Genomic DNA, 199,067 nt, shown 5'->3' on the forward strand with positions numbered 1-199,067 from the left:
GCGGTTTCCAGTGCGGCGTAACCGAAAAGCAGACCCGGCAGGTGGGCGTAGAGCCGCAGCGGGTCGAGCATCGCCTCGGGCGCCTGGTCACTGAGCCGGGTGAGGCCGCGGCGGGTGAAGTGGTAGACCAGCCGTACGGCCGGTCCGGCGCGGGTGTCGCTGATTCCCTCGATACGTGGCATGGGTGACCTCCTCGCGTTACCTTTCGCCGGCGCGCTCCGTCTCTGCTATGACGGCGAAGAAGGCGGGAAGGTAACGCGGTGGACGATCAGGATTGGCTGGTGCACCGGTTCGAGGAGCGGCGATCGCAGCTGACCGCGGTCGCCTACCGGATGCTCGGTTCGCGCAGCGACGCCGGCGACGCGGTGCAGGAAACCTGGCTGCGGCTGAGCCGGACGGACACCAACGACGTCGACAACCTGTCGGCATGGCTGACGACCGTGGTCGCGCGCGTGTGCCTCGACATGCTGCGGCAGCGGGCGGCGCGCCGGGAGGAACCGCTCGGGGTGCACCTGCCGGACCCGATCGTCGAGCCCTGGCCGGCGGACGATCAACCGGAAGATCAAACGGTGCTCGCCGACGCGGTGGGCCTCGCGCTGCTCGTCGTCCTCGACACGCTCACCCCGGCGGAGCGGCTGGCGTTCGTGCTGCACGACATGTTCGCGGTTCCGTTCGACCGGATCGCCGTGCTGCTGGAGCGCTCGCCGGCGGCGGCCAAGATGCTCGCCAGCCGGGCCCGCCGCCGCGTCCACGGCACCCCGGTTCCCGACGCCGATCTGATCCGGCAGCGCGAGGTGGTCGACGCGTTTTTCGCCGCGGCCCGGAGCGGCGATTTCGGTGCGCTGGTGGAGGTTCTGGCCCCGGACGTCGTGCTGCGCGGGGACGGCGGCGCGGCCCGGCCGAACGTGTCGCGGGTGCTGCGCGGGGCGCGCGAGGTGGCGAAACAAGCTGTCATGTTCGCCCAGCTGGCCCCGTTCGTCCGGCCCGCTCTGGTCAACAACGCCGCCGGCGCGATTGTTGTCCACAATGGACGGATGGTGACGGTGCTGGCGTTCACCGTCGTCCACGACAAAATCGCGGCGCTGGACGTGTTCGCCGACCCGGACCGGCTCGCCGCCCTCGACTGACTCTTGGCCGCACGCCGGATCGGCGTATATGGTTAGGCTTACCTAATCACGAGCCAAGGGGAACGGCATGCGCGGACCTGCCCTGGACCCGGTGGCGATGACCTTGTACACCCCGCTGTACGCCCGCGCCCACGCGGCGAAACTGGTGCCGGGCGCGGGTTTCACCGATCCGCTCGCCGCCGGACTGCTGGCCTCGGCGGACGTGACCGCGCCGGTTGTGCTGCGCGATCGCGGCAACGTCGCGGGCGCCGTCTGGCGTGCCGCGATCTTCGACGACCTGACCGAGCGGTTCTGCCAGGCACATCCCGACGGCCTGGTGATCTCCGCGGGCATCGGCCTGTGCACCCGCCGCCAGCGGCTGCGGGGCTCGGTCCCGGCAGGCGTGACGTGGGTCGGAGTTGACGTCGCCCCGGTGCCGGATTGCGCGAGCAGGTAGTTCTTGGCGAACGCGATCGCGGGGGGGAGCGGTCGGTGAACCACAGCAGCATGGCGTCGTCGTCGACCGAGTGCGCGACGAGATCGGCCGCGCCGGGATGGGTGGCGCGCCAGGCGGAGTTCAGCCCGTCCAGCAGGGGGCCGTCGTCGATGCGGGTCAGCACGGACGGGTCGGTCGGCGACTGGCCGGGCTGGCTCCCGGCTGGACGCTGCGCGGAGAGCACGACGTCATGGGCCGGATCTCCGCGCTCCATCGGGCAGTCGCCGCGACGTTTCACACGGTGACCCGTGGCGCCCGGCTCTACGCGATCGCCCACCTCGAAGCCACGTAGACCGGGCCGGTCGCTAGCCGACTGTCGCGCTCAGCAGGAGGTCGGCCACCGCAGGCTCGGGTTCGAGCTCGCCCTCCTCGATCCGGGCGGCGATCTCGACGACACGCTCGTTGACCGGGGCGCGGCCGCCGAGGCGGGCCTGCTGGGCGACGATGTGGCCGTTGATCTGGTGGACCTCGCTCCGGCGGCCTTTGATCCAGTCCTGCAGGACGGTGGTCTGCTGGCCGGGGGTGACGAACTTGTCGTGCACGGTGTCCAGCAGGGTCGCCGCGATCTTCTCCGGGTCGGCGAAGTCAGCGGCGGTGAGGCCGAGGACCGGCCGCATGGTGTGGCCGAGGCTGATCCCGGTGCGGACCGCCTCGTTGCCGGCTTCGACCATGATCTCGCGGACGCCGGGGATGGCGGCGGCTTCGTGCACGGTCAGGTTCAGCACCGCGGAGGTGACGAGCTCGGTGCAGTTGGCCACGAGCTTCATCCATTTCGAGGACAGGATGTCGTCGGAGACCTCGACGGTTCCGGAGTTCCGCAGTAACGCCGCCGCCTGCGTGGCACGCGCCTGCGAGTCCGGGGTGAGGCCGCCGACGGCGAACCAGGATTGCGAGCGCGGCGTGTCGCGGTGGATGACCCCGGGAGTGAACATGTTCGACGCGACCTCGATCACGGCGCCGACGGCACGGTCGGCACCCACGACGTCGGCGATGGTTTCGAGCGTCATGCCGTTCTGGACGCCGACGACGACGCCGTCCCCGGCGACGAGCGGCTTGATCAGTTCACAGGCCCAGCGCGTGTCATAAGCCTTTACCAGCAAGAAAACGACGTCGAACCGGGTGCGCAGGGTCGCGACCTCGCAGAGGTGATGGGCGCGGACCGGGGTTTCTTCGCTGGCGTCCGGCATCTCGACGCGGAGCCCGTGTTCGCGCATCGCGGCGACATGTTCGGGCCACTGCTCGATGAAGGTCACGTCCAGACCGGCGCGGGTGAGGTCGGCGCCGATCGATCCGCCGTTGGCGCCGGTGCCGAGAACGGCGATCCTGGTCATCATTTCTCCTGTTTCGCCGGGGAACGCAAGCCGTTGGTGTTGGGTTCGTCGGTGGCGACGCTGATCAGCAACTGGGCGGTGTGGGCGATGTGGTCGCGGATGAGCTGGGCGGCCTGCTCGGCCTGGCGCCCGATGGCCGCCTCCAGCAGGGCCCGGTGCTCGCCGGCGAGGTCGCGGTCGGGTTCCTGACCGAACGACACCGACCACTGGCGGTAGAGTTCGGCCTCCTCGCGGAGGTTGCGCGCGGTACTGAGCAGCCGGCGATTGGTGCAGCCGTCGATCAGGGCGAGATGGAACGCGGCGTGCGCGGCCGCCCACTCGTCCGTCGGGTGCCCCGGGTCGTCGTCGCTGAGGAAGACCGCGCGTTCGAGCACGTGATGTGCCGCGACCGCCCGTGATTCCCACTGCACGTCGCCCTCCAGCACGGACAGGCGCAACACGAGCGATTCGACCTCGACCCGGGCGCGGGTGAGGTCCGCCAGGTCTTCGTGCGACAGCGGGGTCACGATGTAACCCTGGTGGGCCTGGTTTTTGACCAGCCCCTCCGCCATCAGGCGGGTCAGCGCTTCGCGCGCGGCGCCGACGCTGACGCTGTAGCTCTCGCACAACTCCGGGAACTTCAGCCGGGCACCCGGCACCAGCCGCCCGCCGAGGATGTCACTGCGCAGCCGGCGGTGCACCTCGTCGGTGCGGGTCCCGGCCGTTCCTTGTTTCGCCACGCTTCGTACCTTACCCGCTAATGCGAACGTTGTCCTAACTTTCGAAAGAGTATTGACCATTCGACCGACGGGGCGTAGACATGGTCCACCGGCAGCGAAGCCAGTGCGGCCGCCGAGGCGGCAGCCTTAACGAGGAGTAGTCGCGTGCGATTTGCCACCATCTCCGGTCGGCTCCACCAGGTCATCGCCCCTGGTCGGGTGCTGGACCTCAACACCGCGAGCGGCGGCCGGCTGCCGGCCGACCCTCAGCAGGCCTACGAGCGCTGGGACGAGGTACTGGAGTTCGCGGCGGCCGGGGGGGTGTCCGACGCCCGCGAAGTGCCCGAGGAGTCCTACGAGAACCCTGTGCCCGCACCGCGGCAGATCTTCGCGATCGGCTTGAACTACGCCGAGCACGCGGCGGAATCGCATTTCGCGGTGCCCGAGATCCCGACCGTGTTCACCAAGTTCGTGACCTCGCTGGCCGGACCGTTCGGGACGATCCCGGTGCCGCCCGGTGAGGTGGACTGGGAAGTCGAGCTGGTCGCCATCATCGGGCGGCACGCACATCGCGTACCGGCTGAGGACGCCTGGTCACATGTGGCCGGTCTTTCGGTCGGACAGGACATCTCCGAGCGCGTGTTGCAGCGCAGCGGTCCGGCGCCACAGTTCAGCCTGGGCAAGTCGCATCCGGGTTTCGGGCCGATCGGGCCCGTGGTGGTCACTCCCGACGAGCTGCCCGATCGGGACGATCTCGAGCTCGGCTGCCTGATCAACGGTGAGCAGGTGCAGAAGGGCCACACCCGCGACATGGTCTTCCCGGTGTCCGAGCTGATCGCCCAGTTGTCCGCGGTCACGCCGCTGCTGCCCGGCGACGTCATCTTCACGGGCACCCCGTCCGGGGTCGGCCTCGGCCGGACGCCGCCCCGCTGGCTCAAGCCGGGCGACGAGCTCGTCAGCTACGTCCGAGGTGTCGGCGAGATGCGCCATCAGCTGGTTGCCGCCTGACACAAGGAAAGGAGGGCGGTAACGATGCCGCTCCACCGACTGACCGCGATCACCATCGGCGTGCCCAATGTCGCGGAGACGATCGCGTACTACTCCGAGTTCGGGCTGGGCGCGCAGCCCGGAGGATGGCTGGCCAGCACCGACGGAGGGCGGCAGCTGCGGGTCGTGCACGCGCCGACCCGGCGGCTGATCGAGCTGAGGATCGGCGCGGAGCACCTCGACGACATCGCCGCCATCGCCCACCGCCTGCGGGCGGCCGGGGCACTCGCCGACGAGAGCGGGACCTCCCTGAACACGGTCGAACCCGTGACCGGAACCCGCGTCGTGGTCGAGATCGCCGGCCCGATCCAGCAGCCCCCGACACCGGCCACCCCGTACAACGGGCCGGGCCGGATCGAGCGGGGCACCGGCCGTGCCCCCGGTGTGCTGCGCGAAACGACCGTACGGCCGCGCAAACTCGGCCACGTCGTCGTCGGCTCCACCGACTACGAGGCGAGCATCCGGTTCTTCACCGATCTCATCGGCTTCAAGGTCAGCGACCGGATCAAGGGGCACGGTGCGTTCCTGCGCTGCTCCACCGACCATCACAACGTCCTCGTCCTCCATGCCCCGGTCACCTTTCTGCACCACAGTTCCTGGCAGGTCGACGACGTCGACGAGGTCGGCCGCGGCGCCGCGACCATGCTCGCCGACCACCCGGAACGGCATGTGTGGGGCCTCGGCCGCCACCACGCCGGATCGAACTTCTTCTGGTACCTGAAGGATCCCGCCGGCAACTTCTCCGAGTACTACTCCGACATGGACTGCATCATCGACGACCAGCTCTGGTCGCCGGAGACGCTCGAAGGTGCGCGGGGCCTCTTCAATTGGGGACCGCCACCGCCGCCCTCCTTCCTGGCCCCCGACGACCTCGCCGAGATCATGACCGGCGCCCACCAGCCCGGCTGACGGCTCCGTCCACTGTGGACACATCGCGGTATCAATGACGATACGTAGGAGACCCCTGATGACAAAGAAGCCATCGAACACCCGCTACCGGCGCCTCCCCCGATATCTCGCCGGCCTGCTGACCCTGCTCTGCGCCGTCGCGCTCGGGGCGTGCAGCACCACGACCGCGCCACAGTCCAGCAACGCCGGCGGCGGCAGCGTTACCCCGGAACAGCAAAAGGTCCTCGACGCCGGTTATGCCGGTGTGTTCCAGCCGCCGCCGGCCACCGGGCCCGCCGCGGTCAAGGGCAAGACGGTGTGGTTCATCTCGTGCGGCGAGAACTTCGAGGCCTGCCACACCATGTCGTCCTCGTTCACCGAAGCCGCGCAGAAGCTGGGCTGGAACGTCAACGTGGTCGACACCAAGTACCAGCCCGCCGCGGCCAACACCGCCATCGGCCAGGCGATCGCCGCGCGTGCCGACGGCATCGTCACCGCCGCCTTCGACTGCCCGCAGATCAAGAGCGGCCTGCTGGCCGCGAAGGCCGCGGGCGTCCCGGTGCTCAACTACGCCGCCCTGGACTGCGACGACCCGGCTTTCGGTTCCGGGCAACCACTTTTCGCCGCCACCCTGAACACGATGGGCTCGGCCAAGACCGGCGACTACTACGCACAACGGGGCCGCTACAACGCCCAGTTCCTCGCCGCCGAACTCGCCCAGCGCGGGGCGAAGAACCCGAAGGTGCTGGTGGTCAAGAACGTCGACCAGGTCATCCACGCCGACGGCTGGGCCGCCTTCGAAAAGGAGATGGCGACCGCCTGCCCGAGCTGTCAGCTGGTCCCGGTGGTCTGGAACATCACCGGATTCCCCAACCCGGCGACGCAGATCGTCAAGACCGCGCTCACCGCGAACCCGGACGCCGCGGCGGTCGCCTATGACTCCGACTCGTTCATGTCCGGCGGGTTCGCCTCGGCCATCCGCCAGTCCGGTCGCAGCGGTCTCGTCGTGTGCTGCGGTGACGGCCAGGTGTCGGGTACGCAGCTCATCCGTGACGGCCTGGTCACCGCGACGAGCCTGATCCCCTACGAGTACGACATCTGGGCCACCGCGGACTCCCTGAACCGGATCTTCTCCGGCGTCGCGCCGGCGAGCCTGCCCAACCAGGGCGGCGGGTTCATCTACGTGGACAAGGATCACGGCCTGCCCGCCGTGGGAGCGCCGATCGCCACCCCGGTCGACTTCAAGACCATCCGCGAGAAGGTCTGGTCAGGTGGTGCGCAATGACCGACCTGGAAGTCCGGCACCTGTCCAAGACCTTCGGTGCCACCCGCGCACTCGACGACGTCGGTTTCTCCGTTGCCGCCGGGCAGATCCACGGTCTGCTCGGGGGCAACGGATCAGGAAAGTCCACTTTGATCAAGATCCTCGCGGGCGTGCACACCGCGGATCCCGGCGGGGAATTCCGCATCGGCGGGGAGACCGTGCCGGCCGACGCGACCACTCCCGCGCTCGCCCGCCGGTGCGGCCTGAGGTTCGTGCACCAGAGCCGGAGCACCTTCCCGGAATTGACCCTCGCCGAGAACATCGCGATCGGTGACCGGTTCCCGACCAGTGCGGGCCGGGTCCGCTGGGCGCAGTTGCGCAAGCGCACCGCGGCCCTGCTGGAGCGGTTCGAGATCGACGCCGATCCCCGCGACCGGCTGGGCGATCTGCGTCCGGCCGACCAGACGATGGTCGCGATCGCCCGCGCGTTGCAGGACGCACAGGGCGCGGGCTCGGTCCTGGTGCTCGACGAACCGACCGCGTCCCTGCCCGAGCACGAGGTGGCTGTCCTGCTCGACGCGTTGCGCCGCTACGCCCGCGCGGGACAGACCATCCTCTATGTCAGCCACCGCATCGACGAGGTTCTCGACATCACCGACGCCATGACGGTGCTGCGCGACGGCCGGCACGTCATCACCCGCTCCACGCAGGGCATGACGGAAGCCGAGTTGATCGAGCACATCGTCGGGCGTCCCGTCGAGCGGGTGTTCGCCGAGACCACGGGCGAACACGCGGCCGCGGGCGAACCGCTGCTGGAGGTCACCGGGCTGTCCGGCGGGCCGCTGCGCGGTGTCGACCTGACCGTGCGGTCCGGCGAGATCGTCGGCATCGCGGGCCTGCTCGGCACCGGTCGCACCGAACTGCTCCGGATGATCTTCGGCGACCTCCCCCGCACGGCCGGCACCATCAGGCTCGGCGGGACGGCCGTCCAGCCGCGGAATCCCGGCCAGGCCATGAAACTGGGCATCGCGCACGTGCCTGAGGACCGCGAGCACGAAGCCGCCTACCTGGACCTGTCGGTCCGGGAAAACCTGTCGGCGGCGGAGATCACGAAGTACTGGGTGGGTGGCCGCCTGCGCCGCCCGCCCGAGCGGCGCGACGCGGATCGCGCGATCGCGGACTTCGCGATCCGCACCAGCGGGCAGGACGCGCTGATGTCGTCACTGTCCGGCGGCAACCAGCAGAAGGTGGTGCTCGCCCGGTGGCTGCGCCGCGAGCCGCGGCTGCTGCTGCTCGACGAACCCACGCAGGGCGTGGATGTCGGTGCCCGGGCCGACGTCTACGCCGCGATCCGGGGCGCGGTGTCCGGCGGGATGGCCGCGCTCGTCGTCAGTTCCGACTTCGACGAGCTGGCCCACGCCTGCGACCGCGTGCTCGTGTTGCGCGACGGCCGGATCACCGCCGAGGTGCGCGGCGCCGAGCTGCATCGCCAACGCCTCACCGAACTGGTCTTCACCAAGGAGAACACGCCGTGACCACTTCATCGACCGACGCACCCCCTACGAAGTCGCCACCGGCGCCCGCGACGGGACGCCGCCGTTCCGCCGCGTCACCGGCCCTGCTGCTCGAACGGTTCGGGCTCCTGCTGCTGTTCGTCGTGCTGATCGTGGTGTTCACGGCGGCGCGCCCGGACACCTTCGCCACCGCCGCGAACTTCCGCAGCATCGCCATTTCCCAATCCGTGCTGGCCGTCGCCGCGCTGGCCTTGATGCTGCCGCTGGTCGGCGGCAGGTTCGACGTCTCGGTCGGCGCGAACCTCGGTCTCTGTTCGATCGTCACAGCGACCTTGATGAGCAAGGCCGGGTTGCCGCTTCCGCTGGCGGTGCTCGGCGCGATCGTCGTCGGCAGCCTGGTCGGGGCGATCAACGGCGCGGTCGTAGCCTATCTCGGGGTCAACTCCATCATCGCCACCCTCGGCGCCGGCACCGTGATCGGTGGCCTCGTCACCGCCTACACCAAGGGCGTCCCGATCAGCTCAGGGCTCTCCCCCATCCTCGCGACCATCAGCACCCAGCTGGTCGCCGGCCTGCCCGTGCTGTTCGTGATCATGCTCGTGCTCGCCCTCGCCACCTGGTTCATGCTCACCCAGACCCCGTTCGGCCGGCACCTCACCGCCGTGGGCTCCAACGCCGCGGCGGCACGACTGACCGGGTTGCGGGTCAACCGGCTCGTCCTGCTCAGCTTCGTCGGCTCCGGTTTGCTCGCCGGGATCGCCGGAGTCCTCCAGGTCGGCGCCCAGGGCAACGGCGACCCCACCATCGGCGGGCTGCCGTTCATCCTGCCCGCGCTGGCCGCGGTGTTCCTCGGGGCGACGACCTGGCACCCCGGCACCTACAACGTGCAGGGCACGATCCTCGGATTGTTCTTCCTGGGCACCACCATCAGCGGGCTGACCCTGCTCGGGGTGCAGCCGTGGGTCACCGACGTGTTCAACGGTGGCGCGGTCGTGCTCGCGATCATCTTCTCCGCCCAGCTCAAACGTCGCCGCACCGGCTTCCTCGACATCGGCAGCTAGAGAAGTCAAAGGAGACCTCGTATGAAAACCCTCATCAAGGGCGCCGACGTGATCACGATGGATCCCGCCGCCGGCGAATTGCGTGACTGCGACATCCTCGTGGAGGACGGGAAAATCGCCGCCGTCGCGCCGGACATCAGTGCTGACGCGGAGATCGTCGACGCTCGCGGCATGATCGCCATGCCCGGCATGGTCGACACGCACCGCCACCTGTGGCAGACGCCGATGCGTGGCGTCGGCGTCGACTGGCTCGTCCCCGACTACATCCGCGGCGTCCGGCTGCAGTTCTCCGAGCTGTACCGGCCGGAGGACATGTATGCCGGCAATTACCTGGGCGCGCTCGACGCGCTCAATTGCGGCGTGACCACCGTGGTCGACTACTGCCACAACATCGTCACCGGCGACCACGCCCACGCGGCCGTGGCCGGGTTGCGCGACGCGGGCATCCGCGCGCTCTACGGTCACGCATTGACCCCGGTGACCTCCAACGGCTGGGACGAGTCGCCGTCCGACGAGATTTCGGCCGGCGAACTGGACCACTACCAGCAGCGGCTCGCGCTGGCCACCGAGATCCGGGACAAGTACTTCGCCAGCCCGGACCAATTGCTCACGTTCGGCATCTGTCCCCAGGAGCTGCCGATCGCGCCGATGGCCGAAATCGCCCGCGAAGTCGAGGATTCCCGTGCCCTCGGGGCCCGGATCGTGGTGCACGCCAACCAGCATTGCGTACGCCAGATGTACGCGGACGTCGCTCACTTCGGGCACGCCCGGATCCTCGGTCCCGACATGCTTTTCGTGCACTGCAGCTTCATGAGCCAGTACGAATGGCAGCTGCTGCACGACGCGGGTGCCTCGGTGTCGATCTGCCCGGAAACCGAAATGCAGATGGGCATGGGCTTTCCCGCCATCGCGGAGGCGACCCGGTTCACACACGGCCCCAGTATCGGCAACGACTGCGTGATCGGCACCGGTGGCGACCTCATCGGCATGGCCCGGCTGACCCTCCAGGTCAGCCGCTGGAAATCCGCCGACCCCGGCTACCAGCAATGGCTCGCCCCGCAAACCATGCCGTGGACCGCGCGTGACGCCATGACCTGGCTGACCGTCAACGGGGCCAAGGCCGCGGGGCTGGAAGATCGCGTCGGATCGCTGGTGCCCGGCAAGCAGGCCGACATCGTCCTGCTCGACATGCGCGGGATCAGCCAGGCCGGCTGGTACCGCAACGATCCGATCGGCGCGGTGATCGGCCACACGAACTCCGGCAACGTGGACACCGTCCTCGTCGCCGGGTCCATCGTCAAACGAGGAGGAAAACTGATCCACGTCGACGTCGATGCCGCACTGTCCACAATGGATAAAAGTCACGAGTACCTCTACGCGCAGGCGGAAGCACACGGCGGCGTCATCCCGCAGCCGCCGGTCGACATCCCGATGTACCGGGACCGCGCATGACCGGGCCGCGGCAGGACCAGCAGGTCGATATCGGTGGCATGCCGACGATCTTCCGCGCACTGGGTGCCGACACCGGCGGGCAGGTCAGCGTCGTCGAGCAGGTCATCGCTCCCGGGCGGCTGTTCTGGCCGCACGTGCACACCGATCACGACCAAGTGAACGTGGTCCTCGACGGTGAATTGGGTGTCCGGATCGGGGATCGGGAGTGGACCGCGCCCGCCGGGGAGACGATCGCCAAACCGCGTCTCATCCCGCACACCGTGTGGAACGCGACCGACCGGCCGGTGCGAATCCTGGAAATCAGCGCACCGGCGTCCTTTGAGGACTACTTCCTGGCGATGTCCGCACTCGCTCCCGACGACGCCGGACCACGCACGGAACTCCAGAAACGCTTCGGGGTCACCGGTGTTCCCGAGTGGACAGAAGACCTCCAGCAACGCTACGGCGTCCGGCTCTAACGAGTGTTTGAAAGTGGCTTGCGTGGCGGTGCGGGTAGCGGCCCCTCCCGCCAGCCCACCACCACCCTCAACGGGCACGCTGCGCGTGGCTACGTCATGCCAATACACCACGTCGCCGCTGTCCTCGCCAGGAACCACCTCAGAACCCGCAGCGGCGCCAGTGCACGGCCCACAGCAAGCGGCTCCGCCGCTTACAAAACAGAACCAAATACACCATCAGGAAAGGAATGCCCGTGAACGTGTGGTCCGCCGATATCCAGGCCGTACCCGAACACCTCGGCACCGCCAGCAGCAAGTACCTCATTCCCAAGGAATCCTTGCAGGAAGCCACCTCTGGGACGTATCTGGCACTCGTCTCCGTGTTCGAGGTGGCCGGTGGCACGACGATGGCGGCTCATCACCATCCGACCCACGAGTTCTGGTTCGTCGTGCAGGGTGAAGCGATCATGCAGGTCGCCGACGAGGCCCGGACGATCAAGGCCGGTGACCTGATCTACACGGAACCCAATACGCCACACCAGATCCGGGTCGAGTCCGCGGAGACCTTCCGCGCCCTCGCCTTCGCACTCGGCTACCCGGGCCAGGGCTCCCAGCACGTCGACGTGGAACTCGACACCGTCGAACCGGCATGACCGACCTGTTTCCCGGCTTCGCCAGGGTTTCCCTGCCCACGAGCGGCGGCACCCTGATCGCCCGCGCCGGCGGTCCGGACAAGGCACCCCCGCTGCTCCTATTGCACGGGTACCCCCAGTCGCATCTGTGCTGGCACCCCATCGCCACCGACCTCGCCGAAGACTTTCGCGTCATCGCCCTCGACCTCAAGGGCTACGGCGATTCCGCGGCGCCGGCCGGGGACGGCGGGCGGCATGCCTACGCCAAACGGACCTTGGCCGCCGAATGCGTGCAATTCATGGCGCAGCTGGGCCATGACCGGTTCACCGTCGCCGGGCATGACCGTGGCGCCCAGGTCGCCTACCAGATGGCGCTCGCCACACCGCGGCATGTCGAGCGTCTCGCGGTGCTCGACAACCTGCCCGTCCACACGGTCTGGGAAATGATCGAAGCAACGCCGGGCGCGCTCCCGCACTGGACCGAAATGGCCCGGCCGAGCCCGCAGGCCGAAGCGGGACTCGATGTCGAAGGGATCGAGGACCTGGTGCGGAAACACACCGCCGACGGCACCCTCGACTGCTTCTCGCCCGCGGCACTGGAGCAGTACCGCCAAACCTGGCGGCAGCCCGAGCGGATTCACGCGTTCTGTGAGGACTATCGCGCGGGCGCGACCACCGACCGCGAAGCGGATCACGAGTACCTCGCCTCGGGGCGGGCCGTCACCTGCCCCACGACGATCATCTGGGGCGCCACTTTCCTCGGGGCCGGGACGGAATCACCCCTGTCCGCCTGGCGCCGCACCTTCACCCCGGACGCCGTCGGAGTCGAGGTCCCCGGCGGTCACTTCGTCGTCGAGGAAAGCCCGAAGGAGACATTGGCGGCGCTACGAGACCTGATGACCCGCTGACGTCTCAGGAGGCGCTCCAGCCTCCGTCGAGAACCAGTTCGGTGCCGGTGATGGACGTGGCCTCCGGCGAGCACAAGTACGCGACCGCACCGGCGACCTCCTCAGGCTCGATCAGCCGCTTCACCGCCGACCGCGCCAAGAGCACATCGGAGACCACTTCATCCACGCTCAACCCGTGCACGCTCGCCTGGTCCGCCAACTGGTTCTCGACCAACGGCGTGCGCACATACCCCGGGCATACGCAGTTGCTGGTGACCCCGTTGGGCGCACCCTCCAGGGCGATCACCTTCGACAACCCCAGCAACCCATGCTTGGCACTGACATACGCCGACTTGAACGCACTAGCCCGCAAACCATGAATGCTGGAGATATGCACAATCCGCCCCCAGCCACCCTCATACATATGCGGCAGCACAGCCCGGCTGAGCAGGAACGGCGCCTCCAACATCAACCGCAACATGAACGCAAACCGCGACGGATCGAACTGCTCAATCGGCGCCACATGCTGCACACCAGCGTTATTCACCAGAATATCCGCCTCAAACACCCGCTCAGCCAAATCGGCGGTATTACTCAAATCGAGCACCAGCGACTCACCGCCGATCCGCTCAGCAGTCCGAGCCGCACCCTCCGCATCGATGTCACACACCACAACATGGGCACCAAGAGCCGCCAACCGGGTCGCCACAGCCGCACCGATCCCACTCGCCGCACCGGTCACGATGGCGCGGCGAGCGGAAAGGTCAGGCCCCGAGAGATCAGTCGTCATGTCTGGGAGATTAGGCGATCAGGCCGGTCGTGCGGCGCCGCAGTCCTCAGGTGTCGCGTTCGGGCAGTGAGGGCGCCGGCCCTGGCGGAAGCGCGGGGTGGACGGTGTACCGGATGGGGTGGGCGATCGTGAGGTAGCCGTCGACGCCCGTGGTGAGAACGCCGCGCTCGCGGAAGTGCGGGTGTTCGAGCATCTCGGCCCGGGTGAGGACCGGCGCGACCGGCACTCCGCGCTGTTCCAGGGCTTCGATGAGGCCGGTTTGCTCGAACGTCGCCACCGCCGCCGCGATGTCCGCGCTCAGTGCCGAAGCGCCGGCCGAGCGTTCGGCCATGGTGCGGCCGATGTACCGGCCGAGCCCCAGCGCGTCGCACAGGGCGTCCCAGAAGTGATCCTCGCTGTAGACCCCCAGGACGATCCAGCGGTCGTCCCTGGTCCGGAACGTGCCCATGGCGGGAGCGCCGCCGTGATCGTCCGACGTCCGCATCCCGGCCCGCCGGGGGTCCACGGCGCCCAGCGGCGCCACCCAGGTCGCGAGCAGGTCGGTCATGGAGACGTCGATGTGCTCGCCCTCGCCGGTCCGCCGCGCACACACAACCGCGGCGAGGATGGCGAAGGCGGCCGCGAGCCCTGATCCCTGGTCGCCTATGAGCAGACCTGCCGGGGCCGGTGGGTGGCCGTCGGCGACGGTCATCGCACCGGCGTACGCCTGGTAGTTGGCGTCGTGCCCGGTTGTGCCCGCCAGCGGACCGGTCTGGCCGAACCCGGAGATCGAACACAGCACGATGGCGGGGTTCACGGCACGCAGCTGGTCGAAGCCGACACCGAGCCGGGCCGCCACACCCGGCCGGTAGTTCTCCACCACCACTTCGCAATCGCGCACCATGTCCAGCAGCGCGGTCCGGTCGCGGTCGTCCTTCAGGTTGAGCACCACGCTTTTCTTGTGCCCGTTGAAGTTCACGAACCGGTCGCCCACCGGCCGCATGCGGTCGCCCCCGGGTGGCTCGACCTTGACGACCTCGGCGCCGAGATCGGCGAGTAGCTGGGTGGCGTAGTGACCAGGCTGCCACAGGGACAGGTCGAGCACCCGCAAGCCGTCCAGAAGCGTTGTCATCGGCTACCAAAGTACGACACTGTCGCTCCGCCGGTCCATGCTCGGACGCGGGCGCCGATCAGAATGTGATCGAGCGTTTCCGCAAGAACGCCTCCATCCCGGCCCTCGCGTCTTCGGACGTCAGCGTCATGGCCTGCGCCAGGCTTTCGGTGAAATAGCCCGCGGATGCCGGCATCTCCCCGATTTCCTGGAGGGCGTGGAGGATCATGTAGTTCGAGATCGGGGCGTTGTGGATGACAGTGCGAGCGATCTCCAGCGCCTTCTGCATCGCCTTGCCCGGCTCGACCACGTAATGCACCAAGCCCAGCCGTTCGCCCTCGCGCACCTCGTACCGGCGACCGGTGAGCATCATCTCGATCAGGCGGTCGGTTCCGATGATCTTGGCGACGCTCACACTGGCGCCACCGCCAACAAAAATTCCGCGCCTTCCCTCCGGGAGTTCGAAGAAAGCGGTTTCGTCGGCCACCCGGACATGGGCCTGGCAGGCGATCTCCAGCCCGCCGCCGATGACAGCACCCTGCAGCGCGGCGATCACCGGGCGGCCACAGTTACGCAAGCGTGCGAGCATGGCCTGGCTGGAGCGGGAGAATTTCACGGCCTCGAACGGCGCCGCCTGCTCGTGCTCTTTCAGGTCGAGGCCGGCGCAGAAATGATCTCCGGTTCCCGCGAGCACGACAGCTCGTACTTCGTCAGGCAAGCCGGATAGTGCGGAGTCGAGCCCATCGGCGATGGCTCGCGAGAACGCATTGCGCCGTTCCGGCCGATTCAGCGTGATCGTCGCGATCGGCCCGTCGACTTCGAGCACCACGAGGTCATTGTTCATCGAGTCCTCACTTGGTCACCATGAGCGCATCGAGCGCTACGGCACCTTCTCCGCCTGGCAGGGCGACGAGAGGATTCACGTCGATCTCCACGATGTCGGGCTCGGTGATCATGAGCCGGCCGACCGCCCGCACGACGCCCGCGACCGCGTCGACGTCCACCGGCGCGGAACCGCGGAAACCGTGCAGCAGCTTCGCGGCCCTCAGCTGGTTCAATTCGCCGACGATGTCGCTGTGCGTGAGCCATGGTGAGAACAGCCGGACATCTTTGAGCATCTCCACCCAGACCCCGCCCAGTCCCACCATCATGACGGGCCCCCACTTCGGGTCCCGCTTGGCACCGACAACCAGCTCCACACCGTGGCGGCCCATCGCTTCGACGAGCACGCCGTCGAGCTCCAATCCAGGCCGGGCAGCGGCGACGTTGCGGTGAAGCTCGTCCCACGCGTCACGAACCGCGTCGGCGTCGCCCAGCGAAAGGAGCACGCCACCGACCTCGCTCTTGTGCGCGAGCGACGCCGCCTGAGCCTTCATGACGACCGGGTAGCCGACGGTCCGCGCGATCGACACAGCCTCATCCGCGGTGCCGGCGAGGCCGCCCTCGGGCACTGTGATCCCCAGCGCGGCCAGGACTTTCTTGCCCGACCACTCCGCGTGTGTGCCGGAGCCGAGCCCGGGCAGTCCGCTGAAGCTTGTCGCCTGAGCCTGATCGTGTGTGCGACGCGCCTGGCGGGCGTAGCGGTGATACGTCGCCAGGGTTCGGATCGCGCGCTCGTGCGAGCGCGTGACGACGATGTTGTTGTCCGCCGCGTAGCGCAGCAGTTCGGGTGGCAAGGGGCAGTCCTCGCCCGCGAGCACGAAGATCGCCGGTGCGGGTTGCTCCTTGTGGGCCTGTGCGAACGAACTCAGCCAGGCCATCATCCGGTCCGGTTCCGTCAGCGGCAGCGAGACCAGCACACTGCCGATCGCCGGATCGGAAAGGAGTTGCCGGGCGCCGTCCCCGACCATCTCCGGCTTCCAGGCGGGCAGGGTGCCGAGATCCAGCGGATTGCGCGCCGACAGGTAGTCGGGAAGCAGGTCGGTCAGGGCCTCGATCTGTGGCGCGCCGAGGGCCGGGGTGTCCAGCCCGCGCGAGTCCAGATAGTCCGCACTCAGCGCACACAGTGCACCGGAGGTGGTCACCAGGCCCAGGCCACCCTCGCGCGGGATCGGGGAATACAGCAGCAGCTGACAGAGATCGATCAGCTCCTCGGTGGTCTCGACGAGCAGGATCCCCGCGTCCTCAATGGCGACCCGCATCGCGGCGTAGTCGTCGGCAAGAGAGCCGGTATGCGAACTGGCCGCCTCCTGCCCCTTCGCGGTACGGCCGGGATGCAGCAGGACGATCGTCTTGTTCTTCGCCCGGGCGATCGCGCCTAGGGCAAGGAATTCTTCCGGCGAGCCGATCTGCTCGGCATACGCCGCGACCACCGAGGTCCGCTCGTCTTCGAGAAAATGGCCACTAAGGTCACTGACATCGATGCCCGCTTCATTACCGGTCGTCATGACGTACGAGATCGGCACGCCTCGTGCCCGCAGAGATCCGGAGAGGTGATTGGCGATACCGCCGCTCTGTGCGATGACGGCCACCGCCGGGCCGGAGTCGCGCGGTAAGGCGGGCGGTGCCTTCTGTTCGATCATCATCACGGTCAGGCCGTCGACGAAGTTGTAATAACCAACGGTGTTGGGTCCGAGCAGTGCCAGATCGCCCGCCGCGGCGATCGCCGCGATCTCCTCCTGCTGGCCGCGCCCGGTGTCTCCCACCTCGGCGAAGCCCGAGGCGAAGCTGACGGCGCCGCGTATCTTGCGATCGACGCACGCGACGACAGCGTCACGCAGACCCGCCGCGGGCACGGTGAGGATGGCGAGATCGATCCCCTCCGGAAGATCGAGGGGATCCGCCAGGATAGGCCGTGATCCGACCTGTCCGGCGGTACGTCCAACGAGAAAGATGTCGCCTTCGAACCCGTCTTCGAGCAACTGGTTCAGGATGATCTGGCCGGCGGTTCCGGGACGCGATGACGCGCCGAAGATCACGATGGAGCTGGGGCGCAAAAGGCTTTCGATTCCGTCGTGTGTGGTCATTTTCCCGGCACCTCGCTGTCCGGTTCGAAGAGCAGAAGATGCCGGCCGTCGTCCAGTGGCATCCAGTACGGCCGGATACGCCGGCCGATGCACAGGTCCTCGGTCGAGGCGTGCACCAGGTTCGAAACGATGTCCACTCCCGCATCGAGGCGCGCGATGATCACCGCGTAAGGATCTTGGCCCTTGAACGGCCCGGGGCCCAGGTGGGTGAGCGTGTAGCTGTAGATCTCACCCCTGCCGTCGACCTCCCGCCATTCGAGGTCGGTCCGGCCCGTCGCGATGCTGACGGGCCGGGGGAAGAACTGGAACTGTCCGGTACGCGGGCATTGCTGAAGCAGGAGCCGCTTCTCGCGCGACGCTTCCCAGAACGGGTGCGAAAACGGTAGCTCGCGAAATGAACCGCGGGAGACATCGACTGTGTCATTGAGCTTTGCCATGATCACCTCACGCGTCCGGGGCCAGGATGAGGACAACACTCGATCCCCAGTTGCGCCCGTAGTTGATCCAGCCGATCCCGGTGACGAGCGCGTTTTCGGTGTCCTTCACCTGTCGCGGTCCGCCTTGGCCGAACAGTTGCCGGACGGCTTCGACGAGGTTGGTCCCACCGCCGGCAAGACCCGCCTGCCCGGCGGAAATCTGACCGCCACCGGTGTTGAGCGGCAGATCGCCGTCGAAGGCGAAATTGGTCTCGCGAATGAAGTCAGCGCCCTGTCCCGGCTTGCAGAAGCCGAGCATCTCCAGTTGCAGCATGATCGCGATCAGGAAATCGTCGTACGGATGGACGGAATTGATATCGCCGGGCGTCAACCCGGCCTGCGCGAACGCCCGCGCGCCGGCGCTGGTGTGACCGGCGTTGGTGATGTCGACCAAGCTCGAAGCACCGCCCACATTGGTCACCTCGCCGTACCCGATCGGGACGACGAACCGGTCGAGCTTGCGCGCCTTCGCGATATCGCGGCGCGTCACCAGCAGCCCGTTGGCACCGTCGGCGAACATCACGCAGTCGAGCAACCGGATCGGTTCCGCGATCATGCGCGAGTTCAGGTAGTCCTCACGCGTGATCGGCGTGCGAAGCTTCTGGCACGCGTTGTCATTGAGGAGTGCGTGATTCCGCTGTGTCACGGCGAGTTTGGCGAGAGCCTCGGGATCGAGACCGTACTGGTGGTCGTACCGCTTCGACAGCAGGCCGAACGAACCCGGCGGCCCCATCAGACCCACCGGGTCGGACCACTCCTCGTGATACGAATAGTTGACATAGTCGAATCGGCTCGTCGGCGTGTCGCTGCAGATCACGAGAACCGTCGAGCAGAGACCGGCGTCAATGGCCGCGGCCGCCCGTGCGACCGATCCGGCGGCCCCGCACCCGCCCAGGTCGACGGTGTCGACGAAATTCAGCTCCAGGCCCAGGAACTCGACGAAGCTCTGTGCCCAGAACGCCGTCGCCGCCGCGGACACCGACGGCGTGACGATCAGGCCGTCGATTTCCGATTTGGAAAAGCCTGTCGAGTTCAACAGGCTGTCCATGATCACGCCGCCGAGCGCAAAGGGCTCGCTTCCACTCTTGTAGCGGAGCTCTGTTTCCGCGTAGCCGGCAATCACACAGTCTTGCAGCGCCATCCGTATTCGTCCCAACGTCCGTCGCGTTTGTCAGCGGTAGATCGACTTCAGCTGCTGGTAGTTGAGCAGCGCCTCCGGCCCGAACTCCCGGCCGAGTCCACTCGACTTGACTCCACCGAACGGGGCCGCCGGGTCGACGGTGTAGTGGTTCAGACCAACTGTGCCGGTGCGCAGCTGGCGCGCGACCCGCATCCCGCGCTCCTCATCGGCCGTCCACACCGAACCGCCGAGACCGAACTCGGAGTCGTTCGCGATCCGCACCGCGTCCGTCTCGTCGGTGTAGCCGATGATGGACAGCACCGGACCGAAGATCTCCTCGCGCGCGATGACCTGGCTGTTGTCGACGTCCGCGAACACCGTTGGGGCGACGTAATACCCGTGCGAGAACTCCGCGGGACGCGACCCGCCCGCGACCAGCCGGGAGCCCTCGGCCTTGCCCTTCTCGATGTAACCCTCGACCCGGTCGCGCTGGCGAGCGCTCGCCAGTGGGCCGACCTGGGTGGCCGGATCCATGGGGTCTCCCACGGTCAAGCCCTTCGCGAGCGTGGCGACCGCGTCGACCACCTCGTCGTACCGGCTTTGCGGGGCCAGCACTCGCGTGCTCGCGAAGCACGCCTGACCATTGGCGAGCATGGTCGCGAAAAAGAACGGCTCCGCGATCGCGGTGTCGAGATCGGCATCGTCGAGGACGATGGCGGCCGACTTGCCGCCCAGTTCCAGGGTCACCGGGCGCAGGCGGCTCGCGCACGCCTCGGCCACCCGCCGTCCGGCGGCGGTGGAGCCGGTGAACGCGACCTTGTCGACGCCGGGATGTGAGACGAGGTACGCGCCGGTCTCGCGGCCACCCGGGACGATGTTGATCACCCCGGCCGGCAGGCCCGCCTCGGCGACGGCCTCCGCGAAGAGGATCGAGTCCAGCGCGGCCTCGGGTGAGGGCTTGAGCACGAACGTGCAGCCGGCGGCCAGACCGGGAGCGTACTTCGTCGCCGACAGCAGCTGCGGTGCGTTCCAGGGGACGATCGCCGCCACGACGCCCAGTGGTTCCCTGCGCACATGGACGGGACTGCCGAGCATGCCCTGCCGAACCTCCTCAAAGGACTCGTCGCGGACCAGGCCGGCGTAATAGCGCAGCAGTGTGCCCGGCAGCATGCCCTCCACCTGTTCGCAGACCGTGATGGTCATACCGTTCTGGGCGGTGACGGTGCGCGTGATGTCTTCCTTGCGCCGGTCGAGCGCGTCGGCGAGCCGGTAGAGAGCCTCGGCGCGCCGGGCCGGCGACCACGCCGGCCAGCCGTCCGGATCGTCGAAAGCGGCGCGGGCCGCGGCCACGGCGGCGTCCATGTCCTTCTCGTCGCCGTGTGGCACGCTGCCGAGAACGGCTTCGGTGCTCGAACCGATGACCGTGATCTTCTCTTGCGCGTGCGGGGTCACCCAAGCACCCCCGATGAACAGCGAATCCTGGTGCGGGTACACGTTGCCTCCGTTGGCCGGGTGAACCGTGAACGGAAGCGACGCTAATCGAGGAAACCCACCGCCGACCGTCCAACTTCTGGACGGTCAGCGCGCGTGCTCGAGCGCATCGAGGCCGAAGGCTCGAAGCTTCTTGTACAGGGTGGTCGGGCTGATCGACAGCATCCGGGCCGCCGCACGCCGGTTGTGCCCGCAGGCCTGGAGCGCGTGCCTGATGGTCGCGCATTCGGCCTGTTCGACCAGTGACAGCGGGCGCGAGGAGGCTCGGCTCGGACCGCCTGGCAGGTCGGCCACGGTGATTTCGTGCCCGGCCCGCGCCGCGGCCGACATGAGCACCGAACGCAACTCGGTGAGGTTGCCCGGCCAGGGCCGGCAGGCCAGCGCCCGAAGAGCGTCCGAGGTGAGGCGGGCGCCAGTGTCGCACAGGATTTCCCGTGCGAGGCCCGGGATCTCGGTCGTCCGATGGCGAAGCGGCGCCAGTTCGATCTTCGCCGGGCAGCGCGCGGCTATCGCCTGGTGCTCATCGCGCAGTGCCTCCACCGGTCCGCTCGTCAGCACGACGTGGGCTTCGGTGGAATCCAGCGCATGCGCGAGGTCGCGGGCGACCGAGTCATCGAGCCTGTCCATCGACTCGATGAGCACGGCACCGCCGGCCGAAAGGGACTCTCTCAGCTCGGGTGCGGAGACAGCCTGGGCCGCCGCGTCGAAGATGCGCGGCTCACGCGGCAGGAGGGAGGTGGCTCGGGTCGTTCGGCCCGTTCCCGGCTCTCCGGAGATCAATACCGGCCGTGCTGTGTCGATGCCGGCTGAGCCGGCCGTCAGCCGCCGCACCCTGATCTCGATGATCACCCCGCCGTCCGTGCCGATGCGGTGAGTACGCACTACCGCCGCCCGGCCCGAATTGAGGCGCAGGTGGCTGATCGTGTCACCCGGGGTTCGCTCCGCCAATGCGCTGAGGAGCGCAAGATCAACGGCGTCGAGCGTGTCGCGAGCGATGTCGTTGGTGAGAACCACATCGCGGCCCAGCGCTACGACGGCCGCTTTCCCACGGCGGCGCGACACGGCGCGGAAGGCCGCGAGCAGGCGCTGGTCGGCGACCCGCGCACTGGCGATCAGCGCCAGCTCGATCTCCTCCGCGGCGCGGACGAGCACCGGGCGCATCAACGCGTTGCTCTCCGCGGCGGCGCACGTGATGTCGAGTACCCCGGCGAGCCGGGCAGTCGTGCGGTCGAAGACGGGATGGCCGTAGCAGCTGTAGGGACGCAGCGCCTCGATGTAGTGCTCGCCGCCGTGCACCGCGATACCGTGGCGGGTCTCCAGCACCGTCGCCACACCGTTGGTGCCGGTGTTCTCCTCGACGAACTGCCGGCCGACGACCCCGCCGACGTTCTCGATCCGGGCGCGCAGTGAAGACGTGCCGAACCGCTGGTCGACGATACGGCCGGAACGGTCGGCGAGCATGATCGTGAAACGGCTGCCGGCGATTTCGCCCGCTATGCGGTCGAGGACGGGCCGGGCCGCCTCGATGAGCCTGCTCGCGGGGTCGACGTCGGTCACCGGGAGTTCGTCGAGCCTCGCACTCGTCGGCAGGCTGGATTGCGCCGTGCGCCGCCAGGACGCCGCGATCTCGACACGGACCGGCGCGAGCCGTGAATGTGAGTCAGGCATGGCGGTCGTCCGTTCCAGGTCCGGCCGCCGGTGGCCAGGGCCTGGCCACCGGCGGCCGGAGCTTCTTGGTCACCGGATTATGCCTGTGTCGCCGTTCCCTCGGCGACTTCGGCCGCGGCAGGCGACGAGCCCCGCGCGCCGCGGGCGGACATCCCGCGGACGAGGAGAATCGTCGCGAGGGCGCCGACCAGTGGCGCCAGCGCGAAGATCCGGTACATCGATCCCGGACCCCAGCCGGCCTGCACGAGAAAGCCGGCGAACAGGGGCGCCAGAATGGCACCGACCCTGCTCACGGCACCGGCGATGCCGAGCGCCGTCGCGCGGGCTTCCGTCGGATAGAGCGCCGGCACGATGACGTTGATGCCCGAAACCGTGCCGGTGGCGAGAAGGCCGACGAGCACCGCCACGACCAGCGCGCTGCCCAAGGAGCCGAGCGACACCGAGAAGAGAACGAGCGCGAGTGCGCCGGCGACGAAGTACGCGGCGGTCAGCCGGCGCGCCTCGAAGCGAGATGCCAGCACACCCAGCAACACCGCGCCCAGGACCCCGCCGATGGCGAAGAGCACGCCACCGCTGAGACCCTGCTGAGTGGACATACCCGCCTTCAGCAGCAAGCTCGGCGTCCACGAACTCGTGAAGTAGTACGTCGTCTGCGCCGCGACGAACGCGACCCAGACCAGCACCGTCCGGACGGCGTTGTTGCCGCGGAAGAGCGATTCGAGCGCCACCTTGCGCGGTGCCGGCGCCTTCTCGGGCAGCTCGTCGACCTGGGCGCGGCCCATCGAGACGAGGATACGGTTGAGCCTGGCCAGCGCGTTGTCAGGACGCCGCGCGACGAGGTAGTCGATCGACTCGGGCAGGTAACGCAGGCCGATGGCGAAGATGATCGCCGTGGCGACGCCGCCGAACACGAAGACCGACCGCCACCCGTACGGGCCCACGAGCTGGCTCGTCGCGATCCCCGCGATGATCGCGCCCAGGCCGTAGCCCGTCGTGATCAGTGCGACGGCCATTCCCCGGCGCTTGTTGTTCGCGTACTCGGAAGCGAGCACCGGCAGACTGGCCGCCATCACCCCGATGGCCACGCCGGTGACCGCCCGGGCGGCGAGGAGCTGACCGAATCCCTGCGACACGGAGGCGCCCAGCATGCCCAGCGAAGCCACGGCAAGAAAAATGAGGGTCAAGCGGCGGCGGCCGATGCGATCGGCGAGCGGGGCCAGGAACAGGGCCCCGAAGGCCATCCCCGCCGGGCCGGCGCTGAACAGGAGTCCCAGCTGGGACGGGGCCAGGTGCCAGGCCTTGGCGATCGTCGGCCCGACGAACGAGATCATCAGGAGGTCGAAGCCATCGATCAGGTTCATGACAAGGCACAGCGAGACCGCCCCGATCTGGGCGCGACTCATGGGTGATCTTTTGATCTGCTCGAGAACGTTCAAGGGAACCTCGCTTCGTTGCGACGGTCGATTCGGCGGAATACCCGTGGGCTGCAGGTGGGAGCGTTTTCCGGGTACGGGGCACTCCGGATCATGTATGTAACGCTCACTCTACAATGTCCGAGATGCCGTGACCAGACCCGTTTCGCACCTCGGGTCGTATTGAGGTTCGGGGCACCGCGTGATGATCAGGCCCGGCCACCACCGCTGGGCTCGTGGGCGATCAGGTCGATCCGGCCGGTGAGCAGACCTTCCAGCAGGTCGGTCCGGAACTCGGCGGGACCGCGGACGGCCACGGTCGTGCGGCACGACGTGCGAATGCGTTCGGCCAGCGCGACCCGGTCCAGTAACGAGCCGCGCTCCGACCGACCGCTCAGTAGTACGCCGTCGGCACCGGCCGCGATCGCCGCCTCGGCGCGTTTCACGAGCGCGGTCGCATCGGCGCCCCACGGGTCATCGGTGTCCACAGTGATTTCCGCCAGGATCGCCGGTGCGGCATAGCGCGCTCGTGCCGCGGCGACCTCGCCCAGCGAGACCACAGCCACAGCGCCGCCATCCTGTCCGAGCACGCGGTGCTCCAGCACGACGTTGTCGCGCACGCGCAGCGGGCGGTGGACCAGCCATTCCCCGAAGGCTCCGGCGTCAGAGGGCGGGTTCCCGCCGAGGCTCTGTGCGGCTTCGTTGATGAGCTCGGGCGCCGAGGTGAGCAGTTTGCCGAGCGACATCGATCCGGACCGGGTCAGGTACGAGACCGCCATCCGCGCCGGGGACAGGTCGAGCCGCCGGTCGATCGACTGCCACCACAGGTTGCTGCGCCAGGCCCGGTCCTGCAGCAGCGCGGTGGCCGGCCGCTGGGTCGCCTCGTAGCCGGCCAGCGCGTCGGGCAGCGAATCGGTGGTGGTGAGCGCGTCCGCGAGCGAGATCGCGCTTTCCATGGCGTGTTTCGTGCCCGATCCCAGCGAAAAGTGCGCGGTCGCCATGGCGTCGCCGATCAGCACGACGTTCTCGTGGTGCCAGCGGTCGCACCGCACCCAGCGGAACCGGCCCCAGACCGACCGGTTGCCGATCAAGGGGGCGCCGTCGAGCAGATCCTTGAACACCTCCGCCAGGTACGTGAGCGCCTGAGCGTCCGAACTCCCGTCCTGGCGCGGGCCGATGGCCATACCGGCCGCACGGACGGTTTCGAGTGACGCTTCGATCACATGGCCGGACCGGGTCGCGGTGAAGGGGTAGGAGTGCGTCGCGTAGACGCCGTGCTCGGTCTCCACGGGAATGAAAACCGCGGAGTCGAGGACGACGTCGGCGGCGCACCAGATGAACGTGTCCCGGGCGAAGCTTTCGTGGGCGCCGAGTTCGTCGCGCAGGGCGGCCCGGCTGGCACTGTTCGCGCCGTCCGCGACAACCACGACGTCGGACCGCCGCCGCAACTCGTGCACATCCGCCTTGGTCCCGGACTGCAGGTCGACACCGGCCGACCGGCACGCGGAGGCCAGCACCCGCAACAGGTCCCGGCGGGCCACCGCGAGCCCCCGGCTGAACTCGGGAATCCGCACCGTTCCGCTGGCCAGCCGGAACTCCGCGCTCGGAGCGGCGACCCCCAAAGCGGCGATCTCGGCATGGGTCTCCTGGTCGGCCGCCTCGAACGAGGCCAGGGCGCTGCCGGTGAGGCTCACGCCGAACCCGAACGGCTCGTCGTGCGCGGCGCGTTCGTAAACGGTCACCGACCACTCGGGCCGGCGCCGTTTCAGCAACCGCGCCGCGTACAGGCCGGCGGGTCCACCACCGATGATCGAGACGATTTTTCCTGCCATGACTGGCTTCCTCCGTTCTGGAAGCGCGGCCGCCGCTAGTGGTGCCGGCGCCATGCGCCCTTCAGGTACTGGGTGGGATAGGGCGCCTCGTCGCGCTCGATGCCGAGGACATGGGCCGCCCGCAACGGCCACGAGGGTTCGCGCAACGCCGCGCGAGCGAGCAGGACCGCGTCCGCGGAGCCTTCGGCGAGAATGTGCTCGGCCTGTTCCGGGTCGGTGATCAAGCCGACCGCGGCGGTGGGGATCCCAGCGGCGCCGCGCACCTGCCGGGCGAACGGAACCTGGTAGCCGGGGCCGACGGTGATGCGACCGGGCGCCACCACGCCGCCGGACGAGACGTCGACGAGGTCGACCCCGAGGGGCTGGATCCGGGCGGCCAGTTCGGCGGTGTCTTCGACCGTCCACCCGCCCTCGACCCATTCACTCGCCGAGAACCGGACGAAAAGTGGTTTGCGGCCAGGCCATTCCGTCCTCACCGCGTCGACGATCTCGACGAGCAGCCTGATCCGGTTGTCGAACGATCCGCCGTAGTCGTCGGTGCGGAAGTTCGACAGCGGGGAGAGGAATTGGTGGATGAGGTAGCCGTGTGCCGCGTGCAGTTCGATGACGTCGAAGCCCGCACGGTCGGCACGCGCCGCCGCGGCGGCGAACCCGCGCACAGTGCCGGCGATGTCGTCCCGGGTCATCTCGTGGGGCGTGTCGAGACCGTCGAGCGCTACCGGCGACGGGCCCACAATGCGCCAGCCCCCTTCGGCGGCGGGGATCGTCCCGGCGCGGCGCAGCGCGGGCGCCCAGGTGGACGCCTTACGTCCCGCGTGGGCGAGTTGCACGCCGATCGCCGTGTGCTGGCTGTGCGCGAACTCGACGATCCGGGCCCAGGCGGCCTGCTGGGTTTCGTTCCACAGCCCGGTGTCCTGCGGGCTGATCCGTCCTTCCGGGACGACCGCGGTGGCTTCGGTCAGGACGAGTCCGAACCCGCCGGCCGCGCGGGCGCCGAGATGGACGAGGTGCCAGTCGGTCGGGACGCCGTCGCGGGCTTCGACGCTGTACTGGCACATGGGCGCCAGCCACACCCGGTTCTTGAACTCGACGTCGCGCAACCGCAGCGGCGAGAACACCATCGGGGTGCCTGTCGCCCGTTCTGCCCGCGTCGCGTCGGCGGCCGGGCGCGTCACGACAGTCGCTCCAGGACGACCGCCATGCCCTGTCCCCCGCCGACGCACATCGTCACCAGCCCGGTTTGCTTGTCGTGCCACCGCAATGAGTTGATCATCGTGGTGACCAGGCGTGCCCCGGTCATCCCGAACGGATGCCCGACCGCGATCGCACCGCCGTTGACATTGAGCCGGTCCAGATCGATCGCCAGTTCCCGCTGCGATGCGAGAACCTGCGCGGCGAAGGCTTCGTTGATCTCGACGAGATCGATTCCGGCCATGGTCATCCCGGCATTGGCGAGCGCTTTCGTGCTCGCCTGGACGGGGCCGGTGCCCATGATCTCGGGGCTCAATCCGGACACGCCGGTGGCGACCACCCGCGCCAGCGGCGTCAGTCCGAGGTCGCGAGCGTGCGTGTCACTCATGACCACGAGCGCCGCGGCGCCGTCATTGAGCGGGCAGCAGTTGCCCGCGGTCACGGTGCCGTCCGGCCGGAACACGGGCTTGAGCGCGCCGAGTCCGTCGAGGGTGACGTTCGGCCGCGGCCCGTCGTCGTGGGCCACGAGCTCGCCGTCCGGCGTGCGGACGGGGGTGATCTCCCGCGCCCAGAAACCGTTCGCGATGGCCTCCTGCGCGCGGTGCTGGCTGCGGCAGGCGAACTCGTCCTGGTCCGCGCGGCTCACCCCGTATCGCTGCGCGACGTTCTCCGCCGTCTGCCCCATGGCGATGTAGATGTCGGGGAGCTCACCCGTTTCGCGGGGATCGCTCCACTCGACGCCGCCATCGGCGGCTCGGGCGCTGCGTTCGCGAGCGCGATCGAACTTCGGGTTCATGGTGTCGGGCAAGGAATCGCTGTTGCCCTTGTCGAAGCGGCTGACGGTTTCGACGCCCGCGGCCACGAACGCGGAGCCTTCGCCCGCCGTGATGGCGTGGAACGCCATGCGCAGGGTCTGCAGGCTGGAGGCGCAGTAGCGAGTGACGGTGGTGCCGGGAACCGTGTCGAGTCCCAAGAGGACGGAGACCGCTCGCGCCATGTTGTGTCCTTGCTCGCCGCCGGGGCACCCGCAACCGAGCATCAGGTCGTCGAGGCGCGTGGCGTCGAGCGACGGGACCTTCTCCAGGGCCGCGGAAACCATCGCGGCGGCGAGGTCGTCCGGCCGCATCGCGGCCAGCGATCCCTTGCCCGCCCGGCCGATGGGCGAACGGGCGGTCGACACGATGACTGCGTCGGGCATGTGACGGGCCTCCGGGGAAAGTCGTTGGTGGGTAGGAGAAAATGGCTCAGGCGTCCAGCCTGGTGAGGGCGAACTCGGCCAGTAACCCGGCCTCGGCGGCCAGGCCGTCCACGGCGAGGTCCGAACCGGCTCGTCCGCCGCCGCGGTATCGGGCGGCGACGCCGAGTGTGATGACCGCCAGGCGCCAGGCCGCGAAGGCGATGTAGTACGGCAGTTCGGTGAGATCGAGCCCGGTTCCGGTGGCGTAGCGGGCCGAAAGTTCTTCCGCGGCAGGGAAACCGATCAGTTCACTCCCCCGTGGCACGACCTTGGCCAGGCGATCTTCCGGTTGCCAATAGAGCAGCAACCAGCCGAGGTCAGCGAGGGGATCCCCTTGGGTGGACAGCTCCCAATCCAGGACCGCGCGGACCTCACCGGCCTCGGAGAGGACCACGTTGTCGAGCCGGAAATCGCCGTGCAGCAAGGAAGTGCGCTGCTGGCGTGGGATCCGGCCGGTGAGCCGATCGTGCCCTTCGCTCAGCAGGGCGACGGTGGCGGGCTCGCCGTGGATCTGGGCCGACCACCGGCGCAGTTGCCGGGCGAGGTATCCCTCGGGGCGCCCCAGATCGGCGAGGCCCAGCTCGGCCGGGGAAACCCGGTGCAGCTCAACGAGTTCGTCGACGAGCGCCTGCCCGGCCCGGCGTCGGGCCGGTTCCGCCAGCGCCACCGCACTCGCGGTGTCCCGCGCGATGATGCCGCCGACGAACTCCATCACCGAGAACGGGGCGCCGATCACGTCCTCGTCGTCGCAGAAGGCAAGCTGGGCAGCAACATGGACGCGCGAACGCTGATGCAGGCTCTGCTGGATCCGGAACTCTCGGGCGACGTCATGGGCACCCTTCACATCGATTCGCGCGGGCGGACGCCTCAGCGCGACGCGGTGCCCCGTCGCGTCGTCCACGCGATAGGTCAGGTTCGAGCGGCCGCCGGCGATCAGCGTCGATGTGAGCGGCGGCTGGAGATCCGGCACCCGCTCGATGAGCCACGGTCCGAGCCGTTCCATCGCCACGGCGGTCATCGTGACACCGTCCGGGCCTGCCGCTCCCGGGCGAGTTTCGCCGCGATGTCCTCACGCAGGCGCTTCTTCGCGACCTTGCGGATGCTCGTGACCGGCAGCTCGGGGCGCACCTCGACCCGCTCGGGGAGCTTGAACTTCGCGACCCCTTGTGCGAGCAGGAATTCGGCCAGATCCGCCACGGTCGGGACCGGAACGTCCGCGCGCGGCACGACGTAGGCGCACACCCGCTCGCCCAGTTCCGGGTCGGGCATGCCGACGACCGCGACCTCGGCGACGCCGGGGTGGGTCACCAGGATCCGCTCCAGCTCGTCGGCGTGGATCTTCTCGCCGCCACGATTGACGTTGTCCTTGATACGCCCTTCGATCGAATAAAACGTCGTGCCACCGACGTCGTGGGCACGCGCGAGGTCGCCCGTACGGAAGAAGCCGTCCGGGGTGAACGCGACCGCGTTGTGCTCGGCCGCGGCGAAGTAACCGGGAATCGTGTACGGCCCGCGGCACGCCAGTTCCCCGACCTCGCCCGGCGCCACATCGGCCAGTTCGTCGTCCAGGATGCGCACCTCGTCCAGCGGGTGGATCGGGGTGCCGACCGTGGTCCGGCGGGCGTCCGCCGGCGCGTCCCACGGGGTACCCATGATCATCCCCTCGCCCATGCCGAACACGCCGAGCGCGCGAATGCCGAGCTCGGACTCCAGCCGGGCCGCGTATTCGGGGGTCTGCGGGCCGACGTTCAGCCGGACCAGCGAGCTCAGGTCGGCCGCACGCGCCGCCTCCGATTCGAGCAGCCGGTACGCGACGGTGGCATTGGCGACCATGTCGGTGACCCGTTCGCGCTCGACGAAACCGGCGATCACCTCCGCGTCCGCCCGCGGCGCCAGGACGACGGTCGCGCCGGTGAGCATGGCGGGCAGGACACACAACGCGATACCGGCGTTGTGCATGACCGGCAGAGCGTGCATGGCCACGGTCCGCTCGTCCCAATCCCAGCGGTCCGCCCAGGCCCGCGCGTTGCACAGGTAGTCGCAATGCAGCCGCGGAATGAGCTTCGGCGTGCCCGTGGTGCCGCCGGACAGCTGCAGCACGGCGAGGTCCTCGGCGCCCACATCGGGCAACGGCCCCGGCGGGTGCGCGACCAGCTCGTCCAATGTGACGCCACCGCTCCCCCGCGCCGCGATCGTGAACCGGACGCTCTCGTGGGTCTGGGCGAGCTCGGCCGCCAATGCTGGCAGGTCGGCTCGTGGCCAATCCGCCTGGATCAGATGGGCTCGGGCACCGGTGAGCGCGATCAGGTCACCGACTTCACGTCTCCCGTGCTGGGGCAGCGAACACACGGGCACCAGCCCGCTCTTGAGCAGGCCGTAGAACCCGACGAGCGTTTCCACCACATTGCCGGACTGCACGACCACGGCGTCACCCGGGCGCAGCCCGCGGTCCAGCAGCCCGCAGGCCACAGCGGTCGCCTGCCGGTCGAGTTCGGCGTAGGTGAGCCGCCGCTCGGCGTCCACCACCGCCACCCGCTCGGGCAGACGGGTGGCGGTGGCGCGCAGCACCGCACCGATCGCGGTACTGCCCCAGGCGCCGGCCGCCCGATAGCGCGCAGCGAGCGCTTCGGGCCGCCGGGGCAGGAGCCGGTCAGCGGGCATCCCGGCTCCCGAGGCTGTCAGCGGGCATCGGGTGGCCGGCCGGCACGACCTGGCTCACCAGCGCGGTCGCGCAGCCGGGGCAGAGCGCCTGCCGGAAGACGACGGTCTCGTCGACGTAGGTCGAGGAGTCCGGCCAGACGTGCGGTCCCGCGGCCGACGGACCGGCCTCAATGCGCGGCAGCGCGGCCAGATAGGGCTCACCCGCGGTGCCCAGCACCGTGCCACAGTGACGGCACACGACCGTCTCGCCGTCGACCAGTGCCTGGTTCACGTCCAGGTTCTCCGCGCCCGCGACGTCCGCCCGTCGCGCGCCCGCGTCCGCGCGGATGCCGGCGGCGCTGCGGCGCGCGGCCCACAATTGTTCACGCAGCTGCTGAGTGGCTTCCACATCGACGGCACCGTCTGGGTCCAGGACGACGCCGTAGACGTCCCGGGCAGCTTGCCCGGAGACCTTCGCTTCGCGCACGTCCTCGGCCACCGCGGCCGGGTCACGGCGCAGTGGATCGCCGTAACCGCCACCGCTCTGCCAGTGGACGTACACCGCGTCTTCGAGGCCGATCATGGTCTCGACCTCGCCACCCATGACGTCGCGACTGGCCGTGATGTCGTCGAGGCCGCGCGGAACCCGGCCGGCCGCGAACGCGCCGAGCACATCGCTGCCCCGCAGCACCATGTCGAGCTGCGTGTTGCCGGGGTACCCGCCGGCCAGCCCGGCGTTCTGCGTCGTCGCCTTGCCCGAGCCGGAGAAGACCCCGGCGAGCGGAGCCGGTGTGTCGTGCGGGATGAGACACACCGACCCGCTCACCCCACCGCGCTGGGCGCCGGGGCCGCCGGAGTCGGTCTCCTCGCGGCGCCACAGCAGCAGCACCGGCGAGGTGAACTCGGTCATCTCGGCATCGGGCGCACGCCCCATCGGGATGACGAACATGCCGCCGGTGTCGACGCCGTCGCGGTCGACGCCGGCGCCGTAGCCACCGGCCATCGTGTCCATCACCAGGGAGACGAACGGGTACTGGCGCTGGTCGATACCGGCGAGGGCGACCATGTCGAAGGTGCCACCGCACACCGACTGGACGGATTTGCGGGAGTGCGGCCGCGAATCGAGCATCTTGGCGAGGCACTCGTTGACCAGGTTGCCCGCCGCCCACGCCGGGCCGACCGGGCCCTTGCCGACCGCGGCCGGGAACGACGCGTTGATCATCGTGCCCTCGTCGGCGATGATGTCGAAGCAGCGCATCAGACCGCCGCCAGCCCACGGGATGTCCCCGGCCAGCACCGGGAGCAGCGCGGACATGATCCCGGCGCGCACCCCGGAATAGGGACAGTTGATCATGCCGGTCTGTGGGGCGGTGCCACGGAAGTCGAACGTCAGCCGGTCACCGGTCTTGGTCATCGCGAGCACGATCTGGTACAGGCCGCGATCGTCCTGACCGGAGTGTTCCTGGTACCCGGTGGCGTGCCAGGTGCCGTCGGGCAGCTCCCGCAGTTTCGCGCGCAGCCGCTGTTCCGCGTCGTCCATGATCCGCTTCATGACGGCCTTGACGGTGTCGGGCCCGTAGGTCTCCAGCAGCCGCCGCAGCCGGGTCTGCGCGGTGTTGTTCGCGCCGACCTTCGCACGCAGATCGAGTGACAGCAACATCGGCGTCCGGGACCGGCGGGTCCACATGTCCGCGACGTCCCGCTGCAACACGTTGTCGCGCACCACTTTGATGGGCGGGGTGGGCAGCGACTCCCAGAACACGTCCTGGGCGCGCGGGGTCCACGAACCGGGCGCGACACCACCGACGTCGAGCTGGTGAGCGACAGCCGAGGACCAGCCGAAGAGCTCGCCGTCGAAGAAGAACGGGGCGAACACGGTGGCGTCGTTCTGGTGCAGCCCGCCACCGACCCACGGATCGTTGCAGAGGAACATATCGCCCTCGTTGATGCCCGGGTTGTCCGCACGGTGGCGCAGGGTCCAGTAGACGGCCAGGTCCAGCGACGCGGACAGGAAGGTGTTGTACAGCCCGATCTGCACCTCCTGGCCGACTTCGTCGCAGAGGGCGAAGTCGAAGTCGTTGGCCTCGGTGACCACCACCGAACCGGACATCCGCTTGAGCGTCTCGCCCATCTCGTCGGTGATGGACCACAACCGGTGCCGGATCACCTCGTAGGTGAGCGGGTCCAGGTTGTCGATGGCGTCCTGGCCGACCGTGTGCAGCCGCAGGCTCGCCGGCACGCTCGCGCGGAGCTCGTCGACGTCGACCGGGCGGCTGTTGAAGACGTCGGCTCCGGGAATCGGGCTGCTCATGAGCGCTCCTCGGTGGTGTGGTGCAGAACGAGGTTGCCGAACCGGTCGATCTCCGCGGTGTCGTGACGGGAGATCGTGACCGTCGTCGTCGGTACTTCGACGATCGCCGGGCCGGTGATGCGGTGCCCTGGCGAAAGCCGGAGGTAGTCGTAGATAGGGGTCTCCTCGAACCCGCGCGCCGGGTCGAGCAGCACCGGCCGCCGGCCGGTGAGGGCGTCCTCGACACCTCGCCCGGACGCGGGATCGGCCTCGGGCAGGATCACCTGGGACGGGAGCACGCCGGTGGCGTGGACGCGGTAGGTGATGAACTGGAAACCGGCGTCCGCGTAGCCGGTCCCCGCGCCGAACGCACGGTGATAGCGGGCCTCGAAGTTCTTGAGCACATCCGCGAGGTCGGTTTCGCCGAGGGGCCCCGACGCCACGGGCGTGGGCAGTTCGGCCAGCTGCATGGTGTACCGGACGTCGACCTCGCGGCGCAGCACGATATCGACCAGCTCGACGCCCTGCTGCTCCAGTGCCGTACGGGCCTCGGCCTCGAGTTCCTCGAAGGTCTTCGTGACCTCGTCGGCGGGCACCGGGAACGTGGACGGCTTGGAGACTTCCTTGACCACGGCGACATTGCTGGCCGCGAGCCCGTAAGCGGAGAACGCCGCCGCCGACGGGCCGAGCGGCACGATGGTGGACTTCACGCCCAATTCGGCGCCATAGGCGAAACAGTGCACCGGACCGGCGCCGCCGAACGCGTATGCGACGAAGTCACGCGGGTCCTCCCCCGATTCGACGACGACCTTGCGCACCAGGTCCGCGGTCTGCGCGTTCTGCACAGCGAAGATCGCGGCGGCGGCGTCCTCGATGCTGAGCCCGAGCGGAGTGGCGACGTGCTTGTCGATGGCCTCGCGTGCCCGTGACACGGACAGCTTGGTGCGGCCGCCGAGGAAGTTGTCCGGGTTGAGGATGCCCAGCACCAGATCGGCGTCGGTGACGGTGGGCTCCGTGCCGCCCTGGTCGTAGCAGGCGGGCCCCGGGACGGCCTGCGCGCTGCGCGGGCCGATCCGCAGGTTGCCGCCCGCGTCGACCCACGCGATGGCTCCGCCACCGCTGCCGATCGCCTGCACCTTGAGCATCGGGACGTCGATCACATGCTGGTTGATCACCGCGGTGGTGGTCTGCATCGGTTCGCCGTCGACGATGAGCCCGACCAGGAACGTGGTCCCGCCGACGTCGGTACAGATGACGTTGCGGTGTCCGAGCTGGCCCGCCAGCCGGGTCGCCCCGGTCACTCCGCCGGTGAGCACGGAGCCGACCGTGGTGATCGCGGTCTTGGGCGCCTCGTGCGCGGCGAGCGTGCCGCCGGTCCCCTGCATGATCAGCAGCGGGCCGCGCAACCCGTTGTCGCGCAACCGATCCGTCAGCGGCTCCAGGTACCGGGCGAGCGTCGGGCCGACCTGGGTGCTCATGATCGTGGTCGCGTTGCGGGAGAACTCACGCATCCGCGGGGAGAGCTCGCTCGACAGCGTCACGTACATGTCGGGGGCCTGCTCGTGGATGAGCTCCCGCAACCGGCGCTCGTGCGCGGGATTGCGGAACGACCACAGCAGCGACACCGCGATCGCGTCGACCTCCTCGTCGAGCAGCTCCCGGATCGCCTGGCGCGCCTGGTCTTCGTCGAGCGGGACCACGACGCTGCCCTTGTAGTCGACCCGCTCGATGACCTCCTTCGCCCGGCGCTTGGGCACCAGCGGCGCGGGTTTGCGGGTCGCGAGGATGTCCTGGATCTGCTCCGGGCTGTTGCCGGCGTAGCGGCCGACGACGTTCATGATGTAGATCGAGTCGCGGTGGCCGACGGTGGTCAGCCACCCGACCTTGCCGACATCCCCGATCACGAGCGCGTTGAGCGTCGAGGTCGTGCCGTGGGCGATGTAGGACGTGTCCGCGAGCAGCGGCCGCAGGCCGACACCGGCACGTTCGGCCAGTCCTTCGAGCACCTGCATCACCCCGTCCGCGTAGTTCGGGGGTGTCGAGGGAGTCTTCGTCGAGATCATCGTGCCGTCGTCACGGGACGCGACCGCGTCGGTGAACGTTCCGCCGACGTCGATGCCGATCACATAACGCTGTCCCGCCTCCCCGGAATTTTTGGTGTTGGTCACCTTGGGGAAGGATGGTTCTGTTCGGTCACGTACTTGTGGCTGGCTTGCGTCACGTTCCCCTGAGGTCCGGCCGGGAGCGACTCGGCCTGATTCCACCTCTGGTGTCATGATTCCGCCTTTCCGTTGGAGTGCGAGGCGCGGGCAGTGCGCCGTTTCACCCGCATTTCGTCGTCGGGTTCGGTGGCAGGGAACGACTCCTGCAGTGCGGGCGGGATGCCCGCCGGGTCCAGGCAGATCCCGTACCGCTCGAGATTGTGGGTGTGCGCGAGCTGGTGCATCGCGAAGGCCGACCGGATGGCCGTCGGCTGGCCCTGCGCGTCAACGGCCTGGTTGACGGCTTCCTTGGTCAGCCGCAGCCCGAACATCGGCTTCGCCGCGATCCTGCGTGCCATCGCGAGCGTGAATCCGGTCAGCTCGCCGCGGGGCACGACATGGTTGACCATCCCGAAACCGCGTGCCTCCTCGGCGGTCCAGGAATCCGCGGTGAAAAGCAGTTCCTTCGCCTTACGGGGACCGAGTTCCCACGGATGCGCAAACCACTCGACGCCGCAGATACCCATCGACACCACCGGGTCGGCGAAGCTCGCGTCGTCCGCGGCGATGATCAGGTCGCACACCCAGGCGAGCATCAGCCCGCCGCCGAGGCACTTGCCCTGCACGGCGGCGATCGTCGGCTTCGGCAGGTCGCGCCAGCGCTGGCACATCCCCAGGTAGATCTCCTCCTCCCGGGCGACCCAGCCTTCCGCCCCGGGCTCACCGAACCCGCCCCACGTGCCGACCTGGCCGAACTCCTCGTGCCAGACCACGTCCCGCAGGTCGTGCCCGGCCGAGAAATGGGGGCCGTCGCCGGCCAGCACGATCACCTTCACCGCGTCGTCGCGTGCGGCACGGTCGAAGGCGTCGTTGAGCTCGTAGGTCATCCGGACGTCCTGCGCGTTGCGTTTGTCCGGGCGGCTCAAGGTGATCACGCAGATCCCCGGTTCGGGGATCTCGTAGCGAATGGATGACGTCATCGGCAACCTTTCGTGCTGATCGGCCTGATCGATCAGCGGAATTCGAGATCGAGCAGATCGGCGAACTGCTCGCGGGCGGCGCGCCGCCGGGTGGGCAGGTGTTCGGTGGGTATCCCGTCCGCGGGCGGTGTGAACCCGCGCAGGATCAGCCGCGCGGCGCTCTGGCGGTGCACCTCGTCAGGCCCGTCGTAGATCCGGGCCGCCCGGGCACGGCGGTACATCGCTTCCAGCGGCAGGTCGGCCGAGAAACCGAGCGAGCCGTGGGCCTGCACCGCCCGGTCGATGACGTCGTGCAGGACCTTCGCGCCGTAGAACTTGATCAGCGCGATGTCTTCGCGTGCCGCCTTCGACCCGACCGTGTCGATGCGCCAGGCCGCGTGCAGGGTCAGCAGGCGTGCGGCGGCGATTTCGGCGGCCGAGTCGGCGATCCAGTTCTGCACGGTCTGCTTCTCCGCGAGTGTGGAACCGTGCGAGTAGCGGTAGGTGGCGCGCTCACAGAGCATGTCCAGCGCCCGCTTTGCCTGTCCGATCCAGCGCATGCAGTGGTGCACGCGGGCGGGACCGAGGCGTTCCTGCATCATCGCGAAGCCCCGGCCCGGCTCGCCCAGCACGGCGCCGGCGGGCAGCGCGACCTCGGTGAACGTGATCTCGCAGTGGTTCTCGATCTGCGCCGGGCGTGGCTCCGGGTCCTCCATCGACGGGATGTCCCGGCGGATGTCCACCCCGGGGGTGTCCCGGTCGACGATCACCACCGTCGCCCGTTCCCGTGGTGGCGCGTCCGGATCGGACACCGCCAGCACGAGCAGGAAGTCGGCGAGCGACGCGTTCGTCGCGAACCACTTGTGTCCATTGAGGACCCAGCCGTCGCCGCGGCGCTCCAGCCGGCTGCTGAGCAGGGTCGGGTCGGCGCCCGCACCGGGTTCGGTCATCGCGACCGAGGAACGGACCGTGCCTTCCAGCAGCGGGGCGAAATACCGCACGCGCTGCGCGGGAGTGGCGTGGGCCGCGAGCAGTTCGAGATTGCCGGAATCCGGCGGCGCCGTGCCGAACAGCGTGGGCCCGACGCGGGACCGTCCGACGATCTCGTTCATCAGGGCCAGCCGCAGCTGGCCGCGGCCCGTCCCGCCGTGCTCGGGGCCGAGATGGGCGGCCCACAAGCCGCGCGCCTTGACCTCGTCGATCAACGGTGCGGCGGCTCGGTCGAACTCGGGGACGGGGAGGTCGAGAGCCTCCAGCGGGACGGCCTTGGTGTCGATGAACTCCCGGATCCAGGCCAGCTCGGCCTCCGTCTCGCGGTCGGTGCTGAAGTCCCAGCTCATCGCGCACCTCCGGCCGGTGTGGTCCACAGCGACCGTTCCCGCTCGGCCAGTTCGGCGATCAGCCCGGGCGGTGGTTTCGGGCTGTCGAGCCTGCGCACGCCGAGCGGGTCGAGGCGCTCGCGGATCCAGTACAGCTCTTCTTCCGACGGCGGCGGCGTGACGGGAATGGTGCCCTGCGGCGGAAGCAGTTCGAAACCGGTCGCCTTGGCGACGTCGTCGAAGCTCACTCCCGGGTGCAGTGAGCGCACCCGCATCCCGGCGCCGTCGCGGTCGAAATCGAAGACGCCCAAGTCCGTCACCAGCATTCGCGGCACCCCCATGGTGAGACCGAGCCGGTCGCGGTCGGGCCCGAAGCCGAGACCACAGCGGAAGTCGACCTGTTCGACCAGCGCGCGCGGGTTGTGTTTGCGCACGTGGAAGGTCATCTCGGACAGCCGGACCATGTCGTCGGGAATGCCGCGCGAACCGATCATCGCGACCTTCGGATGCTGCCAGTCGCCGAGCACGGAGATGTTGCAGGACCCCGTGCGGTCGACCTGCACCGGTCCCATGCAGATCGCGTACTTGCCCGCGGAGATCAGGTCGAACGCCTCGATCCAGTCCGACCCGCGCACCGCGCCGGTCGACGAGATCCACTCGTCGTTGAGTCCTTTCGCGGTGGGCGCGCAGTCGTATCCGGCCATGCTGCCACCGGCCATCAGCACGATTTCGGGCGCATACAAGGCTTTCGCGAGCCGCGCGGCGATATCGGCCGACACCGTGGCGGCGGCGGCGATGACCTCGCCGCGGTAGATCTGCGCCAGCACGCTGATCACTTGCTCTTCGACGGTGAACCCGGTCATCGCGTCACTCCCTGGGCGAGGGCGCCGGCATGATCGCGCAGCCACTCGCGGTCACGGCAGTGGCTGACGTAGTCGGCGGCGGCGGCGTAATCCAGTGGCCAGTCCGGAAAAGACGCGGTGAAGCCACAGCCGCGGGGAACCTCGGCGACACCGCTGACCCACAGGCGGGAAATGGTCGTCTCGTGTTCGCTGACGGATCCGCCGATCCGGTCGACGATTCGGTCGGCGGTGACGAACACCGTGGACGCGGCGCGGGCCAGTTGCGGGTCGAGAAAGCCGTCACCGGTGATCCGGACGTTGCCTTCGCGGTCGGCTTCGTTGGCGTGCAGGAAAAGCACGTCCGGCCGGATCGCCGGGACGGCGGTCAGTTCTTCGCCGGTGAGCGGGCAGTTGAAGCGCCGGAACGGGGTTCCCGGCACGTCCATCAGGTCCGCGCCGGGACCGCTCACCGTCGGCATGAACGGAACCCGCCGGGTCGCGGCTTCCACACCGGCGATGAACATCGCCTCGGTCCATTCGACGACGGGCAGCCCCTCGGATTCCCGGGCCCGGCGGAAGTTCGGCGACAAGCCGAGGGCGTCGAGACCGATGTAGGCGAACTGCAACTGCTCGACGACACCCGCGCCCAGCATCAGATCCACATCGGGGCCGCCGAGGAAGACCGCCAGCCGTACCGGCGTCTCCCGCAGCGCGAGCGCGGCGACGGCCGCCATCGGCTTGCGCACCATCCCCCCGCCGCCGAAGGAGACCAGCGAGCGCGGCTCGACGGCCGATGCCATCTCGCCGAGCGGGACAACCTTGTCCATCAAGCCTCCGACTCGTGAGTCGTTTAATCAACTTATGAGTCGGGACTCTACGTAGCACGCGTTCCGGCGTCAAGAAAAGGTCGAGTACCGGGCCCTGAACCCGACAATCCGTCGCGCTCAACCAAATAGACCTCCAGATAAACGAGGTAATTGGGTATACTCATCCAGCGGTCTACGGCATCGGTAACAGCTCGACGAAGAGAGGTTTCGATCATGGCGTTGGCACAGGACAGCGACCTCGCGTCGGTGGACGGCGAGCTGGTCACGTTCTTCCGTGACCCATCGCTGTTTCCCGACCCGTACCCGATGTTCCGGCGGTTGCGCGACCTCGCGCCGGTGCACTGGAGCGGGTACAACGCCTGGGTCCTGACCGGCTACCCGGAGACGGAACAGTTCCTGGTCCACCCGGCGGTGCGCCGGGAACCGGCGGCGAACCAGCAGTACCGCTATCTCGCCCAGCCCGACATCGACCCCGCCGACACCGTCGAAGCGATCGACATGTTCCTGTCGTCGATCCTCAATCTCGATCCGCCGAGGCACACCCGGATCCGGCGGCTGGTGTCGCACGCGTTCACGCCGCGGACGATCGCGACCTGGGAGCCGCGCGTCGAAGCGATCGTGGACGACCTGGTCGCACAGGCCGCCGAAAAGAGCGAGTTCGATCTGATGACCGAACTCGCCTACCCGCTGCCGAAGCGGGTCATCTGTGACCTGCTGGGGGTGCCGTTCGAGGACATGGCGCGGGCGACCGGCACCCCCGGCAGCCTCAGCCACTCCAAGGTGATGACCACCCGTGGCAGCGGCGCCAGCCCGGCCCCGGACGAGGATCTGCGCGCGAAGACACAGCAGAGCATGCTCGGCCAGGTCGAGTACTTCCGGGAGCTGATCGAGGAACGCCGCAAGAACCTGGGGACGGACCTGCTGTCGGTGCTGATCCAGGCGGAGGAGGCGGGCGACCGGCTCTCCATGGAGGAACTGCTCGGCACCGTGGTGCTCCTGATCGGCGCCGGGTTCGAGACGACGGCGAACCTGATCGGCAACGGCACCCTGGCCCTGCTGCGGGACCGGGAGCAGTTCGAACTGCTTCGCGACGATCCGGACCTGATGCCGCAGGCTCTGGAGGAGATCCTCCGGCACGAAACCCCGAACCGCGGGCAGTCCCGCACCGTCGACGAGACGATCGAACTGGGCGGCAAGACGATCGCGGCGGGCGAGCAGGTGATGCTGATGCTCAACGCGGCCAACCGCGACCCGCGGGTGTTCGACGACCCGGACCGTTTCGACATCCGGCGCAAGGGCCCCCGGCACATCACGTTCGGCGCGGGCATCCACTTCTGTATCGGTTCGTCGCTCGCCCGGCTGGAGGCGCGGCTGATGTTCGGAAAAGTGCTGGAGCGGCTCGGTGATCTCCAGCTCGCGACCGACGAGATCCGGTGGCGGCCGGCCTACGCACGCGGCGTCGTGGAGCTTCCGGTTTCGGTGGGAAAGGTGCTGGCATGAAGATCGACGGAATCGCGGCGGTGACCGGAGCCGGGCAGGGAATCGGGCTCGCACTGACGGTTGAGTTCGCCCGGCGCGGGATCGACGTGCTGGCAACGGTGCTCGAAGAGCCGATGGAGCAGACGGTGCGCGAGCACACGGCGGGCCTGCCCGGCTCCGTCGAAACCGTGGTGCTGGACGTGACGAAACCGGGCGACTTCGCCTTCCCGGACGAGCTGCGCGTCGTGGTGAACAACGCCGGGATCCGGCTCGCCTACCTCCCGGTCGAGATGGCCCCGGAGGAGCACTGGCGAGCCACCTTCGACGTCAACTTCTTCGGGCTGGTCGAGATCACCCGGCGCGCCATCCCGGTGCTGCGCAAGGCCGGTACCGGGGTCATCTGCAACATCAGCTCGGGTTCGCTGTTCCGGCCGATGCCGTTCCTGGGCGCCTACCGCGCCTCGAAGGCGGCGGTCAGCAACCTGTGCGAGTCGCTGCGCGTGGAGCTGGCGCCGTTCGGGATCCGGGTTGTCGACATCATGCCGGGCGCGACGGTCAGCGGCATCAACGAGGACTCGGTGCTCGGCCGGGTCGCCGACGCGGTGCGCTTCCCCGAGTACGCACCGATGGCGCACCGGCAGCGCGAGCTGAACAGCGAGATCCCGCCGGCGACGCCCGCCTCGGAGGTGGCCGCCACCATCGTCGACGCGATCCTCGACGACGACGGCCCGATGCGCTACGGCACCGACGCGACCTCCAACGCGATGCTCGAAATCCTCCGCACCACGTCCGAGGAACAGCTCGCCCAAGAGGTGCTGCAACGCTTCAATGTCACCGGCCCGGCGGCCCGCTGACCCCAGGTGTGCCGGTCAGGCCAAGCCGTCCTCGGCAGGCAGATGCTGTTCCACATATTCGAGGTCGGCACGAATGGCCGCGAGCGCGGCCCGCGGCCCGGCCGGGGAGGAGGCCGGATCGGTCCGCGCCACCGAGCGCAGCGCCATCACGGCCAGCTGGTCGGCGACCGCCTTCCCGTCCGCGCCGGGGGCGCCGGGGTTGAACCACCACGCGACCCAGTTGCAGGAGCCGAGGATGGAGAACGCCGCGACGCGCCCGTCTGTGGGCCAGAATTCGCCGGCTTTGATACCGCCGTCGATGATCGCGCTCAGATGCGCGAGGATCTCCCGCCGCGCGGCCTGATGCCGGCGGCGGACGGCCTCGGGCAGGATGTGCTCACTGCGGACGAGGAGCCGGAACCGGGACGGGTGCGCGCAGATGCGCAACGTCACCGCGTGCACCGCCCCGGACAGCCGCTCCGACCAGCGCAGGTCGCTGACCTCCATCTCGGCCAGTTCGCCGGCCAGTGTCTCGGTCAGGCCCGACACGAGCATGCCGAGCAGATCGTCCTTGCTCTTGATGTAGTGGTAGAGCGAGGGCCGCGTGATCCCGATGGCCTCCGCGATGTCCTGCAGCGTGGTGCCCTCGAAACCCCGCTCGGCGAAGAGCGCCGCGGCCTGGTCCAGCAGCTCGTTCTCCACCAGCTGGCGGCGCGAGGCGCTACCCGTCACGACGAACCTCACCCTCTCGACTCTGCAGTCGGATACCCGACTGGTCGCCCACCACGTTAGCCGTGACCGGACGAGTGCCGGCCGGTGGTGCGACGCAAACCACTGGCTGCAGCGCGAGTTAGGGCGCGCCGGGGTCGTTGGGGCGGGTCAGGCCCAGGTCGTAGGCGACGATCACGGCCTGGATCCGGTCGCGGGCGCCGATCTTGGCCAGCACCCTGCCGACGTGGGTCTTGACGGTGGATTCCGACAGCACCAGGCGTTCGGCGATCTCGGCGTTGTTCCAGCCCTGTCCGATGGCGACGAGGATTTCCCGTTCCCGCTCGGTCAGCGCCTGCCAGCGCGGATCTCCTTGCTGCGGCTCATGTCCCGAGGGCAGGTGGTGGGCGTAGGTGTCGAGCAGCCGACGGGTGACGGCGGGCGCGATGACGGCGTCGCCGCCCGCCACCGCACGGATCCCGGCCAGCAGTTCCTCGGGGCGGGCGTCTTTCAGGAGGAAACCGCTGGCTCCCGCGCGCAACGCCGCGTAGGCGTATTCGTCCAGGTCGAACGTGGTCAGCACGAGGACCCGGGACCGGCCTCCGGTGGCGACGATGTGCCGGGTCGCCTCGATCCCGTCCATCCCGGGCATCCGGATGTCCATCAGGACGACGTCGGGCCGTAGTTCGGCGGCGCGGCGCACGGCTTCGGCGCCGTGCGCGGCTTCGCCGACCACCTCGGTGTCCGGCGCCGCGTCCAGCAGCATGCGGAAACCGAAGCGCTGCAAGGACTGGTCGTCCACGATCAGGATGGTGGTCATGCGGGGCCGCCTGGTGCGCCGGGGTTCGAGGTGACGTCGAGGACAGCCTGCACCGCCCACCCGCCGTCCGGTGCGGCACCCGCGACGACGGTGCCGCCGTAGAGCGCGGCCCGCTCCCGCATGCCGGCGAGTCCGTGCCCTGGCTCCGGAGGCGGGCCCGGTCGCTTGGCTCCCTCAGGCGGTCCGGAGTCGGTGACGCGGACCAACAGGCGCGCGCCGACCAGGCTGACCGTGACCAGGACTCGGGTGCGGGGCCCGGCGTACTTGAGGGAGTTGGTGAGCGCCTCCTGGACGATCCGGTACGCCATCAGCTGCATGCCGCGATCGAGCGAGTCCAGGTCGCCGCCGGAGTGGTACAGCACATCCGGTCCGGCGGCCCGGATCCGCGCACACAGGGCCTCGAGATCGGCGATGCCGGGCTGGGGATTGAGCTCGGGGGTGTCGGACTGTTCGCGCACGACACCGAGCAGCCGCCGCAGTTCACCGAGGGCCTGGCGACCGGCATCCCCGACGAGCCGCAGCGCTTCGGCGCCCCGTTCAGGGCTGGTCTCGGCCGCGTAGGCGCCGCCATCGGCCAGCGTGATGATGACCGACAGGTTGTGGCCGATGATGTCGTGCATCTCCCGGGCCACCCGGGTGCGTTCGGTGGCGGCGGCCAGCTTGCTGCGCTGGTCGCGTTCGATCTCCAGGCTCGCCGCCCGCTCCCGCAGGGCGGTGAGCTGCGCGCGGCGGACCCGCATCGCGAACCCGAGCGCGACCGCCGCGGTCGCGACGCTGAGCAGGAAGAACAGCACCTCCCACACCGAGATCATCACCGCGACCCGGATGGCCACCGGGATCAGGACGCCCACCATCACCGCGCAGGCCCAGGGCAGCAGCCGGAGGCGCCCGTGCAGAGCCACGCTGTACAGCGCGATGAGCAGGCTGACGTCGGCGCGCAGGAACGCCCCCAGCGACCACTGCACCACGAACACCGCCGCGATCACGGCGAACGCCGTGAAAGGCACCCGGCGGCGCCAGAACAGGGGTAGCAGCAAGGCGATCTGCAACGCCAGTTTGGCGCCGAGGGGCAGGTGGGTGAAGGTGACCAGCGCGTGCTCCGGGCCGCGCGGGCCGTCATTGTCGCCCAGCAGGTCCGGCAGGCAGAACAGCAGGAACACCACCACGATCACGGCGGTGTCGAGCACCCACAGGTGGTTCCGGTCCAGCTGCCGGAGGCGCTGGCCGGTCCGGGTCAGCCACGCCATCATGGCGTGTCCCGGCATCGGGTTGCTCACGGAGGTCACCTGGCCATCGTGGACGAGAATGTCGGCGCGGTGCGGGGCACCGCGCCGACGGTAGGGGTCAGGCGTCGGTCCGGGCCAGCCGGTAGGCGGCCCCGGCCAGTACCAGCACCGTCCAGCCGAGGAAGACGAACAACCCGGCTGTGGGCGACAGGCTGGTCGCGTCGTGGGTCAGCGCGTACATCGACTGCCCGGCGTTGCTCGGCAGATAGGGGCTGATGTTGTCCTGCCAGCTCGTGGGCAGCAGCGAGATCAGGCCGGGGACCAGCATCAACGCGCCGACCAGCGTCGCGATACCGCCGGCCACCGACCGCAGCAGCGCGCCCAGTGCGACGCCGATGACGCCGACCAGACCGAGGTAGAGACCGGCCCCGAACAGGCTGCGCACCACGCCGGGATCCGACAGCGTCATGCCGGCGTGCGTGCCGGACAGGATGCCGCTGGCGATCAAGAACGTGACGAACACACTCGCGGTGGCGACCACCAGTGCGATCACGCCGAACACCACCGCTTTGGCCCACAACACCGGCAGGCGGCGCGGCACCGCGGCCAGGGTGGAGCGGATCATGCCGGTGGAGTACTCGCCCGCGGTGACCAGCACACCGAGCACGCCCAGCGCCAGCTGCGCGGCCATGGTGCCGAACAGCGAGAGGCTGACCGCCGTCGACTGGGCGAAGTCGCCGCCCATGCGCTCGCCGGAGTCGAGCCGGGACTTGAACTGGACCGCGGCGATCACCCCGAAGCCCACCAGGAACAGCACGCTGAGCCCGAGGGTGATCCAGGTGGAGCGCAGTGACCACAGCTTGGCCCATTCCGAGCGCAGGACCCGCAGTGCGGTGACCTTGTACACCGGACGGGTGCCCTGCGCGGGAGCCGGAGCGGGGGCGGGGGTCGAGATCGTGGTGGTCATGCCGCCCTCCCGAGCGCCTCGGTGGTGCCGTGGTACTCCACGGCGTCGCGGGTCAGGTCCATGAAGGCCTCTTCCAGGGAGACGGTCTTCTCGGTGAGTTCGAACAACGCGATGCCGTGCTCGGCGGCCTTGATCCCGATCGCGCGTGCGGACAGCCCGGCCACCTGCAGCTGCTCGGAGCCGGGGTGGCCGGTGATCTCGACGCCCGGTCCGGCCAGCACGTCGCGCAATCTGCCCGGGTCCGCGGTCGCCACCTTGACCAGGTCACCACCGGCCTCGCGGACCAGGTTCTGCACGGTGGTGTCGGCGAGCAGGCGGCCCCGTCCGACGACGATGAGATGCTCGGCCACCAGCGCCATCTCGCTCATCAGGTGCGAGGACACGAACACCGTGCGCCCGTCCGCGGCGAGGCTGGTCAGCAGGTTACGGATCCAGAGGACACCTTCCGGGTCCAGCCCGTTCACCGGCTCGTCGAGCATCACCGTGGCCGGGTCCCCCAGCAGCGCCGCGGCGATGCCGAGCCGCTGCCCCATGCCGAGTGAGAACTTGCCGGCGCGCTTCTTCGCCACCGACGTCAACCCGGTCAGCTCGATCACCTCGTCCACCCGCCGGCGCGGGATGCCGTGGGTGTAGGCCTGCGCGCGCAGATGGTCGTACGCGGACCGGCCGGGGTGGATGGACTTCGCCTCGAGCAGCGCCCCGACCTCCTGCAACGGCGCGCTGTGCTGCGCGTAGCGGCGGCCGTTGACCGTCACCGTGCCGCTGGTCGGCGCGTCCAGTCCGATGATCATCCGCATCGTGGTGGACTTGCCCGCACCGTTGGGCCCCAGGAAGCCGGTGACCGTTCCGGGCTCGACCGTGAAGTCCAGCCCGTCCACGGCTGTTTTCTCGCCGTAGCGCTTCGTCAGCTGGCGTACCTCGATCATGAATCACCCCTGTGCCTGCGCGGGCCGGCTTGCCCGGCCCGTCTCCCGCAACGCTATGAGCGGCGCCGGCGCGATCCGTGGTACCTGGGGCGGAACTCCGCGGAACCAGTGGTACCGCGGTACGACATCGAGGTCAGTACTCGTTCTTGATGACGAAGTAGGAGCCGCGGATGGTGCCTGCCAGCTTCGACTTCTGGCGGGCGAACTTGAAGGAGCCCAGTTCCGCGGGGATTTCCATCCCGTCGGAGAGTTTGAACCCGACCGCCCGTTTCCCGTTGTCGTCGACGGTGTACATCACGTTGATCGACAGGCCGTTCTCGTAGAAGACGTAGGCCATCCGGATGTTCTCGACCTGGAACGCGGTCGCTTCGAGCGGCTGGGAGGAGATCACGATGCCACGCTCTTCCTGGAGGATCCGGCTCACCCAGTCGATCGTGGACGTGGCGTCGCCGGCGGGCTCGACGGTGAAGACGTGGCTGTATTTGTTCTTGAAGTACCGGGCCTCGTTCGCCCGCAGCCCGGCAAGCGCATCCGCGACCGGCGACGATTCCAGGCCCACCGTCGATACGGTGTCGAAGTCCACGGCATAGGGCATGGCTGGTTCCTCCGAGTGTCTGTCCGGTCGGTGGAGTCGGCGATCTCTCCCACCGAAGGTTCGAACTCGAGACGCTACCGTTTCTCCAACTCGACTGGTGACATCGTTCGCACGGTCGTGCGGACGATGTCACGCAGCCAGGTGTGTGCCCGGTCGGTGTCGTAACGCCGATGCCAGGCCAGGACGAGTGGGACGGGTGACAGTTCGAGCGGTAGTGGGCGGGTCTCGAGGCCTGTCTCGCCGATCATCGGGTGGCTCATGTGTTCCGGCACGGCGACCAGGGCGTCAGTCTGCCGGGCGAAGCGCAGCGCGGCAGTGAGGGTAGGTACCGCGGCGATGACCCGGCGGCTGGTGCCGCGCTCGTGGAGCACGTCGTCGATGGGGTCGCGCAGCCGGCCGCGGCGGGACACGGTGAGGTGGTCGGCCTCGGTATAGCGCTTCAGCGTGAGCGTGCCCTGGGCCAGCGGATGTTCCGGCCGGATGGCGACGACGAGCCGGTCATGCGCGGCCGTTTCGGCGTGGACGTCCGCGAGATCGGGCTCGTCCGCGCCGAGTTCGAGATCGACCTGCCCGTGGCGCAGGTCGTTGTCGTCGGCGTCTGCCTCAGCCAGCAACCGGAGCCGTACGCCGGGCGCCTGCGCCTGGACGGCGGCGAGCACTGCGGGGCCGACGGTCGTCATGACAGCGTCGTGCCATCTCAGGGTGAAGGTCCGTTCGAGCGTGGTCAGGTCCAGGTCGTGGGCGGGGGTCAGGACAGCGTGCGCCTGCTGCACCAGCGCATGGACCTTTCCGCGGATCGCCAGCGCGTGCGGTGTGGGAGTCATCGTCCGGCCGGTGCGGACCAGGATCTGGTCTCCGGTGACCCGCCGGATGCGGCCCAGCGCGCGGCTCATCGCCGGCGGCGTCAGGTGCAGGCGATCGGCGGCACCGGCAACGCTGCCTTCCTCCAGCAAGGCGTCCAACGCGGTCAGCAGGTTCAGATCCAATTGCATGCAAGTCATCTTACTCGTTACAAACATGCATTTGACGTTATGTATTGGCGTTCTTAGCGTGGAAACCGCGGCGGAAACACCGCTCGCCATCTCCACAGAAAAGGAGCCGATCATGCCCACATCTCCGGAATCGGCCGAGGACGAAGCCCTGCTGCCCGCGGTCATCGCGGCGGTCAAGACCACCGGCGAGCACCTGCGTCACCGCTTCAGCCCGCACGCGCCGTTGGACAGCCGCGAGGACGTCGTCGCCGCGATTCACGCCAACGACGCCGCCGCACTGGCGATCCTGCGCGAGCCCCTTCAGCGCGCCCGGCCCGGTGCGGGCTGGGCCGAGGACGAACTGGAAAGCGGCGCGCTCCCGGCCGGCGAATGGTGGGTCACCGACCCTGTCGAGGGGAACATCAACCACATCCACGGCATGACCGACTGGGCGGTGACCGCGACCCTCGTGCGCGACAACCGGCCCGTGCTGACCGCAGTGCATCTTCCCCTCACCGGCGACACCTACACCGCGGTCCGGGGCGGCGGCGCCCACCTCAATGGCGTTCGGCTGCGTCCCTCGGCGAAAACCCGGCTCGACGGCGCACTGGTCGGGACCGGTCAGGCGAAACCGGGTGAGACCTCCCAGACCTTCGACCTGATCGGCCGGTCGGTCACCGCGATGCTCAACGCCGCACTCGTCACCCGCGTGTCGGTTCCGGCGACGCTGCAACTCATCCACGTCGCGGCCGGTCGCATGGACGTCTTCTGGCAGTACAGCCAGGTGCGCTCGGGCTTGGTGGCCGGTGCGCTGCTCGTCGCCGAGGCAGGCGGGCGGGTCACCGACACCCACGGCAAGCCCTGGAGCCTCACGAGTGAGGATTTCCTCGCCGCCGCACCAGGTGTGCACCCGGCCGCCGTCGACGTCCTGTCCGCGATCCACTGAACACACCACGCACGGATACGGAGAAACCCTTGCACACCATCGGAATCCTCGGCTCCGGCCGGGTCGGTGCCACGCTTGCCGGCAAGCTGGCCGGCGCCGGGCACCACGTCACCGTCGGGACCCGGACGGCGACCCGCCCCGACGACTGGACCGGGCCGGACCTGGCGTTCGCCGACCACCGCGGCACGGCACGCGACGCCGAAATCGTCATCAATGCCACCCCGGGCGACAGCGCGCTGGAACGGCTCGCCGCACTGCGCGAAGACCTGGCCGGCAGCATCCTCGTCGACGTCTCGAACGCGACCCGGCACGGTGCCGACGGCATGCCCGGCGCCCTGCGCTACCCCGGCAGCAGCCTCGCCGAACACCTGCAGGACGCACTGCCCACCACTCGGGTCGTCAAGACACTGAACACCATGCTGTACAGCGTCATGGCCGATCCCTGCAGCCTGTCCGTTCCACCCACGGCCTTCCTGTCGGGTGACGACCCCGACGCCAAGGTCGTGGTCAGCGACCTGCTCGGTGACCTCGGCTGGCCACCGGAGTGGATCATGGACCTGGGCGGCATCAACACCGCCCGCGGCACGGAAGCACTGGTGTTGTTGGTGCCACACGTCCTGCGCAGCCGGGGCTTCGCTCCGTTCGCCCTCACCCTGGCCTCCTGAGGGGTTGACTGGCCGCGGCACGAAAGGATTCCGTGTCCGATCACCCGCATCCGGATGATCGAGCGCGCCAAGCATGATCGGCTGCGGCTGCGGCACATACAGTGGTTTCTTCCAGCAGCCAGTAGTTGTTGTTCGCGTTCCCGGGCCTCGTGATAGCCAGGCAGTACGCCAGCCAGATCCTTGGGCGGGCCGGCGATCGCGCTGCGTCGTTCAAGTCTCGTCTCGGTGGCCTCCGCGGTCAGGACCGCGAAGGCATCGAAGTCGGAGAAGCCCACGGTTTCGACAGTTGTATCGAAGCTGCTTCGACGGACGTGGTTGACTGTGCCCGAAAGCCAGAACCGGACATGCAGACCGTGACGCATCGCACCAGGTCGCTGCTCGCGCTGTGGCAACTTTGCGGAAGCGATCCGTCCCAAGCGATGCCCTGGCGATGGTCAATGTGCTGCTCGGCATGATCGCGAACCGCAGTGATGCGGCAACGCGGCGTCGGGATGGATCCGCCTGCCTCTTGCCGAATCCGCACCGGAACTGGGTCAACTCTTGTCGGCAGGACAACTGCCAGCGGAACTCAGCGACGCGCTTCGAATGGCGACACGAAGTCTGGTCGCAGGAATTCGCATGGACCAGCTCATTACCGACCAATCCAGCCGAGAACAGTCTGGCCTGAAGCACATCAAAAACGGAACGTCCCTCCTCACACTCTGGTCACAGCAGGAGGGGTAAATACTCACAATCCTCGAACTACGCGAAGAACCCACTCGACCAGCTGTCCCGCGGCCGCCCGGAGGTCGGCGTCGGTTCCAGCGGCAAGCACCGGCCGTTCCCGGGGCTTGGGATGCGACCGGACCGCTACCTGCCCGGTTCGCCGCGCGGTCCGGCTGGCCAAGAAACTGTGGACGCGGGACCTGGTCGACCACGACGGCGAGTTCTGGCAACTGGCCGGTCAGAGCATCACCCCGCCCCCGTTCCAGAACAGCACGCGCCGCTGTGGCTCGGCGGCAGCGGCCCGACCGCCCTGCGCCCGGCCGCCGGACTCGCACCGGGCCTTCGGCGCGGGCTCCACCCGACCAGCGCCTTCGCCGACCAGGGTCGGCAGCTTTGGTCACTCGACCCCGCACGCGGCGTCGAGACCGCCAAGCGCGTCTACATCTCGATCGACGCCGACCCGGTCCGCGTCCAGGGACCGTGTCAACGTCGAGCTGACCAGCCTCTACGGCAGGCTGTCGCCGCGCCGTTCGCGACGTGATCGACGCCGTCGCCGAATTGATCCTCTTCACCCCCTCCACGAACGGCTCCACCACGCGGAACTGCTCACCCGCGAGATAATCCCCGCCCTGACCTGACTGGTCGCCAACCCCTCATTCCCAGTCGTAGACCCGCGCCTTGGCTGCGCGCTCGGTCTCGACTTCGATTTGGCCGAGCAGCTGGGTGACGTCTGAAGGCGGTCTTAGCCCCACGGTGGGTTCGGCGCGGCCGGCCGGCTTGATCCGCGTGCCGTCTCGCCCGTGTCGCCGAACGCCGGCAAACATGCGCCTTGCGGATCACCGAATTGGAGTAAGCGTTAGCAAAGTGATTTTTCCTTACCCAGTAACAGATCAGCGCCTCTGCGCGACCTTCCCGGGAAGACGGATCGGAGTACAGGGATGAGTTGCGCGGACGACCGGAGAATTTCCGGCTGCAAACCAGTGGGTCCCAACCAGGACCGTCACCGCTCGAGTGCGCCAGATAGGACGTCATGCCGGATCCCCATCGCAACCTGTTCGAAGGATTCACCGCACTCCTGCAATCGACGGCATGTCCGTACGCGCGGCTAGCGACTACTCGCTTCGTGCCGGTCCCATACTCGCCGAAGTCTCCAGATTTCTTGATTATGTTTCGGAAACGTCAGCCATGGCTCGCCGATCCCGGGACAGACGCCCTCATAGTGGCCATCCACTTTTCGGAGTTGGGAAAAACGATCGACGACCATGCCCGGCTTTTCCGGCGGTTGCTCAACCTGGTGTCCGACCACGAGATAGCCGGGAACATACTGACACCGGGTTGGCAGCTCCAGATACATCGGACCAGAGTTTTCGCCACACTGTTCAGCCCATTATATCCAGCCAGAAACCCACGATCGATACAAAAAGGAACCTACGGCTACGTCATGCTTCAACCGGAGCACAGCTTCCACAAATTGCTTCCTCGCAACCGACTTGAGGAACATCAGCGGGTGCACATCAAACACACGATCAGGGAGGCATTCGACCGGTCAGGCAAGCCCTACGATGCCCTGGACAGGCAACCCCCTACAGAAGCACAAAAATATGTCAAACCGCTGCATCTGGGTGATCCAATGATCGAGTGGTGGAAATACTGACTAGTCCGGCAGCACATTCGTTGAACGCACGGTACCGCGAGACGGTGCGGACGAACACCCATTCCCGACGGGCGGAAAATCATCAACCAGAAACGCGGACAGCACCGAGACCCGCTGCGCAGCCTTCGAGCGGATGCTTGAATGCTCCAGTCGAGTTGTTTGCCTCTACACGGTCGACTACACTCAATTCGAACGAAGTGACCTGATTCACGGATGGAGCCCAGGGGTGGCCAAAGAACCTTCCGAGCCCAATTCGGAAGAAACGAAATCGGTCGAAAACCTCCCAAGCGAGGAAGATGCCACGAAGGGCGGCTCACAGAACGAATGGGAAGCTCTTCCGATGGTTCCAGTCTGGCGCCAAAACACGAGACGAAGATTCTCGTCGCCACCCGAATCCCAGAGCTCCGATGGGGAGTCTTGATGCCGAGCCAGGCGGACGACTGGATTCCATTTTTGGTACACCTCACGGAAAGAGAGGATCGGCGAAAAGCGACCCTCGAGAGCCGTGCGACCGGACTCGCGACCGTATCCGCCGCTGTTATTGCGATCCTGACAGCCGCGACGGCAATCGGCGTCAGAACACATATCAGTGTCCCCAGAAGCGCGACGATCGCCGTCGTGATCGCCCTCCTCCTGTTCTTGACATCCATCCTGTCCTCAATCGTGGCGAATCTTCCTCTTCGGCTTCGGCAGACCGATCCCTCCGCTCTGCTGGCCGAAGTGCAGCGCACTAGTCTGCACAACGCGCCTGATATATGGAAACGAATCGCTTCGACGCATATAGCCGACTACGTCAGTCTCAGTGCGGCCAACAGAGTCAAAGCGGCCGCGTTGTGGTTCGGGCTCGGGGCTCAAATGATGGGCTGCGGCACCCTTTCGGTCTTCATCTTGCAAACTCTGTGAAAGGCGACCTGCGGCGATGAGCGCTGCACCCGGCAGCTTTGCTGACGAGAGAAGTGGTTCGGCACCATGGCCGGACTGGGATGGCCTTTCCTTCGATGACATAGTAAAATATATCAACCCGGCCGAACTGGAAGATGCCGCAATCGCCCCCTGGGTCCGCTTCAACTACGGTGGCGAAGACGACGCACTCGCCTTGCTCTCGCAGACCTACCGCTATCTTCTGTCGCTACGCATTCGCTACGGCCTCGAGCCGTGGATTTCCGGAAAAGGGCAAAGAATAAGGTGGCCGGCCCTGGTTCGCAGAGATTGCGGAACCTGCTTGGACATGGCTGTCCTCTATGTCAGCATCCTCTTGCGTTGTCAGTTCAGGCCGTTGCTCTTCTTCATCGAGGGCAGAGTAAACGTCGAGAGCCACGTTCTCGTCGGTGCCGACACCCGCATTCCTCTGCAAGATGCCATGATGAAGCCAGCGACGGCCCATCTTCCGTTCGCGCGGGACACCAGCCACGGCCAGCATGCCTTCCGGATGCCGAAAGAGGGGCTACCGGATGGTTTCGTGCTTCTCGACCCCACGTCGGCCACAGTGGGGCCGGAGGAGCTGACATACGAAGAAGCAGAAGAATCGGCGAACGCACTCATCCGCGATAACACGAAGTTCAAGAACATCATCGTGCTCGACGTCGCTTCAGCTATTCAGCAACAAGCGGGTGCACCGTATCCCATCCCGAATGAGTCGACCGGCGCATCTGCGGTGTGGACTCGCTTGCCCCAGCGGTACGTTCCCCCGCCGCTTGCAGATACTCACCACTTGCTCGACTCTGTTCGGGCAACCGATGGAAAAATTGCCATCGTGGGTGAATCCGGAACCGGGAAGTCGACGATCGCCTATCTGACCGCCGCCGATTGGGACAATGGGTACGGATGGTTCGTGAATGCGGCCGATCGCTCGACTCTGCAAGCAGAACTTTCGTACGTCGAGCTGATGCAGCGTTCTCGATCGTTAGCGACCAGTCAGATCGAGGACGACCAGATTGCGCTGAGCCGTGCGGCGCTCCGGCGCCTGGGGCAGAGCCGCATGCCATGGGTGGTGGTCGTGGACAATGCGGACAATGAACCCAGCTCTATCATCGACCTTTTGCCTATTCCCGCCTGGCCCGGACAAGTCGTGATCGTGACATCTACGCATCCGGCTTGGTCTTCCTGGGCCGACCGATGTCTGACGTTTGGTCGCATGGGACTGGACGGCTCGCGTGTATCACCTGGGGTGGCTGTGACGCCGCACGCGCCGAGACGAGCGATTGAAGTTGATATCCGGTCACGTCTTCTCAAGCGTAGTGTCGTTTTCGAAGATGACGACCTGGCCGAGCTGGTCGCATCGTGCCGCGGCCAGCTGTCCACATCTATCCAAGAGATCGCGATCGACATCGCGTGGGCGCCCGCCGCGGCGTTGGATGTAAGTTCGGTCATGGGCAGGCCTTCGCGCTTGAGAACACAAGCTTTGCGAGAGCTGGAGGAACTCGGCTTGCTCGGTCTGGTTCATTCGCGAGCAGCGACGGTAACGATGCACCGAGCCATTGCCGCAGAAATCCGAAAGTGGGATCCCGAGACCCCCGTTGCCCACCGCAATCGGCTGGTACGCCTGATGATGAACGAGCATATGGTGCCAGTTCTTGCGGAGCGCGCCGAAGAGTCAGTTCTGTTACGGTTGATCAGCCTGGCTGAAAATTGCGCGTACTCGTTGAAACAGGTGAGAGCGCTGTACCTGCTTTCGGAGGTACTTGAACTCCGTGGCATGTCCGCCGAAGCTGCCGGTGTCGCCGGCCTTTGCTTCGCGCGCCCAAATAACGAACTCTCTGTTTCCGAGGCCGCTTTGGCTCACTTGAGGGTCGTGCGGCACACCAAGAACCATGTCAAGGACGCCGCCTCTCTGCAAGGGGCGCTGGATTCGGTCACCGACATGATCTCCCGGTTACCGGAGGGCGTAAGCCGCGCGGAGAAACTTGTCAGGTATCAATGCGTTGCGATGCAGGGACACGTGCGCCGGCAACTGGCAAAGAGATCCCTCCGAGGCGGGCCGCTGATGAGCGAACTCGAAGGCGCCAAAGAAATGCTGCTTGAATCGGTTGCCGGCCGAGCTGAAATTGTCGGACCGGCAGATTGGCGCCGAAGCGTCGAGCGAGAACTTTCCTTGTTCAATGTTGCCGCCATCAGTCTGGACCTCGGTAAGAGCGCCGCTGACGACCCTGTACGAGCACGAGTCTTCCTCGGCGACTCACTGCACATGTACACTCTGGTGCGAAACGCGATCCATGACCTTCACGGCTATAGCGGGAACCACCCGCGTCGCGCCGCCGCCGAATACGGCCGCGCGTTGTGCTTCTACTACAGTGCATTACTCGGCATTCGGCCGGAGGTTAGATCCGAAGACGAGATCTTAGGAATTTCTGCGGAGTTCATCTCTGCTCCGGAGTTGGATGACCCATACCCTGCGGCCATTGCCGACGAATCGGTGCAGCTCGTTGCGGCTCACGAGGCTCTCCTGGCATCTCTTCGGGAGAGAATGGGCCTGCAAGTGGGGAAACAGGATAGTGCGGATGTAGTCAAATGCCTGAGGCTGGGGATCGAGATCTCGGCCGCCAGGATTGCCTGGGCCGCCGCGGGGTCCACCGGCGCCGGCGTGCGAGAACTATCAGCTGCCTCGATCGAGGAGCTGCTTGTCGATACGGAGCAAAATTTCCGTGCGGACTGGAAGACCTATGGACGAGTCTCCGTCGGTGAGTACGAAGCGGTCAGGGACGCGAAGGGGGATGAGATAGGATACGAGCGATTGTGGCGGAAGGAAGGGCGGAACCCGTGAGCGATCCATTTAAATTTGGCGGCAAAGTTTCACGAGAAGAACTTATCGAGCGAATTGATGGATGGCTTTGCGGTGATTCGATGAAGCGTTTGGCCGGACTCTTCCTGAGAGGCTGGCGGCCACAGTTCGCACCCACCGAGTCCTTTTATGAGTCATTCGTGGATTTCGTGGACGATCGCTGGAACTCACGGGGCATCGTTACCACCGAGCGCTACGCAACGAAATATAAAGAGGTTCCCGCGCACCTGCACGACGAAGTGCGCACCCTGGCTCAGGATTTGGGCCTGACGAGCCCGTCGGCACCACATCATGATCACTATGATGCGGTCATCGCGCCAGGGAGCCAGCTTTGGCCGATGGTGATGCGCGTGGGATATATGAACGAGCTACGCAACCTTGGCGTCTCGAGCGATAGATACGTCGGGCTGGGGTCGGGGCGTCCCCTGTATTCAGGCGAGCTGGACGCATTGAGTCAACTGACACTCAGCGGGACCGACGAGTACTCGTTGATGGTCACGATCATCGAGAAGATCTTTTCGCGCATTGCCACCTTGGGCGACCGCGATCTGCAGCAGAGTAACGCTGCGTCTTCGATCAACTTTCCAGCGACTTTCCACGATACCGCCACTACCTGCTTGATTTCCGTGGTAAACACGGAAAATGTCAACGGCAAAAGGCCCACAACTATGGACACCTTTGAGTCCTGGCTGAAATGTGTTGGAGATCTAACATCGCTCCGGCGCGTTTTGGTGATCACACAACCTCTATATCTTTATCAGCAAGGCGCGGTTGCCATCGAGGTACTGGGACTGAACAATGGCCTTGACGTCGAGGTCGTCGGCGCGTCTGATCGTGAGTACCTACCTGGATTTGAATCTCCCAGGCCGCCTACCGCTCAAATTCTTCAAGAGGTGAACGGCTCGGTGAAGCGGCTGGTTGCGCTGCGGCGACGCCTTGTGAACGACGGCCCGTTCGGCGCGGGTTCGTGAGCCGAGGGGCGTTGATTCCATTATTTGCATCGACGAACGCCATCAAGATCGAAGAAGTGCGCGCTCTGGTCGGCGATGTTGAAGTGTGGAATATTGAGCTACCCGAAATACAGTCGGTGAGCGCCGAAGAGGTAGTCAAGCACAAATTGGCACGATTAGCCGGCTTTCATCCGACGCGTCCAGTTGTTGTTGAGGACACCGCGCTTCACGTCGACGGCTGGAATGGCCTTCCAGGCGCCTTGGTCAAGTGGTTTGTCCGGAACTTACCTCTCCCCCTTTTGTATCAAATTCTCGCTGGGGACTCGACGGCGGCCACGGCCGTGAGTGCGGTCGGGGTGCTCCACGGCACAGAGACCCGCATTTGGGTTGGGAGCCTGCAAGGAAGTTTGGTGCCACCGAGAGGCGGCCTGGGCGGATGGACTCCCATCTTCGAAGTGGACGGCACAGGCTTGACACTCGGTGAAATGACATTGGACGAGCGTCTTGCGCACACCATGAGAAGGGGGCCTCTTGAAAGCCTCAGCGACTGGCTCGAATCCCACCGAGCCGGCACAGATGCCGGTCCGGCTTGATCTGCGTGCCGGGGCGTCGCCGAGGAACGGTGTTGCAGCAGCAACGGCGCGTCGCGCCCGAACCGCAGGGCTACCAGCTCCGGACCTTCCGCTGACAAGCGAAAGCCGGAGGCCATCGAGGCGTGGCGCAGTGCAGCCAACCACCACGTGGCTACCCGGCTCGCATACGTCCGGTACGTGTGGCTACGCTCGCCGGCGGTGATCAGCGCCCGGCTGCCCGAGCGGATACCGGGCCACACCATGAACGATCTCCAGTGGGATCAGTTCGACGGCACGAGTGCCGAAGCGCTCAACTCCGTGGCCACCGAGCGGGACGAGTGAAAGTCGGCACAAGTCGGCAACCGCATGAACAAGGAAAACCGGGATATTTTGTCGGGATGTTGCTGCGAATTCGCCCCGTCTGAGGTGATCTCCTCACGGTCTGGCTGCCCTTGTGACTCTACCCGGCACCCCCGAAGAAGCCACCTCGACAACCCAGCCACCTGACACCCACCACTATCTCGAAGAACTTCCGAAACCGACCACTAAGATCCAGGTATCTGTTTCGACAACTGGCGACTGCCGAATCGGTGACGTTACCGGTAACCAGGTGGGCGGCACCGGATTTTCGGCGTAGTCTGATGTGGACGTGATGGGCTTGCGCAAGCTGAGCCCTGGTGGTCATGAGTACCTCACCAATTCGGTCGCTTGCGCGGGATCGTGACCGGCGGCTCGAGCCCGGCGAGTTGTTGAGTGACTACTACCTCTCCCGTGGTTACCCGGCAGGCCAATGGTTTGGCGCCGGAGCAGAAGCCTTAGGGCTCTCCGGCGTAGTTACTCCTGCCCAGATGAACGCGCTCTTCGGTGAGGGGCGGCATCCGAACGCGGACGCGATCGAGGCCGCGCTGATCGCCGATGGGGTCAGCGCGCGGGACGCGCTGAGGGTGACCAGGCTGAGGCGTCGGTTCCCGCAGTACTCCGCTGTGGATCACCTGCGCAGCAAGGTGAGTCAGGCCTACAAGGACTACAACCGCGCGCACGACCGCCCGGTCGGGGCGCCGATCTCGGCCGAGATCCGTGCCCGGCTGCGCCACGGAGTACAGGTCCAGGCCTTCAAGGATGATCACGAGGGCCAGGGACCCGTCGGTGGCGCGGAGCTGCAGAAGTGGCTGGCCGCACAGATTAGCAGCCTGAAGTCGGCGGTGTCGGGCTTCGAGATGGTGTTCGCACCGGACAAGTCCGTGTCGATCGCCTGGGCCATGGCGGGGCCCGGCGAGCGGGAGCTCATCGCGAACCTGGTGCGTCAAGCAGCCCACGATCCACTGTCCTATGTGGAACGCAATGCGGCATTCACCCGGCGCGGCGCGATCGGTGAGGCTCAGGTCGACCTCCACGGCATCACGGCGGCCTTGTTCGAGCACTGGGACTCGCGCGCCTCGGATCCGCACCTGCACATCCACGCACTGGTCTCCTCGAAGGTGCAGCGTGCCGATGACGGCGAATGGACCGCCCTGGACGGCCGCACCATCTTCGCTGCCACGGTCACCGCCAGCGAGTACTTCGACTCCCGGTTACGCGATCTGTTCCGTGAGCGCGGCGCGTCATGGGTCCAGCGTGGCGCCGAGGGTGTCGATATCACGCGGCCGGTCTGACAGCTCGCGGGAGTACCGGTCGAGCTGGTGAAGGCGTTCTCGCAGCGACACTATCCCGCACCCAAGACCAGGGCTGGCAGGCCGAACGTCTCGTCCGCACAGTCACCGACAAGACCGGATTCAGCTGGGCCGACGACCCCGCCGCCGCACTCACGAAACGCGTCTCCACCTACACCCGCGAGCACCGTGCGCCCGCGCGAATAGGCGTCCCCACCGACGATCAACGCGACCGCTGGCGCACCATCGTCGCCCACCACCTACCCGACGCGCCGGTCGGCAGCCCGCAATGGGACATTGTGTGGCGACACGCCGCCGGCGGAAACGCCCTCGGACTCGACGCCGACGCCGCACTCACCGACGCCACCACCCACCTCGCAACAACCACCACCGGCGCTGCGGACGGCGACTACGGGCGCACCGGCGAAGCACTCGTCGCAGCCCTCACCGAACGACACCACGACGGCGAAGGACACCACCATCCCCTGCCCTGGCAAGCGCACCCGGACTTCGGGCGCCCCGGCGACCACCGCGGCACCCTCGAACGCCTCGACACACTCAACGCCGAAATCGCCGCCCGGACCGAACAACTACGCGAGCACGTCGCATGCCAAACAAGCCACGTGGGCCACCGCCATCGGGCCCCGACCCAACGATGCCATCCGCGCGCAGCGATGGGACCGTCGAGTTGGCCGCAACCTACCGTGAAACCTACGGAATCACCACCACCGACGCCGCCTCCCCCCTCGGTGCACAACCCACCGGCAACGGGCCCAAAACCCAAGCCTGGCAACACATCACGACGCAATGGAGGCCACTGATGACCGCATCAGACCGTGACAACATCGAAGCGGATGCCGTGACCGTCGACGAAACCCGCCGCGACACCCACGAGGCACTCGCCACCGACTACCGCGCCGGCGTCGAAGCTCACGCCGACGGCCTCCGCGAGGACGAGGCCCGTCGCACCACCAACCGCGATCACATCGAGAACGAACTCGACAACTCGACGACACCACGCGCGACAACCTGTCCACCGGCCTCGGTTACTGAGATTCGGGGCACCGAATACCTGAACCGGCCGGTACCCGACACCAGACGCCGCGGGCCTCCAAGACGAACCTGATTGGCGCCGCCACCTGCACCATGCTTGGTGCGACTCGAACGGTGGGTGGAGCGCAGGCGTGACGTCGAGCGACTCCCGACGAAGCAGGTCGCCCTCTGCAAAGGAGTGAGACGACCGTGAGGTAGGGATGTCCCGACGACGAGTGGGCCCGGCTGGCAGTGGTCGGGCAGGAGTTCCTTATCGAAGAGCTCGCATGGGCCGTACTTCCTCGTACGCGGAGTTCAACACCACACCCGGCGCACCTGGTCCTCGACCGCGGCGAACCGTCCGTGGTCCGCGGCGAGCGCCGCCTGTGGCCCGACGAACAAGCCGCGAACCCGGATTCGCTGTGGGTGTATTGCCCGGTGCAGAGCAGCAGCGTGGTGGCGGCGCCAGCGTGGGTGGGCACGCCGTAGATGGTGGAGGTGTACCTGACGGCGGCGGCTTCAGCCGGCTTGGCGAACGGCGAGTCCGACGACGGCCGGTTCGACGAGTTCCGGCTGTTCTGGCCCGCCCGGCGCGTCAAGTCGACGACCTGGCCACGCAACGTCGCCATCATCGCCCGGAGTTCCGCGTTCTCGGCAGCAAGCTCCTCATAGGACGGACGACCGTCCGCAGACATCGTCCATGATCCACAAAGGTGGCGGGGATCAACCCGCTACGCCGGAGACACAGAACAGGTTTCTATTTTGGTTCGTAATAGCCCGGTTTTGCTACTAGGACACTTTCAAAGTATCGCCAATCGTCCTCATCTGGCTCCTCGGCAGGTCTTGAACGCCAAAAGCCGAGCAGCAGATCACTCGCCGTGTACGAGCTTCCGCGCTCGTGTTCCTTTACCCGCGTACGCTGGCTCAGCCAGGAAATTAACTCGTCAACCGGAGTTGCAAAGACGTCGACGCCCGCGTAGGTAACCTCGACGCCGGCCGTAGGCCTACCAAGCTCGACGGCGTCGACCAGTTCGTTTTGATCAAAGAATAGGAAAATGCTCAGACCAGATTGCCGATCGTGCACCACCCAGGTCGGATAACTACCCCCTTTATCAACTTCTTGGATCGCACCATATTGACCCAAGGATACTCGAGCCTCATCACGCGAAGACCCGATTCGCACAAGACCCGCGCTGGCGGGTGGCGCCAACTCAATAACCATCGCGACGGCCCCTTCTCGGCGATCACGTTGCACTTGACGTCGTCATTATAGGAAACCCAGCATCTCCAGGATCGCGTCGTCGTCACGGTAGGCGCGTGCATCCGCGCCCCGACCCCAGCTGGCGGTGTCCCGGTGGTCCGCGGCATCCATTTCGATCGCAGTGCCGTTTCGTCTCGACGCCGGGTTGACCGAGTCGGAGGGAATGTGGTGGCGTTCGATACCCGAGCCGCCTTGGAGGTCCTTGTAGACCCCGCCGCTGTAGCCGCCGCCGGCTGCGGCTGACCCGCCGCCGGCGTCGCCAGCGCCGAGGTCGTTGATGGTGTTGTCGAGTACTTGCCCTTTGGCGAGGCCACCGATCAGCGAGCGAACGCTGTTGATCCGGCGGCGAGGGCAGCGTCTTCTTCGGAAGGAATGGGGTGGCACCGCCGCCCGTGGCGATTTCCTCGCCGACGTCGGCGACGATGTCCCAGAACCCTTGACCGGTGAGGTCGGCGATGATCAACGGATTGCCATACGCGTAGGCGTAGGGTGTTCCGGTTTTCTCGACGAGCGGGTCGAGGGTGAGGAACTCGGCGGTAACCGGGTCGTAGTAGCGGGCACGGAGGTACACGAGGGCGGATTCGCTATCGGTGTATTGGCCTGTGTATTGCAGGGGCGTGGATGCGGTGCCGCTGTGGGTGGGTGTGCCGTAGGGGCTGTAGGTGTAGCTACCGGCGGTTGCTCCGGTGTTGTCGAGCAATTGGAGAGTGTTGCCGACTTGGTCATGGATGTACCACAAGGAGCTGGTGGCGCCGACTTGTTCGATCGGTAGACCGTCGGGTCCATACAGGTAGGCATTGGTGCCGTCGGTGAGGACGTTGGGTGTAGCGGCGTCGTCCCAGACGAAGGTGTTGGTTGTGGACCCTACGGTCTTGCTGACCCGAAGCCCGGTCCCGTCGTAGTGGTATGTGGCAGACCCGCCCGGCCCGCTGAGGGTGGTTAGGCGCCCGGCCTGGTCGTAGCTGTAGGTGGTGGGGGTGCTGCCGGTGCGTTCGCCGAGGGGGTTGAAGGTGTAGGTGGTGGCGCTGGTCGGGACAGTGCCGCAGGTGGGGTTGGGTACGGCGCCCGACGGCAGCGTCCAGCACAGCTGCCCGGCGGGGTCAAAGGATTGGCTGGCCGCGCCGACGGTGGCTGGGTTGTTTGCAGCGTCATAAGCGAAGGGCGTGGTGGTGCCGCCGGTGGTGGCGGAGGCAAGTTGTTCTCTGGGGCTGTAGGTGTAGTTCTGTTGCGGCGCGCCGTTCTGCTGCGACGTGGTGACCTGTTCGGCTGGGTCGTGGCCGACGGTGAGGGCGGTGGTGGCGCCGTTGGCGACCGTCGTGAGCTTGTCGTTGTTGCCCAGGGCGTCGGTGACCGATGTCTTGTCGCCGGGCGCGGTACTCTGAACTGCTCTTCTTGACCCAGTCGCTTACTTTTCCACCATAGGTGCGGACCAATCGATCCGCAGCGCGCAGCGTGGAGCTGGAGCCCTCGCCGGCAATAACCGACCCTCTTCGCCGAGCTGCTGAGTGCTAGCCAGGCTCAGTCCCAGACGGAGAGCCTGCATCGAACTGCTTGCGACCTGCTCGCCGGCGATAAACTCAGCATCAAACGCAGCCGCTTCCGGGGCGAGAGCACCGTCGGTGACAACTGTTGCCACAACGCTGACCGCCACGACGGCGACCGTCGCCCACGTGCTCGCACTCCAGCTTAAGGGGTTCCACCACCTACGGCCCGTGGGATGAGCTCGTCCCCGCAGCTCGGACAGGCCCATCTCGGGGCCCAGGATGAGTGCGGTCAGTTCTCAGCAACACAAGCCTCCCCACCCGACGGGGTGCGGTCAGTTGGCGCGGAGAAACGCGGTCACAACCGACGAACAAAACCAAATGGCAGAGGTGGCACCTGCCGTACTACCCCGAGGTGAAGATCGGGGCGCTCCTCAGGCCGGCCTTCATGGCGTCCTGGTCGGTCGCACCGGCTGTGGACCGGTTTCCAGCACATCCAGTCCGAGCGCGTCCTCGGTCCAGGAGCGCTCAGAACTCAATGGCTCGGGCCAACTTGACCTGGGTGGCGAATCGGGACGCCCAGTGTTGTTTTTAGCTGCTCGATTTGGGTCTCGGTCCACACGTTTCGGACCACGGCCAGCGAGTGACCGTCGTGCCCGACGAACGCCATCCACCCACCGCTCCTGCGGCCTCGCGAGATGTAGGATATCTTATCCCGCGGAACTACTTTGGAACGGAAATACATACTTCCCGCTTTGACCTCCGTGTCGGAGATAGCAATGAAAACTTGGCGCATGTACATAAAAATGATCAGGCTAAAAAAACCAATACCCGCCGCCCACGAGAACACCTGCGATCCGCCACGCCCGATAGGGCTGACCGATGGAACAAAGGGGACGATCAGTATCAAAAATGTCAAAAGCAGAACGTAGGAGAAGAACAGCAATGCCGTGGGGCCGCGCCGCAGCGACGGCCTGAGCGTCAGAACGTGATCCATGCCGCCGTGCGCCTTCTCGCGAGTCTATTGGGTGCCATGATGATAGCGCACCGGCTAGCCGCCCGTATTGCAGATTTTTGCCTGGTTAATCTGCCGGTTACGTTTTGCATTCTGCCCGTATTTCTTGAAGAGCGGATAGGGATCGAGACCGCCCAGCACCGTCGTGAGCGATCCGCCGTAGCCCGAAATCAACGTAGTGTACGGATCCTCAGGGTTGACGGATTTGGCAAAGCCTCCCAAACCGTCAGTGATAATCCCGCCGAATGCGCCGACTGCCCCTTCTCCGACGGCGTCACCCCAATTCACCGAGCCGCTGTCATTCCACTGCGTCAGCACGCTCGCGGTGAAGCTACTGGCAGCACCGGCACAGATACCGCACTCAGTGAAGGCGGCGCCGAACACTGCCCCCGAAGCCGCGGCGATTCCTACGTCTGTCCAGTTGACATTCCCTTGGATCAGCCCGTTGACGAGCGCGCCCGCACCATCGGCGATGCCGCCGATCAAACCACCGATTAGGTTATCCCAGCCGAAGAGGCGACCAGTGCGGTCCGTGCCGTTAAGTGGGTCGTTGTCGGTATAGGCGTAGGGAGTGCCGGTCACGTTGACGAGAGGGTCAAGGCTCAAGAACTCCGCGGCGGCTGGGTCGTAGTAGCGGGCGCGGAGGTAGACGACGCCGGTTTCGAGGTCGGTGTATTGGCCGGTGTAGAGCAGCGGTGTGGCGGCCGTGCCGGTGTGGGTGGGCAAGCCGTAGGGGGTGTAGCTGCCGGCGGTCGCGCCGGTTTTGTCGAGGAGTTGGAGGGTGTTGCCGACCTGGTCGTGGATGAACCAGAACGAGGCGCTGGCGCCGATCTGTTCGATGGACAGGCCGTCTGGTCCGTAGAGGTAGGAGTTGGTGCCATCGTTGAGGACGTTGGCTGTGGAGGCGTCGTCCCAGATGAAAGTGCTGGTGGTGGAGCCGATGGTTTTGCTGACGCGCAGGCCTGCTCCGTCGTAGTGGTAGGTGGCGGTGCCGGCGGGGCACCGTGTTGTCTCCGGCGAGTATCTCGATGCTCTGATCGAGTACGTCGCGTACCCGCAGCGCGGGCTTGCCGTGCCCGCCGGCAAAGAGGACGAGTTGGGGCGGGCGAGGTCGGGCTCGCGCGGCGACGATACCGAAGTCCGGGTAGCCGTCTGTCGTGCCGGACTCCACAATCTTCAGGCCCGCACGGGCAAGGCTCGGCGAGATCGCCGCGGCCAGCTCCCGCTGTCGCGCCTCCTTCGGGTTCACCGAACCCGACAACAGCCCCTCAACGAACAGCGCGAACCGGCGATCTCCACCGTCGAGAGCACCGATCTCTTTGAAGAACTCCATGGTCGTCCAGTCGCCGGGGTTGCGGATCATGTGCCGGTCGACCGGCTCGTAGGGGTCCTTCCAGTCGACCGACCATTCGGGCGAGGTCAGCACCCAGTGGCGTTTAACCAGGTCAAGAAGCCCGCCGGCCTCCAACCAGATCGCGTCGAACGCATCCAACGCCTCGGCGACGTCGCGGCGGGTCCGGACGGTGATCTGCGGCCAGTTCTTTCGTGACCAGAGCAGGTCCTCGACTCGGTTCCGCAGCTCGATCGTCAGATCGGCGTGCTGGAGGAAGCGAGCGCACACAGCGGAGTGGTCACTCGGTGCGATGGCGTCGAACGCCACGTCGAGCCGCTGACGTTTGGACAGCGACTTTACGTCGCCGGCCTGCGACGGGTCCGGATGCTGGGTGGGTATGGCCAGACTCAGCTCCGCACCCACTATGTCCAGATCGACGTGCCGGAGATAGTGCAGACTCAACACGAGTTCGCAGACCAGGTCACGGGCCTCGATGTCGAATTCAGGCGGGTCGGCTGCCAGGTCAGGTCCGTGCCCCGCAAAGGATCAGAAGCCACGCACGCTAAGCGAGCGCGGCGCCCACAGCCAGTTCGAAAACGTCTTGAAGCTGCGGGAACAACCGCTCGTTCACGGTCGGCGTGATCTGCGCGCTCGCGGTGACGGCCACTGCCCGGCGGCCGTCACCGGTGGCGGCGGCGAACTGGGTGTAGCCCGCCGTGTTTCCGGTGTGCCCGAAGACCGTGCCATACCGGGTGTCGTAGCGGAACACTGCCAGCCCAGCGGAGTTCACGCCGGGGCCTGGCGGTTCGGAACTGCCTGGCCGGAACTGGAACTGCGCGCGATGTGCCGCGCTGTTGGTGGTGTCCCCACGCACGTAGCCGCGGATGAACCGGACGGTGTCCGCGGGGGTGGACACGATCCCGCCGGACGCCCAGCTCCATCCGGCGGCGACGAGGGTGCTGACGTCCTCCGGTGGCTCGGTGGCACTCACGCCATAGCCGTGCAGGAACGGTGCGGGCATCGCGGAACCGTTGGGCAGGCTGGTTTCGGACAGTCCCAACGGGTCGAGCACTCGCCGTCGCAGCACGTCCTCGTACCGATTCCCGGTGGCGGCCTCGCACATGAGCGCGATGATGATGTTGTCGCTGTTGGAGTACTCGTAGCGGGAGCCGGGCGTGAAATGGGGCCTGGGATCGTCTATGTAGGACAGCAGTGTGCGATGCGGCGGCGGATTCTGCAGCGACGCGAACAATGCCTTCTGGAACCGCCCCGACTTGCTGAAGTCGGGAATGCCGCTGGTATGGCCCAGAAGCTGGCTCAAGGTGACCGCGGACCACGCCGCCGGAAGGCCGGTCACCCGTGCGCCGATCGTGTCCTCCAGCGACAACCGGCGGCCGGCGACCAGAGCAAGCGCGGTCGCGCCGCTGAAAGCCTTCGCCACACTGGCCACGCGAGTGTGGTCGGTCGCGCGCGGAGGTCGCCGACGCAGCACATCGGCGACGCCGACAACCTGTGCACGCTTCCCGAATGCCACAACTACCGCGGGCGGCCCGCCAGGGCTGCCACGCAACCGGCGCATCGCCTCGAGAAGTTCGCCCTCCACAGAGGACATTTCCGTAGCACTCGCCGCCGCGGCACTCTGGCCGACAACGACCAACGCGGCCACCGCCGCGCCCTGCCTCAGCACACGTCTTCGTGACAGCGACATCGATCGAGGGTAACACCGCCTCCGCTCCGGACAGACAACGAAAATCCCTGACAAAGCGGCGGCATGAAATGGTTACGATGGTCCGCACCACCGATCTTGAAACAGTCCCGGATTGGATTGAGCACGCGTCTGGTTCCTGGTCACGGATCGGGTAACTCGCTTGGCTTCTGGTTGGTGGCCGTCGATGATCGAGTCGCTCGAACAGGGAAAACGATGGGGAGTCATGGCCGACGATCTGCCACCGGTGGTGGCGAGCCTACTGACGGCGCTGGAAGCACGGCCGGAGGACACGGCGCTGCGCCTGCATCTCGCTGGGCTGCTGCTCGAACACGGCCACGTGCCACAGGCGCTCGAACAATGCTCGCTCGCGCTGCAACGGGAACCGGCGAACCAGGAAGCACTGACGCTGCTGCGACGGGCCACCGGGCAGCTGCCGGGCGCTGAACCGGCCACGTTCGACTGGGCGGCCGCCGAGTCACAGGTCGCGGGCATCTCGCTCGATGACGCGCAGGACGTGGACGAGCCGGCGGTGACCTTCGCCGACGTGTCGGGGATGGACGAGGCGAAGCGGCGGCTCGAGCTAGCGGTGCTGGCCCCGTTGCGCAATCCCGAGCTGGGCCGGATGTACGGGCGAAGCCTGTCCGGCGGTCTGCTGCTCTACGGCCCGCCGGGTTGCGGGAAGACGTTCCTCGCGCGGGCGCTGGCCGGGGAGATGGGGGCGCGGTTCTACGCCGTGTCACTGGCCGACGTGCTGGACATGTGGATCGGCTCCAGCGAACGCAACTTGCACGAGGTCTTCGAGACCGCTCGCCGCAACGCGCCGTGCGTGCTGTTCTTCGACGAGGTCGACGCGCTCGGGCAGAAGCGTTCGCACCTGAAGTCCTCACCGGCGATGCGGGGCACGGTCAACCAGTTGCTCAGCGAGATGGACTCGATGGCGGGCGCCAACAACGGCGTGTTCGTCCTGGGCGCGACAAACCACCCTTGGGACGTCGACACCGCGCTGCTGCGGCCGGGTCGATTCGCCCGGCTACTGCTCGTCCTGCCGCCGGACCGGGCAGCGCGCGAGGGCGTCCTGCGCTATCACCTGCGCGACCGGCCGCTCGCGGACGTCGACACGACGGCGCTCGCGCGGCGAACAGAGCACTTCTCGGGCGCGGACCTGGCCTTCCTCTGCGACACAGCGGCGCAAGGCGCGATGGCGGACTCGCTGCGCACGGGAACAGCGCGGCCGATCGGCATGCGGGATTTCGAGGCCGCGCTGCGAGAGGTCAAACCATCCACCGGCGCCTGGCTGGAGACGGCACGCAACGTCGCCCTCTTCGCGAACAGCGCGGGCCTGTACGACGATCTCGTCGCGTACCTGAAAAGCCGGCGGATGGCGTGACCGGGTACGACGCTGTCACGCGCGCGAGAACCCTCATCGAGATCAAGCGGTACGGCGACGCGATAGTGGCACTGGAGCCTGCCCTGACCGACGACCGGACGGCCGGTGTGGCGTTCTGCCTGCTCGCCCAATGCCGCCTGGGAGTCGGGCAACTCACGGCCGCCGAGGAAGCGGCGCGGTCCGCGCTCGCCGCGGGTGAACACGGTGAATGGCCACACCGGTTGCTGGCCATCAGCTACCTGCGGCGGCGGATGGGCAGAAGCGCACTGGCCGCCGCGCAGGAGGCGGTGCGAGCCGAGCCGGAACGCCCCGAAACACTGCACGTGCAGTGTCTTGCGTTGCTCGCCTGCCGACGACGGCGGCAGGCGCTGTCGCTCGCGAAGCACAACGTGCGCCTGAACCCGGACAGCTCGGTCGCCTTCTTCACGCTCGGGTTGTGCCTGCGGGTTTCACGCCAGTACGCGGATGCCGAGGCAGCGTACCTGGAGGCGCTGCGCCTGGATCCGGACAACACCGAGGCCGCGTTGGGGCTCGGGCAGACGTTGCAGAAGCTGGGCAGGCACCACGACGCAGGGCAGGTCTTCCTGGCGGCCGCGAGGAGCGATCCGAGTAATGACCGTCCCCGGAAAGCGCTGACGAGCGTGAGCCTGTCCACGGGTGGGCTCATCACGGCGTACCTGGCGGTCCGGCTGATGGTGGGCAGCGTCGAGAAGAACAGCTTGTCGCTCGGAACCTACTCCGTGTTGTGGTTCCTGTTCACCGCGATCGGCGGTGGTGTCGCGACCTGGCTGCGGATGCGGACATCCGCCGCACTGCCCGCCGAAGTCCGTTCGGGGCTACGGATCGAATACCGGAAGACCGCGCTCGCCTGGGTCTTCGGCGCCGGGGTGGGCAGTGTCGTGCTCGGTGCACTGGGCGTCGCCGACCCGAGCATGCACTCGCCCGCGCTGGGCGTGGTACTGCTCGTCGTGGGCGTGGTGTTGATCGGTGTACACCAGCGTTTCCGGGTCGCTGGCACGGTGGACCTACTGGCCCCGGCCCGACGCCTACGGCAAAAGTGGACCCGTACGTAGTCCCAGCGCCTGCCCGCGACCCCTTGCACAGCCGAGCTGGAACCATGAAAGGGGCAAGCAACCTGCTCATGTCGGATGATCGGCCGCTCGCCTGATTTGGACCGTCTACCGGGCGCACTCAGCGTATGCGGATGGCCGACGGCTGATGTAGGGGAAGCGCTCGATTTTCGTTGGGGTCATGGGGAAATCTCTGCTGCGGTGTTCGCCTGGGCGGCGTGTCCCCGGGCGTGTCCCGCCGTCGCTGCCGACGCGCTGAACCGGCCCGGCCGAGCACCGCGAATGAGCAACGGAGCCCACACGGAGACACATGACGCCGTGCGGTAGTGCCCGCCACACGCCGACGCTGGATCGGGAGGCCGCGTGCGGTGCGCGCGCCCCGTGGGCCCCGACTTGTTGATCTTACTGTCGACACAGAAAATCCATGTGGACCGTCGTGGGTCCCAAGCCACGGGCCAAGGACCGGGTCCGCGTCGGGCCTGCTCAAGCACACATCGGTAACCGATTCTCGGTGAAATTGTCAAGATGATCATGTCAGGCGCAGCGCGAGCGGCGGCGGACCGGCGGCAGGCGCAGCAACTTTGAACACGGCACGATCACTCGGCGCGGTCTTTCCGGCCGGCTTGCGCGCCCACCGCCGCGATCCACAATCCCATCGCGAACATGAACACCGGAATGACCAAAATCGCCACGGGCGCCGGAGGCAAGCTGGCCGACACCGCCACAGCGGCGATCAACATGAACGCCGCCACCCCGACCAGCCAGAACGGCAGGTATCCGTCGCCGACTCCGGTCAGTCCAGCGGTGCGTGGTGGGCGCCAAGTCACTGCCGCGGAACGCGAGCGCGACCCACCTTCGCGAGGGCCAGCCCCGGATAGCCGGGCAAGCCAACCGGGCGGTACCCCTTGTTCGCTTCGCCGGCGATCCACAGCACGCCGGAGACCCGCGTCGCGGCGGCAACACTGCGGCCAACCCGGTGGAACTCTATCGAGCGCGTCTGTCCGTCGGGCAGGTGTAGCCGTCCCGTCAGCTCCTGAACCCGGACACCCTGGCGCGCGATGCGATCGAACGTGACCGGTAGCGGCGTCCACAGCTCCGCCGTTGCGGCGCGGGACATGCGTCCGAGCCGTAGTACCACTCGGGCGTTGGTGTACAGGGCGCATGCGGCCAGCACCAGACCCCACAGGATCGCGGCGCCGAGGACGTGGTCGGTCCTGGATTGGTTACGGAAGAGCGGCGGGAGGTAAGTGGCGACGAGCCATGCTACGAACGCCAGGTTCAGGATGGTGGCTGAGATCTGGACACGCCACGAGTAGCGGATGGATGACCGCAAGACCGCGTCGTCCCTCGGAGGTTCAAGCATCGGTGCGACGGGTTCGAGCGGTTTGGCCGACGGGGGCGGTGCTTGGGTGACCCGGCCAATGATGGGGGACACAATGCCGGGCGCGACGACGATGACACGTCCAGCCGGGTCGGGGCCAAGTACCCAGGCGTGCGGCTTGCGCGCGAACAATGGCCCGTAGACGGACGCGGGCCGGATTCTGAGCCACCGGTCCGGCGCCAACTGGAGGAACGTGGCGCGCCCCACCGTCAGCACATCGTCCACCGTCAGGGCGATCTTCCGGAATGGGGCCTGAAGCAACCGCTGTCGCGACTTCGGGCCGCATCTGAGCCACACACGAACACGGACCTGGATCAACCTCGCACACGCGATCGCCATCACGGCCGGTAATGCAATCCCTGTGCGGGAAGAGAACGTGACCAGTACATAGATGCAAGCCGCGAGGATCAGCAACGACCACCCGACTTGGGCGCGAACGCGCCCGCCGGCGCCCCGGACCGCCGGCCCGATCCAGGGATCCTCCGCGGCCGGCCGGTCGCATCGCGGCTCGAACACGACGATCTCGGTGGGTGCGGGCACGGTCGCAGCATCGGCCGACGTACTCACGACAACGTCCTCCAGGGAGCGCGGCCCACCTGAGGGACGCTGACGCGGGAAGGTTACTCGCCGACGTGGCGGGCTGGCAGCGTCTTGCCGCACGTTGGTGGGTGGAAGGTGCGGGTGGGCTGGTGGATGCACGTCACGTCCTCACGGACCCGTGGCTCAACGTCGTGTCGATCGCCACCACCATGGTCGTCGTCGTGGTTGTCCTTGTGGTGGCCATGGTGGTTTGGTACCGGCGCCGGCGGGAGCGCGTGGCGCGCGCCGCTGTGCTGCGTGCCCGCACTCGGGATGCCCAAGCCCTGCTCACCGATGGCCGCTTCGCTGAGCTTCCGCAGCGGCGACTGGGCCGGGGCGGAGGCCATGCTGCGCGAGTTCATCGTCGCCTCTGACCCAACGAGCCGCCCGTTCCGCAGTGGCCTCCTGTCGGCCCGGCGCGAGCGAATACAAGGAGGCGGTCGCAGACCCGCGCGAGATCGCCGCCGAATGCCGGCAGCGGTCGGAAGATGTGGGCCTGCACAGCGTCATCACTCACTCCGTCCTCGCAGAAGCGCTGAGCGTGACCGGTTCCGTGATGGCCAAGCTGGCGACCGAACACCGCGCCGTACTCGACGCCCACACCCGTGTTCTCGGCGAGGCGCACCCCGACCGCCGAGAGTCGCGTGGCTGTCGGCGCAATTTGACCCAGGCTTCGCTAGCTCTGTTCTCATTCCCTGTGCGGTAACGACAACAGCCTGAACGCGGCGGTCGATCCTGCCCGATACGGTCGCACTCCCATAGTCGATCTTGAAATGAGTGGGGTGGTGGCTCGCCCAGGAGCTGGATCTGCACTTGGTGCTGGACAACGACGCCACCCATAACACGCCGAAGATCGGCAGCAGAATCAACGACCTACGACACTAGCGCGTTGGCGGTCGTGCTCGCAGAACACGCACCACGACGTCAGGCGCGAGTAGCGCCGTGGGCGGGAGAGTCAGGTTGGCTACCCGCATGAACGTACGCGCGACGAGCGGATCGCGGTGGGCGGCGACCTGCGCGCGCTGCGAATAAGCCGAGACGACCCGGCCGCGCACCGAGCGCGGCCCCTCGACACCCGGATATCGGAGGTCGGATCCGGTGGACATCTGCCACGCCACATCGACCACGGCGGCAGCCTCGCGATAGAACCGCCGCGGATCGGCATGCCAATCGCGCAGCACCAGCGCTCCCTGGGCGGCCACCGTCATTCCCTGCGCGTACAACGGATTGAAACTGCACAGGGCGTCCCCGATCGCGAGGAAACCTTGCACCGGCTGGGAAATCTTCTCATAACGGCGACGCAGCGAGCCACGGAACCGATGCGGGACCGGGTCGTCGAGCGGTTCGGCTTCGCGCACGATTTCGTGCACGTCCGGGACGGGCAGCGTCGCCGCGAAACGCTCGAACTCGTCGGGATCGGTCGGCGGGTGGTCGCCGAGCATGCCCGCGAGCGTCACATGCCAACGATCGCCCTCGAGCGTGATCGCGCCACCGCCGCGGAACCCGGGCATTGTGGACACGACGACGGCCAGGTCACCATCGAGATGCTCGGGCTTGCGACGGTAGGTCCGCGAGGCGTAGCCGAGATCGACGTCGATCCGGTCCTCGGCGGGCCGCTCGTGCCCCAATTCCGCGAGCCAGTCGGGCGCGCGCGAACCCCGCCCCGTCGCGTCGATCACCAGATCGGCGGACACGGTCTCGCCCCCGGCGAGCCGAACACCGGTGATGCGCTCGTTGCCGACAAGCCCTGTCGCGGCACAGCCCGTTCGCAGCTCGACGCCCGGCAGTGCGAGGGTGCGAGTACGGATGCCACTTTCCAGCATGGGGCGGCTCGCCAGCAACGTGATCAGGCCCGTGTCGGTCGGCCGCACCCGCAGGCCCGAGAGATACCACCGCGATCCGCGCAGCACCTCGGTGGTGGGAGCGCCTTCGGCGGCGAGGTCGGCGGTCAGACCAGGGTAGAACTCCTCCAGGATCGCCCGGCCACGCTCCATCAGGCCGTGCAGATGCCGGGCCTGCGGGACGCCGCGGCGGGCGGCGGCCCCGGAGATCTCGTCGCGGTCCACGATCAGGACCCGGTCATAGACACTCGCGAGCACACGCGCCGAAAGCAGTCCGGCGATGCTCGCGCCCAGCACGACGGCCTGTCGCATCGGGCACCACCTCCGCTGCCTACTTTCGGTCAGCGGTCAGCGGCTGGCAACGAAGAACGGCAGCCCCTATCGCGTCATTGACATGCCGTGCGGATCGCGCGTTCTTCGGCGGCGGTTCAGGGTCCGTTCATCCACGGGGCGCACAGTCACGAACCGTCGACCAAGGGAGATGAGTCCACTATGGACACTGCGACGACCGAAGCGGCGATGGCGGAGTTGTTCCTGAAGCGCCCCGATCCTTATACCGCGGCACGCCGCCTGCGCGAGGCGGGCCCGGTACACCGCACACCGCTGGGCCTGCATGTGCTGACCCGCTATGCCGACTGCGCGGCCGTGCTGCAGAACAACGCGTGGAGCCACGCGGACGAGGCCGGGCAGCTGCATCCCAGCGTTTCCGCCGAGGAAGCCGCCGAGGAGCTGCCCACGTCGTTCCTGTGGATGGACCCGCCCGACCACACCCGGTTGCGCACGCTGGTGTCGAAGGCGTTCACCCCGCGCACGGTCACCCGGTTGCGGCCGCGGATCGAGCAGCTGTGTGTGGCACTCGTCGACGCCGCCTTGGACAAAGGCGAGTTCGACCTCATCGATCTCATCGCCTACCCCTTGCCGCTCACCATCGTGTGCGAGCTGATCGGCGTCCCCGCCGCCGACCACCGCGCGGTGCAGAAGTGGTCGCAGGATCTCGCGCGCGGCTTCGATCCGGACGCGCTGATGACCTCCGAAGCCCACGCCGCACGCAGTGCCGCGTCGCGCGAGTTCCAGCGATACTTCCGGGAACTGATCGACATCCGCCGCGCCAAGCCGGAGGACGACCTGCTCAGCGCGCTCGCCGCGGTCGAGGACCGCGGTGACGTGCTCACCGAGACGGAGCTACTCACCACCTGCGTCACGACGATCGTCGCCGGGCACGAAACCACCGTGAATCTGGTCGGCAGCGGGCTGCTGTCGCTCATGCGCGAGCCCGGTGAGTTCGAGAGGCTGCGCGCCCATCCCGAGTACGTGCCGAGCGCGGTGGACGAGCTGCTCCGCTACGAACCGCCGGTGCAGATGACCACCCGCTCGGCGAAGGAGCCGATCACGTTGGCCGGGCACGAGTTCCAGCGAGGCGACGGGGTCGTGGTGCTGATCAACGCCGCGAACCGCGACCCCGAGGCATTCGTCGATCCGGAACGGCTCGACGTGGCCCGCTACCACGACCGGACCAATCCCCCACCCCGGCATCTCGCGTTCAGCCTCGGCATCCATTACTGCCTCGGCGCGCCGCTGGCACTGCTGGAGATGGAAGTGTTGCTGCACGAACTGCTGAAGCGGGTGGGCAACATGACACTGCTGACCGAAGAACCGCGGTACAAGCCGAACCTGATCGTGCGCGGTCTCGCCGAGCTGCCGGTGCGGTTCGAGGCGCGGCAGTGATCGACGTCTTCGACCCGGCACTGCGGAGCGACCCCACCGGCATCTACCGGACGCTGCGGGAAACCGGTGCGTTGCATCCGACGGAGTCCGGGGTGCAGCTCGTTCCCCGCTACGCCGACTGCGCGCGGATCCTGGCGGATCCCGACTTCGGCCACGGTTACACCGCCGGGATCAACCCGTTCCGGCCCGGCGTCGACCCGGCGTCGCTACCGGGTTCGTTCTTGTTGCTCGACCCGCCGGAGCACGGCCGCCTCCGGTCGCTGGTGAGCAAGGCGTTCACGATGCGCGCTGTCGAAGCGTTGCGCCCCAGGGTCGTCGCGCTCGTGGATGAGTTGCTGGACACGGCGCTCGCGGCGGGCGAGGTGGACATCGTGCAGGCGCTGGCGTATCCGGTGCCGCTCACCATGATCTGCGAACTGCTCGGAGTGCCGGTGGCCGACCGCGCACTGTTCGGCGCCTGGACGCACGACATCAGCCGAGGCCTCGACCCCGACACGGTCCTTGCCGAGGAAGAGAAAAAGGCCCGGCAAGTGGCGGTGGACAACTTCGCCGACTACTTCAGCGGCCTCATCGAATACCGGCGCGAGCGCCCGGCCGACGACCTGCTGAGCGGCCTCGTCGCCGTTGAAGAAAGCGGGGATCGGCTCACGGTCAAGGAAATCACCGACATCGGTGTGCTGCTGCTCGTCGCCGGGCATGAGACCACGATGAACCTGATCTCGAGCGGAGTGCTGGCGCTACACCGGAATCCGCAGGAGATCGTGCCGCTACGGGTCGATCCGGTGGCTGCGGTGGAGGAAATGCTCCGCTACGACACCCCCGTGCCGTTCCCGACCAGGGTCGCGCTGACTGATGTCGAGGTCGCCGGGCAGCGGCTCCCGCGCGGCACCGGGTTCGTGCTGCTGCTGGCCTCGGCCAACCGTGATCCCCAGGTTTTCGCCGACCCCGATCGTCTTGACGTGACCCGTTTTTCCGGTGCCAAGCCACCCAAACAACTCGCGTTCAGTCACGGCTCACACTTCTGCCTTGGCGCACCGATGGCCCGGCTAGAGAGCGCCATCGTGTTCGACCGTCTCTGCGCCCGCACGGACTTCACCGTGCTCACCGACGAGCCCGAATACCGCGCCAGTATCTCCATGCGCGGCCCGGCCGCACTGCCCGTCGCGCTCCGGAAGCGGCCCTCGATGTCGGCGGCGGGGAGGTTCGGGACGGCGCGGTCGAGGGTGGAGTTGTTCGAGAAGATCAGGCGGGACTAGCGGGACGAGGATCTGTCGATCCGGGAGCTGGCCGAGCGACATCACGTCCACCGGCGCACGGTCCGCCAGGCGCTGGCCGGTGCGGTCCCGCCGCCGGGGAAGACCTATCCGGACCGGCCGCGGCCAGCGATCGATCCCTATGCGGCGGTCATCGACGACTGGCTGCTGAAGGACAAAAACGCGCCGAAGAAGCAGCGTCACACCACGCGACGGGACCGCTACGTGAGCGGGCTCGCGGCACCTCCGTCGGAGAGCGCCGTCCGGACCGCTTGCCTCCAGTCGTCCGACCTCGCCGGATCGCTGTTCAAGTACTGCAAGAACAACACCAGCCCGGCGTCGGGGTTTGCCTCAAGCGCCACATACTGCTCCGCCAAGTAGTACGCCGCTCGAAAAGCCTCAACCAAGGAGAGAGACTCCGGCAAGGAGACCTCGCGTTCTTCACCGTTCACCAGCCGACGATGTCACACACCAAACCGGCAGGGCCGAAATTGGCGCAGACAACTGGGCCAAATGACTTGACCAAACCCAGGTGCGGGTGGCAGGGACGAGGGAAGTGGTGTTCTTGCTCAGCGATCCACGTGTGTTGCTGTGCGGGCGTCGCCGCTGGCCGCGCTGGCTGTGTCCGTCCCGATCGGGGCGGTGCTCGGGACCAGCATCATCCGGCTGTCGGGGATCTGTCTCGGCAGCATCACCTTGCGGTTCACCGTCGCGGTGCCGGTGCCGGCCGGCGACGGGAACCGGTCGGGTGGCCCGGACGGCGGTGGTGTGCTATTTGCGCCAGGTCACTTCACGGCTCGAGGTGTCCTCATAGGGCTTTTGGGCATAGGCGACCGCCACGATGGGGTCCGAAGACGTGCCGAAGAACAGTTCGCACTGTTCGAAAACCGCGCCCGGCGTGGAGAAGTCGCTCGGGGCCATGGATTCGCTCTCGCACCCGGTGACGTCCGTCGACGCGCCGCCGATCAGTACGCCCGGGAAACCGCCGCTGCGGGTCCGGGGGAACAGGGTCGGCGGGAAGATCTCCTTGAAGTTCGCGCCGTCCATGTCGACCATTTTGACGCGCACGAAAAAGAACATCTTCCCGCGCAGTTTTGCTTTGTCCTCGTCCTTCAGCGGCAGGTTGTCGATGTCGGCGTCGGGCGCGGGCGCGCTGTCCACGGTGATGGTGATCCCGAGCAGGCCCTTTTCGTACATGCTGTTGAACGGCACGACGGCTTGTTCGCCGAACTTGATTTTCGTGCCCGGTTTCGTCGTCCGGTCGTTGAGCTCGAGCGTCGGCGTCGAGGTCAGGTACGGCTTCGGCGGGGTCGTCGACGTCGCGCCCGCCACCGCGGTCTCGCCGGCCGGAGTAGGCAGCGACGGTCCCGCCGCAGGACCGGAGCAGCCCGCCGCCCCCAGAGCGAACGCGCCCGCGACAACGAAAATCCCCCACCACTTGCTCACGCTGAACTCCCCAAAATCCGCAACGTACCCAAACCGGCCCATGCCGGTGCGAACAGGATCTTGCTCCACCCGCTCTCGCCGGTCGCGCTTGACCCGAACGGTCCAGCAGGCAGCGTCCGTTTGCCTCCTGAGGGGGTCAGTGGCACAGGCCCGCCTTCGAGCTCGACGATCATACCCCGCACACCCGCTTCGTTCAGGGCACCGAGTTGCTCGGGGTGCCGACGATGGGATAACCGCCCCAGCCGGCGATGAGCCGTTCCCGCATCTTCTTCACGGCGTGGTCGAAGGACCGGCCCGCCCCGGAACCAGCGATCTTGATGACGTTCCCGGCCGCGCCCCAGCCGCCCTCCTCGACCACCTGCTCGAACGCGCGCTTGGCCTCGGTGCCCCGGCAGACGACCGCCGTAGTCATCACCTGAATGTTCCGCTGGTACCCATCGCGGGCCTTCGACTTCACCTTGTCCAGCACCAGCCCGACGAGGTCGACCAGCTCCTCGCCGCGCACGGCACCGGCTGGAGCTGCCGCACCGCCCGGCTGGTCTCCGCCCGCCTGGTCGACGGCGAGGTGCGCTGGTACGACGAGGTCGGCGCCGTCGTGCACGCCTCCGCCGACCTGGTGCCGGTCCTCGAGCGGATCGCCGCGCGTTTTGCCCAGTACCGCTTCGTGATCGCGGACATGACCGGGCAGCGAACCGGCGCCTTCGTCCAGCGGGCGCCCGCGTCGCCGTGACACACGGCCAGGGTCAGAAGGTGTCCTCCCGGACCTGCATGAACCCGTAACTGTGCGCCATGTCCACCAGCGCTGACCGCGCTCGCCTGCGCCGGGTGTCCGCAGCCAGCCCCGGCACGGTGGGCAGCGAGACCAACAGCCCGGGCAGCTCGCCGCCCCGTTTCCCGTTCGGCCCGAAGGGCTCCAGGTCGAGGACGTCGCGCAGCACCAGCTGGCCGCCGGCCTGGTCGTGCCGCTGCTCGGTGCACACCGAGAACTCGACCAGGGGCGCCCCGCTCCACCGCGACGCCGCCGCGGGGTTCCGGATCAGCCGGGGCAGCAGCTCGGTCGCGGTCTCCCAGGCCGCCACGAAGAATTCGAGCAGATCGTCCGCCGTCCAGCGCAGGTCCGGCCGCGGATCTGCGTGCAGGGCCCTGGCCCAGGCGTCGAAGTTCTCGACGCGCACCTCGGCACAGGTGATGACCGCGGAACTGCGCGCGGCCGGCGGTAGCGTCATCATCACCTCGGCGGACAGCGCGATCTCCCCGTCCGGCGCGGTGATCTCGCTGGCGTAGCTGAGCCCGTCGCTCGCGTTGTCGTTCGGGCCCATGCCCCATGTGCCGGCGGGCAGGTCCCGGCCGCGGCGACGCGACAGGTTCGTGGTGAACCCGGCCAGCTGGCTGATCGGCAGTTCGGGGAGCAGCGCGTTCAGCCGGTCCGGGGTGATCTTCACGCCGCTGAGGTCGTCCCAGGGCAGGGTCGCCAGCACCCGCGCCCGCAGCTGCGGCGGCGTCGCCGCGGCGGTCCAGTTGCGGGTCGCGGCCGACGTCGTCGTGGTGGCGATCGGATCGGGGTCCCACCGCCAGCCGTGCCCTCCTCGATCACGGAGCAGCCGACCGGGGCACCAGCGGCCGCCGGACAACGGCACTTCGGTGGCGTGCCGGTCGATGACGCCGGTCGCGGTGGCGTCGCCGGCGGGAAAACCCAGGGCGGCCAGCGCGTCCCCGTCCGGTGCGCCGCTGCCGTGATCCTGCAACGCCTGCCAGATCTCCTCGGCGACGGCGACCGGCCGGTACTTCGGCTGGGCACACAGCACCCAGCCGGACGGCTCGCCCGGCACCGCGAAGTGCTGTGCCACCCCCGGCCCGATCGGGTCGACGTCGGTGACCGGCTCGCCCAGCACGAGGCCCTGCCCGGCGAGGTCGCCGACCGCCTTTTGGAATATTCCGCTCCAGCCCGGTTCCCCGCCGCCGATGGTGTGCGCTGGCTCCTCGGCGCGCTGCGGGGCCTGGATGCTGGCCACGGCAGCGGCCAGCTTGGCGATCTCGTCGCCGGAGTTCACCCAGCCCAACCCGACGAAGTGCTGGATCTCGTGCGGGCGCAGCCAGGTGGTCCCGTCCCCGCGCCGGATCGGGACGCCGACGGCGATCTTGCTCGGCTCGGTGGTGCCGTTCGGTGCCGGCACGGCGAACAGCTGGCTCGAGCGCGGCTGGGCGGGAATGTCGATGACCAGCACACCCAGCTCGTCGGTGCACGAGATCCAGTCCACCGCCACGTGCCGCAGCGGGGGGGAACACCCTGGTGGCGATGATCTGGCGATGCTTGTCGAGGTCGATCAGCTTCCGTGGCACCGGGTTGAGCGCGTCGACGATCTCCTCGCCGTGCTCCTTGCGAGTGCTGAACCCCACCAGGAGCAAGCCCCCGTCGGCGGTGTTCGCAAAGGCCGCCACGTCCTTCGCGAGTTCTTCGGCGCCTTTGGGCTGGCCCAGCGGGTAGATGCCGTCCTTCACGTCGAGCCAGACGCACTCCCGCTCACCGACCAGCGCGCCGGGATCATCCCGGCGCAGGGCCTGCCGTGCGCGTTCCAGACCAGCAGCCGTCATGCACGTATTCTTCCCGGCTGTCGCTTGACGTCCCGCTCCTGCCCGTCACTTCACCGCGCGGCAGGGTGCACGCGGACGGGCGACGTGACTCAGCGGAGATCTTCGAGTGCGGCAGCTCGTTGGGTGATGAAGGCGCGGAACGCGGATTTGTCGTTGTCGTGCAGGGGATCGCATTCCCGGGACTCGTGGTGGCCAGGCGGCAGGCCAGCCAGTCCCGCACATGCCCCTTGGTGACACCAGCCGCCTCCTCCGGCGGGTCGGCGAGCGCCGCGAACCACGCGTGCGGGTCGTCCTCCTCCGGCGGTGCCACGGGATCGGCGAGCCAGATGTGCAGCCACCGCGCCGCATCGGTGTAGGTGCGGATGGTGCGGGGTGATTTGTTCTCGGCGCGTAGTGACCGAGCCCACTCATCGATCAACGTCTGATAGGGCTCGGGCGCAGGCGGCAGCGTTGAAATTGGCATAGATCAACTCTCAAAGCGGAGTGTCACTGAGCGCCGCGCTAGCTCCCGGGCCGCATCCGACGACCCAAAAAGGGGGAAAATCGCTGGTCAAAGTCTCGTTGTCGGGATGACAGGATTTGAACCTGCGACCCTCCGCTCCCAAAGACCCGGAGATCACGTTCAGGGTCGTGTGAACGAGTACGTTTGCCCTGGTCAGAGCCATTGCTGAAACAGTTGGGGCGGTCCGTACGGGGTTGAACTGAGCCCCGATTTGAGCCCCTGCCCGCGCAGGTACGAGCATCGGCGGCGGGTCGCTGAGTCGCCGCATGCCGTTTCCAGCGTGCGATCACACCGAAGTACCCCGGACAGCGCTTGTGCGGCCATCTGAGGCCGCGTTTTTCGGCCTCTTGCTGGCTCTCAGCGTGACGCAGACGGCCAAGAGTCCACGGGCACCCCGCTCCTGTTCCAGCCGTCTCGACCCGTCACAGGCCCTGTGACAGGTCGATCCGGCTCCGTAGCTGGGCAAATGACGCGGTGACAGGCGAGACCGGTTGCCGCCCCGCCCGTCACATGGCCTGTCCGACGCCGCTCGCAGGCCGTATCCTGAATGCCATGAGCACGGCCCACGACTTCGAGCTACCTCCGCACGCGGGTGCACCTGCGGAGGCGGTAGACGCTGCCGCTGATGGGCAGGTGGTGTACCTGACCCGCAACGGCGAGGCGATCGCGGCCATCGTGCCGACCGACGTTGCCACGGCCGGAGCCGGTGCACTCGAAGCCTTGGAAGATGCCGACGACATCCGCGCGGCCCGCGCGGCGCTGGCCGACCCGGAACCGAGTATCCCGATGGCTGAAGTCTGGGCTGAATACGCCGATGACCTTGCCGCCTACCCGGACACCGACGAGCGGTGAGCGACCCGTACGGCATCGAATGGCGTCCTGCGGCACGTAAGGAGCTTGACCGCCTCGACCGCCCCGTCCGTGCCCGGATCCTGCGCAAGATTGCCGCTCTGGCTGATGATCCGCGCCCGCACGGCGTTGTCCGGCTCACTGGCACGTCAGACCTGTGGCGAATCCGTATCGGGGATTACCGCGTGGTCTACACAATCGAGGACAACCGACTGATCGTCACGGTTGTGCGTGTGGCACCGCGCGGCGCGGTTTACCGAGCGCTCTAATCGCCGCGCCCAGCGAGGGCCGGTTCGCCGTGCCGCGCGGCGCCGAAGATGACGAAGATGACGAAGATGACGCGGCTTGGAGAAGGTGGCCACCTCCGTCACCTTCGAGCGTCACCTTCGGCGGTAGAGACGTGAGCCTGAATCGCGGCATGGATCTCCCACATGCTGTCCACTACGACTGCGCCAGCCGCCTCGAACCGCTCTCGCTTGCCGTTCTTATTTGCGTAGGCGATGCAGGGCACACCACAGTTCTGCGACACCTGAATGTCGGTCTCTGAGTCACCGATGAAGACTGCGGCTTCGGGTCGTACGGCCAGCGCATCCAGGGCCGTTGTCAACGGCCACGGATGAGGCTTCATTCGGTACGGCATTCGATACGCGCGCCCGATCACCGGCCATACCTGACCGGCCAGCCCAACGCGTGCGAGAAACCGCTCCACTGCCGCTCCCGCGTTGTTGCTGACGATCCCCACCCGCTTCTCGGCTTCGATCGCGGCGTGCACTGATTCTATGCCGCCAACGGTTGGAATAGAGCCCTCGACGGCGACGAGTTCAGCCTCGATGAGCGCGTCTTCTACAGCGCGGGGAGTCAATTCCTTTTGCCATCTATTCAGAAAATCAAGCGGATCATCGGTTGCGATTTTCCTTCCGAACCTCTTCTCAAGATCCCGAGCTATCCGTTCCGGCGAAACAGTGGCGAATACGTCACAGATTGGGCCGTCAAAGTCGAAGAGCACGACATCTGCCCGTGGCAGCATCTCGACAACCGAGCCACGCGCGTCCGTAGTCACTCCGTAAAGTCCTTCGCGACTGAATCCCACACGCTGTCGAACCACTTCTTCGACTGTTCGACAAACTGTGAGTTCGTCGAGGTCTCGTCGTCTGCCGTCGCGTAGTGGAACAAAACCGCATCCTTCCCCATCGGGTCGAATATTTCCACTGGCCTTCCCGAGATAGCTACCGAGTGCTGGACAACCGGATAGAAGCCGAAAAACGCTTCAGATCCATTAAGGATGAAAAGCTTGAAAAGTGGAGCGGCATGATAGGTCCGTACTTGCGCGGTTGCCGAATCGATGAGGCCCAGGGCGGCCAGTTCTTCTACCGCATCGACCAGTCCCTGAATCGACCGACGGGCGATTCTCTCGGTCCGTGCCCGAACAGCTGCGGAATCGCCATCTTCGGCGACGGGAGCTGGTAGACCGATCGGCTGCGCAAGGTCCGGCAGCAAGATCCGAAAGCGAAGGCTTGACGGCTGAAGGCGTCCGGCTCTGATCTTGTCGAGCGGTTCGCTTACCACGCCGTACAGGGTCTCGCCGGAGAACCCGGCGAAGTCGATGGAGACGTCTCCCTGTTCGAAGATCTGCTCGACGTGCGGTCGCAAGCCCACAGACCGCTCCGTGCGCTGTCGAACGAAGGAGCCTCTCCCCTGGCGCGTCACGACCAGGCCCTCGTCCCGAAGGATGCCCACCGCCTTCTGCGCCGTCATTGGAGCCACGCTGAAATGTCTTGCCAGTTCGGCGAACGACGGGAGCCTGTCTCCCGGCTGGAGCTTCTGAGTCAGGATGGCGGCGCGCAGCACGCCCACTACCTGCTGGAACGGGGGGCGGGGATCTTCCGGGTCAAGTGCTTCGAGCTCATCCATGCGAGCCAGGATACGGGCACAACAGCTAGGCCATCTAGGTGAACCAACACCTTTTCTCTAGACTGCTAGTAGAGCTAGCTTGACTTCACTAGCAGAGCTGTCTAACGTCTCTCTTGTCGCCGGAATCCCCGGCACCAAGCAGGAAGCCCCGACCAGTGCTGGAACACCGGCCGGGGCGGACATCGAAACGCTGGGAGTCACGATGCAGTTCGAGGATAGCCGCATGTACCGGGTCAAGGCGGTTGCTGAGGCCCTAGATGTCTCGGTGGCGACCATCTACCGGGCGATTGAGTCCGGGAAGCTGGACGCGCTGAAGATCGGCACTGGTAAGGGCACGATCCGGATCACCGGCACGGCCGCGAACGTCTACGTCAACGCCTGCGCTGAGGCCGCGTACCAGGCGTACGTGGTCGAGGGTGCCCCGGTCGTTGAGGCCGATGTCGTGGCGGGGGAGGTGGCCTGAATGACGGCGTGGGTGTGTGGGCTTCCGCCCCGGATGGCGTGGGATGACTACGACGAGGATGAGGTCCACGCTGTGGCTTTGGCGAGCAAGGCGGGGGATCGGGATGCGTTCGGCGAGCTGTACCGGCGGTTCTATCGGCGTGTTCTGGTGTGGCTTCAGCGGCGGGTGCGCAATGACGATGACGCTGAGGAACTGGCGCAGGAAGTGTTCCTGAAGGCGATGTCGCTAGTTGGCACGTACCAGCGGCGTGAGGACAAGCCTTTCGTGGCGTGGCTGATCGCTGTGGCCAAGATGGTGCTTGATGCTCACCGCCGGAGCTGGTGGCTTGATCAGCAGGCAGTCAGCATCGAGACCGATCGCATCCAGCGCGACGCGAGCGATGGGTCCTCGACTGAGCAGGATTCGGCGGACGCGAAGTTGTCCTCGGAGGTGGCGGCCGCGTTCGACGGCTTGACCGCGGCACAGCGTCGGTGTGTGCAGATGCGGTACCTCGAAGGCTTGCCAGCGTCCACAGTGGCCACGCTGTGCGAGTGCACCGAAAGCGCGGTTAACAACAACTGCTACACCGCAGTCAAGCGGCTCCGCCGCGACCTGGTGCCGCAGGTACCCGCACAGCAGCGGGCAGAACCGGCAGCCGGCACGGTGCTGTACACGATCGCGGAGGCGGCCATCCGCACCGGCCGGTCCGCGCGGGGGCTGCACACCGCCATCCAGGATCAGCGGCTGACCGCGCACCGGGTCAACGGCCGTCTCATGGTGTCCGCCGCCGCGCTGGACGCGTTCCACGCCATCGCACAACCACCCCGCCCGCCCCGTCGCCGGCGTGCGCAGGGCACGGCGCCCGCGCTGAACGCCGTGCCGCACCCGCGCAGTTGCGCAGCCGTAGATTGTCGTGACCTGGCGGACGCGGCATGACGACCGCCGGGCAGCGACGGCGCTAACTGACCCCGGCCCGGCGGCTCGAACCGCCCGCCACAGACCCTGGTCCGTGGCGTTGAACGCGACCGCAGGGCCGGGACGCCCAACCAGCCACCCGGGATCGACCCTCGATTCGTCGATCCGCCTGACGCGTCGGCTACGGCCGCGCGCGACGGATCACCACTCCTCGACGACACCGTGCTGACCTGCATGGGTCGAGGGTGGTTGAGGGTCGATCCCACCCCCGACTCGACCCGTTCACGAACGCCTTGTCGTGAGGAGCATCGATCGTGACTTCCCCGCACGCCGACCACCGGCACCTGCGGCCCGTGAACACCCCCAGCGAGCCGGTTCACGAACCCACGCCCGACGACGGGTCGGTGAACGGTGCCCGGCGGGTGAAGCTCACCCCGGCCGCGGGTATCCGGCTCCGGCCGACGTTCTGGCTCTGGGACGGCCGCATGCCCCACGGCGCGCTCACGATCGGCCCCGGCCGGGAAGGCATCGGCAAGTCCCTTTTCTGCTCCTGGCTCGCCGCGCGGGTCACCCGCGGCGAACTCCCCGGCGTCCACTATGGACAACCCAAGGGTGTGATCTACGCCGCGACCGAGGACTCGTGGGAACGCACGCTGGCAGGGCGCCTGGTCGTCGCCGGAGCCGACATGCAGCGCGTGTACCGGGTCGAAGTCGAGCACATCACCGGGCACCACGTCCCCCTGTCCCTGCCCGTGGACTGCAACGCCCTCGGCGCGGAGATCATCCGCCACGACATCGGACTGCTCATCGTCGATCCCCTCATCTCCGCTGTGGACGGCTCTTTGAACACCAACCAGGACGCCGACCTGCGCCGCGCCCTGGAACCCCTCGCCGAACTGGCCGACCGCACCGACTGTGCCGTGTTCGGGTTGGCGCACTTCAACAAAGCCACCGGCACTGACGTCCTCTCCCGCATCATGGGCGGCCGCGCCTTCTCCGCCGTCGCCCGCGCCGCCATCGCCTTCGCTCGCGACAACACCACCGACGACGGCACCGCCGTCATCTCCCAGGTCAAGAACAACCTCGGTCGTTTGGACCTGCCCTCCCTGCGCTACCGCGTGGACTCCGTGGAGCTGGAGACCGAGGAAGGCCCCGCCCAGTGGGGACAACTCGTCATGCTCGGTGAGACCGACGTGCACGTCAACGATCTCCTGGACGAAGCCCCTGGCGGCAAGGACGAGACCAAGGACGCGGGCGAGGTCGCAGAGTGGTTGAGGGACTACCTCGCCGCCGCGGGCGGATCAGCTGAGGTGAACGAGATCTTCGAGCAGGGCAAGGCCGCCGGCGGGTGGAGTGAGTCCCAGATCCGCCGCGCGAAGAAGAAACTCAAGATCCCCAAGCCCCACAAGGACGGGATGCGCGGCGGATGGCAATGGCGGCTCCCGGCCCCCGAAGGTGACGAAGGTGGCGAAGATGACGCCTGATCCGAAGACCAACACCTTCGTCACTTCCCGCACGCCACCACCCGCACCACGGTCACATACTCGCCACAGACCGAAGATGACGCCGAAGGTGACGAAGGCGCCACCATTCCCAAAACCCCGTCATCTTCGACGCCTTCGCGTCACCTTCGGACATCCCGTACGGCACCCGGTCGGCCCGCCTCACCCCCGTATCCGCCATCACCGTCCGCACAGGGAATCGCCAGGGAACCGCGAGAGTCGAAGGGAATTTTCCCTCGCCGCCTCCCTGCCGCATTCCCTAGCGCTGACCTGCACAAGGGAATCCAAGGGACCAAGGGAGGCGTGTCCGACACGGCCCGTCCGACCCCCGAAAAACGCGGATACGGGGGGCACCCGGCCATTCCCTCCCTAACCCAGAGAGCGGGACGAACGTCACACTGCGTGACCGGTCGGGGCCCGCCGAGACGGGTTAACTCCCGGGTTAGGTCGCCGGGAGCGGGTTAGATTTCTAACTCCGGGGTTGACCCGGCCGATCTTCTCCCTGACCAGCGCGAAGTTAGCCGGGTTAGGTGGGTTACACGGGTTAGACCATCCTCTGCCAGCCCTGGAAACCGGGGTTCTCGGGACAGCGGCGCGAGCTAACTAACCCGCCCCGTTCTCGACCGCGCTGTCACTCTAGGTCTAGACCCGGGCGCCTCTAGACCTAGACCCCACCCCTAGACCCCCACGGCCCCGCTGACCAGCCACCTAGACCCCGTCAGGAGGCGCATGCCCACACCCGCCACACCAGCCGCCGCAGACACCGGCCGGGAGCCTCTAGCGTTCCACTACGGCGCGAGCGGCGCCCGACGCTAGACCTAGCATGCCCGCTAGCGTCCCGAACACCCGACGACCAGGCACCTAGCGTCTAGCGTCGCCCCGCCACGACACACCCAGAACCCGCGAAAACCGGGGTCCCGAGGGGACCGGCCGGGCCGATCCACCCTGGCCACCCCAGTCACCCTTCGGGCGTCCCCGCAGTTCAACCCGGGTGCCCGCACCGGGTGGGAGGCCGGGTGGAAATCCACCCGGCACCGCCCGATCCACCCCGCCAGGCACCCGCCACCCACCCACCCGTTTCGGGCTTCCGCGCGCCCAAAAACCGGTGCGCCAACGAAAGGAGAAGACCGTGCCATCACCGCGTCCACACGCCCGCACGACCCACGGGAGCACCGCCAGATGGACACGCCACACACCAACCCCGGCCGCGTACTACTGACCGTCGAAGCAGCCGCCCAGGCGCTCAGCATCGGCCGCACCACCATGTACACCCTCATCAAGGCCGGACGCATTGCAAGCGTCCGCGTCGGCCACCTTCGCCGCGTACCAGCTGCCGCGCTCGCGGCCTACGTCCAGCAACTCGCTACCGACCAGCAAGCCGCTTGAAAGGGGGACCTGACGAATGCCGCGCAAGAAACGAACCGAAGGAAAACGCGCACCGAATGGCGCGTCGAGCATCTACTACAGCGAATATGACAAGTTGTGGCACGGTCGCGTGACAATGGGAGTCCGCGACGACGGAAAACCGGACCGGCGTCACGTCAAGCGAAAGAAGGAAGCTGACGTCATCGACGCCGTGCGGAAACTCGAACGCGAAAGGGAAAGCGGGCAGGTTCGTAATCCTGGTCGGCCGGGGACCGTTGAAAAGTGGCTAAGGCATTGGGTGGAGAACGTGGCCGCTCCGTCCGTTCGTGACACCACACTCGCCGGGTATCGGACGGCCGTCTACAAGCATCTGATTCCGGGAATCGGAGCCCACCGAATCGACCGGTTAGAGCCGGATCACCTCGAAAAGCTCTACGCACGAATTATGGCGGAAGGTGGTAAGCCAGGGACCGCGCACCAGGTACACCGCACGATCAAGACCGCCCTTTTCGTGGCGATGGCGCGTGGCCACATCATCAAGAACGTGGCCAAGCTCGCGAAGGCCCCGCGAATCGATGAGGACGAGATTGTCCCGTTCACGGTCGAAGAGGCACAGCGGATTCTCGCCGCTGCCGCCAAGCGTCGGAATGGCGTGCGGTTCGCCGTCGCGCTCTCGCTCGGGCTGCGGAAAGGTGAAGCCCTTGGCTTGAAATGGTCGCGCGTCGATCTGGACGCGGGTGTTCTGCACACACCTCGACAACTCCAGCGGCATAAGTGGAAGCACGGTTGCGACGACCCGCACGAATGCGGGAAGGTGCTTCACAAAACGAGGCCGTGCAGGCCGACGTGTACGCGACACAAGAAACCGTGTCCTCCGGTGTGCCCGCCGAATTGCACCGGTCATGCAGCGGCTTGCCCAAAACGCCACGGCGGCGGACTGCGGGAGGTCGAGGTCAAATCACGGGCCGGAAAGCGAACGGTCGGCATTCCTAAACCGTTGCTCGAAGCGCTGCGAGAGCACAAGAAAGCGCAGGACGCCGAACGCGAGCACGCCGGTACGGAATGGCACGAGGACGGCTGGGTATTCACTCAGCCCACCGGCCGGCCGATCGATCCACGCGCCGATCACGACGAGTGGAAGAGCTTGCTCGCGGAGGCGAACGTTCGGGACGCTCGGCTGCACGACGCCCGCCACACGGCCGCGACCATGCTGCTCGTGCTCAAGGTGCCGCTACCAGCGATCATGGAGGTGATGGGCTGGGGCGAAGCGTCGGTGGCGAAGCGCTACGTGCACGTCCCGGATGAAGTCATTCTCGGCATCGCTGGCCAAGTCGAGGGGCTTCTATGGGCCGCCGCTGGAAAGGAGACCTCGGGCAAGTCCACGAAGGGGCTCACCGACAAGCAGCGGAAGGCCCTGCTCGCGCTGCTTGCCGACGTGCTCAACGAGGGCGAACTCGCGGCGGACGATGACCAGGGCGACGATGGCACGGCGGGGCTTCCAAAGGCCGTCTAAGCGGCGCAACTGAGCCCCAAACTGAGACCGGGGCACGGCCGATCATCTGGCCGTGCCCCGGTCTCCGCAGGTCACAGACCTACCGCTGGTCGGGATGACAGGATTTGAACCTGCGACCCTCCGCTCCCAAAGCGGATGCGCTACCAAGCTGCGCCACATCCCGGTCACGCCCGGCGGGGCGCTGCGATCACTCTAGCCTGACCCGCTAAACTGCCTGTGCACCACGGTCACCGAGGTGCACGCGGGCGTAGCTCAATGGTAGAGCCCCAGTCTTCCAAACTGGCTACGCGGGTTCGATTCCCGTCGCCCGCTCCAGCACGAACATGCAGGTCAGAAGCGGTTTCCGAGCGGTGGTTCTCGATCATGAGGGCTGCCGCTTGCCTCATTCGTGCCATTAACGTGCCATTAACCGACCGAGGCCAGGACGCCTGCAGCCCCATCGTCCGGGTCATCGTCGCTCACCTCCCCGCAACTGCTCGACTCGCGCGTTCAGCTCATCCGCGATCTGCCGGTCCCGGACGCTCGTGGCGTGCTGGTAGATCATCGCCGCCCGGACGGTGCTCTGGCCCATCCGTTGCATGAGCTCGCGGGTAGTCGCCCCGGCCTCTGCGGCCATCTGGTTGCCGGTGTGCCGCAGGTCGTGAAAGTGGAAGCCCGCTGGCAGCCCCGCCTTGACCACCGTGCGCACCCAATCGGTCTCCCGATGGAAGTTGCCCCGCCGAAGCACACCACCATGCTTGCCGGTGAACAGGAGGCCGTCCGGCCCCGCCTCCGCGAACTCTGGAAGGTGCTCCGCCAGGTCTTCGTCCAGGAACTGCGGCAGAGCCACGGTGCGCACGCCGGCCGCGGACTTCGTCGGCCCGACGACCAACTCACCGTCCTTCATCTGGGCAACCTTCCGCCAAACGCGGACGCACATCTTCTTTCGGTCGATGTCCCGGACCCTCAACCCAGCCAGTTCGCCCCACCGCAGTCCGGAGAAGGCCGCGAGCAGCACGAGAAACCGGTATCGGCGCGGCATCACGTCCGCCAGCCGATACACCTCGGAGATCGACGCATGTGGCCGCTCAGGAGCCGATGCTGGTCGGCGCCCTTGATCCGGCATGGGTTGCGTTTTATTCGCCCATCGTCGACGGCCGTCGAGAACATCGATCGGGCCAACCGGTACGCCTTGGCCGTCCGATCTTCGGAACGCCCATTCTCCAGTAGTTCGGCCCGCCACCGCCGGATTGTCTCTGGACCGATCGCATCCAGCCGGTGCCGACCGAGGAACGGCTCCACATGGTTGCGCCAGACGCTCGTGTGCTCTTCACGGCTCCGCTGCGATATTTTCCTTTCCCTGAGCCAGTTCCGCCCGTACTCCCCAAAGGGAACTCGACTCAATTCCGGGTCCAACCATTCGCCCCGCAGAATCTCCGACTCGATAACCGACAACCACTGTTCCGCGTCCCGCTTTCCAGGGAACGTGTTTGGCGCAGGGTGCATCAACCCATCCGGCCCGAGGTACCGCGCCTGCCACCGCCCCGACGGCAGCTCACGCACAGCCCCGAAGCGGCGGTGATTTTTCTTGTTCGCCATTTATGCGACCTTTCCGCGCGACCGGGAACGCACAATGGGTTCGACTTTCCCGGCCTGCACAAACGAATCGAGATCCTCGACGGCCAGCCGAACATGCCGTCCGACCCGGTAGAACGCAATCCGGCGTTCGGATATCAAACGCCGCACGAACCGGACCGACGTGCGCAGGTACGCGGCCGCTTCTTCAACTCCCACATACGTTTTCATTACTCACGTCCCAGCTGGCCAATGCTGTCTTCGATCTCTTCGCGCGCGATTCGCTTGCGCTCGCGAGCTTTTGCGGCAGCGGTATTGGCAAGGGCAGCATCACCAATGGTGAGCCAACCGACCCCGTCGAAGAGCCAGTTCAACGTCACAGCAGATTCGTCGCCCGCGATGTCGGCATCGGCCGACAATTCCGGGTCAGGGTGGCCAGTCTCGTCGCCAAGGCGAAACGCCCGACGAACAGCGCGAAGGGCCGTCAGCGTTGTCGAGTAGCGGCGGCTCTTGGTGGAGAAGTGGCCACCGAAGCCGAGCATGTGCGCCCACTTCTGGAGGCGGCCCCAGCCTTCTTCCCAGGCTTCGCGCTGGGCTTCCGACGTGTAGTACCAGGGGCGTTGGCCGAGGGACCAGCAGGCGGTGAGTTGCCGGGCTTGGTGGGTGTCCTGGTCGGCGTAGATGTTGGCGGCCTGCTGGGTCAGCTTCCTCGATACGTGCCCGGCTTCCTCGGTGCCTTTGGTGGCGTACTTGGCGAGGTACGCCGCCACGGCGGTCGACGAGAGGACACCGTGGTCGTCATGGTCACCGGCGTTGAGCCGGACCCGACGGATGTCGGTCTGTGTGCCCCAGGTCAGGGTCCAGCCGGTGCGATGCCGGGGGTGGGACGCCGTGGTGAAGCGCGTGACGGTCGCAGCGGTGTCGATGAGGCTGCTCAGCAACTCCGGCGTGATCGAAGCATCCGGCGCAATGATGGTATCCGGATCATCGGGGTTGACGCCATCGAGCCTGATCAGAGCGTGGAAGTGGACCGTCCCGCGCCGCTGGTACTCGGCGACCTTCGCGTAGGAGAGCCGGACCTTGACGCCCCGCTCTTTCGCCGCGGCGGCCAAGTACCGGTTGAGGGTGATCACGGTCCGGCGCCACAACTCCCCGGCGTGGAAGTTCCAGACTGCCTGGGCGTCGTAGTCGTAGCAGTCCCGGCAGATCGGCTCACCGACCGAGGGGTCGTCGTCGGGGTGCCGGATCCGGCACTCGGTCGACCGGCCGTGCGGGCAGAGCGGGGCGTGGCGCCGGGGACGGCAGGGCCGGACCTGGCCGTTGGAGCCGACGACGCGGGTGTGGACGGGCCCGAATGCGGGCGCGGTGAGGGTGACGAAGAAGCACGGGTGCTCGGTCACCGTGTCGGGCACGCCTTTGCCGCCGACGAGCCCGGCCTTGACGAGCTGGTACGTGTCGGCGCGGTAGGTCTCCGCGCAGGCCGGGCACACGGAAGAGCGCCGGTTTTTGCAGGCGACGTACAGCCGCCCGTCGGGCATGTCGTCGGTTGGCCGTTCGGTGGTGCCGTCGTCCCAGGTGGCTTCGAGCCGGAGCCGGACGGGCCGCGAGCAGGCGGCTGCGGGCAGGACGTGCGCGAGCCACCACCGGTAGCCGGGTTGAGAAGCCCGGGCCACGATCTGTGCCTCGGCAACGGCTCCCAGCCCCACCACGGTCTGGGCGGTGGGGCTCGGAGTCATGGTCGAGACGGTCACGGTTCTCAGAACAGGTAGGCGTATGCGTCGACGTCGGCGGTAGTGGCCCAGCGGAAGCCGTTCACGAGTTCGCCGGTCGGGCTATAGGTCGGCAGCACGGCCGACGGGTCGAACGCCTCGATAGGCAGCCCCACGAACCGCGGAGAGCCTGGGGCGTACGCGAGTCGAACGACGTCGACCGCGCCGTCGGGGGCCGAGACGAACACCCAGACCTGATCCGGAGTGGTCGCGATCGGCATACTTGCGGTGAGCATTGTGGACAGTCCTCTCCTGCAAGACGAATACGGAATTGCTTTCAGGCGAAGGCTTTCCGGCTGCGCAGTTCTCGCGCGTAATCGACGAGGGAATAGATCTGCGCGTCGGTCAGATAGGCGGTCTTCATGCGGCGAGGCATGCCGCCCTCGGCCAGGAGCAGCGCCACTCCCCGTTCTTCCGGGGCGATGGCGGACGCGTCGTAACCCTGGCTGGCCCAGCCGCGACCGAGAATGATGTCGGACGACGAGTCCGTCGTGCAGCGGTAAGCCATGCGGTAGCCGAACAAGTCCCGTAGCGAGGTCGGGATGATGTCGGCGGACGGGCGTTGCGTGGCGGCCACGACGATGACTCCGGCCGCGCGGCCACGTGCGACGAGATCGCGCAGCAGTCGCACGAACATGTCCTGCTGGTCTCTACCGCCCATGGTGGCGGAGAACAGGGCCAGTTCGTCGATGACGACCATGATCACGTCGATCGGGTCACGACGGTCGATCTTGCGGCGCCGCACTCTGTCGAGCTCGCGGTATCGGCGGTCCATCTCCGCCTGAAGCTGTTCCAGGGCAGTGAGTGCAGCTTCGATGTCCGGGCCCACGAAGAGATCCGCGATGTCGCGCCACAGGCCGAGCTCGACTTGCTTGCCGTCGAACAGCCACAGCGACACATCCGGGGACAGCGCGCTGTGCGCCACGATGTTGTTGAGCCCTACCGATTTCCCCGCACCGGGCTCCCCCGCGAGCAGGATGTTCCGCCAAATCAGCTCGATGTCAACGCCGTACCCGTCCTCGTAGATACCGAGGTGCACTGGGTCGTAAATGGACAGTCCAGCAACGGGAACGGTGTTCTTCTTGGACATCAGTCGATCCAGTCGGAGAGGTCATCGCCTACCGCTTTGCCTCGGTCAGCAGGCTTTTCGGCGGGCCGTTTCACCGGCAGGGCCGTGACCGTTGCGCCGGTAATGGGTTCGGCATCCTCACGCGGGAGTCGACCACCCAGCAGCGAGCCGAGTTGGCTCAGCGGCGAGTCGATCGGGGTCGACTTGTCGAGCGGGTCACGGCGGATGACGTCGACCGCGAACAAGGTCGACAGCTTGCGCACCTTGTGCAGGCGCGCGTCCCGGGCGAAGCAGGCCGGCGCGATGTATTCCAGCGCTTCTTCGATATCGCCGGACGAGGAACCGGCGCGCGACCACAGCCAGATCCGTTCGCCGGTCTTGGTCGGCCGGGCCCACAGCATGAACGGCAACGCGCCGTCGAGGTTCATCGTGCGTGCCCGCGCTTGCCGCAGGCAGGTCCGGAGGCGATGCCGGTCAACGAGGCACCAGAACCGCGCGTACACGAACCAACGAGTGTGTGGAACCAGCACGATCACCAGTGCCACACCGCCGAAAATCAGCCACGCGATAACGCCTCCGACTTCGTGCCCGAGCCAGATGCGTCCGGTCACGACGACCGAGACCATGAAGATCTCGGCGCGCCAGCGCACGAGGACACCAACGATCAGCACGAACCATGATCGCTTCGGGTCCTGCCAGATTTCCATCACATCGAGCCGTCGCGCTCCCCGCGAGCGGCGAATAGACTTGGCCACGACTCTCGCACCTCCAGGGCGGAGTTGTCGACGAGAGGCACGGGTCCGGACAGGAACCGCCAAGAACCGAACCGGCCCCGTGCTCTCTCGTGATCAATCAGAAGTAGTGCCAGAATTCGCTGCTGTAGAAGAACTCATACAGCGCTTGCCGCAGCCGGACGAGGTCCGGATCGCTCTTAATCTTGGGATATCCTTTGACCGCCAAGAGATCGGCTACGTCGTGGATCAATCCAAAGGTGAACCGAGCGTCCTCAGCTGGATCGGTTGGATCGAGCGGATATTGCACATCACCGGGTCGCATGGGTCGCGCCTCAGGAAGCGGACGTGCTCGAACCGGACTTCGAACCAGACACGGCCTTGATGTCGGTCGCGCGGAAAGCCACGCCGTTGCGGCCGTTCTGTGCCCACGGAATCGCCTGCAACTCCACCGGGGTGACAGGTGTACCAATCGGGACCTTCGGCGGCTGTGGGGCCGCCACGGTCACGCTGATCACCTCAGCCCCGCCGTTGTCCATGGCAACCAGCTGCACAGACCACATGGGAATGTTCGTGCTGCGCTCGACGCGCTGCACGCCGTTCTGGTCGGTTTTCGGCTGAGCCTCACGGCCCACCGTGAACGTGACCTGCGAAGTGTCGATCATCAATCGCATATCTACTGGCCTCCAAGGCAGTTACTTGATCCTCAGCGCCCCGCGCGGTGTGACGCGGTAGGTTGCGGTGCGCTGAACCAAGATGCCTCCGGACGCGGGGACCACTTCACCACAACGAAGGACTTCTCAGGACGTCCTGGACGTCCTAAAGTCGTCCCATGCGAAACGAACGGCTTCGGGATGCTCTGGCAACAGCCGGGGTCGCTGCCGATGCGCTGGCCGAAGAGCTTGCCGTGGACGCGAAAACGGTCGAGCGGTGGATCACAAAAGGCCGGGTGCCGTACCGGAAGTACCGCAGCCACATTGCCGCACGCCTGCATACCACCGAGAACTACCTCTGGCCGGACGCGTTGAGCCGCGACGAAGCCGCCACAGTCAGCCAGTCGGAGCTGGTGACGTTCTTCCCGCACCGCAACTCGATCCCGACCGAGCTGTGGGAACGAGTGATCAACGACACGACCGAGCGAATCGACATCGTGGTCCACACGGGACTTTTCCTTGTAGAGCGCCCAAATTTCGTCAAGTCATTGGTCACGAAGTCTCGAAGCGGATGCAGCATCCGACTGACGTTCGGCGATCCCGCAAGCCGTGAGGTGACGCGCAGGAGCGAGGAAGAGCGGTTGGGCAAGCACACTCTTGCCGGGCGGATCCGCAACGCTCTGGCGTTCTACCGCCCGCTGTTCGAGATGGCCGAGCCGGAGATCCGGTTTCACCGGACCACGTTGTACAACTCGATCTTCCGACTCGATGACGAGATGATCGTGAACACCCATGTGTACGGCATCCAGGGCGCGCACGCCCCCGCCATGCACCTACGACGACTGTCGTCGGGCACCCTGTTCGACACATACGTCCAGAGCTTCGAAGAAATCTGGCGGACCTCGAAACCCGCAACGCTAGAAGAGGCGAACCTTGACGCGAACTGACTACTTCAACGACCCCAACGCCCCGGCCGCGAACAGCATCGGCGTAGCGGTCAGCGCGTTCACCCTCAACGAGCGCGGCGAGCTGCTGATGATCCGCCGCACCGACAACGACCTGTACGCCCTGCCTGGCGGTGGCCTTGAGCTGGGCGAGACGCTGAGTGAAGCCCTGGTCCGCGAAGTGCAGGAGGAAACCGGAGTCACCGTCAAGGTGATCGAGCTGATCGGCGCGTACTCGAATCCACGGCACGTGATCGCGTACGACGACGGCGAGGTCCGGCAGGAGTTCTCGCTCTGCTTCCGCGCCCAGCCGGTGAGCGGCGATCTGCGCACCAGCTCCGAGAGCAAGGAAGTCCACTGGGTGCCGCGCGACGCGATCGCCGACCTCAACGTGCACCCATCGATCCGGCTCCGCATCCAGCACGGCTTCGAGCAACGTCAGTCGGCGTTCTTCACCTGAGCCGCCGCTAACCGTGCCTCGGTGCGCTCGACCGCGCGGAGCCGTTCCGGCCACGACAGGTCGATTGCCCTGCTGACCGTATGTTCGGGCCCGTAGCGCTCCTTAACCTCGGTCATGCGCTCGATGAACGTCAGCGTCTCCCCATCCGGCCCCGTCGTCATGTCCGCCCACCACAGCGCGTCCCGCTCGGGTGTCTGCTCGTCCTCATACTCGTCGACGAGATGCGCCAGGCCGACGATCTCCCCATCCTGGCGAGCCGCGGAATGATGAGCAACGAGGTTCACCAGCCGGGGCGGCGTGCCGATACTCGCGAGGTAGCGGGCGCCGTCGACCGGATGGAAACCGAGCACCGCGAGGTCCGGCGCATAGCCGACGTCATGCAGCAAGGCCGCGACCTCGACCAGCTCCACGTCCAGGCCAGGCACCCCGACCAGCTGGCGCGCCCGCCGTGCGACGCCCTGCACATGGGCCCACCGACGCGGCAGCGGCTCCGCGAGCTTCTCAGCCGCCACGTCATGCGCCCAGCTCACCAACGACATGGGCGGAGGGTACCCGCGGCTACGGCCTGCTGCGCCGCGCGAGCAGGCTCGGGGTCAGGTCGCCGGCCGCGATCCAGTCCCTCGCATCGGCGTCGATCCAGCCGGCGACGTCAAGCGCCAACGTGAGCAGCTCGTCCAGCGGCCGGTTGTGCACCGGCTCGTGATGCCCGATCCGGTTCCGCAACACGTGCAGCGTCGAGACCGCGCGCTCGACATCCGCCCGGCGCTTGCCGGGGAAGGCCCGGTACATGCAGTAGCGCCAGAGCGTGCCGTCGTAGCGGCGAGCGAGTAGGAACCGCCAGAACCCGAGGTTCAGCTCGGCGACCACCCGGCCGGGTGTCTCTGGCCGCCCGTTGCGGGTACCCCGGCGGATGGCTTCCCGGATGTCCTTGCGCGTTTGCTGGCTGACCATGGGCTCGATCGCCGCATACCAGCGATCGGTGCCATATTGGCGCTGCGACCATGCGGTGAGTTCGCGATGCAGCGCGTTGCGCACCAAGACCTCGACGTGGCCCAGCGTCCGCCAGAAGGCCGCCGAAACCTCCGCGTTCCACTCGTAGAGGGCCGCCGCGTCGCCGTGACTGGTAGTCGCAGCACGGTAAGGGGCGAGACGATCGCGGGAGAACCACGATTCGAGGTGACTCAGCTCAGGCATCGTGTACCATGATCTATGAAGACCCCGGCTCGCCTCTGACTCAAGCGGCCGGGGTTTTGGCGTGTCGGGGCTATTTCTCGATCTACGGCTGCTGGCAGCTACAAGGCGCCACCTCCTGAGCTTGTACACCCACATCTGCGACCTGATCGAGCGGGACCACATAGACGCCCTTACTCGGGATGGTCCTCACCAGCCCGCGCTCCCGCAGGATCCGCACCGCGTGCCGGGATGTCCCGAGAGACACCCCGTACTCGTTCGCGAGCTTGTTTTCGGCGAACAGGGGCTCGTTGGGACGCAGCTCACCAGCCCTGATCCGAGCCTCAATGAGATCGGCCATCTGCTCATACAGATAGCCGATCGCGTCGGGATCGAACATGAACGACATGGATCTACCTCCGTTTGGTTGCAGTCGGACATCAACTGCCGCCAACCGTCGGTCCAGCTCAACCACGCCGGCACGATCATCGCCGAGCAAGCCAGGAGCTGAACGCGAGCCACGGTGCGGCCCTATCCCCCACGGGACGTACAAGCGCCGTGCTCTGCGCGGTAACCAGGCCCGCCGCACCAGGACGCACCGCCAGAATATGCGAATTTTAGATATTCGCAAGCACTGGGGTGACCTGATGTCGTGGAGAAGTCGATCTACTCGGCCGAGTACCAGCAGGTCTGCGACCTCCTGCGACAACTCCGGCGCGAGGCAGGATTGACTCAAGTCCAGGTGGCCGAGGCCCTCGGGGTACCACAGTCCTTCGTCAGCCGATACGAGTCCGGGCAGCGACGATTGGACATCGTCGAGTTGCGTCACGTCGGTCAAGTTTTGAATGTCTCGATTCTCGGACTCCTTGCCCGCCTAGGCTCAGACTGGACATAGACTAATCTACATCGCGTTACTCAAATTCTTGCTCTTCGTCTCGTTGCACACTCCAGTTAATATTTTCCTTAGCGCTTTTTTGCAGTGCAACATAAAAGGCATGAGCTGGGCTTTCGATTGGGATCGTTGACGCAATAGCGCGAGACTTCTCGTATTGTTCAACATCTTCCGGAAATGGCTCACCTGGAGTACCGTGCCTAATGCCTTCGAGGACCGCACCATGAAGATAACGCGACACCTCGGAGTAACACTCAGAGCCAATCTGGTCTGCGCGCTCTAACAGGTCTCGGACCCAGCCGAATTTAGTCCAGATAAATTCCCTGGACATTTTCCCCAATAGTAGCGCGGCCACCTGGAGCCGCCGCGGTTCAGTCGAACCGGCCCATTGATTTAGCTCGTGCAACACTTCATCATCTAGATGCCCCACCACCATCTTAAAGATGTATGGCCACCAGTGCCGATACTGCCATATGTCAAGTTTGACAAGAACGGTATCTGCCACGAGTCTTATTAGCGGCACAATCGATCTCGAAGTACGGAACCTGAACTCAAGATGGCCCGGCGACAGGTAAGGCAGAGCCTGATAGTCGGGCACGCCTTCGCTTTGGGCCGCGCGAGCGACCCTTCGCTCGAACATTGCGAGTACCGCAAACGGCTTTGTTTTTGAAACTTCAGCCAAGAACGACTCAATATTATAGTCGTCAATGGTTGGGCAGTCAATCATGGATTCAAGTAAGTCGCCGATTTGACCATCAGACAGATCTTGATAGTGGAGCTCTCCGTGCTGACCGAAGCTTCCGACGATCTCGCTCGCAACCGACGTACTGCCATTAATAGAAATGGTAGTTAGCAAATCTATCCTGATTGCAGCTTCAATTTCGGAAGGCAGACTTAGGCCGCGAGCTAGGGTATTTTTGATTAAATCACTATCAGAAGATGCCAACGTCGACAATATCTGAAGCTCCGCCTGAGACATCGGTTCTGAGCGACCTATCCATAAAAGGGTCCAAGCCGCATTTACGATAAGCTCATCGAGTCCGCTTTCAAGTAGCCTTTGGAGTAGAACAGCGTACTTCTCGTGCATTGATCTTCGGACAGAAGCGAGTGCAGCACCGGAATGCGCGAAAAAGGGGCTATCCGGGCCACTAAGGCAATGCTCTAAAATCTGCACAGCCAGATCAGGCCAATCATCGCAAAGTATTGACATGAAGGAACCAGAATTGCCAGATTCATTCCCTAATTCCAGGACTGAAATGATGCGCTCAGAAATTGCACCGAGTGCCTCATGTGGATTAGGAACCTCACGTTGCAGTTGACGAGCGACCCCGAGCTGAAAATCATGCCATTGTTGCTCTCGTTCGAGGTAGTCGTCTTCGTCCGAAAAGAATGCCGAATGAGCCCAGCCATGCAGTAAGGACCTCGTCAGTTTCGCAGTCAGATCGTCGCTAAGGAGATCGAGAATTTCACGAGCCGCTTCCCGAATACTTCCTTCACCATAACGAGCGTGCCGACTGACCGCTTGGCGGATACCGTCCTCAACTAAGGCATCTGGATGATGACCTTGCAGAACACCTTTTATATTCTCAAGAGTATGCACGAATTCAGGAATCCAACTCGCGCGCTCGTCTTCGGTGATCTCGCGTCCAAAGGAGCCGATTGGGTATTGGAGCGCCGAACCTAACGATCTTGCCGCCCTCGCGCCGACCTTCAAGTCGGAGTGGTAAAGTAATTCAATTGCGCGGCTGATTATTCGCTCGCGTAAAGGCGACACGGCCTCCGCCCTGACAGCGAATGGTCGCATTGTTAACGCATGACCGTTTGCCTCCGTACTGTATCCCTCTGTCGCAAGCGCCGAATCTAGCACGTCGAGCGGGGAGTGAAAGTACCCAGCGAGACTCGGATCGGCGGTCCATGTAATTGCTCGATCGACGATACGGCTGCTGAACCCGACAGGTTTGTTAGGTTGGTAAGATACAAGGTCTTGCAATATTCGAACCGCGTGATCCGCCTGCGAATTTAGGTTGGCCGGAAATTCCCTCCCCAGTGTCCACAGGATGTCGCACACGCCAGATACATGCTCAATATGAAGTGCAGCGCCACGCAGGAACTGCGGGATCGCACGCAATACCCAGTTGTAGCCGCCTAACTTTGGCCCCAAGGCTGCCGCTGACTCATCGACTTCCACAGGGTTCTCAATCAAAGCTTTCGCCAATGCAATGGATCTAGCTGGCTGATAGTATGAAATATTCGAAAAGGAAGTCAGAAGGGCTTGGCGTTCCAAAATTCCTGAAGCCATGAACTCTGAGGTCAAGGACTGCCAGATCTGCTCCATGATTCGAGACTCAGTCTCATGCTCGATGGATATCCGCCAATCTAACTTGGCAATGTTGACGATCAAATTTTGAGCAATAGTACCGGAAATTTTAGAGAAGACAAGGTCAGCATACCCGGTAGGCATCTGAAGACTTGCATTGAAGCACGCTTCTGCAACTAGGAAATCGCCCAACAAATCGGGCACGACTCTAACCTTGCGTCCACGCCGAAGAAGCACACCAGCTTCCTCCAGTGAGCCTATTAGTCGTACGAGATAGTCCCATCGCTCATCTATGACCCGAACCGCAACTTCCCTAAATTCGTCAGAGTTGACAATTACAGGCTGGAGTAGCGCGACTAATTCGAGAATGCCCTGTAAAGCAGAATGATCGCTGCTTGTCCCGAGTCTGCCCAGGTGGTCGTCTCGAAACCGTTTCACCAGAAATGATCTGGTAGTGTCGTTGTCAACGAGGTCGTGGAGTTGCGCTACTCCAGCTGCTATTAATTGGCCGGCGATTACGGTAAATAGTGGACAATCACGAGTAGTGCGGGCAATTACCTGACTCGCGTCCACGGGCCCATCATGGGCCGTAAGCACTTCACGAGCAAGTAGCTCAAGGTTGCCCAATTCTATGTCACTAAGGTCGAGAAGGGGAGGTTCTCCGATACCAATCATGCCATACGTACGCAGGTCGGCGATTAGGCTCGACTTCCCGTATGGCCGAGTAGCGAAAATGATTTTTAGATCAAGCAAGGAGCGTGCTGCGGTGTACACGACCAAATCCAGGTCGTCTCTATCATGCACATCGTCAATTATGAGTAGATAAGATCCCAGCGGGAGTTTGTCAATACTCTCAGGCTGGAACGAATGCTGCGGGGCGAGGAATAGTACCGTCCGATCTTGATGCTCTTGTTCAACATGGCATGCGATCTTCCGCAGCAATCGACTCTTTCCGAGTCCACCTCGACCGCTAATCACGAAAACCAGACCGTCGGACGAGACGAAGTTGTATATCGTTTCTAGTTCACTTGCACGTCCGACGAATTCCCACGCGTGGCTGAGAATTGCTCCTGGCGACAGATTTGGGCGAAAGAATTCATCATTTGTCAGCCACACCGTCCCAAGCCCGGCCGACATGACGATATTCATCGTATTATTGTCGCCAACTTGAATCCCAAAATCGTTTGTCGCATTAACGATGGTCTGGTTTGAGAGGTTTTGTGACTGGCGCGTTCCAGGATTAACACCGCTCGTCGGCTCACTCATGTTGAGTCCCGTGTCAGAAATTGAGATTCATGGTGTTCTGATCTCCAATCTGCACACCTTTAGAATCATGTATATCGACGGTATACTTCCCGACTGCCGCGCCGTCCGGATCAACAATCTCTAGGACTCGTTGAGCTGCGGCGATCAAAACCTCATCATTGCCGACGTCGCTTGCCAGCAAGGCGGCCTTTAAGGCTTCTTCGTTCGCCTTGGGGTCTGCGCAGAAGTCGTCAACCAGTGATTCACTTTCATCGTCACTCTTGTCTATTCTTCTGCGCACTAGCTTTAGCAGGCCGTCGTAGACGTCCTTCACGGCAGCCTTGGTGGTGTCTTGAATGCCGGCCGCCGCACCAGCGGTCAACGCAGTAACAACAAGATCCATCGATTCCAACATTTTCCCTCGACTCGGTAGTTCCGTGTGTACTGTGAGAATTTTCGTTACGTCTTCAAGCCGCCCTGTCGGGCGGGCGCGCGGGCCGAACTGGCGCGCGGCCGAGCTGTCCCGCTCCGCTCGGCCCGGCCGCGCAGAACGCCGTCGGCCGCCGCGCGCACGACGTGGAGGGCGCCAGACTCAAGGGACTCACGAAAGACAGGCCGCCGCCGGAAGGCACACCATCCCCGCGATCGCCGAATGGTCAAAGCCGGGCCGAACGCCGTCAACCCCGCTTCGCGCCGATCACGCCGGGGGTGGCCACCTTGCGTCCGCCCAGTCACGGAACGTAAGTCGCCAGTACAGCGTGATCGGTTACAGGGTTGACGGCGCCCGTCCCGGCTGTGGGCGGCTTTGGATCGCGGGAATGGTGCCGCGTGACTGGTGCGCGGTGCCAGCTCAGCGGGCCACGCGCGTGCCATTAGCGTGCCATTAGAGGCGGTCAACCACGGTCAACGCAGGCCGCTCCGGACCCACTCAACCGCAGGTCAGCGCCATGATCCTCGGCGATCTTGAAGTCTTCCAAACTGGCTACGCGGGTTCGATTCCCGTCGCCCGCTCCGGCGCAGGTCAGGCATACAAAACGAGCGGCGCTCCCATCACAAAGAACGCCGCTCGTGTCGTGTGGGCCATTGACGGGCCATAGCCGACGGGAGCCTGCGCACCAACTGTCCCTCCTGCGCAGGTCGCCGAAGTGGAAACCCAGGATGCGTGTTCTTCATCTGCGCGATCCACCGTGGGATCGAACGCGCGATCCGGCGCGCTGCAATCAGGCGCCGCACAAACCGGACTTCAGAAAAACAGGCACCGCCGCGCGATCGGCGGCGGCGCAGCGGGCATGGAGGTCCACCGGTGCCGGGCCGCCACGCCGACTAGTGTCCGGTGAGCTTGGCGACCACCGGAGCCAACATATCGGCGAAGTCGGCGCCGAAGACGAAATACGAGAAACCGAGTTCCTCGCGGCGCCGCTGGATTTCGTCGGCGGCGGCTGACGGGTCGGCCGGGAGGGCGGCGAGCGAGTCCGCCGCGCGGACGGCGGCTGGGTCGGTGTCGGGGGACGCCATGAAAGGTGCGACCCGGTCGCCCACAACCGACACGTGGAGCGCTAGCTCGACATCCCGGACAGCGCGGAACTCGCGTGCCAGCTGCGCGAGTTCGACTCGCGACTCATCCGGCATCTGCACGAACGTGACCGTGTCCGCGACCTCAGCCGCCAGCGCACGGGCCTTCGGGCCCCGCACAGCCATCGCCACAGGCGTGTGGCGGTCGGGGCCATCGAGATCTCGCAGCACCCTGACGGTCTCACGTATCCGGGCCAGCCGCTCGGCCGGCGGGACGACCGGCATCCCCTTTTCGCGCAGCTCGTCCTCGATGCCCGGCCGGCCCGTACCGATCCCCAACTCGAAGCGACCGCCGGTGAGCTCCGACAGCGAGTGCGCCTCCCACGCCGTCAGCCACGCGGGGCGCAGCGGCGAGGCATACACCCAGGTGCCCACGCGCAGGTCGGTAACGGCCGCAGCAGTGGCCAGCGTCGGCCCGGGCGCCGGTTGCAGGCTCGGGAAATCCGGCATCAGCAGAGTCGAGTAGCCGCTGTCGGCGATGCGGCGCGCCTGGTCGAGCCACGCCGGCACGTCAGTCCTGATCGGTGCGACAACCCCGAATCGAAACGGTCTCGTCATGCCTGGATTCCTTTCCACGGAAGGTCCTTCGGTGCGTCCAGAGCTATCGACCACGGCTCCCCCCGAAAGTCACCGGTGCGGCCGAGCCGACGATGAGTTCTTTCCGGTGCGCCGGTCCACACTGTCGACACCGTTACCACTCGAGGAGGAGCCATGACCGACAAATCGTTCACCACGTGCCTTTGGTTCGACGGCAACGGGGAGGAAGCCGTGAACTTCTACGCCAGCATCTTCGCCGACTCGAAGATCGGCGACATCGGGCGGTACGTCGAGGACGAACACGGCACACCCGGCTCGGTCATGACGGTCGAGTTCGAGCTCAACGGGCAGAAGTTCATCGCGCTCAACGGCGGGCCGGAGTTCAGGTTCACCGAGGCCATCTCGTTCCAGATCCCGTGCGCGGACCAGGAAGAAGTCGACTACTACTGGGAAAAGCTCACCGCCGGCGGTGGCGAGGAAGGCCCGTGCGGCTGGCTCAAGGACAAGTTCGGCCTGTCCTGGCAGGTCGTGCCGACCCGGTTCACCGAACTGATCAGCGACGCCGACCCGGTGAAGGCCGCACGCACCATGAAGGCGATGTACACGATGCGGAAGCTCGACATCGCCGCGCTCGAGAAGGCTTACGCGGGCTGAAGCGCACCGTTCACTCGACCGGGCGCGCGGTCGCCATCGCGCGCTCGGTTTCCCAGAACGCCCGCATCGACGTCACCAGCCCGGCTTCGTTGACGCGGTAGACGAAAACGCCGTCCGTATCGACCCGGTAGCCGCCGGGCAGGAACGTCGTGATCGTGCCGTAGTTCGCGACCTCGCCGCCCGCCGCGAACGAGTCGCGAATGGTGAACTCGAACCGCTCCACCTTCGCGATCGTCAGCTCCCAGAACGCGTTGATCCCGTCGTGCCCGTGGTGGCCGGCGCCTTCGGGGTCGAACATCGACGGGCCCACGGGGTCCTCGATGACGCCGTCGGGCGCGAACAGCGCGACCCACTCGCCCTTCGCGCCGCGCACGACGGCATTCATCGAGCGCCACGCCGCCGTCCGCGCGGGCGGCTGCTCCGCTTCTGTGTCCCAGCAGACCTCGATGCCCATGGCTACACCTTCGCGATGATCTCGTCGGCGAACTTCCTGATGGCGTCCTTCTTCGGCCCGATCGGATCCCCGAAGCCGATGCCGTCGAACACCCACGGCTGGGTCACGATGTCGGTCACGCCGATCTCGCCCTGTTCCCGGTAGCCGTCGACGCCGAACCGGTCGATGCACACCGCCTGGATCTCGAACGGCACGTCCGCCCGCCCGTACTCCGCGCGCAACGCCGCCAGCCGCTCGATCGTGTCGCGCAGGTCGTCGAACTTCATCATCGCGCTCGACCAGCCGTCCGCCACCCGCGCGGCGCGGCGCAGCGCGACTTCGGTGTGCCCGCCGATGTAGAACGGCACCCGCTTCGACGGCGCCGGGCTCATCTGCAGCTTGTCGAAATCGAAGAACTTGCCGTGGTACTCGGCCATCCCGCCGTCGAGAATCAGCCGCAGCACGTCGATCGCCTCGTCGACGCGCTTGCCGCGGTTGGCGTACGGCGCGCCGCACCATTCGAACTCCTCCGGCGACCAGCCGACCCCGAGCCCCAGCCCGAACCGGTTGTTCGTCAGCACCGCCACGGACCCGACCTGCCGGGCGAGCAGCACCGGGTTGCGCGAGCCGAGCTTGATGACCGATGTGTAGAAGCCGATCTCGCTCGTCACCGCCCCCATCGACGCGACCGCGACGAGCGGGTCGGCCCAGGGCGTGTCCGCGTTCCAGAACCGGCTGCCGTCCGGGGTGTACGGGTACTCCGCCGAGACCGACTCCGAATAGAACAACGAGTCGGGCAGCACGATCGAGGAGAAGCCGCTCTCCTCGGCCGTGCGGGCGAGTTCGGCGAACTGGTCCAGGGGGTTCATGGCGACCGAGAGGCTGAACTTCATACCCGCGAGACTATAACGTGTTCTAGTCTTCGTCGAGAGGTCCCCCGCGAGCACGGGAACTCTCCGCGTAGTGTCCGCGTTGTCCGGTTCAAGAAACCCGAACTCGTGGGAGTAACCGATGGGCACCGCGGTCACCTTGATCGTGCTCCTTCTGATCATCATCGGTGGCGTGGCGTATTTCGCCAGGTCACAGTCGGCCAAACGGCAGCGCCAGCTGGACGACGCCAAGGCCGACGCCCGCCGCCTCGTGGAGCGGCTCGGTGGGCAGGTGCTCAACCTCACGGGCACCGACACCGCGTCGCAGCAGGCGCTCGCCGACGCGGCCGAGCGCTACAACGCCGCCGGCTCGCAGCTGGACCAGGCCCGCACCGCCGAGCAGGCGAAACTGGTCAAGGAGACGGCACTCGAAGGGCTTTACTACGTCCGCGCGGCGCGCACGGCCATGGGCATCGACCCGGGCCCGAAGCTGCCGGAGGAGCTGGAGCGCGAGCGCGCCGGCAAGGTGTCCGAGCACCGCAAGGTCGACGTCGAGGGGCAGAGCTACGAGGCCTCCCCCGACCCGGGTTCGAACACGCCGTACTACTACCCCGGCGGCCGCGTCGCCGGACGGCCGGTGCCGCAGGGCTGGTACAGCGAGCCGTGGTGGAAGACCGCGCTGGTCGCCGGTGCCTGGGGCCTGGGCTCGGTGCTGCTGTTCGATGCGATGTTCTCGGGGATGAGCGGTATCGCGACCGCGAACGCGTGGGAGTCCGGGTACGACGCCGGCCAGGAGGATGCGGCCGCCGACGCCGGAGATGGCGGTGGTGATGGCGGCGATGGCGGGGATGGTGGCGACGGCGGCGACTTCGGTGGTGACGGCGGCGGCGATTATGGCGGAGGCGACTTCGGAGGCGGGGACTTCGGAGGCGGAGACTTCGGCGGGGGCTTCGACTTCTGACCGCTAGCCGGGCTGGCAGGCTGGGCACCAGTACAGGTTCCGGCCCGCCAGCACCTGGTGCGCGATCGGCGTGCCACAGACGAGACAAGGCTGGCCGGTACGGCGGTAGACGTACACCTCACCGCCGTGCCGGTCCTGTCGCGGCGCCCGGCCGGTGACCTCCGGCAGGTGCTCGTCGGCGACCGTGTCGATGCGGCCGGTGCGCACGCCGTAGCGCATGAGCGTCACCAGGTCCGCCCACATTTCCTTCCACAGCACGGAATCCAGCGACTTTCCCGGCAGCATCGGCGCGACGCCGTGCCGGAACAGCAGCTCCGCGCGGTACACGTTCCCGACGCCGGCGACCACCGCCTGGTCCATCAGCAGCGCCGCCAGCGACGTCCGGGACGACGAGATCCGCTCGAAAGCCTGGTCCGGCTTGGCATCCCGGCGCAGCGGGTCCGCACCCAGCCGCGCCTTGATCGCGTCGACCTGGTCCGGATTCAGCAGCTCACAACGGTTCGGGCCGCGCAGGTCCGTCCACTGTGTACTCCCGATGAGCCGCATGCGGACCTGCCCCACGGGCGCGGGCGCCGGCAGCGTTCCTTCGGTGAAGGTCCCGTAGAGCCCGAGATGGATGTGCACCGTCCCGGCGTCGTAGCGGTGGAACAGGTGCTTGCCGTACGCCTCGGCCCTGACCAGCACCCGTCCGTCCACAGTGGACGCGTCGGTGAACTTGCCCTGCGGGCTGCTCACCTCGACCGGCTTGCCCGCGTACCGCCGCTGGTGCAGGCGAGCAAGCCGGTGGAGGGTGTGGCCTTCCGGCATCAGGCAGGCAGCGCGGGCGGGACGCCGGTGGTCTCGTAGTCCAGCAACTGCTGCACACGCCGGGCGTGCCGCTCCTCCGGCGACACCGGGGTGGCGAGGAAGGTGTCGACGATCGCGGTGGCCTCTTCGAGCGTGTGCATCCGCGCGCCGATGCCGATCAGCTGGGCGTGGTTGTGCTCGCGGGCCAGCTGGGCGATCTCCGGCTTCCAGGCCAGCGCCGCGCGGGCGCCCTTCACCTTGTTCGCGGCGATCTGCTCGCCGTTGCCCGAGCCGCCGATGACGATGCCGAGGCTGCCCTCGTCCGCCACCACGCGCCGGGCGGTCTCGACGCAGAACGCCGGGTAGTCGTCGGCCGCGTCGTAGACGGCCGGGCCGATGTCGGTGACCTCGTGACCCTGGCCCTTCAGATAGGCCACCAGGGCGTTCTTCAGCTCGAAACCGGCATGGTCGGATCCCAAGTAGACACGCACGGGCTGGAGTCTGCCATCCCGGTCCGGCAGGGGCATGCTCTGGGTATGGCGCGGTGGATCGAGCTCGGCGAAGGCGTGTTCGCGCGGCGGTACGAGCATCTCGACCAGACGCTCGGACTCGTCGTGGGCGCCGAGCGGTGCCTCGTCGTCGACACCGGTGGCGACGAGGTCCAGGGCGCCGAGTTCGCCGCCATCCGGGAGATCAGCACGCTGCCGTGGCTGGTCGTGCTGACGCACGCGCATTTCGACCATCACTTCGGCACGAAGCCGTTCCTGCCGTGCCCGGTCTGGGCGCACGAACGGTGCGAAGCCGCGATGGGCGCGGACCGCGACGAGTGGGTGGAGACCTTCCACCGCGAGCACAAGCACGTGCTCGCCGAGCGGCTCGTGGAAGCCGAACTCGTCCCGCCCACCCACACGCTCACCGCCGAGGTCACGCTGGACCTCGGGGGCCGCATCGTGACGCTGCTGCACCCCGGGCCCGGCCACACCGACCACGACGTCGCGGTCGACGTGCCCAGCGCCGGCGTGCTGTTCGCCGGTGACCTCGTCGAGCAGGGCGCGCCGCCGGAGGTCGGGCATCCCACGGACTGGCCGCGGGCGGTCGACCGGCTGCTCGCCCGGGGCCCGGGCACGATCGTGCCCGGGCACGGCGAACCCGTCGACGCCGCCTTCGTCCGGCGGCAGCTCGTCAGGAGAAGTTGAGATCCCCGGTACGGGTGCGCTTCAGCTCGAAGAAGTCCGGGTACGAAGCCAGCGCGCGGGCGCCGTCGAACACCTTCAGCGCGTCTTCGCCGCGCGGGATCGAGCTGAGCACCGGGCCGAAGAAGGCGACACCGTCGATGTGGATGGTCGGCGTGCCGACGTCCATGCCGACCGGGTCCATGCCCTCGTGGTGGCTCTTGTGCAGCGCCTCGTCGTAGTCGGTGGAATCCGCCGCCGCGGCGAGGTCGGCCGACGCGCCGACCGCTTCCAGCGCCTGCTTGAGCACCGTCGGCACGTCCTTGTTGTTCTGATTGTGGTACCGGGTGCCGAACTCGGTGTAGAAGTCCCGCAGCACGCTCTGGTCGCGGGACTGGGCCAGCGCGACGGCGACCCGGACCGGGCCCCATGCCCTGTCCATCAAGGCCTGGTACTGCTCGGGCAGGTCGCGGCCGGAGTTGAGGATCGCGAGGCTCATCACTTTGAACCGCAGGTCGAGATCGCGGTGCTTCTCGACCTCGAGGATCCAGCGCGAGGTGATCCAGGCGAATGGGCAGACCGGGTCGAAGTAGAAATCGACGCGAGTGCGATCGGGCATCACAGTTCTCCCTATAGGTCAGTTGCCAACCACGCCAACAGCTTTCGTGTTCCGCTTGTTCCCCCGGTCATCCGTGATTGGATGACGAGACAAACCATCACGCCCATCGCTAGTGCTACGAGGTGCCTGTGCCCGCCCCAAACCTGACCCGCGACCAAGCCAAAGAGCGTGCGGACCTGCTGGAAGTCGAGTCCTACGACATCGTCCTCGACCTGACCGATGGTAACGGCGGTCCCGGGGAGAAGACGTTCGACTCGACCACCACGATCCGGTTCTCCAGCGCCCGGCCCGGCGCGGGCTCGTGGATCGACATCGTGGCCGAGCGGGTGCGGGCCGCGACGCTCAACGGAAGCGAGCTGGACGTGTCCGGCTACGTCGAGGACGACGGCGTCGCGCTGCCGGAGCTGGCCGCGGCCAACGAACTGGTCGTGCGCGCCGACTGCCGGTTCATGAACACCGGCGAGGGCCTGCACCGGTTCGTCGACCCGGTCGACGACGCGGTCTATCTGTACACCCAGTTCGAGACGGCGGACGCCAAGCGGATGTTCGCCTGCTTCGACCAGCCCGACCTGAAGTCGGTGTACCGGTTGACCGTGATCGCGCCGAACGACTGGAAGGTCGTCTCCAACGCGCGAGTGGAGTCCACCGAGAAGACGCCGGAAGGCGCCACGAAGACGGTGTTCGCGACGTCGGAGCGCATTTCGACGTACCTGGTGGCGCTGGTCGCCGGCCCGTACGCCGAGTGGCACGACCAGTACACCGACGAGCACGGCACGATCCCGCTCGGCATCTACTGCCGCGCCTCGCTCGCCGAGCACATGGACGCCGAGCGCCTGTTCACCGAGACCAAGCAGGGTTTCGGCTTCTACCACAAGGCGTTCGCCACGCCGTACCCGTTCTCCAAGTACGACCAGCTGTTCGTGCCGGAGTTCAACGCGGGCGCGATGGAGAACGCCGGCGCGGTCACGTTCCTCGAGGACTACGTGTTCCGCAGCCGGGTCACCCGCTACTCCTACGAGCGCCGCGCCGAGACGCTGCTGCACGAGATGGCGCACATGTGGTTCGGCGACCTGGTCACCATGCGCTGGTGGGACGACCTGTGGCTGAACGAGTCGTTCGCGACGTTCGCGAGCGTGCTGGCGCAGGCCGAGGCGACCGAGTACGCGCACGCGTGGACCAGTTTCGCCAACATCGAGAAGTCCTGGGCCTACCGCCAGGACCAGCTGCCCTCGACGCATCCGATCGCGGCCGACATCGTCGACCTGCAGGCGGTCGAGGTGAACTTCGACGGCATCACGTACGCCAAGGGCGCGAGCGTACTCAAGCAGCTGGTGTCCTACGTGGGGCTGGACAACTTCCTCGCCGGGCTGCGGGTGTACTTCGGCAAGCACGCCTGGGGCAACGCGACTCTGGCCGATCTGCTCGCGGCACTGGAGCAGGCCTCGGGCCGGGACCTGTCCGGCTGGAGCGCGCAGTGGCTGGAGACCACGGGCCTCAACTCGCTGCGCGCGCGCTTCGACACCGACGGCGAGGGGCGGTTCACGTCGTTCGCGGTGGTCCAGACCGGAGCCAGGCCGGGTGCCGGTGAGCTGCGTACGCACCGGATCGCGGTCGGCGTCTACGACGACGTCAACGGCAAGCTGGTCCGGGTCGAGCGGGTCGAGCTGGACATCGAGGGCGAGGTCACCGAGGTGCCGGACCTGATCGGCGCCCCGGCCGGCAAGTTGGTGCTGGTCAACGACGACGACCTCACCTACTGCACGATGCGGCTCGACACCGGTTCGCTGACCACGCTCGTCGACCGGATCGCCGACATCACCGAACCGCTGCCGCGCACGCTGTGCTGGTCGGCGGCGTGGGAGATGACCCGGGAGGCCGAGCTCAAGGCGCGGGACTTCGTCGCGATCGTCTCGCACGGGATCCACGCCGAGACCGAACTCGGTGTCGTGCAACGGCTTCTGCTGCAGGCGCAGACGGCGCTCAACTCCTACGCGGAGCGGGCCTGGGCGAACGAGCGCGGCTGGCCGGAGCTCACCGCGCGGCTGCTGGGGCTGGCGCGCGACGCCGAGCCTGGTTCGGACCACCAGCTGGCGTTCGTCAACTCGCTCGCCGGCTCGGTGCTCGACGAGGAGCAGCTCGGCGTGCTCGCCGGGTGGTTCGACGGCACGGCGCCGCTGCCGGGCCTGACCGTCGACGCGGACCTGCGCTGGCGGCTGCTGAATGCCTTGGTGGCACACGGAAAAGCCGGTGACACCGAGATCGATGCCGAGCTGGCCCGGGACGACACCGCGACGGGCCGGCGGCGCGCCGAGCACGCGCGGGCGCTGCGGCCGACGCCGGAGGCCAAGGCGGAGGCGTGGCAGCGCGCGGTCTACGATGACGAGCTGCCCAACGCGATCAGCAACGCGATCGTCGGCGGTTTCTCGCATCCGGGCCAGAAGCACCTGCTGGGCGAGTACGTCGGGCAGTACTTCGGGGTGATCGGCGAGGTGTGGCAGCGGCGCTCCAGCGAGCGGGCGCAGTCGGTGGTCGTCGGGCTGTTCCCGGCGTGGGCCGTCGATCAGTCCACTGTGGACGCCGCCGACGAGTGGCTCGCCGCGGAGCGGCCGGCCGCGCTGCGGCGCCTGGTGTCGGAAGGGCGAGCCGGTATCGTCCGCGCGCTGGCGGCCCGGGAGTTCGACGAGAGCTGAGAACAAGAACAGCCGGCGTCCCGCGTGGGAGGCCGGCTGTTCTGTCGCTGGAAGATTCAGGCCGGGGCGTGACCCGCCTGGTCGGCGAGCATGCGCAGGCCGGAGACCAGGCCGCCGACGAGGTCGCCCTCCTTGAACGAGGCGACCATGCTCATCACGGCGAGCTTCGCGGCCCGGTCCGGCAGGCGGTGGAACGCCTCCGCGCCGGTGACGACCTCGACGACGCGCTCGCCGGGCGACACGGCGATCAGCACCGAGTCGGGCGCGGTGTCGCCGATCGACGCGTGCAGCTTCTCGGCCGATTCGCGGGTGTCCCCGCCGAGCTCGCCCAGGTACACGCTGAAGTCGATGCCCGTCTCGCGGCTCGCCAGCGTCAGCGCCTCGTCGAGGCGCGCCAGCTGGGGCACGCTGAACGGGACGGTCGGCTTCGTCTCTTCGTACATCTTGGCGACCGAACGGCGTCCGGTGGACAGGACGCCGACGCCGAACTCCTCCGGCTCGCCGGCCGCGTGCCGGGGCGCGACCCCGGACTCGGACTGCTGGACCAGCTCACCAGCTGCCACGGGCACCTCCCACTGCCGTCCCCGACGTCTCGCCGGAGGTCACCTGACGATGTGCACCGATACCCTCGGGGTTGCCGCTCCACCAGATCGGCGGATACTCCCAGGGCTGACCCGGCCGGTATCGCGGAGTCCCGGCGAACTTCGAACGCAATGTCACCAGCGCGACGACGCCGTAGATAGCCGCCGGAATCAGCGCGAAGACCAGGATCGTCTGGACGATGCTCACGCCCTGAACTTTAGCCGATGGGCCGCCGGCACCCGGTGGCCGCCCGATGACCATGCCGGGACCGTTCGTCGTATGGCGGCCGCCGTCCGCCGTGTGCCGACCTTCGGTTCACGCGTAGGGCCGAATGGCCCTTGCGCGAAAGGTGGCAACTCACCGTGCGGCCGGCCGCACTCAACGCTATTGGCTTGTCCCCAGCGTGAAATCCTCGTAGTTTTTCACCTGTACGGGCCTTGCGCCCCGCTCCCCTACCCGCCGAGTAACGCCCTGGGTCCCCGGAGGACAGATCATGACCATCACCCTTTCCCTCGCTCAGCCCAACGCCGACCACACTGAGTCACTGATCGACACGCTGGAGAACCGCGGCACCCGGGTTACCCGCGGTACGAGGGTGACCGCCGGCACCCGCGTCACCAGGGGCACCCGTGTGACGCGCGGCACCAGGGTCACCGCGGGCACGAGGGTCACGCGCGGCACTCGCGTCACCCGGGGCACCCGCGTCACGGCCGGCACCCGCGTCACGCGTGGCACCCGGGTCACCCGCGGCACGCGCGTCACCTGCGGCACCCGCGTCACCGCCGCCTGAAACCGGACTCCGGGCACCAGAAAGGCCCCGGCCGCGAGACGAACGGCCGGGGCCCCGGTGTGTGTTCAGGCAGCTACGCCCAGGTAGGGCCGCCACAACGGGTCCGCCTCGCCGCTGTGCACGAGGAGGCGCCAATGCGGGCCGTGCGGCGCGGTCGGCACGACGCGCAGATGCCAGCCCAGCTCCGACAGGAGCCGGTCGGCCTTGCGGTGGTTGCACTTCGCGCAGCAGGCCACGCAGTTCTGCCAGCTGTGCGGTCCGCTCCGGCTGCGCGGTATGACATGGTCGATCGTGTCGGCCCGCCCGCCGCAATAAGCGCAGCGATACCGGTCCCGGTGCATCAGTCCGGCGCGGGTCAGCGGCACCTGCGCGCGGTAGGGCACCCGGACATAGGTCGACAGGCGGATCACCGAGGGCACCGGCAGCGACACCGTGGCCGCGTGCAGGGTCAGCCCGGCAGGATCGCCGTGCACCACGTCGGCTTTGCCACACATGACGAGCACCACAGCGCGCCGCAGGGGCAGCGCCGTCAGCGGCTCGTAAGTGGCGTTGAGCAGGAGAACTCGCCGCCGCCCCCAGCTCGTGGGGGCCATACCGACCGCCGGGTCCCGCCCTCTACGCTGTCCGGGCGGGCGGGCAGTCCGCCCGCCGCCGCGCGAAGGTGGCCCACTGGCATGGTGGCCGCTGGGAGCGGCCCCGCCCGGATAGGCACACAGGACTACCTCCGGCGCCGGTTCGGCCACGGGATTGTGGTCGTCGGCGCCGGGAGGGTTCGGTTGTCGGTCTGGCACTCGACCACCTCCACCGGTGCAGCCATAGTCGACCACAGATCACACCGGAAATGCACCTGTGTTAGAAGACGTGTCCTGTGACATCCGTCGGACGTTCATGTGAACGAGGGCACAAAACGCGAGAAAGGGACCCCGTAGCTCCGTGAACTCGCTGCTGACCGAGACCCCGACCTGCATCAGCGACCAAGCCACCTGGTGTTTCGAGGTGTACCGGGTCACACACAACGAATGGCTGGCGGCATCGGCGGGCTGGCTGATCGCCAAGCCCCTCAAGATCGTCGTCATCGTGCTGTTCGCGGTCCTGATCAAGCTCGTCGTGCGCAAGATCATCGACCGGGTGACCGAGATCCCCCGCAACAACAACCGCCGGCTGCCCGCGCTGCTGCGGCCGCTGCGCGAGCGTGCGCCGGACCTGCTCGGCCCGGCCGTCGTCGAGCGGCGCCGCCAGCGCGCGAAGACGATCGGCTCGGTGCTCAAGTCACTGGCGTCGTTCATCATCTACGGGCTCGCGTTCATCCAGGTACTCGGCGAGCTGGGGCTCAACCTCGGGCCGATCATCGCGTCCGCCGGCATCGTCGGTGTCGCGCTCGGCTTCGGCGCGCAGAACCTGGTCAAGGACTTCCTGTCCGGGATGTTCATGATGCTCGAGGACCAGTACGGCGTCGGCGACGTGATCGACATCGGGTCGGCCACCGGCACCGTGGAATCCGTCGGCCTGCGCATCACGACGCTGCGTGATGTGAAAGGCACCGTCTGGTATGTGCGCAACGGCGAAGTGCTGCGGGTCGGCAACTCCAGCCAGGGCTACGCGAACGCCGTGGTGGACGTGCCGCTCGTCTACACCGCGGACGTCGACCGTGCCCTCGACGTGCTCGCCGCGAGCGCGATCGCCGCGGTGTCCGCGGAGCCGCTGTCCGGCGACGTGCTGGAGCCGCCGGAGGTGCTGGGCGTGGAGACCGTCACACCGGAGGGCATGACGATCCGGGTGACGGTGAAGGTCCGGCCCGGCCGGCAGTGGTCGGTACAGCGCGTGCTGCGGGCCAAGGTGATCTCCGGACTCGAGGAGGCCGGGTTCGACCCGCCGATGGGCCGGTTCATCGGTCAGGCGGGAACGGCACAATAGAAGCGTGTCCGAACCAGAACCGCCGTCCTTCTACGACGCCGTCGGCGGCGAGCCGACGTTCCACAAGATCATCGCCCGGTTCTACGCCGAGGTGGCGACCGACGAGGTGCTGCGCCCGCTTTATCCCGAGGAGGATCTCGGCCCGGCCGAGGAGCGGCTGCGGCTGTTCCTCATGCAGTACTGGGGTGGCCCGCACACCTACTCCGACCGCCGCGGCCACCCGCGGCTGCGGATGCGGCACGCGCCGTTCAAGATCGGCCCGATGGAACGGGACGCGTGGCTGCGGGCGATGCGCATCGGTGTGGACGAGGCGCAGCTGCCGCCCGAACTTGACCGGCAGCTGTGGCAATACCTTGAGATGGCCGCGCAGAGCATGATGAACAGCTGGGTCTGACGGGTCTCAGAACAGGAGCGGCAGCAACGCCTGGCGGCGCCGCAGCACCGCGCCGTAGCGCGCGTCGAGGCGTAGCCAGGAGCTGGTCGCCGTCACGCGGACCACGTCGCCGGCGATCGCCGAGTCCGCGAAACCCATACCCGACAACGCGAACAGGCAGCGCATCGGGATCTTGACCTGCGGCCCGTCATCGCCGCTGACCGTGAGCACCGTCTGGTCCATCAGCGACGCGGGCGGCGTGCCGTGCGGGCCGGCGTTCTCCCGCGCGAGCGTGACACCCCGGTCGGTCAGCTCACCGACGACCTCGACGGGCAGGTCGTCCACCTGCTGCCACTGACCGCCGGCGGGGAGTTCCGCGTGCCACAGCAGATCCCTGGCCGGGCCCGGGTCCATCCGCTCGCCGGGCGCGACGGTGAGCGCCGCGAGCAGCTCGTTGCCCGACACCGTCACGTCGCGCGGCGTGATCTGCCCGTGCACCGCGCGCGTGGCCAGCACCTCGAAGGGCGTCACCACCCAGGCCTCGACGACTTGGGCGTCCCGGTTGCGCAGCCGCACCGCGCACTGCCCGTCGAGCCGGACCGCGCGCGCGACGAACGCGCTGAGCGTCTCGCGGTCGGCGGCGTCCGGGACGTGCAGCTCGGTGGTCCGGGTCTGGGTGCTTTCAGTCATCCGCCAGTCTCTCCCGCAGGAATTCTCGCTCGGCGCCGGTGAACCGCCGCGGCCGTCCGGTCGAGACGTCGTACGGCGCGATCAGGGTGTCCGCGACGACCGCCACCCCGTTCTCGGTGGACGGTCCACTGTAGACATTGTAGTCGAGCGTCAGCGAGGCGAACTTCAAGTCCCGCAAGGATATCTCGACCCGCAGCTCCTGCGAGTCCGCCACGACCGGCGCCCGGTAGTGCACCGACAGCTTGACCACGACCATGCCCTTGGCGAACTCGTCGAGCCCGTAGCGCTTCGCCTCGCTGAACACCAGCGGCACCCGGGCCTCTTCGAGCAGCGTCACCATGCGCGCATGGTTGACGTGCCCGAACAGATCCATGTCCGACCAGCGCGGCCGGACCATCGCGACGTACACCCGGTTACCTCACCGTGCTCCTGAGCTGGCGTGCGGCGACCGACAGCGTCGCCAGGTCCAGCCTGCCCGACTGGCCGATCTCGTCGAGCGTCACCCTGGCCCGCGCCAGCCGCGAGGAGTTCGCCTTCTCCCACTGCGCGATCTTCTCGTCGGCGGAATCCTCGGGATCGCTGTGGCGCAAGGCATCCAGGGTGATCGTCCGCAGCGACGAGTACACGTCGTCGCGCAGCGAAAGCCGGGCGAGGGCGTGCCAGCGGTTGCCGCGTTCGAGCGCGCTGATGGAGGTCAGCAGCCGGTCGACATTCAGATGCGCGGACAGCGCGTAGTACAGCTCGGCGGTCTCCCGCGGGCTGCGCTCGGTGTCGACCCTGGCCTCCCGCTCGGCGAGCTCGGTGACCTCGATGATGTCGAGCAGGCCGTAGGCGTCCAGCAGCAGCGTGACCTTGTGCGCCAGCGGGAGCGGGCAGCCCTCGGCGCAGAACCGGTTCGTCCGCTCCGCGACGGCCTCGGCTTCGCGGCCGCGCAGCAACCCGCCGACCTTCGGCGCCAGTGCCGCGACGGCCGCGCCGAACCGGCTGATCTCCGCGCCGACGGCCAGCGGCTGCGGCCGGTTCGCGAGGAACCAGCGCGCGGCCCGGTCGAGCAGGCGCCGCGACTCGAGCATCATCGTGTCGGTGATGGCCGTGGGTACTTCGTTGTCCAGCTCGTGGATCGCCTGCCACAGCGAGTCGAGCCCGAACACCCGGGTGACCACCGTGTACGCCCGCACCGCATCGGTCGCGGTGGCGTTCATCTCCTCGGCGAGCCGGTAGGCGAAGGACACCCCGGCCCCGTCGACAACCTCGTTGACGAGCATCGTCGCGATGATCTGGCGGCGCAGCGGGTGCTCGGCGACCAGCTGGCCGTAGCGTTCCCGCAGCGGCTTCGGGAAGTACTCGGGCAGCCGGCGCGCGAACACCTCGGCGTCGGGCAGCTCGCTGGCGAGCAGCTCGTCCTTCAGTTCGAGCTTCACGTGCGCGAGCAGCGTCGCCAGCTCCGGCGAGGTCAGGCCCTGCTGTGCTTTTTCCCGTGCGCGGAACTCGGGCTCACTCGGCAGTGCTTCCAGCTCGCGGTCGAGCGCGCCCGCGGATTCCAGCGCCTCGATCTGGCGTTCGTGCACGCCCAGCATCGCGGGCGCGTGCGCGCGGCTGATGCCGAGCACGGAGTTCTGGTGGTAGTTGTCCGCGAGCACCAGATCGCCGACCTCGTCGGTCATCTCGTGCAGCAGGGCGTTGCGCTGCTCGCGGTCGAGCTGCCCGGCGGCGACGAGGTGGTCGAGGAAGATCTTGATGTTGACCTCGTGGTCGGAGCAGTCCACCCCGGCCGAGTTGTCCAGCGCGTCGGTGTTGATCTTGCCGCCGGCCCGGGCGAACTCGATCCGGCCGAGCTGGGTGAGCCCGAGGTTGCCGCCCTCGCCGACGACCTTGACGCGCAGGTCGCCGCCGTTGACGCGCACCGCGTCGTTGGCCTTGTCGCCCGCGTCGGCGTGCGTCTCCTGCCCCGCCTTGACGTACGTGCCGATCCCGCCGTTCCACAGCAGGTCGACCGACGCGAGCAGGACCGCCTTGATCAGCTCGGCCGGGGACAGGTGCTCGATGTCCTCGGCGAGGCCGAGCGCGCGGCGCACCTGCGGCGTGATCGGGATCGTCTTGTCGCTGCGCGAAAAGATGCCGCCGCCCTCGCTGATCAGCGAGCGGTCGTAGTCCTCCCACGACGAACGCGGCAGCGCGAACAGCCGCTTCCGCTCACCGAAGGAAGCCGCGGCGTCCGGGTCCGGGTCGAGGAAGATGTGCAGGTGGTTGAAGGCGGCCACCAGCCGGATGTGCTCCGAGAGCAGCATCCCGTTGCCGAACACGTCGCCGGCCATGTCCCCGATGCCGACGACGGTGAAGTCCTCGCGCTGGGTGTCGACGCCCAGCTCCCGGAAGTGCCGCTTGACGCTCTCCCAGGCGCCGCGGGCGGTGATGCCCATGGCCTTGTGGTCGTAGCCGACGGAACCGCCGGAGGCGAACGCGTCCCCGAGCCAGAACTCGTAGCTCGCCGCGACCTCGTTGGCGATGTCGGAGAACGTCGCCGTGCCCTTGTCCGCGGCGACGACCAGGTACGTGTCGTCGGCGTCGTAGCGGACCACGTTCTTCGCCGGTCCGGTGCGGCCCTCGACCCGGTTGTCGGTCAGGTCCAGCAGGCCCGAGATGAACATCCGGTAGCAGGCGATGCCCTCGTTCAGCTGCGCCTCACGGTCGACCCCCGGGTCGCCGGTCGGCGCGGGCGGCCGCTTGACCACGAACCCGCCCTTCGCGCCCACCGGCACGATGACGGCGTTCTTCACGGCCTGCGCCTTGACCAGCCCGAGGATCTCGGTGCGGAAGTCCTCACGGCGATCCGACCAGCGCAGCCCGCCTCGCGCGACCGCGCCGAAACGCAGGTGCACGCCCTCGACGCGCGGCGAGTACACGAAGATCTCGAACTTCGGCCGCGGCTCCGGCAGGTCCGGCACGTTCTTCGGGTCCAGCTTGAACGACAGGAACGGGCGCAGGTTCCCGTCGTTGTCGGTGACGAGATAGTTGGTGCGCAGCGTCGCGGAGATGACCGCGAGCAGGCGGCGCAGGATGCGGTCCTCGTCGAGGCTCTTGACCTCGTCGATCATCTCGGCGATCTCGCCGACGAGCACGTCGGCCTGCGAGTCCAGTTCCGGGTCGGTGCTCAGGTCGAAGCGGTGCTCGAACAGGTCGAGCAGCTTCGTGGCGATGTCGGTGTGCGCGAGCACGGCGGACTCGATGTACTCCTGCGAGTACGGCGTGCGCGCCTGGCGCAGGTACCGGGCGTAGGCGCGCAGCACCGAAGCCTGCCGCCAGGTCAGTCCCGCGCGCAGCACGAGCGAGTTGTAGCCATCGACCTCGCAGTCACCCCGCCACGCGGCGGCGAACGCGTCCTGGAAGCGCACCCGCAGGTCCCGCTCGGCCTCCTCGGTCAGCTCGTCGAGGAAACGCTGGCTGATCCGGAGCCCGAAGTCGTAGATCCACCACCGGGCGCCGTCTTCACGGTGCAGCTCGTACGGCCGCTCGTCGACGACCTCCACGCCCATCCGCTGCAGCACCGGCAGCACGGCGGTGAGCGTGACGCCCTCGCCGAGCAGGTAGAGCTTGAACCGCCGCTCCCCCGGCTCGGCGTCCTCCGGCACATAGAAGCAGATCGTCAGGTCCTGCTCGGTGCCCAGGGACTGCAAGCGCCGCAGGTCGGCGAGCGCGTCCGCAGCGGCGAAGTCCTCCTTGTACGACTCGGGAAACACGCTGGCGCAGCGCTGGCCCAGTTCGGTCGCGGACTCCTCGCCGAGCGAGCCGGCGGCCGGACCGCTCTCGCGCCGCTCCGCGAGGATCGCCTCGACCATCAGGTCGTCCCAGCTGCGCACGGCCTCGTTCAGGCGTTCCTGGATGTGCAGGGTGTCCGGCTCGACGCGGCGGCGGTTCGGGTCGGTGTGCACGGTGTAGTGGATCTGCGCGAGCGCGGTCTCGCCGACCCGGGTGCCGTACTCCAGGTTCGTGCCGTCGAGCTCGTCGAGCAGCACCTCCTGCATCGCCAGCCGGGTGCGGGTGGTGTACCGGTCGCGGGGCAGGAACACGAGGCAGGAGTAGAAGCGGCCGTAGGGATCGCGGCGTAGGAACAGGCGCAGGCGGCGGCGATCGGACAGCGTGATGGCGCCGATCGCGGTGGAGTACAGCGAATCCCGGTCGGCGGAGAACAGGTCGGCGCGCGGCCAGTTCTGCAGGACTTCGAGCATCCGCTGCCCGGAGAACGACTCCATCGGATAGCCGGCGCGGTGGATGACGTCGCGCACCTTCTGCGAGACCACGGGGATGTCGAGGACGTCCTCGTGCAGCGCGCTGGTGGTGAACATGCCGAGGAAGCGGTCTTCTCCCGTGACGGCGCCGTGCTCGTCGAATGTGCGGACGCCGACGTAGTACGGGTAGACCGGCCGGTTCACGGTCGAGGGGGCGCTCGCCTGGGTCAGTACGAGCGGCTCGGACCGGAGGGCGTCGGACGCGGCGTCGGGGCCCTTGGTGAGGCTGCGTGCGGCGAGGTTGTCGTGCCGGAGCACGCCGAGGCCGGCGGCGAGCGACGGGCGCATCGCGGGGCCGTCGTCCCCCGGTTGGCCCTCGGCCAGTTCGTAGTGCCGGTAGCCGAGGAAGGTGAAGTGCCCGTTGGCGAGCCATTCGAGGAGTTCGCCGGTCGCTTTTTCCGTCGGCCGGGACGCGACGTCGAGGGCCGCGTGCACCATCTTGTCGGTGTCCTCGACGACTTCGCGCACGTCGGCGAGGACGGAGGTCAGGTGTGTCTCGAGCTCGCGGGCGCGGTTCGGGTCGGTGATGAGGTCGATCTCGACGTACATCCACGACTCGACGGCCGCGCCGGTGGGCGGCTGGCCGGCGTCGGCGGTCGGGTGGATCTCGAGGAGCTTGCCGGTGATGTCGCGGCTGACGACGACGATCGGGTGCACGAGGCGGTGCACCTGGATACCGTCGCGGGTGAGCTTCGCGGTGACCGAGTCGACCAGGTAGGGCATGTCGTCGGTGACGATCTGCACGACGGTCGCGTCGCGGGTCCAGCCGTCCTCGGCGGTGGTGGGGTTGAGGAGGCGGACGCCGGGCCGGCCGGGCGCGCGCTGGGCGGCGAACTGGTTGTGGGAGCGGACGGCGCCGACGAGGTCGACGGGGTTGTCGCCGAGGACTTCTTCGGCGGGCAGGTGGCGGTAGTAGAGGCGGATGAGGTCGGCTGTGTCAGGGGCGTACACGGCGGCGGCTTCGATCAGGTCGTCCCGGATCTGCTCAGGACTGGCCGGCGGCCGTTGAAGGTCATCGCGTCCGGAGGCCACACCAGGACGGGACGAAACACCTGTCGAGCTCATTTCAGGTAACTCTCCACTGAGCATTGATCACGCGATCACGCCGAACAGATCCACCATAGTGCGCCCTTTCGGCCGGCTTTCCCGGATGGCCGTACATCGATCCCCGCCGCCGATGCTAAAACTCGCGGAGGTTCTCAAGGTGGACGATGAGCAGGCGGTTTTGGTGTTTGACGGGCAGTCTCGGGCGACAGTGAGCCTGCTCTCGTCGAGGGTCGCGTGCTTCCCGGGAGCGCCTCGCCGGGCACGGCTGGTGCTCGACCGCTGATGGCCGGTGATCGTCCGGCGCCCGTTGTGGCGGCGGGCAGTGGTTAGTGAACGTTCGACGCCCGCCGTAGCGGCGGGCCCCGGTCAGTGATCAATTGACCGCCCGCTGTGGCGGCGCCGCGCGTAACGGGCGGCCGCGCCTGCGGCGCTGGGGTGTCTGCGGCGCCCTTCGCCAGCGCCTGCCGCCACGGCCTGTCCGCGGCGCCTTCGCCAACGCCTGCAGTTGGGGCGGTGCGTGGTCGGCGGCATGCGTGGCTATGCCGGGTCAGCGACCGCTTGGCGCCTGCGGCCGTGGCCTGTCCCCAGCGCTTTCGCCAACGGCGCCGATTATGGCGGTGCGTGGTCGGCGGCGTGCGCGGCTATGCCGGTCGCCGACCACTTGGCCCGTGCGGCTGTGCCTACGATCGGCGGCGTCGGCGGCCATGGCGGTCAATGGTCGCCGTTGTGGTGACCGTTCGCCGGTGGTTCGCCGTTGCGGCCGTGCCCGTTGACGGTGCGACGGTCGTCGGCGGACTGGTTCCCCAGGCGTTTCACGAGCGCGGCCGCGCTGGACGTGCCCGCCTGGTGCTCGGCCAGCGCCCTCGCGAGGAGGTCGGCGAGCCCGGCGTCGGCGGGCAGGTCGTCGTCGAGCGGCGAGGTGTACTCACTACGGAACGGCTCGCCGAGGCCGCCGTCCTCGATGACCGGGGTGCTCGTGAAATGGGTCTCGTGCGACGCCGAGGTCGGAACGCCCTCAGAGAAGTCCTCGAACGGTTCCAGCGACGGCGGCAGCTTGAGCCGCGGCAGCCACGGATCGTTGATGACGAACGGATTCCCGTCGGCTTCCGCCTTGGCATCCCCCGACGGCGCGGTGTCGTGCGCGGCCGCCTGAGTGGAAGTGGACTCTGCCGAAGTCGTGTCGTGCGCAGTCGCCCCGACAGCGTGAGCGGACTCGGCCGCTGTGTCGCCTACGGTCGCCCCGATAACGTGAGCGGACTCCGCCGACGCTGTGTCGCGTGTGGTCACCCCGGCAGCGTGAGCATCGTTTGGCGCCCGATGGTGCGCGGTCGTCTCAGCGGCGGGAGCGGCATTCGATATCGCCTCGTCGGCCCGAGCACTATCCGGCGCTCGGTGGTGGGCCGCTGTCTCCAGGGTGCGAGCGACATCCGACGCAGCGGCCCGTGCAGCCGTCTCAGCAGCACGAGCGGTGTCCGGCGCTTCGCTGTCGCGATGGGACTCGCCCGCAGCGTGGTTGCGAGCGGAGCCTCCCGACTGGCCGTGCTGAGCCGCGTCCGTCCGCTTCTCACTCGACGTGGGAGCGGCTGGTTCGCTCACTCCCAAGGCTTCCGCCAGCTCCTGGCCCCACGAGAAGTCCGCACCCCGCGCCGGTGTCGCGCTCTGTACTGACTCCGCGCTGTGTCCCGAGCCCGCTGAGCCACCATTCCGCGGGGCCTCCGCCGATTGCGCGCTGTACGCACTCCGCATCGGTTCGGCGCGGTGTCCCGCGCCCCCCGAGCCACCGTTCCGCGGGGCTTGCGCCGACTCTGCACCCCGTGCCGGCTCCGCACTGTGCGCCGAGCCCGCCCCGTTCCGCGGAGTCTCGGCTGGCTCCGCGCTCGCGGCGAAACCTGCCGTACCCCCCTCCCGGCCCGAGTCTGCCGCCTCCGCGGCTGGACGCGACTCTCCAGAGTCGTCCGCGGCGCGGCGGCGGCCACCGCCGGAACCCGCCGAGATGCCCAGCCGGTCCAGGACCGATCGCGCGGCGACCGAGCCGTGGGTCGAATCGTGGCGGGTCGTCGCGCGGGCCTCTTCGTTGTCCGGCGCATCGCTCTTCGCCGCCGGCTTGCGTTCGGACGCAAGCGAAACCCGTGGCGCGGGCTCGTCGGCCGGTGGCGGTGCGAGCGGCAGGTCCGGCACAACGGACCGGTCGACGGGCACCGGGGCGAGCTTCACCACCGGCTTGGCCACCTCGACGGCACGCTTCGCCGCCGGTGCCGACGTTTCTTCGGCACGCCGCTTTCCGTTCACACTCGCCGGCCGCCGTTCACCGGCCGCCTCAACGATGCGCGGCAGAACCACTGTGCGCTCAGCCGCGGCAGGCTCGGACCGCACGTGCCCGCCCTGATCCGCGGCACGCGCGTCCTGTACCGCCGGGCGATGCGCGGCGGTCTTCCCGTTCCGCCCGGCCGAATGCCCGCCATTGGTCTCCGCGATGGCGGCAGGCGCCTGGGCAGCAGAGGGCGCGATCGCGGCGAGGACCTCATCCAGGTCCAGCGAGGCCTGACCACCGTTGCCGAACGCACCCGCGAGCAAACCCATCGCCTGCCGGCGAGAGCGCGCGTACAGGTGCTCGGCGGCCCGGCTCTGGTGCAGGCACTCGATGGCCTCCGACGAGCGGCCCAGCCGCTCCTCGACGTGCGCGAGCTCCGCCCACAGCCGTGACGTCAGCGCGTGCAGACCGTGGCGTTCGGTGCTGTACACCGCGTCCCGGAGCACGACCGCCGCCGCGTTCACCGAACCGGCGGGCAGCAGAACCCGCGTCGCCACCGCCATCCGGAGCCACCCCAACGGCGCGACCGCGGCAGCCCGCGGCGACTCGATCAGCACTGATTCCGCGATCTCCGCGGCGTTTTCGCTGTCGCCACGGTCGAGCAGCGAGCACACCAGCTGCAGGATCAGCCGCACCCGGACCACACCACCGTCGGTGCCCGGATCGTCGAGCTGGTCGAGCAGGCCCAGTCCGGTACGCGCGGCGTCGGCCGCGCCCATCACGTCGGCGTGGCGCCGGCGGTGTGCCGACATCGCGACCCGGACGAGCGCGCGACCAAGCAGCCGGTCGTCCCCGTCGAGGTCGTCGTCCGCGCCGCACAACCGGTCCGCCTCGGCCAGCATCCGGTCCAGCTCGGGCTTCCGCCCGAACTGCGACAGGCAGCCGACCAAGTGACACAGCGCCGCGGCCTTGGCCGCACCGGAGAATCCGGCGACACCGAGCGTCGGCCGCAGAGCGGCCAGCCCGGTCAGCGGCACCCCGGCGCTGCGCGCACAGACAGCGAGGTCCGTCCGCAACCTGGCAGCCAGCACCGTCTCACCGAGATCCTCCGCCGCGCGCAGGGCGGCGACGGCCCGGCCCACGGTCTCGGCCCGCAGCCCGAGCCGGACCCGGCCCGAAACGACCAGGCCCTCGGCGCGCACCCACAGCTTGTCCGACCCGGCGGACTCGGCGAGCGACGCGGCGCGCTCGCCGAAGACCACGGTCAGCTCCGGTGCACGCAGACCGAGCGCTGCCGCATGCCGCAGCAGGCTTTCGATCGCATAGTTCTCACCGCTGCCGGCCGCGTTCCAGCCGCCCACGCGTAACACGGGCGGGCTGGATCGGATGTGCTTGGTGGCTACCAATGGGGACTCCGCTTCAGTGTTCGGCTCAAGCGTGCTCGCGGACGCGCTCAGTCGCGCGTCAACTTGCGGTGAGTCACCCGGTGGGGCCGGGCCGCCTCCGCTCCCAGACGGTCGATCTTGTTGCTCTCGTAGCCCTCGAAGTTGCCTTCGAACCAGAACCACTTGGCCGGGTTGGCGTCGTCGCCTTCCCAGGCGAGGATGTGCGTGGCCACTCGGTCGAGGAACCACCGGTCGTGCGAGATGACCACGGCGCAGCCGGGGAACTGCTCGAGCGCGTTCTCGAGGGAGCCCAGGGTTTCCACGTCCAGGTCGTTGGTCGGCTCGTCCAGCAGGATCAGGTTCCCGCCGAGCTTCAGGGTCAGCGCCAGGTTCAGCCGGTTGCGCTCACCACCGGAGAGCACGCCTGCCGGCTTCTGCTGGTCCGGGCCCTTGAACCCGAACGCCGAGACGTAGGCCCGCGACGGCATTTCGGTCTGGCCGACGTGGATGTAGTCCAGCCCGTCGGACACGACCTCCCACACCGTCTTCTTGGGGTCGATCCCGGCCCGGTTCTGGTCCACATAGGACAGCTTGACCGTCTCGCCGATCTTGACCTCGCCCGCGTCGGGCTTCTCCAGCCCCACGATCGTCTTGAACAGCGTCGTCTTGCCGACACCGTTCGGGCCGATCACGCCGACGATCCCGTTGCGCGGCAGGTTGAACGAGAGGCCCTCGATGAGGGGCCGGTCGTCGAAGCCCTTGCCCAGATCGTCGGCCTCGACCACGACGCTGCCCAGCCGCGGGCCCGGCGGGATCTGGATCTCCTCGAAGTCGAGCTTGCGGTTGCGCTCGGCCTCCGTGGCCATCTCCTCGTAGCGGTCCAGACGGGCGCGGGACTTGGTCTGGCGCGCCTTGGCGTTGGAGCGAACCCAGTCGAGCTCGGTCTTGAGCCGCTTGGCGAGCTTCGCGTCCTTCTTGCCCTGCACCTCCAATCGTTCCCGCTTCTTTTCGAGATAGGTCGAGTAGTTGCCCTCGTAGCCGACGACCCGGCCGCGGTCGAGCTCCATGATCCATTCGGCGACGTTGTCCAGGAAGTACCGGTCGTGCGTGACCGCCAGGACCGCGCCCGGATACGAGGCGAGGAACTGCTCCAGCCACAGCACGCTTTCCGCGTCCAGATGGTTCGTGGGCTCGTCGAGCAGCAGCAGGTCCGGTTTGGACAGCAGCAGCTTGCACAGCGCGACCCGGCGACGCTCACCACCGGAGAGGTGCGTGACCGGCTCGTCCGGCGGCGGGCACCGCAGCGCGTCCATCGCCTGCTCGAGTTGCGAGTCCAGCTCCCAGGCGTCGGCGTGGTCCAGGTCTTCCTGGAGCTGGCCCATCTCCTCCATCAGCGCGTCGCTGTAGTCGGTGGCCATCTGCTCGGCGATCGCGTTGAAGCGGTCGAGCTTCACCTTGATCTCGCCGAGGCCCTCCTCGACGTTCCCGCGCACGGTCTTGTCCTCGTTGAGCGGAGGCTCCTGGAGCAGGATGCCGACCGACGCTCCCGGCTGGAGGAACGCTTCCCCATTGCTCGGCTGATCGAGCCCGGCCATGATCTTCAGCACGGTGGACTTGCCGGCACCGTTCGGACCCACGACGCCGATCTTGGCGCCGGGGTAGAACGCGGTGCTGACGTCGTCGAGGATGACCTTGTCCCCGACGGTCTTGCGCACCTTTTTCATGGTGTAGATGAACTCGGCCATGAGGTCGATCGTAGAGCCGTGCGTTACCCGGCCGAACGGCGGTCACCATCCAACGACCCAGCGTTACCCCCTGCTCACCGCGCGAACATCACTTGTCGCGGTGCGCTGACCTGCCTTCTCAGGACTGGAACCGGTTCCGAGATCGTCACGAGCCGCTCCCGCTCGATGAGTGCCCTTTTCGCCACCACCTCCCCTGCCCCGGCGACGAGCGTGCGAGCGGCCCTGACCGTGTCAAGCCGGCGCACCCGGCCGTCGACGTCTCAACCTCAGGTACAGACCGAGACTGCATCGCCCTCGTCTCCCTTCTCGTGTTCCGAACTCCTGCCGTGACACCAGCCTGGCCGGTTCGGAACGCTTCGGGGAAGAGGGAATTGTCCTGCTTGTGGACAACCGGGGGTATGTGGACAACCGCGGCTTACGCCTGCGGTTTGCCCTGATCCGCCATCTGCTTGAGCATCGCGTTGTAGGCGGCCAGATCCGCGTCGCCGCTCTGTTCCTCGCGACGGTCCGTGCGCTTCGCCTCGCGCTCGTCCGCCCGCGCCCACTGCACGAGCAGCGCGATCAGCACCAGCAACACGGGAAGTTCACCCGAAACCCAGGCGATCCCGCCGCCGAGTCGTTGATCCGCAAGCAGATCCGTCACCCACGGCAGGTTCAGCGACCGGTAGAACGACTCGCCGATCACGGTCTGCTTCGACATCAGGATCACGCCGAAAAAGGCGTGGAACGGGATCGCGGCGAACATCATGCCCAGCCGGCCGAGGTGCGGCAGCCGTCGTGGCGACGGGTCGATACCGATCACCGGCCAGTAGAAGATATAGCCCGTCAGCAGGAAATGCGCATTCATCACAAGGTGTGCCCAGTGATAGTTCAACGCGGCGTCGAACAGTCCGGAGAAGTACAGAACGTAGAACGAGCCAACGAAAAGCAACAGCGCGACAACCGGATGAGTGAGAATCTTCGCCAGCGGTGACTTGACGAACGCGAGCACCCACTCACGCGGCCCGGGCGGGGAATCCTTACCCGCCACGGGAAGCGCGCGTAGCGCGAGTGTCATCGGGCCACCCAGCACGAACAGCACCGGCGCGACCATCGACAGCAGCATGTGCACACCCATGTGGGCGCTGAACATCGCCGGCGAGTACCGCCCGAGTCCCGAGGACGTCGCGATCAGCAGCACCGCGCACGCGGCGAGCCACGACACCGTCCGGCCCACCGGCCACGGGTCGCCACGCCGGCGCAACCGCCGCACACCCGCGAGATACAGCCCGGCCAGCACGAGCGCGCCCGTTCCGTAGATCAGGTCGAACCGCCAGTCGAACAGCAGCCGCAGCACGGTCGGCGCACCGGGCAGGTCGTAGCCGATCAGCACCTCGGTCGCGGACGGCTGGGTCACCGCGTCCGCCGGCGGTGGCGTGCGGGCGAGCGCCGTCGCGATGCCCAGCGTCACGAACATGATCAGCAACTCGACCGCGGCCAGCCGCAGCAGTTGACCGCCGCCACGGCCGTCCACCAGCGACCGGACGCCGCGAGACCGTTGCTGCTGCCCGAAAACCCCCAGCACGAGCAGCGCCACGACCTTCGCGACCACCAGCAGGCCGTAGTCGGTGGTGAACAGGTCACCCAGCTCGATCCGGACCAGCGCATTGATCACGCCGGACAGTGCCATCACGATCCAGCACACGAGCGCCAGCTTCGAAAACCGGGTCGCGGCGAGCGTCAGGTGGTCGCCGCGCCGCCAGCCGTGCGCGAGCAGCGCGAACAGCCCGCCGACCCACAGCGAAGCGGCGATCAGGTGGTACAGCAGGCTGTTGGTCGCCATGTCGTGCGAGCCGCCGCTCGCGGAGTGACCGGTTACCGCGACCGGCACCAGGCCGGCGACGGAGACGAAGAACAGCACCGTGGCCCAGCCCCAGGACAGCGCGAGCCGGCAGCCCACCGCGACCACGAGCGCGATCGCCGCGGTGACCAGCCACGCCTTCGGCTGCTCGATCGCGTCGATCAGATCCAGCAGCACCACGGGCGAGAAGACCTCGGTGACCGGTTTGCCCGCGCCGTCCGCGGCGGTGAAGAACACCGAAGCCATCGCCGCGGCGAACCAGACCCAGGCCGCGATCCCGGCCGTCCGCAAGGCCGCGTACCCGTCGCGCGCGACCGTGCCGGATTCCTGCGGCGGCACCAGGAACGACGCGAGCAGCAGGGAGCCGACGCAGACGACCGAAGCCGCGTCCGCCAGCACGCGCACGACACCGAGGCCGTAATGCGTGACCACACCTGGATCGGGCAGCCCCGCGATGACGTAGGTGGCTCCGCCAGTGACCGCGACCAGGGCGACCGCGAGAACCGCGGCGAGGATCACACTGACCGCGAGCAGTGGCAGGACGCTGGTCTTGCGCCGGGAGGGGACTTCGAGCTCCACGGTACGAGAGTAGGCCCGGCTCAAGACGCGGCTGTGGCCGCGGTGACCTCGCGGTGACGTGCGCGACCTGCGCCGACGGCCGCGGGCGCGATCAACGCGGCGAGGAAACCGACCACGATGAAAGAAACGGACAACGTCGTCAGCTGGGCGAGCCCACCGATCACCGGTGGGCCGGCGAGAAAGCCGCTGTACGCGATCGTGGTGACGAACGCGATCTCGCGTTCCCCACCGCTGTCGTCGTCCCGCTTCCCGGCCGCGCCCGCTAGACCGAGCGCGATCGGGAACGACGCGGCCAGCCCCGCGCCGGCGAGACCGAATCCCGCGTACGCGAAGCCGGCGACCGGCACGACCGCGGCGACGACCAGCCCCAACCCGGCGAGCGCGGCTCCTGCGACCAGCGTCCGCGTCGCCCCGAAGCGGTTCTGGACCCAGGCGCCGCCCAGCCGCGTCAACGCCATCGTCAGCGAGAACCCGGAGAACGCGAGCGCGGCCGCCGCTTGGTCCACGTGTTGCACGGTGACCAGCAGCAACGCGGACCAGTCGGAACTGGCACCCTCCGCGACCGCGGAGCACAACGCGATCGCCGCGAGCAGCCACAGCACGGGCCGGCGGATGGGGGCCACACGTGCCGCTGGCCGCGTCTGTTCCGCGCGCGGCGCCGACCGGGGAAGGCCGGGCAGCACGATCAGCAACGCGACCAGGATGACGACGGCCGCGACGACGAAATGCCGCAACGGGGACCAGTGCTGCGAGGCCGCGAGACCCGCCGCGGCGGATCCGATGAGACCGCCGAAGCTGAACCCCGCGTGGAAGACCGGCATGATCGCGCGCCCGGCGCGCCGCTCGACACCGACCGCGGCGATGTTCATCGACACGTCCAGCGCACCGACCGACGCGCCCAGGCCGAACATGACAAAACCGAGCGCGACCACCGAACCGGCGGCACCCACGAAGGGCAGGATCACGCAGGACAGCAGTGTCGAGGCGACGATCGCGGCGCGGGCGCCGAACCGCTCGACGAGATGCCCGGACATCGACGCGGCAATCACCATCCCGATGCTCGCGCCGAGCAGCGCCAGGCCCAGCGAACCCGGTGCGGCGTGCAGCCGTTCCGCGAGCGCGGGGACGCGGGGCGCCCAGGTCCCGTAGACCGCGCCGTTGAGCCCGAACACCACGAACACCGCGGCCCGGTTGCCGACCATCGCGCCCACCTCCTTGCTCCACCTTGACTTAAGCGCTTCAGAAAGTCCAGCTGTTTACACTGGCCCAATGACAGGTCGGCGACGCCCGACGCTCGACGACGTCGCCGACGCCGTCGGCGTCTCCCGGGCAACCGTGTCCAACGCGTACAACCGCCCGGACCAGCTTTCGGCCCAGCTGCGCGAAGAAGTGCTGCGCGCGGCGAAGCGGCTCGGATACACCGGACCGAACCCGATCGCGCGCAGCCTCGCGACGAAACGCACCGGCGCCATCGCGTTCATGCTGGACGCTGGCCTGTCCGCGGCGTTCTCCGATCCGGCACTGTCGATCACCCTGGACGCGCTCGCCGCCACGGTCGATCCCGAAGGACACGCGCTGCTCCTGCTGCCGGGCGGGGACAACGGCGGTCCGCGCGCGGACCGGGTGCTGGCCGCGCAGGCGGATCTCGCGGTCGCCTACGCGCTCGCCGACGGGGCGCCCGCGCTGCGCGCCGTCCGGCAGCGGCGGCTGCCCCTGGTGGTGATCGACCAGCCGTTCGTTGCCGGGGCCGCGCGGGTGGGCACGGACGATCGGGGCGGGGCGGTCGCCGCCGCCCGGCACCTGCTCGAACTCGGGCACCGGAGGTTCGGAATCCTTTCCGCCCAATGCCTTTCGGCGCCGCGGGGTGGTCCGTTGACCGCCGACGAGGCCGCGCGGTCGCTGTTCCGCGACAACCGGGAACGGCTCGGCGGCTATCTCGACACGCTACGCGAGGCTGGCGTGTCCGGTGACGACGTGCCGATCTGGGAAGTGTCAGGGCTTTCGCGGGAGCACGCGATGGTCGCCGCGACCGCGCTGCTCGACCGGCCGTCGCCACCGACGGCGTTGCTGTGCATGTCCGACGAGCTGGCGCTGGGCGCGATCACGGCCGCGAAGGAGCGAAGGCTGTCCGTTCCGGACGACCTGTCCATCGTCGGTTTCGACGACACCCAGGCCGCACGCTGGTCGGAGCCGCCGCTAACGACGGTCCACCAGGACTTGGTACGCAAGGGAAAGCTGGCCGGCGAGCTCGTGCTGCATCTGCTCGCCGGGCATCGTGCCCCGGCGCCGACCACTTTGGACGTCGAACTGATCGTCCGCGGATCGACCGCGCCCGCGCACTAGCAGACGGTTCTCGCCCCCACAACGGATTCTGCGGAATTGTGGACAACGATGGCCCGATCGAGGGAACGAAATCTACTTATCCACAGAAGTAAAAATGCCTGCTGACATTCGCTTGCCGAACCGCCATTGTTGAGTTCGTCAGCGCCGCGGCAGTCAGCCGGGCCACCATTCTCCAGGGGAGAGAAACATGAACCTGCGTGCATATCTGCCGCGAATCTTCGTTATCGCCACGCTCGGCCTGCTGGCCGGGTCAGGAGTCGCGCAGGCGGACCCGGGACGCCCCGAGAACAGCTGTGAGCGGGGCGAGTTCTGCGTGTGGACCGGCGAGGCCTACGCCGATGTCATGCAGCGCATCGATTTGCGTACGGCCAATCCGGAGGAATGTCTGGTGCTCCCCGGCGAGGTCGAAGCCAGATCGTTCGTCAACCAGCTGGACCGGGACGTCACGGTGTACCAGGACGCCGAATGCACGACCGAAGGCGATTTCACCACCTATCCAGGACACGGCACTTTCGTTCCCCGGGCGCCATTCGTGGTGCGCGCGGTGAAGATCTGGGACATGGCCTAGCCCCTGGTGTTCTGACGTGGCGGCCGGCCGCCGCTCCTGGGGACTCACTGTCCGGTGGCCGAGCCGTCCTGGGGCCGTTCTCCCTGGACGGCCCCTGCCCGCGGGTGCACCGCACCGCCCCAGTTTCCACGGTGCACCCGCGGGTTTCCCAAGCCTCGACCGGACTTCGCGTGTGGACCTTCGCGTGGCTGATCCCGTCCTGGCGCGGGTCCGCTATGACGTGGGTTGGTCCGGACCGGCTTCGCGGTGTGCGCGGAGTTCGTCGCCGGGGAGCGCCTTCGCGGGTTTGGCCAGGACAGCCCTGATCTCGGCCGGGTCGGCTTTCGGTGTGCGGTCCTCGGTGAGCAGTCCGTTGCGCTCCTGCTCGGTGTCGGTGAGCTGGGTATAGCAGAACCCGGCCAGGGCAGGTGAATCGAGTACGGCGGTGACCAGGTCGTCGAGTTTGCGCACCAGGTCGGCGCTGTCCGTCACGGTCGAATAGCCGAACCAGTTCTCACCTTCCGCGGCGGCGTGGGTGAGTCCGCCGAACTCGGTCAGCATCACGGGCCGTCCGGGATCGATGTCACCGAGCACGAGCCTGCGGCCGCCAGGGCGGCCGGTCGCGAGGGTTTTGCGGAGCGAGTCGAAGTCACCGTAACGAGCACGAAGGGACGAACCCGTGGGCGCGTAGTCATGAACGCCGTAGATATCCGCTTCGGCGATTTCCCAGCCGTCATTGGCGATTACCGGACGAGAGGGGTCGATGGCCTTGGTGAGGTGATACAACGAGCGGGCGAAATCGGCCTGTGCGGGCGAAAGGGTTACGTCGGGCACGCCCCAGCTTTCGTTGAGCGGCACCCAGGTGACGATGCATGGATGGCTTCGGTCCCGGCCGAGGATCTCCAGCCACTCGCGGGTCAGCCGTTCGACGGCGGTGGGTCCGAACTCGTAGGCGTTCGCAGTCTCACCCCAGACGAGCAAGCCCAAGCGGTCACACCAATAGAGGAAGCGTGGATCCTCGACCTTCTGGTGCACCCGCATACCGTTGAAGCCGAGTTCCTTGATGAGCTCGACCTCCCGGCGGAGGGCCCGCGCGTCCGGTGCGGCCAAATGCGACTGCGGCCAGTAGCCCTGTTCCAGTGCGAGGCGGGGAAAGTACGGCAGGTGATTGAGCAGGAACCGGCCGTCGGCTGTGCCGACCTCGCGCAGTCCCAGGTAACTGCTGACCTCATCGACCGGGCCGTCATGCGGGCGCACTTCGACGGTGGCGTCGACCAGTCGCGGATGCTCGGGCGCCCACAGCAACCGCATCCGGTCCTGGCCGTGGCGTAAGGCCGGGACTGCGACGTCGAAGGTGAACCTGCTGCCGTCAACGCGCACCGACTGATCAGCCAGGATCTCGCCCTCGTGCCGAAGGACGACGCGCACGGTGGCGGCCGCGGCGGACAGTTCGCCATCACACCGGACCGCCGCACGAACGAGATCGGGCGTCCAGTGCAACTCCGTCAGGTGCACGGCGGGGACGACCTCGGCCCACACCGGTTGCCAGATCCCGGTCGTCCGGTGATACCAGATGTCGTGCGGCTCGGTGCGCCAGTCCTGTTTGCCGCGCGGCTGGGCGGCGTCGTCCGGCCTGTCCTCCGCACGAACCACAATGGCCTGTTCGCCCGGGCGCAGTGTTTCGGTGATGTCGAAGGAGAAAGGAGTCTGCCCGCCAGTGTGCTCGCCGACGTGGATCCCGTTGACCCACACCGACGCGCGGTAGTCCACCGCGCCGAAGTGCAGCAGGAGCCGGAACCCGGGTACCGGCGGCGGGGTCTCGATCTCCCGGTGGTACCAGACGACGGTGTGCGGCCCCGGATCGTGCACACCGGAAAGTTCCGACTCCGGCGGATAGGGCACGGTGATACGCCGGTCGAAGCCCGCGGGATCGGCGTGCCACCCATGGGACCGGCCGCGATCGTTGTCGTCGAACGCGAAATCCCATTGCCCGCACAGGTCGATCCAGCCCTGCCGGACCAGTTGCGGGCGCGGGCAGACGTGCTCGGGTTCGACCTCGATCATGACCGGCACCCTACGCAACCACATGTGCCCTAGCGAGTCATTGAGCCCGAGGAGGTGTCGTTGCTACTGTGTCCCGGTGACTGCCGGGTCGGCGCAAAGCCGTGAGCGGACAGGATTCCCGGCCGCTCCGTGATCCTCCGGTGGGCCAGAGGCCCGCCCGCCTTCTTTGTATTTCCCTTTTCCTGGGATGGCGAAAGGAGGTGAAACATGTCCCAGTCCACGCAGTGGCGTGAGTTTATCGCGGAGCACAGTGACGGCCGAGTGGTCAGTGCGACGGTGACCAAGGTGCTGCCGTTCGGCGCGTTCCTCGAAGTCGCGCCCGGAGTCCACGGGTTGCTACCGCAATCCGACTGGAAGACCGAGCCGCGGTCGGGTTCGACGATTCCGGTCCGGATCGCAGAGATCGACGTCGAGAAACGGCGCATGAGGTTCGTGGCCGCCTAACCGCGGAAAACGACGGTGCGGAGGCAGGTTGACGCTGCCTCCGCACCCGCCCAGCCTATCGATGCGACCTTCCGGCGCAGGCCGTTCGAGCGCGACCGCGGCCCTGGCCCGAGTCAGCTTGCGCTATTGCTCGGCTCAGTTCAGCTCGCACTAGCCCGGTTCGGATTGGCTTGTCATAGCCGCAGCTCACGTCGGCTCACGCTGGGCCGCGGCTCGGGTCAGCTTGCCCTAGCCGCAGTTCGCGTCGGCTGGCGCCAGGCCCGGGTCGGCTTGCCCTGGCTGTGACTCAAGTGAGGTCACGACGGCTCCGACTCAAGTCAGCTCTCGCTCGCCCCGGCTCAAGGTAGCTCGCGCTGGCGCCCGGCTCGGGGTCGTTCAAGCAAGCCACCGCGGTCAGCTTGCCCCTGGCAGTAGCTCAAGTCGGCTCACGCCGGCTGGCGCCGACCACGGCTCAAGATCGGCTCGCGCGAGCCACCGGCTGGGTCAGCTGATGTCGGCGACGACGCACGTGATGTTGTCCGGGCCGCCGCCGGCGTTGGCCAGTTCGACCAGGTGCAGCACCACGGCATCGGGATCGGTGACCGAGCCCAGGGTCTCCTCCAGCACGTCCGGCGGCACGACATCCGACAGGCCGTCCGAACAGATCAGGTACCGGTCGCCGGCCTTGACGTCGACGGCGAAGACGTCGGGGTCGGCATGGCCGCCGCTCTGCAGTGCGCGCGTGAGCACAGACCGGCTGGGGTGGGTCATCGCGGCCTCCGGCGTGATCCGGCCCTGGTCGACCAGCTCCTGCACCACCGTGTGGTCCCGGGTGATCTGCTCCAGCTCGCCGTCCCGCAGCCGGTAGGCCCGGGAGTCCCCGACGTGCGCCACCACGAACCTGCTGCCATCCCACAGCATCGCGGTCAGCGTGGTGCCCATACCGAGCAGCGCCGGGTCCTCCTCCGCGAGGTCGGTCAAGCGCTGAACCGCGTCGGTCACCGTCTCCGTCAGTGCCTCGGCAGGATCGAGCTCACCGGCTCCGAGCCGCTCGCCCAGCTCGGTGACCGCGGCGATCGCCGCCGAGCTGGCGACCTCGCCCGCGACATGCCCACCCATGCCGTCGGCGACGGCGAGCAGCTGCGAACTGGTGTAAACCGAGTCCTCGTTCGCATCCCGCCGCTGACCGACATCGGTGGCGACGGCATACCGGAGCGTCAGTGACCCACTGGGTTCCATACGTGAAGTAAAGCAGTGGGCGATCGGCGGCGGCACCGGCCTCACCCCCGCTGACCGGGGGACAGCCCATGCCGCAAGATCGTCAGTCCGGGCAGTGTCGGCAGCGCCCCGGCCAGGCGCGATCGGAAACCGTCATACCGGACGACGACGGCACGCCTACGCTGGTCGTCGTGGCCGATCCCCTGACCCACATCCGGGCAGCCGACATCGCCGACCTGTCCCGGCTGCGCGAGATCGAGCGCTCGGCGGGCGAGATCTTCCGCGACATCGGCATGGCCGCCATCGCCGACGACGAGCCCCCGACCGTCGAGACACTGGCCCGCCACCAATCCGCCGGGCTCGCGTGGGTCGCCGTCGACACCGACGACCAGCCAGTCGCATACCTGACCGCCGAGCCGATCGACCGGAACTGGCACATCGAGCAGGTCTCGGTGCACGCCGACCATGCCCGGCGCGGGATCGGCCGGGTGCTGCTGGAGCACACCGCCCGGCGCGCCATGGTGGCCGGGACGCCGGCACTGACCCTGACCACCTTCGCCGACGTGCCATGGAACGCGCCGTACTACGAACGGCTCGGCTTCCACCGCCTGCCGGACGCCACGCTGGCGCCGGGCCTGCGAGCCATCCGCCGCCACGAGACCGAACTCGGCCTTGACGCCTGGCCACGCGTCGCGATGCGCCGCGACCTGGGGCCCGGCTAGCACACGAACCCTGCACGCCGCGTCGCCATACGCCGTGACCCGTGACCCGTGACCCGTGACCCGTGACCCGCTAGGACACAAACCCTGCACGTCGCCATCCTCCGCGACCTGCGGCCTGGCTAGCACACGAACCCTGCACGTCCCGTCGGCACGCAACGCGATCTGCGACCCACCAGGACACGAGCCCCGCACGCCGCGTCGCCATATGCCGCGACCTCCGGCTCGGCTAGGACACGAACCGTGCATGTCGCCACGCACCGCGACCTGCGACCCGCTGGGACATGAACCCTGGACGCGGCCACAGCGTCGTCGCAGGTGTCCCCACATCGACCCCGACGCGTCAACCTCCCGGCCCGGGCCGCTTCCGGTGAACGGTTAACCTGCGAAGGTGCTCGTGCTGCTGCCCCCTTCCGAGACCAAGGCCCCCGGCGGCGACGGCCCACCGTTGAACCTCGACGAGCTCTCGCACCCTGAGCTCACCCCGGTCCGCCGGAAGCTGGCCGACGCGCTCGTCGACCTCGCCGCCGACGTGCCCGCCAGCCTCGACGCGCTGGAGCTGTCGCCGCGACAAGAGGACGAAGTCGCCCGCAACGCCGCACTGTGGTCCGCACCGACGGTCCCCGTGCTCGAGCGCTACACCGGCGTCCTCTACGACGCGCTCGACATCGGCAGCTTCACCAAAGCCCAGCGTGCCAAGGCGCAACGACGCCTCGCCGTCGCATCGGCACTGTTCGGCATCGCGCGCGGCGAGGACCGCATCCCCGCCTACCGTCTCTCCGGCGGCAGCTCACTCCCCGCGCTCGGCGCGCTGCGGACACTCTGGCGCCCCGTCCTCGAACCGGTCTTCGCCGGCATGGACGAGCTGATCGTGGACCTCCGCTCGGGCGCCTACGCGGTGCTGGCCCGGATCCCCTGCTCGGTGACCGTCCGCGTGGTCACCGCGACCGGCAGGACGATCAGTCACCACAACAAGGCGTACAAGGGAAAACTCGCCGCCACCCTCGCGAAGGGTACCCGTGAACCGTCCACTGTGGAGGGTCTGCTCACGGCGGCGTCGAAGGCCGGCTTCGACGTGAGGCGCACCGGCGACCACGAGATCGACCTCGTCATCGTGCACTGAACCGCTCCGGCGCGTACGCCGCGAGATCCAGCGACGGCGTCGAGCCGAGCGCCAGATCCGCAATCAGCGTGCCCGAGAAGGGCGCGAGCGTCAGCCCACTCGGGCCGAAACCCGAGGCGACCAGCACATCGGGATGTTTGGTGAGCGCGCCCAGCAGCGGCAAGCCGTCCTCCGACGCCGGCCGGAAACCGATCCGGGTCTCCACCAGTGTCGCGTCGGCCAGGCCCGGTGCGACCGACAGCGCATGCTCGAGCACCTCGCGCTGCCCCTCCGCTGTCACGCGGTAGTCGAACCCCGAGCCGGTCTCCCGCGTCGCACCCGCGACCACCCGCGAACCCGGAAACGCCAGCAGGTAGTGGCTCGACACCGGCAGCACGACGGGCCACGGCCCGGTGTCCACACCTGGCAGCTCGAAATGGCTGATCTGCCCGCGCTGCGGCGTCACACCCAGCGACACGCCGAGCGGCGCGACCAGCTCCGTGCTCCACGCTCCCGCCGCGACGACGATCTTGTCCGCGACCAGTACCGAACCGTTGACCTGCACCTGGCCGCCGTTCAACGAGACCTCGCCGGACACCAGCTCGACGCCCCGCTTCGCCGCCGCGGCAAGCAAAGCGTCCCGCAGGCGCCGCCCGTCCACGCGACCGCCGCCCGCGACATGAACCGCACCCAGCTCCGGCGCCAGCGCCGGGAACAGCTCCCGCGCCTGATCGAGCCGCCGCACCTCGCCGGCCACCGGCGATGACGACGCCCGCGCGCTGATCCGCTCATAAGCCTCGTCCAACTCGGCGGGATCCGCGGAGACGACCATGCCGCCGACGACCTCGAACGACGAGTCGGTCACCCCGTCCTCGGCCAGTTCCTCGACCAGCGTGCGGTAGTAAACCGCCGCGACCGACGCGATGCGATACAGCTCCTCCCCCGCCCGCGAGGTCCAGGGGCACACGATGCCCGCGCCGGCCGCCGTCGCGACTCCGGTGCGCCCGGCGTCCACGACCACGACCTCCGCGCCTCGCCGCGCCAGCTGGTGAGCGGCGCTCGCGCCCGCGATTCCCGATCCGATGACGGCTACCCGCATGATCGCCAGTCTCCGGCAAATCGGTTGCGCGCGCACCGGCCGATCGCCCATGCTCATGCCCTCGACGGAAGAAAGGAGGCGCGCTCATGGCCGTTCCCGTGCTGGACCGTGCCCTTTCCCATCCGTTCGCCCCACGCCGCTGAGACGCGCCCGGTGGGGCACCTCGCGAGGAGAACCCCACCCGTGCGTGACAAACGCCGTCGTTTCGACGAAGACACCTACACCCGCCGCGGCCGCCTGACCGAATACGAACGCGCTCGTCTGGCTGATGAAGACGAAGACAAGGTCCCCGGCGACGGGGACCGCTACTCCACCTGGGACACCGGCGAGCGCGGCCCGGAGCCGTACCCGGACTGGGTCGTCACCGACCTCGCCGCCGTCGACACCGAGCTCGGCATCCTCAAGACCGGCAAGGAAGCCGACGTGCACCTGGTGCGCCGCGGGGTGCCCGATAGCGCACGGGAATGCCTGCTCGCCGCGAAGCGTTACCGCTCCGGCGAACATCGCCAGTTCCATCGTGACTCGGGCTACCTCGAAGGACGCCGGATGCGCCGTTCGCGGGAGACCCGTGCCATGGCCAACCGCACATCCTTCGGCCGCAACCTCATCGCCGAGCAGTGGGCGGTGGCCGAGTTCGCCTCGTTGAGTCGCTTGTGGACAATCGGGCTGCCGGTACCGTATCCGGTGCAGCGCAACGGGACCGAGCTGCTGCTGGAGTTCCTCGGCGACGAGGACGACAACGCGGCCCCGCGGCTGGCGGAGCTGCGGCCGGGCGAGGACCAGCTGGCAGACCTGTGGTTCCAGGCCGAGAAGGTGCTGGAGCGGCTGGCCGTGGAAGGTCTCGTGCACGGTGACCTGTCCGCCTACAACATGCTCGTGCACGACGGCAGGCTGGTGCTCATCGACCTGCCGCAGATGATCGACGTGTTCGCCAACCCCGGCGGCGCCGGCTACCTGGCACGTGACGTGACGAATCTCGCGGGCTGGTTCGCCGGCAAGGGTCTGGACATCGATGTGCCGGGCCTCGTCGGCAGCCTGTCCGAACGGGCCGGTCTCCGGTGAGCACGACGGCTCAGGTAGACTTTCCCAAGACCGCAACCGGCGGCGTGGACAGGTGTTGTTCTTCGCGGCCAAGCCAGCCCGACAGGCTCGCGGTAATCCACCCACCAACGGCGCACCGAATGCGCCGGGTCCGTCCCTGTGAACGCCCAGGACAACACTGCGCCCTGCTCGAAGCGGGCAGTTGGGCCTCCTTGCGACGTACCACGTCCGAGAGGCAGTTAGTGAGCATCGCTTTCGAGTCCACTTCGGTGACCTCGTTCGAAGACTTCAACCTTCCGCAGTCGCTGCTGACGGCGCTGCGGGAGCAGGGGATCGAAGCCCCGTTCCCGATCCAGTCGGCCACCCTTCCCGACGCGCTCGCCGGGCGTGACGTGCTGGGCCGCGCGCAGACCGGTTCCGGCAAGACGCTGGCCTTCGGCCTCGCGTTGCTGGGCCGGCTGGGTGGCGGCAAGGCACGGCCGAAGCGCCCGCGCGCGCTGGTGCTCGTGCCCACCCGTGAGCTGGCGATGCAGGTCGCCGACGCGCTCACCCCGCTGGCCAGGTCCATGAACCTGTGGTGCCGCACGGTCGTCGGCGGGATGGCCTTCACCCGGCAGGCCGATGTCCTCAACCGGGGCGTCGATCTGCTGATCGCCACCCCGGGCCGGCTGTCGGACCACGTCCGGCAGGGCACCTGTGTGCTCTCCGATGTGAACTTCGTCGCTCTCGACGAGGCCGACCAGATGGCGGACATGGGCTTCCTGCCGCAGGTCCGGGAGATTCTCGACCTGACCTCGCCCGGCGGGCAGCGGCTGCTGTTCTCCGCCACGCTGGACGGTGACGTCAAGAAGCTCGTCGACCGCTACCTGACCGACCCGGTCGAGCACTCGGTCGCGCCGGTCACCGCGAGCGTGGACACCATGGACCACTTCGTGCTCCAGGTGTCCCACCAGGACAAGCAGGCCGTCGTCACCGAGATCGGCGCCCGCGAGGGCCGCACGATCATGTTCGTGCGCACCAAGCACCATGTCGACCGGCTCGCCGAGCGCCTGCGCGCGAAGGGTGTCGCGGCGGGTGCGCTGCACGGCGGCAAGACCCAGGGGCAGCGCAACCGCGTGCTCGCCGACTTCAAGGAAGGCCACACCCCCGTGCTGGTCGCCACCGACGTCGCGGCCCGCGGTATCCACGTCGACGACGTGAGCCTGGTGCTGCACGTCGACCCGGCGGCCGACCACAAGGACTACCTGCACCGGGCGGGCCGCACGGCCCGCGCGGGCGCGTCCGGCACCGTGGTCACGCTGGTCACGCACGACCAGCGCCGCACGGTGCGGCGGATGACCGACCGCGCCGGGGTGCGCGCCGAGTCGGCCGTGGTGCGGCCTGGGGACGCGGAGCTGACCCGGATCACCGGTTCCCGCGAGCCCAGTGGCGTGCCGGTGCCCGAGCGTCGTCGTGAGCCGCAGCCCCGCCGGGGCGGCGCGCCGCGCGGTGACCGTCAGGGCGGCGGCGGCCGTGGTGGCCGGGGCTTCGGCGGGCACCGTCAGGGCAGCTTCCGCGAGGGTGGCGCCCGTCCGCCGCGGCGGGACGGTCGTGGACCGGCGCGCCGCACGCGCGACTGATTTTCGCAGCTCACGGAGGCCATCGTCGAATGTGACGGTGGCCTCCACTGCGTTGCGGGACCGGCCTGAGACACTGCTGGGGTGGATGCAGCCCAGAAATCAGCGCCTGAGCAGGTTTTCGACTGGCTGGACGCGGAAGCGACCCGGCGCGCTGACGCGGGGCTGACCCGCAAGCTCCGGCCGCGGCCCGCGTCGAGCACCGAACTGGACCTGGCCGGCAACGACTATCTCGGGCTGGCGCGGGACAAGCGGGTCGCCGGCGCGGCCGCGGCGGCCGCGCTGCGCTGGGGTGCGGGTGCCACCGGCTCGCGTCTGGTCACCGGGTCGACCGAGGTGCACGCGGAGCTGGAGCACGAGCTGGCCCGGTTCTGCGGTTTCCAGGCGGCGCTGGTGTTCTCCTCGGGCTTCACCGCGAATCTCGGTGCGGTGACGGCACTTTCGGGCGCCGATTCGGCGATCGTGACCGACAAGTACATCCACGCTTCGCTCATCGAGGGCTGCCGGTTGTCCCGCGCCGGGATCGCCGCCGTCGCACACAGCGATGTCGCCGCCGTCAAGCACGCGCTCGCGACCCGGCGCACCGAACGCGCACTGATGGTCACCGACTCGGTGTTCTCCGTCGACGGCGATCTCGCGCCGCTGAACGACCTGTCAGGGGTCTGCCGGGAGCACGGCGCGGCGTTGCTCGTCGACGACGCACACGGGTTCGGCGTGCTCGGCGACGGTGGCCGGGGCGCCGTCCACGACGCCGGGCTCGCCGGCGCGCCCGATGTCGTGATGACCGTGACGTTGTCGAAATCCCTTGGCGCGCAAGGAGGTGCGGTGCTCGGCTCGCGCCGGGTGATCAAGCACCTCGTGGACACCGCGCGCAGCTTCATCTTCGACACCGGGCTCGCCCCTGCGAGCGCGGCCGCCGCGCTGGCGGCGCTGGGTGTCCTCAAAGCCGAGCCGGACCTGCCGGGCAAGGTGCTGGCGAACGCGACGCGGCTGTCCGAGCAGCTCGCCGACGCCGGTTTCCGGGTCAGCCGGCCCGACGCGGCGGTGGTCTCGGTGCAGGCCCCGTCGGCCGACGATGCCGTCAGCTGGGCAGCGGGCTGTGCCGAACAGGGCGTGCGGGTCGGCTGTTTCCGGCCGCCGTCGGTGCCCGACGGTATCTCTCGGCTGCGCCTTACCGCACGCGCGGACCTCAGCGAGTCCGATGTGGACACCGCGGTGAAGGTGATCAGCGCGTCCGCGCCGCCACGCGCCGCCACATCCTGATGTGCGGGATGCCGTCTTCCAGGAACTCGGCACCTTCGGGCACGTAACCGAACTTCGCGTAGAACCCCTGCGCGTACGTCTGCGCGTCGAGGACGCTGTCGGCGTCCCCGACGATCTCGAGCGCCTCGGTCATCAGCTGTGCGGCCAGACCGCGGCCACGGGCACGCTCGGCGGTCACGACTCGCCCGATGCGGTAGTGCTCCCCCTCGTCCAGCACCCGCAGGTAGGACTCGATGCCCTGTTCACCGGCCGACCACAGGTGCCGGGTGGTGGGCAGCAGATCCCGCCCGTCGAGCTCGGGATAGGGGCAGTTCTGTTCGACGACGAACACGTCGACGCGCAGTCGCAGCAGGTCGTAGAGCTGGCTCGTGGTCAGCCCGGGTCCGGTGACGTTCACCGGTCCTTGCTACCAGAGGAGACCACGCTGCTGGGACTGCGCCCTGATGTCGTCGGCGTAGGTGGACACCCGCGTGTACACGCCGGGCTTGCCGGCCTTCGCGCAGCCGTCGCCCCACGAGACGATGCCGATCAAGGTGTCCCCCACGACCAGCGGGCCGCCGGAGTCGCCCTGGCAGGCGTCGATCCCGCCGTCCGGATAGCCCGCGCAAACCATGCTGTTCGCGTCGTAGTTGCCGTAGCTGGACAGGCAGCTGGAGTCGCTGACCACCGGGACGACCGCGCTGCGCAGCGACGTCGCGCGGGCGCCGCCGTCGCTGGTGCGGCCCCAGCCGACCACGGTCGCCTTGGTGCCGGTGGCGTACATCGACGTGTCGGACCGGCCGGGCAGCGAGACCGCCTGGTACGGCAGCTGCCGGTCGAGGTTCAGCACCGAGACGTCGTCACCCTTGCCGGGATCGGAGAAGCCCGGCTCCGTCCACACCCGGGTGACGCGCGCGACCACCCCGTCCTTGCCGTCCTTCTGCTGGCGCCCGGCGACGACCCGCACGTCCGCCTGGGACACCGCGGCCGCGCAGTGCGCCGCCGTCGCGACCGCCGACGAGCTGACCAGCACGCCCCCGCAGAACTGGTTTCCCTTGGCGTCGGTGAGGAACACCGCGTACGGATAGTCCTTTATGGACGCCTCGGTGCCGCCGACGATGCGCGGCTGGACCTGCGGCGCCGGCGCGGGCGGCTCGGTGCCGCTCGTCGCCGCGACGGCCGCGACCGGCAGCGACACCGCGGCAGCCGCCGCGGCCGCGAGCAGGAAACGGAACTTTCGGTCCCGCCGGGCGTGTTTTGCCATGGAAGTGCCCCCTCTACCGGATCCAGCCATCGTTGTCGCGCTCGGCGTTCACAGGACTCCGGCGCGTAAGATTGCAGCGTCGTCACAGTAGTGGACAGACCTTCGACTTGGTGTCACTGAATCGGGTGGTCTCGCCCATCTGCCGAGCTGAGCGTCGTGTGGACCGGCAGGTGACCATTCCCCCGGCGGGTGAGGGAACAACAGCCGTCATGGGACAGTTCATGCAGGAGGATTGTGCCCACGGCGAAGGATGACAACGTGCCCCACTACGACCTGGTGATCGTCGGTACCGGCTCCGGGAACTCGATTCTCGATCCGCGCTTCGCCGACTGGAAGACGGCGATCGTCGAGAAGGGCGTCTTCGGGGGCACCTGCCTCAACGTCGGCTGCATCCCGACCAAGATGTTCGTCTACACCGCGGACGTCGCCGCGACGCCGTCGGCCAGCAGCCGGCTCGGCGTGGACGAGGAACTGCTCGACGTGCGGTGGCGTGACATCCGCGACCGCATCTTCGGCCGCATCGACCCGATCGCGGCCGGTGGCCGGGAATACCGGCAGAACCACGCCGACAACGCCAACGTCACCGTCTACGCGGGCGAAGGCCGCTTCACCGGGCACAAGGAGCTGACCGTCCAGCTCGGCGACCGCACCGAGACGGTCACCGCGGACCGGTTCGTGCTCGCCGCGGGTGGCCGTCCGGTCGTGCCGGACATCGAGGGGCTCGACGAGGTCGGCTACCACACCTCGGACACCGTGATGCGGCTCGACAAGCTGCCGTCGCGGCTGGTGATCGTGGGCAGCGGGTTCATCGCGGCCGAGTTCGCGCACGTCTTCGCGTCGTTCGGGGTCGAGGTCACCGTCATCGCGCGCTCGGGTGCGCTGCTGCGCAACGAGGACGAGGACATCAGTGCCCGGTTCACGGAGCTCGCGGGCAACCGGTTCGACGTCCGGCTGAACCGGAAGACGCGGCGGGTACGGCGGACCGAATCCGGTATCGAGCTGGAGCTGGACGGCGGCGAGACCGTCGAGGCGGACGAGCTGCTCATCGCGACCGGCCGGCGCCCCAACTCGGACCTGCTCGACGTCGCCGCGACCGGAGTGACCACAGTGGACGGTGGGCGCGTGGTCGTGGACGACTACCAACAGACCTCTGTGGACGGTGTCTACGCTCTCGGCGACCTGTCCTCGCCGTACGAGCTGAAGCATGTCGCGAACCACGAAGCCCGTGTGGTGCAACACAATCTGCTGCACCCGGACGAGCGGATCAAGGCGGACCACCGGTTCGTGCCGCACGCGGTGTTCAGCTCGCCGCAGATCGCGTCCGTCGGCCTCACCGAGGCACAGGCCCGCGAGCGCGGGGTGAAGTACGTGACGTCCAAACAGGACTATGCGGGAATCGCGTACGGCTGGGCGATGGAGGACACCACCGGGTTCGCGAAGCTCTTGGCGGATCCCGAAACCGGGCAGCTGCTGGGCGCGCACATCATCGGCGCGCAGGCGTCGACGGTGATCCAGCCGATCATCCAGGCGATGAGCTTCGGCCTCGACGCGCACACCATGGCGCGCGGCCAGTACTGGATCCACCCGGCGATGCCTGAGCTGATCGAGAACGCGCTACTGGGCTTGAAAATCGGCTGACGCGGTCGCGATCGAGGTCTAGACGTACCGCGGGCGGCCCGCCATGAAGCCGAACACCGCCTGCGCGGCGACGACGACCAGCAGCATCGCGAACGGTACCGTCCAGCCGCCCGTCAGATCGTGCAGGAGGGCGAACAAGAACGGGCCCGCGGCCGCGAACAGGTAGCCGATCCCTTGTGCCATCCCGGAAAGCCGGGCGGTGTCACCACCGGTGCGGGCCCGCAGCGCGATCGTGGTCAGCGCGAGCGAGAACACGGCCATCCCCAGCCCGAGCAGCACCGACCACACCAGCGGGGCCGCGCTGGGCGCGGCCATCACGCCGAGCACGCCGGAGAACCCGCAGACACACAGCGCCAGGATCCACCAGCTTTCGGTGCCCGTCCGGGCGGCCAGCGGCGGCACGATCAGGCTCACCGGCAGGCCGATGATCGAGGCCAGGCCGAGCAGCAGGCCGGCTTCGCCACGGCTGATGCCCGCGTCGATGAACACCTGCGGCAACCAGCCCATGACGATGTAGGCGAGGCAGGCCTGCAGCCCGAAGAAGAGCGTCACGATCCAGGCGAGCCGGTTGCGCAGGAACGAGCGAGGCGTGGTCTCCGGCGAGTCCGCGCCGTGGCCGGTGGCCGGCCGCGTCCGCGCGACGGCGAGCCAGACGACCAGCGCCAGCCCGGACAGCGCGGCCCAGCTGGCGAGCCCCGGCCGCCAGCCACCGAACGCGTCGTCCAGCGGCGGGGTCACCGCCGAACCGAACGCGCCGCCCGCCTGCAGTGCCCCGGTGTAGAGGCCCGTGACCAGCCCGATCCGGGTGGCGAACGACTCCTTCACGACAACCGGCAGCAGCACGTTGGCCAGCGCGATCCCGGCCGTCGCGACGAGGGTGCCGCCGAGCACGATCAGCTGCCCGTCGAGCACCCGCAGGATCATGCCGCCGGTCAGCAGCACCAGCGCCGCGGTCACCGAGGGACCGATGCCGACCCGCTTGGCAACCCACGGCGCAGCCAGCCCGGCCGCGGCGAAGCACAGGCCCGGCAGCGTGGTCAGCGCGCCCGCCCAGGTCGCGGTCGCCCCGAGCGATTCCCGCATCTCGTCGAGCTCCGGACCGACGGCCGTCACCGCCGGCCGCAGGTTCAGCGCGGCGAGCACGACGGCCACCCCGAGCAGTCCGCTGCCGATCAGGACGCGGGGAGTTTGTTTCACCGATGTTTCGACCACGTCCGCTACTATGGCAGACATAGGATGATTGGGTGAAGGGACATTTGTCGTGCCGCTTGCCACAACGCGCCGCACAGGTCTCGTCGACCAGGTGATCGGCCAGCTGCGCGAGGCCATCGCCCAGGGCGAATGGCCCGTGGGCAGCCGGATCCCGACCGAAACCGAGCTGGTCGAGACGCTCGGCGTGGGCCGCAACACGGTTCGCGAGGCGATTCGCGCGCTCGCGCACAGCGGGCTGCTCGAAGTCCGGCAGGGCGACGGCACCTACGTCCGCGCCACCAGCGAGGTCTCCGGCGCCATCCGGCGGCTGGCCGGGACCGAGCTGCGGGAGGTGCTGCAGGTCCGGCGCAGCCTGGAGGTCGAGGGCGCGCGGCTGGCCGCCGAAGCGCGCACCGAGGAGGATCTGGCCAAGCTCACCGAGCTGCTCGCCGTGCGGGATCGCGCGCTGGACGAGGAGCCGTTCGAGGATTTCGTCCGCGCGGACGCCGAGTTCCACCTCATGGTCGTCCACAGTGGACATAACCGGCTGCTGGCCGAGCTGTACCTGGGGCTGACCGAAGCGGTCACCGCCAGCGTCGCCACGACGTCGCAGGACCACCTGACCGAGCGGGTCGAGATCGGGCACCAGGGCTTGCTGGACGCGATCGCCGACCGCGACCCCGCGCGCGCGGCGGCCGAGGCCGGCGGCTTCATCGATCAGCTGCTGCTCAGGGAAGAGTCAGAATCTCCGCGCCCGCGGGCGTGACCACCAGCGTGTGCTCGAACTGGGCCGTCCAGCTCTTGTCCTTCGTGGTGACCGTCCAGTCGTCGTCCCACACGTCGTAGTCGATCGAGCCGAGCGTGATCATCGGTTCGATCGTGAACGTCATGCCCTCCTCGATGACCGTGGTCACCGACGGGTCCTCGTAGTGCAGCACCGTGGGCGCGGTGTGGAAGGCGGGGCCGACGCCGTGCCCGGTGAAGTCCCGCACCACGCCGTAGCCGAACCGCTTGGCGTAGGCCTCGATGACCCGGCCGATCACGTTGAGCTGGCGGCCGGGCCGCACGGCCTTGATCGCGCGCATGGTCGCCTCGTGCGTCCGCTCGACGAGCAGCCGCGCCTCCTCCGGCACGTCACCGGCCAGGAAGGTCGCGTTCGTGTCGCCGTGCGCGCCACCGATGAACGCGGTGACGTCGATGTTGCAGATGTCCCCGTCCTCGATCACCGTCGAGTCCGGGATGCCGTGGCAGATCACCTCGTTGAGCGAGGTGCAGCAGGACTTCGGGAAGTTCCGGTAGCCGAGCGTCGACGGGTACGCCTTGTGGTCGAGCAGGAACTCGTGCACCACCTTGTCGACGTCGTCGGTGGTGTTGCCCGGCTTGACGGCCTTGCCGCCCTCCTCCAGCGCCTGCGCGGCGATCCGGCTCGCGACGCGGACCGCCTCGATGACCTCGGGGGTACGCACATCGCTGCCGTCGTACCGCTTCGGCGCCGGCTTGTCCACGTACTCGGGGCGCGGAATGCTGGCGGGAACGGGGCGGCGCGGCGTCTGCTCGCCAGGGTTCAGTGGAGCACGCAAAGGCATACGCCCAGCCTACGACTCAGAACAGGACCGTGGCGTAGCGGCCGACCTGCTGGAAGCCGAGGCGCCGGTAGGCGGTCAGCGCCGGGCCGTTGAACGAGTTCACATACAGGCTCGCCGTCCGGCCCATCCCGTTGATCAGCCGGTTCACCACGGCCGCCGTGCCGGCGGTGCCCAGGCCGTGACTGCGCCGGTCCGGGTGCACCCACACCCCCTGGATCTGCCCGACGTTGCGGGACAGCGCGCCGATCTCGGCCTTGAAGACGACCTCGCCACCCTCGAACCGGGCGAACGCGCGGCCGCCGGCGATCAGCTCGGCCACCCGGGCCCGGTAGCTCGCGCCACCGTCACCCGCGCGCGGGTCGACGCCCACCTCTTCGATGAACATCGAGATCGCCGCGGGCAGGTAGCGGTCCAGCTCATCGGGGCGGACCGGCCGCACCTGCGGATCCGGCGATACCGCGGGCGCGCCCTCCATGGCCATCAGCGGCTGGTCGGCGCGGACCTCGCGAGCCGGCCCCCACTCCGGCGCGAGCTCGTCCCACAGGCCCAGCACCTGGTCGGACGGACCGACCAGCGACGAGCAGATGCGCTGCTTGCGCAGGGCCCGGTCGGCGAACGAGCGCAGCGCGGAGGCGTTGCCGCGCAACGGGATCAGGTTCGGGCCGGAGAAGCAAAGCCCGGGCAGGCGGCTGGACCGGCTGCCCCGGTAGTCGGCGGCCCACAGCTCGCCGCCGAGTCGCCAAGGGTCCAGACCGGCGACCTCGACCCGGGCACTGACCATGCAACTCGCTACCGGATCGGCCGATAGGACGGCACGAACCGCGGGATAGTCCCGATCACCGAGCAGCCGTGCACCGGCAAGCCGCAACACAGGTCCAGATTGCCAGATGAACCCCGGTTACGGGAAACCGCGTCCGGTCAGGGCGCGCCGCGGTAGGTACCGAAGGTCCACTGGTTGCCCTCCGGATCGCGCGCGGTGAACGTGTGCGAGCCGAATTCGGTGTCGTGGAGCGGCTCGTCGATGTCCAGCCCGGCCTTCGTCACGCGGTCATGCACGGCGTCGACGTCGTCGGTCACGACGTACACCGCGTTGACGCCGGGCTTCATGTCGGCGTGCGTGCCGTCGGTGCACTTCGTGCTGCCGAGCATCACGCCGCCGCCCTCGGGCCAGCGGAGTTCGGCGTGCTGGACGTGGCCTCCTTCGCCGGGCACGACCAGCGCCTCCCGGAAACCGAAGACGTCGACGATGATGCGGATCGCGGCCGGGGCATCGTCGAAACGTAGGGCCGGCCACACAGTCGGTTGTGTCATGCCGTCAGTCTGCGGCGACGGGGGCGGCACCGTCTTGGAGGAATGGGAGCTCCTCGACGATCCAGACGCTGGGCGGGCAGCCGGCGAGAGCACGCCACTCGTTGGTCAGATGGGCCTGGTCGTAGTAGCCGCAGTCGGCCGCGAGCCCGGCCAGGTCGGTGTGACCGCACCGGAGCAGGGCGCCGGCGCGCTCGAACCGCAGCACGCGGGCGGCCTGTTTCGGGGAGAGCCCCAGCTCGCGGCGGAACCGTTCGGTGAAATGCCGCCGGCTCCAGCCGACCTCGTCGGCGAGCGTGCCGACCCGGACCCGTCCGGCGGCCGTGCGCAGACGCCGCCAGGCCCAGCCGACTTCCGGGGAGTGCGCGGTGTCGGCGGCTTCGGCCTGCAGGGTCTCGTCGAGGATGTCGAACCGGCGGTCCCAGCCGTCGGCCGACGCGAGTCGCTCGGGCAGCCCCGCCAGCCGTGGTGAGAGGTCGGCCAGGTCCACGACGTACTCGCTCAGGTCGGCCGCGGAGACCCCCAGCAGCGACGGCACGGCGAGCGGGTCGAGTTCGATGTGGATACCGGACTGGAACCGGTCCTGCCGGATGAGCGCGGGGCTGACGTGCATACCCCCGACGGGGGCGACCAGGTCCGCGGGCGCCTCACCGGCGCGCGGCATCCCCACCAGCCGGATCGGCTCGGCGAGGCTGATGATCAACGTGACGTGTCGCGACGGCAGCCCGCGATGCACGCCGAGCGTGACATCGTGCTGCGTGTACCCGATATAGCGCGAGACGAGCCGCCGCAGCCCCGGATGTGGCTGCCGGACGGCCCATTCGGCGCCTGGCATGGGCTCAGAACCGGGAGGTGTCCAGCTCGATGCCGAAGGGTTCGCCGATCTCGATCGGCATGCCGAACGGGACCCGGATGGTCTTGCTGTAGACCCCGTCGATCGGCTCGACGAACAGCGTGACCGCCGGGCCTTCATCATCGAGCTGGTCGATCAGCAGGTAACGCGGGATGGAACCGTGCGCGTAGGCCCATTTCTTCTTCGCCCGGTCGTGCCGGGCCGTGCTCTTCGAGGTGATCTCGACCGCGAGCAGCACATGCTCGGCGGGCACGGGATCGGAGTTGTGCGGGATGGCCGCCCGGGGCGCGACGCAGAAGTCGGGCACGTAGATGCCCCCGATCTGCCTGATGCCCACACCCTGCGTCTGGAAGATCCCGCAGTCGTCCGGGCAGCCGCCGATCAGCGCCCGGTGCACGAGGTCGGCGATCAGGTTGTGCGGTCCCCCTGGGGGCGGCGTCATGTGGATCCCCTCGACGGTCAGCTCCGGCCGCCATCCCTCGGGGACATCCAGTTCTCGCCAGGTATCCAGAAGGTAGTCCCAGCTCAGCGAGGTACCGACGACTGCGGTACTCATGGCCCACCCCGTTCCCTGCGCTCGGCTCCAGCTAAGGATAGCGGCAAAGGCGCACCCAACGCCTCAGCGGAAACAACCCTAACCAGCCGTGATCAGCCCGCTGACAGCTCAGCCGACGGTCACCACCGGCTCGCCCGAGCCTTCGGTGTCCCCGGCCTCCTCCGCGATGCGCATCGCCTCTTCGATCAGGGTCTCCACGATCTGGTGCTCGGGCACCGTCTTGATGACCTCGCCCCGGACGAAGATCTGGCCCTTGCCGTTGCCGCTGGCCACGCCGAGGTCCGCCTCGCGCGCCTCGCCGGGGCCGTTGACGACGCAGCCCATCACGGCGACCCGCAGCGGCACCTCCATGCCCTCCAGACCCGCGGTGACCTCGTCCGCCAGCTTGTACACATCGACCTGCGCGCGCCCGCACGACGGGCACGACACGATCTCCAGCTTGCGCGGCCGCAGGTTCAGCGACTGCAGGATCTGCGTGCCGACCTTGACCTCTTCGACCGGCGGCGCGGACAGCGACACCCGGATCGTGTCGCCGATGCCCTGGCGCAGCAGCGCGCCGAACGCGACGGCCGACTTGATCGTGCCCTGGAACGCCGGGCCCGCCTCGGTCACACCGAGGTGCAGCGGGTAGTCGCACTGCTCGGCGAGCAGCTCGTAGGCCCGCACCATGACGACCGGGTCGTTGTGCTTGACCGAGATCTTGATGTCGTGGAAGTCGTGCTCGGCGAACAGCGAGGCCTCCCACATGGCCGACTCCGCGAGCGCCTCCGGGGTGGCCTTGCCGTACTTCTTCAGCAGGCGGGGGTCGAGCGAACCGGCGTTGACGCCGATCCGGATCGGCGTGCCGTGATCCTTCGCGGCCTGCGCGATCTCCTTGACCTTGTCGTCGAACTTCTTGATGTTGCCCGGGTTCACCCGGACCGCGGCACAACCGGCCTCGATCGCGGCGAACACATACTTGGGCTGGAAGTGGATGTCGGCGATGACCGGGATCTGCGACTTCTTCGCGATCGCCGGCAGTGCCTCGGCGTCATCGGCCGACGGGCAGGCGACCCGCACGATGTCGCAGCCGGCCGCGGTCAGCTCCGCGATCTGCTGCAGCGTGGCGTTGACGTCCGCGGTCAGGGTGGTGGTCATCGACTGCACGGAGACCGGATGATCGCTGCCGACCCCGACCGCACCAACCTGCAGCTGACGGGTGGGACGACGGTCCGCGAGTACGGGCGGCGGAAGAGCAGGCATACCAAGCGCGACGCTCATCGAATCCTCTGCGACTGCCGAAGGGATGCGTACGTGCCCAGCCTACCTACTGCAGCCTGATCGGGTTGACGATGTCCGCCGTCACGGTGAGCAGGGTTACCGCCCCGCCGAGGAAGACGAGCACCATCGTGATCGCGGACAGTTTCGTGTAGTCGACCGGCCCGCCCGCGGCCTTGCCACGCAGCTTGAGCACCCAGTCGCGGACCCGTTCGTACCAGGTCACCGCGATGTGCCCGCCGTCGAGTGGCAGCAGCGGCAGCAGGTTGAACACGCCCACGAAGAAGTTCAGGCTGGCCAGCAGCAGCAGGAACAGCGACCACAGGCCCGACTGCACGGCCTCGCCACCGATCCGGCTCGCGCCGACGACGCTGACCGGGGTGTTCGGGTCGCGCTCGCCGCCGAAGATCGCGCGCACCACGGCCGGGATGCGCTCGGGGAACTCCAGCAGCCGGTTCCAGGTCTGCCCGAACATGTCCGCGGTGAAGGCACCCGCGCCGCCGAACGCGCTGACCGGGTTGTAGCTGAAGTTCCGGGCGAAGCCGACACCGAGGGAACCGACCTTGATGACCTGCTCGGGCCCCTGGGGGTTGCTGGCGTCGGGGACCGGGCGGTCGACCTGGACGACGTCGATGGTCAGCGGGACCGTCTTCCCGTCGCGCTCGACCTGGAAGGACACCGGCCCGGACAGGGGCTGGACGGCCGCCGTGACGTCGGCGTAGGTCGGGGTGCTCTTGCCGTTGATGGAGACGACCGTGTCGCCGGGCAGCAGTCCGCCCTGCTTGGCCGGCGCAGGGTCCCCGGGCTGGCACTGCGGGTTGGCGAATTCCTCGTCGGTCTGGGCGTTGCGCACACAGTCCTGGACCCCGGCGATCTGCGGCGTGCCCGCGAGGTTCGGCAGGCCCATCGTGGTGGCCATCAGGTAGAGCACGACGAACCCGAGGATGAAGTGTGTCACCGACCCGGCGGCCAGCACCACGGTCCGCTTCCAGGTCTTGTACCGCCACATCGCGCGCGGCGCCTCGTCCGGGGCCACCTCGTCAAGCGCGGTCATGCCGGCGATGTCGCAGAACCCGCCGAGCGGGATCCACTTCAGGCCGTACTCGGTCTCGCCGCGGCGGAAGGAGAACACCTTGGGCCCGAAGCCGATGAAGTAGCGCCGGACCTTCATCCCGAAGGCTTTGGCGGTGACCATGTGGCCCGCCTCGTGCAGCGCGACGGACAGGCAGATGCCCAGCGCGAAGAGCACGACGCCGAAAACGTAGGCGAGCAAGCCCTACTTCCTCTCGGTTGAGTTCAGCGCAGCGGCGCGGGCGCGCGCCCACTGCTCCGCGGCGAATACGTCCTCCAGGTCACGCGGTTCGCGCTGCCACTCGCCGGCCGCCTGAACCACCCTCTCAACAGTGTCCACGATGGACGTGAAGCGGGCGTTCTGGGCGAGGAAAGCCGCCACCATCACCTCGTTGGCCGCGTTGAAGATCGCCGGGAGGCAGCCGCCCACGGTGCCCACGTGCCGCGCCAGCTCGACAGCGGGGAACGCCGTGCCGTCCAGTGGTTCGAACGTCCATGCCGCGGGCTCGTCCCAGCGGCACGCGGCGGCCGCGGCCGGGACGCGGTCCGGCCAGTTCAGCGCGAGCGAGATGGGCAACCGCATGTCGGGCGGGCTGGCCTGGGCCAGCGTCGAGCCGTCGGTGAAGGTGACCATCGAGTGCACGATCGACTGCGGGTGCACCACCACGTCGATCCGGTCGCACGGCACGCCGAACAGCAGCTTCGCCTCGATCAGCTCGAGGCCCTTGTTGACCAGGGTCGCGGAGTTGATCGTGACCAGCGGGCCCATCGACCAGGTCGGATGCTTGAGCGCGTCCTCGACGGAGACGAACTCCAGTTCTTCCCGGCGACGGCCGCGGAAGGGCCCGCCGGACGCGGTGAGCACGAGCCGGTCGACCTCCTCGGCCCGCCCGCCGCGCAGGGCCTGTGCCATCGCGGAATGCTCGGAGTCGACCGGCACCAGCTGGCCCGGCTTCGCCGCCTTGAGCACCAGCGGGCCACCGGCGATCAGGGACTCCTTGTTCGCCAGGGCGAGCATCGCGCCGGTCTCGAGCGCGCGCAGGGTCGGTTCGAGCCCCTGCGATCCGGGCATCCCGTTGAGCACGACGTCGACGGGCACGGCGCCGATCAGCTCGACGACCGCGTCCGCGCCCGCGAAGATCCTCGGCAGCTTGAACTCGCCCTGGGCGTAGCCGCGCTTCTGGGCTTCCGCGTACAGCGCGAGCTGCAGGTCTTCGGCCGCAGTCGCCCGCGTGATCGCGACGGCGTCCACGTGGTGGGCGAGCGCCTGCGCGGCCAGTGCGGCCGGGTCGGCGCCGCCGGCGGCGATCCCGGCGATGCGGAACAGGTCCGTGTTACGGGCGGCGACGTCCAGTGCCTGGGTGCCGATCGAGCCGGTCGAACCGAGCACGAGGACGGTGCGGGTCGTGTTCATCACCTTCATTGTCCCGAACCGGCTGGCGCGGCGCGCGAGCGCATGTGGGATTATCGGTACGCAGGTAAAAGAAGGCTCTCGAGGAGTGATCGTGGCGAGCAAGGCGGTCGTCAAGCGGCAGCAGTCCCAGCCGGCGAAGGTGGACCCGCGTGACGAGCCTTCGGCCGAGTGGGGCTGGCACGGCAGCTTCCCCCGGGCGTCCCGCGTCGCGGGCTGGGCCACCGTCATCGCGCTGCTCGCGATGGTCTACAACAACCACGAGAACAACACCGAGAACGTGTGGCTGGTGGGCATCGCCCTCGGCATCGCGATCGCGCTGCTCGTCGACATCAAGAAGCGCCGCACGGCCTGGCGCCGCTAGTCCCGCTGGTGCCTGCCGCCGCGCGGCCGGGCCTGCACGGCACGTAACCTGTCGTCGACGCGGAACAGCAGCACGAGCATGCCCCCGTCGCCACCGAGCCACGCGGGCTTCGGCCGGGAGCGCACCGACCACGGCACGCGGTGGATCGTCTTGGGAGCCACGACGTTCAGATCTTCGCGGCCCGGCACGTAAACCGTGAGTTCCGTGCTTCGCTGCGCCACCAGCGACCTGGTCACCGTCACGGCTTGCCAGCCCGTGCGCCGTACCGCCCGGTATCGCCGGAACCAGCCGACGCTCAACATCGCGGCGATCAGGCCCAGCAGGCTCGCGACGATGATCGCGACGATGCACAACCCTTGCAGCCCAGTGCTTTCGTTGCTGTCCTCGGGAGTACGCACCCGGCCGGGATCCGCCGGGTCGTAGATCACGACCACCTGCCGCCCCGGTTCGAGCGTGCGATCGTCGCTCAGCACGACACGGGCTGTGCGCGCCTCACCGAGCACCGGATAACGCACGTCGATCGCCCGGGAACTCTTGCCGTACACGTATTCCCGCAGCACGACGCCCGTCACCCGGGTTCCCGTCGCCAACAGGTGCTGCGCGGCCTGCGACATCAGGACCAACCCGGCCACCGCCGCGGCCGCGACGATCAGCCAGCCCGCGGCGAATCCCGCCGTGCGCCGGCCAAGGACGCGGAGGTGCGGGATCTGCGCGTCCAGATCCACGCCGGCGGCGGTCGTCTCAGCCTTCCGCGGCGAGCTGACCGCAGGCGGCGGCGATCTCCTGCCCACGCGTGTCCCGCACCGTGCAGGCCACACCCCCGGCGTTGACGCGCCGGACGAACTCGCGCTCCACCGGCTTCGGGGCGGCGTCCCACTGGGAGCCGGGCGTCGGGTTCAGCGGGATCACGTTCACGTGCACCAACTGGCCCAGATGCTTGCGCAGCCGCTTGGCCAGCAGGTCCGCCCGCCACGGCTGGTCGTTCACATCGCGGATCAGCGCGTACTCGATCGACACCCGCCGCCTGGAGGTGTCGGCGTAGTACCGAGCTGCCGAGAGAACCTCGTCGACCGACCAGCGGTTGTTCACCGGCACCAGTGTGTCGCGCAGTTCGTCGTCGGGCGTGTGCAGCGAAACCGCCAGCCGCACCTGCATCTTCTCGTCCGCCAGCTTGCGGATCGCCGGCGCCAGTCCCACCGTTGACACCGTCACCGAACGCTGCGAAATCCCCAGACCGGAAGGCGCGGGATCGGTGATCCGCCGCACCGCCGCCACCACTCGCTGGTAGTTCGCGAGCGGCTCCCCCATACCCACCCTTTTACAACCATCCACTGAACGCATTTTCGCAGGTCAACGGACATGACACAACCAGCCACAGGCGACAAACTTCCACGACTCTCACTCGTCTGCCCCTGAAGACACTTTGAAGCGGTTCACGGATCTGTCGCTCGGTCCTTGCCCTTGGTCCGCGTCTGCTATCGCTGGATCCGGTCCTCCCACCAGCTGAAGAGCGCGTCGGTGCGGCGCGGCACATACCTGGCCTTGTCCCGCACCCGCCGCAGGGTTTCACCGACCTCGGCGGGCGACAATCCAGCGACGCTTTCAAAATCGTGGAGCAAAGAAGACGTACTGACCGGCGATGGCAGACCGAGGCCGGTGATCACTCGACAAGCCTTCCGGTCGTCCGTGGCAATTGCCACAGAACGCGCATGCGCGATGGCCGTTGTCGCTGCTTCTCCGTCGTCGATGTCGGCAGCGAGCTTTACGTACATGGCTAGCTCGGAATCCAGCAGCGAGAGGACTCCGGCTACAAAAGCCTGGCCTCCGTCATCCGCGTTGCGACACACGACCAACCGCTCGCCCGTGAGGTCGATCGACCCGCATTCCCTCGCCGCCTCAACGGCCATGAGGAACTTGAGCTGCAGAGCCTGTTCCAGGTCCCGCGAGCGCCCGGTGGCAGCGAGGTTGATGGCGATGCACGCGTCAAGCATGAGCGAGGTCTGCGGCACTACTCACTCCACGCCGTCGAGAAGTTCGAGTACCTGCATCTGGCCGTCGTCGCCCACATCCGCAGTGGAAGTCAGGCGCTGGAATTCCTCCCGTGCGCTCACGATGTCGGTGCCGAGATAGCGGGCGAACTGCGTTTCGGTGATATCGCCGTCGACGTAGAGCTGCGTGGCGATGGTCCGGTAGTGGTAGGGCAGCTGGGCACCACTGTCGCGGATGCTCGCCAAGCGCAGCCGTTCGGCTGCCACTCGCGGCTGGAAGTTGTGATCCTTGAGAAGGTCCCAGGTGCCGGGACGGACCAGCCCCAGATCTTCCAGCCTGAGGCAGACTGCCTGTACCGAAACACGGTAAACATGGGCGAGCTGGACCAACGTCGCCGGTGTCGGCTTGCCGCCGCTATCACGGCTCAGTTCATGCAAGCGGCGCGCAATACCACTACGGGGCATCAGGAAGTTGGCGGCGAAGGCTTCGGCGAACCGTTCTGTGTCGGGCGCACGCCCACCGGCTCCGATCTGCGTGACTTCGCTGCGGTCTCGAGAGGAGAGATAGTGCGCGTATTCGTGCGCCATCGTCCATCGCCGCCGTTCGTGGGGGTGATTCCGGTTGACGCCGACGCACCCGCCCAAGGGAGCGACGTAGATGAACAACCCCGCGATCTTCGACGGCAGATTCAGGAAGAATATCCGGAGCCCGACCTCGACCTCCAGCATCTCGCGCAACTGCTGGATCGGACCGTCACCGAGCCCCAGCCTGTTGCGCTCCTCCAACGCGAGGTCCTCACCTGCCCGATCCGGCGGCAGGTAGTCCAGCACCCGGCTCGCAGGTTGCCGGCCCGGCGGGGTCGAACCCGATCGGCGCAGCAAGTCCAGATAATTGTCGGCCAGCGACTCGAGTTCCTCCACCGCCGCCTCGAGTTGCCGGCCGTGGTCGGAGCGATTCGTGAACGCGGTCCGGAACTTGGCGCGGATGGATGCCGGAGGTTGTGTCGGGCGCAGCAAGGTCGCGACATCCCGACGGTAGACACCAGCAAGCTTGACCAGCTCGCCTGGACTGACCGACCGGGTGCCCTTCTCGATGGCGATGAGAGTCGGCCTGCTGACGCCAAGTTCGACGGCCGCCTCGGCCTGGGTGAGCTTCGCCGATTCTCGAGCCCCCCGGATTCGCGCCGCCAGCGCCTGATCCGGTTCCGCCTGATCCATCATGTTTCCTGTCGTCAAGACGCTCGAACCTGCTCACTGAACCAGTCACCGACCACGAGCCCCGCCGAGGTGAGTAGCTGCGGCCACTCGAGGACATAGGCTCGGAACAACCGCACCAAGTCCTCTGCGGGCAAGAACCCGGAGGCGTGCAGGATCTCGGGAAATTCCTCCACGAGCCCGGCCCACGGGTCCTCCTCGGCGATTCTGCGCTCCATTCTGGACGCCTGCCAAAGCATGGCCGCGAGTTCGGGGGTCTGGCGGTCAGGAGCTTTCCGGAACTCCTTGGCCCGGTCGATCGCCGGGTACCGGGAGGCCAGGACTGCTTGCAACCGCAACAAGCAGGAGGTACACACGCCGCACGGCGGGTGCCCGGCGATCCGGCTGGCAAACCCTGTATCGCAAGAGACGCTCTCCGCCATGACGTGTTCGTATTCGGCGGCTACGGCCGAGATCACCTCGGCCTTGGTCATCCCCAGCAGCGGAGTCGAGATACGGAACTCAACGCCGGCGAGCTTGCCCACCAGGCGCGCCACCTCGTGCACGGTCCGGGGATGTGCCGACCTGGTGGCCTGCGAGCCGATCTGCGACCGGAGGTACGGAAGGTTGACCGCGCCCACCCCGTTCTCGAAGAACCAGAGATGACGCTTGCCCATGGTCAAAGCGACCGCGATCCCCGCCGCAAGGAAAAGAAAACCCCTCGACCGTTGCGACGATTCCTGCTTGATGCCCGGTGTCCCGGTCAGACTCCGGTTCAGATTGACCCGGAAGCGGACAGCCGGCAACGGCGTTCGGGACATCGCACGAAGGCCGTCGAGCACCCTATCCTGCACTGCCGTCATATGCGGGTTCGTCTGGACGCTGACGGGAAGCAGTGCATGAGATCCGGCGTGGAGGGCGAGACCAGCGGAGGAATCCAGTCCACCGGAGAACAGCGCGGGTTCGATCTCGTCGGGAAGCGTGCTGATCAGGTAGCCCTGGCCACCTGAGAAAGCGGGCCTCTCAGCGGCGGTGAACGCGACGGACCAGTTGTCGTCTGTCAACCACTCGAGCAGACGGATAAGGTCTGGATGTATTACGGCCCAGCGATCGGGCTCCCGCACCGGAATGGACACGCTGATCTCGCGCGCCCAGTGATGCCCGCGTCCGAAGCCCGGGTAGCTCGGACGCAGCACGCACCGGTCGGCCGCGTAGATCGCCGCCGCGACCTCGAGCAGATCGGCGGCCAGCGACTCCAGCTGATTCGCCAGCACATCGGACACTCCCCTGCCATCCAGACGAGCGTCGACGCCGAACGCGATGCGCCGTTCCGACAGATCACCGGCGGCACGGAAAGACACCACGGTCCGTGAGACCGCCTCGCGGCCAGTCACAGTTCGTCCAACGCGGTGCCGAGCAGCACGTCCATCGGCTTCGCAGCGGTTCTGCGTTTCGGGGCCTGGAGTCCGGCGCCTGTGGGGTGCGCCACCCAGCGGACAGCAAGGTCCTTCATGGGAGTCGAGTCAATCATCTGCCGCATCGCGGTCTGCAACTCCCCCGCGGTGAAATGCCCCTCGCCAACCAGCGTCGGGACAGCGTGATCCACCCCTGCCACCACGACCCGGCCGATGATCTGGCGCGCGAGCAGCAAAGCGGCTTGGTCCGGCGAGACCAGGCGCATCGAGCGCTGCAGCTTCGCCGCCAAAGCGTCGACTGACGCGTCGACGAGCTGGTCCATCAACCCGTTCCCGGTCGAGCTTCGCCCGGTCCAGGCGGAGTCCTCGTTCCCCGCCACGGCAGCACAAACTCGCTGAGCAACGGTGGTGAAGTCGGGCAAGCCGCCTATGGAGCGGATGGTTTTCGCCGCCGCCGAGGCAGCGGCGTCTTCGATCTCGACCGCCGAAACGCCCGAACGCATCAGGTTGGCCAGCTTCCGCCACTTCGCGGCAGCGTGCCAAGCGATGTAGTCGCCGTCCGGCATGGCCACCTCCCATGACTTATTGACATCGATAGTAGGCATCATCAATTGGAGCATGTCAATATGTAAAGCCCAACCGATCGGCGAGTTGCTCGCCGCGACGCCCGCCACCGACCCGACACCGAGCAGACAGGCCGCCGATGCGGCCGCACACTTCATCGCCACGGGAAACCAGAACACCGTCACCGTCGTCGACAGTCAGGCAAGCACGAACGGTGACTCCGTGATCACGTCACTGGCGGCGCAGATCAGCCGAAGGCGGACAAGGAGACCCGGTGGCAGCGATGACGCAAGCCCGGGCTGATCATCAGGCTGACCACCATGGTCGCCGTCGTCCTCCAGTTTGCGGTGGATCCTTTGATACTGAGACCCCGCCGTCTTGCGGCCGGCCGGCAACGTGACCCGACCCTCGGAATGCGCGTGATGAAACATCACGCACAAGCGTGCGTGAGTGGGCATCCACCGTGTAGTCTCATCGAGGTATTGAGAGTGATGACCTACTTGATGATGGTGATGAAGATGCCTCCCTCCCCCCGGCGAGTGACGACAGACTCGCTGGCGACGAATGCTGTGGAAATGATCAAGATGGCCTGCACCGCAACGGATCCGATCAAGCGAGCGCAGATCCTCGCCGAAGCGCAACCGCAGCTGGCCTGGGCCTTGCGGTCGGCTGTCGAGGAGTGCCAGGACGCGCACCTGCCCTGGACCCAGATCGGCGACCGCATCGGCTTACCTCGCGAAACAGTGTTCCGCCAATGGTCGTCTGGCGGCCCGATCGTCACCGTCCGCGCGCAGCAGACCAAGCCCACCAGCAACCAGTCCGCAGTGGACGCCGTGTTCGCCTTCCAGTCGGAGGACGACCGGTGGTGGCCGCCAGGTGACGATGTCCCCGGCGAGTTCGTCACCGCGATGCTGCCGTTCAACCCGGCCAACCCGCAGGACAACAGGTTCGCGGGCCAGGTGCTGCGGGTCCGCATTGGCCGCCGCGACCAAGACGTCTCCTTCTACTCGGTCCAGGTCCGGCTGGCCGACGGGACCGAGCGACGGGTGCGGGTGACCAACGAGGTGATGGATCTGCTGTTCGGTAACGGGCAAACCCCCCTCCGTCAGGCCCTCACTCAGGTAGTGCATGCGGCGGTCGGGAACGACGCGGTCGGTGGCGCGTTCCAGCAGGTCGCTCTCCGGGCGGCCCACGCGCAGGCCCAGAGCGCGCCCGCGGCCGGAGAGAATCGGATTTCTGATGCGGACCTCGTCGCGGCCGTCCAGGCGGTCCTGGAGGAGGCGCGCAACTTCCCTACCGGCCTCGACGCGCACGCAGCCCAGGCGGTGCGGCGGCTGGAGCAGGTCGTCGAGGACTACGAGCGCTGGCGTCGGGTGTCGCGATGAGTACCGCCCGGAAGGTCCACGTCCAGTGGCCAGACGCTTCCCCGAATCGAGCGGCAAGGAGACGTTCCCGATGCCCGGGAGTGTCCTGCGAGCACTGATCGACGCCGCCCAGCCCGCCGGGTGGGCGCTCGCGATCGCGCTGGTGATCACGGGGATCGGGCTTGTCGTGAAGAATGCCGACCGCCTGGCCAACGCGGTCGACCGGTGGATGTTGGCGTGCGACCGTCGCGCCGTTCGCAAGGCCGCGCTCACTGCCAAAGGCCCGAAGGAACGCGAGCATGCGCTCGCCGTGCTTGACCAGCTCCAACAGGAACGCAAGCCGGTCCCGTCGCGGCGACCGGACTCCGGGTCAGCCGCGGCTGACGAATAGCTTTTGCGCATGTGAGCCGCGCGTGGCCTGGTTCGGCTGCCGCGGTCACCGCGCTGCTCGAGCGTCTGAACGCTTGCCCCCGGCGGCCGGCGACCAGCGGGTGACGGTCGACGCGCTGATCTCCCTCGGCGCCGCTCGGCTCGACGCCCTAACAACGGCACCGTCGTACTGGCGGATCCGGACGGCAACGAATTCTGCATGCGGCCGACCGGTCGCCACCCCCGCCGAGTCACCACCCCAGCCGCGTGACCCGCCGCCGCGTCGCTCTGAACGTGCCCAGTGGTGCCGTAGCGACACCAGGCCGCCGGGTCCAGCGCATCCAGCGACACCACCATTCCGACCCCGGCCCGGTCAGTGATCTCCACCCGCCGCCGGCCCAGCACCCGGGTCAGGACCCGAGCCTCGCGTACCCGCTCGTAGTGTCCGGCCCGCCACGAGCGGCGCACCACGCCGACGATCCGACGGCTCCCCGCGTTGCCGAACATCCACACATACCGCTGAGCGCACTTCAAGGGCCGCCAACTGCACGCCGACGTCCTGAGAGCTACCCCTCCGCGGCGAGCTGCCCACAGGCCGCGGCGATCTCCTGCCCGCGCGTGTCCCGCACCGTGCACGCCACCCCGCCCGCGTTCACCAGACGCACAAACTCGCGCTCCACCGGCTTCGGCGACGCATCCCACTTCGACCCCGGCGTCGGATTCAACGGAATCACGTTCACGTGCACAAGCTGGCCGAGGTGTTTCCGAAGACGTTTGGATAGAAGCTCAGCCCGCCACGGCTGGTCGTTGATGTCCCGGATCAACGCGTACTCGATCGACACCCGCCGACCCGACGTATCCGCGTAATACCGAGCGGCAGACAGCACATCGTCCACAGGCCAGCGGTTGTTCACCGGCACCAGCGTGTCCCGCAGCTCATCGTCCGGCGTATGCAACGACACCGCCAACCGCACCTGAAGACCCTCATCCGCCAACTTCCGGATCGCCGGCGCCAACCCCACCGTCGACACCGTCACTGACCGCTGGGAAATACCGAGGCCAGCAGGAGCCGGATCAACAATCCGATATATCGCCGATATAACGCGCCGAAAATTCGCTAGAGGTTCCCCCATACCCATGAACACGATGTTCGACAACCGCCCCGGCCCGCCCGGCATGAGACCGTCGCGCATCACCGCCGCGGCGGAGCGCACCTGGTCGACGATCTCCGCGGTCGACAGGTTGCGGTCCAGACCACCCTGCCCGGTCGCGCAGAACGGGCACGCCATCCCGCACCCGGCCTGGCTGGAGATGCACAGCGTCGCCCGGTCCGGATAGCGCATCAGCACGCTCTCCAGCAGCGTCCCGTCGTGCGCCCGCCACAGCGTCTTGCGCGTCGTGCCCTCGTCGGCCTCCAGCGCCCGCACCTCGGTCAGCAGCGGCGGCATCAGCTCGCCGACCAGCCGATCGCGTGACGCGGCCGGGATGTCGGTCATCGCGTCGGCGTCCACCGTCAGCCGCGAGAAGTAGTGGTTCGACAACTGCTTGGCGCGGAAGGGCTTCTCACCGAGGTCGGCGACGGCCTCGGCGCGTTCGGACACGGTGAGGTCCGCGAGATGCCGTGGCGGCAGCCCGCGCTTGGGCGCGTCGAAGACCAGGGGAAGGGCAGTCATAGCCGTTCCAGTGTGCCATGACCTGCACAGTTGCGTGCCGACTGTTTCCGATATATCGTGAACATGTCGGAACAAGTCGAAAGGAGACCGACATGAGATACCGTCCACCTTTTCCTGGTCCTGGTCCTGAAGGCCGCGGCGCGTTCGGCCCGTGGCCCCGCGGCTTCGGCGACTTCCCCCCTGGCTGGGGTCCCGGCGGCCCGTTCCGCGGGCAAGGCCGTGGTCACCACCGCGGCGGTCGTCGCGGCCGGCGCGGTGACGTCCGCGCGGCGATCCTGACCCTGCTGGCCGAGCAGCCGCGCCACGGCTACGAGATCATCAGCGAGATCGCCGAGCGCAGCAGCGGCTTCTGGCGCCCGAGTCCGGGCTCCGTGTACCCGACGCTGCAGTTGCTGGCCGACGAAGGTCTGGTCACGAGCCGCGACGAAGGCGGCAAGAAGCTGTTCGAACTCACCGACGAGGGCCGTGCCGCCGCCGAGCGGCAGGACGGCGCCCCGCCGTGGGAGCAGATCGCGCACGACGTCGACCCGACCGAGATCGACCTCCGCAAGGCCGGCGCCACGCTGGCCGCCGCGGCGATCCAGGTCTCACAGGCCGGCACGCCGGAACAGAAGAGGCGCGCCGTCACCGTCCTCAACGAGGCACGGCGGTCGCTCTACAGCATCCTCGGCGAGATCGACTCCGAGGAAGACGACGAGTGACCGGGCAGCACGAGGCCGGTGGGCTTCTCGCGGACATGCACGCGATACCCCACCGGCACCGTGTACCCGTCTTCGCCGAAAGCGTTGACACGTAACACATCTTCGATCGCGCGTGCCGCGATCTCCGGGCTGAACTCGATCTTCAGCACCGACTCCAGCTCCGCCCGGGTGCGAAACCGCCAGCGCGTATCGACGCGGCGGTGGCGAAACCCTTTGCGGGCAAAGAAGTTCTCGACGGCCGGCGGGTCGTAGTGCGGCAGGTCCGCGCGCATCCACCGGCCGTACGGTTCGGCGGTGGCGTCCAGGTCGACGATCACGAGCGCGCCGCCCGGCCGGAGGATCCGGTCGGCTTCGCGCAGCCCGGGTTCACAACCGGGGCCGAAGAAATACGCGGTACGCGCGTGCACGACGTCGACACTCGCGTCCGGAACCGGGATCCGCTGCGCCGAGCCGGCGAGCACCCGTACGTTCGCGAGCCCGTCGAGCCGATTCGTTGCCTTGCGCACCAACGGTTCGTGCGGCTCGACACCCATCACCGTGCGCGCGTCCGCCGCGAACTTCGGCAGGTGGAAACCGTCCCCACAGCCGACGTCGAGCACATCGCGGCCGGCCCACGGGGCTTCCTCGCCCAGTACCCGCCAGATCTCGCCGTCGACGTCCTGCGCGCGATTCTCCAGCTCATAGACGTCGGGGAAGTACCAGATGTTCGGGCTGGGCACCACGCCGCCGTCGCGGGCAAGCGCTTTCAGCCCGCGACGGGCGGCTCTCCACATAACCGCAGCATACGGACTACAGCACGAAAAAATCTTGTCACGGCCCGTAGACTCGAACGCCCGGGGGCAAGGAGGGCACGCCATGACAGCCGATCCGAGGGCCAGCCAATCGATACTCCCCTCGGGTATGCCGTGCTGGGTCGAACTGGCCACCCCCGACGAAGACGCCGCGCAGCGGTTCTACACGGGCCTGTTCGGCTGGAACTTCCACCTCAACCGGGATCCCGCCACCGCCAACGGCCGCTACCTGATCGCGTCGCTCGGCGCGCGGGACGTCGCCGGGATCTACCGGGCGGCCGCCGGGCAACCCAGCCTCTGGATGGTCAACATCTCGGTGCACAGCGTCGCGAACGCGGCCGAATGGACCGAACACCTCGGCGGCACCGTGACCCTCGAGCCGGTCGAAATCCCGGAGCGGGGCAGCATCGTGCACGTCACCGACCCGGCCGGGGCGCCCGCCGTCTTCTGGCAACCCACGCCGACCTGGGACTTCCTGACCGGCGCGCCCGGCACGTTCGCCAACGCGGACCTCAACACGCACTACGGCGACGCCGCCGACGGGTTCTTCTGCCGCCTGTTCAACTACTCGTCACGGCAGATCGGGGACAGCCGCGGCGTGGACTACGTCGAGTGGATCCTCGACCAGCAGCCGGTCCTGTACCGCTATGTGATGGGCCCCGAGTACCCGGCGGAAACGCTGCCGCACTGGATGGTCTACTTCGACGTCGACCCCGCCCGCGGCACCGACGCGACGGCCGGGCACGCGATCATGCTGGGCGGACGCGTCATCGTCGAGCCCTACGACTCGCCGTGGGGCCGGATCTCGGTCATCGCCGACCCGGGTGGCGGGGTGTTCTCGGTGATCGACCGCAGCCAGATCCTGGAGGACTACGGCCGCGCCGAGGTCGACGACCCGTACGACGACTAGCCGCCGACGAACGCCGACAGCAGTACCCACGACACGACGGCCGAGGGCAGCATCGAGTCCAGGCGGTCCATCAGCCCACCGTGGCCGGGCAGCATCGTGCCCATGTCCTTGACCCCGAGGTCACGCTTGATGAGCGACTCGACCAGATCGCCGAGCGTCGCGGTGAGCACGATCGCCAGACCGAACAGCACACCCTGCCAGAACTGGCCGTGGAGCAGGTAGTGCACCGACAGCGCACCGGCGGCGATCCCCGCCACCAGCGAGCCGGTGAAGCCTTCCCACGTCTTCTTCGGGCTGATCGATGGCGCCATCGGGTGCTTGCCCTTGAGCACCCCCGCCGCGTAGCCGCCGGTGTCGGAGGCGACCACGCTGATCATGAAAGTCAGCACCCGCCCGACACCGTCCGCGGGCGGGACGAGCATGGCGGCGAACGACGCGAAGAGCGGAATGTAGGCCGCCACGAAAACGGACGTCGAGGTGTCCCGCAGATAACCCGCCGCACCACCCGGCATCCGCCAGAGCAGGCAGGCCAGCACGGTGAGCGCGAACGCGATCAACGCGCCTTCGAGCCCGAACGGCCAGGTCAGCCAGATCATCGCCTGACCGCCGACCAGCAGCGGGATCAGGGCCAGCCTGATGTTCGCCGCCCGGCGCACGGCCTGGGCGAACTCGATCGTGCCGACCGCCATCGCGGCCGCGATGACCCCGATGAACAGGTACCGCACGGTGAGCAACGAAACGAGGATCGCCGCCCCCAGCAGGAGCGCGACGCCGATCGCCGCCGGGAGATCACGCCCGGCCCTCGACGGTTTCTTCGCCGGTTGGGGAGGTTCCCCCGGCTCCGGAGAAGACATCGGCGCCCTCTCCCGTTCTTCACTCACCTGGGCCATCAGACCTCGAGTAGCTCGGATTCCTTGTGTTTGACGATCTCCTCGACCTGAGCGACGTAGCTGTCGGTGAGGTTCTGCAGCTCTTTCTCCGCCCTGGCCACCTCGTCCTCGCCGGCCTCGCCCTCCTTGGCGATCCGGTCGAGCTCTTCCTTGGCCTTGCGGCGCACCCCGCGGATGTGCACCTTGGCGTCCTCACCCTTGCCCTTGGCCATCTTGACCATCTCGCGGCGCCGCTCCTCGGTCAGCTGCGGGATGACGATGCGGATGATCTGGCCGTCGTTGCTGGGGTTCACACCGAGATCGGAGTCGCGGATCGCCTTCTCGATGGCGCCCAGCTGTCCCTGGTCGTACGGCTTGACGATCACCATCCGCGCCTCGGGAATGTTGACGCTGGCGACCTGGTTCAGCGGCATCGTCGAGCCGTACGCCTCGACGACCACGCGAGAGAACATCGAGGCGCTGGCTCGACCTGTCCGCACCGACGACAGATCCTCCTTCGCGAAGGACACCGCTTTATCCATCTTCTCCTCGGCGTCGAGGAGGGTCTCGTCGATCACGGCTACTCCCGTTTTTGTGCTCTCGTTGTCTCCGGTAATCCCACCAGGACTAGGCGTCCGGCCCGCCGGTGGGGGTGCTCACCAGTGTCCCGATCCTCTCACCGCGCACCGCCCGCGCGATGTTTCCCTCGGTCAGCAGGTTGAACACGATGATCGGCATGTTGTTGTCCATGCAGAGGCTGAACGCCGTCGCGTCGGCGACCTTGAGCCCGCGCTCCAGGACCTCGCGGTGGGTGATCTCCTCGAACATCTTGGCGCCCGGGTCGATCTTGGGATCGGCTGTGAACACACCGTCCACGGCCTTCGCCATGAGCACGGCCTCGCACCCGATCTCCAGAGCGCGCTGTGCGGCGGCGGTGTCGGTGGAGAAGTACGGCATCCCGACGCCGGCCGCGAAGATGACCACGCGGCCCTTCTCCAGGTGCCGCTCGGCGCGGCGCGGGATGTAGGGCTCGGCGACCTGACCCATCGTGATCGCGCTCTGCACCCGGGTGGGCACGCCCTCTTTCTCCAGGAAATCCTGCATCGCGATGCAGTTCATGACGGTTCCCAGCATCGCCATGTAGTCGGCACGGTCGCGGTCCATACCTCGCTGGGACAGTTCCGCGCCGCGGAAATAATTACCGCCGCCGATGACCACCGCCATCTGCACGCCGGTGCGGACCACATCCGCGATCTGCACGGCCACCGAGTGCACGACGTCGGGGTCGACACCGAGCGACCCGCCGCCGAGCATCTCCCCGCCCAGTTTCAGCAATACCCGCCGATAGCCGCCGTCGGCTCGTTCGTCCGTCACGCCCCTCACCTCCGCTGGGTACCGCTTCGCCCGTCAGTGCTCACTCACCATCGTGCCCCGTCCCCGATGTCACCGGAGACGGGGCACGATACGCGTCGGCCGCCAGAGCCTACTGCTGGCCCACCTCGAAGCGAGCGAACCGGGTAACGGTCACGCCCGCCGCGTCCAGCAGCTGCTTCACGGTCTTCTTGTTGTCGGTCACCGAGGGCTGCTCCAGCAGCACGGTGTCCTTGTAGAAGGCGTTGACCTTCCCGTCGATGATCTTCGGCAGCGCCTGCTCCGGCTTGCCCTCGGCCCGCGCGGTCTCCTCGGCGATGCGGCGCTCGTTCTCGACAAGCTCCGCCGGCACCTGGTCGCGGGTCAGGTACTTCGGCTTGAGCGCGGCGATCTGCAGCGCCGCACCGCGGGCCGCCTCGGCGCTGTCACCGGTGTACTCGACGAGCACGCCGACAGCCGGCGGGAGGCCGGCGCCACGGCGGTGCAGGTAGGTCTCGACCGTGCCGTCGAACGCGACGACCCGGCGCAGGACCAGCTTCTCGCCGATCTTCGCGGCCAGCTCCTGCACGGCGTCGTTGACGGTCCGGCCGCCGTCGACCTGCGCCGCGTTCAACTTTTCGACGTCGTCGGTGCGGGTGGCCTTGGCCGCCGCCACGACCTTGTCGGCCAGCTCCTGGAACTGCTCGTTCTTGGCGACGAAGTCGGTCTCGGAGTTGAGCTCGATCAGCACGCCGCCGTCACCGGCTACCAGGCCCTCGGCGGTCGCCCGCTCGGCACGCTTGCCGACGTCCTTCGCACCCTTGATGCGCAGGAACTCTACCGCCTTGTCGAAGTCGCCGTCGTTCTCCTCGAGGGCCTTCTTGCAGTCCATCATGCCGGAGCCGGTGAGCTCGCGGAGACGCTTCACGTCCGCCGCGGTGTAGTTCGCCATCGTGTTTCCTTCTGAAGTCTCGGGTTCCTGTGCGGCCGCCGGCGAGCGGCCGCACAGGGGGAGCTTGGATCAGGAAGAGGTGGTCTGCTCGGCGGGCTGCTGCTCGCCTTCGCTGCCGGCCAGGAGCTCCTTCTCCCACTCGGCCAGCGGCTCGTCCGAGGCCACACCGGGCTCCGGCTTGTCCTGGCCCTCGGGGGCGGAGCCGTTACGGCCCGACCGGGCCAGCAGGCCGGCGGCCGCCGCCTCGGCGACGACCTTGGTCAGCAGGGCGGCGGACCGGATCGCGTCGTCGTTGCCCGGGATCGGGTAGTCCACCTCGTCCGGGTCGCAGTTGGTGTCGAGCACCGCGACCACGGGGATGTTGAGCTTGCGCGCCTCGCCGACGGCGATGTGCTCCTTCTTGGTGTCCACGATCCAGACGGCGGACGGCACCTTCGCCATGTCGCGGATACCGCCGAGGGTCTTCTCCAGCTTGTCCTTCTCACGGGTGAGCGTGAGGATCTCGCGCTTGGTGAGGCCCTGGAAACCGCCGGTCTGCTCCTGCGACTCGAGCTCCTTGAGCCGCTGGAGACGCTTGTGCACGGTCTGGAAGTTGGTGAGCATGCCGCCGAGCCAGCGCTGGTTCACGTAGGGCATGCCCACGCGCTGCGCCTCGCTGGCGATCGCTTCCTGCGCCTGCTTCTTCGTGCCCACGAACATGATCGTGCCGCCGTGCGCGACCGTTTCCTTGATGAACTCGAAGGCGCGGTCGATGTAGGTCAGCGTCTGCTGCAGGTCGATGATGTAGATGCCGTTGCGCTCGGTGAGGATGTAGCGCTTCATCTTCGGGTTCCAGCGCCGCGTCTGGTGCCCGAAGTGCACACCGGAGTCGAGCAGCTGTTTCATGGTGACGACGGCCATGGCCGGATTCGCACCTCTTCTGTCTGGAGCGCGCCGGGTTTCGCCGGCCCGCATGGTCGGTTTGTCGCTGCCGGCCGGGCGGCCGTCAGCCCTGGTGCCGTACCGGTGCCCGGACCCCGTCGAGACGGGGACCGCCCGGGCGCCACGCGTCCCACCGGCCGATCTTTGAATGGTGGGGCATGTACGTACACGCGAAGTCGACCTGTGCTGGACAGGCCGCCCAGACAGTGTACGCCGGGGCGGGCGCACGTTCACCACGGGCAAGGCGAAACCCGCAGGTTGTCCACATGCCCCTCGGTTGTCCACAGAATCCCGTTCTGTTTCCCCACGCCCCCGCCTGGTCCGCAAGGGTGGAGACATGGCCCTGATCCCGCGTTCGAGCCTCCCGCTGCTGGCGGGGGTGGTGGTGCTGTTCGCCGTCGTCGCCCCGGCCGCCCCAGCGGCGGGGATCGCCACGGCGGCTCCCGCAGCCCCAGCGGCTCCCTCAGCCCCAGCCACCCCGGCGAACCCGGCGGTTACCGCGGTCACGGCAGTCCCGGCGGCGAAGGCTGCCACGGCCGCGGTCACGGTCCCGGCAGCCCCGGCGATCCCGGCGATCCCGGCGGCGGAGGCCGCCACTGCCCCGGTCGTGGCCCCAGCGGCCCCAGCGGCCTCGACAGTCCCGCCAACCCCGCCAGCCCCGCCAGTCCTGCCAGTCCTGCCAGTCCTAGCAGTCCCTCCAGTCCCCCTAGTCCCAGCGGTCCCAGCGGTCCCAGCGGTCCCAGCGGTCCCAGCGGTCCCAGCGGTCCCAGCGGTCCCAGCGGTCCCAGCGGTCCCAGCGGTCCCAGCGGTCCCAGCGGTCCCAGCGGTCCCAGCGACGGAGGCTGCCACGGCGGCGGCCATCGAGCCTCGGTTCTCCTGGCCGCTGTCGCCGGTGCCGCAGGTGACCAGGCCGTTCGAGCCGCCGGCGACGCCATACGGCCCGGGCCATCGCGGTGTCGACCTCGCGGCCGCGCCGGGGCAGCAGGTCCTCGCGGCGGGCACAGGTGTCGTGGTGTTCGCCGGTCAGGTGGCCGGCCAGGGCGTGGTTTCGGTCGACCACGACGGCGGCCTGCGCACGACGTACGAGCCGGTCAGTCCCACGGTGCCGATCGGCACGCAGGTGTTCATCGGGCAACCGATCGCCACCGTGAACCCGGGCCATCCCGGCTGTACGGTCGCCGCCTGCCTGCACTGGGGCGTCCGCCGGGGTGAGGAGTATTTGAACCCGCTGGCGCTGATCCGCACGGAGTCGGTGATCAGGTTGAAGCCCTGGACGCCGCCTTAGTAGCTGCTGCTACCCGGTGAGCCGGGACCGCAACCGGAGCACGGCCCGCGTGTGCAGCTGGCTGACGCGCGATTCGGTGACACCAAGGACCTTGCCGATCTCCGCGAGGGTGAGGCTCTCGAAGTAGTAGAGGCTGACCACGATCCGGTCGCGCTCGGTGAGCTGGGCGATGGCCTCGGCCAGCTGCCGCCGGTTGTCGCGGTCGACCAGCACGGCGACGGGGTCCACGGCGTCGTCGTCGGGCAGCGTGTCGACGAGGGACCCGCTGTCCTTCCCGGCCGCGACAAGGTCCTCGAGCGCGACGACGCTGGTCAGCCGCAACTGGCCGTACAGGTCGCGCAACTCGTCAACGCCGATGCCGAGTTCCTCGGCCAGCTCGGTGTCGGTCGGCGTGCGGTGCAACCGTGCGCCTAGTCGTTCCAGCGCACGCTCGGCTTCCCGGAGCCGGCTGCGCACTACCCGGGGCACCCAGTCCTGTGATCGGAGGTCGTCGAGGATCGCACCACGGATGCGCTGCATCGCGTAGGTCTCGAACCGCCAGCCGCGCTCGAGATCGAACTTCTCGATCGCGTCGATCAGCCCGAAGATGCCAGACTGAACGAGGTCACCGACGTCGACATGGGTGGGCAACCCGGTCCCCACCCGCCCGGCGACGTACTTGACCAGCGGTGCGTAGTGCAGCACCAGCCGCTCGCGCAACCGTTGGTTCGGCCCCGCCTGAAACTCCCGCCAAAGCGCGTTGATGGCGGCGTCCACCTCGTTGACTGCGCCATCTCCGCCAGCCACACCCCCAGCAAGGCCCCGCTCGCCATTCGACGAGCCACCGCCGCCGGCGATCCCAGCCCTCGCCGCAGCCGCATCCCCAGCAAGACCACGACCACCGCTAGGCGAGCCATCGCGCTCAGCGACCCCAGCCCCCGCCACAGACGCATCCTCAGCAAAACTGCCACCACCGGGCGAGCCACCACGCCCCGCGACCCCGGCCCCCATCACAGCCGCATCCCCAGCAAGACCGCGATCTCCCTTGGGCGAGCCACCGCTCTCAGCGGTGAGCGTCGAGCCCGCTGCGGGCACGTGGTCTCCACTCACGCGCAGGGCGTCCTCACCGCTGGATGTGTCGTCCGCGCCGAGCGCACTGTCGGCGCCAGACGTGCCAACGCGCCCCGCGAACGGCGCCTCCCCGCTGCATTCGTCGCGTCCTGCGGGCGCACGGTCATGGCCGGGCGGGGCGTCCTCGGCGAGCCCGGCGCAGTCCCCAGTGAGCGTGACGTCCCTGTCGCGCGCGTTGTCCTCGGCGGGCCCGGCGTTGTCTGGGACGAGCGTGGCCTCCCCGGCGGGGACATCGTGGCCGGTGAGGGTGACGTCCCCGGTGGGCGTGCGCCCGCTGGGGAGCATGTCGCCGCGATCGGGGGCGCTGTCCGCTGTAGTCGGTGCGGGTGCGGCCTTGGGGTCAGCGGCATGTGTGCGACCGTTGGCGACCGCCGGATCGGCCCCGTCGGCACCCTCGTCGGTCTGGTGGACACCGCTCTGGCGCTGAGCTGAACGAGTGGCGTCAGCGGGTACACCGACCTGGCCGTTCGGGCGGGCTTCCGAACGGTTCGTGTCGGTGAATCGCAGGTCGGCCTTCACGCGACGGCCGCTCTCGGCAACGGGCTCAGTTCGGTCTCCGGGCTCATGTCTGGTCGGTGATGGTGAGGGCGGTCCCGCTGGTCCGCCCCGGCCGGGTCCCGAGGTCATCGGGCGCGGGGGTGGGCTCGGTCATGTATCGCCTTCAGCCGCTCGACTGTCACGTGAGTGTAGAGCTGCGTCGTGGCCAGCGTAGCGTGACCGAGCAGTTCCTGAACGCTGCGAAGATCCGCCCCACCCTCAAGCAGGTGGGTTGCCGCGGTATGCCGCAGCCCGTGCGGGCCCATGTCAGCGGCGCCCGGCACCGAGCCGACGGCGTCGTGAACCACCCGCCGCACGGCGCGCGGATCCAGCCGGCCGCCACGAACTCCCAGGAACAGCGCGGAAGAGCTCACCTTGCCGGCCTGCCCGACGATCACCGGACGCCCGCCGGCCAACCACGACCGCAACGCGCGTTCGGCCGGCACGCCGAACGGCACGACGCGTTCCTTGCCGCCCTTGCCGAGGACCCGCACGACCCGCCTGCCGAAGTCCACGTCGCCGATGTCCAGGCCACACAGCTCCGACACGCGGACACCAGTCGCGTAGAGCAACTCCAGGACAGCGTTGTCCCGCAGACCTTCCGGGTCCAACTCGGCCGCACCGGCATTCGAGGCCCGCAGCACCTCGCCCGCCTCGTCCGGCCGGAGCACCGCGGGCAAGGTGCGGTGCGTTCGCGGTGACACCAACCTCGCGCCCGGGTCGACCTCCAGCGCCCCCTGCCGTCGCGCCCAGGCCGTGAAGGTCCGCGCGGCCGCCGAGCGGCGAGCCAGGGTGGTACGGCTGGCGCCGCTGCCATGCTGGTGGGCAAGCCAGGCGCGAAGCACCACCACGTCCAGCCCAGCCAGGGCGGCGCGATTGTCGTCGGCCCCGTAGTCACGGTGCAGGAAACCGAGAAGCGAGACAATGTCACCGACGTAGGCGCGGATCGTGTGCTCGGACAGCCCCCGCTCCAGCCGCAGATGCCGCTCGAAGTCGTCCAGCAACCCTGCCGCGGCCGCCGGCAGCGCATCCCGAACCTGCCGGAGGTCGATCCGGCTCTCGTCGTCCTTTCGTGCCGCCATGGCTACCCGCGCGCCTTCTCGCCGTCGCCTGAAGGCTCCGCGACCCGCCACACGACGGAGTTAAGAGTGCGCAGAGCGTACACGCGTTCACCCATCGAGCGCTCCCCATGAACCACCCTCATGGGTACTCACGCTGGGCGAATATCGCCCGATGGTCAAGCATCGCCACACCGGATCACCTACCGATCGCGTCACCTCCTCGCATTGCCCCGGACAGCGTCCCGACGCTAGGCGCTTGCCTGGGATTTCCTGACATCGCGACCTTCCTGCCAGCCGCCTTCGCCGGACCGCGCCAAACCATCGAGTTCGAGCGCGGGCAGCACCGCTCGCACCCGCAGCACGGGCACTCCGGACTCCATCGCGATCTGCTCGGCCGACTTGCCGCGACTTCGCTCCAGCGCCTCGTGCACCCGGAGCGCGTCCTGCCCGAGACCGTCAGTACGGCGCTTGGGCCGGACCCGCTCAGCCGTGTGTGTGCCCAGCTTGCCGACGATCTCGACCACGTCATCGACCGAACCGACTAGCAACGCGGTGGAGTTCCGGATGAGGTCATGGCAGCCTTCCGACGTCGCGGAGTCGATCGGCCCCGGAACGGCCATCACGATCTTGCCGAGCGAGATAGCGGTCGACGCGGTGTTACGTGCTCCACTCCGGCGGCCCGCCTCGACGACGACGGTGCCCTCGCTCAGCGCGGCGATCAGGCGGTTGCGGATGAGGAATCGGTGGCGTGCCGGCTGAGTTCCCGGCGGATACTCACTGACAACGAGGCCGCCTTGTTCGACGACCCTCTTCAGCAGAGCGACGTGCCCCTTTGGATACTCGAAGTCCAAGGCACACCCTTTCAGTGCCACGGTCAGGCCGTCGGCGGCGAGCGCTCCGCGGTGTGCGGCACCGTCGATGCCGTAGGCCGCACCGGAGACGACGGACAGTTCGCGTCTGGACAGGTGGTAGGCGAACTCCCCGGCGACAGTTTCGCCGTAACGACTCGATGCCCGGGCTCCGACGATCGAGACCGCCGCCTCGACGGCTTCGTCCAGGCGGGCATCGCCGTGCACCCAGAGAGCGAGCGGGACCACGCCGTTCTCCACTCCGCGCTGACCTGCGATCTCTAGGCAATGCAGTGGCCACGCCGGCCACTCGTCGTCCTCCGGGATGACCAGGCGAGCTCCTAGGCGCTCCCCCGCTTCGAGATCTGCTTCCGCCCGATCGATCGATCGCCGGGCCGCCGTTTCGTCGGCAACGCGCGGCGGACACCGGCCCTCTTTGACCGCGTTTGCCGCGGCGATCGGCCCGATTTCCTTGACGAAGCTGGCCAGCGCGGCCGCCGGTGGTTCGGCGACCCGCAGCAGATAGGCCCGCGCGAGGCGCTCTTCGGTCATCGGCATGCTCGCCTCCTTGTGCCGGAGGCAGCCACCGGACGGCCCGGCGCGGGAGTCCAGGACGGTGCGACGGGAGGAATCCCGAGCGAGCAGCGCGTCGAGGGGACTTCGTTGCTCTGTAAGAAAGTGCGGCACTGGAGCTGCGGTGCAGAGGTGATGCGCGAGCTGCGCGGGCGGGCGGTGGGAGCGTGGGATGTCGGCCTGGGGCGACAGCCGAGGGGCAGGTGGGGAGAGTTCATCTGGTTGTCCTGTAACGAATAGTGGTATCGGGCTGGGATCTGGGGCGCGCGACAGCGGGTGGTGGCAGGGCCGGTGTCGGAGTCATGCGGTGTTCCGGTCTCGGAACATCAGGGCGGCGGCCACCGGGGCGGGCGGGGTTCGAGGAAGGCAGGGCGCTCGCGCACCGGGAACGTCGTACGCGGAGCGCGCTGCGGGAAACCAGCGCAAGACGGCCGAGGAGCGGGTGGGAAGAGCTCGCCTCGGTGCCCTCTGCAAGGAGGGCCGCACCAGGGCGGGGACCTGAGGCGCGGCACAGCGGCCGGGGCGGCGGACAAGGGGCGGAGTCATCTGGCGCTCCGGTCCCGGAATTCCAGGGCGGCGGCAGCGTGGGCGCCGCTGGGTTCGGGGGAAGGCAGGACGCTCCCGCACCGGGAACCCCATACGGGAGTGTGCTGCAGGGAATCCTGCGGGACGACGACCCGGAAGCAGCTGAGAAAGCTGCCTCGCTGCCCTGTGAAGGCGCCGCACCTGGGCTGGGGCCTGAGGCGTGCCGCAACCGCCGGGGCGGCGGACGGGGATCGGAGTTCATGCGGTGCTCCGGTCCTGGAATTCCAAGGCGGTGGCCACGTGGGCGGGCGGGGTTCGAGGAAGGCAGGGCGCTCGCGCACTGGGAACGCAGGACGCGGAGCGCGCGCTGGGGGAAACCACCGCAAGATCGAGGCCAAGAAGGGGCCGGGAAAGCTGGCCGGGCGCTCTGTGAGGACATGCGGCACCGGGATGAGACCTGAGGCGTGCCACGACGGCGAGGGCGGCGGACAAGCGTGAGCGTCGTGCAGCGCTCCGGTTCCGGAACGTCAGGGCGGTGGCCAACGGGGCGAGTTGGGCTCCAGGACGGCAGGACGCTCACGCCGGGAGTGCCGTACGCGGAGGCTGCGGGAATCACTGCAGGACGGCCGGGAAGCGACTGCGGAGAGTTGGCTTCGGTGCCCTCGGTGAGAAGGCGCCACAGCGCCACGGCGGGCGGGCGACAGACAGGAGTCGGAGTCATGCGGCGCTCCGGCTGCGGAACGTCAGGGCGGTGGCCAACGAGGCGAGCTGGGCTCCAGGAAGGAACGATGCTCTCGCGCTGGGAACCCCACACGCGGAAGCTGCGGGAAGCACCGCAGGATGGCCGGGAAGCGGCTGGGGAAGGTGGCCTCGGTGCCCTCGGTGGGAAGGTGCTGCGGCGCGACGGCGGCGGCTGCGGCGGACAGGGGGCGGGGTCATGCGGCGGTCCGGTCGCGGAATTCCAGGGCGGCGGCGACGTGGTCGGCGCTGGGCTCGGGGAGGTTGAACAGGTCGGCGAGCGTCCAGGAGACGCGTAGGCACCGGTCGGCGCCGCGGGCGGTTAGGTGGCCTTGGTGGAGGCTGCGGTCCAGCAGGGCGGTGGCGCGGGACGGCAGCGGGAACTGGCGGCGGAGGACCGGGCCGGGGACTTCGGCGTTGGTGCGCCAGCCGTGGGTGGACCAGCGGGCGGCGGCACGCTCCCGGGCGGCCATGACGCGGTCGCGCACGACAGCCGTGGGTTCCGGGGATTCTTCGGTGTGGCTGGTCATGGCGGTGATCGGGCGCATCCGGACCTGGATGTCCACCCGGTCCACCAGCGGGCCCGAGAGCCTGTTCCGGTAGCGGCGGATGGCCGTCGGAGTGCAGGTGCATTCCGTCTCGCGTGGCGGCGCGCACGGGCACGGGTTCGTGGCGAGGACGAGCTGAAAACGTGCCGGGTAGCGAACCGAGCCCTTGGACCGGGCAATCCGGACCTCGCCGTCTTCGAGTGCCGTGCGCAGCGAGTCCAAGGCCGCACCCGAGAATTCACAAGCCTCATCGAGGAGCAAAACGCCGCAATGGGCACGGCTGATCAGGCCCGGACTGGCCAGACCACTCCCGCCACCGATGAGGGCGGCGACGGACACCGAGTGATGCGGCGCCACGAACGGCGGCACTGTGACCAGCGGCGATGCCTGCGACAGCGAGCCGTGCACGGAGTGCACCGCGGTGACTTCGAGGGCTTCCTCGGTGGACAACCTGGGCAGCAGGCCCGGCAGGCGCTTCGCGAGCATCGTCTTGCCGACGCCCGGCGGCCCTGTGAACAGCAGGTGATGACCGCCGGCGGCCGCGACCTCGAGGGCCCAGCGAGCCTCGGGCTGGCCGACCACATCGACGAGGTCTGGCACCTTCGGTGGCGCGCTCTCGGCCGCGGTCTCCGGCCTGACCAGAGAGGCCTCCCCCTTCAGCCAGGCGACGACATCCGCGAGGCAAGCCGCGCCGAAGACGTCGAGACCCTCGACGAGGACGGCCTCGAACAAGGACTGTTCCGGCACCACTGCTCGCTTCATCCCAGCGTTCCGCGCCGCGATCAGCCCGGGCAGCACACCCCGGATCTCGCGGACGCGCCCGTCGAGCGAGAGCTCACCGAGTAGCACCGTGCCGGGCAGCCTGGTCGCGGGGACGCTGTTCGCCGCCGCGAGGACGGCGACCGCGATCGCGAGATCGTACCCCGAGCCCAGCTTCGGCAGATTCGCCGGTGACAGCCCGAGGGTCAGCTTCTCCCCCGGCCACTGCTGCCCGGAGTTCCGGACCGCGGAGCGGACCCTGTCCTTGGCTTCGCGCAACCCCGCGTCGGGCAGCCCGACGAGCTTCGTGCTCGGCAGGCCGCCACCCAGGTCGGCCTCCACCTCGATGACCCGGCCGTCGATCCCGAGCACGGCGACCGACCAGGTGTGTCCGATCGCCATCACGACACCGCCGGGCGGTGGTGGGCGCGGGCCATCAGAAGGCCGCCGGAAAATGCTTGAGCTGAAGCTCGCCGCCGGGGCTGACGAGCACCGAGACCACGTCGAACCGGATCGGGCACCAGGGCACCCGGCGATCGCGCAGCCAGTGACTGGTGATCCGGCGGATGCGGGCGATCTTCTCCCCGGTCACGGCCTCACCCGGATCGCCGAAGTCCAGCCCGGCTCTGGTCTTGACCTCGCAGACGATGACCGAGCGATAGTCGGTGGCCACGATGTCGAGCTCGCCCTCGCGGCAGCGCCAGTTCCGGTCCAGCACCACGAGACCGAGCGATTCCAGGTGCTGAGCGGCCTGCTCCTCACCTCGCCGGCCGAGCGCCAGATGGGCCGCTTCCGGCCGTGCCACAGTGTCCGTCACTGTTACCCCCAGTGGTCGAATCCTTACCGTCAGAAAGACGGTGCCAGGTTCGACGCGGGGCGCGCCAGCACGAATCAGGTCAGCTGTGGATAACCCACCCGTTGTGGATAAACAGCCCGGATCAGCCCGAGAACGGACCGTCCTCGGGCAGCCGGAGGTCGGGTTTCTCCAGCTCTTCGACGTTGACGTCCTTGAACGTGATGACGCGGACGTTCTTCACGAACCGCGCCGGGCGGTACATGTCCCACACCCAGGCGTCCGACATCCGCACCTCGAAGTAGACCTCGCCGCCGCCGTCGCGGACCTGCACGTCGACCGCGTTGGCCAGGTAGAACCGCCGCTCGGTCTCCACCACGTACGAGAACTGGCTGACGATGTCGCGGTACTCCCGGTACAGCGACAACTCCATCTCGGTCTCGTACTTCTCGAGATCCTCTGCGCTCATGAAATCCGCGCCCCTCCTCGCGAGCTCGACCGACTTCCGGCGGCGGAACCATCATTCTGACTCACGACGTCGTCCAGAGCACGCACCGGCGGCTCCGATCGCTCCAGCGCCGCCACGGTCAGCATCACCTTGTGCGGCGGTTGCCGCCCGTGCGCGGCGGCCGCCGTCGCCACGTTCGCGTACGACCACCGATGTACCGCACTGGGCCCGTACTCGGTGAGCGCCGCGCCGTGCTCGGTCGTGGTGTACCCCTTGTGCACGTCGAACCCATACATCGGATGCTCCCCGTGCAGGTCGGACATGATGCGGTCCCTGGTCACCTTGGCCAGCACCGACGCCGCCGCGACACAGGCCACCGCCCGATCCCCCTTGATCACCGCCAGGCTCGGCGCGGGCAGCCCCGGCACCTTGAACCCGTCGGTCAGCACGTAGCCGGGATTGGTCCGCAACCCCGTGATCGCGCGCCGCATCCCCTCGATGTTCATCACATGGATCCCCAGCAGGTCCACCTCGGCCGCCGGAATCACCACGATGGAGTAGTCCAGCGCACGCGATATCACCCGGTCGTAGACGCGGTCACGAGCCAATGCGGTGAGCAGCTTCGAATCCGTCAGCTCGGTGAGCTTCGCGGCGTCGCCGGGCTTGAGCACACACGCCGCCACCACGAGCGGACCCGCGCAGGCTCCTCGGCCCGCCTCGTCGACACCGGCGACCGGGCCCAGCCCACGCCGGTCGAGAGCGGACAACATGCCCCAGAAAAGCTCCCCGCGGACGACCGCCCGAGGTGGTCTGATCGGGTCCGCGAGCGCCGATGAGCTACCCACTGGCTATCGCTTTCGCTTGACCGCCTCGCGCACGCCGGAACCGAGCCTGCGGCTGAGCGACATCACGGGCCATGCCGCGGCGGCTCCGATCCCGAGCGGCACACCCTGCTGCCAGTCCGGCGCGCTCATGCCGAGTGCGACCGGCTGCGCGTTTTCCTGCGGGTTCGTGTCGCTCACCCCGCCCCATCGGCTGGGTGGCAGCACGATGATGCGGGCCTTGCCGATGATGTTGGCGACCGGCACGACGCCGCGCAGCCCGCCGCCGCCCTGGCAGCGCGAGTCGCATGAGTTGTTGCGGTTGTCACCCATGACCCAGACATCGCCCTCGGGCACCGTCACCGGATCGAACGTGTCCTGCCGGGGATCGGACGGGTCTTCCCAATGGATGTACGGCTCGTTGAGCGCCTTGCCGTCGACCACGACCCTGTTCTGGGCATCGCAGCATTGGACGGTTTGGCCGCCCGTGGCGATGATGCGCTTCACGAAGTCGCGCTCGTCCGGCGGTGCGAGCCCGAACACCGAGCCCACGTTCTGGAAGAACCGCACGACCGGGTTGCTGGACCGCTGCGCCGGAGCCTCGTTCTCGAGCCATGGTTCCGGGCCCTTGAACACCACGACATCACCCGGACCGGGATCGGTGAAGTCATAAGTGATCTTATCGACGAGCACCTTGTCGCCGTAGCAGCCGGTGCAGCCGTGCAGCGTGGTTTCCATCGACCCGGACGGAATCGTGTAGACCCGGGCGAAGAATTGCTGGAAAACAAAGGCGAGAACCAGTGCGACCACGATCAGAATCGGCAGCTCGACCCAGAACGAACGCTGTTTCTTGGGCTGGCGGTGCCGCCGCTTTCCTTTTGCGCCGGTATCGCTGTTTTCGCCGTTTTCGGCGCGTTCCGGCTCGTCCTCGGCAGCGCTCGAGGTCACGGGTTCAACCACGTCGCCAGGCTACTAGGGCGCCTGTCAGGACGCCGTGGGGGCTTCGCGACGCTCCTTGATCTTCGCTGCCTTGCCGCGCAGTTCGCGCAGGTAGTACAGCTTGGCGCGGCGCACGTCGCCGCGCTTGAAGATCTCGATCTTGGCGATGTTCGGCGAGTGCACCGGGAAGGTGCGCTCCACGCCGACGCCGAACGAAACCTTGCGCACGGTGAACGTCTCGCGGACGCCACCGCCCTGGCGGCGGATGACGACGCCCTGGAAGATCTGGTTGCGCTCGCGGTTTCCCTCGATAACGCGAACGTGCACCTTCAGCGTGTCACCCGGGCGGAAGTTCGGAATGTCGGAACGCAGCGACTGAGCGTCCAGGCTGTCCAGGGTGTTCATCGGGATTCCGTCCTCGTCCTTCGTCTGACTACGTGATTCCGGGCGCGGACCAGCTGGTGTGCGATCGACCCGGGGGTTCATGGGGTACGCACGCCCAGCGGCGTACCAAGTGTCGAGTATGGCAGACGCGATCGTGCCGGGCTCACCCGGCCTGCCACTGCTCCCCGCGAACACGGTCGAGCACGGCGAGATCGCGCTTGTCCAGATTACCCTCCGGCAGCCGGTCCAGCAGCTCCGGGCGACGCAGCAGGGTGCGCTCCAGCGCCTGGTCCCGCCGCCAGCGCTCGATGAGCGCGTGGTTGCCGGAGCGCAGCACCTCCGGCACGGCGAGCTCGCGCCACACCTCGGGCCGGGTGTAGCTCGGTCCTTCGAGCAGGCCGTCGGAGAACGAGTCCTGCTCCGCGGACACCGGGTTGCCCAGCACGCCGGGCAGCAGCCGGACGGTGGCCTCGACCATCACCAGCACCGCGGCCTCGCCGCCGACCAGCACGTAGTCGCCGATGGACACCTCGTCGACCGGCATCCGGCGGGCGGCGTCCTCGACGACCCGCTGGTCGATGCCCTCGTACCGGCCACAGGCGAACACCAGGTGTTCTTCCCGCGCGTACGCCCGCGCCGTCTCCTGGGTGAACGGGCGGCCGGCGGGCGTGGGCACGACGAGACGCGTCGCCTCGCCGCACACGGCGTCCAGCGCGTCGCCCCACACCTGCGGTTTCATCACCATGCCGGGGCCACCGCCGTACGGCGCGTCGTCCACGGCGCGGTGCACGTCATGCGTCCAGTCGCGCAGGTCGTGCACGCCGACCTCGATCAGGCCGCGCTCGATGGCGCGGCCCAGCAGCGCGGCCCGCAGCGGGTCCAGGTACTCGGGGAAGATCGTGACGACGTCGATCCGCATGGCGGCCTCACTCACTCGGTTTCGTCGAGCAGGCCTTCGGGCGGGTCGAGCACGACCCGGCCGGCGGCCACGTCGACGACGGGCACGATCGCCCGCACGAACGGCACCAGCACTGTCCGGCCCTCGCGGTCCAGTGTGAGCAGCTCGCCGCCGGGTGCGTGCACGATCTCCTGCACTGTGCCGACAACGGTGCCGTCGGCCAGCTCGGCGCGCAGTCCTTCGAGCTCGTGATCGTAGAACTCGTCGGGATCGTCGGACGGCGGCAGGTCCGCCGTGTCGGCGAGCAGCAGCACGCCGCGCAGCTCTTCGGCGTCGGTGCGGGAGTGGATCTCCTCGAAACTCATCAGCAGCCGCCCGCTGTGTGTGCGGGCGGCCGCGATGGTGAGCGAACGAGTGCGGCCGTCGCGGTACCGCGCGGCGAGCACGGCACCCTCGGCGAACCGTTCTTCGGGCGAATCGGTGCGCACGTCCACGGCGAGTTCGCCGCGGATTCCGTGCGCCTTCGCGATCCGCCCGACCACGACCTCCACGGTGCGGGGTTCAGCGGTCGGTGTCGACGACGTCCACCCGGACGCCGCGGCCACCGATACCGCCCATCACCGTGCGCAGCGCCGTCGCGGTGCGGCCCCCCCGGCCGATGACCTTGCCCAGGTCGTCGGGGTGGACGTGCACCTCGAGCGTGCGCCCGCGCCGCGTGGTGACCAGCTCGACCCGGACGTCGTCCGGGTTGTCGACGATCCCGCGCACCAGGTGTTCGAGAGAGTCGGCGAGGAAGCTCACGCCTCCGCCTTACCCGCCTCGTCGGCCTCGGCGGCCTTCTTCGGGGCCTTCTTCTTCGCCGTGGTGGCCTCGGTCGAGGGCTCCTCGCCGGCCGCGGCCAGCGCAGCGTTGAACAGGTCCTGCTTCGACGGCTTCGGCTCGCGCACCTTCAGCGTGCCCTCGGCACCCGGCAGGCCCTTGTGCTTCTGCCAGTCCCCGGTGATCTCGAGGATGCGCTGCACCGGCTCGGTCGGCAGCGCGCCGACACCCAGCCAGTACTGGGCCCGCTCGGAGTCGACCTCGATGAAGCTCGGGTCCTCCTTGGGGTGGTACTTGCCGATCGTCTCGATGGCCTTGCCATCGCGGCGGGTGCGTGCGTCGGCGACGACGATGCGGTAGTACGGCGCGCGAATCTTGCCGAGGCGCTGCAGCTTGATCTTGACGGCCACGGGTGTGGGTACTCCTTGGTTTTCTCGGTGCTCGCTGGGTGCCGGGTCACGATCCGAGTGGGGAACCGGACACGAGTACCCGAAGCTTGGGTCGCCACGGCGCGGTGAGAGGGACCGGCCGTAGCAGGCAAGCGTCAATTGTGCCAGACGTCGCTTGGCCGTGCGCTAGAGGGTCAGCACGCCCAGCGTCGTGAGCAGCAACGCCAGCGCCGGCAGGAAGTTGTTCATCTGGTGCGCGACGATCGCGCCGGGCAGGCGGCCGGTGAAAAGCCGGGCCAGGCCGATCGGCACCGCGATCACGAGCAGGAGCGTCGTGCGCAGCGGTTCGAGGTGGCTGACCGCGAACACGGCCGTGGACAGCAGGAACGCCGCGAGCCTTGTCCACCGCTCACTGCCCCAGGGCAGCCGCTCGACCGCACCCCACAGCAGGCCGCGATAGATGATCTCCTCGCAGACCGGGCCGAGCAGCCAGAGGTAGACGAACATGATGATGGCGGCGGTTACCGACATCGGCTGGTTCTCGACCAGCGCGCCGATCGCCGAACCCGCGTTGTGCTCGCCCACGGCCTCGGTCCAGATGAACGCGCTGATCGTGGTCAGCACGAGACCGAGCAGGCCAAACTTGAAGCCGATCCGGATGTCCGCCCAGTGCCATTCGAAGCGCAGGTCGATCCGCGGGCCGTTGCCGCGCACGACCGTGAAGAGCACCGCGACCAGCGCGGCGAGCACGGTCGGGATGATCGTGCCGAGCAGGACGTCACGGACGGGAATGGGCTGCCCCGCGCTGACCGGGCCGAGCAGCACGCTGAGGAACGCGGCCGAGGCCAGCAGGACGGCCTCGACGACGAGGAACGCGCCGAACCCCCAACGGTGCTCCGGCGCCGTCACCGAGTCCGGCAGGCCGATCGAGTCGAGTGGCTCGTCCGGCTGAGTCGTCGTCACCCGCTGCCTCCATCCCATCCGGCCGAACCACTGCCCGAGCCTAGTCGCCACGGTGGCCGCCGTTCAGGTGAACAACGGCGATGCCGGGGGCGGTTCGGTGGCGGCGTGCGCGACGAGACCCAGGCACGCTCCCCCATTCACGCTGCCCAGGCTAGGTGGCGCCGTGCGATCGGGCGAACCCGGGCGGTGAGCGGTCAGCGGAAAACGGCCCCACCCAGCAGGATGTGGCGCGGATCGCGCAGCACCGACAGGTCCTCGCGCGGGTCGCTGTCGAAGACGAGCAGGTCCGCCGGAGCGCCTTCGGTCAGCGACGGGTGCCCCAGCCACTCGCGAGCGGACCACGAGCCGGCGGCGAGGGCCTCGGTGCGGGACATGCCCGCCCGCCACAGCGCCTCGATCTCGTCGACCAGCCGGCCGTGCGCGATCATCCCGCCCGCGTCGCTGCCAGCGTAGATCGCGACGCCCGCCGACAGCGCCGACGCGATCATGTCCCGCACGCCGGCGTGTAAAGCCCGCATGTGTGCGGCATAGACCGGGTACTTGGTCGCCTTCTCGGCGATACCGGGGAAGTTCTCGATGTTGATCAACGTCGGAACGAGCGCGGTACCGCGGCGGGCCATCTCCGCGAGCAGCTCCGGCGACAAGCCCGTGCCGTGCTCCAGGCAGTCGATGCCCGCGTTGATCAGGCCCGGCAGCGCGTCCTCGCCGAAGACGTGCGCCGTCACGCGCACCCCCGCCGCGTGGGCGACCTTGACCGCCTCCGCCAGCGCGTCGTCCGGCCAGAGCGGCGCCAGATCGCCGGTCGAGCGGTCGATCCAGTCGCCGACCAGCTTGACCCAGCCGTCACCGTCGGCGGCCTGCTCGGCGACCGCGTCGGGCAGTTCGTCCGGGGACCCCAGATCGATGCCCAGGCCGGGGATGTACCGCTTGGGCAGCGCGAGATGCCGGCCGCAGCGGATCATCCGCGGCAGGTCGGCACGGTCCTGCAACGCGCGCGTGTCGATCGGCTGGCCACAGTCGCGGATCAGGAGCGTGCCCGCGTCGCGGTCCTGCATCGCCTGCGCGATCGCCTCGTCCACTGTGGACGGACCATGCACGCCGATCGCGGGGTGACAGTGCGCATCCACCAGACCGGGTACCAGAAACCCTTCGGTGACAAGAGTTTCCGCGCCGTCAACGGGCTCGAACGTCAACTGCCCGTCATCGATCCAGAGGTCCCGCACCTCGTCACCGGGCAGGACCACACCACGCAGGTGCATCACTTGTTCTTCGGCAGCTTGAACTTCGACGGGTCGAAGCCGGGCACGTCGTTCATCCCGCCGCCCAGCTGGGAAAGATCCGGCATGCCACCACCGGCGCCGCCGGGCGGGAGCATCGGCATCCCGGCCGGGAACCCGCCGCGCACCTTCGGCTGCGTCGGGCCGCGCCCCTTGCCCTTCTTCCCCTTCTTGCCCTTGCGGCTCTTGGTGGCGCTGCCACCGCCGAAGCCGAACCGGCCCGCCATCTGCTGCATCATCTTGCGGGCCTCGAAGAACCGGTTCACCAGGTCGTTGACCTCGCGTACGGCAACGCCGGAACCCGTGGCGATGCGCGCGCGCCGGGACCCGTTGATGATCTTCGGGTTCTCGCGCTCGGCCGGGGTCATGCCGCGGATGATCGCCTGCAGCCGGTCGAGTTGCTTGTCGTCGACCTGGGCCAGCTGGTCCTTCATCTGCCCGGCGCCCGGCAGCATGCCGAGCAGGTTGCCGATCGGGCCCATCTTCCGGACCGCGAGCATCTGCTCGAGGAAGTCCTCCAGGGTGAGCTCGCCGGTGCCGAGCTTCGCCGCGGCCTTCTCGGCCTGCTCCTGGTCGAAGGCCTGCTCGGCCTGCTCGATCAGGGTGAGCAGGTCGCCCATGCCGAGGATCCGGCTGGCCATCCGGTCCGGGTGGAAGGTGTCGAAGTCCTCGAGCTTCTCGCCGTTGGACGCGAAGAGGATCGGCTGACCGGTGACCTGGCGGACCGACAACGCGGCACCACCGCGCGCGTCGCCGTCGAGTTTGGTGAGCACCACGCCGGAGAAGCCGACGCCGTCGCGGAAGGCCTCCGCGGTGTTCACCGCGTCCTGGCCGATCATCGCGTCGACGACGAACAGTGTCTCGTCCGGATTGACCGCGTCACGGATGTCGGCGGCCTGCTTCATCAGCTCCTCGTCGACACCCAGCCGGCCGGCGGTGTCGACGATGACGACGTCGTGCTGGGCGTGCTTGGCCTCGTCGATACCGCGGCGGGAGACGTCGACCGGGTCACCGACGCCGTTCCCCGGTTCGGGGGCGAACACCGCGACCCCGGCGCGCTCGCCGACCACCTGGAGCTGGGTGACGGCGTTGGGGCGCTGGAGGTCGGCGGCGATCAGCAGCGGCGCGTGGCCCTGCTTCTTCAGCCACATCGCGAGCTTGCCGGCGAGCGTCGTCTTACCGGAACCCTGCAGACCGGCGAGCATGATCACGGTCGGCGGGTTCTTGGCCAGGTTGAGCCGCCGGGTCTCGCCGCCGAGGATCGCGACGAGCTCCTCGTCGACGATCTTGATGACCTGCTGCGCGGGGTTGAGGGCACCCGAGACCTCGGCACCCTTCGCGCGCTGCTTGATCTGTGCGATGAACTCCCGCACGACGGGCAGCGCGACGTCGGCCTCCAGCAGCGCGATGCGGATCTCGCGCGCGGTCGCGTCGATGTCGGCGTCGGTCAGCTTCCCCTTGCCCCGCAGGTTCTGCAGGGCCGAGGTGAGCCTGTCGGAGAGGGTGTCGAACACGGGTGTGCACGCTCCAGCTGTCGTGGTTGCTCCGCGGTCCAGGGTAGCGGCCCGCTGAGCCCGACCTGCGGGTACCGCGAAATCCACCTAAACCGATACTAAACGGATGCGCATCAACCCGAGAGATCAAACCTTGGTATGAGGAAAAAGCGTTGCCGAGATTACTACGCTCATGCGTATGACTTCTCTGATCGAGCGCGATCAGGACGACGACGAGCGTGTCCCGTTACGCCGGATCTTCGCCCTGTTCAAGCCCTACCGGTGGGCGATGACCGGCCTGTTCGCCGTGATCATCGCGCAGGCGGCGCTGGGCGTGGCGGCGCCGTTCTTCCTGCGCGGCATCCTGGACACCGCACTCCCCCACCGCGACACCGTGCTGCTCACCCTGCTGGCCGCCGGGATGATCGTGTCGTCGCTGGGCAGCGGCGCGCTGAGCGTCAACAGCACGGGCATCGCGAACACCATCGGCCAGCGGGTGATGAACGACCTGCGGGTCAACGTCTACGACCACCTGCAGCGCATGTCGCTGGCCTTCTTCACCCGGACCCGCACCGGCGAGGTGCTGTCGCGGGTGTTCAACGACATCGGTGGTGTCGACAACGTCGTCAACACCACCGCCAGCTCCATCGCGCAGAACGGGATCACCACCATCGCGATCGCGGTGGCGCTGCTGATCATGGACTGGCAGCTGGCGATCCTCGGGCTGATCGTGATCCCGCTGTTCCTGCTGTTCACGTTGCGGCTCGGCAAGAAACGCCGGTCACTGGCGCGCGGCAGGCAGGGGCGGATGGCCCGGCTGACCACGATGGTCGAGGAGTCGCTGTCGGTGTCCGGCGTGCTGCTGTCCAAGACGATGGGCAACGGGCGGGAGCTGCGCGACCGGTTCGCCGCGGAGTCCCGCGAAGTGTCGGACCTGGAACGGCAGTCGGCGCTCGCGGGGCGCTGGCAGATGGCTTCGCGGCGGATCGCCCTGACCTGCGTGCCGGCGATCGTGTACTGGATCGCGGGCATGGCAATCGCGCACGGCGCGAGCCCGATCAGCCTCGGCACGGTCGTCGCGTTCACCAGCATGCTCAACCGGCTGATCGGTCCCGTCACGGCGATGCAGACCGTGGGCCAGAACCTGTCCACGGCGACGACGTTGTTCGGGCGGATCTTCGAGGTGCTGGACCTGCCGGTGGAGATCGCCGACCGGCCGGGCGCCGGCGAGCTGGTCGTCCGGGACGGCGCCGTGAGCCTGCGCGGTGTGTCGTTCAAGTACGAGGACCGGTGGACCCTGCGGGATATCGACCTCGAGGTGCCGGCTGGTTCGACCACCGCGCTGGTCGGCGCGACGGGTTCGGGCAAGACGACGCTCGCGTACCTGGTGGCGCGGTTGTATGAACCAGGCCAGGGCCGGGTGCTGATCGACGGCACCGACATCCAGGACGTCACCTTGCGCTCGCTGGCGGGCGCGGTCGGCCTGGTGGCGCAGGAGACCTACCTGTTCCACGCCTCGGTGCGGGAGAACCTGCGCTTCGCCAAGCCCGACGCGACCGACGAGGAGATCGAACGGGCGGCACGGGCGGCGCACATCCACGACACGCTGGCCACGCTGGCCGAGGGGTACGACACGATGGTCGGGCAGCGCGGGTACCGGTTCTCCGGCGGGGAGAAGCAGCGGATGGCGATCGCCCGGATCCTTTTGCGCAACCCGCCGGTCCTCATTCTCGACGAGGCGACCAGTGCGCTCGACAACCGCACCGAGCGGTCCGTGCAGGAGGAACTGGACCGGCTGGCCGCCCAGCGCACCACGATCACGATCGCGCACCGGTTGTCCACTGTGGAGAACGCGGACCAGATCGTGGTGTTGCACGAAGGCCGGATCGTCGAGCGCGGCAAGCACGCCGAGCTGATGGCGCTGGGCGGGCGCTACACCCGGTTGGTCCGGGGTGAGATCTCCTAGAGTGACACATATGTACGACGCCGACATGGATCTCGCCCACGTCGTACGGGAAGCTGTCGGCAGGCTCAACTGGCGGATGCGGGCGGAGCGGGACTCGGGCGGGCCGAGCGCACTGGAACTACAGGTGCTCAGCCGGCTCTACCGTGCGGGCACGCAGACCCCGAAATCCGTGTCGGACGGGGAAAAGATCCAGCCGCAGTCACTGACGCGAGTGCTCGCCACGCTCGAACGCGAGGGCCTCGTCGCGCGACGACCCGATCCGGAGGACGGGCGGCGGTCGCTGCTCAACATCACCGACGGCGGGCTGGCGACCTTGCGCGCGTACAGCGTGCAGCGGGAGGAGTGGCTCGCGGACGCGATGGCGCGGACGCTCAGCGAGACCGAGCTCGAACTGCTGCGCATCGCGGCGACGATCATGTCGCGGCTCGCCGACAGCTGAGGCTCCGGCTCCGAGTGTCGAACTCGGCGTCGCGAACGTCGGACTCGGCGTCCTGAGTGTCGGACTCGGCGTCGTGGGTGTCGGACTCGCGGGGGACACTCATGCGGGTGGCTCGCCCCCTCGCCGAGCCACCCGCATGGTCGCGCCGGAGCCGCAAGAGTCACGACCCTCGCCCGGACCCCCAGTACCGGGCGAGACCGGCTCGCGGACTTCCACGCGATGTCCGTAAGCCTGCCCGGTTCGGGGGTCACCCGGCAGCGTGACAACACCCAAGTAGCGCTAGGTAGATCTACTCAAGTGTGCCGTCGTTGCCCGGCGCACGGGTGGGACACCCGGCGGCGAGACCCATGACGCGGTTTTTCAAGATTTTTTCGGTGAGGGGATTTCGCCTGATCACGCCCCGAACGGGGGGACCTGGAGCTACAAACGGGTGTCCGGGCCGGCGAATTCGGCCGCGATCCGCGCGAACGGCTCGCTTTCGGCGAGCGCGTCCGCCGAATAGCCGAAAGCGCCCGCCGCCGCCTGGAGTACTTGCGCGAGCGCCCCCACTTGGGGCGACGGAGCGGCGGCCAGGACACCGGACTGTCCGTCCTCAACGCGCTCCGCCAGCCGGGTGAGGGCGCTGGAGAGCAGCCGCTGCCCGTTCACGAGATCGGCGATCACGGGGGCGAGGTCGGCGAGCTCCATCTCCTCGGCGCTGTCGAGTTCGGCGGCGCAGGCACGGAGATGCGACGCGGCAACCGTGGCCGGGAAGACGGTCGGCTCGAGCTCCGGCATGGCGGACATCCTGCCATCGCGGTCACCGACCGCCCGCACGACACCCCGAGGCGGTCAGGAAGCGGCCGCGAGGACCGCCTGTTCGACCCGCTGGCGCCAGGACTGGTCCAACCGCACCCCGCGCGGGGCGACCGCGAACGAGTCCACGACCGCGCCACCGAGCGTGGCGACCTTCGCCCAGCGCACCTCGGCGTCACAGGACTGCAGCGCGCCGGCGACCCGGTACAGCAGGGCGATCCGGTCCGGCGCCCGCAGCTCCAGCACGACGTTGTTCGGCCCGGACGTCTCGTCGTCGAACCACAGCACCTTCGGCCTCGCCACGACACGCACGGGTGTGGAGTAGTCCCGTTCCTTGGCCGCGAGCTTCTGCTCCAGCGCCAGCCCGCCCGCGACCGCCCGCGAAAGCTGCTCGCGCAGCAGCGCGGAATCGGGCAGCGAACCGAACTTCGGCGAGGCGACGAAGATGCCGACACGCCCGTTGCCGTGGCCGCGCAGCGTCGCGGTATGGACCTCGAGCGAGTGCAGGGCGAGCACCCCGGCGGCCGGGGCGAGCAGCTCCGTCCGGGCGGGCACGGCCAGCACGACCGTCGCCATGGTGCCGTCGTGGCTGATCGAGACCTCGACGCGACCGGTCCGGACCGCCGTGGCCACCAGCTCCCGCTGCTCCTGGCCGAGCGGCTCGGGTGGGCTGAATCCCTTGCCCTGCATGACTTGCCGGCAGCGCGACACCAGGTTCTCGAGGAGCCCGGCCTTCCAGTCGCTCCACATGCCCGGCCCGGTGGCGAGCGAGTCGGCCTGGGCCAGTGCCTGCAGGAGTTCGAGGAGCACGACATCGTTGTCAACGGTCTTCGCGACACGATGCACGGTGGTCGGGTCTTCGATGTCCCGGCGCGTCGCGGTGTGCGGCAACAGCAGATGGTGCCGCACCATCCGGGAGACCATCGACGCGTCGGCCTCCGGCAACCCGATCCGGCGGGCGACCTCGGCGGAGATGGCCGCGCCCAGCTCGGAATGGTCGGCCTCGCGGCCCTTGCCGATGTCGTGCAGCAGCGCGCCGAGCAGCAGCAGGTCGGGCCGGGCCACGGTGGTCGTCAGCTTCGCCGCTTCCACACAGGTCTGGACCAGATGCCGGTCGACCGTCCACGCGTGCACCGGCGAGCGCGGCGGCAGGTCCCGCACCGCGCCCCACTCGGGGAACAGCCGAGCCCACAACCCGGTGCGGTCGAGCGCTTCGACCGCGTCGATCAGGCCTTCGCCCGCGCCGAGCAGTTCGGTGAGCGCGTCGCGTGCGTCCACCGGCCACGGCGTCCGCAGTTCCGGCGCGGAGTCGGCGAGCGTGCGCAGGGTGCCGTGGGCGATCGGCACGCCGGTGCGAGCAGACGCGGCGGCGACCCTCAGCAGCAGCGCGGGATCCTTCGCCGGCACCGCGTCCCGAGCGAGCGAGACCTCGTTGCCGTGCAACACGACACCTTCGTCGAGCGGGGTCCGGCTGGGACGGCGGCCGAACCGGCTCTTCGGTACGTCCACAGTGGACCGGAGCGCGACGTCCACCGCGTAGCTGACGGTGCGGCCGGCGCCGGCGAGCTTGCGGGCCAGGGTGAACCGGTCACCGAAGCCGAGCTCGGCGGCCACCAGCTCCGCGTCGGGCGCGCTCAGCACGTCCCGGTCACGGCGCAGCTCCCGCCGCAGCTCGGTGCGGACGTCGAGCAGCAGTTCCTTGGCATCGCGCAGTTCCTCGCCGGGACGATCGGTGAGCTGGGCGACCGCGAGGGCCTCCAGCACACCCAGATCCCGCAGCCCGCCCTTGCCGTACTTGAGATCCGGCTCGGCGGACTGGGCAATTTCACCGCTGCGCTGCCACCGTTTGTGCGTCGACTCGGCCAGCTCCGGCAATCGTTTGCGCGCGGTGCGCCGCCACTGGTCGCGGGCCGCGGCGGCGAGCCTGTCGGCCAGGTCGGTGTCCCCGGCGATATGCCGCGCGTCGAGCAGCCCCATCGCGGTCCGCAGGTCTTCCGAGGCGACCTGAAGCGCCTGGGCGGGCGTGCGGACGGCGTGGTCGAGACCGATGCGCGCGTCCCACAGCGGGTACCACAGCGCGTCGGCGATTTCGGCGACCTGGTCGTTCTGGTTGTGCACCAGCACCAGGTCGAGGTCGGAGAACGGCACCAGCTCGCGCCGTCCGAGACCGCCGACGGCGACCAGTGCGACACCGGGTTCAGCGGTGTCGACACCGGCCGCCGCCGCGGCCTTGCTCAGCCAGAACTCGTACAGGTCCACCAGCGCGGCCCGTAACGCGGCGGCGCCGAGCCGGCCGTGGCGACCTTCCAGCAGCCGGCTCGCCGCCTTGGCGAGTTCCCCCCCGAGAACCATCCGTCTACAGCGCGTCCGTGCCGCGCTCGCCGGTGCGCACCCGGACGACGGTCTCGACGGGCGTGACCCACACCTTGCCGTCACCGATCTTGCCGGTGTGCGCGGCGTTGACGATCGCCTCGATGACCTTCTCCACGTTCGCGTCGTCGGTCACGACCTCGACCCGCAGCTTGGCGACGAAGTCGACCGCGTACTCGGCGCCGCGGTACACCTCCGTGTGGCCCTTCTGCCGGCCGTAGCCCTGCACCTCACTGACCGTCATGCCCAGTGCGCCGAGCTGTTCGAGCGCCGACCGGATGTCGTCAAGAGTGAACGGCTTGACGATGGCGGTGATCAGCTTCATGCCTTGCTTCCTTCCAGTGCCACGCCGTCCTTCGACGCCGCTACCGAACCCGGGCTGCTACCGCTGTGCCCGCCGAGGACGGACTGACCGAAGTCATACGCGCTTTCGGCGTGCTGCGCCTCATCGATACCGCTGACCTCGTCCTCTTCCTTGACCCGGAACCCGCCGGCGGCCTTGATGATGAAGCCGATGATCAGGGTGAGGATGAAGGAGTAGCCCAGCACCGCGAACGCGGCCGCCGCCTGCTTGCCCAGCTGGCTGAAACCACCGCCGTAGAACAGGCCGTCCGCGCCGAGCGAGTTGACCTTGGTGGTGGCGAAGAAGCCGATCAGCAGGGTGCCGACGAGACCGCCGACCAGGTGCACGCCGACCACGTCGAGCGAGTCGTCGAAGCCGAGCTTGTACTTGAGCGACACCGCGAGCGCGCAGACCACACCGGCGATGACACCGATCGCGATGGAGCCCAGTGGCGTGACGAAACCACACGCCGGGGTGATCGCGACCAGGCCGGCGACGGCACCGGACGCGGCGCCCAGGGTCGTGGGCTTGCCGAACTTGAGCTGCTCGACCAGCAGCCAGCCGAGGCACGCGGCGGCGGTGGCGACGGTGGTGTTGGTGAACGCGACCCCGGCGAGGTCACCGGCCGACAGCGCGGAACCCGCGTTGAAGCCGTACCAGCCGAACCACAGCAGCGCGGCGCCGAGCAGGACGAACGGCACGTTGTGCGGGCGGCCGGTGTCCTTCGGCCAGCCCTTGCGCTTGCCGAGCACGATCGCGAGCGCGAGGCCCGCGGCACCGGCGTTGATGTGGACCGCGGTACCACCGGCGAAGTCCAGTGCCTTGAGCTTGCTGGAGATCCAGCCGCCGAGCGCGTCCGGGCTGATGAAGCCGTCGAACGAGAACACCCAGTGCGCGACCGGGAAGTACACGATCGTGACCCACAGGACCACGAACAGGCCCCAGCCCCAGAACTTCGTGCGGTCGGCGATGGAGCCGGAGATGAGCGCGGGTGTGATGACCGCGAACATCAGCTGGAACATCGCGAAGGCGAGCACCGGCAGGGCGTCCGCGCCCGGCCAGGCGACCGCGGGGCTGGTGCTGGTCGCCGTCGTGGCGAACCCGGCGAGCTGGCCCCACGTGTTCGCGAAGCCGGCGTGGTCGAAGTTGCCGATCAGCCCGCTGAAGGCGTCGGTACTGAACGACTCACCGAAGCCGTAGAGCACCCAGAGCACGGACACGATCGCCAAGCAGATGAAGTTCATCATGAGCATGTTGAGGACGCTCTTCGCGCGAACCATGCCGCCATAGAAGAACGCCAGTCCTGGTGTCATGAGCATGACCAGCGCGGCGCTGGCCAACACCCATGCGGTGTCTCCTGCGTTCAGCACATCTTCCTCCCGGATCGAGATATTGCCGGGAGTTTTGATTTCGGGTGTTTCACTCGGCCGCTTGGCACGTTTCGCCGGTGTGAACTGTCGTCTCGGCGTTGTTACGAGCACGTTTCCCGGAGACCCGCCTGTGATGTCCTTTCACGAAACGTCGTCGTCAGATACGGACAGTGAACGGCACGGCTCCACTGCTCCGTTACGGGTGCCTGTAGCTGCCGGTGCTGTGACGCGCAGGACCGCGGGTCGCGAAGGGTAACGGGCCGAATACTCTTCGCGCGGTGTGCCGAACAGTGCCCCGGCCTCGAACGCATGCTCGACGAGGCGCCCGCCCAAGCAGGACCACCTTCATTGGCGCGACGAGCGAACGTCCCGTCGGCTCCAACTCGCGCGCCAGCGATCGTCATGATCAGGGGGTGTCTCCTGGTGGCGCCACACCAAGGAAATCAGCAGTTTGTTGCGCGTCGATCGGGAACGAAACCGATGAACAGCCACCATGGGTGTGGACCTACTCGATCGATCCCAGTGCATCGACGTACACGAACTCTGAATGCGCGAAAGGTCTGGTCCCGCTATCCCACGGGAGTCCAGGCCCTCACTTCCAGCTGCGTCCGCAGACCAACTGGCTCCAACATCAACAATACGCGACGTCGTCGAACGCTCGCAACTCGGTTCCTGGTGGAATGGAGCCATGGTCCTGCCTCCCGCCGTCGTGGACGCGCTGCGCTGCTCGGTGTGCGGTGAGCCGGTCGAGTTGGCGGACCGCGCGCTGCGCTGCGCCCGACGGCACGCGTTCGACCTGGCCAAACAGGGTTACGTGAACCTGCTGCACGCGAAGGTGCCGTCGGGCACCGCGGACACCGCGGAGATGGTCGCGGCGCGGGCGGAGTTCCTGGGCGCCGGGCACTACGACGGGTTGGCGGACCGGCTCGTCGCTCGCGTGACGACGTCGGGGCTGGTGCTGGACGCGGGCGCGGGCACCGGCTACTACCTCGCACGGGTACTGGCGAAGGAACCCCGAGCGACGGGACTCGCGCTCGATGTTTCGGCGCTCGCGCTGCGGCGCGCGGCCCGGGCGCACGAACGCCTGGGCGCCGCCGTCTGGAATCTCTGGGAGCCGTGGCCCGTCGCGAGTGGCTCGGTTTCGGTACTGCTCAACGTGTTCGCCCCGCGGAACGGCGCGGAGTTCCATCGCGTGCTGCGGCCCGGCGGCAGCCTCTTCGTCGTGTCACCGCGGCCCGGTCACCTGCGCGAGCTGGCGGCGGTGGCCGACCTGCTCGAAGTGGACGAGCGCAAGGAAGAACGCCTGGACAACGTGCTCGGGGGACGCTTCGAGCCGGTGTCGAAGGAGGAGTACACCGAGCGGCTCACACTGTCCGCAATGGACGTTCGCAGAGCGGTCATGATGGGGCCGAACGCGCACCATCCGGAGCGGCTGAAGCGGCTGGACGACGTCCGCGAACCGCTCGACGTCACTGCGTCGTTCGTGTTGCAGGAGTACCGGAAGCCGCCTTCCAGGCCGTGAGAATCTTGGCCCGCCTCGCAAGTCGTGGGTAACGTCCTCGGTGTGACTGAGCGCAGCTGGGGTTTCCGCACCCGTGCCCTGCACGCCGGCGGCACGCCCGATCCGGCGACCGGGGCGCGGGCGGTGCCGATCTACCAGACCACGAGTTTCGTGTTCGAAGACGCCGCGGACGCGGCCAACCTGTTCGCCCTGCAGAAGTACGGCAACATCTACAGCCGGATCGGCAACCCGACAGTGGCCGCGTTCGAAGAACGCCTGGCCAGCCTCGAAGGCGGGATCGGCGGCGTCGCCACGAGCAGCGGGCAGGCCGCGGAGTTCCTGACGTTCTCGGCGCTCGCCGAGGCCGGTGACCACATCGTGTCCGCGAGCGGCCTCTACGGCGGCACCGTGACCCAGCTCGACGGCACGCTGCGGCGGTTCGGGGTGGACACCACGTTCGTCCCCGGGGACGACCTCGACGCCTACGCGGCGGCGATCACCGAGAAGACGCGGCTCATCTTCACCGAGGTCATCGGGAATCCCAGTGGTGATATAGCGGACATTTCGGGCCTCGCGGATCTCGCGCACTCGCACGACATCCCGCTCGTCGTGGACGCGACGCTCGCGACGCCGTACCTGTGCCGCCCGATCGAGCACGGCGCGGACATCGTGCTGCACTCGGCGACGAAGTTCCTCGGCGGGCACGGCACGACGCTCGGCGGCATCGTCGTCGAGTCGGGCAAGTTCAACTGGGGCAACGGGAAGTTCCCGCGGATGACCGAGGTCGTGCCGTCCTACGGCGGGCTGAAGTACTGGGAGAACTTCGGCGAGTACGCGTTCTGCACGCGACTGCGCGCCGAGCAGCTGCGGGACATCGGCGCGGTGCTGTCGCCGCATTCGGCGTTCCTCCTGCTGCAGGGCGTGGAAACGTTGCCGCAGCGGATGGACGCGCACGTGCGCAACGCGCAGGCGGTCGCGGAATTCCTGGCGGCGGACGAGCGGGTCGCGTGGGTCGGCTACGCGGGGCTGTCCGGGCATCGGCACCACGAGCGGGCGAAGAAGTATCTGCCGCAGGGGCCGGGCGCGGTGTTCTCGTTCGGGGTGAAGGGCGGCCGGGCGGCGGGCGAGAAGTTCGTCGAGTCGGTCGAGCTGCTCTCGCACCTGGCGAACGTCGGGGACGCGCGCACGCTCGTCATCCATCCCGCGTCGACGACGCACCAGCAGCTGACCGACGAGCAGCTGGCGGCCGGTGGCGTCGGGCCGGACCTGATCCGGTTGTCGGTCGGGCTGGAGGATCTCGACGACATCTGCTGGGACATCGACCAGGCTCTCGCGACGGCGGTGAAGGAATGATCCTCGAAACTTCGGTACCGCACGGGGCGGTGCTCGCCGACCCGCCGGTGTCGTGGACCCCGCCGACGGCCCGGGAGCGGCAGGCGATCCTGGCGCGGACGAGGTCGGTGACGATCGTCGGCGCTTCGGACAACCCCGCCCGGCCGAGCTACTTCGTCGCGACGTACCTGTTGTCGTCGAGCCGGTACCAGGTGAACTTCGTCAACCCGCGGCTGAAGACGTTGCTCGGGCAGCCGGTGTACGCGTCGCTGGCCGATGTCCCGGATGTGGACCTGGTGAGCGTTTTCCGCAAGCACAGCGACCTGCCGGACGTGGCCGAGGAGGTCATCAAGGCCGGCGCGCGGACGCTGTGGCTGCAGCTCGGCCTGTGGCACGAGCCGGTCGCGCAGCGGGCGACGGAGGCCGGGCTGGACGTGGTGATGAACCGGTGCGTGAAGATCGAGCACGCGCGCTTCGCGGGTGGCTTACATCTCGCGGGTTTCAATACCGGAGTCGTCAGTTCGCGGCGGCAGTCCGCGCCATGAAAGGAAGAATCGTGAACTCGGAACGGTTGTCCTTGCTATGACCGGAGAACTGCGGGTGACGTTCGTGGGCGGGCCCACCGCGCTGCTGGAGATCGGCGGCAAGCGACTGCTCACGGACCCGACGTTCAGCCCGGCCGGCGACTACGAGACCGCGCCTGGGCGGACGCTGACGAAGACCGAGGACCCGGCTGTCCCGCTCGAGTCGGTGGAGCCCGTCGACGCGGTGCTGCTCTCGCACGACCAGCACGTCGACAACCTCGACCCGGCCGGCCGCGAGCTCGTCGGGCGCATTCTGCTGACGCTCACCACGGTCAGCGGCGCGCGGCGGCTCGGCGGGACGGCCCAGGGGCTGCCGCCATGGGCGGCGATCACGCTCGGCCAGGTGGAGGTGATCGCGGTCCCGGCCCAGCACGGCCCGAAAGGCGCCGAGGGTGTGGTCGGCGAGGTGACCGGCTTCGTGTTGCGGGGGCGCGATCTGCCGTCGGTGTACGTGGCCGGCGACAACGCGTCGCTGGAGCAGGTCCGCGCGATCGCGCGGCGTGTCGGCCCGGTCGATGTGGCGCTGCTGTTCGCGGGCGCGGCGAGGACGGCCTTGTTCGACGGCGCACCGTTGACGCTGACGAGCGAGGCCGCCGCGGAGGCGACGCGGATCCTGAACGCGAAGGTCGTGATCCCGCTGCACACCCGGGGCTGGGGCCACTTCACGGAAGGCCCGGACTCGATCCGCAAGGCCTTCGCCAACGCGGGCCTGAGCGAACGCCTGCGCGTCCTGGACCCCGGCGAGTCCATCACCCTGGTCACCCGCCGCCCCACCGCCTAGCCCGAACGTCGAACTCACGGTCCCCAGCGTCGGACTCACCGTCGCGAGCGTCGGACTCGCGGGGTGCCAGGTTTCCTTTTGGTGCGACTGTCACGTTGTCCAGGCTCAGCCAAT

191 protein-coding genes, 2 tRNA genes and 3 pseudogenes (1 of these 196 only partly in view) are annotated in these 199,067 nt (G+C 67.9%); 69 read left to right on the plus strand and 127 right to left on the minus strand.

The genetic code is table 11. The features are described 5' to 3' along the window. Positions 1–182 carry the 5' end (the start) of a carboxymuconolactone decarboxylase family protein gene (locus LOZ83_RS23970; RefSeq protein ID WP_236793719.1) on the minus strand. It extends 394 nt beyond the left edge of the window, so 182 of the gene's 576 nt are visible here — the first part of the coding sequence; its start codon is at positions 180–182; its stop codon lies off the left edge, out of view. Between the two features lie 78 nt (positions 183–260). Between LOZ83_RS23970 and LOZ83_RS23975 the strand changes: the two genes are divergently transcribed. From LOZ83_RS23975 to LOZ83_RS23985, 3 genes are all read left to right on the plus strand, one after another. Next, complete coding sequence (locus tag LOZ83_RS23975; protein WP_236793720.1) at positions 261–1,127, plus strand: sigma-70 family RNA polymerase sigma factor; 867 nt, start codon at positions 261–263, stop codon at positions 1,125–1,127. Between the two features lie 67 nt (positions 1,128–1,194). Then, positions 1,195–1,563, plus strand: a complete 369-nt coding sequence (locus tag LOZ83_RS23980; RefSeq protein WP_236793721.1) for a hypothetical protein — start codon at positions 1,195–1,197, stop codon at positions 1,561–1,563. A gap of 70 nt (positions 1,564–1,633) precedes the next feature. Then, complete coding sequence (locus LOZ83_RS23985) at positions 1,634–1,894, plus strand: hypothetical protein (RefSeq protein WP_236793722.1); 261 nt, start codon at positions 1,634–1,636, stop codon at positions 1,892–1,894. Positions 1,895–1,907: 13 nt separating this feature from the next. On the opposite strand, the gene LOZ83_RS23990 is transcribed toward LOZ83_RS23985, so the two are convergent. Both LOZ83_RS23990 and LOZ83_RS23995 read right to left on the minus strand, forming a co-directional pair. Beyond that, positions 1,908–2,933, minus strand: a complete 1,026-nt coding sequence (locus tag LOZ83_RS23990; protein ID WP_236793724.1) for a ketopantoate reductase family protein — start codon at positions 2,931–2,933, stop codon at positions 1,908–1,910. Then, positions 2,933–3,652 carry a GntR family transcriptional regulator gene (locus tag LOZ83_RS23995; protein ID WP_236793726.1) on the minus strand — a complete coding sequence of 240 codons (720 nt, stop codon included), beginning with the start codon at positions 3,650–3,652 and terminating at the stop codon, positions 2,933–2,935. Before LOZ83_RS23995 ends, LOZ83_RS23990 begins: the two co-directional genes overlap by 1 nt. Positions 3,653–3,796: 144 nt before the next feature. Here LOZ83_RS23995 and LOZ83_RS24000 point away from each other — a divergent pair, with 144 nt between their 5' ends. The 9 genes from LOZ83_RS24000 to LOZ83_RS24040 all read left to right on the plus strand — a co-directional run bounded on the left by LOZ83_RS24000 (position 3,797) and on the right by LOZ83_RS24040 (position 12,834). Beyond that, positions 3,797–4,639, plus strand: a complete 843-nt coding sequence (locus LOZ83_RS24000) for a fumarylacetoacetate hydrolase family protein (protein WP_236793728.1) — start codon at positions 3,797–3,799, stop codon at positions 4,637–4,639. 24 nt (positions 4,640–4,663) lie between these two features. Beyond that, positions 4,664–5,587: a VOC family protein gene (locus LOZ83_RS24005; RefSeq protein ID WP_236793730.1), complete on the plus strand. Its 924-nt coding sequence runs from the start codon at positions 4,664–4,666 to the stop codon at positions 5,585–5,587. Between the two features lie 58 nt (positions 5,588–5,645). Further along, positions 5,646–6,851, plus strand: a complete 1,206-nt coding sequence (locus LOZ83_RS24010) for a substrate-binding domain-containing protein (protein ID WP_236793732.1) — start codon at positions 5,646–5,648, stop codon at positions 6,849–6,851. Then, positions 6,848–8,365 (plus strand): sugar ABC transporter ATP-binding protein, encoded by a 1,518-nt coding sequence (locus tag LOZ83_RS24015; RefSeq protein WP_236793734.1) that lies wholly within the window; start codon positions 6,848–6,850, stop codon positions 8,363–8,365. Before LOZ83_RS24010 ends, LOZ83_RS24015 begins: the two co-directional genes overlap by 4 nt. Further along, a complete protein-coding gene (locus LOZ83_RS24020; RefSeq protein ID WP_236793736.1) occupies positions 8,362–9,405 on the plus strand; it encodes an ABC transporter permease in 1,044 nt (347 codons plus the stop codon). Before LOZ83_RS24015 ends, LOZ83_RS24020 begins: the two co-directional genes overlap by 4 nt. Positions 9,406–9,426: 21 nt before the next feature. Next, on the plus strand, positions 9,427–10,857 hold the full coding sequence (locus LOZ83_RS24025) for an amidohydrolase family protein (protein ID WP_236793738.1): 1,431 nt from the start codon (positions 9,427–9,429) through the stop codon (positions 10,855–10,857). Beyond that, positions 10,854–11,315, plus strand: a complete 462-nt coding sequence (locus tag LOZ83_RS24030; protein WP_236793740.1) for a cupin domain-containing protein — start codon at positions 10,854–10,856, stop codon at positions 11,313–11,315. Before LOZ83_RS24025 ends, LOZ83_RS24030 begins: the two co-directional genes overlap by 4 nt. Before the next feature lie 233 nt (positions 11,316–11,548). Next, positions 11,549–11,947, plus strand: coding sequence for a cupin domain-containing protein (locus LOZ83_RS24035; protein WP_236793741.1), 399 nt, complete (start codon positions 11,549–11,551; stop codon positions 11,945–11,947). After that, positions 11,944–12,834, plus strand: coding sequence for an alpha/beta fold hydrolase (locus tag LOZ83_RS24040; RefSeq protein WP_236793743.1), 891 nt, complete (start codon positions 11,944–11,946; stop codon positions 12,832–12,834). Before LOZ83_RS24035 ends, LOZ83_RS24040 begins: the two co-directional genes overlap by 4 nt. Before the next feature lie 4 nt (positions 12,835–12,838). Here LOZ83_RS24040 and LOZ83_RS24045 read toward each other — a convergent pair whose 3' ends face one another. The 20 genes from LOZ83_RS24045 to LOZ83_RS24140 all read right to left on the minus strand — a co-directional run bounded on the left by LOZ83_RS24045 (position 12,839) and on the right by LOZ83_RS24140 (position 39,164). Beyond that, complete coding sequence (locus LOZ83_RS24045) at positions 12,839–13,603, minus strand: 3-hydroxybutyrate dehydrogenase (protein WP_236793745.1); 765 nt, start codon at positions 13,601–13,603, stop codon at positions 12,839–12,841. A gap of 46 nt (positions 13,604–13,649) precedes the next feature. Further along, a complete protein-coding gene (locus tag LOZ83_RS24050) occupies positions 13,650–14,714 on the minus strand; it encodes a CaiB/BaiF CoA-transferase family protein (RefSeq protein WP_236793746.1) in 1,065 nt (354 codons plus the stop codon). A 58-nt stretch (positions 14,715–14,772) separates the two neighbouring features. Next, positions 14,773–15,537 carry a crotonase/enoyl-CoA hydratase family protein gene (locus LOZ83_RS24055; protein ID WP_236793747.1) on the minus strand — a complete coding sequence of 255 codons (765 nt, stop codon included), beginning with the start codon at positions 15,535–15,537 and terminating at the stop codon, positions 14,773–14,775. Between the two features lie 7 nt (positions 15,538–15,544). Then, complete coding sequence (locus tag LOZ83_RS24060; protein ID WP_236793748.1) at positions 15,545–17,659, minus strand: acetate--CoA ligase family protein; 2,115 nt, start codon at positions 17,657–17,659, stop codon at positions 15,545–15,547. Beyond that, on the minus strand, positions 17,656–18,096 hold the full coding sequence (locus LOZ83_RS24065) for a Zn-ribbon domain-containing OB-fold protein (protein WP_236793750.1): 441 nt from the start codon (positions 18,094–18,096) through the stop codon (positions 17,656–17,658). Before LOZ83_RS24065 ends, LOZ83_RS24060 begins: the two co-directional genes overlap by 4 nt. A 7-nt stretch (positions 18,097–18,103) precedes the next feature. Beyond that, a complete protein-coding gene (locus LOZ83_RS24070) occupies positions 18,104–19,276 on the minus strand; it encodes a thiolase family protein (protein ID WP_236793753.1) in 1,173 nt (390 codons plus the stop codon). Between the two features lie 30 nt (positions 19,277–19,306). Further along, the gene (locus LOZ83_RS24075) at positions 19,307–20,749 is read right to left on the minus strand and encodes an aldehyde dehydrogenase (protein ID WP_236793755.1); all 1,443 of its coding nucleotides are present in this window, start codon (positions 20,747–20,749) and stop codon (positions 19,307–19,309) included. Between the two features lie 84 nt (positions 20,750–20,833). Continuing rightward, a complete protein-coding gene (locus LOZ83_RS24080) occupies positions 20,834–22,414 on the minus strand; it encodes a sigma-54-dependent Fis family transcriptional regulator (RefSeq protein ID WP_236793757.1) in 1,581 nt (526 codons plus the stop codon). A 77-nt stretch (positions 22,415–22,491) separates the two neighbouring features. Continuing rightward, positions 22,492–23,817 (minus strand): MFS transporter, encoded by a 1,326-nt coding sequence (locus tag LOZ83_RS24085; protein ID WP_236793759.1) that lies wholly within the window; start codon positions 23,815–23,817, stop codon positions 22,492–22,494. Between the two features lie 218 nt (positions 23,818–24,035). Then, positions 24,036–25,658: an FAD-dependent monooxygenase gene (locus tag LOZ83_RS24090; RefSeq protein WP_236793760.1), complete on the minus strand. Its 1,623-nt coding sequence runs from the start codon at positions 25,656–25,658 to the stop codon at positions 24,036–24,038. 35 nt (positions 25,659–25,693) lie between these two features. Beyond that, positions 25,694–26,833 (minus strand): NADH:flavin oxidoreductase/NADH oxidase, encoded by a 1,140-nt coding sequence (locus LOZ83_RS24095; RefSeq protein ID WP_308190289.1) that lies wholly within the window; start codon positions 26,831–26,833, stop codon positions 25,694–25,696. Further along, on the minus strand, positions 26,830–28,047 hold the full coding sequence (locus LOZ83_RS24100) for an acetyl-CoA C-acetyltransferase (protein WP_236793762.1): 1,218 nt from the start codon (positions 28,045–28,047) through the stop codon (positions 26,830–26,832). Before LOZ83_RS24100 ends, LOZ83_RS24095 begins: the two co-directional genes overlap by 4 nt. Positions 28,048–28,093: 46 nt before the next feature. Then, entirely contained in the window at positions 28,094–29,104 is a 1,011-nt protein-coding gene (locus LOZ83_RS24105; protein ID WP_236793764.1) for a phosphotransferase family protein, read from the minus strand. Continuing rightward, complete coding sequence (locus LOZ83_RS24110) at positions 29,101–30,747, minus strand: (2,3-dihydroxybenzoyl)adenylate synthase (protein ID WP_236793766.1); 1,647 nt, start codon at positions 30,745–30,747, stop codon at positions 29,101–29,103. The genes LOZ83_RS24105 and LOZ83_RS24110 overlap by 4 nt, the downstream gene beginning before the upstream one ends. Further along, the gene (locus LOZ83_RS24115; protein WP_236793768.1) at positions 30,737–33,037 is read right to left on the minus strand and encodes a hydantoinase B/oxoprolinase family protein; all 2,301 of its coding nucleotides are present in this window, start codon (positions 33,035–33,037) and stop codon (positions 30,737–30,739) included. Before LOZ83_RS24115 ends, LOZ83_RS24110 begins: the two co-directional genes overlap by 11 nt. Next, positions 33,034–35,184 carry a hydantoinase/oxoprolinase family protein gene (locus tag LOZ83_RS24120; protein WP_236793770.1) on the minus strand — a complete coding sequence of 717 codons (2,151 nt, stop codon included), beginning with the start codon at positions 35,182–35,184 and terminating at the stop codon, positions 33,034–33,036. Before LOZ83_RS24120 ends, LOZ83_RS24115 begins: the two co-directional genes overlap by 4 nt. 104 nt (positions 35,185–35,288) lie before the next feature. Further along, on the minus strand, positions 35,289–36,197 hold the full coding sequence (locus tag LOZ83_RS24125; protein WP_236793772.1) for an enoyl-CoA hydratase: 909 nt from the start codon (positions 36,195–36,197) through the stop codon (positions 35,289–35,291). Positions 36,198–36,229: 32 nt separating this feature from the next. Further along, positions 36,230–37,516 carry an acyl-CoA dehydrogenase family protein gene (locus tag LOZ83_RS24130; protein ID WP_236793774.1) on the minus strand — a complete coding sequence of 429 codons (1,287 nt, stop codon included), beginning with the start codon at positions 37,514–37,516 and terminating at the stop codon, positions 36,230–36,232. Beyond that, positions 37,513–38,358: a CoA-transferase gene (locus tag LOZ83_RS24135; protein ID WP_236793776.1), complete on the minus strand. Its 846-nt coding sequence runs from the start codon at positions 38,356–38,358 to the stop codon at positions 37,513–37,515. Before LOZ83_RS24135 ends, LOZ83_RS24130 begins: the two co-directional genes overlap by 4 nt. Then, the gene (locus LOZ83_RS24140; RefSeq protein WP_236793778.1) at positions 38,355–39,164 is read right to left on the minus strand and encodes a CoA transferase subunit A; all 810 of its coding nucleotides are present in this window, start codon (positions 39,162–39,164) and stop codon (positions 38,355–38,357) included. The genes LOZ83_RS24135 and LOZ83_RS24140 overlap by 4 nt, the downstream gene beginning before the upstream one ends. A gap of 213 nt (positions 39,165–39,377) precedes the next feature. Here LOZ83_RS24140 and LOZ83_RS24145 point away from each other — a divergent pair, with 213 nt between their 5' ends. Next, a complete protein-coding gene (locus LOZ83_RS24145; protein ID WP_236793780.1) occupies positions 39,378–40,664 on the plus strand; it encodes a cytochrome P450 in 1,287 nt (428 codons plus the stop codon). Beyond that, positions 40,661–41,497 (plus strand): SDR family NAD(P)-dependent oxidoreductase, encoded by an 837-nt coding sequence (locus LOZ83_RS24150; RefSeq protein ID WP_236793782.1) that lies wholly within the window; start codon positions 40,661–40,663, stop codon positions 41,495–41,497. Before LOZ83_RS24145 ends, LOZ83_RS24150 begins: the two co-directional genes overlap by 4 nt. 15 nt (positions 41,498–41,512) lie before the next feature. Here the strand turns inward: LOZ83_RS24150 and LOZ83_RS24155 are convergent, their stop codons facing one another. The 7 genes from LOZ83_RS24155 to LOZ83_RS24185 form a co-directional block, all read right to left on the minus strand. Further along, positions 41,513–42,220: a TetR/AcrR family transcriptional regulator gene (locus LOZ83_RS24155; RefSeq protein WP_236793784.1), complete on the minus strand. Its 708-nt coding sequence runs from the start codon at positions 42,218–42,220 to the stop codon at positions 41,513–41,515. Between the two features lie 106 nt (positions 42,221–42,326). Further along, positions 42,327–43,004 (minus strand): response regulator transcription factor, encoded by a 678-nt coding sequence (locus LOZ83_RS24160; RefSeq protein ID WP_236793786.1) that lies wholly within the window; start codon positions 43,002–43,004, stop codon positions 42,327–42,329. Further along, positions 43,001–44,290, minus strand: a complete 1,290-nt coding sequence (locus tag LOZ83_RS24165) for a histidine kinase (RefSeq protein ID WP_236793788.1) — start codon at positions 44,288–44,290, stop codon at positions 43,001–43,003. The genes LOZ83_RS24160 and LOZ83_RS24165 overlap by 4 nt, the downstream gene beginning before the upstream one ends. Positions 44,291–44,348: 58 nt before the next feature. Next, on the minus strand, positions 44,349–45,197 hold the full coding sequence (locus LOZ83_RS24170) for an ABC transporter permease (protein WP_236793790.1): 849 nt from the start codon (positions 45,195–45,197) through the stop codon (positions 44,349–44,351). Continuing rightward, positions 45,194–46,123 (minus strand): ABC transporter ATP-binding protein, encoded by a 930-nt coding sequence (locus LOZ83_RS24175; protein ID WP_236793792.1) that lies wholly within the window; start codon positions 46,121–46,123, stop codon positions 45,194–45,196. Before LOZ83_RS24175 ends, LOZ83_RS24170 begins: the two co-directional genes overlap by 4 nt. A gap of 133 nt (positions 46,124–46,256) precedes the next feature. Further along, entirely contained in the window at positions 46,257–46,718 is a 462-nt protein-coding gene (locus LOZ83_RS24180; RefSeq protein ID WP_236793794.1) for a phage tail protein, read from the minus strand. A gap of 74 nt (positions 46,719–46,792) precedes the next feature. After that, positions 46,793–47,710: a LysR family transcriptional regulator gene (locus LOZ83_RS24185; RefSeq protein ID WP_236793796.1), complete on the minus strand. Its 918-nt coding sequence runs from the start codon at positions 47,708–47,710 to the stop codon at positions 46,793–46,795. A 112-nt stretch (positions 47,711–47,822) separates the two neighbouring features. Here LOZ83_RS24185 and LOZ83_RS24190 point away from each other — a divergent pair, with 112 nt between their 5' ends. The 9 genes from LOZ83_RS24190 (at position 47,823) to mobF (ending at position 58,611) form a co-directional block, all read left to right on the plus strand. Further along, complete coding sequence (locus LOZ83_RS24190; RefSeq protein ID WP_236793798.1) at positions 47,823–48,635, plus strand: inositol monophosphatase family protein; 813 nt, start codon at positions 47,823–47,825, stop codon at positions 48,633–48,635. Further along, on the plus strand, positions 48,632–49,300 hold the full coding sequence (locus LOZ83_RS24195) for an NADPH-dependent F420 reductase (protein WP_374202714.1): 669 nt from the start codon (positions 48,632–48,634) through the stop codon (positions 49,298–49,300). The genes LOZ83_RS24190 and LOZ83_RS24195 overlap by 4 nt, the downstream gene beginning before the upstream one ends. 1,735 nt (positions 49,301–51,035) lie before the next feature. Continuing rightward, on the plus strand, positions 51,036–51,659 hold the full coding sequence (locus LOZ83_RS24200) for a hypothetical protein (RefSeq protein ID WP_236793802.1): 624 nt from the start codon (positions 51,036–51,038) through the stop codon (positions 51,657–51,659). A 420-nt stretch (positions 51,660–52,079) separates the two neighbouring features. Continuing rightward, a complete protein-coding gene (locus LOZ83_RS24205) occupies positions 52,080–52,562 on the plus strand; it encodes a hypothetical protein (protein WP_236793804.1) in 483 nt (160 codons plus the stop codon). A gap of 16 nt (positions 52,563–52,578) precedes the next feature. Next, positions 52,579–55,419: a hypothetical protein gene (locus LOZ83_RS24210; RefSeq protein ID WP_236793806.1), complete on the plus strand. Its 2,841-nt coding sequence runs from the start codon at positions 52,579–52,581 to the stop codon at positions 55,417–55,419. Further along, entirely contained in the window at positions 55,416–56,408 is a 993-nt protein-coding gene (locus tag LOZ83_RS24215; protein ID WP_236793808.1) for a hypothetical protein, read from the plus strand. Before LOZ83_RS24210 ends, LOZ83_RS24215 begins: the two co-directional genes overlap by 4 nt. Continuing rightward, on the plus strand, positions 56,405–56,980 hold the full coding sequence (locus tag LOZ83_RS24220; protein ID WP_236793810.1) for a non-canonical purine NTP pyrophosphatase: 576 nt from the start codon (positions 56,405–56,407) through the stop codon (positions 56,978–56,980). Before LOZ83_RS24215 ends, LOZ83_RS24220 begins: the two co-directional genes overlap by 4 nt. A 198-nt stretch (positions 56,981–57,178) precedes the next feature. Continuing rightward, positions 57,179–57,301, plus strand: coding sequence for a hypothetical protein (locus tag LOZ83_RS39960; protein WP_255824896.1), 123 nt, complete (start codon positions 57,179–57,181; stop codon positions 57,299–57,301). Positions 57,302–57,642: 341 nt separating this feature from the next. After that, entirely contained in the window at positions 57,643–58,611 is a 969-nt protein-coding gene (gene mobF / locus LOZ83_RS24225; RefSeq protein WP_236793812.1) for a MobF family relaxase, read from the plus strand. 257 nt (positions 58,612–58,868) lie between these two features. On the opposite strand, the gene LOZ83_RS24230 is transcribed toward mobF, so the two are convergent. Beyond that, positions 58,869–59,198, minus strand: coding sequence for a hypothetical protein (locus tag LOZ83_RS24230; protein WP_236793813.1), 330 nt, complete (start codon positions 59,196–59,198; stop codon positions 58,869–58,871). Positions 59,199–59,296: 98 nt separating this feature from the next. Here LOZ83_RS24230 and LOZ83_RS24235 point away from each other — a divergent pair, with 98 nt between their 5' ends. Beyond that, complete coding sequence (locus LOZ83_RS24235; protein WP_236793815.1) at positions 59,297–59,734, plus strand: hypothetical protein; 438 nt, start codon at positions 59,297–59,299, stop codon at positions 59,732–59,734. Here LOZ83_RS24235 and LOZ83_RS40835 read toward each other — a convergent pair. From LOZ83_RS40835 to LOZ83_RS24270, 8 genes and pseudogenes are all read right to left on the minus strand, one after another. After that, positions 59,655–60,335 carry a DUF6444 domain-containing protein gene (locus LOZ83_RS40835; protein ID WP_374202703.1) on the minus strand — a complete coding sequence of 227 codons (681 nt, stop codon included), beginning with the start codon at positions 60,333–60,335 and terminating at the stop codon, positions 59,655–59,657. The two genes, LOZ83_RS24235 and LOZ83_RS40835, sit on opposite strands and share 80 nt — an antisense overlap. A gap of 62 nt (positions 60,336–60,397) precedes the next feature. Then, the gene (locus LOZ83_RS24245) at positions 60,398–60,862 is read right to left on the minus strand and encodes a hypothetical protein (RefSeq protein ID WP_236793819.1); all 465 of its coding nucleotides are present in this window, start codon (positions 60,860–60,862) and stop codon (positions 60,398–60,400) included. A 45-nt stretch (positions 60,863–60,907) separates the two neighbouring features. Beyond that, positions 60,908–61,285, minus strand: coding sequence for a hypothetical protein (locus LOZ83_RS24250; RefSeq protein WP_236793821.1), 378 nt, complete (start codon positions 61,283–61,285; stop codon positions 60,908–60,910). Between the two features lie 64 nt (positions 61,286–61,349). Then, a pseudogene (locus LOZ83_RS40840) lies at positions 61,350–62,240 on the minus strand (RHS repeat-associated core domain-containing protein); the annotation flags it as partial. Between the two features lie 677 nt (positions 62,241–62,917). Continuing rightward, positions 62,918–63,379 (minus strand): hypothetical protein, encoded by a 462-nt coding sequence (locus tag LOZ83_RS24255; protein ID WP_236793823.1) that lies wholly within the window; start codon positions 63,377–63,379, stop codon positions 62,918–62,920. Between the two features lie 54 nt (positions 63,380–63,433). Further along, complete coding sequence (locus LOZ83_RS24260) at positions 63,434–64,483, minus strand: RHS repeat-associated core domain-containing protein (protein WP_236794345.1); 1,050 nt, start codon at positions 64,481–64,483, stop codon at positions 63,434–63,436. Positions 64,484–64,496: 13 nt separating this feature from the next. Further along, positions 64,497–65,195, minus strand: a pseudogene (locus LOZ83_RS40495) (hypothetical protein); the annotation flags it as partial. Between the two features lie 97 nt (positions 65,196–65,292). Next, complete coding sequence (locus LOZ83_RS24270; protein ID WP_236793825.1) at positions 65,293–66,438, minus strand: serine hydrolase; 1,146 nt, start codon at positions 66,436–66,438, stop codon at positions 65,293–65,295. A gap of 184 nt (positions 66,439–66,622) precedes the next feature. On the opposite strand from LOZ83_RS24270, the gene LOZ83_RS24275 reads away from it, so the two are divergent. Further along, positions 66,623–67,825, plus strand: coding sequence for a 26S protease regulatory subunit (locus LOZ83_RS24275; RefSeq protein WP_236793827.1), 1,203 nt, complete (start codon positions 66,623–66,625; stop codon positions 67,823–67,825). Then, a complete protein-coding gene (locus LOZ83_RS24280; RefSeq protein ID WP_236793829.1) occupies positions 67,822–68,898 on the plus strand; it encodes a tetratricopeptide repeat protein in 1,077 nt (358 codons plus the stop codon). Before LOZ83_RS24275 ends, LOZ83_RS24280 begins: the two co-directional genes overlap by 4 nt. Positions 68,899–69,491: 593 nt before the next feature. Here LOZ83_RS24280 and LOZ83_RS24285 read toward each other — a convergent pair. Then, positions 69,492–69,635: a hypothetical protein gene (locus tag LOZ83_RS24285; protein ID WP_236793831.1), complete on the minus strand. Its 144-nt coding sequence runs from the start codon at positions 69,633–69,635 to the stop codon at positions 69,492–69,494. Positions 69,636–69,718: 83 nt separating this feature from the next. Further along, the gene (locus tag LOZ83_RS24290) at positions 69,719–70,843 is read right to left on the minus strand and encodes a hypothetical protein (protein ID WP_236793833.1); all 1,125 of its coding nucleotides are present in this window, start codon (positions 70,841–70,843) and stop codon (positions 69,719–69,721) included. A gap of 65 nt (positions 70,844–70,908) precedes the next feature. Here LOZ83_RS24290 and LOZ83_RS24295 point away from each other — a divergent pair, with 65 nt between their 5' ends. Beyond that, positions 70,909–71,229: a hypothetical protein gene (locus LOZ83_RS24295; protein WP_236793834.1), complete on the plus strand. Its 321-nt coding sequence runs from the start codon at positions 70,909–70,911 to the stop codon at positions 71,227–71,229. A gap of 507 nt (positions 71,230–71,736) precedes the next feature. On the opposite strand, the gene LOZ83_RS24300 is transcribed toward LOZ83_RS24295, so the two are convergent. After that, a complete protein-coding gene (locus tag LOZ83_RS24300) occupies positions 71,737–73,008 on the minus strand; it encodes an NAD(P)/FAD-dependent oxidoreductase (protein WP_236793836.1) in 1,272 nt (423 codons plus the stop codon). Between the two features lie 180 nt (positions 73,009–73,188). Between LOZ83_RS24300 and LOZ83_RS24305 the strand changes: the two genes are divergently transcribed. Both LOZ83_RS24305 and LOZ83_RS40500 read left to right on the plus strand, forming a co-directional pair. Next, on the plus strand, positions 73,189–74,421 hold the full coding sequence (locus tag LOZ83_RS24305) for a cytochrome P450 (protein ID WP_236793838.1): 1,233 nt from the start codon (positions 73,189–73,191) through the stop codon (positions 74,419–74,421). After that, on the plus strand, positions 74,418–75,677 hold the full coding sequence (locus tag LOZ83_RS40500) for a cytochrome P450 (RefSeq protein WP_236793840.1): 1,260 nt from the start codon (positions 74,418–74,420) through the stop codon (positions 75,675–75,677). The genes LOZ83_RS24305 and LOZ83_RS40500 overlap by 4 nt, the downstream gene beginning before the upstream one ends. Positions 75,678–75,895: 218 nt before the next feature. Here the strand turns inward: LOZ83_RS40500 and LOZ83_RS24315 are convergent, their stop codons facing one another. From LOZ83_RS24315 to LOZ83_RS24335, 5 genes are all read right to left on the minus strand, one after another. Further along, a complete protein-coding gene (locus tag LOZ83_RS24315) occupies positions 75,896–76,126 on the minus strand; it encodes a hypothetical protein (protein ID WP_236793842.1) in 231 nt (76 codons plus the stop codon). A gap of 319 nt (positions 76,127–76,445) precedes the next feature. Beyond that, the gene (locus LOZ83_RS24320) at positions 76,446–77,120 is read right to left on the minus strand and encodes a hypothetical protein (protein WP_236793844.1); all 675 of its coding nucleotides are present in this window, start codon (positions 77,118–77,120) and stop codon (positions 76,446–76,448) included. Between the two features lie 193 nt (positions 77,121–77,313). After that, on the minus strand, positions 77,314–77,853 hold the full coding sequence (locus LOZ83_RS24325) for a hypothetical protein (RefSeq protein WP_236793846.1): 540 nt from the start codon (positions 77,851–77,853) through the stop codon (positions 77,314–77,316). A gap of 10 nt (positions 77,854–77,863) precedes the next feature. Further along, complete coding sequence (locus LOZ83_RS24330) at positions 77,864–79,384, minus strand: hypothetical protein (protein WP_236793848.1); 1,521 nt, start codon at positions 79,382–79,384, stop codon at positions 77,864–77,866. 278 nt (positions 79,385–79,662) lie between these two features. After that, complete coding sequence (locus tag LOZ83_RS24335) at positions 79,663–80,175, minus strand: hypothetical protein (RefSeq protein ID WP_236793850.1); 513 nt, start codon at positions 80,173–80,175, stop codon at positions 79,663–79,665. Positions 80,176–80,766: 591 nt separating this feature from the next. Between LOZ83_RS24335 and LOZ83_RS24340 the strand changes: the two genes are divergently transcribed. Together LOZ83_RS24340 and LOZ83_RS24345 are read left to right on the plus strand one after the other, a co-directional pair. Then, positions 80,767–81,066 carry a hypothetical protein gene (locus tag LOZ83_RS24340; RefSeq protein ID WP_236793852.1) on the plus strand — a complete coding sequence of 100 codons (300 nt, stop codon included), beginning with the start codon at positions 80,767–80,769 and terminating at the stop codon, positions 81,064–81,066. Beyond that, positions 81,063–81,332, plus strand: coding sequence for a type II toxin-antitoxin system RelE/ParE family toxin (locus LOZ83_RS24345; protein ID WP_236793854.1), 270 nt, complete (start codon positions 81,063–81,065; stop codon positions 81,330–81,332). The genes LOZ83_RS24340 and LOZ83_RS24345 overlap by 4 nt, the downstream gene beginning before the upstream one ends. Before the next feature lie 98 nt (positions 81,333–81,430). Here LOZ83_RS24345 and LOZ83_RS24350 read toward each other — a convergent pair whose 3' ends face one another. Both LOZ83_RS24350 and LOZ83_RS24355 read right to left on the minus strand, forming a co-directional pair. Continuing rightward, a complete protein-coding gene (locus LOZ83_RS24350; protein WP_236793856.1) occupies positions 81,431–82,123 on the minus strand; it encodes an HAD family hydrolase in 693 nt (230 codons plus the stop codon). Next, entirely contained in the window at positions 82,120–82,974 is an 855-nt protein-coding gene (locus tag LOZ83_RS24355) for a GntR family transcriptional regulator (RefSeq protein WP_236793858.1), read from the minus strand. Before LOZ83_RS24355 ends, LOZ83_RS24350 begins: the two co-directional genes overlap by 4 nt. Positions 82,975–83,176: 202 nt before the next feature. Between LOZ83_RS24355 and LOZ83_RS24360 the strand changes: the two genes are divergently transcribed. The 5 genes from LOZ83_RS24360 (at position 83,177) to xerC (ending at position 88,711) form a co-directional block, all read left to right on the plus strand. Next, entirely contained in the window at positions 83,177–83,437 is a 261-nt protein-coding gene (locus LOZ83_RS24360; protein WP_236793860.1) for a helix-turn-helix domain-containing protein, read from the plus strand. After that, complete coding sequence (locus LOZ83_RS24365) at positions 83,438–84,352, plus strand: sigma-70 family RNA polymerase sigma factor (protein WP_236793862.1); 915 nt, start codon at positions 83,438–83,440, stop codon at positions 84,350–84,352. 293 nt (positions 84,353–84,645) lie between these two features. Continuing rightward, a complete protein-coding gene (locus LOZ83_RS24370; RefSeq protein ID WP_236793864.1) occupies positions 84,646–85,815 on the plus strand; it encodes an AAA family ATPase in 1,170 nt (389 codons plus the stop codon). A gap of 1,197 nt (positions 85,816–87,012) precedes the next feature. After that, the gene (locus LOZ83_RS24375) at positions 87,013–87,219 is read left to right on the plus strand and encodes a helix-turn-helix domain-containing protein (RefSeq protein WP_236793866.1); all 207 of its coding nucleotides are present in this window, start codon (positions 87,013–87,015) and stop codon (positions 87,217–87,219) included. Positions 87,220–87,235: 16 nt separating this feature from the next. Further along, complete coding sequence (gene xerC / locus LOZ83_RS24380) at positions 87,236–88,711, plus strand: tyrosine recombinase XerC (protein ID WP_236793868.1); 1,476 nt, start codon at positions 87,236–87,238, stop codon at positions 88,709–88,711. 86 nt (positions 88,712–88,797) lie between these two features. On the opposite strand, the gene LOZ83_RS24385 is transcribed toward xerC, so the two are convergent. Beyond that, a tRNA-Pro gene (locus tag LOZ83_RS24385) sits at positions 88,798–88,874 on the minus strand. Positions 88,875–88,952: 78 nt separating this feature from the next. Between LOZ83_RS24385 and LOZ83_RS24390 the strand changes: the two genes are divergently transcribed. Further along, positions 88,953–89,026, plus strand: a tRNA-Gly gene (locus LOZ83_RS24390). A 133-nt stretch (positions 89,027–89,159) separates the two neighbouring features. On the opposite strand, the gene LOZ83_RS24395 is transcribed toward LOZ83_RS24390, so the two are convergent. The 9 genes from LOZ83_RS24395 to LOZ83_RS24435 form a co-directional block, all read right to left on the minus strand. Beyond that, positions 89,160–89,816 (minus strand): site-specific integrase, encoded by a 657-nt coding sequence (locus tag LOZ83_RS24395; protein WP_308190291.1) that lies wholly within the window; start codon positions 89,814–89,816, stop codon positions 89,160–89,162. Continuing rightward, positions 89,732–90,289, minus strand: a complete 558-nt coding sequence (locus LOZ83_RS24400) for an N-terminal phage integrase SAM-like domain-containing protein (RefSeq protein WP_236793870.1) — start codon at positions 90,287–90,289, stop codon at positions 89,732–89,734. Before LOZ83_RS24400 ends, LOZ83_RS24395 begins: the two co-directional genes overlap by 85 nt. Continuing rightward, positions 90,290–90,496 carry an excisionase family DNA-binding protein gene (locus LOZ83_RS24405; RefSeq protein ID WP_236793872.1) on the minus strand — a complete coding sequence of 69 codons (207 nt, stop codon included), beginning with the start codon at positions 90,494–90,496 and terminating at the stop codon, positions 90,290–90,292. It lies immediately after the preceding gene. Continuing rightward, complete coding sequence (locus LOZ83_RS24410; protein ID WP_236793874.1) at positions 90,496–92,016, minus strand: replication initiator; 1,521 nt, start codon at positions 92,014–92,016, stop codon at positions 90,496–90,498. Before LOZ83_RS24410 ends, LOZ83_RS24405 begins: the two co-directional genes overlap by 1 nt. 5 nt (positions 92,017–92,021) lie before the next feature. Then, entirely contained in the window at positions 92,022–92,270 is a 249-nt protein-coding gene (locus LOZ83_RS24415; protein WP_236793876.1) for a hypothetical protein, read from the minus strand. Positions 92,271–92,311: 41 nt separating this feature from the next. Beyond that, positions 92,312–93,124, minus strand: a complete 813-nt coding sequence (locus LOZ83_RS24420) for an FtsK/SpoIIIE domain-containing protein (protein ID WP_236793878.1) — start codon at positions 93,122–93,124, stop codon at positions 92,312–92,314. After that, positions 93,124–93,858 (minus strand): hypothetical protein, encoded by a 735-nt coding sequence (locus LOZ83_RS24425; RefSeq protein ID WP_236793880.1) that lies wholly within the window; start codon positions 93,856–93,858, stop codon positions 93,124–93,126. The genes LOZ83_RS24420 and LOZ83_RS24425 overlap by 1 nt, the downstream gene beginning before the upstream one ends. Before the next feature lie 97 nt (positions 93,859–93,955). Next, on the minus strand, positions 93,956–94,159 hold the full coding sequence (locus LOZ83_RS24430) for a hypothetical protein (protein WP_236793882.1): 204 nt from the start codon (positions 94,157–94,159) through the stop codon (positions 93,956–93,958). Between the two features lie 10 nt (positions 94,160–94,169). Beyond that, positions 94,170–94,499, minus strand: coding sequence for a hypothetical protein (locus LOZ83_RS24435; RefSeq protein WP_236793884.1), 330 nt, complete (start codon positions 94,497–94,499; stop codon positions 94,170–94,172). Between the two features lie 167 nt (positions 94,500–94,666). Between LOZ83_RS24435 and LOZ83_RS24440 the strand changes: the two genes are divergently transcribed. Both LOZ83_RS24440 and LOZ83_RS24445 read left to right on the plus strand, forming a co-directional pair. Continuing rightward, positions 94,667–95,434, plus strand: a complete 768-nt coding sequence (locus LOZ83_RS24440) for a DUF5919 domain-containing protein (RefSeq protein WP_236793886.1) — start codon at positions 94,667–94,669, stop codon at positions 95,432–95,434. Then, a complete protein-coding gene (locus tag LOZ83_RS24445; protein ID WP_236793888.1) occupies positions 95,421–95,891 on the plus strand; it encodes an NUDIX hydrolase in 471 nt (156 codons plus the stop codon). The genes LOZ83_RS24440 and LOZ83_RS24445 overlap by 14 nt, the downstream gene beginning before the upstream one ends. On the opposite strand, the gene LOZ83_RS24450 is transcribed toward LOZ83_RS24445, so the two are convergent. From LOZ83_RS24450 to LOZ83_RS24460, 3 genes are all read right to left on the minus strand, one after another. After that, complete coding sequence (locus tag LOZ83_RS24450; RefSeq protein ID WP_236793890.1) at positions 95,870–96,430, minus strand: HD domain-containing protein; 561 nt, start codon at positions 96,428–96,430, stop codon at positions 95,870–95,872. The genes LOZ83_RS24445 and LOZ83_RS24450 overlap by 22 nt on opposite strands. A 19-nt stretch (positions 96,431–96,449) precedes the next feature. Further along, positions 96,450–97,085, minus strand: a complete 636-nt coding sequence (locus tag LOZ83_RS24455) for a hypothetical protein (RefSeq protein ID WP_236793892.1) — start codon at positions 97,083–97,085, stop codon at positions 96,450–96,452. A gap of 82 nt (positions 97,086–97,167) precedes the next feature. Continuing rightward, positions 97,168–97,470, minus strand: coding sequence for a winged helix-turn-helix domain-containing protein (locus tag LOZ83_RS24460; protein WP_236793894.1), 303 nt, complete (start codon positions 97,468–97,470; stop codon positions 97,168–97,170). Positions 97,471–97,713: 243 nt separating this feature from the next. On the opposite strand from LOZ83_RS24460, the gene LOZ83_RS24465 reads away from it, so the two are divergent. Then, positions 97,714–97,956 carry a helix-turn-helix transcriptional regulator gene (locus LOZ83_RS24465; protein ID WP_308190293.1) on the plus strand — a complete coding sequence of 81 codons (243 nt, stop codon included), beginning with the start codon at positions 97,714–97,716 and terminating at the stop codon, positions 97,954–97,956. A gap of 16 nt (positions 97,957–97,972) precedes the next feature. On the opposite strand, the gene LOZ83_RS24470 is transcribed toward LOZ83_RS24465, so the two are convergent. From LOZ83_RS24470 to LOZ83_RS24480, 3 genes are all read right to left on the minus strand, one after another. Continuing rightward, positions 97,973–101,536 carry an ATP-binding protein gene (locus tag LOZ83_RS24470; RefSeq protein ID WP_236793895.1) on the minus strand — a complete coding sequence of 1,188 codons (3,564 nt, stop codon included), beginning with the start codon at positions 101,534–101,536 and terminating at the stop codon, positions 97,973–97,975. Positions 101,537–101,549: 13 nt separating this feature from the next. Next, the gene (locus LOZ83_RS24475) at positions 101,550–101,918 is read right to left on the minus strand and encodes an RIP homotypic interaction motif-containing protein (RefSeq protein WP_236793897.1); all 369 of its coding nucleotides are present in this window, start codon (positions 101,916–101,918) and stop codon (positions 101,550–101,552) included. Positions 101,919–102,838: 920 nt separating this feature from the next. Further along, positions 102,839–103,645 (minus strand): LLM class flavin-dependent oxidoreductase, encoded by an 807-nt coding sequence (locus LOZ83_RS24480; protein ID WP_236793899.1) that lies wholly within the window; start codon positions 103,643–103,645, stop codon positions 102,839–102,841. Between the two features lie 153 nt (positions 103,646–103,798). Here LOZ83_RS24480 and LOZ83_RS24485 point away from each other — a divergent pair, with 153 nt between their 5' ends. Next, positions 103,799–104,278, plus strand: a complete 480-nt coding sequence (locus LOZ83_RS24485; protein ID WP_236793901.1) for a VOC family protein — start codon at positions 103,799–103,801, stop codon at positions 104,276–104,278. A 10-nt stretch (positions 104,279–104,288) separates the two neighbouring features. Here LOZ83_RS24485 and LOZ83_RS24490 read toward each other — a convergent pair whose 3' ends face one another. Together LOZ83_RS24490 and LOZ83_RS24495 are read right to left on the minus strand one after the other, a co-directional pair. Further along, entirely contained in the window at positions 104,289–104,732 is a 444-nt protein-coding gene (locus tag LOZ83_RS24490) for a nuclear transport factor 2 family protein (RefSeq protein ID WP_236793903.1), read from the minus strand. 2 nt (positions 104,733–104,734) lie between these two features. Beyond that, positions 104,735–105,604, minus strand: a complete 870-nt coding sequence (locus LOZ83_RS24495; RefSeq protein WP_236793905.1) for a TIGR03619 family F420-dependent LLM class oxidoreductase — start codon at positions 105,602–105,604, stop codon at positions 104,735–104,737. Between the two features lie 118 nt (positions 105,605–105,722). Here LOZ83_RS24495 and LOZ83_RS24500 point away from each other — a divergent pair, with 118 nt between their 5' ends. Beyond that, a complete protein-coding gene (locus LOZ83_RS24500; RefSeq protein ID WP_236793907.1) occupies positions 105,723–106,541 on the plus strand; it encodes a hypothetical protein in 819 nt (272 codons plus the stop codon). A 3-nt stretch (positions 106,542–106,544) separates the two neighbouring features. Here the strand turns inward: LOZ83_RS24500 and LOZ83_RS24505 are convergent, their stop codons facing one another. Next, positions 106,545–107,348, minus strand: a complete 804-nt coding sequence (locus tag LOZ83_RS24505; RefSeq protein ID WP_236793908.1) for an Fpg/Nei family DNA glycosylase — start codon at positions 107,346–107,348, stop codon at positions 106,545–106,547. Then, a complete protein-coding gene (locus tag LOZ83_RS24510) occupies positions 107,348–107,818 on the minus strand; it encodes a ribose-5-phosphate isomerase (RefSeq protein WP_236793910.1) in 471 nt (156 codons plus the stop codon). The genes LOZ83_RS24505 and LOZ83_RS24510 overlap by 1 nt, the downstream gene beginning before the upstream one ends. A gap of 45 nt (positions 107,819–107,863) precedes the next feature. Between LOZ83_RS24510 and LOZ83_RS24515 the strand changes: the two genes are divergently transcribed. Beyond that, entirely contained in the window at positions 107,864–108,523 is a 660-nt protein-coding gene (locus LOZ83_RS24515; RefSeq protein ID WP_236793912.1) for an MBL fold metallo-hydrolase, read from the plus strand. On the opposite strand, the gene LOZ83_RS24520 is transcribed toward LOZ83_RS24515, so the two are convergent. Continuing rightward, complete coding sequence (locus LOZ83_RS24520; protein ID WP_236793914.1) at positions 108,510–109,118, minus strand: DsbA family protein; 609 nt, start codon at positions 109,116–109,118, stop codon at positions 108,510–108,512. The genes LOZ83_RS24515 and LOZ83_RS24520 overlap by 14 nt on opposite strands. 128 nt (positions 109,119–109,246) lie before the next feature. Between LOZ83_RS24520 and pepN the strand changes: the two genes are divergently transcribed. Beyond that, entirely contained in the window at positions 109,247–111,808 is a 2,562-nt protein-coding gene (gene pepN, locus LOZ83_RS24525) for an aminopeptidase N (protein WP_236793915.1), read from the plus strand. 56 nt (positions 111,809–111,864) lie between these two features. Here the strand turns inward: pepN and LOZ83_RS24530 are convergent, their stop codons facing one another. Continuing rightward, a complete protein-coding gene (locus LOZ83_RS24530) occupies positions 111,865–112,371 on the minus strand; it encodes a DUF5130 family protein (protein WP_374202704.1) in 507 nt (168 codons plus the stop codon). Further along, the gene (locus tag LOZ83_RS24535; RefSeq protein WP_236793917.1) at positions 112,358–112,597 is read right to left on the minus strand and encodes a hypothetical protein; all 240 of its coding nucleotides are present in this window, start codon (positions 112,595–112,597) and stop codon (positions 112,358–112,360) included. The genes LOZ83_RS24530 and LOZ83_RS24535 overlap by 14 nt, the downstream gene beginning before the upstream one ends. Before the next feature lie 286 nt (positions 112,598–112,883). Between LOZ83_RS24535 and LOZ83_RS24540 the strand changes: the two genes are divergently transcribed. Beyond that, on the plus strand, positions 112,884–113,180 hold the full coding sequence (locus tag LOZ83_RS24540) for a hypothetical protein (RefSeq protein WP_236793919.1): 297 nt from the start codon (positions 112,884–112,886) through the stop codon (positions 113,178–113,180). Between the two features lie 65 nt (positions 113,181–113,245). On the opposite strand, the gene LOZ83_RS24545 is transcribed toward LOZ83_RS24540, so the two are convergent. Further along, positions 113,246–113,773 (minus strand): HNH endonuclease, encoded by a 528-nt coding sequence (locus LOZ83_RS24545; protein ID WP_308190294.1) that lies wholly within the window; start codon positions 113,771–113,773, stop codon positions 113,246–113,248. 340 nt (positions 113,774–114,113) lie between these two features. On the opposite strand from LOZ83_RS24545, the gene LOZ83_RS24550 reads away from it, so the two are divergent. Together LOZ83_RS24550 and LOZ83_RS24555 are read left to right on the plus strand one after the other, a co-directional pair. Then, entirely contained in the window at positions 114,114–115,094 is a 981-nt protein-coding gene (locus tag LOZ83_RS24550; protein WP_236793923.1) for a mechanosensitive ion channel family protein, read from the plus strand. 4 nt (positions 115,095–115,098) lie between these two features. Continuing rightward, positions 115,099–115,488, plus strand: a complete 390-nt coding sequence (locus tag LOZ83_RS24555) for a globin (protein WP_236793925.1) — start codon at positions 115,099–115,101, stop codon at positions 115,486–115,488. Positions 115,489–115,494: 6 nt separating this feature from the next. On the opposite strand, the gene LOZ83_RS24560 is transcribed toward LOZ83_RS24555, so the two are convergent. The 7 genes from LOZ83_RS24560 to LOZ83_RS24590 all read right to left on the minus strand — a co-directional run bounded on the left by LOZ83_RS24560 (position 115,495) and on the right by LOZ83_RS24590 (position 130,492). Next, the gene (locus LOZ83_RS24560) at positions 115,495–116,157 is read right to left on the minus strand and encodes a hypothetical protein (RefSeq protein ID WP_236793927.1); all 663 of its coding nucleotides are present in this window, start codon (positions 116,155–116,157) and stop codon (positions 115,495–115,497) included. Continuing rightward, positions 116,150–116,566 (minus strand): thioesterase family protein, encoded by a 417-nt coding sequence (locus LOZ83_RS24565; RefSeq protein ID WP_236793929.1) that lies wholly within the window; start codon positions 116,564–116,566, stop codon positions 116,150–116,152. Before LOZ83_RS24565 ends, LOZ83_RS24560 begins: the two co-directional genes overlap by 8 nt. Before the next feature lie 4 nt (positions 116,567–116,570). Next, positions 116,571–121,508, minus strand: a complete 4,938-nt coding sequence (locus LOZ83_RS24570) for an NAD-glutamate dehydrogenase (RefSeq protein WP_236793931.1) — start codon at positions 121,506–121,508, stop codon at positions 116,571–116,573. 693 nt (positions 121,509–122,201) lie between these two features. After that, a complete protein-coding gene (locus LOZ83_RS24575; RefSeq protein WP_236793933.1) occupies positions 122,202–125,111 on the minus strand; it encodes a hypothetical protein in 2,910 nt (969 codons plus the stop codon). A gap of 83 nt (positions 125,112–125,194) precedes the next feature. Continuing rightward, positions 125,195–126,871 (minus strand): energy-dependent translational throttle protein EttA, encoded by a 1,677-nt coding sequence (ettA, locus tag LOZ83_RS24580; protein ID WP_236793935.1) that lies wholly within the window; start codon positions 126,869–126,871, stop codon positions 125,195–125,197. 415 nt (positions 126,872–127,286) lie between these two features. Further along, positions 127,287–129,290, minus strand: coding sequence for a cytochrome c oxidase assembly protein (locus tag LOZ83_RS24585; RefSeq protein WP_236793937.1), 2,004 nt, complete (start codon positions 129,288–129,290; stop codon positions 127,287–127,289). 20 nt (positions 129,291–129,310) lie between these two features. Next, the gene (locus LOZ83_RS24590) at positions 129,311–130,492 is read right to left on the minus strand and encodes an MFS transporter (protein ID WP_236793940.1); all 1,182 of its coding nucleotides are present in this window, start codon (positions 130,490–130,492) and stop codon (positions 129,311–129,313) included. Positions 130,493–130,559: 67 nt separating this feature from the next. On the opposite strand from LOZ83_RS24590, the gene LOZ83_RS24595 reads away from it, so the two are divergent. Continuing rightward, a complete protein-coding gene (locus tag LOZ83_RS24595; RefSeq protein ID WP_236793942.1) occupies positions 130,560–131,633 on the plus strand; it encodes a LacI family DNA-binding transcriptional regulator in 1,074 nt (357 codons plus the stop codon). A 187-nt stretch (positions 131,634–131,820) separates the two neighbouring features. Further along, positions 131,821–132,201, plus strand: a complete 381-nt coding sequence (locus LOZ83_RS24600) for a peptidase inhibitor family I36 protein (protein WP_236793944.1) — start codon at positions 131,821–131,823, stop codon at positions 132,199–132,201. A gap of 213 nt (positions 132,202–132,414) precedes the next feature. Here the strand turns inward: LOZ83_RS24600 and LOZ83_RS24605 are convergent, their stop codons facing one another. Next, positions 132,415–134,244, minus strand: coding sequence for a glycoside hydrolase family 2 protein (locus LOZ83_RS24605; RefSeq protein WP_236793946.1), 1,830 nt, complete (start codon positions 134,242–134,244; stop codon positions 132,415–132,417). 207 nt (positions 134,245–134,451) lie between these two features. Here LOZ83_RS24605 and LOZ83_RS24610 point away from each other — a divergent pair, with 207 nt between their 5' ends. Beyond that, the gene (locus LOZ83_RS24610; protein WP_236793948.1) at positions 134,452–134,688 is read left to right on the plus strand and encodes a S1 RNA-binding domain-containing protein; all 237 of its coding nucleotides are present in this window, start codon (positions 134,452–134,454) and stop codon (positions 134,686–134,688) included. Positions 134,689–135,171: 483 nt separating this feature from the next. Here LOZ83_RS24610 and LOZ83_RS24615 read toward each other — a convergent pair whose 3' ends face one another. Further along, positions 135,172–135,906, minus strand: a complete 735-nt coding sequence (locus LOZ83_RS24615) for a Stp1/IreP family PP2C-type Ser/Thr phosphatase (RefSeq protein ID WP_236793949.1) — start codon at positions 135,904–135,906, stop codon at positions 135,172–135,174. A 170-nt stretch (positions 135,907–136,076) separates the two neighbouring features. Between LOZ83_RS24615 and LOZ83_RS24620 the strand changes: the two genes are divergently transcribed. Together LOZ83_RS24620 and yaaA are read left to right on the plus strand one after the other, a co-directional pair. Continuing rightward, entirely contained in the window at positions 136,077–136,607 is a 531-nt protein-coding gene (locus LOZ83_RS24620; protein ID WP_236793951.1) for a GNAT family N-acetyltransferase, read from the plus strand. Between the two features lie 388 nt (positions 136,608–136,995). After that, positions 136,996–137,727 (plus strand): peroxide stress protein YaaA, encoded by a 732-nt coding sequence (gene yaaA / locus LOZ83_RS24625; RefSeq protein WP_236793953.1) that lies wholly within the window; start codon positions 136,996–136,998, stop codon positions 137,725–137,727. On the opposite strand, the gene LOZ83_RS24630 is transcribed toward yaaA, so the two are convergent. Then, positions 137,714–138,805, minus strand: coding sequence for an FAD-binding oxidoreductase (locus LOZ83_RS24630; protein ID WP_236793956.1), 1,092 nt, complete (start codon positions 138,803–138,805; stop codon positions 137,714–137,716). The genes yaaA and LOZ83_RS24630 overlap by 14 nt on opposite strands. A gap of 183 nt (positions 138,806–138,988) precedes the next feature. Here LOZ83_RS24630 and LOZ83_RS24635 point away from each other — a divergent pair, with 183 nt between their 5' ends. The 3 genes from LOZ83_RS24635 (at position 138,989) to LOZ83_RS24645 (ending at position 142,725) form a co-directional block, all read left to right on the plus strand. Next, on the plus strand, positions 138,989–139,867 hold the full coding sequence (locus tag LOZ83_RS24635) for a serine protein kinase RIO (RefSeq protein WP_236793957.1): 879 nt from the start codon (positions 138,989–138,991) through the stop codon (positions 139,865–139,867). A 221-nt stretch (positions 139,868–140,088) separates the two neighbouring features. Beyond that, positions 140,089–141,465: a DEAD/DEAH box helicase gene (locus tag LOZ83_RS24640; RefSeq protein WP_236793959.1), complete on the plus strand. Its 1,377-nt coding sequence runs from the start codon at positions 140,089–140,091 to the stop codon at positions 141,463–141,465. Between the two features lie 81 nt (positions 141,466–141,546). Further along, positions 141,547–142,725 carry an 8-amino-7-oxononanoate synthase gene (locus LOZ83_RS24645; protein ID WP_236793962.1) on the plus strand — a complete coding sequence of 393 codons (1,179 nt, stop codon included), beginning with the start codon at positions 141,547–141,549 and terminating at the stop codon, positions 142,723–142,725. Here the strand turns inward: LOZ83_RS24645 and LOZ83_RS24650 are convergent. Further along, positions 142,688–143,122, minus strand: a complete 435-nt coding sequence (locus LOZ83_RS24650; RefSeq protein ID WP_236793964.1) for a GNAT family N-acetyltransferase — start codon at positions 143,120–143,122, stop codon at positions 142,688–142,690. The genes LOZ83_RS24645 and LOZ83_RS24650 overlap by 38 nt on opposite strands. Before the next feature lie 9 nt (positions 143,123–143,131). Continuing rightward, positions 143,132–143,968 (minus strand): serine protease, encoded by an 837-nt coding sequence (locus tag LOZ83_RS24655; RefSeq protein WP_236793966.1) that lies wholly within the window; start codon positions 143,966–143,968, stop codon positions 143,132–143,134. Positions 143,969–144,226: 258 nt separating this feature from the next. Between LOZ83_RS24655 and LOZ83_RS24660 the strand changes: the two genes are divergently transcribed. Continuing rightward, positions 144,227–145,606, plus strand: a complete 1,380-nt coding sequence (locus tag LOZ83_RS24660) for a mycothione reductase (protein WP_236793968.1) — start codon at positions 144,227–144,229, stop codon at positions 145,604–145,606. An 18-nt stretch (positions 145,607–145,624) separates the two neighbouring features. Here the strand turns inward: LOZ83_RS24660 and LOZ83_RS24665 are convergent, their stop codons facing one another. Beyond that, entirely contained in the window at positions 145,625–146,839 is a 1,215-nt protein-coding gene (locus LOZ83_RS24665; protein WP_374202705.1) for a CynX/NimT family MFS transporter, read from the minus strand. 28 nt (positions 146,840–146,867) lie between these two features. Between LOZ83_RS24665 and LOZ83_RS24670 the strand changes: the two genes are divergently transcribed. Then, positions 146,868–147,563, plus strand: a complete 696-nt coding sequence (locus LOZ83_RS24670) for a FadR/GntR family transcriptional regulator (protein ID WP_236793972.1) — start codon at positions 146,868–146,870, stop codon at positions 147,561–147,563. Here LOZ83_RS24670 and map read toward each other — a convergent pair. The 8 genes from map to dxr all read right to left on the minus strand — a co-directional run bounded on the left by map (position 147,526) and on the right by dxr (position 154,842). Next, complete coding sequence (map, locus tag LOZ83_RS24675; protein WP_236793974.1) at positions 147,526–148,383, minus strand: type I methionyl aminopeptidase; 858 nt, start codon at positions 148,381–148,383, stop codon at positions 147,526–147,528. The two genes, LOZ83_RS24670 and map, sit on opposite strands and share 38 nt — an antisense overlap. 16 nt (positions 148,384–148,399) lie before the next feature. Further along, positions 148,400–149,254: a GNAT family N-acetyltransferase gene (locus tag LOZ83_RS24680; protein ID WP_236793976.1), complete on the minus strand. Its 855-nt coding sequence runs from the start codon at positions 149,252–149,254 to the stop codon at positions 148,400–148,402. Between the two features lie 47 nt (positions 149,255–149,301). Continuing rightward, a complete protein-coding gene (locus LOZ83_RS24685; protein WP_236793978.1) occupies positions 149,302–149,694 on the minus strand; it encodes a VOC family protein in 393 nt (130 codons plus the stop codon). 4 nt (positions 149,695–149,698) lie between these two features. After that, positions 149,699–150,526: an AraC family transcriptional regulator gene (locus LOZ83_RS24690; protein ID WP_236793980.1), complete on the minus strand. Its 828-nt coding sequence runs from the start codon at positions 150,524–150,526 to the stop codon at positions 149,699–149,701. 4 nt (positions 150,527–150,530) lie between these two features. Next, complete coding sequence (locus LOZ83_RS24695; RefSeq protein WP_236793982.1) at positions 150,531–151,100, minus strand: Uma2 family endonuclease; 570 nt, start codon at positions 151,098–151,100, stop codon at positions 150,531–150,533. Between the two features lie 108 nt (positions 151,101–151,208). After that, positions 151,209–152,360 carry a flavodoxin-dependent (E)-4-hydroxy-3-methylbut-2-enyl-diphosphate synthase gene (gene ispG / locus LOZ83_RS24700; RefSeq protein WP_236793985.1) on the minus strand — a complete coding sequence of 384 codons (1,152 nt, stop codon included), beginning with the start codon at positions 152,358–152,360 and terminating at the stop codon, positions 151,209–151,211. A gap of 46 nt (positions 152,361–152,406) precedes the next feature. Further along, positions 152,407–153,630 carry an RIP metalloprotease gene (locus tag LOZ83_RS24705; protein ID WP_236793987.1) on the minus strand — a complete coding sequence of 408 codons (1,224 nt, stop codon included), beginning with the start codon at positions 153,628–153,630 and terminating at the stop codon, positions 152,407–152,409. A gap of 3 nt (positions 153,631–153,633) precedes the next feature. After that, positions 153,634–154,842 (minus strand): 1-deoxy-D-xylulose-5-phosphate reductoisomerase, encoded by a 1,209-nt coding sequence (gene dxr / locus LOZ83_RS24710; protein WP_236793989.1) that lies wholly within the window; start codon positions 154,840–154,842, stop codon positions 153,634–153,636. Positions 154,843–154,933: 91 nt separating this feature from the next. On the opposite strand from dxr, the gene LOZ83_RS24715 reads away from it, so the two are divergent. Beyond that, the gene (locus LOZ83_RS24715) at positions 154,934–155,203 is read left to right on the plus strand and encodes a DUF2631 domain-containing protein (RefSeq protein WP_236793992.1); all 270 of its coding nucleotides are present in this window, start codon (positions 154,934–154,936) and stop codon (positions 155,201–155,203) included. On the opposite strand, the gene LOZ83_RS24720 is transcribed toward LOZ83_RS24715, so the two are convergent. The 6 genes and pseudogenes from LOZ83_RS24720 to LOZ83_RS24745 form a co-directional block, all read right to left on the minus strand. Further along, positions 155,200–155,928: a DUF3592 domain-containing protein gene (locus LOZ83_RS24720; RefSeq protein ID WP_236793994.1), complete on the minus strand. Its 729-nt coding sequence runs from the start codon at positions 155,926–155,928 to the stop codon at positions 155,200–155,202. The genes LOZ83_RS24715 and LOZ83_RS24720 overlap by 4 nt on opposite strands. A 16-nt stretch (positions 155,929–155,944) precedes the next feature. After that, positions 155,945–156,517 (minus strand): annotated as a pseudogene (locus LOZ83_RS24725) (radical SAM protein); the annotation flags it as partial. Positions 156,518–156,678: 161 nt separating this feature from the next. Continuing rightward, positions 156,679–157,212 carry a hypothetical protein gene (locus LOZ83_RS24730; protein WP_236793996.1) on the minus strand — a complete coding sequence of 178 codons (534 nt, stop codon included), beginning with the start codon at positions 157,210–157,212 and terminating at the stop codon, positions 156,679–156,681. A gap of 3 nt (positions 157,213–157,215) precedes the next feature. Further along, positions 157,216–158,409 (minus strand): ImmA/IrrE family metallo-endopeptidase, encoded by a 1,194-nt coding sequence (locus LOZ83_RS24735; protein WP_236793998.1) that lies wholly within the window; start codon positions 158,407–158,409, stop codon positions 157,216–157,218. A 14-nt stretch (positions 158,410–158,423) separates the two neighbouring features. Further along, positions 158,424–159,779 (minus strand): 7-cyano-7-deazaguanine synthase, encoded by a 1,356-nt coding sequence (locus LOZ83_RS40505; RefSeq protein ID WP_236794000.1) that lies wholly within the window; start codon positions 159,777–159,779, stop codon positions 158,424–158,426. Further along, a complete protein-coding gene (locus LOZ83_RS24745; RefSeq protein WP_236794002.1) occupies positions 159,776–160,549 on the minus strand; it encodes a hypothetical protein in 774 nt (257 codons plus the stop codon). The genes LOZ83_RS40505 and LOZ83_RS24745 overlap by 4 nt, the downstream gene beginning before the upstream one ends. A gap of 135 nt (positions 160,550–160,684) precedes the next feature. Here LOZ83_RS24745 and LOZ83_RS24750 point away from each other — a divergent pair, with 135 nt between their 5' ends. Together LOZ83_RS24750 and LOZ83_RS24755 are read left to right on the plus strand one after the other, a co-directional pair. Continuing rightward, positions 160,685–161,749 carry a hypothetical protein gene (locus tag LOZ83_RS24750; RefSeq protein ID WP_236794004.1) on the plus strand — a complete coding sequence of 355 codons (1,065 nt, stop codon included), beginning with the start codon at positions 160,685–160,687 and terminating at the stop codon, positions 161,747–161,749. Positions 161,750–161,819: 70 nt separating this feature from the next. After that, on the plus strand, positions 161,820–162,119 hold the full coding sequence (locus LOZ83_RS24755) for a hypothetical protein (RefSeq protein ID WP_236794006.1): 300 nt from the start codon (positions 161,820–161,822) through the stop codon (positions 162,117–162,119). A gap of 544 nt (positions 162,120–162,663) precedes the next feature. Here LOZ83_RS24755 and rlmN read toward each other — a convergent pair. Further along, positions 162,664–163,770, minus strand: a complete 1,107-nt coding sequence (gene rlmN, locus LOZ83_RS24760; protein WP_236794007.1) for a 23S rRNA (adenine(2503)-C(2))-methyltransferase RlmN — start codon at positions 163,768–163,770, stop codon at positions 162,664–162,666. A 92-nt stretch (positions 163,771–163,862) separates the two neighbouring features. On the opposite strand from rlmN, the gene LOZ83_RS24765 reads away from it, so the two are divergent. Further along, positions 163,863–164,471: a PadR family transcriptional regulator gene (locus LOZ83_RS24765; RefSeq protein ID WP_236794009.1), complete on the plus strand. Its 609-nt coding sequence runs from the start codon at positions 163,863–163,865 to the stop codon at positions 164,469–164,471. Here LOZ83_RS24765 and LOZ83_RS24770 read toward each other — a convergent pair. Next, the gene (locus tag LOZ83_RS24770; RefSeq protein ID WP_236794010.1) at positions 164,426–165,244 is read right to left on the minus strand and encodes a class I SAM-dependent methyltransferase; all 819 of its coding nucleotides are present in this window, start codon (positions 165,242–165,244) and stop codon (positions 164,426–164,428) included. The genes LOZ83_RS24765 and LOZ83_RS24770 overlap by 46 nt on opposite strands. An 82-nt stretch (positions 165,245–165,326) precedes the next feature. Between LOZ83_RS24770 and LOZ83_RS24775 the strand changes: the two genes are divergently transcribed. Next, positions 165,327–166,172: a VOC family protein gene (locus tag LOZ83_RS24775; RefSeq protein WP_236794012.1), complete on the plus strand. Its 846-nt coding sequence runs from the start codon at positions 165,327–165,329 to the stop codon at positions 166,170–166,172. On the opposite strand, the gene LOZ83_RS24780 is transcribed toward LOZ83_RS24775, so the two are convergent. The 5 genes from LOZ83_RS24780 to rpsB form a co-directional block, all read right to left on the minus strand. Beyond that, positions 166,169–167,062: a phosphatidate cytidylyltransferase gene (locus LOZ83_RS24780; protein WP_236794014.1), complete on the minus strand. Its 894-nt coding sequence runs from the start codon at positions 167,060–167,062 to the stop codon at positions 166,169–166,171. The two genes, LOZ83_RS24775 and LOZ83_RS24780, sit on opposite strands and share 4 nt — an antisense overlap. Then, entirely contained in the window at positions 167,062–167,619 is a 558-nt protein-coding gene (frr, locus tag LOZ83_RS24785; protein ID WP_236794016.1) for a ribosome recycling factor, read from the minus strand. The genes LOZ83_RS24780 and frr overlap by 1 nt, the downstream gene beginning before the upstream one ends. A gap of 49 nt (positions 167,620–167,668) precedes the next feature. Continuing rightward, complete coding sequence (gene pyrH / locus LOZ83_RS24790; RefSeq protein WP_308190296.1) at positions 167,669–168,415, minus strand: UMP kinase; 747 nt, start codon at positions 168,413–168,415, stop codon at positions 167,669–167,671. A 109-nt stretch (positions 168,416–168,524) separates the two neighbouring features. Continuing rightward, positions 168,525–169,343: a translation elongation factor Ts gene (tsf, locus tag LOZ83_RS24795; RefSeq protein ID WP_236794018.1), complete on the minus strand. Its 819-nt coding sequence runs from the start codon at positions 169,341–169,343 to the stop codon at positions 168,525–168,527. Between the two features lie 69 nt (positions 169,344–169,412). Then, positions 169,413–170,243 carry a 30S ribosomal protein S2 gene (gene rpsB, locus LOZ83_RS24800; protein ID WP_236794020.1) on the minus strand — a complete coding sequence of 277 codons (831 nt, stop codon included), beginning with the start codon at positions 170,241–170,243 and terminating at the stop codon, positions 169,413–169,415. Between the two features lie 697 nt (positions 170,244–170,940). Between rpsB and LOZ83_RS24805 the strand changes: the two genes are divergently transcribed. Next, the gene (locus tag LOZ83_RS24805; protein ID WP_374202715.1) at positions 170,941–171,549 is read left to right on the plus strand and encodes a M23 family metallopeptidase; all 609 of its coding nucleotides are present in this window, start codon (positions 170,941–170,943) and stop codon (positions 171,547–171,549) included. Between the two features lie 9 nt (positions 171,550–171,558). On the opposite strand, the gene LOZ83_RS24810 is transcribed toward LOZ83_RS24805, so the two are convergent. The 16 genes from LOZ83_RS24810 to ffh form a co-directional block, all read right to left on the minus strand. Then, positions 171,559–172,335: a FliA/WhiG family RNA polymerase sigma factor gene (locus LOZ83_RS24810; RefSeq protein ID WP_236794350.1), complete on the minus strand. Its 777-nt coding sequence runs from the start codon at positions 172,333–172,335 to the stop codon at positions 171,559–171,561. A 947-nt stretch (positions 172,336–173,282) separates the two neighbouring features. Continuing rightward, on the minus strand, positions 173,283–174,278 hold the full coding sequence (locus LOZ83_RS24815; RefSeq protein WP_236794022.1) for a tyrosine recombinase XerC: 996 nt from the start codon (positions 174,276–174,278) through the stop codon (positions 173,283–173,285). 227 nt (positions 174,279–174,505) lie between these two features. Continuing rightward, complete coding sequence (gene dprA / locus LOZ83_RS24820; protein WP_374202706.1) at positions 174,506–175,663, minus strand: DNA-processing protein DprA; 1,158 nt, start codon at positions 175,661–175,663, stop codon at positions 174,506–174,508. A 1,475-nt stretch (positions 175,664–177,138) separates the two neighbouring features. Continuing rightward, complete coding sequence (locus LOZ83_RS24825) at positions 177,139–178,650, minus strand: YifB family Mg chelatase-like AAA ATPase (RefSeq protein WP_236794024.1); 1,512 nt, start codon at positions 178,648–178,650, stop codon at positions 177,139–177,141. 34 nt (positions 178,651–178,684) lie between these two features. Continuing rightward, positions 178,685–179,065 (minus strand): YraN family protein, encoded by a 381-nt coding sequence (locus tag LOZ83_RS24830; RefSeq protein WP_236794026.1) that lies wholly within the window; start codon positions 179,063–179,065, stop codon positions 178,685–178,687. 121 nt (positions 179,066–179,186) lie between these two features. Beyond that, positions 179,187–179,510 carry a DUF2469 domain-containing protein gene (locus LOZ83_RS24835; RefSeq protein ID WP_027946358.1) on the minus strand — a complete coding sequence of 108 codons (324 nt, stop codon included), beginning with the start codon at positions 179,508–179,510 and terminating at the stop codon, positions 179,187–179,189. Further along, entirely contained in the window at positions 179,507–180,259 is a 753-nt protein-coding gene (locus LOZ83_RS24840; RefSeq protein ID WP_236794028.1) for a ribonuclease HII, read from the minus strand. The genes LOZ83_RS24835 and LOZ83_RS24840 overlap by 4 nt, the downstream gene beginning before the upstream one ends. Positions 180,260–180,337: 78 nt before the next feature. Next, the gene (gene lepB / locus LOZ83_RS24845; RefSeq protein ID WP_236794030.1) at positions 180,338–181,270 is read right to left on the minus strand and encodes a signal peptidase I; all 933 of its coding nucleotides are present in this window, start codon (positions 181,268–181,270) and stop codon (positions 180,338–180,340) included. 24 nt (positions 181,271–181,294) lie between these two features. Further along, a complete protein-coding gene (gene rplS, locus LOZ83_RS24850; protein ID WP_236794032.1) occupies positions 181,295–181,654 on the minus strand; it encodes a 50S ribosomal protein L19 in 360 nt (119 codons plus the stop codon). A 142-nt stretch (positions 181,655–181,796) separates the two neighbouring features. Next, positions 181,797–182,552, minus strand: a complete 756-nt coding sequence (gene trmD / locus LOZ83_RS24855) for a tRNA (guanosine(37)-N1)-methyltransferase TrmD (protein WP_236794352.1) — start codon at positions 182,550–182,552, stop codon at positions 181,797–181,799. An 11-nt stretch (positions 182,553–182,563) separates the two neighbouring features. Beyond that, positions 182,564–183,082: a ribosome maturation factor RimM gene (rimM, locus tag LOZ83_RS24860; RefSeq protein WP_236794034.1), complete on the minus strand. Its 519-nt coding sequence runs from the start codon at positions 183,080–183,082 to the stop codon at positions 182,564–182,566. Positions 183,083–183,092: 10 nt separating this feature from the next. Beyond that, positions 183,093–183,332 carry an RNA-binding protein gene (locus LOZ83_RS24865; protein WP_236794036.1) on the minus strand — a complete coding sequence of 80 codons (240 nt, stop codon included), beginning with the start codon at positions 183,330–183,332 and terminating at the stop codon, positions 183,093–183,095. Continuing rightward, on the minus strand, positions 183,329–183,760 hold the full coding sequence (gene rpsP / locus LOZ83_RS24870) for a 30S ribosomal protein S16 (protein WP_236794038.1): 432 nt from the start codon (positions 183,758–183,760) through the stop codon (positions 183,329–183,331). Before rpsP ends, LOZ83_RS24865 begins: the two co-directional genes overlap by 4 nt. Positions 183,761–183,925: 165 nt before the next feature. Then, entirely contained in the window at positions 183,926–184,702 is a 777-nt protein-coding gene (locus LOZ83_RS24875; protein ID WP_374202707.1) for a lysostaphin resistance A-like protein, read from the minus strand. A gap of 194 nt (positions 184,703–184,896) precedes the next feature. Then, the gene (locus LOZ83_RS24880) at positions 184,897–185,961 is read right to left on the minus strand and encodes an amidohydrolase family protein (protein WP_236794040.1); all 1,065 of its coding nucleotides are present in this window, start codon (positions 185,959–185,961) and stop codon (positions 184,897–184,899) included. Next, positions 185,961–187,493, minus strand: coding sequence for a signal recognition particle protein (ffh, locus tag LOZ83_RS24885; RefSeq protein ID WP_236794042.1), 1,533 nt, complete (start codon positions 187,491–187,493; stop codon positions 185,961–185,963). The genes LOZ83_RS24880 and ffh overlap by 1 nt, the downstream gene beginning before the upstream one ends. 178 nt (positions 187,494–187,671) lie before the next feature. Here ffh and LOZ83_RS24890 point away from each other — a divergent pair, with 178 nt between their 5' ends. Continuing rightward, positions 187,672–189,438, plus strand: a complete 1,767-nt coding sequence (locus LOZ83_RS24890) for an ABC transporter ATP-binding protein (protein WP_236794044.1) — start codon at positions 187,672–187,674, stop codon at positions 189,436–189,438. 10 nt (positions 189,439–189,448) lie between these two features. Continuing rightward, positions 189,449–189,877, plus strand: coding sequence for a MarR family winged helix-turn-helix transcriptional regulator (locus tag LOZ83_RS24895; protein WP_236794046.1), 429 nt, complete (start codon positions 189,449–189,451; stop codon positions 189,875–189,877). A 420-nt stretch (positions 189,878–190,297) separates the two neighbouring features. Here the strand turns inward: LOZ83_RS24895 and LOZ83_RS24900 are convergent, their stop codons facing one another. Genes LOZ83_RS24900 through LOZ83_RS24915 form a run of 4 tightly spaced genes read right to left on the minus strand, consistent with a single transcriptional unit; the run spans position 190,298 to position 194,755 of the window. Further along, complete coding sequence (locus LOZ83_RS24900; RefSeq protein ID WP_236794048.1) at positions 190,298–190,654, minus strand: hypothetical protein; 357 nt, start codon at positions 190,652–190,654, stop codon at positions 190,298–190,300. Positions 190,655–190,708: 54 nt separating this feature from the next. Further along, positions 190,709–193,024: a [protein-PII] uridylyltransferase gene (locus LOZ83_RS24905; protein WP_236794050.1), complete on the minus strand. Its 2,316-nt coding sequence runs from the start codon at positions 193,022–193,024 to the stop codon at positions 190,709–190,711. Between the two features lie 4 nt (positions 193,025–193,028). After that, entirely contained in the window at positions 193,029–193,367 is a 339-nt protein-coding gene (locus tag LOZ83_RS24910; protein WP_236794052.1) for a P-II family nitrogen regulator, read from the minus strand. After that, on the minus strand, positions 193,364–194,755 hold the full coding sequence (locus tag LOZ83_RS24915; RefSeq protein ID WP_236794054.1) for an ammonium transporter: 1,392 nt from the start codon (positions 194,753–194,755) through the stop codon (positions 193,364–193,366). Before LOZ83_RS24915 ends, LOZ83_RS24910 begins: the two co-directional genes overlap by 4 nt. A 688-nt stretch (positions 194,756–195,443) precedes the next feature. On the opposite strand from LOZ83_RS24915, the gene LOZ83_RS24920 reads away from it, so the two are divergent. Genes LOZ83_RS24920 through LOZ83_RS24935 form a run of 4 tightly spaced genes read left to right on the plus strand, consistent with a single transcriptional unit; the run spans position 195,444 to position 198,953 of the window. After that, positions 195,444–196,277, plus strand: a complete 834-nt coding sequence (locus LOZ83_RS24920) for a putative RNA methyltransferase (protein WP_236794056.1) — start codon at positions 195,444–195,446, stop codon at positions 196,275–196,277. Between the two features lie 42 nt (positions 196,278–196,319). Continuing rightward, a complete protein-coding gene (locus LOZ83_RS24925) occupies positions 196,320–197,609 on the plus strand; it encodes an O-acetylhomoserine aminocarboxypropyltransferase/cysteine synthase family protein (RefSeq protein WP_236794058.1) in 1,290 nt (429 codons plus the stop codon). Continuing rightward, positions 197,606–198,133 carry a CoA-binding protein gene (locus tag LOZ83_RS24930; protein WP_236794060.1) on the plus strand — a complete coding sequence of 176 codons (528 nt, stop codon included), beginning with the start codon at positions 197,606–197,608 and terminating at the stop codon, positions 198,131–198,133. Before LOZ83_RS24925 ends, LOZ83_RS24930 begins: the two co-directional genes overlap by 4 nt. Positions 198,134–198,170: 37 nt before the next feature. Then, complete coding sequence (locus tag LOZ83_RS24935; RefSeq protein ID WP_236794062.1) at positions 198,171–198,953, plus strand: MBL fold metallo-hydrolase; 783 nt, start codon at positions 198,171–198,173, stop codon at positions 198,951–198,953. The last annotated feature ends 114 nt before the right edge of the window (positions 198,954–199,067 follow it).

The organism is Amycolatopsis sp. GM8 (assembly GCF_021653975.1).
Lineage (GTDB): Bacteria > Actinomycetota > Actinomycetes > Mycobacteriales > Pseudonocardiaceae > Amycolatopsis_E.

Excerpts from the sequence above, each read along its gene's own strand:
- LOZ83_RS24765 (WP_236794009.1), top strand. The coding sequence starts at position 163,863 with ATGAGATACCGTCCACCTTTTCCTGGTCCTGGTCCTGAAGGCCGCGGC.
- mobF (WP_236793812.1), top strand. The coding sequence starts at position 57,643 with ATGAGTACCTCACCAATTCGGTCGCTTGCGCGGGATCGTGACCGGCGG.
- LOZ83_RS24690 (WP_236793980.1), bottom strand. The coding sequence starts at position 150,526 with ATGCCAGGCGCCGAATGGGCCGTCCGGCAGCCACATCCGGGGCTGCGG.
- LOZ83_RS24560 (WP_236793927.1), bottom strand. The coding sequence starts at position 116,157 with ATGACTGAAAGCACCCAGACCCGGACCACCGAGCTGCACGTCCCGGAC.
- rlmN (WP_236794007.1), bottom strand. The coding sequence starts at position 163,770 with ATGACTGCCCTTCCCCTGGTCTTCGACGCGCCCAAGCGCGGGCTGCCG.
- LOZ83_RS24170 (WP_236793790.1), bottom strand. The coding sequence starts at position 45,197 with ATGACCACCACGATCTCGACCCCCGCCCCCGCTCCGGCTCCCGCGCAG.
- LOZ83_RS24030 (WP_236793740.1), top strand. The coding sequence starts at position 10,854 with ATGACCGGGCCGCGGCAGGACCAGCAGGTCGATATCGGTGGCATGCCG.
- LOZ83_RS24685 (WP_236793978.1), bottom strand. The coding sequence starts at position 149,694 with ATGACACAACCGACTGTGTGGCCGGCCCTACGTTTCGACGATGCCCCG.
- LOZ83_RS24605 (WP_236793946.1), bottom strand. The coding sequence starts at position 134,244 with ATGATCGAGGTCGAACCCGAGCACGTCTGCCCGCGCCCGCAACTGGTC.
- LOZ83_RS24355 (WP_236793858.1), bottom strand. The coding sequence starts at position 82,974 with ATGGATGAGCTCGAAGCACTTGACCCGGAAGATCCCCGCCCCCCGTTC.
- LOZ83_RS24420 (WP_236793878.1), bottom strand. The coding sequence starts at position 93,124 with ATGTCCAAGAAGAACACCGTTCCCGTTGCTGGACTGTCCATTTACGAC.
- LOZ83_RS24115 (WP_236793768.1), bottom strand. The coding sequence starts at position 33,037 with ATGAGCAGCCCGATTCCCGGAGCCGACGTCTTCAACAGCCGCCCGGTC.
- LOZ83_RS24415 (WP_236793876.1), bottom strand. The coding sequence starts at position 92,270 with ATGCTCACCGCAAGTATGCCGATCGCGACCACTCCGGATCAGGTCTGG.
- LOZ83_RS24480 (WP_236793899.1), bottom strand. The coding sequence starts at position 103,645 with ATGACGAGACCGTTTCGATTCGGGGTTGTCGCACCGATCAGGACTGAC.
- LOZ83_RS24590 (WP_236793940.1), bottom strand. The coding sequence starts at position 130,492 with ATGGTCGGCAACCGGGCCGCGGTGTTCGTGGTGTTCGGGCTCAACGGC.
- LOZ83_RS23980 (WP_236793721.1), top strand. The coding sequence starts at position 1,195 with ATGCGCGGACCTGCCCTGGACCCGGTGGCGATGACCTTGTACACCCCG.
- LOZ83_RS24150 (WP_236793782.1), top strand. The coding sequence starts at position 40,661 with ATGAAGATCGACGGAATCGCGGCGGTGACCGGAGCCGGGCAGGGAATC.
- tsf (WP_236794018.1), bottom strand. The coding sequence starts at position 169,343 with ATGGCGAACTACACCGCGGCGGACGTGAAGCGTCTCCGCGAGCTCACC.
- LOZ83_RS24515 (WP_236793912.1), top strand. The coding sequence starts at position 107,864 with ATGGCGCGGTGGATCGAGCTCGGCGAAGGCGTGTTCGCGCGGCGGTAC.
- LOZ83_RS24905 (WP_236794050.1), bottom strand. The coding sequence starts at position 193,024 with ATGGTTCTCGGGGGGGAACTCGCCAAGGCGGCGAGCCGGCTGCTGGAA.
- LOZ83_RS24770 (WP_236794010.1), bottom strand. The coding sequence starts at position 165,244 with ATGTGGAGAGCCGCCCGTCGCGGGCTGAAAGCGCTTGCCCGCGACGGC.
- LOZ83_RS24190 (WP_236793798.1), top strand. The coding sequence starts at position 47,823 with ATGCCCACATCTCCGGAATCGGCCGAGGACGAAGCCCTGCTGCCCGCG.
- LOZ83_RS24205 (WP_236793804.1), top strand. The coding sequence starts at position 52,080 with ATGCCGAGCCAGGCGGACGACTGGATTCCATTTTTGGTACACCTCACG.
- LOZ83_RS24160 (WP_236793786.1), bottom strand. The coding sequence starts at position 43,004 with ATGACCACCATCCTGATCGTGGACGACCAGTCCTTGCAGCGCTTCGGT.
- LOZ83_RS24005 (WP_236793730.1), top strand. The coding sequence starts at position 4,664 with ATGCCGCTCCACCGACTGACCGCGATCACCATCGGCGTGCCCAATGTC.
- ettA (WP_236793935.1), bottom strand. The coding sequence starts at position 126,871 with ATGGCCGAGTTCATCTACACCATGAAAAAGGTGCGCAAGACCGTCGGG.
- LOZ83_RS24470 (WP_236793895.1), bottom strand. The coding sequence starts at position 101,536 with ATGAGTGAGCCGACGAGCGGTGTTAATCCTGGAACGCGCCAGTCACAA.
- LOZ83_RS24435 (WP_236793884.1), bottom strand. The coding sequence starts at position 94,499 with ATGATCGACACTTCGCAGGTCACGTTCACGGTGGGCCGTGAGGCTCAG.
- LOZ83_RS24110 (WP_236793766.1), bottom strand. The coding sequence starts at position 30,747 with ATGCCCGCTGACCGGCTCCTGCCCCGGCGGCCCGAAGCGCTCGCTGCG.
- LOZ83_RS24880 (WP_236794040.1), bottom strand. The coding sequence starts at position 185,961 with ATGCACCTGCGTGGTGTGGTCCTGCCCGGTGACGAGGTGCGGGACCTC.
- LOZ83_RS24935 (WP_236794062.1), top strand. The coding sequence starts at position 198,171 with ATGACCGGAGAACTGCGGGTGACGTTCGTGGGCGGGCCCACCGCGCTG.
- LOZ83_RS24400 (WP_236793870.1), bottom strand. The coding sequence starts at position 90,289 with ATGGCGAACAAGAAAAATCACCGCCGCTTCGGGGCTGTGCGTGAGCTG.
- LOZ83_RS24395 (WP_308190291.1), bottom strand. The coding sequence starts at position 89,816 with ATGCCGGATCAAGGGCGCCGACCAGCATCGGCTCCTGAGCGGCCACAT.
- LOZ83_RS24540 (WP_236793919.1), top strand. The coding sequence starts at position 112,884 with ATGACCATCACCCTTTCCCTCGCTCAGCCCAACGCCGACCACACTGAG.
- LOZ83_RS24285 (WP_236793831.1), bottom strand. The coding sequence starts at position 69,635 with ATGTTGATCGCCGCTGTGGCGGTGTCGGCCAGCTTGCCTCCGGCGCCC.
- LOZ83_RS24485 (WP_236793901.1), top strand. The coding sequence starts at position 103,799 with ATGACCGACAAATCGTTCACCACGTGCCTTTGGTTCGACGGCAACGGG.
- LOZ83_RS24825 (WP_236794024.1), bottom strand. The coding sequence starts at position 178,650 with ATGGCGATCGGACACACCTGGTCGGTCGCCGTGCTCGGGATCGACGGC.
- LOZ83_RS24040 (WP_236793743.1), top strand. The coding sequence starts at position 11,944 with ATGACCGACCTGTTTCCCGGCTTCGCCAGGGTTTCCCTGCCCACGAGC.
- LOZ83_RS24175 (WP_236793792.1), bottom strand. The coding sequence starts at position 46,123 with ATGATCGAGGTACGCCAGCTGACGAAGCGCTACGGCGAGAAAACAGCC.
- dxr (WP_236793989.1), bottom strand. The coding sequence starts at position 154,842 with ATGAACACGACCCGCACCGTCCTCGTGCTCGGTTCGACCGGCTCGATC.
- LOZ83_RS23990 (WP_236793724.1), bottom strand. The coding sequence starts at position 2,933 with ATGACCAGGATCGCCGTTCTCGGCACCGGCGCCAACGGCGGATCGATC.
- ispG (WP_236793985.1), bottom strand. The coding sequence starts at position 152,360 with ATGAGCGTCGCGCTTGGTATGCCTGCTCTTCCGCCGCCCGTACTCGCG.
- LOZ83_RS24080 (WP_236793757.1), bottom strand. The coding sequence starts at position 22,414 with ATGCCTGACTCACATTCACGGCTCGCGCCGGTCCGTGTCGAGATCGCG.
- LOZ83_RS24600 (WP_236793944.1), top strand. The coding sequence starts at position 131,821 with ATGAACCTGCGTGCATATCTGCCGCGAATCTTCGTTATCGCCACGCTC.
- LOZ83_RS24475 (WP_236793897.1), bottom strand. The coding sequence starts at position 101,918 with ATGGATCTTGTTGTTACTGCGTTGACCGCTGGTGCGGCGGCCGGCATT.
- LOZ83_RS24180 (WP_236793794.1), bottom strand. The coding sequence starts at position 46,718 with ATGCCCTATGCCGTGGACTTCGACACCGTATCGACGGTGGGCCTGGAA.
- LOZ83_RS40835 (WP_374202703.1), bottom strand. The coding sequence starts at position 60,335 with ATGTCTGCGGACGGTCGTCCGTCCTATGAGGAGCTTGCTGCCGAGAAC.
- LOZ83_RS24890 (WP_236794044.1), top strand. The coding sequence starts at position 187,672 with ATGACTTCTCTGATCGAGCGCGATCAGGACGACGACGAGCGTGTCCCG.
- LOZ83_RS24750 (WP_236794004.1), top strand. The coding sequence starts at position 160,685 with ATGGTCGCCGTCGTCCTCCAGTTTGCGGTGGATCCTTTGATACTGAGA.
- LOZ83_RS24755 (WP_236794006.1), top strand. The coding sequence starts at position 161,820 with ATGCCCGGGAGTGTCCTGCGAGCACTGATCGACGCCGCCCAGCCCGCC.
- xerC (WP_236793868.1), top strand. The coding sequence starts at position 87,236 with ATGCCGCGCAAGAAACGAACCGAAGGAAAACGCGCACCGAATGGCGCG.
- LOZ83_RS24145 (WP_236793780.1), top strand. The coding sequence starts at position 39,378 with ATGGCGTTGGCACAGGACAGCGACCTCGCGTCGGTGGACGGCGAGCTG.
- LOZ83_RS24045 (WP_236793745.1), bottom strand. The coding sequence starts at position 13,603 with ATGACGACTGATCTCTCGGGGCCTGACCTTTCCGCTCGCCGCGCCATC.
- trmD (WP_236794352.1), bottom strand. The coding sequence starts at position 182,552 with ATGCGGATCGACGTCGTCACGATCTTCCCCGAGTACCTGGACCCGCTG.
- rpsB (WP_236794020.1), bottom strand. The coding sequence starts at position 170,243 with ATGGCCGTCGTCACCATGAAACAGCTGCTCGACTCCGGTGTGCACTTC.
- LOZ83_RS24105 (WP_236793764.1), bottom strand. The coding sequence starts at position 29,104 with ATGACCGCCGTGGCGATGGAACGGCTCGGACCGTGGCTCATCGAGCGG.
- LOZ83_RS24460 (WP_236793894.1), bottom strand. The coding sequence starts at position 97,470 with ATGTCGTTCATGTTCGATCCCGACGCGATCGGCTATCTGTATGAGCAG.
- LOZ83_RS24895 (WP_236794046.1), top strand. The coding sequence starts at position 189,449 with ATGTACGACGCCGACATGGATCTCGCCCACGTCGTACGGGAAGCTGTC.
- LOZ83_RS24595 (WP_236793942.1), top strand. The coding sequence starts at position 130,560 with ATGACAGGTCGGCGACGCCCGACGCTCGACGACGTCGCCGACGCCGTC.
- LOZ83_RS24835 (WP_027946358.1), bottom strand. The coding sequence starts at position 179,510 with ATGAGCGCAGAGGATCTCGAGAAGTACGAGACCGAGATGGAGTTGTCG.
- LOZ83_RS24025 (WP_236793738.1), top strand. The coding sequence starts at position 9,427 with ATGAAAACCCTCATCAAGGGCGCCGACGTGATCACGATGGATCCCGCC.
- LOZ83_RS24430 (WP_236793882.1), bottom strand. The coding sequence starts at position 94,159 with ATGCGACCCGGTGATGTGCAATATCCGCTCGATCCAACCGATCCAGCT.
- LOZ83_RS24615 (WP_236793949.1), bottom strand. The coding sequence starts at position 135,906 with ATGGAACCCAGTGGGTCACTGACGCTCCGGTATGCCGTCGCCACCGAT.
- LOZ83_RS24910 (WP_236794052.1), bottom strand. The coding sequence starts at position 193,367 with ATGAAGCTGATCACCGCCATCGTCAAGCCGTTCACTCTTGACGACATC.
- dprA (WP_374202706.1), bottom strand. The coding sequence starts at position 175,663 with ATGCCGATGACCGAAGAGCGCCTCGCGCGGGCCTATCTGCTGCGGGTC.
- LOZ83_RS24275 (WP_236793827.1), top strand. The coding sequence starts at position 66,623 with ATGATCGAGTCGCTCGAACAGGGAAAACGATGGGGAGTCATGGCCGAC.
- LOZ83_RS24375 (WP_236793866.1), top strand. The coding sequence starts at position 87,013 with ATGGACACGCCACACACCAACCCCGGCCGCGTACTACTGACCGTCGAA.
- LOZ83_RS24570 (WP_236793931.1), bottom strand. The coding sequence starts at position 121,508 with ATGAGCTCGACAGGTGTTTCGTCCCGTCCTGGTGTGGCCTCCGGACGC.
- LOZ83_RS24815 (WP_236794022.1), bottom strand. The coding sequence starts at position 174,278 with ATGGCGGCACGAAAGGACGACGAGAGCCGGATCGACCTCCGGCAGGTT.
- LOZ83_RS24300 (WP_236793836.1), bottom strand. The coding sequence starts at position 73,008 with ATGCGACAGGCCGTCGTGCTGGGCGCGAGCATCGCCGGACTGCTTTCG.
- LOZ83_RS24185 (WP_236793796.1), bottom strand. The coding sequence starts at position 47,710 with ATGCAATTGGATCTGAACCTGCTGACCGCGTTGGACGCCTTGCTGGAG.
- LOZ83_RS24360 (WP_236793860.1), top strand. The coding sequence starts at position 83,177 with ATGCAGTTCGAGGATAGCCGCATGTACCGGGTCAAGGCGGTTGCTGAG.
- rplS (WP_236794032.1), bottom strand. The coding sequence starts at position 181,654 with ATGAACACCCTGGACAGCCTGGACGCTCAGTCGCTGCGTTCCGACATT.
- LOZ83_RS24365 (WP_236793862.1), top strand. The coding sequence starts at position 83,438 with ATGACGGCGTGGGTGTGTGGGCTTCCGCCCCGGATGGCGTGGGATGAC.
- LOZ83_RS24100 (WP_236793762.1), bottom strand. The coding sequence starts at position 28,047 with ATGCCCGACGCAGTCATCGTGTCGACCGCCCGTTCGCCCATCGGCCGG.
- LOZ83_RS24930 (WP_236794060.1), top strand. The coding sequence starts at position 197,606 with ATGATCCTCGAAACTTCGGTACCGCACGGGGCGGTGCTCGCCGACCCG.
- LOZ83_RS24305 (WP_236793838.1), top strand. The coding sequence starts at position 73,189 with ATGGACACTGCGACGACCGAAGCGGCGATGGCGGAGTTGTTCCTGAAG.
- LOZ83_RS24065 (WP_236793750.1), bottom strand. The coding sequence starts at position 18,096 with ATGGCAAAGCTCAATGACACAGTCGATGTCTCCCGCGGTTCATTTCGC.
- LOZ83_RS24060 (WP_236793748.1), bottom strand. The coding sequence starts at position 17,659 with ATGACCACACACGACGGAATCGAAAGCCTTTTGCGCCCCAGCTCCATC.
- LOZ83_RS24070 (WP_236793753.1), bottom strand. The coding sequence starts at position 19,276 with ATGGCGCTGCAAGACTGTGTGATTGCCGGCTACGCGGAAACAGAGCTC.
- LOZ83_RS24840 (WP_236794028.1), bottom strand. The coding sequence starts at position 180,259 with ATGTTGTCCGCTCTCGACCGGCGTGGGCTGGGCCCGGTCGCCGGTGTC.
- LOZ83_RS24255 (WP_236793823.1), bottom strand. The coding sequence starts at position 63,379 with ATGGATCACGTTCTGACGCTCAGGCCGTCGCTGCGGCGCGGCCCCACG.
- LOZ83_RS24630 (WP_236793956.1), bottom strand. The coding sequence starts at position 138,805 with ATGCGGGTAGCCGTCATCGGATCGGGAATCGCGGGCGCGAGCGCCGCT.
- LOZ83_RS24405 (WP_236793872.1), bottom strand. The coding sequence starts at position 90,496 with ATGAAAACGTATGTGGGAGTTGAAGAAGCGGCCGCGTACCTGCGCACG.
- LOZ83_RS24055 (WP_236793747.1), bottom strand. The coding sequence starts at position 15,537 with ATGAACAATGACCTCGTGGTGCTCGAAGTCGACGGGCCGATCGCGACG.
- LOZ83_RS24130 (WP_236793774.1), bottom strand. The coding sequence starts at position 37,516 with ATGAGCTGGGACTTCAGCACCGACCGCGAGACGGAGGCCGAGCTGGCC.
- LOZ83_RS24655 (WP_236793966.1), bottom strand. The coding sequence starts at position 143,968 with ATGGCAAAACACGCCCGGCGGGACCGAAAGTTCCGTTTCCTGCTCGCG.
- LOZ83_RS24440 (WP_236793886.1), top strand. The coding sequence starts at position 94,667 with ATGCGAAACGAACGGCTTCGGGATGCTCTGGCAACAGCCGGGGTCGCT.
- LOZ83_RS24610 (WP_236793948.1), top strand. The coding sequence starts at position 134,452 with ATGTCCCAGTCCACGCAGTGGCGTGAGTTTATCGCGGAGCACAGTGAC.
- LOZ83_RS24245 (WP_236793819.1), bottom strand. The coding sequence starts at position 60,862 with ATGGTTATTGAGTTGGCGCCACCCGCCAGCGCGGGTCTTGTGCGAATC.
- LOZ83_RS24665 (WP_374202705.1), bottom strand. The coding sequence starts at position 146,839 with ATGTCTGCCATAGTAGCGGACGTGGTCGAAACATCGGTGAAACAAACT.
- LOZ83_RS24140 (WP_236793778.1), bottom strand. The coding sequence starts at position 39,164 with ATGGACAAGGTTGTCCCGCTCGGCGAGATGGCATCGGCCGTCGAGCCG.
- LOZ83_RS24450 (WP_236793890.1), bottom strand. The coding sequence starts at position 96,430 with ATGTCGTTGGTGAGCTGGGCGCATGACGTGGCGGCTGAGAAGCTCGCG.
- map (WP_236793974.1), bottom strand. The coding sequence starts at position 148,383 with ATGCCTTTGCGTGCTCCACTGAACCCTGGCGAGCAGACGCCGCGCCGC.
- LOZ83_RS24200 (WP_236793802.1), top strand. The coding sequence starts at position 51,036 with ATGCCGGATCCCCATCGCAACCTGTTCGAAGGATTCACCGCACTCCTG.
- LOZ83_RS24085 (WP_236793759.1), bottom strand. The coding sequence starts at position 23,817 with ATGAGTCGCGCCCAGATCGGGGCGGTCTCGCTGTGCCTTGTCATGAAC.
- LOZ83_RS24900 (WP_236794048.1), bottom strand. The coding sequence starts at position 190,654 with ATGCCGGAGCTCGAGCCGACCGTCTTCCCGGCCACGGTTGCCGCGTCG.
- LOZ83_RS24335 (WP_236793850.1), bottom strand. The coding sequence starts at position 80,175 with ATGCCAATTTCAACGCTGCCGCCTGCGCCCGAGCCCTATCAGACGTTG.
- LOZ83_RS24340 (WP_236793852.1), top strand. The coding sequence starts at position 80,767 with ATGAGCACGGCCCACGACTTCGAGCTACCTCCGCACGCGGGTGCACCT.
- LOZ83_RS24125 (WP_236793772.1), bottom strand. The coding sequence starts at position 36,197 with ATGACGTCATCCATTCGCTACGAGATCCCCGAACCGGGGATCTGCGTG.
- LOZ83_RS24920 (WP_236794056.1), top strand. The coding sequence starts at position 195,444 with ATGGTCCTGCCTCCCGCCGTCGTGGACGCGCTGCGCTGCTCGGTGTGC.
- LOZ83_RS24780 (WP_236794014.1), bottom strand. The coding sequence starts at position 167,062 with ATGGCCCAGGTGAGTGAAGAACGGGAGAGGGCGCCGATGTCTTCTCCG.
- LOZ83_RS24050 (WP_236793746.1), bottom strand. The coding sequence starts at position 14,714 with ATGACAACGCTTCTGGACGGCTTGCGGGTGCTCGACCTGTCCCTGTGG.
- LOZ83_RS24490 (WP_236793903.1), bottom strand. The coding sequence starts at position 104,732 with ATGGGCATCGAGGTCTGCTGGGACACAGAAGCGGAGCAGCCGCCCGCG.
- LOZ83_RS24505 (WP_236793908.1), bottom strand. The coding sequence starts at position 107,348 with ATGCCGGAAGGCCACACCCTCCACCGGCTTGCTCGCCTGCACCAGCGG.
- LOZ83_RS24090 (WP_236793760.1), bottom strand. The coding sequence starts at position 25,658 with ATGGCAGGAAAAATCGTCTCGATCATCGGTGGTGGACCCGCCGGCCTG.
- LOZ83_RS24775 (WP_236794012.1), top strand. The coding sequence starts at position 165,327 with ATGACAGCCGATCCGAGGGCCAGCCAATCGATACTCCCCTCGGGTATG.
- LOZ83_RS24495 (WP_236793905.1), bottom strand. The coding sequence starts at position 105,604 with ATGAAGTTCAGCCTCTCGGTCGCCATGAACCCCCTGGACCAGTTCGCC.
- LOZ83_RS24545 (WP_308190294.1), bottom strand. The coding sequence starts at position 113,773 with ATGGCCCCCACGAGCTGGGGGCGGCGGCGAGTTCTCCTGCTCAACGCC.
- LOZ83_RS24135 (WP_236793776.1), bottom strand. The coding sequence starts at position 38,358 with ATGACCGGGTTCACCGTCGAAGAGCAAGTGATCAGCGTGCTGGCGCAG.
- LOZ83_RS24270 (WP_236793825.1), bottom strand. The coding sequence starts at position 66,438 with ATGTCGCTGTCACGAAGACGTGTGCTGAGGCAGGGCGCGGCGGTGGCC.
- LOZ83_RS24735 (WP_236793998.1), bottom strand. The coding sequence starts at position 158,409 with ATGGATCAGGCGGAACCGGATCAGGCGCTGGCGGCGCGAATCCGGGGG.
- LOZ83_RS24520 (WP_236793914.1), bottom strand. The coding sequence starts at position 109,118 with ATGCCCGATCGCACTCGCGTCGATTTCTACTTCGACCCGGTCTGCCCA.
- LOZ83_RS24455 (WP_236793892.1), bottom strand. The coding sequence starts at position 97,085 with ATGCCTGAGCTGAGTCACCTCGAATCGTGGTTCTCCCGCGATCGTCTC.
- LOZ83_RS24500 (WP_236793907.1), top strand. The coding sequence starts at position 105,723 with ATGGGCACCGCGGTCACCTTGATCGTGCTCCTTCTGATCATCATCGGT.
- LOZ83_RS24015 (WP_236793734.1), top strand. The coding sequence starts at position 6,848 with ATGACCGACCTGGAAGTCCGGCACCTGTCCAAGACCTTCGGTGCCACC.
- LOZ83_RS24210 (WP_236793806.1), top strand. The coding sequence starts at position 52,579 with ATGAGCGCTGCACCCGGCAGCTTTGCTGACGAGAGAAGTGGTTCGGCA.
- LOZ83_RS24010 (WP_236793732.1), top strand. The coding sequence starts at position 5,646 with ATGACAAAGAAGCCATCGAACACCCGCTACCGGCGCCTCCCCCGATAT.
- LOZ83_RS24695 (WP_236793982.1), bottom strand. The coding sequence starts at position 151,100 with ATGAGTACCGCAGTCGTCGGTACCTCGCTGAGCTGGGACTACCTTCTG.